The following is a 230686-nucleotide window of genomic DNA, read 5'->3' on the forward strand; positions in this document are numbered from 1 at the left end:
TGGCGGGCAGACCGCCTGGATTTCCCCGTACGGTCGCGTCATTTACACCGGCATGTACGCGGCGGCCTAGGCCGGGCCGCCCCCGATCGCCGAAGCGCTGCTCCCCGCGGCGCTACTTCGTGCTGCCCTGGAAACCTTTGCGCCTATCCTCACGGTGCTTGACCCACCAGTCCGCGATGAACAGCGCAATCCCCACGCCCGCGGCCACATAAAGTGTCACCAGTGTCCAATCCTGACCGGTGTCGATGAACCACACGAAGGCCACGAACGCTACGAACGCCAGCACCAGCGCGGCAATTAACATCGGCTCAACTCCAACGGGTGAAAACGTGGTCTAAGGCAACACCCTAACAATAGCTAAAGCGCCAAGGTCTTATAAAACCTTGGCGCTCATGTTGCGGGGCAAAGCCCCCTAGCGGAACTAGCCCTTAGCCACGTCACCGTTTGGCGCGGCGGAACCGCGGGACTCAAGCTCATCGAGCTGGGACTCGAGCAGGGTCTTCAGGCGGGTGCGGTATTCACGCTCGAAGGTGCGCAGCTCGGAGATGCGGGTCTCCAGTGCGGTCTGCTGCTGCTTCACGGTGTTCATGATCTCCGTGTGCTTCTTCTCAGCGTCGGCCTGCAGCGCCGCAGCCTTCTCCTCTGCCTGGCGAACCTGGGCCTCGGCGCGGGAGTTAGCGTCGCTCTCGGTCTGCTTTGCCTTTGCTTCAGCGTCGGCAACAAGCTGCTTGGAGCGGGTGTCCGCGTCCGCGAGCTGTACGTCATACTTCTTCTGCGCTTCGGCCAGCTGCGCCTTGGAGCGGGTGTCCGCGTCGGTCAGCTGCTTCTCGGCGGCGGTGCGGGCCTCGGCCAGCATGGACTCGGACTCGGCGCGGGCCTCGTTGGTCAGGCGGTCAGCCATCTCCTGGGCCAGGCCCAGAACGCGGGCTGCCTGCATGTGGGTCTCAGGGGTAGCCAGGCCCTCCTTGCCGGAGGATGCGGAAACCGCTGCTGCCTTCTGGGTAGGAGCGGCATTCTTAGCGGCCTCGGCGTCCTTGCGCGCGGTCTCTGCCTCCCGCTTCGCGGCCTCAAGCTCCTTGCGAGCGGCCTCGAGCTCCTTCTCGGCGGCCTGGAGCTTGGCCTCCAGCTCGGAATCAGCCTTGGCCGGCTTAGCCTCAGGCGCAGCCTTCTTTGCCTCGTTCTTAGCGGCGACAATCTGCTTGTCAGCCTCGGCCTTCTGCTCGGCCAGCTTCTTGTCATACTCAGAGCGCAGGGAAGACTCAATCTCCTTGCGCAGAGCAGCCTCATCAACGCCCTTCGCAGCAACTGGCGCAGCGCCGGTCTTAGCCTGGGAGTTCAACTCCTCAATCTGGGAGTGCAGGTCATCGTTTTCATCCTGCAGCTGTGCAAGGGTGTCCTCAACCAGGTCGAGGAACTGATCAACCTCATCCTCGTTGTAGCCACGCTTGCCGATTGGTGGCTTGCTAAAAGCAACGTTGTGTACGTCAGCTGGTGACAAAGGCATTGACTTCTCTTCCCCTTCAAGTCGTTGAACCCCGGAGCTTCCGGAGCACATGGGAGATGTGGCACACCCCTAACCCGACGAGTCGAAGAAAGGGAAAGCGACCACGAACACGTTCGTGTGATTAATCATACGGAATGTGTCTTCATATTGTAACCAATAGATAACAGTAACGGACGTTATCCCAAGTCTCAATCTGAACTAAAGCTAAATAACCCCCGCTTATTCGCCGGCGGGGCCCGGACGTTAAGCGGGGGTCTAAGTGGCCCAGCGGGCGGCTAGCCGAGCATTGTTAAGGCAATGACGTTGCCCAGCAGGGACAAAATCAGGAAGAGCACAATAACGGATACGTCCAGCGCCACGCCGCCAAGACGCAGCGGCGGGATGACGCGCCGCAGTAGCTTTACCGGCGGATCCGTAATCACGAACAAGGTCTCCGCCACGATCATGAACCATCGCGGCGGCCTGAACTCGCGGGAGAAGGACTGCACCATCTCGATGATGATGCGCACTATCAACACCAGCGTGTACAGGCGGATGATGGATAACAGTACAAGGCCGATTTCAGTCACGGTGTATGAGCCTAACCTAAAAGCAGTCAAGACACGAACCCCCGCTACCAACCGGCAGCGGGGGTTTAAGCAAGTGGAACGGGGCTTAGCGCAGTCCCGCCTCGCGCTCGAGGGCGATCACGGAGAAGTGGGAACCCTGCGGGGTCAAGGCGAAGACCAGGCGCTCGGTATCCATGCCCTCGGTCAGCTTGACCATCTGGCCGCGCAGCGCGTAGCACAGGCCCGCGGCGAAATCGATGAGGCGCTTGGCGTTTGCCTTATCGGCGTCGGTCAGCTCGAAGACCACGGCGTGGCCCTCGCGGAATGGCTCGCCAATCTCGGCGGCGTTCTTGTAGCCGGTCAAAGACAGCGCGACGATGGTCGGGACGAAGGTCTCCTGTGGGCGCTCGTACTCTACCGCGCGGGGCGCGTACGCTGCGGAACCATTGGCCTCGTAGCGGCGCTCCTCTGCGTAGTAGGCGTCGTCATTGTCGATGTCCATCGGCCCCAAGCCGAAGAACTCCTTAGTCCTATCCAAAAAAGACATGTGGTCTCCCTCTGACCTCGTCTGAAAGTGTGCTGTTTGCGCTGTTAATGCGCTTTTCGTTGGTACCTAAACTACTGGGCGCGGCCCCATAATCCCGGTTCCGACACGCACGATATCCGTCCCCGCCGCGATTGCCTCCGGCAGGTCCGCGCTCATCCCTGCGGACAGGGCCATCCTGCGCCCGACGCCCTCTCCCACCTCGTCCGCACGCCCCCTTACCGCGCGAAAAACCTCGCCGGCATCCGCGTCAAGGGGAGGGACCACCATCAGCCCGCGCAGTTCAAGGTGTTCGAGCCCCTCGATAACGCCAACTAATTCATCCAGTTTGTCCATGGGGCAACCGCCGCGGGCGGCGTCCCCGTCGGCGGAGACCTGAATAAATACCGGCAGGTCCGCCTCGCGCTCGCCGCGCTCCTGCGCCATTTGGACCCCTCGATTCAACGCGGTGGCCAGTTTAACCGAGTCCACCGAATGCACCGAGGCCGCCCAGCGCGCGACGTGATTGGCTTTCTTAGTCTGCACCTGCCCGATCATGTGGAAACGCAGCTGCCCCGCCAGCGCTTCCGCCTTGGCGCGGGCTTCCTGTTCGCGGTTTTCGGCTACGTCGGTCACGCCGAGCTCGGCCAGCAGCGCCACATCCTCCGCCGGATGAAACTTGGTCACCGGCAACAGCTCCGGCACCTCTACCCCGGCTTCGGCCGCCAAACGTTGGATCTCGGCGCGCGTTTTGTCAAGGCCCGCGCGCAGCTCATCTTTGCGAGTCATCACTCATCCTTCAACCAAATCAAGCCGGCCTGCCGGCCGGTGGTACCTTCGCGACGGTAAGAGAAAAAGCCCTCATCCTCAATTGTGCACCGCGGATCTGCCTCGATGGCCGTTACGCCCAGACTCATTAGCTGGCGCACCAGCCCGGCGCGCACATCGATTCCCCACGTGCCCTTCGCGGTGCGGGTAATGGAACCCGGAAGACGGGATTCAAAATCATCCGCCATGGCCCGCGGCACCTCGTAGTTTTTGCCGTTTGCGGCCGGCCCCATGAGCACCTGGAGCCGGTCCGCGCGGGCGCCCAGTTCCTCCATGGCCTTGACCGTGTTTGGCACAATGCCGTTGCGCGCGCCCATGCGCCCGGCGTGCACGGCGGCCACCACGCGGGCCCGGGGGTCCGCCATGAGCACCGGGGTGCAATCCGCCACGAGCACCGCGAGCCCTAGGCCGGGCTGGGTGGTGACGATGGCGTCGGTCGCTTCGATGGGCGAATCGGATGGGCCATCGACAACGGTGACGGTGTTGGTGTGCAGCTGCTCCATCCACACGATGTGCTCCAGGCCCACCGCGTCCGCCAGGCGCTTGCGATTGGCGGCCACCGCCCCCGGCTCGTCCCCTACGTGGTAGCCCAAGTTGAAAGAATCGTATGGGGACGCAGAAGCCCCTCCCGCACGGGACGTAAAGACCATGCGGAAGGGGCGTTGCAAAGTTTCCTCGTTAATAGGCATGCACCTACCCTAGCGGATAGGTTTAGCGCAGGAAGTCAGGCACGTCGAGCTCATCGTCGTCCTGGCGAGGTGCCGGCTCGCGGTACTGCTCGCGGTCAGCGTAGCGCTCTGAGCTGGTAAATAGCCCGCCCTCGCGGGAGGTGCGATACTGGCCGGCGCGGGTGTCATCGTAGCTGTGGCGAGGGGCGTATTCCTCCCGCGGCTGCTCGGCCTCGTAACGCTCGCGGTTGTCGAAGAGGGAGCCCGGCTTGCGCTCCGGCTCCTGCTTGGTTTCAGCCTTAGGCTCGGCGCCGGCGATATTGGCCTCTGCGTCGAAGCCGGTGGCGATAATGGTTACGCGGACTTCATCGCCTAGGTTGTCATCGATAATGGTGCCGAAGATGATGTTTGCATCCGGATCGGCCTTTTCCTCGACCATCGTGGAAGCCTCGTAGACCTCCTGCAGGCCTAGGTCCGAACCGCCGGCCACGGAGAGCAGCACGCCCTTAGCGCCCTCCATGGTGGATTCCAGCAGCGGGGAGTTAATCGCCTGCTGGGCCGCTTCCATAACGCGGTTATCACCGCGCGCGGAACCGATGCCCATCAGCGCGGAGCCGGCGTCAGCCATCACGGAGCGAACATCCGCAAAGTCGACGTTGATCATGCCCGGGATGAGAATCAGGTTGGAGATACCCTGAACACCGTTGAACAGGACTTCGTCGGCGGCGCGGAAGGCCTCCATCATGGACAGGCTCTCATCGCCCAGCTGCATCAGGCGGTCGTTAGGAATCACGATGAGGGTGTCGCAGACCTCGCGTAGTTCCTCGATGCCCTTCATCGCCTGGCGGGTGCGGCGCGCGCCCTCGAATTTGAACGGCTTGGTAACTACGCCCACGGTCAGGGACCCCTGCTTCTTGGCGATGGACGCCACGACCGGCGCCGCACCGGTACCGGTGCCGCCGCCCTCACCCGCGGTCACGAAGACCATGTCCGCGCCCTTGAGCATCTCCTCGATGTCAGACTTGTGGTCTTCAGCAGAGGTGCGGCCCACCTCGGGGTTAGCGCCTGCGCCGAGGCCACGGGTAACCTCGCGGCCGATGTCCAGCTTCATCTCTGCATCGGAGAACATCAAAGCCTGGGAGTCAGTGTTGATTGCGCCAAACTCGACGCCCTTGAGGCCTTCTTCGATCATGCGGTTGACAGCGTTGACGCCGCCACCGCCTACACCGATGACCTTAATCACGGCCAGGTTGTTATTAGGAGTGGTCATGAGAGGTGGTCTCACCTTTCGAGGTTAGATTCATTAACGAGGATTACGTACCGGCCATACCCGGCCGCACTTGCTATCCATCATTAATGACGGGCGTGTAATTTCCTTGTTCATTTCGCCGCGTGTCGATACCCTCAACCTTTACTTTAGAGTTATTGACCTGCGCTTTTTCGCACGCCACGGGCATAGTTAAAGCCCCTCCGCGGGCGCGGCGGGGCTTAAAAAATTTTTTAAATAATTGCGTCGCCTCACCCTAGCGGCGGGAGACCAATTCCGGATTGGTAATGTCCCAATCCTTTCCGTCCATCTTGAGTACGGTTTCAAGGGCCAGCGCCTTGTTGGCATTATCCTCATTGGCGCCCCAATTCACGGTGCGCCCATCTTCCATCCGGATGATGAAGGAGTTTGGCCCCTCAACAGCAAGCGCCGCGATGGGGGCGCGCTGCTGAGGCGGGATAGAGGCGATGATCTCTACCGCCGAGGCCATCTCCGGCGTACCGGGCTCGGCGTCACCTACCACTTCAACGGCGGACTCCGGCGGGGTGTCGATGAAAAACTCCTGTCCGTTTTCATCGATGAGGTGCGGGCCGTCAGTGGCGTCGACGAACGCCACCACATCGCGTTCTTTGACCTCAACCACGATGGTATCTGGGAACTGGCGGGTCACCGTTGCGGAGCTGACCCACGGCAGCGATGCCACGCCGGCGGCCGCACCGCGCGCGTCCGTACGCAGGAGATTAGCGCCCTGGGCTATGCCCGTGGCCTCCTGGACCTGGGCGGAGTCAACGTTGACGTTGCCATTGATCTCGAAGGTAGAAACCTTAAAGAACGGAAACGCCCACGCGGCGGCGCCGAGGGCCACCACCAGCGCCGCGGCTGCGGCCGCAATCAACGCCCAGAACTTCTTAGTTTTACTTACTGTCACTAGTCAGCCTCTACGGCGTTTCCGAGCTCGGTGAGGATCTCCGCCGCCAGCAGCGTCACGGATCCGGCGCCCATGGTCATCACGAGGTCTCCCGGGCGCACCAGCTCGATGATCGTGGAGGGCGCGGCGGAGAAATCGGGCTCGAAGACAACGGGCATGTCATCGGGCATCTTGTCCGTGATGATGCGGGAGCTAATCCCCTCTACGGGCCGTTCGCGGGCGCCAAAGATGTCGAGGACAACGGCGGCGTCGGCGAGTGACAGCGCGTCCGCGAACTCCCGGTCGAACTCCATGGTGCGCGAGTACAGGTGCGGCTGGAAGCAGACCACTACGCGCGCCCCATTGCCTTCAGCATCTACCTTCTCGCGGGCGGCCTTGAGCACCGCCTCGACCTCCGTGGGATGGTGCGCATAGTCATCATAGACACGCACGCCCGCCCCGGCGGTGCCCCTGTACTCGAAGCGCCGGCGCACGCCGTTGAAATCGCTCAGGCCCGCCGCAAGCTTGCGGGCATCCGCCCCGGCAACCACGCCGGCGATCAGCGCCGCCAAGGAGTTCATCACCATGTGATGGCCGGGGATCTGAAGTTCGTAGCTCAGCTCGTGGCGCTGGCCAGCAACCTCGAGGGTTGCGGTGACTTTGGTGCCGTTCTCTGAGACGGTCTCCGTGCGCACAATGGCGGCCGCGGGAATGGACGGGTGCGCGGCGACGGCGGCCTCAGAACCGTATCCCACCACGGTCAGCCCACGCTCAAGCGCGCGCTCACCGGTCGCGGCGGCGTGTTCATCCTCGAGGCACACCACCAAGTAGCCACCCGGGGTAAGCCGGTCCGCAAAGTCATCGAAGACCTTGAAGTACGCGTCGTGGGACTTGAAAAAGTCAAGGTGATCGGGCTCGATGTTCGTGATCACCGCCACGTCGGGGCGGTAGCCAAGCAGGGAGGCATCAGATTCATCGGCCTCGGCGACGAAGGCCGAACCCGTACCGGAGTGGGCGTTGGTGCCCGCGCGGTTGAGCTGCCCACCAATCGCAAAGGATGGATCCTCCCCCGCCGCCTGCAGCGCGGCCACGGTCATGGAGGTGGTGGAGGTCTTCCCGTGCGTGCCCGCCAGCAAGATCTGCTTGTGGCCCTCCATCAGCAGAGCCAGCAAATCGGAGCGGCGGATCAACGGGATATTGTTCTCCCTGGCACGCACCAGCTCTGGATTGTCCTGCGGAATCGCCGCGAATGAGGTCACCACCACGGTAGGCAACTGGCCGCCCAGCTCCAGGTTGCCTTCCGCATGCCCCACGGCCACCTTGGCGCCCATGGTGCGCAGCACCTCGACCGGAGTGGAATCCTTCACGTCGGAACCAGTGACCTGGCTGCCACGGGCCAGCAAAATGCGCGCGAGGCCGGACATGCCGGCGCCACCGATGCCAATCATGTGGACCCGGGAGAGGTCCACGGTGGATAGATCTACGCTCACTTCGATTCCTTTCTACGGGCCTGCGCGTCACGCGCGATGCGGTCTGCGAGGACGCTGGAGACGTCCCCTGCGGTGGTGGAATTCATGGCTTCCTTCATCGATTCCAGGCGGACCGGATGCTTGAGGATGGAACGAACCTCCTGGATGAGCCGGTCGGCGCTTAGCTCAGCGTCCGGGATTTGCACCGCGGCACCGGCGTCCACGACGGGCTTGGAGTTGAGGGCCTGCTCGCCATTGCCGTGCGGCAGCGGGACGTAGATGGCCGGGATGCGGGCTGCGGTAACCTCTGCCACCGTCATGGCGCCAGAGCGGCAGACCATGAGATCGGCCACGGCCAGGGCGCCCGCCATGTTGTCAATGTATGGGACGGGCACGTAGCCCTCGCGGGCGGAAGGCTTGTCATTCTTCTTGCCATAGGCGTGGAGAATCTCGAAGTCCCGGGCCAGGTCCTCGACCGCGTTGGACACCGCTTCGTTGATGGACACTGCCCCCTGGGAACCACCCGTCACCACGATCGTGGGGCGGTCTCTAAGCCCCCACTGCTCACGGGCCTGGGCGGCGACGGATCCATCCGGGTCCTCGCCGATTCCCGGGCGCACCGGAATGCCCACGATTTCTCCCGGCATGCCGGACCCGGCCTGGGCGTTAAAGCCCACGCCGCCCAGCTTCACGCCGAGCTTGTTGGCCATGCCGGACAGGGCGTTAGTTTCCAGCACATAGAATGGAACGCCCATGGACTTAGCCGCCAGGTAGGCCGGGGCGGCCACGTATCCGCCGGTGCCAAAGACCGCATCCGCCTTGACTTCCTTGAGCACCTTGCGGGTCTCCAGGACGGACTTGATGATGGTAAACGGAAGCTTCAGCATCTGCGCGCTAACCTTGCGCGGGATGGGAACGGGCGTAATCATCTTCAAATCCACACCGCGGGCGGGAATGATATCCCGCTCCAGGCCCTTGGAGGTACCCAGGGCGGTAATCCGGGCCCCGTGGCGCTGAGCCAGGGCCTCGCCCACCGCGAGAGCAGGCTCGATGTGGCCAGCGGTGCCGCCACCTGCAATGACAACGGAAAGTTCAGGGGTAGAATTCATGCCCACTAGGCTACCAGCGCGAATCCCGCGAACGGTCCCCGGCACGGCGGTGTTCGGAACCTCGTGCCGAGCCGCGGCGGGTCACCGGCTGGCCAAAGCGCGCCTCGCGGGATTTAGCCGCGCGGTGGTAGGAGCGCTGGGATGGACCGGTCTCCACGGGCTCGAGCTCATCCTTATGCGGGATCGCGTGGCGGGCCCGGCCGCGCGGGGCGGGAAGGTCCGCGGCCGGCCGCGGCTCCGGCAGCATGAGGATGCGGTCAAAGAGCGGGCGGCCGTAGGACTGCATGGCGGAAATCTGCGGCGGTTCGTGGCGGGCCACGTTAGCCAATAGGCCCATGGACCCGATGGTGATGATGGCGGAGGTACCGCCGGCGGAGATCATCGGAAGCTGAATGCCGGTGACCGGCAACAGGCCCACCACGTAACCGATATTAAAGAACGCCTGGCTCACCACGCCCGCGGTCAGTGTGGCGGCCACCAGCCCCTGGAATTGGCTTTGCGCACGCATCGCGGTGCGAATGCCAAAAAAGCCCAGCATTGCAAACAGTATGATCACCAAGGCGCCGCCCCACAGGCCCATTTCCTCACCGACGATGGCAAAGACAAAGTCATTCTTTGCCTCCGGCAGGTAGAACCACTTGGCACGGGATTGGCCAATACCAACGCCGGTCACGCCGCCGTCCGCGAGGGACAAGAAGCCTTGATAGGCCTGGAAACCGGTGTCCTGGGTGTCCTCAATGTCGCCGCGCAGGGCGTCGAAGTAGGTGTGGAATCGGGAGGAGCGGAAGCCGCCAGCCAGGAACACGGCCACGAGCCCCAGGGCGCCGAGGCCGAAGACGGAGGCCAAGAAACGCCAATCCACGCCCGCAAAAAACAGGGTGAAGATTACAACACCCGCAAAGGACATGGCCATGCCAAGATCGCCCTGCCCCAGGATGAGCAGGAACATTAAGGCGGCGATGCCGGAGTACACCATGAACGGATCCTTCAGGGAGAAGGACACATGGTTTTTATCGGCCAGCACGGACGCGCCGAACAATCCGATGGCAATGCGCGCAAACTCCGACGGCTGCAGCGTCATGCCGCCCAGCACGATCCAGGACTGGGATCCCACCTCTTCGCGACCGGTTCCGATCTGCGGGAACAACACGGCCACAAGCAGCAGCAGGGAAATGATGAGAATCCACGGCACCAGCATGCGCAAAACGCGCGGCGGCATGCGCAGACCTAACCAAAACGCCACCAACCCCGCCATCACCATCAGGGACTGGCGCAGGCCGGTATCCCACACGGTGGCGCCGGGCCCCGAGGCATAGGAGTCCACCATGGAGGAGGAAAACACCATGAGCACGCCGATGCCCACCAGCAGGAAGATGATGATGCGCAGCATCAGGTAATCCAGGCCGGGCATGCGGGCCATGTCCGCGCGCAGGCGGGTGGACCAGCGCCCTGCCCTATCCGTGGGGCGCGCCCCGGTGCTCTCCGTCGTTGCCATGGGTATCTCCTAGGGTTTTACTGGATCTGCTCGCGGGCCGCGGCGGCGAATAGGTCGCCGCGCTGCCCCATACCGGTGTACATATCTAGTGACGCCGCCGCCGGGGCCAGCAGGACCGTATCCCCCGCACTGGCGTACTGAATGGCCGCAGCCACGGCCAGGTTCATGGCCGCGACCGGGTCAGTGGAATCGATGGTGGTTACGGGGACGTCCGGGGCGGACTCGGCCAGCGCGGCGGCGAGGACATCCCGGTCGGCGCCCAGCAAAACCGCGGCCTTAAACCGAGCCGAGTGCGCCGAAACCAACTCATCCACCGCGGCCCCCTTGAGCTGGCCGCCGGCAACCCACACCACGTTGTCCACTCCGCGCAGCGCGGCGTCCGCGGCGTGCGGGTTCGTGGCCTTGGAATTGTCCACAAAGTCAATACCCCGGGCGCTGTGCACCACCGCCCCGCGGTGGCCGGCAACGCGGTAGGAAGCCAGGCCCTCGGCGATGGACTCCGGGTGGGCGCCCGCCAGGTGCGCCGCCGCGGCCGCCGCCGCAGCATCCAATACTCCGGCCAAACCCGAGGGCTCGATTCCCTCAGCGGAGGCCACGTCAAGCACCGGCCCGTCCGCGGTGTGGATGATAATGCGGTCGCCGCGCACGCCCACCTGGCCCGGGCGCGGATCGCCGGCGGTAAATCCCAAGGCAACCACGGCTGCCATGGACTGCGCATACTCGCGCACGTGCTCATCATCGATGCCCACCACGGCCGCGGCGCCGGTGAGCACCTTCGCCTTCGAATCCGCGTACTCCTTGAAAGTGCCGTGCCAGTCGATGTGGTCATCGGCCAAGTTGAGCAGGACTCCCACATCGGGGGTCAGTTGCTCGGACCAGTGGAGCTGGAAGGATGAAAGCTCGGCGACTAAGACGTCCACGCGCTCAGAATCGGCCAGCGCGTCATAGACGGACACGCCAATATTGCCCACCGCCACGGCCCTGCGGCCATCGCGGGAGGCTTGCGCCGCCATGATGGACGCCAGCATCCCGGTGGTGGTGGTCTTGCCGTTAGTGCCGGTTACCACCAGCCACTGGCGCGGGGCGCCGAAGACGCCCGCACGGTCCAGGCGGTAGGCCAGCTCCACATCGCCGATTACCTCCACCCCGGCCCGGGCGTAGGCCAGCAACAGCGGCGAGTCCGGCCGCCAACCCGGGGAGGTCACCACGAGGTCGAATCGATTGGAACCCGCCGCCTCGGCGGCCGCTGCCGAGTCGATGGAGTTCAGGGAGAACTCGGACGCGAGTGCCTGGCGCGTTGCCGCGTTGGAATCGGCAACGGTGGCGTCCACGCCCAGGCTAGCCAGCAGGCGCGCGCAACCGCGGCCGGATACCCCGGCGCCTGCAATCAGCACACGTCCGCGCAATTCCGATGGAAGATTATTCTCAGTCACGGTCCGTGCTCCTTACGCTAGAAATTGTTCTTTAGATGCCCAGGCCGGTGGCCATGAGCCACTCGCCGTAGAAGATGGCCACGCCGGCTATAGCCGCCATGCCGGCCAGCAACCAGAAGCGGATGACCACGGCGGTCTCCGGCCAGCCGCCGTTTTCAAAGTGGTGATGGATAGGCGCCATGCGGAAGAAGCGCTTACCGGAGGTGCGGAAGACCACAACCTGGATGACCACGGACGCGGCCTCCACCACGAAGAGCGCGCCGATGATGATCATCAGCAGCTCCGTGCGGGTGGTCACGGACAGGCCCGCAACCAATCCTCCCAGCGCAAGCGAACCGGTATCGCCCATGAAGATCTTCGCCGGGGCGGCATTCCACCACAGGAAGCCAAGGCAGCCGCCCAAGCCCGCGGCGGCGAGGACACCCAGGTCCAGCGGGTCACGCACCTGGTAGCAGCCGGCGGAGTACGCCACCTCGCAGGAGTTGCGGAACTGCCAGAAGGTGATCAGCGCATAGGCGCCCATGACAAAGGCGGTGGAACCGGCGGCCAATCCATCCAGGCCATCGGTGAGGTTGACCGCGTTTGACCACGCCGCGATGAGGATGTACATGAACACGAGGAATATGAGGATGCCCACGATCCAAGGGCCTACATCGAAGTTGACGGTGTCAATGTCGCGGATGAAGCTTAAGTTCATGGAACCCGGGGTCAGGCCGTTGGCATCTTCAAACTGGAGGATCAGCACGGCGAAGATCAGGCCCACCGCCAGCTGCCCCACCAGCTTCGCGGTTTTATTAAGTCCCAGGTTGCGGGCCTTGTAGAGCTTGATGAAATCATCGGCAAAACCCAGGCCACCCAGGCCAAGGGTCAAAAAGAGCACCAACAGGCCGGACGCGGTGAATCCACCCGTGCCCGTCACGTAGCCATAGAGGCCTACCAGCAGGTAGGAGGCGACAATGCCCGCCAGAATCGCCACGCCACCCATGGTTGGGGTGCCGCGCTTGCGCAGGTGGGACTGTGGGCCATCCTCGCGAATCTCCTGCCCCTTGCCCGCATTCGAAAAGTAACGAATGAGCCACGGGGTGAGAAAGATTGCGACGAGGAAGCTGATTACTCCCGAAAGGATAATGTGAGTCACGGTCGGTGGTTCCTTGTTAGTTTCTTCCTAGCGTGCGGCCGGTCCGGTGGAATTGAGATCCTCAGCGACCCGCCACAGGCGCGCAGCGTTGGATGCCTTTACCAGCACCACATCGTTATGCGCCCACTCCTCCACCCCAGCCGGAGCGGTGGAGATGATGTCCCGCACGGCCGCGGTGGCCTCTGCAGCATCATGAACAACTCTTGTATTTATACCCCGCGCCGAGCCGGATTCCGCTAAGGCGTGCGCGTTGGCGTCCGTACCAACCGCGATGAGCTGGTCGACGCCGTACTTTTCCAGGACCTCGCCCAGCGCGGCGTGGGCGGCGCGCGCCTCATCACCCAATTCGCCCATCTCTCCGAGCACCGCGATGGAGCGCGCGCCCGGGCGCCCCGAGGCCGTGTAGGCCAGCGCGGCGATGGCGGCAGCCATGGAATCAGGGTTGGCGTTGTACGAGTCATCGATCACGGTGAGACCGTCGGCGCGGGTGCGCACGTCCATGCGGTGCTCGGACGCGTTGGTGTGCCCGCCGAGGGCGCAGGCCACATCGTTGGCGGTGATGCCGGACTCGATGGCCACCGCCGCAGCCGCCAGCGCATTGGAGACCTGGTGCATGCCGAAGACCTGCAGCTGCACCTTCACGGGCTCCGCACCGGGGCTGTGCAGCATAAAGTGCGGCCGGGCCACCTCGTCTAGCGCGATGTCCGTGGCGTAGTAATCCGCGGAGGCGTCGGAGGTGGAGAAGGTCACCACCTTGGCGCTGGTGCGTGGGGCCATGGCGGCTACGAATGGGTCATCGGCGTTGAGGACGGCCACGCCGCCCCGATCCGCCGGCGGGAGGGCCTCGACCAGCTCCCCCTTGGCCTGGGCGATGTTCTCGCGGGAGCCGAACTCACCCAGATGCGCCGAGCCGACGTTGAGCACGGCGCCCACCGTCGGCGCCGCGATCGATGCTAGGTGCCGGATGTGGCCGATGCCGCGGGCGGACATTTCGGCGACGAGGAATTGCGTGTCCTCGGTGCAGCGCAGCGCCGTGTAGGGGTGGCCAATCTCATTGTTAAACGATCCCGGCGGCGCCACGGTTTCCCCGGCGCTGCGCAGGATGGAGGCGATGAGGTCCTTTGTGGAGGTCTTGCCCGCCGAGCCCGTTAGCCCGACGACGCGCAGGCCGTGCTCCGCCGTCAACTTTTCCGTCACGGCGGTAGCCAGCGCGGACAGCGCCGCGACGACGGCCGCGGCGGAGCCATCCTCATCGTGGGCGTAGATGTCCGCGTTATCGCCCTCGACGCGTCCGGCGGGTTCTACAACCACCGCGGGAACGCCCACCGGGCGGGCGGCGAGGACCGCCGCGGCGCCCTGATCGATGGCCGCCTGGGCAAAGTCGTGGCCATCCACACGCGCGCCCTTGAGCGCTAAAAACAGCCCGCCCGGTCCTACCTTGCGGGAGTCAAACTCCACGGATCCGGTCACCCGCGTGGATGGATCCTCCACTCCATCGAGGTAACCGCCGGTGATGTGGGCGATCTCCTGGAGGGTCAGGTTAATCATTAGCTGCGCTCCTTGCCTGATGTTCGGTCCGTGTACGTGGTCAGTGCCCGGGCAACCTCTTCGCGGTCATCGAAGTGGAGGGTTTCATCCCCCACGATCTGGCCCACCTCGTGGCCCTTGCCCACCACGATAACCGCGTCGCCGGTACGCGCCCACCGGATAAGTTCGTCGATGGCCTCGGCTCGCGAACCCACTTCGCGCAGCTCTACCTCCCGTCCGGAGTCCTTCTGCGCTGCACGCGCGCCCTCCAAAACCGCGGCGCGGATTGGGGCCGGATCCTCCGAGCGTGGGTTGTCATCCGTGACTATCACGAGGTCCGCGCGCTGAGCGGCCGCGGCGCCCATAATCGGCCGCTTTCCATGATCGCGGTCGCCGCCGGCGCCGATAACCACGCCGATGCGCCCGCCGGAGCCATCGGGGCCATCGAGCTGCTCGCGCAGGGTATCGAGCACCGCGGCTACCGCCGCAGGCTTGTGCGCGTAGTCCACCACGGCGATGAAATCCTGACCCTCATCGATGCGCTCCATGCGCCCCGGCACCGCCACGGACTCGACGCCCTTGAGGAAGGCCTCAACCTCCACGCCGGCGGCGGCCGCCATGCCGGTAGCGAGCGCCGCGTTGGCGACGTTGAATTCCCCCGGCAGCGGCAACTCGAGGCGGTGGGCGGTACCGCCCACGCTGATGCCCACGTGCTGGGCGCCGGTGGGCTCCACGCCGGTTTGGCAGGCGCGGATATCCGCGGCGGCCCCCGGGGATACGGAAACGGTGGTCACGGGCGCTTGAGCGAGCCCCGCCATGCGTTGGCCCCACTCGTCATCGATGCACACGACCACCCGGGCGGCCGCGCCATCCCCCACGAATAAGTGGGACTTGGCCTTAAAGTACTCCTCCATGGTCGGGTGGAAGTCCAGGTGATCCTGGGACAGGTTGGTAAAACCGCCAACCGCGAACCGGGTGCCCCGGACGCGGCCAAGCTCGAGTGCGTGGGAGGAGACCTCCATCACCACGTGGGTCACGCCCTCCTCGACCATGCGGGCGAAAAGCTCCTGGAGCTTAGGGGCTTCGGGAGTGGTCAGCTTCGTGGGGACCGGCGTGCGGTTAATGCGCGTTCCCGTGGTGCCGATAAGGCCTACGGAATGCCCGGAAGCCAGCAGGCCCGCCTCCAGCAGGTAGCTGGTCGTGGTCTTGCCTGAAGTGCCCGTAACTCCCAGGACGGTGAGTTTTTCGGTGGGGTGGCCGTAGATTTCGGCGGCCACATCGCCCAGGATGGCGCGAACATCATCGACCACGATAACCGGGCGGGTTTCGTGTGCCTGGGTGAGGATCTCGAGGCCGTCGGCGTCGGTAAGAATGGCGGAGGCGGCGGTGCCCGCCGCGTACTTCGCGCCGTGGACCCGCGTGCCCGGGAGCGCCGCAAACAGCGCGCCGTCCGCCAGCGCGGTGGAATCGAGCCCCACGGAGCCTATCTCAAGAGAACCATCCCCGTGGAGGCGGCCGCCAGCAATCTCAGCCAACGCGGTCAGTGTCGACGTCATCTTTATCCTTTACTCTTCTCGAAGGGTCAAGGCCGGAGCCTCGGGGGACGGGGCAATATTGTCGCGGTTGAGTAGCCACGCGGCCACGTCCCTGAACACGGGGGCAGCGGACTGGCCGCCGGAGCCATCATCGTTAACACCAGACTCCGGCTCATCCAGCATGATGGCCACCACGAAGCGCGGATCATCCGCCGGCGCGATTCCAGCGAACGTGATCCAGTACGCGGAGTTGGAATACGCACCGGTGTTGGGGTCCACCTTCTGCGCGGTGCCGGTCTTTCCGGAGAGCTGGTAGCCCTCAATCTCATTGCCCTGGGCGGTGCCGTTTTGGATTCCCGCCGGGTCCGCCTGGAAGGTTGAGCGGAACATGTCCGTGACCGTGCGCGCGGTCTCGGGGGAAATGACCTGGGTGGTGCCCGGCTCGTTTAACTCGCGGCGGGTGCCGTCCGGGTTGGTGACTTCCTTAATGATGCGCGGCTCGATGCGCTCGCCATCATTCGCGATGGCCTGATAAATGCTAGCCAGCTGCAGCGTGGTCACCGCCATGCCCTGGCCGATCGGCAGGTTTGCGAACGTGCCGCCGGACCACTGCTCGCGCGGCGGCAAGAGCCCCTGGGACTCATTAGGCAGCTCCACGCCGGAAGTCTGGCCCAGCCCAAAGGCCTCTAAGTATTCGGAGAACTTATCCATGCCCACCTGATCAGCGAGCATGAGGGTGCCCACGTTCGAGGACTTACCAAAGATGCCGGTGGTGGTGTACGGCTCCACGCCGTGATCCCACGCGTCCTTCACGGTTACGCCGGCCATGTCGATGGAGCCCGGAACCTGGTGGACCGCCTCCGGAGTGGTGATCCCCTCCTCGATGGCGGCCGCCGCCGTGATGATCTTGGCCACCGACCCCGGCTCATACGGGTAGGAAATCGAACGGTTCTCAAAATCCTTGCCCTGCTCCAGCTGCCGGTCAATGTCCTGGTTAGGGTCAATGGTGCCCGTATTCGCCATGGCCAGGACCTCGCCGGTGGCAACGTCCAGCACCACGGCCTCGGCGGATTCGGCCTTGGAGTTGGCGCGCGCCTTCTCAAGTTTCTGCTGCAGGTAGGTCTGCAGATCCAAATCCAGGGTCAGCCGCACGTTGGCGCCGTCAACCACGGGAGCCACGTCGCGCAGGGTGCCGGGAATCGCCTGCCCCTGGGCCGAATACTCCTCAGTCATGCTGCCGTGGATGCCCGTAAGGATGGCGTCATTAAACGCCTCCAGGCCAAACTGGCCCTGGCCGTCCATGGAGACCTTGCCCAACACGTTTTCCGCAATCGCGCCGTTGGGGTATTGGCGGATGTCCTGATTATCGGCCTTGACGCCGTGGAATTCGGAGGAAATCTGGGTGGCCACCTCGGGGTCTACGTTGCGGACCAAAACCTCATACTGGGTATCGGCATTGAGCTTGGCGAGGATTTCGCTTTCCTCGACACGCGCGGCCTCGGCGCCGGATTCATCGATCATCCGGGGAATGCCCTCGGCCATTTCCTCGAGGCGCTTGTCCACACGCTCATCGATGATCGACTGCTGCTCCGCCTCATTCTTGCCGCTAAGCTCGCCCTCTTGCGTAGCGGCGGCCTCCTCCTGCTGGCCGAGTTCCAGGCGCAGGCGCGTTGGGGTCACCGTCAAGGACCGGGCCTGCATGGTGTAGGCCAAGCGCTGGCCGTCGCGGTCAGTAATCTCGCCGCGACGGGCGGGCTCCGTGAACAGGCGGGAACGCTGCTGCTCCGCCTTCGCGGCCAGATCCGGACCCCACACTACTTGGACCCAAAACAGGCGTCCCACGAGGATGAGCATGACGGCGGCGAGGAAGGCCACGATAATCCGCAGGCGCTTGACCATCATGCCCGGGCGCTCATACACGGAGTAGCCCACCGTGCCGGCCGCGGTAACCTGCTGGGTTGGCCGGCGGCCGGAGGTACGCGAGGCGGCCAGGGAAGGCTTCTTATTAATATGCGGCGCGTCCGTGCGCGGCGGCGTGCGGCGGGAGGAGGTACCCGCGTGGGAACCCGTGCGCTGGCCACGGGCCGAGGAGTAACGGGCGGCGGGAAACGGCTCGCGGCCGTTACCGGGCCTGGCCTGGCCCGCCCGGCGGGAATGCCCCCGTGGATTGCCTCCATCGCGTCCGTTGCGGCCAAAGCCGCCATCACTTGGTGGAGTCACTATGGGGTTTCACCTGCCTCTTACCCTTTTAGCTGGGGTCTTTATCTGTGTCTGGGTGGAAATTATCTAGCGCACCCGTTTGCGACGAACAGATGCGGGCTACTCGCCGGTAGCGGCGTATGGAGCCTGCGCCGGGCGCTGCGGAGCCGGCGGCGCCTGCGGTGCAGGAGCCCCGCCCTGAGGGGCGGACGGTTCCGGCTGGCCCTCAACGCCGTCCGGCCGCTGATCAGGCGCCTGCTCGGAGCCATCGCGGAAAGTCTGCTGCTGGCCCTGAGGACGCTCCGTCAAGTTGCCGGACACATCGTTTGTCTCATTCGGATCACTGGACGCCTGCCCCGGACGAACTGGCGCACCATTGACATCGATAATAGATTCCAGGCCCTCCTCTGCTGGGCGCAGCTCGCTCATGTCACCGTTTTCTTTTACTTCGACGATGCCGGCCGCGGTGGGCACGCCGAGCTGGGTGGCGGAGGCCTTACGGGCGACGTCGGCGGAAGAGCGGATGTTTTCGAGGTCGCGGTTGAGCGACTCGAGCTGGTTGTTGAGCTGCTGCTCCTGAACCGTCAGGCGTTGAATCTCAAAGGTTTGGGTCGTAGCCACGCCGGATAGCCACATGGCTATCGCCAGGCCGGTGATTAGCATGCCAATCGCGATCGCCGACAGGCGTGAGAAGAGCGTGACCTTCTTGATTTCCGTCAGGCGGCGGCCGCGGTGGGAGACAACCTGCTGCGAACCGATTCGCGACGTGCGCGGGATTGACCTGCGCGGGCCGCGCTTCGATGGCGCGTCCGGCAACGTGGTCGACTCGTGCAGGCGGCTGCGCCCCAGCTGAGGAGTGGATCGGTAACCGGGGCGTTCGGCGGTGAGCACGCCGGTGTCATGACCGGACGTGAAGTCTCTGCTAGCGCCCATACTCCGGGTTCCTTTCAGGTGCGTATGTACAGATTCTGGGGTGGTTCGCCGCGGCGGGCGGCGTAGCTCATTAGCTGAGGAGGCCACCTACGCCACCTCCCCTGGGCCGTGGATGACGTGGTCCCCCTCAAGGCGTTCGATGGCCCTGACGCGGACGGAGGCCGCGCGGGAGTTTTCCTCAATCTCCTGGGCCGTGGCCTTCTCCGAACCGCGGGTCACGGTCGCATACCGCGGCGCCATCCCGGGAAGTTCCATAGGCAGACCGGCCGGGGTCTTTGACGTGGTCAATTCCCTGAAAGCGCCCTTAACGATGCGGTCCTCCAGGGACTGATAGCTCATGAAGACGGCGCGGCCGCCCACGTGCAAGGCATCCGTGATAACCGGAATGACCTGCTCGATTGCCTCTAGCTCGCGGTTGACCTCCACGCGCAGGGCCTGGAAGGTGCGCTTCGCCGGGTGGCCACCCGTGCGGCGCGTTGCCGCCGGAATGGTGGCATAGAGCAGCTCAACCAGGCGCTCCGAGGTATCAAACGGCGCCTTCTCGCGCTCTTTCAACACCGCGGAGGCGATTTTTCCGGCGAAGCGTTCATCGCCGTAGGTCTTGAGAATGCGGGCAATCTCGCCGTGAGAATAGGTGTTGAGGATATCCGCCGCGGTCAGGGACTGGGTGGGGTCCATGCGCATATCGAGGGGGGCATCGGTCCGATATGCGAAACCGCGATCCACCTGGTCCAGCTGCATCGAGGACACGCCAAGATCAAACAACGCGCCCGCGACGCCATATTTAGCCGCCAGGTCCAAAATGGGATGGCCGCCCTCTGCAATCGCGGAGCCAACCTCATCGAACCTGCGCCCCACGCCCACGAAGCGTTCAGCAAAAGGCTCAAGGCGCCGCGTTGCCGCCGCCAAGGAGGCCCCATCGCGGTCAACGCCGATGACGCGCGCCCGGGGGAAGGACTTGAGGAAGTACTCCGTGTGGCCGCCCGCGCCGAGCGTGCCGTCAACGATCACCGCGTTATCCCCAGCCGCCTCGACCGCGGGGGCAATCAGCTGCGCCATGCGCTCACGCATGACGGGAACGTGGCCATGGTTATCCGCAATGTCGTAGTTAACCTTAGTACTCACGGAGCCTGCCCCCTTCCCTTCATATGGCTACGGCGAACAACACCGCACAACGCTCATGCGCAGCAGATAAATAGCGAATATTCTCAACGAACTCGATTTTGCTCACGCATGACAACGTTTGGCCGGCTCGGGGCCCAGCCTTAGACCACGAAAGTCACCGATGAGATAAATCAAGTGCGTATAGGGCCCTGTCCGAGGCAGGTATCTGATATCGGGGAAGTACACCAGAGCGTCCGCCTCGAACAGAGTCCTTACACGCACTCCATATTCAAGGTGCGTCTACTACAGCAGGCCGGCGAGGACATCATCCGCGTCCGCCGCTGAGTAAGCATCTTCAGTTTGTGCCTGGTATTCAGCCCATGCGGCCGCATCCCAGATTTCGAGGAAATCCACTGACCCCACAACCACGCATTCCTTCTTCAGGCCTGCGTATTCACGGTGACCGGCCGACAACGTGATTCGACCATTGCCATCCGGGCGCTGCTCATCGGCCGAAGCCGCAAGGTTACGGATGAACGCACGCGCATCCGGATTGGTTCGCGATACCGCCGCCGCCTTGCGTGCACGAGCCGCGAATTCTTCACGCGGGTACACGGCCAGCGAGTGGTCCTGTCCCTTAGTAACCATGAGGCCCCCAGCAAGTTCGTCGCGGAACTTAGCGGGGAGGGTTAGGCGCCCTTTGTCATCAAGCTTGGGAGTGTAGGTTCCGAGAAACATCCCGGTGTCCACCTTCCTCAACTCGAAAACTCCGGTTCCTCTAGCGCTGGGGAAATGCCGCGAATGCCGGCACCACTCCACCGCTGCGCCCCACTCTACCCCACTTTCCCCCACCTTCAACACTCACACGCCACCAAAGCTCCCCCAGGGGGATTAAATCCCCAGGTAAAAGCCCCAAAAATTAGTGGGGCAAATTTCCCGAACACCCCTTGACACCCCACCCCATTAACCCCACTAGACGCTCCATTAACGTCAACATCGGTGTGCAACTTACGCCACTACACCACTCGCAAGCCCCGCGCATGCGCCACAATCCCCTGTTCAACCCCGCACTCTCCCCTTAATCCCCGAATCCACCCCGTACCCCACGGCACCACTGCGCCCCACCCGTCCCGAGTGGTGGGGCAAAGTGGGGACTTTGACACCCAGGGGGTTGCGGTGGGGCAAAGTGGGGCCATCCGGCCGCCCCAGTGGAGATGGGCAGCAAAAAGCCCCGGATTGCACCAGGCAATTCGGGGCCGAAGACTTAAGGCTTAGGGTTTAGTTCCCCTCGAAGCGGCGGCGAAAGTTGTCCTCCAGCTTGCTTCCCACGCCACTGTTGCACTGGCCGCGCGCCAAGCGGGCTTTACCATTGCCGGCAAACGGGTCCGCGGACTGATTGTTATCACCACGAAGCATCCACACGCCGGCGCCGAACATCACCAGGAAACCGGCGATCGACAAGGTGACGTACCACAGCGAAAACTGCGCCAGAGCCACGCCGCCGATTAGCATGCACAGGCCGAGCACCACCAGGGCCACGCCCCGGATAGTGACGGCGCCGGAGCCGCCGCCAAAATCATCATCAACATCCACCGATGAACCAAATTTAGGATCATCAGCAAGCAGCGACTGCTCTATCTCGCGTAGCGCGCGCTGTTCCTGCTCTGAAAGCGACACTGTCCCTCCAATGTGAGTTGATGAAAATGATGTAAGGCCGTAGCCGATGCGGACACGCCTCGTAGCGCCCACGTAAAGCAACACTAAACGATACCGCCCCAAACCGCGGATGCATAGGCATCCAACGCCTTGGACGCACGCCGCGCCGCTTCGTCTACCCCTACAACGCACCAGGGCAAAGAAAAGTTCCCGGACAGAGAACTCGAGGGCAAACACATCTCTTCCGGGAAAGATTCTGCAATGGGCCCTCGGCGGGACCCCGAGCCTTAGGCCGCGGCGGAATCTACCACGAAGTCCATCTCCACAGCCTCCTTGAACTGGGCCGTGAGATCCATCAACTCAAACACAGTGACTTGTTCCACATTGCCGTCCAGCCCGGAGACCACACGCGAGCGCAGCCGGGAAAATGCCTTAAATTCATCCGCCCACCGCTTTCCGGCAGCATCGACCAGCGCCAACTGCTCCCAGGCACTCGATGGCTTACGCTTGCGGCGCGCCACCGCACTTACCGCAACCCGGGCTCCGGCCGTGCGCAATGCGGCCTGGTAGGAAAGCTCAAGCGCCTCGTCTCCGCGGCCCTCCGCCGCGAGGGCGCGGGCTTCCGCCAAAAGACCTTCTGCCTGCGTTAGGAAGCGCTGGCGCTTGGCCCCACCCTGGCGGGCGGCGCCCGCCCCAAACTTAGTAGTAGCGGAAATGACCTGTGCCATGATGAGCCCCCTTCTTAGTAAGTTGCGGTTAATCTGTTGTGCTTCACACTCTAAGAAAGGGTTCGGACAACCACCGGAGAAAATTCGAACAAACATTCTAAATTCCCGCCGGATTGGGCAACTAGCCACATTGGTTCCGGATGTCTGTTGAAATAGGAACCGTGACTGTTCAGTACCGGAGCCTTAACCCCCAAGAGTTCGCCATGCTCGCCCCACCGCTCGTGGACATCTACTTGGAGGCGATGGAGTACAGCCCCCAGATCCGCGAAGATCGCGTGGCCGTGTGGCGCAGGGAGGTCCGCCACCCCGGATTCGCGGCGGTCATTGCCGAGCAAGGCGGGGTAATCATCGGCGTGGCCTACGGATTCCTGGGCAATCCGGACACCTGGTGGGACCGGCAGCTGCGGCGCGGGTGCGCCGAACGCGGCGAGATGAGCGAACGGCAATGGGACATTCTGCGCAATTACTTCGAACTCGCAGAAATCCATGTGCGCCCCTCCGCCCAGGGCCAGGGAATCGGCCGGGTGCTGCTGACCGAACTGATGAAGCTGACTTGGGCCAAATACGCCCTGCTATCAACCCCTGAAGTTGAAGGGGAGGCCAACCTAGCCTTTGGGCTCTACCGCTCCCTTGGATTCTGGGATGTGCTGCGGGATTACGTCTACCCCGGGGATAACCGGAGGTTCGCCGTGCTCGGTGTGAACCTTCCCCTCGGCAGTCAGCAGGGTGGCGCCCCGATAGGCCGCCTGTAGGCGGTATCGTGTGAAGACGTGAGTGAATTTAAGATCCCCGTTCTTTCCGACATACCCGCCGCCGTCCAAGCGGAGCTCAAAGAGTTCATCGCGGCCCGGCGCGGGCATGTTGGCGCCATTGGCCAGCCGGTTTCGGAGGCCGTGAACTTCTTAGAATCTTTCGTGCTCGATGGCGGCAAGCGCATTCGCCCGCTTTATGCGTGGGCGGGTTTCGTGGGCGCCGGCGGCCTGGACGGGGATGAGGATCCGCACGCGGTGTTGCGGGCGGCCAGTTCCTTGGAGTTCATCCAGGGCTGTGCGCTTATCCATGATGACATCATTGACGCCTCCGATACCCGGCGCGGCAACCCCACCGTGCATCGTGGAGTGGAGGCCAGCCATCGCGAGCACGGCTGGCAGGGGTCCGCCGCCGAGTTTGGCCGCAACGTCGCCATTTTGGTGGGCGATCTGTCTCTGATTTGGGCAGAGGATATGCTGCAGGAGTCCGGGCTGAGCACCCTGGCCCTAGGCCGGGCCCGTGAGCCTTGGCGCGATATGCGCACTGAGGTCATTGGCGGCCAGCTGTTGGACATTTCGCTCGAGGCCGCCGGCTCTGAGTCTGTGGAGTTGGCCCAAAACGTCAACCGTTACAAGACCGCCGGCTACACCATCGAGCGCCCGCTGCACCTGGGCGCGGCGATAGCTGGCGCGTCCGAAGAATTGATAGCAGCTTTCCGCGGATATGGCCGCGACATTGGCATCGCCTACCAGCTGCGCGATGACCAGCTGGGGGTGTTTGGTGATTCCGAATTGACCGGAAAGCCCGCCGGTGACGATCTACGCGAGGGCAAGCGCACCGTCTTGCTGGCCCTGGCCCTGAGCAGCGCCGACGAACGGGATCCGGCCGCGGCGGCCACGTTGCGCAAGCTGATAGGCAACAGCGATGACCCGGCCGAGATCGAGCTTATGAAACAGATCATCGAAGACTCCGGGGCGCCCGCTCTTGTCGAGCGGGAGATTGAAAAACTCACGGCCTCCGGTTTGGAACACCTCAAGCGAGCAAACGTCAGCGCTGAGGTCACAGAAACTCTCACCACGCTGGCGGTCAAGGCCACCGCCCGCCAGATGTAAGGCCCGTTTAACGCTCATGCCATCTAGCAAGGTAAATCCGCAATCACACGCCCCGGCTAAAGTTGCTGCGCGCGCGGAGCGCGATGGGCGGCACTCCCCATTGAGCCTCAAGCTGCCGCATCCGTTGAAGCTGGGCATTGCATCTTCAATAGTCCTTACCCTGGCTTCCTTCGGCGGCGGCGCGACGCGCAACCGCGGCGGCGTACTGGAGGCGCTAAACCTGGGCTTCGTCAGCTACGGCCATGGCCGAAACTTCAGCATGCTGCTGTTTTGGGTCGGCCTGTTCGGGCTCGTGGCCGCATGGGTCTTGGCCGGCCGGGAGTTGGTGATTCCACAGCTTAAGGCCCCTACTGAAAAGGCCTTTGCCGCCATGCGCCGCTGGATGTGGATGTGGATTGCTCCCCTAGCGCTGGCCGGGCCGCTGGCCTCCCGCGATGTCTATTCCTACCTGATGCAGGGCGCCATGGTCCGCGATGGGTTCGATCCCTATTCCGAGGGCGCGGCCGTCAACCCAGGCCCATTCCTCCTTGAGGTCTCCCAAGACTGGCGAAACACCACGACCCCTTACGGGCCCCTGCACCTGTGGCTGGGCGAGGGCATCGTGCGTATCGCGGGCAACGAGGTGTGGCTAGGCATCATCCTGTTCAAGGTGGTGTCCCTGCTGGGATTTTTCGCCATCGCGTGGGCGGTGCCAAAGATAGCCACGCGCTTAGGTTCGGATCCCACCCTTGCCCTGTGGCTGGGCGTAGCCAACCCGGTGATGATCCTGCACCTCATCGGCGGAATGCACAATGAATCCGTCATGGTGGCGCTGGTGTCCGTGGGCCTTGTGCTGGCTCTCAACAGGAAGTACGTCGCGGCCATCGCCCTTATCGCCGTGGCCGTATCGATGAAGGCAACCGCCTTTATCGCCATGCCGTTCGTGGTGTGGATGATGGTGAATCGATTCGCGCCGGCCAAGACCAGCTCCGTTGCCAAGCAGTGTGGGGTATTCATCGCCTCCGGCGCCGCGATGGTGGCGCTGACCGTTGCGGTTGTGGCGGCGGTAACCTGGGCCTCCGGCACCTCTTGGGGCTGGATTTTTGAGATTACCGGCAATTCTAAAGTGATTAACCCGCTGGCCGGGCCAACCCTCATGGCGGACGTGCTCACTCCGCCGCTGCAGTCCTTCAACGAGGAGCTGACCTACAACTCCGTAATTTCCCTCTTGCGTTCCATTGCAATGGTGCTCATGCTGGCCGGAATGGTCGCCGCATGGTGGCTATTCCGCAAGGGAGATAACCAAGCAATCGTGGGTACCGCGGCCGCCTACCAGGTGGCCTTCATCTTCAACTCGGTGACCCTGCCGTGGTACTACGCCTCCGTCATCACGCTGGTGGCCGCGGGGCGCGTGCCGCTGCTAGTGACCAAGATTGCCACCGCGGGCTCATTCTTCGTGGCCGTGTCCTTCGCCGGCGACGGGAACCACCAGCTCTACAACTGGTGGTGGGTCATCGTTGCGGCCGCCGCGGCGTGGTTTATCACCTCGTGGATCTATGAACCGCTAAAGCACCCGGCCGGGGCGCCAGGTAGCCGGAATTAGAAGGCCATGGCCTGTGCGCGCCGGATGACTTCGCGCGCCAGGTGGCCGTGCAGGGCGTCGATGGGGCGGCCCGGCAGGGACTCGTCCTCGGTGAAGAGGTGGTGGAGGATTTCATCGTCGGAATAGCCGCCGTCAGACAAGACGGTGATTACGCCCGAGACGAACTTGCTGACCGCGTTCTTCTCGTTGAAAAATGCCTCCGGCACGTAGCGCACGCCGTCTTTGCGCCACGCGATGATCTTGCGCTCGGTGAGCAAATCGTGCGCGCGGGTCACCACGATACCCAGCTTGTCAGCCACCTCAGGCATGGTCAGCAAGGTTTCGTTGGCAAGGAGCTGTTCGAGATTCAGGTCGGGATTGCTTGGATTAGTCACAGACACCACCTTAATGCGCTTCGCGGTTTATTCCTCAATCCGTCATACTAGTGTCCATGAGTAGGTTAGACATTGGTGACATCCTCGAGGGACGCTACCGGGTGGATCAGCCAATCGCGCGCGGCGGCATGTCCACCGTCTACCGCTGCGTGGACCTACGCCTGGGTCGGGCCGTGGCGGCCAAGGTCATGCATGACCACTTCGCCACCGACCCTATCTTTGTCCACCGCTTCCAGCGCGAAGCCCTAGCCATGGCCCAGCTCACCCACCCCAACCTGGTGGGCGTTTACGATTTCAACGCCGAATCCGAACCGATTTACCTGGTGATGGAGCTCATCACGGGCGGCACGTTGCGCGAACTCCTCGGCGAACGCGGGCCCATGCCGCCGCACGCGGCCACCGCCGTCATGCGCGCCATGCTCACCGGCCTATCCGTGGTGCACGCCAAGGGCCTAGTCCACCGGGATATCAAGCCGGATAACGTGCTCATTAGCGCCGACCACCGGGTCAAGCTTGGGGATTTTGGCCTGGTGCGCTCCTCAACCTCCAATACGGTGACCTCAAATAACATCGTGGGCACCGTGTCCTACCTCTCCCCTGAGCAGGTGGATGGAAGTGATATCACCACCGCCAGCGACGTCTATTCCGCCGGCATTGTGCTCTTTGAACTGCTAACGGGCACCCTGCCGTTTAGCGGCGAGACTGACTTGGCCCACGCACTAGCGCGCTTGAACGGGGACGTTGCTGCCCCGTCTTCCCGCATTGCGGGCGTGCCCCACCTCTTCGATGAGCTGGTGGCCAGCGCCACCACCCGCGACGTCGACGAGCGCTTCGCCGACGCCGGGGAATTCCTCGCCGCGCTGGATGACGTGGCCGCGGAGCTGGCCCTGCCGGCGTTTACGGTCCCGGTGCCAAAGAATTCCGCCGCGGCGCGCACCGCGGCTAAACCCACGGACATGACGGGCATAGGAGCCACGGACATCTTTGCGCCCACTAGCATCATCAATCCCTTCCGCGAGCCAAAGGAAGATTCTAGGCCGGCAGCGGCGGTAGATGCGGACGCAAACGCGCGGGCGGGAAGCCAACAGGCTCACCCGGAGGCGCCTACTGAGGACCTCTCCCCTACCGAAGACCTCTTATTCCGCCGCGCGCCGCTGAGCTTTGAAACCCAGGCGCAGCAGCGCTGGCCGGAACCCGAGCCGGCCCGGCACGCCCCGCGCGCCGAGAACCCGCCCGCAGCGGCGCCCAGCCCCACGCCGGCAACGCCACCTGTGCCCCCACCGGCCAATCCGCCGACGCGCAACGCGCCCGCGGAACGCGGCCCAGCGGGCGAAGGGCGCAGGGAGTTACAACCGCGGCGGGATAAGACTCCCGCCCCGCCGATGCTGACCAACCGCTCCGGCGCGGGTTTCGCCGTATTCCTTTTGGTTGTCGCCCTGCTGGCCGCAGCGGTGGCCATCGGCGGGTGGTCCTACGCCTCCGGCATGTACGGCATGCTGCCTCAATTCCTCGAGCAGGCGCAGTAAGGCCCCAGTGCCGCCGAGTAAGGGGGCGCTGGCGGGGCGGCGTCGGACGCGGAGAAATGCAACAAGCCCGCCTGCGCGGACCGTAACGGTCGACGCGCGGCGGGCTGTGCCGGGCGTGGCGCTTAGCCGAGTTGGAAAAGCGAAGCACCGGGCGCCCCGTTGCCGCTTAGTAGCGCAGCATCTCGGCGACTAGGAACGCAAGCTCCAGGGACTGCTGGGTGTTCAGGCGTGGGTCCACCGCGGACTCGTAGCGGCCCGGCAGGTCCACATCGGTGATATCCTCGGCGCCGCCCAGGCACTCCGTGACGTCCTCACCGGTAAATTCCAGGTGGATGCCGCCCGGGTGGGTACCCAACTCGCGGTGCACCTCGAAGAAGCCCTGAACCTCATCCAGAATCTTGTCAAAGTGGCGGGTCTTGTAGCCATTGGACGCGGTTTCAGTGTTGCCATGCATAGGATCGCACTGCCACACCACCTTGTGGCCGGACTCCTCCACCGCGCGGACCACTGGGGGCAAAACCGTGCGGACCTTGTCATTGCCCATGCGGGAAATGATGGTCAGGCGGCCGGGCTCACGATCAGGATCGAGGCGCTCAACGTACTCAACGGCCTGTTCCGGGGTGATGCCCGGGCCGATCTTGATGCCCACCGGGTTCGCAATCAGAGCGCAGAAGTTGACGTGGAAGTCCTCAAGGCCGCGGGTGCGCTCACCGATCCACACCTGGTGCGCGGAAAGATCATAGAGCTTGGTGTTTCCATTAGCATCCGTGCCCAGGCGGAGCATGGCGCGCTCATAGTCCTTCAACAGCGCCTCATGGGAGCAGTAAATCTCTGATGTCCGCAGGGAGACATCATTGACGCCGCAGGCGTTCATGAACTGCAGGCCGTTGGTGATCTCCTTCGCCAGCGCCTCGTAGCGGGTGCCGGCCGGGGACTTGGACACGAACTCGCGGTTCCACTCATGCAGGGAGTACAGATCAGCGGTCCCGGAAGAGGTCAAAGAACGCACCAGGTTCATGGCCGCGGAAGAATTGGCATACGCCCGGATCATGCGGGCGGGATCATGGGCGCGGGACTCCTCAGTGGGTTCCACACCGTTGACAATGTCACCGCGGTAGTTCAGCAGGCCATTCGAATCAAAATCCGCGGAGCGTGGCTTTGCGTACTGGCCGGCGATGCGGCCTAGCTTTACCACCGGCACGGACGCGCCGTAGGTGAGCACCACCGCCATCTGCAGCAGCGTCTTGACGTTGCCACGGATGTGCGGCTCGGTGTTCGACTCGAAGGTCTCGGCGCAATCGCCGCCCTGGAGCAGAAATGCCTTTCCGAGGGCTACATCGGCGAGCTTCTTCTTGAGCGCCTCAACCTCCGGGGCCACCACGATGGGCGGGACGGACTCAAGGATCTTGCGAACGGTATCCGCCTTGTCCTGGGACCAGCTTGGCTGCTGTTTCGCGTCACGGGAAATAACGTCCTGGAACTTCTCCTCAATGCCCTCTGGCAACGGGGGAAGATCCGGGAGTGCTTCTTTAGAAATATCTACTGTCCAACTCACAAGAGCTATTTAAGCATGTGGTTGTGTATTTCTCTAACGTGTTGCAATCTTCCCACTGGATGAGATAGGAAGCGCCGCCGCGCAGGCCTTGAATTTGGCCAAATTATGGCGCGCGTCCACTAGGGCGTCATGGTTTCCCTGCGGCACGGAGGGCAGTTTTGGCCGGCCGGCCATCTCCCAGTACTGCTTCAGCTCGCGCGTGTAGCGCGGCAGCTTCTTGGGGAGCCCGGCCATGTCCCCCCACAGTTGCGCCAGCACCACGTGGTCATACGCCCCCACCCAGGCCCACAGCTCCGCCTGGTTTCCGTGGCGCAGCCCCTTGGTCAGGAACGCATAGACCTCTTCGCGGATGCGCTCACGCGGTTTCCACACCGGGTCGCGCGGGCTGGGCAGTTTATCGAGAACATTGTCACGCACCCACTGGTTGGCCTTCGATGAATCAAAATCGGTGGACACCGCGTAATACTCACTACCGTCTTCTGCGACAATCCCAATAGAGACCAGCTCTATGGTCTGGCCGTCCTCAATAAACTCAGTGTCGTAGAAATAGCGCACGACTATAAGCGTAGCGCCTCAAGCTGACCGGCCGTGCAGCGGGGTCCGCTATCCCGGGGCCGAACCAGCCCTAGCGGGCACCCTCTTGCGAGGCGGCGTCCGTAGCGTTGACCATTGGCTCCCGGTTCTTACGTCCCACGTTGGTAATGGCCGGTGGGGTCATGGTCCACTTGAGCACAGGGGTGCGCGATATTGCCCACAGCGTCAGGCTGCCCACGGCGCAACTGACCAGGCAAGCCAGGATCCAGAACCACGTGTTTTCTACCGGCCACGCACCGTCAACCGTGATGGTGAGATCCCGGCCAGACACAACAAAGCCGTAGCCCAGGGTCAGCGCAATGGGATGGCCCAGATAGATGGGCAGCGTGTGGCGGCCAACGAACTGGAAGGCGTGGGATACCACCGGAACGCGGGATATCAGCACCGCGCCTAGAATCGCGGCGGGCAGCATGGTTGATTGCTCAATCAGGCGCACGAATAACAGGATTTCCGGGCGCTCCAGCAGGCCATCACCGAAAAACGGCCACGCGTACACCGGGTTGCCCTCAAACTCGTCCCACGAACGGCGCACCCAGTACCCAAACAGGTAGGAGGCGGAGGCTGCGGCCACGGCCACGCATACCGCCGGGGTGACGCGGCGCCGCGCCAGTGCCTGATCGAATTGATCCGCAAAGGACTTGATAAACCCGCGCAGGTAGACACCTGCCATGAATACGGGCAGGTACATCATCGCCTTGCCGACGAAATAGACCACGTCATGGAAGGCCAGGAACAATACGGGGCTTAGCGAAACCAGCATGGAAAGCCATGGCGGGAGTTTGCGGCAAGACCACAAGATGAGGTTGAAGATCACCAGCGCGTGCAGGAACCACCCCATGTTATGGCCCAGGAGCAGGTTGCCAGCAACTTCCCCGACGCCCAGGCGTTCCTGCCCCCAGGACTGGTGGGCCAGTTCACGCGCGGTAGTTAGTTCCACGCATACCCAGATAATGTACGGAACAATAAAGAACCACAGCCGGCGGCTGAAGAGCTCCCACAGGGAGAAGTTGAGTACCTTGCTTGAGAAGAACCCGCTGACTAGGAAAAACAGCGGCATCCGCAGCGGATCTATCCAGCTGTTAAGGGAGACGAGCCACGTTTTATCAGAATCGGGGACCTGCAGTGAAACGTGCAAGAGCACAACGCCGACTATGGAAATGCCCTTCGCCACGTCCGGCCACGCCAGACGCTTGACACCCGCAGGGGCGGCGGCGCGTGCGGGTAGAGCTGAGGGCAAGGTTTTACCTACTGTCATGGCGAGTTATCGAATCGGTACTATACCCCGTTTCGGCGCCGGAGTACCATAACTAGGCCGTGTGGGGATCGGCGCCTTCCGGATAACCGTGGCCGGCGGCCAGGGACTTCTTCACATCACTGGCGTAAACATCCACATACGGCTGGCCCGTCATCTCAGCCAGTTGCGCCATGATGAAATCTGTAAACTCGCGCACCGTGGCGTGATCCTTGGGATCCAGACCGCGCTTATAGGCCCACTCGTGCGGGTTGACCGGCTTGCCGACCTTCACGCCCACCCTGCACGGGCGGGGGAAGATGGTGCCGATGGGGTTGGCCTTGCGGGAATCAATCATGCCCACCGGAATCACATCCGCGCCGGTCTCCATGGCAACGCGCGCCATGCCGGTACGCCCGCGGTAGATGCGACCGTCCGGGGAACGGGTCCCCTCCGGGTAGATGCCAAAGAGGTCACCGGCCTCAAGGATGCGGCGGGCCACAACCATCATGCCATCGGCCGCGGAATCAGTCCCCCGCTCAATGGGAACCTGGCCTACCGAGCTAAAGAACCACTTCTTAAAGCGGCCCGCCAGCCCCGGGGTGGTGAAGTATTCGGCCTTGGCGATAAAGGTGAGCTGGCGCGGGCACATGAGCGGGAAATAGAAGGAATCCATCACGGACTGGTGATTGGAAGCCACGATTGCGGCGCCCTCAGCGGGGATGTTATCCATCCCCTCGGACCAAGGGCGGTTATAGAGGCGGAGAAATGGCCCGATGAGCACATGCTTGTATACCCAGTACCACTTGTTCTTCATTGCAGATGTGCTCCCACTAGCCTTGAGGTAAGTAATTGCCTAATTCTTGGATGCTGCGGCTTCTACGGCCATATCCCGGGCCAAATCGGCCACACCAATCATACCCGCCCGAGAGCCAAGTTCCGCACTGACAACCCGCGGGGTTGGGCGGTGGCCAGCCCCCACCATGGAGGCCTCCATGTGGCGCACGGACGGCTCCATGTACAGGCTCGATTCCTTGGCCAGCCCGCCGCCAATCACGATGAGTTCTGGGTCGATGATGTCCGCCACCAAGGACAGGCCGTGACCCAACCAGCGGGAGAATTCCTCCATCACCGCAAGAGCCAGCGGATCCCCCTCCCGTGCGGCCGCAGTGATGGCCTCCCCCGCAGCGTCCTCCGGCAGCGAGGTGGAGTAATCCGCGCGCAGTTCGGCCGCCGTGGCGGACAGCGCCGTGCCGGAGACGTAGCGTTCCAGGCATCCACGCTTGCCGCACGGGCATGCGCGTCCGCCGGGGACCGCCACGATGTGCCCGAATTCCGGCGCGGTGCCGTGCGCACCGCGGTAGATTCCGTCAGGAGTCATGATTGTGGCCCCGATGCCCGTGCCCAAGGCGTAAAACACCCAGTGCTGAGCGCCCCTGCCCGCGCCGAAGCGGTATTCGCCCCAGGCCGCGGAGTTCGCGTCATGCTCCAGGCGTACCGGGAGCCCCAGTTTTTCCTCCAGGATGTGTTTTACCGGCGCGTCCCGCCACGGCAGGTGCGGGGCGAAGCGCACCGTGGTGCACGTGGGGTCCACGAACCCGGCCACGGCCAGGCCCACGGCCGCGATGTCATGGTCCGCGCGAAGCTCATCAGTAAGCCGGGCGATTGCCGCCTCGAGGGCCTGGGCGTCGCGGAGCGTGTCCGCGCTGCGCTGATCGATAATCTCGCCCTCCGCGCTGACCACTCCCGCCCGGACATGGGTGCCTCCAATATCAAATCCCACCGTCAGTGGCTGCTGGCCGTGGCGGGATGGAGTCTGAATTGGCTGAGGCATGTGAAAAGAATATACCTCTGCCCGCACCCCGGTCACATCCGGACCGTGGTGATCTCCCGTAGCGTATCCCCCATGCGCTTCCAGTTCCATTCTTCCTCCACGTAGGCGCGCCCGGCCGAACCCATGTGCTCGCGCGCCAGGGGGTCCCCGAGCAGGCCGCATAACGCCTCTTCCAGCGCGCGCAGATCCCCGCCCGGCACCACCACCCCGGTCTCCGGCGTCACGGTCTCGGGGGCGCCGCCTGAATCCCCGGCGATGACGGGCAGGCCCGCGGCCTGGGCCTCGAGGTAGACGATTCCCAGCCCCTCCACGTCCAGGCCGCCGCCGCGGGTGCGCGCCGGCATGGCGAATATGTCAGCGGCGTTAAGCACCCGTTTCAAGCCGTCCTCCCCCTTGGCCTCAACAAAGCGCGTGTCAGGATGGTAGATGTCCGCTAGCGCCTCCAGGGTTGCCTTGTAACGCCCCCGTCCCACGATGAGCAACTCCGCTTCCGGGAAGCGCTCCCGCACCGCGGGCATTGCCCTGATGAGTTGGTCCTGGCCCTTGCGCGGGACCAGGCGGGAGACGCAAACTATCACCAAGCTTCCCTGCGCGAGCCCCAGGCCCGCGCGCGCGGCCCGCTTAGCCTGCGGCGTAGCAGGTGTAAAGGCCCCGGCGTCCACTGCCGACGGCATCTTAACCCACCGCGCCCCCGGCCCAAAGGCCTTCTCCAGCCGGGACTTGGTGTAGGAGGAGATATACGTGATGATGTCTGCGCTGGCGCCGATCCTGCGCAACGCTGCGCGCGCGCCCGGGAGCATGGACCAGCCCACCTCATGGCCATGCGTGGTGGCTATCACGCGGCGGGCGCCGGCGCGCTTGGCGGCCTTGCCCATCAGGGCCAGCGGCGCCGCCGCGCCAAACCAGACCACCTCGATGCCCCGCTCCTGGATAATCCGGCGCATCTCCCGCTCCACGGCGGGGGTGGGCAACATGACTGAGCCCGGCCACCGCACCACCTCATAGGGCAGCGCCGCATCGAAGGCCGCTGCCGCCTCGGCATCCTGGGTGGAGGCGAAGACAATTACGTCCTCCGGATTGAGCGTGGCGACAAAGTCCCGCAGGTAGGACTGTATGCCGCCGATAGTGGGCGGAAAATCGTTGGTAACAAGCAGAATCCGGGCCATGACGCTTAACTGTACGTCATGGCCCGGACTTTAAAAGGATTTGGTGCTTGCCCTAGTAGCGGACCGCGCCTACCACCTGCATGGAGTGCAAAGGCACCACCTGGACCGGGACGCCGTAGGTCGAGGCGTGCACCACTTGGCCATCGCCGATGTACATGCCCACGTGCGTCACGCCCGGGAAATAACCCACGATATCGCCCGGTTGGAGCTGATCCAGCGGGACCGGGGTGCCGCCGGCGAGCTGCGCCTGGGAGGTACGCGGAATTGTCTTGCCCTGCTGCGCATAGGACCAGACCATCAATCCGGAACAGTCAAACTGGTTTGGGCCGGTAGCGCCCCATCCGTACGGGGAGCCAATGCGGCTCATAGCCGCGGCCACCGCGCCGCCGCCCAGTCCGGACAGCTCTGCTAGCTTGGCCGGGTCGAAGCGGGCGGATGAGGCATTGAACTGGTCCTCCCACGCCGCCCGCTGCTCAGGGCTAAGCCCATCCACCTGGGCCTCGATGTCAGCCTGCTGGGCCTCAAGCGCCTGCCTATCCAGCACCAACTGCTCGCGCCTTGCCTCAAGCTCCGCCGCCTTGTCCGCGGCCAGCTTGACCGCCCTATCGGCCGTGTCCCGCATTGCTTCCGCCTCCGCCGAACGCGCGGACATGGTCTCCAACGTGCGCTGCGCGTCACGGGAGATTGCCCCTAGGTACCCCAGGCGGTCCACGGCGGACTGCGGGTCACCGGAGGCCAGGGTGGTGGTCAGCGGGTCGAAGTTAAAGCCGCGGTAACGGGATTGCGCAATCCCGTTGACGCTGCGCTGCTGCTCGTCCAGGGCGGACGTCGCCGCCTCTAGGTCACGCCGCGCCTGCTCCGCCTTTGAGCGCAGACCTTCGAGTTCGGCCTCCGCGCGGGCGAGTTCATCCTCGGCGGCCTTGAGTTCTTCATTCTTCGCGGCCACCTGCTGGCCCAATTCGCCCATGCGCTCTATGAGTCCGTAAACATCCGCGGGGCCGCCGGCGGCGTGACCGGGGGCTGGGGCCTCGCCGACTTCCTGGGCCACCGCCCCACCGACGAGGGAGAAGGTCATAGCGGCCGCCGTTACTGCGGCGAGGGAGACGCGAGCGCCACGGCGGCGCTGGGAGTGATCGCGGTGCACAGTGTGACTTTCTGAGAGTGATCCAAGTTGAAACTTGGGCCAACTATAGACAATCGCGGTACTTTTCGCGAAATGTCCGCAGCCTTTGGTTTCAAGCTTTCCAGTGAAGTGATTGGGGCCTTAGGGCCACCCCCGGCAGGCGCCTCTAAAATTAGCGCGCAAGCAGAAATGGAAAAAGCCCTGGCGGCTCACGGGGAACCTCCAGGGCCATTGTTCAACCTACCGGTAGACGCGTTTAGAAGCGGACTACGGAATGGATTGGCATGTAGTGCAGCGGGCGCTCAGCGACCGGAGTACCGGAGTTAAGCGCGTCGATCATCATGCCATTGCCAACGTAGATGGCAACGTGGGATGCGCCACCGTAGTAGGCAACGATGTCACCGGGCTGAATCTCGGACAGCGGCACCTGCTGGCCGGCGGATGCCTGGGCCTGGGAGGTGCGAGGAATGGACTTGCCGGCCTGCGCGTACGCCCAGGAGGTCAAGCCGGAGCAATCGAAGGAGCTAGGGCCCGCAGCGCCGTAGGCGTATGGGGAACCAACCTTGGAGCGCACCGCTTCTACTACCTTCTGGCCGGTGGTCTGTGCGGGTGCTGGCGCAGCCTGCGGGGCGGCCGGTGCGCCCTGTGGGGCGGATACTGGCGCGGAGTAGTTAGCCTGACCGGTCACGCGCTGAGCCAGCTCAGGAACGTAACGGTCAATGTTTGGCACCTTCTCGATGTTAGGAATGTCTTCCAGGCCCTGAACCTCAACGGAAAAACCGGTGTTAGGGATGGAGACCTCAGCAGCGTTACCTACCGCTGGAACAGCAACCGTTGCGGTTGCGGCGAGGGCGGTTGCGCCCGCGATGCGGCGGGATACGCTGGTGTCCTGACGACGATGCTTAGCCACGAATTAAACTCCAAACTTTCCTGTGCGTCTACCATCCAAGCCACGGCAATCCTCGATTCGAGTTCAAGGACGCGTGACCCGTATGGCTCTGGCCCGAGTGGACCTAACGTTCGTAGGACGCCCATCTCTGTAGGGCTCCTCCGCTCGGCCCCACTGCTTCAGGAGGGCCAGATACGACGCTTAAAATCTTTTGTTTTATGAATGCGCCCCGTGGTTGGTAACGCAATGTCTCGAATAGGTTACGAAATTGTCACGGCGAATGTCGAATTTTGACCCAGCATGTCATCCGTTACCGTCCCGTTATCAACGGGTTACCTTCCCGATACCCTAAAACCCCTTCCAAGACAGAGACGGACCACACTTTCCAGCTCGTCCCCAAAACCCCTCGCGACTAGCGGATTTAGTAAATTCCATTCTCTAAGGAAAGGCTGAACGAGATCACTTCCCCATTCCACAGCACAAATAAAAATATTATTGTGACCTTTGTCACGCCCGACCCTGGAGGCCCGTTTAGGGGCCTTCTCCTTACCCCTCCCCTCCCCTGTAGCGCCCGCATTGCCGGCGTGACACCCGCCGCTGAGCCCACCGCGGGCGTATTTGGCGCGCGGGGATAAAAGTGCCCCGGTAGCGTCTACCACGCCACAAATTCCGCAGAAGAGCCACCCCGCCCCAAGAACAAGGCCCCGCCCCAACCCCTGGTACCCAGATAAAGCCCCGCCTAGGTCTTAGCCGAATGCTATAAAGCCCCGGGTTCTTATTGAAGCGCCCCCTAGAGTATGAGCGCCTGCCTGAGCGCACGTACCGTCCACGCACATCCCGCGCGTGAAAATGCCCCGCCTATCGCAGGCGCCCTGCACGCAGACGCCTAGCTTTCCTATATAAGCCCTCAAATCGCCTTATATAAGCCCGTATATAAGAGGGGTACTAAGGACAAGCTGGGCGGCCTTGGCAATAGAAAACGCCTGCCCTTACCTAGTAGGTAAGGAACAGGCGTCGAGAGCGCTAGTGTTCAGCCTAGGGCTGGAACTTAGATGCGGCCGTTCTCCTCGTCCTCGCGGCGGTTGGCCTCATTGAGACGGCGGAACATCTCCGCTTCCTCAACATGGTTGTCCTCGCGAGCCTCGTGAACGCGGCGCATCATGTCCGGATCATCCGGGGAGAATACGCCCTGGGTCTCAGAATCAGCCAGGCCAAGCTGGTTGAGCTGCTTAGGAACGTAAGCACCGGCGTACTCCATTGGGATCTGGTGACCGTGCTCATCAACCGGGCCAATTGGCTGGTGAACCTCGATGAAGGCGCCGTTTGGCATCTGCTTGATGATACCGGTCTCAATGCCGTGCTCCAGGACCTCACGGTCGGAGCGCTGCAGACCAACGCAGATTCGGTAGGTGATGAAGTAAGCCAATGGCGGCAGGATGATAATGCCGATACGGCCTACCCAGGTCATCGCGTTCAGGGAGATCTGGAAGAAGTGCGCAACATGGTCGTTACCACCAGAGATGGTAACCAGCAGGAAGAAGGTGATAGCCATTGCGCCGATACCGGAACGAACTGGAACGTCGCGCGGACGCTGCAGCAGGTTGTGGTGAGCATCGTCACCGGTGAACTTCTTCTCGATGAATGGGTATGCGATAAGCAGTACAACCATTAGACCACACAGAAGGGCTACCCAGAATGCGGATGGGATGGTGTAGTTGCCCAGGTAGAGCTCCCACGCTGGCATGACACGGGCCACACCGTCAGTCCAAAGCATGTAGATATCAGGCTGGGAACCGGCGGAAACCTGGGATGGGTTGTATGGACCCAGCAGCCAGATTGCGTTGATGGTGAGGATACCGGACATCAGGGCCAGAACACCCGCAACCATCGCGCCCATGCCGATAGCCTTCGTGGCGAAGACCGGCATGATTCGAACGCCAACGACGTTGTTCTCTGCGCGACCAGGACCAGGGAACTGGGTGTGCTTCTGGTACCAAACCAGGAGCAGGTGGGCTGCAATGAGGCCAAGGATGATGCCCGGAATGACCAGAACGTGCAGGATGTAGAAACGATCCAGCATCAGGTCAGATGGGAAGTCACCGTCAAAGATGGCCCAGTGCATCCAGGTGCCCAGGATTGGGATACCCAGGATGATTGCGGACATGATTCGCAGACCAACGCCGGAGAGCAGATCATCCGGAAGGGAGTAACCGAGGAAGCCCTCGATCATGCCCAGCAGAATCAGGGCGACGCCGATGATCCAGTTGGCCTCACGCGGGCGGCGGAATGCGCCGGTGAAGAAGATGCGGAGCATGTGGGCAACCATGGACATCATGAACATGAGTGCTGCCCAGTGGTGCATCTGGCGAACGAACAGGCCGCCGCGAACCTCAAAGGAAATATCGAGTGCCGTTGCGTATGCTCGGGACATCTCAACGCCGTTGAGAGGGGTGTACGCACCGTCATAGATAACCTTCGTGATGGAAGGGTCGAAGAACAGTGCCAAGTAGATACCGGTCAGCAGCAAGATGATGAAGCTGTACAGCGCCATCTCACCGAGCATGAAGGACCAGTGAGTTGGGAATACCTTGTTTAGCTGCTGGCGAATGAAGCCCGAGGCAGTGTACCGCGAGTCAATGTTGTTACCGATTTCGGCTAGTTTATTGCTCATTATGACTTACGCTCCCAGAAAGCCGGGCCTACAGGCTCGATGAAGTTACCCTGTGCGACGAGGTAACCCTCTTCATCCACGGTGATTGGCAGCTGTGGCAGAGCACGGGCCGCCGGGCCGAAGAGTGGCTTGCCGTAACGCAGTGCATCGAACTGCGACTGGTGGCAAGGGCACAGGATTCGGTTGGTCTGAGCCTCGTACAGAGAGGTTGGGCAACCGATGTGAGTACAAATCTTGGAGTATGCGTAGTAATCGCCGTGGTGGAAGTCTTCCTGACCCTCGCGCTCAATTACTCGCTGTGCGTCGGAGTGACGCAGGCGAATCAGCATAACCGGGTTGCGGTTGCCGTGAATGGAGTGCATGTGGTTTTCGTAGACATCCTTGTTCGGGTCGTACTCCGCACCGTCGTTAACGTCGCTAGCTGCGAGCGGGAAGACGGTCTCCATGCCGCCCGCGGCCAGGTCCTCCGGGCGAACACGCACCAGGCGGGAAACGCCCTGGGTGGTGTAGTGGGTGCCGGATTCGCCGGTGTGCGGCTCCGCGATGGTACCGGTGTCGCGTGCGAGGTAGAGCTTGACGCCCTTCTCGTGCATGGTCCAGCCGGAGGTCCACAGGGTACCGTCGCCGGTGTAGTCCAGATCGTGGCGTACCTTCCAAGGATTCTTGATTGCGCCACCCAGCGGAGCCGCAACGGTCAGGCCGAACAGTACGCCGGCGCCACCGAAAAGGCCCATGAGGGTCTTGCGACGACCAAGGGTGGAAGTCTTCCAGGAATCGTTCAGAAGAGCGGTCAGGGTCTGGCGGTCAATCTCCTCGGAAGGACCGTCGTGGCGACGCTGAACGGAAATCTCCTCAGGGATGATCTTCTTGACGTACTGGACGATGGCGATACCCAGAGAGATGATCGCCAGGCCGGAGGTCAGGCCCAAAAGTGGGGTGTAGAAGATGTGCCACAAAAGACCCTCATCACCGTGGGTCTTGAACTGCCATGGCCAGAAGATGTAGACGGCGAGGAACGCCAGGGCCATAACAATGGAGATGGTGAGCCATACGCCAATACCGAATGCGGCACGCTTTTCGGCAGGGTCACCGGCTACCGGGTAGCGCTCCTTGCGGAACGCAACGGTTACATCGTCGAGCTCGGTGCCGAGGGCAGCAAGCTCAGTCTCGCTCATGCCTTTCAGCTGAGCCTCAGTGTAATTCTTCTTTACGTTGCTCATGAGCGAGATCCAATCCACATTGCAGCAGCACACAGGGCGGTGATGCCGATAATCCACATTGCTAGACCCTCAGCAACTGGGCCAAGACCGCCAAGGTCCCAACCCGCCGGGCTGGGGGTTTCACCAGCGGACTTCAGGAATGCAATGATGTCCTTCTTCTCATCGGCGGTCAGCTGACGATCGGAGAACTTAGGCATGTTCTGAGGGCCGGTGAGCATTGCCTGGTAAATCTCCTGCTCGTTGGCCGGAGCCAGCGGTGGAGCGTACTTACCGGAGGACAGTGCGCCGCCCTGGCCGGTGAAGTTGTGGCAGGACGCGCAGTTCATGCGGAAGAGCTCGGAACCTCGCGCTACGTCCTCGGCCTGGATCTGGCCGTTGTAGTTAGCGCCGCGCAGGGACTCCTGGGCAATAATCTTGTTGCCCTTCTCGTCGTACTGCACGTTACCGTTCTCATCCGTCTCGTAAACTACGTCCGGACCGCCACCGTTAGCGGCAACGTAGGCCGCAAGGGCCATGGTCTGCTGCTCGGTGTAGCGTGGGGTTTTGCGCTCAGCCTGTGCATCGTTAGACATCATCGGCATACGGCCGGAGTGGACCTGGAAGTACACCGCACCGGAGCCGATACCGATGAGTGATGGGCCACGGTCATCGACGCCCTGCAGGTTCGCACCGTGGCAGGTGATACAAGCTACGTCGTAGATGTCCTTGCCTTCTTGGATGAGGGCTTGGTCGTCCTTCTGCGCGGTTGCAACCTGAGCGTCCGGGGTCAAGGCGGTAGCCAGGACGCCAGCACCGGTCAGGCCGATGGTCAGCGCGAAGGTACCCGCAAGCGTGCGCTTCGCCTTGCGGCGACGGCGGGTCTTCTTAGCCGCTACGGCAGCAGGGGTCTTGCCTGCTGCCTGTGCGGCAGAATTAGAATTGCTATCCATCATTTTCCTTAGAATAAGTCGTGCTCGGAAAGTGAAGGCTGTAGGCCAGTGAAACCACCGGCTTCACTACGGCCTACTGTACGAGGTAGATAACGACAAAAACGCCGATCCAGATGATGTCCACGAAGTGCCAGTAGTAGGACACTGCCATTGCCGCAGTTGCCTGCGATGGCGTGAACTTGGTCTTGGCCACACGAATGAGAACGATCACGAAGGCAAGAATGCCGGCGGTCACGTGTGCCGCGTGGAAACCGGTCAGAATGTAGAAGACCGAACCAAAGACACTGGACTGAATCGTCACACCGTGGTGGATCATCTCGTACCACTCAAACGCAACGAGACCAATGAAGATCACGCCGAGCAGAATGGTCACTGCGTACCAAACACGTAGCTTATATACGTCACCCCTTTCAGCTGCGAAGACGCCGAACTGGGAAGTAACGGAGGACGTGATCAGGATGGCGGTGATGACACCGCCATACACAACGTTGAGATGGCCGGTCTGAACCGCCCAATCACCTTCCTGGCCGTTAGCGCGCGATGTGAACCACATTGCGAACAGTCCGGCGAAGAACATCAATTCCTGAGACAGGAACACGATGGTGCCCACGCTGACCATATTGGGTCGGTTCAGCGTAGCAACACGTGGTGCTGCCATACCTTGGTTTGAAACTGCGCTCGTCACGTCTATTAGTATGACGGTTCGGGACCCATAAGTCACCCGAATCCCCCCGCAATTTGAAGCCTCCCCGTTGGCTTTGGCGCGGGCGAAAAAGAACGAACCGCGGCCCAAGATTATTCCTTATAAATGGGAACTTTTTAAGCCCATTTCCGACGAAGTGTTTTCGCAGGTTATCAAGCCGGAGCCGCAGCAAGCCCGCAGATCTGCTCGCCGGGCCAACTTCGCCATGCGTACCGCCCGAAAAGACGCAAGTCGCCATGCCAATTTGCCCTGAGAGATAAATCACAAGCCGGAAGGCCCCCATCACCCGCGCTTTCAAACTTTCGGTTGACCCCCGAATAATGAGGGGCAAAGAAGTAAAAGCGCTGGTAGAAAAAGTGGCCCCCGCGGCAGTATTCGCATCGGCTCTGATTCCAGGGCCCCGCGCCCTCCCCCACGGATCGCCTTGTACAAAATTTTTACGGCAATCCGGGAACTTTTACGAGGATTAACCGACGCACCAAAAAGTCCCCGCTCCTCTTTTAGAAGAACGGGGACTCGAGAAGTTCACGTGGCGCGCGGCGCTCAGGCCGCGCGGTTTAGAAGCTTAGTGCTTCTCCTTTGGCAGACCGTACTGCAGGGAGAGCTTGGTAACGGTAAATACCAGAAGAGCCGCGCCCAGAACGATGAGCCAGTAGTAGACGAAGATGATGCCCAGACCCATAACGGCGATGGAACCCGCCATCGCGATTGGCCAGATGGAATTCGGAGAGAAGAAGCCCAGAATGCCGGCGCCATCCGCTACCTCAGCCTCTTCCCAATCCTCCGGCGCGATGTCCGTGCGGGAATCGGTGAAGTGAAGGTAGCCGGCGAGCATCAAGCACAGCAGGGTTGCCAGGGTCAGGCCAACGATGCCGATCCACTCAGGACCGTAAGCGTAGCCGTCATCTTGAATGTAGTTAACGCCAATGGTGTAAACGACCAGGGAGATTACCAGGTAAACGGCGATGCCGTAAAAGACTTTAGCTCCAACGCGCATGATTACTCCTTAAGCGTTTGCTTTTTCGTTAGCGTCAACGAAGTTGTTGCCATCATTAGTCTGGCGGGAACCGTTGAACGGCTGGGTGGTGGTTGCGTAAGGGGCCTCACCGATGGAAGCCAGTGCCTCAGAGTTTGGAGCATCTGGGTTATCGATTCGGTACTGCATGTAAGCCTTGAAGTTCTCCGGGCTTACGGTGCGAATCTCAAAGTTCATCATCGCGTGGTAGGTACCGCACATCTCAGCACAGCGGCCAACGAATGCGCCTTCCTTAGTGATCTCCTCTACCTGGAAAGCACGCTCCTGCTGGTTTGCCTCTGGGTGGGAGTAAACGTCACGCTTGAAGAGGAACTCCGGAACCCAGAAGGAGTGGGATACGTCGCCGGAAGCGAGGCGGAACTCGATAGGAGTACCGGTTGGCAGAACCAGAACCGGGATCTCCTCGGTGGTGCCTACGGTCTCAATCTCGTTGAAGTTCAGGTAGGAGATGTCACCCTTGGACTTGCCGTGAATCGGGTTAGGATTCTTTACGCCCTCTGGGTCGATGGAGGAGTCCTCCGCGAGTGCCTGACGCTCTTCGTCGGCACCGTTGTAATCCTGGCCGTTAGGGGCCGCATTACCGGTCAGCGAAGCGTAGCCGAACTTCCAGTTCCACTGGTAGGCGGTAACGTCAACCACTACCTCTGGATCCTTATCCAGCGCGGTAACCTTCTGCTGCGCCTGAACGGTGAAGAAGAACAGGCCGGTGATGATGATAATTGGCACAACGGTCAGCACCATTTCGAGCGGCAGGTTGTACTGCAGCTGCTTAGGGAATTCACCCTTGCCAGCCTTCTCGGCCTTCTTCGCGCTCCAGCGGAAGATAGCCACGAGCATGAGGCCCCACATGATAATGCCGATGATCCATGCGGCAACCCAAACCCAGATCCAGAAGTTGTACATTGCCTCGGCCTCAGGGGTAATACCCCGTGGCCAGCCAAAACCGATTACCTTATTGACTGCCTCTGGCGCTTTGACATCACAAGCTGCCAGGGCCGAACCACCCAGTGCAAGTGCGCCGGCTAGGCCCACCTTACGGGTGATATTGCGCTTATTACGCTGTCCCACGTGTGTTCTGCCTTTCTGTCCACACAAAACTTCTCGAACACTTCACGAGCATTCCTATCCAATCAGGATAGTGGATCCAGACCGCTTTGCAGGCCTTTAAGCCCGTGACAGCTGGACCTCATGGAACGCACAGAATGTTGGTCGGTGATGATGTTACAGGTTCACCTGCCAAATGCCCGATCCGCACCCCCACCTACCGCCGCCCGCTGTTACCCAATTCACATCGGTTTTAGCGGCGCATCAACCGAAAGTTCGCACCCTAAAGGGGAAGCACTCCCCCATCGCCATCAACACGCTCCGGTTAAGTCTAAAACCGTGTTCGCCCACGCGGAGCTAAGGCCTAATTTTCGTTCGGAGGGAAACTTGCCGTTTGCCGTGGCGAGATAGGCATTAGCGACGCCTGAGCCGTACAGTATGTGGAAGCTAGATTTCATAGACATATATAAGGAGTAACCACCCATGTGCGGACTTCTCAGCATGCTCACCGCTAACTCGAACGCGAATGAGTTTGTGTCTGCCATCGAGGAAGGACTGCCATGCATGCGCCACCGCGGTCCGGACGCCGCAGGTACCTGGCATGACGATTCGGCGGTCTTTGGCTTCAACCGTCTTTCCATCATTGACCTCGAGCACTCACACCAGCCCCTGCGCTGGGGCCCGGAAGACAACCCAGAGCGCTACGCCATGACCTTTAATGGCGAGATCTACAATTACATCGAGCTTCGCGAGGAGCTGCAGGCCGCCGGCTACACCTTTAATACTGAGGGTGACGGCGAGCCAATCGTTGTGGGCTACCACCACTGGGGTGCGGACGTGGTCAACCACCTGCGCGGTATGTTCGGCATCGTCATCTGGGACACCGAGACCCGCACCATGTTCGCCGCCCGCGACCAGTTCGGCATCAAGCCGCTGTACTACGCCACCACTGATGCCGGCACCGTGTTTGCTTCGGAGATGAAGTCCATCTTGGAGATGGCCGAGGCCATTAATCTAGACCTCAGCCTTGATCGCCGCGCCATCGAGCACTACGTGGACTTGCAGTACGTCCCAGAGCCGGAGTCGTTGCACGCGAACATCCGCCGCGTCGAGTCCGGCTGCACCGTCACCCTGAAGCCGGGCGGCACCGTGGTTTCTAACCGCTACTTCAAGCCGCGGTTCAACGCGCAGCCGGTACCAAAGGGTAAGGAACAGGATCTTTTTGACCGCATTGCTCGGGCGCTCGAGGATTCGGTGGAAAAGCACATGCGTGCCGATGTAACCGTTGGCTCCTTCCTGTCCGGCGGCATCGATTCCTCCGCGATTGCCACCCTCGCAAAGCGCCACAACCCAAACCTTTTGACATTTACCACCGGCTTCGAGCGTGAGGGCTACTCAGAGGTCGATGTGGCCGCCGAGACCGCTGAGGCAATTGGCACTGAGCACATCGTGAAAGTGGTCTCCCCCGAGGAGTACGCGGAGTCCATCCCTAAGATCATGTGGTACCTGGATAATCCGGTTGCCGACCCTTCCTTGGTTCCCCTGTTCTTCGTGGCCCAGGAGGCACGCAAGCACGTCAAGGTTGTTCTTTCCGGCGAGGGCGCGGATGAGCTCTTCGGCGGTTACACCATCTATAAGGAGCCACTGTCCCTAGCGCCCTTTGAGAAGATCCCTTCCCCGCTGCGCCAGGGGCTGGGCAAGCTGTCCAGGGTTTTGCCGGATGGGATGAAGGGCAGGTCATTGCTGGACCGCGGATCCATGACCATGGAGGAGCGTTACTACGGCAACGCGCGCTCCTTTAACTTTGAGCAGATGCAGCGCGTGATCCCGTGGGCCAAGCGCGAATGGGACCACCGCGAGGTCACCGCGCCAATCTACGCCCAGTCCAAGCACATGGACCCGGTCGCACGCATGCAGCACTTGGACCTGTTTACCTGGATGCGCGGTGACATCCTGGTCAAGGCGGACAAGATGAACATGGCTAACTCCCTCGAGTTGCGCGTTCCATTCCTAGATAAGGAAGTCTTCGCCGTTGCGGAGTCCATTCCGTACGATTTGAAGATTGCCAACGGCACCACCAAGTACGCCCTGCGCAAGGCCATGGAGCAGATCGTTCCGCCACACGTGCTGCACCGCAAGAAGCTGGGCTTCCCGGTTCCTATGCGCCACTGGCTGGCCGGCGATGAACTCTTTGGCTGGGCGCAAGATACCATCAACGACTCCCAGACGGAGGATATCTTCAACAAGCACGAGGTCATGGAGATGCTCAAGGAGCACCGCGACGGCGTATCGGATCACTCCCGCCGCCTGTGGACCGTGCTCGCGTTCATGATCTGGCATGGAATCTTTGTGGAAAAGCGAATCGATCCGCAGATCGAGCACAAGGAGTACCCGGTCAAGCTCTAGCCTTCCACCCACGCGCGTTAGGGGCCGGCCAAGCCCTTAGCGCCCCGGGTTAAACGAAGAAGACATGAAAAAGCCCGGTATCCCAGGCCTTTAGGCTCAAGGGATACCGGGCTCTGCTGTGCCTAGCGGGCCTTAGTTGAAGGAGTCGCCGCAGGCGCAAGAACCGGTTGCGTTTGGGTTGTCAATGGTAAAGCCCTGGGACTCGATGGTGTCCGCGAAGTCAATCTTTGCGCCAGCGAGGTAAGGCACGGACATCTTGTCTACTACCAGACGAACGCCGCCAATCAGGTCTTCCTTGTCACCGTCGAGGGTACGGTCATCGAAGTACAGCTGGTAGCGCAGGCCGGCGCAACCGCCAGGCTGAACCGCGATGCGCAGGGCTAGATCGTCACGGCCCTCCTGGTCGAGTAGGGACTTGGCCTTAGCTGCGGCGGCATCGGTCAAGATCACGCCGGTGGCGGAAGTTGGAGCAGTCATGTGTTCTCCTCAATGTTGTCTCTAGTTCGAGTCTCGTAAGTACCCACACTACGCGCATGGCGCCAAACGCGAGCACCGACAAGCCTGTAGCTTTCCCGTGCCACGATACCCTCACGGTTAAGCCATCTGCCATATGTCTCCATTAACCCGCCCATGAGGGGATATATTCCCACTTCTGCAACCTTCCTTTGTATGCTGTTGAACGTGAAACTTCCGTGGCAAAAAGATCAAGAGTCCCAGCAGCCGGGTAAGGCTGCCCCCACCGCCTCCCCAAAGGGGTCCACCGCGGCCGGCGATGCCGCCCACACCGCGGGCAGGGCCGCCGGGGATGCGCAGACCAACCTTCCCAAGGGCTACACCCCGCCTAAGGGCCGACCTACGCCGAAGCGTGCGGAGCAGGAAATTGCCCGCGGCGTTCGCCGCGATCCCAATAGCATGTCTGATGCTCAGCGCTACCAGCACCGCAAGGAGCTAAAGAAGTCCCTGAGCAAGCAGGAGTGGAAGGAATATAAGAGGAAGGAAAAGGAAGAAAACCGCCGCATCGCCCGCGAGAACCAGGCCAAGATGGCCAGCGGCGACGAGCGCTACCTCATGGCCCGCGACCGCGGCCCTGAACGCGCGTTCGTCCGCGACTGGGTTGATTCCCGCCGCTGGCTGAGCGAGTGGGCCATGCCCGCCGCGCTCATCATGCTTGTCATTATGTTCACCGCTACGTTCGCACCGCGGTTTGCCAACATCACCTCCACCATTGCGATGGTGGTCATCGTGCTGTTCGCCATCGAAGGCATCATTATGGGCCGCAAGGTCAACAATGCCGTGCGCATGAAGTTTGAGGGTTCAACCGCCCCAGGTTTCGGCCTGGGTATGTATGCCTTTGGCCGCGCGACCCAGCCTCGCAAGTGGCGCACCCCGCGTCCGCGCGTCGAGCGCGGCGCTGAGGTAAATTAAGCCTCATGGCTGTTTTCACACCTGCCCCGCCGGTTGACGCCGAAGCCGCCGACGCTGTTCGCGTCGGCCTTGGTGCTACGCCGCGCGGGGTTTCCTTTGGCCGCTTGTGCGAGCCGGCGGCATGGCTAGCCGGGGCGCAGGGACAGGTACCTGCACGCTCCCCGATGAACGCGCGTCTTGTAGTCTTTGCAGGCCATAACAGCATTGCTGGGGCCCACTATCAGGGCGCCGGTCTGTCCGCCTTCGCGCCTGCCGCGACGGATGAGCAGGTAGAGGAACTCCGGACCGGTGTGGGCCCGGTGAGCGCCCTGGCGCGCCGCCTCGGTGTGGGGGTTTCACTCATCAACGTCACGGACACCTGCGGGCCTGCCGGTGGCATAGATACGTCCGATGCCATGGACGCCGCCACGGTCGATGCCGCTTTCGAACTTGGCGCCAAGGCCGCCAATAGCGCCGTGGATGCCGGCGCCGATCTTTTAATCCCCGCAGAGCTGGGAGTGGGGGCTACCACCGTAGCCGCGGCCGTGATGGGAGTTATAACGCGCACTGAGCCTGTCCAGATAGTTGGCCCTGGCTCCGGCATCACGGACGCCATGTGGAAGACCAAGGTGCGCGTGGTCCGCGATGCCATGTTTAGGGCTAGAAATTTCGCCTCCGATCCGCGCGAGCTCATCCAGCTCATCGGCTCCCCTAACCTCGCGGCGCTCACCGCGTTTATTGCGCAGGCCGCGCAGCGCCGCACCCCTGTGCTCATCGACGGCCCTCTCGTTGCCACCGCCGCCCTGCTGGCGGAAAGGCTCTCCATCGATTGCCGGCACTGGTGCTACGCCACGGGCATCGGGCCGGAACCGGCGCACCGCCTGGCCCTCCAGGAATTGGGATTGGTTCCGTTGTTGAACCTAGATATCCGGGCCGGGGGCGGATTGGGTGCGCTTAATGCGCTCCCTTTGCTGATAAGTGCCGTGGATTTGGCGGCCGGCGAAGTTGCCGCAGTCAGCCGCAATTTGTCCTAGTAGACGTGCGGTTAGCCAGCTGCCCTGGCGTGCAACCAGAAACGCTTTTCCGTCAGGGCAATCCTGTCCCCAGCCGCCGCTGAGTTAGCCAGCTCACGCAGGACATCCGCGTGTTTTTCGACGTCGAACTCCGGCGCTTCCCACGGGCAGTATCCCAAGTAAGTAATTAGCGTTTCGACGTCATCGAAGTGCATATGCCCGGCCCGTTCTCCGCTGTCGACAATCTCCAGCCCGGCGTCTTTCACCATCGCAGTGTAGTGCGACAGGTTCACATCAGGGTATTGGCTCTCACCACCAAACCATGTCAGCAATTCGGGACAATTGTCGCCGCTGACTTGCTGGGTCAGAAAAATCCCGGCGGGCCGGAGAACCCGGGCGACTTCCTCAGCGGAAAAGCTTTCATGCCGGGACATGACCACGTCAAGGTAATTGTCCGGCTACGGAATGGTGTCACCGGATTCGGCATCGCAGGCGCGGACCTCTACCCCGTACCCCTTCAGATTCTCCGTCGCCACGGGAATGTTGGGCTCCCACCCTTCCGTAGCCCAGATTTCCGGCACATCCGGCCCCAACTGTTCGATGATTGCGATGAGCCGCTCCCCGCCACCGGTGCCCAGGTCTAGCACCCGGCGCGCACTACGCATCGCGGCCAGACAGTGGGCATCAAAATCCCAGTCGGGCTCAGAGGACGATACACGGTCGGCAATTGACGCGAAGCCCCCACCATGGTCGCTTGCGCATGAAGGCGGGACCAGCGGTCCCGCCTTCGGAGTTAGCCATAAGGTCAACCGGAGCAATCCCGCGAGCCCGACCAATTCTTTTGCTTTCATGCGTTGACTAAGTGCAACAAATACGTTCGATCACCGGCCAAAACCACCGGATCTCTCCCAGATCGAACGAGTTTGTTGCACCCCGCCTGCCAAATCATAGCTATCCGCAACAAATACGTTCGATCGCCCCCGATGAATGCATGATCTAGCCACGATCGAACGAGTTTGTTGCACGCCAACCCCAATCCCCGCCAAATAGACGAATCCCCACGCCACCATCAAGGCGAACGCGGGGAAACCTAAAAGCAAACGGGTGCTACTTCACCAGGGTGTGCAGCCAGCCGTGCGTGTCCTCGACGGAACCGCGCTGGATGCCCGTGAGCGCCTCGCGAAGCTTCATGGTTACCTCGCCGGCCTCATTGTTATTAATGAGGTACTCGCCGTCCTTGCTTGCCACGTGACCCACCGGGGTGATGACGGCGGCGGTACCGCAGGCGAAGGCCTCGGTCATTGCGCCGGATGCTACGTCCTCGCGCCATTCATCCGTAGTGATTCGGCGTTCTTCCACCTTGTAGCCCAAATCCTGCGCCACCTGCAGGAGGGACTTGCGGGTGATGCCCGGAAGCAGTGAGCCGGACAAGGATGGGGTCACGATGGTGACATCATCGCCGGAACCGTAGACAAACATCAGGTTCATGCCGCCCATTTCCTCGATGTACTTGTGCTCAATCGCATCAAGCCACACCACCTGGTCGCAGCCCTTTTCCTCCGCCTGCGCCTGGGCCAAAAGGGAGCCCGCATAGTTACCCGCGAACTTGGCCGCTCCGCAGCCACCGGGGGCGGCGCGGACGTAATCCTTAGACAGCCAGACCTTCACCGGCTTAACTCCGCCCTTGAAGTAGGCACCAGCCGGGGATGCAATGAGGATGTAGCGGTAGGCGTCCGCCGGGTGAACGCCCAGGGATACCTCAGTGGAGATCATGAACGGGCGCAGGTACAGGGAGGCCTCTCCGCCGGCGGCCGGCACCCAGTCCTGGTCCGCCTCTACGAGCACCTGCACGGATTTCAGGAATTCCTCGACCGGCAGCTGCGGCATGGCCAGGCGGTCAGCAGAGTCGTTGAGGCGTTTGCCGTTTTCATCAGGACGGAAGGCCACGATGGTGCCATCCTCATGACGGTAGGCCTTGAGACCCTCGAAGATTGCCTGGCCGTAATGGAACACGTTGGTCGCCGGATCCATGGTGACGGGGCCGTAGGGCTGGAGCTGGGCGTTGTGCCAACCCTTATCCTTGGTCCAATCGATGGTCACCATGTGGTCCGTAAATTCCTTGCCGAAGCCTGGGTTTTCCAAGATGGCCTGACGCTCAGCGGCCGGGCGTGCGTTTTCGTTGCGGGTTACCTGATACTCCAAAGAAGTCATGGAACTTAATCTACTCCGCCAGTCAAGAACCCACAGCAATATGCCACTGCATTCTCCCGTACCCAACACGTTGAGGCCAAGAATGGCTAAAGTGGGAAGGTCGAAACTGTTTCTGACAAAACCTTAGGAGGATAACTGTGGCCAAATCACAGGCTAAGTCCGCTATTTCCCTGCCGGGTGCGGGCACGTTCCCCGCAGTCAAGCTGGTGAAGAAGGCGCCAAAGAAGGCCGATGCCTTTATTATCGCCACCTGCAAGGGCGAGGAGGGATTGGAGGTTCCGGCCGGTTTACTGCTCGGAGGATCCCAGCTCAAGGCCGCCTTTGAGGCCTTGGTCGCCGTTGGCGCCAAGGGAACCGCAGGTGAGGTAGTGCGCATCCCGGCTCCGGCCAAGGCGGGCGCTACCTCGATTATCGCGGTGGGCCTGGGCAGCCCCGAGCAGGTAGACGCTGAGGCGGTCCGCCGCGCCGCAGGCTCCGCGGGGCGCGCGCTCAAGGGGATTGACAGCGCCGTTGCCGACTTTGCGCACTTTGGCCTGGTGCCCGCCGTGGAGGGAATCATCCTGGGCGGCTACGTCTACAAGGGCATCCACACCGAAGATGACGCGGACGCCGCGCAGCGGGCCACCGTCTCCTTTATCTCTTCCGATAAATCGGAGGCCGCCGCATTCGAGGCCGCCAAGGTCACCGCCGAGGCGGTCATTACCGCCCGCGACCTTGTCAACACCCCATCCAATATCCTCTACCCGGCCTCCTACGCCGAACTGCTCAAGCAGGAAGGCGAAAAGGCGGGGCTAAGCGTGGACGTCCTGGATGAAAAGGAACTCGAGGCCCAGGGATTCGGCGGCATCATCGCCGTGGGCAAGGGTTCAGCGCGCCCGCCTCGCCTCGTGCGCATGGCGTGGGAGCCGAAGAAGGCCGCCAAGCACGTGGCGCTCGTGGGCAAGGGCATAACCTTTGACACCGGCGGCATTTCCTTGAAGCCGGGCGCCGGCATGTGGGACATGATTTCCGATATGGGCGGCTCCGCGGCTATGGCCTCCGTAGCCATTGCGGCCGCGCAGCTCAAGCTTCCGGTCAAGGTCACCGCTTACCTGCCACTGGCTGAGAACATGCCGTCCGCCAACGCGTCCCGCCCCGGCGACGTGATCACCCACTACGGCGGCATCACCTCCGAGGTTCTCAACACCGACGCTGAGGGCCGCCTGGTGCTTGCCGACGCCATCGCCCGCGCGTCCGAGGACAACCCGGACGTCCTCATCGAAACCGCCACCCTCACCGGCGCCCAGATAGTCGCCCTAGGTGACCGCACCGCCGGCATCATGGGCACCGAGGAACTGCGCGATCACCTCGCAGCGCTAGGCCGCACCGTGGGTGAAAACGCGTGGGCTATGCCGCTGCTCGAAGAGCACGATGAGGAGATCAAGTCCGCTGCCGCCGATATCCGCAACATCTCCGGCAGCCGCTCCGGCGGCATGGAGTATGCCGGCACCTACCTGGGTAAGTTCGTCGGCGAGGGCATCGAGTGGGCCCACATCGATATCGCTGGGCCGTCCTACAATAACGCCGCGCCATACGGCTACACCCCGAAGAAGGCCACCGGCGTTCCGGTGCGCACCGTCATCGCCGCATTGCGTGAGTATGCCGGCGTTTAATGGCGCCTAGAATCGCGCCATACGCACATTAAAGATATAGGCGCCCACGTCCCCTCATTGAACTGCTCCCCATTAGTTGGACTGAGAAATCAGTATCCATCTAGTGGGGAGTATTTTCATTGAGAGCACGAAGTTCGTTATCCGAAGCCCAGCGTGAACGGTTGGTTGCTTTGTTTGAGGAAGGGTATGGTTACGTAGCCGCAGCTCATCGCCTCGGTGTGGGGCGTGGCGCTACCCGGAAACTGTTTAGTCGATTTCAGCTTCATGGCAGACTATGTCTTGTGGAGAAACCAACGAAGCAAACCTATTCTTTCGAGGTCAAGAAAGAAATCATCGAACGCCATCTCGCTGGCGCGACCCGGATGGAACTGGCCAAAGAATTCAACTTGTCTTCACCGACCCTGGTTAGGGATTGGATGCGGCGCTACCGCAAAGAAGGCTGGGACGGGCTTAAACCGAAGCCTAAAGGCAGGCCTAAAGGATCAGCGAAGCCCAAACCTGTGACGGAAGAAGACAAACTGCGCCGCGAAGTCGAGCGACTGAAAGCGGAAAATGCTTACCTGAAAAAATTGCGGGACTTGAGGAACCAGGGACTCGCCTAAAGGTCCAGGCGATCGTCACCCTCAAGTCACAACACAGGCTCGAAGACCTGCTTGACGCTGCAGATCTTGCCCGTTCGACCTACTTCTATCACCTTCAACGACTCGATAGGCCTAATAAGTATGCCGAGCTAGAAGAGGAAATCGAGAAAATCTACACCGGCAGCAAACAACGCTACGGGTATCGCCGCGTGTGGCTTGAACTGCGCACACAAGGCTTTGAAGTCAACCACAAGCTGGTGTACAAGATCATGGATGCCAACGGTTGGAAAGCCAAGGTTCGGCGAACGACCAAGTACAGCTCGTACAAGGGGACCATCAGCAAGATAGCCGATAATATTTTGGATCGTAACTTCACCCCAGATGCACCGAATACGGCCTGGGTCAGTGACGTAACTGAGTTTAAAGTCGCAGGTAGAAAGCTCTATCTTTCACCGATTATGGATTTATACGATCGCACGATCTTGGCGCATACGTTTAAGTACGGCGCCGACTACGGCGTTGACGGCACAGTCACTATCAGATGCGATAACGTGGCATACCCCTGGTGCAGGATTGATTGTGCATACCGATCAGGGATTCCACTACCAGCATTCGAGTTGGCGAAAGCTTATTGCGTCGTGCGGCGGCATCCAGTCCATGTCGCGTAAGGGCAACTGTTATGACAATGCGGTCATGGAGAATTTCTTTGGACATCTTAAAACCGAGATGTTCCACGGTGAGCTCTTCGCCAGTACCGAAGAATTATCAGTAGCCATTGATGACTACATCTTCTGGTACAACACTCAACGATTGCAGGCACGCATAAAGGGCCTGACACCGATGGAATATCGGAGTCAGACCCTAGCGGCCCTAGCCGTATAGAATTAACCCAGTCCAACTTTCGGGGGCTAGTTCACATCGGGATTGTGGGCGCCTATTGTTTTTGCCTCGCGCGGCGCTATACCGGCGGGCCTGGGTTTTCTCCGCGCTCGAACTTTTCACGACGGGCGCGTTGTTGTTTACGCTTGCGCAGGATGCGCTCGCGTTCCAAGCGCTCGCGCATGCGCTGCGGGTACCCCGTGTCCTCCACGTCGTAGACGGCGCAGCCCAGCAGGCGCGCCACCGCATCAATGCCCTTTGGCCCGCCGATGCGGCGGCGGATGAAATCGCCGTTTTCATCCACAACGACCACGGACATCTCATTGACCACGGTCTCTGGCTCCACGAATGCCTCAAGGAAGGCGCGACCCTGCGCCCACTGTTGCAACGCGGCGGCATCGGCCTCCCGGATGGTGTCACCGGGGGCTCGCGGCGGGCGCAGCTGGGACTTGGATCTGTTGCGGCGGAAAGGGTTGAACACGGCTCCCCATTCTAATACAGCCTGCTATCCACCCCATTAGGTGGTGTGCCGGCAAAAATTATGAACTCCGAATGCGCAGCAGGAAGGCCAAACCGGTAGGCTGTTCATGAGAAACTAAGTTTATTTCCAACATTCGAGGAGTCTTATAAACCATGGCGCACTCCGTTGAGATGCCTGAGCTGGGCGAATCCGTAACCGAGGGGACCATCACCCAGTGGCTGAAGTCCGTTGGTGACACCGTTGAGGTTGACGAGCCTTTGCTCGAGGTATCCACCGATAAGGTCGATACTGAAATCCCATCCCCCGTCGCTGGCACCATCCTTGAAATCAAGGCTGAGGAAGATGACACCGTCGACGTCGGTGCGGTCATCGCCATCATCGGTGATGAGGGTGAGTCGGCTGATTCTTCTGATGACGATGCCGCAGAAGAGGAAGCTAACGATGAGGCTGAGGACAATGAGTCCGCCGACTCTGATTCCTCGGATGCTGAGGCTTCTGAGTCCGGTGACGCCACGGACGTTGAGATGCCTGAGCTGGGCGAGTCCGTAACTGAGGGCACCATCACCCAGTGGCTCAAGTCTGTTGGCGATGACGTTGAGGTTGATGAGCCTCTGCTCGAGGTATCCACCGATAAGGTCGATACTGAGATTCCTTCCCCGTTAGCCGGCAAGCTGCTGGAGATCCTGGCCGAGGAGGATGACACCGTTGACGTAGGCGCGGTCATCGCCAAGATCGGCTCCGGCTCCGCTCCTTCTTCCTCCAGCAAGTCCGAGGAGAAGAAGGAAGACAAGGCTGAGGAGAAGGACGAGCCTAAGACCGAGGAGAAGGAAGAGAAGAAGCCTTCCAAGAAGTCCTCCGGTTCCGCTACCGAGGTTGCCATGCCTGAGCTGGGCGAGTCCGTAACTGAGGGCACCATCACCCAGTGGCTCAAGTCCGTTGGTGACACCGTTGAGGTTGATGAGCCACTGCTGGAGGTATCCACAGACAAGGTGGACACCGAGGTTCCTTCCCCGGTAGCCGGCACCATCCTCGAGATCCTGGCGGAAGAGGATGACACCGTCGACGTGGGCGCCATCATCGTCAAGATCGGCGACGCCGATGCGGCCGGCGACTCCGACGATTCCGATGATGATGTTCCTTCCGAGGAGCACATCGAGGAGGCGGAGTCCAAGGAAGACAATGACACCGTTGACGAGGCTGCTGACGATTCCGACGCTGACTCCGGTGACGCTACTGACGTCTCCATGCCTGAGCTGGGCGAGTCCGTAACTGAGGGCACCATCACCCAGTGGCTCAAGTCCGTTGGTGACACCGTTGAGGTTGACGAGCCACTGCTGGAGGTATCCACGGACAAGGTCGATACTGAGGTACCTTCCCCAGTAGCCGGCACCTTGCTGGAAATCCTGGCCGAGGAGGATGACACCGTCGACGTGGGCGCGGTCATCGCCAAGATCGGCTCCGGCTCCGCATCCTCCAAGAAGGAGGACAAGGCTTCCTCTAAGAAGGAGGACAAGCCTGAGGAGGATTCCAAGAAGAAGGAAGACGCTAAGGAAGCCGGCAAGAAGGCCGACAAGGCTGAGAAGGATGAGTCCGCCGAGAAGGTAGATGACTCCAAGAAGGACGAGTCCAAGGCCGAAAAGAAGGACAAGACCGAAAAGTCTGACCCTAAGAGCTCCGGCGCATCCACCAAGGTGGACAACGGTGACAACGTTCCTTACGTCACCCCGCTGGTACGCAAGCTGGCCGACAAGCACGGCGTGGACCTAAACACCATCGAGGGCACCGGCGTTGGCGGCCGCATCCGTAAGCAGGATGTCCTGGCTGCCGCCAAGGGTGAGGCACCGGCTGCCGAGTCCGCTCCAGCCGAGTCCGGCAAGCGCAGCAACTGGTCCACCAAGTCCGTTGACCCTGAAAAGGCTGAGCTCATCGGCACCACTCAGAAGGTCAACCGCATCCGTGAGATCACCGCTTCCAAGATGGTTGAGGCTCTGCAGGTTTCGGCACAGCTCACCCACGTCCAGGAAGTTGACGTCACCGCAATCGCCGATCTGCGCAAGAAGTCCAAGCCAGCGTTCGCCGAGAAGTATGGCGCTAACCTGACCTACCTGCCGTTCTTCGTGAAGGCGGCGGTTGAGGCCCTGGTATCTCATCCAAACGTCAACGCTTCCTACAACCCTGACACCAAGGAGATGACCTACCACGCCGACGTGAACGTGGCCATCGCCGTGGACACCCCTAAGGGCCTCTTGACCCCTGTCATCCACAAGGCTCAGGACAAGCCCCTGCCGGAGATCGCTCAGGCTATCGCGGAGCTGGCTGACAAGGCGCGCAACAACAAGCTGAAGCCAAATGACCTCACGGGTGCTACCTTTACCATCACCAACATCGGTTCTGAGGGTGCGCTGCTGGATACCCCGATCCTGGTTCCGCCACAGGCAGGCATCCTGGGTACCGCGGCCATCACGAAGCGCCCAGTGGTTGTGACCGAGGACGGCCAGGATGCAATCGCCATCCGCCAGATGTGCTACCTGCCATTCACCTACGATCACCAGGTTGTCGATGGCGCGGACGCAGGCCGCTTCATCACCACCATCAAGGACCGCTTGGAGACCGCAGACTTCGAGTCTGACCTGGCCCTCTAGGCCTCACAGAGCTTGAGTTAAGCGGCTAGATCGCCTTGGCTCTCCCCTACTCGGGGAGAGCCAAGGCGGTTTTCGCGTTTTGTGGCCGTTGAACAACCACCCCCATATTCGTTCAATCGGGAAATTATCTTTCCCGCATACTATGCAGTGGGGTGCGTCGCTTTAATCTCCTCATGCAGGGGTTTGAGCACGCGCTGGGACGCATAATCTGAGAACCGAGATCGTCTAAATATTTGCCACATCTTTTTCCCACTGTGACCCGTCCGACAGTCATATAATGGGGCGCGTATGGCGGTGTTGCTTTCCGCCTGATTTCTATGCCTTTTAACGAAAAGGAGCACGCTAATAATGGAGTTCATCTCGCGCCATTTAGGCCCAGATGCATCAGAAACATCCACCATGCTGTCCAAGTTGGGCTATGACTCGGTAGAAGCGCTGGTGACGGCGGCCATCCCGCAGGCCATCGTTTCTGATTCCCCGCTCGATATGCCGGAAGGCCTGAGTGAATACGCGGCCCAGGCTCGCCTGCAGGAATACGCGGAGAAGAATGTTGTCCTGAAGTCCTTCTACGGCCAGGGCTACTCTGACACCATTACCCCTCCGGTTATCCGCCGCGGGCTGATAGAAGACGCCGGCTGGTACACCGCTTACACCCCGTACCAGCCAGAAATCTCCCAGGGCCGCCTCGAGGCGCTGCTTAACTTCCAGACCCTTATCCAAGACCTGACCGGGCTGCCCATCGCCAACGCTTCCCTGCTTGATGAAGCCTCCGCGGTTGCCGAGGCGGTGGGCCTTATGGCCCGCGCGGTAAAGAAGGGACGCCGCGTTGTGCTGGATTCCCGCCTGCATCCTCAGGTGCTCGCCGTGGCCGCCGAGCGCGCCCGCGCCAGTGAGCTTGAGGTTGAGATCACGGACCTGACCGATGGCCTCGTGGGCGAGGACATCGTGGGAATCGTGGGCGCCTACACCGGCACCGAGGGCGACATTGCGGACCTGCGCAAGGTCATCGAAGAGGCCCACACCCGCGGCGGCCAGGCAACCCTGGTTGCCGATCCCCTGTCGCTGCTCCTGCTGGAATCCCCCGGCGAGCTTGGCGCCGATATCGCCGTTGGTTCCACGCAGCGTTTCGGTGTTCCACTATTCTTCGGCGGTCCTCACGCGGCATACATGGCGGTGACGGATAAGCTCAAGCGCCAGATGCCGGGCCGCCTGGTAGGCGTGTCCAAGGATGCCGACGGAAAGCCCGCATACCGCCTGTCCCTGCAGACCCGTGAGCAGCACATTCGCCGCGAGCGCGCCACCTCCAATATTTGTACCGCACAGGCGTTGCTGGCCAACGTGGCCTCCATGTACGCGGTCTACCACGGCCCTAAGGGGCTTAAGGCGATTGCGGAGCGCGTCCACCTGCTCGCCTCCCAGTTCGCCACGGCCGTAAAGTCCGCCGGCAATAAGACCACCGCCGAGTACTTCTTTGACACCGTGACCGTTGCCGGCGTCGACGCCCAGGCAATCAAGGCGGATCTGCAGGCGAACGGCTACCTGGTTCGTGCCATCGGCCAGGACAAGGTCTCCGTTTCCTTCGGTGAATCCGCTACCGCCGAAGACGTCGTGGCCCTGGCCGCGGCCTTCGGCGCGTCAACCTCCGTGGACGCGCTGGATGATAACGCCTCCGCGCTGCCGGAATCCCTGGCGCGCACCAGCGAATATCTCACCCACGAGATCTTCAACTCCATGCACTCCGAGACCCAGATGCTGCGCTACCTGCGCACGCTGGCTGACAAGGACTTGGCGCTGGACCGCACCATGATCCCCCTGGGCTCTTGCACCATGAAGCTCAACCCAACCGCGGCCATGGAGCCTATCTCCTGGCCGGAGTTCGCCAACATTCACCCATACGCCCCTGAGGAAACCACTGAGGGTTGGCGCCTACTCATTGAGGAATTGGAAGGCTGGCTCGCGGAAATCACCGGCTACGCCAAGGTCTCCATCCAGCCCAACGCCGGTTCCCAGGGCGAACTGGCTGGCCTGCTCGCCATCCGCCGCTACCACGTGGCCAACGGCGACCACGGCCGCGACGTGGTGCTAATCCCTGCGTCCGCACACGGCACCAATGCCGCATCCGCAACGCTAGCCAACCTGCGCGTGGCGGTGGTCAAGACCGCGGATGACGGCTCTATCGATACCTCCGATCTGGACGCCAAGATTGAGCAGTATGGCGAGCACATCGCCGGAATCATGATTACCTACCCATCGACCCACGGCGTCTTTGACCCCGAGGTCCGCGAGGTATGCGACAAGGTCCATGCCGCCGGCGGCCAGGTCTACATCGATGGCGCAAACATGAACGCCCTCTCCGGTTGGGCAAAGCCCGGTCAGTTTGGCGGGGACGTATCCCACCTCAACCTGCATAAGACCTTCACCATTCCTCATGGCGGCGGCGGCCCAGGAGTTGGCCCCGTTGGCGTAGCAGAACACCTGGTGCCATTCCTGCCGACGGATGCCAATGATCCCGCCATCGACCCGGCCGAGCCTACCGCGGAGGGCAAGGGCGTTCCTTCCACCGCCGCTAAGTACGGCTCCGCCGGCGTGCTGCCGATTTCCTGGGCGTACCTGGCCATGGCCGGCGCACAGGGCATCAAGGACGCCACCTCGTGGGCGATCCTGGGGGCTAACTACCTGGCCCACGAGCTCAAGGATTCCTTCCCGGTTCTCTACACCGGCAACGAGGACCTGGTGGCCCATGAGTGCATCTTTGACCTGCGCCCACTCACGGACGAGTCTGGCGTGACGGCCGCGGACGTTGCCAAGCGCCTGATTGACTACGGCTTCCACGCCCCAACCCTGTCCTTCCCGGTCTCCGGCACCCTGATGGTGGAGCCAACCGAGTCCGAGGATCTGGGTGAATTGGAGCGCTTCGTCACCGCTATGCGCGCCATCCGCGCCGAGATTCAGGAAATCATCGACGGCAAGGTCGCCTACGAGGATTCCGTCATCCACAACGCGCCGTTTACCGCGGAGGCCGCAACCGCCGATGACTGGGAGTACGGATTCAGCCGAGCCAAGGCCGTCTACCCGCTAGATTCCCTGCGACGCACCAAGTACTACCCACCGGTTCGCCGCATCGATGAGGCCTACGGTGACCGCAATCTGGTTTGTTCCTGCCCGCCGCCAGAGGCATTCGATACCGCTTCCCAACCAACGAACTAATTCGTGAGGAGAAAAGTATATGACTGATCTTCGTCAATCCCCGCTGCACGCCGAGCATGAAAAGCTAGGCGCACACTTTACCGCCTTCGGACCATGGAACATGCCGCTCAAGTACGGCAAGGAGCTCGAAGAGCACAAGGCCGTCCGCGAGGCGGCGGGCCTGTTCGACCTGTCCCACATGGGCGAGGTCTACATTGAGGGACCAGATGCGGGCAAGTTCCTGTCCTACGCGCTCATCTCAAACCTCGACATTCTCAAGGTGGGCAAGGCCAAGTACTCCATGATCTGCGCCGAAGATGGCGGCATCATCGATGACCTCATCTCCTACCGCCTGGAGGAGGATAAGTTCCTGGTCGTGCCCAACGCGGGCAACGCCGCGGTGGTATTCGAGGAATTCGAAAAGCGCGCCGAGGGTTTTGATGTCTCGCTGACCAATGCGTCCTTCGATAAGGCGATGATCGCCATTCAGGGCCCTAAGGCCGCCGAAATTCTGCTCCAGCTGGTCGCCGAGGATGACCGCGAGGCGGTAGATACCGTTGGCTACTACGCCTCCGTGCCGGCCACCGTCGATGGCGTTGAGGCCTTGGTCTGCCGCACCGGTTACACCGGCGAGGATGGTTTTGAGCTCATCGTGGACAACGACAAGGCCCCCGGCCTGTGGCAGAAGCTGCTGGCCACCGGCGAGCCGGCTGGCCTGCTTCCCGCAGGCCTAGCCGCCCGCGATTCCCTACGCCTTGAGGCGGGCATGCCGCTCTATGGCAATGAGCTCTCCCGTGAGATCACCCCGGTCGAGGCGGGCATGGCCCGTGCCTTCGCCAAGAAGGAAGCTGACTTCGTGGGCGCCGAGACCATGCGCGCGCGTGCGGAGGAGGGCCCCAAAGTGGCCATCACCGGCCTGACCTCAGATCAGCGCCGCGCCGCCCGCGCGGGCTCCGAGGTTTACGTGGGCGATACCAAGGTAGGCACCGTGACCTCCGGACAGCCCTCCCCCACCCTGGGCTACCCGGTGGCCATCGCCCTGATTGACACCTCCGCCAACTTGGCCGAGGGTGCCGAGGTCGAGGTGGACATTCGTGGCAAGCGCTACCCATTCAAGGTGGCCGCAATGCCGTTCTACTCCCGCAAGAGGTAAACATCCCGCTAAACTAATGGGTGAGAGTAAAGCTCATCTCGCCTCACACAAGTGAAAGGACCCCATATGTCTAACTTGCCTGCAGATTTCTCTTACACTGAGGATCACGAGTGGATTAACTCCACCCCTGACGCTGTAGTAGGCTCCACCGTCCGCATCGGTATTACCTCCGTGGCGGCTGACCGCCTGGGTGAGGTTGTCTTCGCTGAACTGCCAGCGGTTGGTGACACCGTCACCGCCGGTGAAACCTGTGGCGAGGTTGAGTCCACCAAGTCCGTATCTGACCTGTACTCTCCTGTGACCGGAACCGTCACCGCTATCAACGAGGGCGTGGAAGATGACTACTCCGTCATCAACTCCGACCCATTCGGTGATGGCTGGCTGTTCGAGGTTGAGGTAGAAGAGGCCGGCGAACTGATGACCGCTGAGGAGTACGGCGCAGCAAACGGCGTCTAAGTCCTCAAGGCGGGTAAGGAGACTTCGGTATTCTTACCCGCCTTTTTTGACGCCCTGATTTATCCGTTCCGCATCGTTGAAGGTTTTCTCTTATGACCGCACCACGTGATCCATTCTTTCCAGCCGATCGCTCAATTCGCGCCTCCGCTAAACCGCTGGAGATTCGCCACCTTGGCAGAATGGATTACCAGGAAGCGTGGGACTACCAGGCGGAAGTTGCCAAGCAGCGCGCCGCGGGCGAGGTGGGTGACGTTATCCTGCTCGTTGAGCATCCCAACGTCTACACCGCGGGCAAGCGCACCCAGCCAGAAGACATGCCCGATAACGGGCTTCCGGTCATCCAGGTTGACCGGGGTGGGCGTATCACCTGGCATGGAGAGGGCCAGCAGGTGGTCTACCCCATCATCAAACTCGCCGAGCCCGTCGATGTGGTGGACTATGTCCGCCGCTTGGAGGAGGCGGCAATCCAGACGGTGCGCCAGATGGGCGTGGTAGAAGCCGGCCGCATCGATGGCCGCTCAGGCGTGTGGGTGCCGCACACCCGTACCGCGGCGGATCCGGCGGCCCCGCGGCGCGACCGCAAGATAGCCGCCCTGGGCATCCGCATCACCCGCGGCGTGACCATGCATGGGCTATCCCTCAACTGCGACAATACGCTGGACTACTACGAACACATCGTGGCCTGCGGCATCGATGACGCGGACGTGACCACCCTGTCCCTGGAATTGGGACGGAAGGTGGGGATCTCCGAGGTCGCCGAGCCGTTGCTTAAGGCCCTGACGGACGCGTTGGAGGGCCGCCTCATCGTCGCGGACCACACGTTCGCATCGGCGCCTGACCCCACCAAAATCGCTAATGAGCGCGCACGCGCCCGCCGAAAAGAATCAAAGTAACCATCAATCATCAATAACACGTAGGGTAAACACCGTGACTGTTAAGCCAGAAGGACGCAAGTTGCTCCGCATCGAGAAGAAGAATGCGGAGACCCCAATCGAACAGAAACCCCGGTGGATCCGCAACCAGGTCCGCACAGGCCCCGGATATGAGGACGTGAAGTCAAAGGTTAGGGGCGCCTCCCTGCACACCGTGTGCCAGGAGGCGGGCTGCCCTAATATCCATGAGTGCTGGGAGTCCCGTGAGGCCACCTTCCTCATCGGCGGCGACTCCTGCACCCGCCGCTGCGACTTTTGCGATATCAAGACGGGCAAGCCTGAGGCCCTGGACCGGGACGAACCTCGCCGCGTGGCGGAGTCCGTCAAGGAAATGCAGCTCAATTACTCCACCATTACCGGCGTGACCCGCGATGACCTCCCCGATGAGGGCGCGTGGCTCTACGCCGAGGTGGTACGCCAGATCCACGAGCTCAATCCGCATACCGGCGTGGAGAACCTAACCCCTGATTTCTCGGGCAAGCCTGACTTGCTCCAGGAGGTCTTCGAGGCCCGCCCGGAGGTCTTTGCGCACAACGTGGAGACCGTTCCGCGTATCTTCAAGCGCATCCGCCCGGCCTTCCGCTATGAGCGTTCCCTGGACGTCATCCGCCAGGCCCATGATTTTGGGCTTATCACCAAGTCCAACCTGATCCTGGGCATGGGTGAGACCAAGGAGGAGATCGAGGAGGCGCTTAAGGATATCCGCGACGCCGGCTGCGACATCATCACCATCACCCAGTACCTGCGCCCGGGCCCACGCTTCCATCCAATCGAGCGCTGGGTCCGCCCCGAGGAGTTCGTTGAGCACTCCCAGCTGGCCAAGGAACTGGGTTACGGCGGCGTGATGGCCGGACCTCTGGTTCGCTCCTCCTACCGCGCGGGCCGCCTCTACGTACAGGCCATGAAGGCCCGCGGCTTGGAGATTCCAGAGAACCTCAAGCACCTGGAGGAGACCTCGGAAGGCGCCACCGCGCAGGAGGCCTCCACCCTGCTGAACAAGTACGGCCCGTCCGAGGAAACCCCCGTGACCACCCGCTTGGTCAAGGCCGCCGCTCAATCGGATTCCGTAATGAGCACCATCCGCTAGCCTCACCCTCACAGAAGGGTAAAAGATTCAGCCCGCGCCGCGCGATGCCCACTGGTACCCACCTTTTGGCCATCGCGCGGCGTGGGCCGTTTCACTTTCTTGAGCTTGCCCTTTAAAGTAAAGGCCATGGCACAAGGCGAAGATAAGGCAGCACTCAAGGCAGCCAAGCAGCAAGAGCGCGCGGCTAAGCGCGCGCGTCGTAAAGAAACCCGCGGTCAAATGTGGCAGGCGTTCCAGATGCAGCGCAAGCAGGACAGTGCTCTTGTCCCGCTCATGCTCCTGGCCATCCTGGGCACCGCGTTAGTCTTCTTCCTCATTGGCCTGCTCTTTAATGGCCAGTGGTTCATGCTGATTCTGGGCCTTGGCGTGGGCTTCCTCATCGCCATGTTCATCTTCACCCGCCGCCTTGAGCGCGATATGTACAAGCGCGTTGAGGACCAGCCGGGCGTGGCCGGTTGGGCGCTGGAGCAGCAGCTGAAAAACACCGTCGGCGTGGTCTGGAAGGTCTCCCCTGGCGTGGCCGTTACCCGCCAGCAGGATTTGATCCACCGCGTCATTGGCAACCCGGGCGTCATCTTTGTCTGCGAGGGCAACTCTAAGCGCCTGGCCTCCAACCTGTCCGTGCTGAAGAAGCGCGTGGATAAGTTGGCCCCCGGTGTACCCGTCTACGAGGTCCACGCCGGCAACGGTGAGGGCGAGGTTCCCGTGGGCAAGCTGCGCAGCCACATCATGCGCCTGCCGCGCAACTACAACAAGGATGGCGTCTACGCGAACATCCGCCGCATCGAGGCGATGGACAATATGCCTGGCACCACCCCGGGCCTGCCTAAGGGCCCGATGCCGAAGCAGGCCCAGAACATGGCCGGCATGAACCGCCGCATGCGCCGCGCCTCTGAGCGCAAGGGCAAGTAAGCACTCACCACCGCTTCTGCCTCACCAATTGACTAGCCCGGGTTGCTACCCGGGCTTTTGTCTTGTTCCTTAACGCCACTGGGGAGTCACGGCGAAGATGTCCGGGTAGTTCACAAAATCGAAGACAAAGCGCAGCACCGATTCGCGGTAGCCAATGAACTCCCCGCTGCGAACCAGCGCGAGCACCTCCTCCTGGCTTGCCCACTTTATGGCAGCCACTTCATCATTGGGCACCGCCAAAGACTCTAAGTCCACGGGTTTCTCCACGAGGTAGAAGTCATCAAACCCGCCGGGAAAGTTAAAGGTAAACGCCGCCCGCAGCTGGGATGGGTCTAATTCGATGCCCAGTTCCTCACGTGTTTCCCGGGCAACGCCTTCCGCGGATGTTTCCCCCGCGACTACGGATCCTCCAACGCTGAAATCCCACTGCCCCGGCCATGTGGGCTTATCCGGCGCCCGCCGCTGGATCAGCATGCGGCCTAGGTCATCGAACAAGCACAGATGCACAACGGTATGAAAGTGCCCCTCGGCGATGACAGGCCCACGCGGGACCTGCTTGCCGGTGCGTTGGCGGTGCTCATCATAGACGTCCCAGTGTTCCATGCGGATCATCCTACCCACCCCTACCCCATGCTTAAGGGTCTCCGGCGCTGCCAACCCCCGGGGAAATGCTGCCGCACCTCCGAAAAAATAAAGCACGCACTTGCGAAAACACGCATGAAAAAAGCCTTGGGAACGCTGCCCCAAGGCCTATGCGAAACGCCGGTTTAGACGTGGATGACAGCGGTACCGGTGCCGCGATCGTGGAGACCGCGGCCGTCCGCGTCCACCATCGCAGCCGGAAATACCGTGGAGGTCAGCAGCGTGCGAACCACGGCGCGCCACAGGCCGACTCGGGCACCGGCGATATCAACACGCGCCACGCCCAGGCCCAAAATGGCCATGCCTGGGGTGCGGGCAAAGAGCCAGCCGCCGATGATGCCCACCACTACCCAAAGGATAAGGGTGACTGTGGAAACGTCACCCAGCTGCATGGTGAAGCGGGTAATAACAAGCGCCAGAGCCAGGCAGATTATCCAGTCCAGGGCCACGGCCATTGCGCGGCGGCCAACGGAAGCCATGGAACCGGAGCCGCTTTGCGGGAGTCCCAGTTTCTCCCCGGGCCATTTGCCCGGTGCGTCAGGGTCATCAAATTCGCCAGGAATTCCTGGGCCATCTAGCCATGTGCGCTTATCTGCCATGCCAGACACCTTACTTGAGATCAAAATTTAGTACTAAACCTGCGAATTCCCCCGATGTGGTGTGCACCATGATCAGAAATTCTACCTGTCGATAGATAATCTGTTACGCTATAGATATCCTAGAAAAAGAACTGCGGACACCCGCTGTTTCACCCCGATTAACTACTAGGGTACGCCAACCTAGTGGAGCGCACCAGCCCACTATCAAACTCGAGGAGACACTAATGGCCTTTGAATCCGTTCAGGACATTGTCAAGTTCATTAAGGATGAGGACGTAAAGTTCGTTGACATCCGCTTTACTGACGTTCCGGGCACCGAGAACCACTTCACCATCCCGGCCTCCATGTTCGATGAGGAAGCTGCCGAAGAGGGTTTCGCCTTTGACGGTTCCTCCATCCGCGGCTTTACCACCATTGATGAGTCTGACATGAACCTGAAGCCTGATTGCCAGACTGCCTTCGTGGATCCCTTCCGCGCGGAGAAGACCCTGAACATCAAGTTCTTCGTCCACGATCCTTTCACCTCTGAGCCATTCTCCCGCGACCCACGTAACGTAGCCCGCAAGGCCGAGGAGTACTTGGCCTCCACCGGCATCGCGGACACCTGCTTCTTCGGCGCCGAGGCTGAGTTCTTCATCTTCGATTCCGTCCGTTACGCAGCAGACACCCACACCTCCTTCTACGAGGTTGATTCCAATGAGGGCTGGTGGAACCGCGGCGCGGAGACCAACGTGGACGGCTCCCTTAACACCGGTTACAAGACCCGCCCTAAGGGTGGCTACTTCCCAACCGCCCCTTACGACAAGACCGAGGGCGTGCGCGACGCTATGGTCCGCAACCTGCAGGACGCGGGCTTTGAGATTGAGCGCTTCCACCATGAGGTAGCTACCGGCGGCCAGAACGAGATTAACTACAAGTTCAACACCCTGCTGCACGCGGCTGATGATATTCAGACCTTCAAGTACATCATCAAGAACACCGCCGCTAACTTCGGCCAGTCCGCCACCTTTATGCCTAAGCCACTCGCTGGCGACAACGGTTCCGGCATGCACGCCCACCAGTCCCTGTGGAAGGACGGCAAGCCACTGTTCCACGATGAGGCGGGCTACGCGGGCCTGTCTGACCTTGCGCGCTACTACATCGGCGGCATCCTGCACCACGCCGGCGCGGTCCTGGCGTTTACCAACCCAACCCTGAACTCCTACCACCGCCTGGTTCCTGGCTTCGAGGCCCCAATTAACCTGGTGTACTCCCAGCGCAACCGTTCCGCCGCCGTTCGTATCCCAATCACCGGCTCCAACCCGAAGGCCAAGCGCCTGGAGTTCCGCGCACCGGACCCATCCGGCAACCCTTACTTCGGCTTCGCCGCGATGATGCTCGCCGGCCTGGACGGCATCAAGAACCGCATCGAGCCACACGCTCCAGTGGACAAGGACCTCTACGAGCTGCCACCAGAGGAGGCCGCATCCATCCCGCAGGCACCTACCTCCCTCGAGGCATCCCTGCAGGCGCTGCAGGAGGACTCCGAGTTCCTCACCGAGGGCGACGTATTCACCGAGGACCTCATCGAGTCCTACATCCAGTACAAGGTGGACAACGAGATTCAGCCTAGCCGCCTGCGTCCTACCCCACTCGAGTTCGAGATGTACTACGACTGCTAATTTGAGTGGCGTTTCACTAACCTGCTGATATTGGGTTTTCGCAGGTCAACACCCCGGCATAGCGCGCATAACAGACATCAAAATATGCGCGTGCGGGATCCTTGCGGGATCCACACACCACCCAAAACACAAAAATAGCCTCCGCGGCATCAACACAACCGTTGACACCACGGGGGCTATTTCGATCACCTAGCGCACTCCTCAAGCCACTCCGAGTACGTTAGAATATGCGGAACCTTCTTCCAGCCCTCATGAGCGGAGACAAGCTCCTCTGAATATTCCCACTTCCACCAAAAAGGCCACCCCATGAACCCCAGCAATGTCGTCTCCATCGAAGCCCACCGCGAACGCGGAAAAAAGACATACCTACAAATCCCCGGCCGGGTAGCCAATGAAACCGGCTCACGGCCATTTCTCGGCAAAGCGGACGACGGCAACGAATACTGGTGCAAGCGGATCGAAAGCGACCACGGCCGCGAAGCTGTCGTCAACGAAGTAGCCGCAAGTGTCGTTGGCCAACGCCTCGGCGCTCACATCCGCCCTTGGAAAATCATTTATGTACCCCCGTCACTCCAAGGACTTCTAGTCGGAAACTCCACATGGAGATACCGACTCACCGGTACACCCCTATTCGGGTCACTTAACCTTCATACCAGCACACTTCACCAGGAATTCGGAGTCATCCCGTTCGTAAATGATGACGCCAACCACAACCACATCCCCAAACTCATCGCTATGTGGGCCTTGTGCAACGTTCAGGGAGACCTCCAAATATTGACCGACAACAACGAAGACAACTCAATTTGGTCTATTGACCACGGCTTTTGGTTCGATTCACTCCCGTACCCTTGGCAATTGACTCCACTGGAGCGTTCAGGTGGCACCCCGCACATCCCCCACCTACGCGAGGTAATTCCAGGCAGTTCTTGGGATAAAGCTATTACCGCGCTCGACAATTTGGACATCTCCCTAAAAGAAGAGTTACGTGACGCGTTGCCGATAGAATGGTCGGTACCTGAGCATGAGACGGACAAGCTTATGAGATACGTTCTTGAGCGCAAGGACTACACGCGAGAACTTCTGGGTTCTTACAGAACCGGAAAAGGACAATGACATGAGATTCGACTACTGGACCGTCAGTGTGGTTCCTCGCCCCATGGGCATCACCACAATCGGTGTCGGCGTCATCGTCATCGACCCCGCGACCGGTCAATTAAAGTACATGTTCCGTACCGACCAGGGCATTCGCCACGACTCAGAGTTTCCTGATGCGATAAGGCCAGCGCTACGCAATTTCAAGGCAGACCTCAACAAGCTGACGACTACAACCGAGCCGCTGAACCTGAAGGGGCAGCACACGCTTTCAAGCTATCTCGAGTTTGTTAGTCGCCATTGGCACAACCTCATTCAAGTTCGCGCCATGCAAAGCATGGACGCGGCGAACATCGAGGAAGCCGTAGACCTATTGTTCTCAACGCTCATCGGTGAGACGCCAACCCGCAAGCATCAATACGACGTTCGGCAGGTGCGTGGCCTCATTCGTCGTGAGTATGAACAGCATCCCCGGCTGCTGGAGGCGACAACCTTCGAGACCAATGTGCAGGTTTCTCGACGCGAGCTGGATTTGAATTTAGCGGTAGTGCATGAGGGCCAAGTTATCGAGCTTAACCAGGCTTTCAATTTCCGGTCTTCTGACTCTAAGGGCACACGTTCGGCCATTGATTCTTGGACCTTGAAGGTTGAGAAGTTGCAGAGTGACGGGGGTGAGCTTTTCATCGAGGAAGCTTCGTTGTGGGTTCCACGAAACCCCGATGTCGTTGCTGTCACGGCTCCGCCGATTTCTCCAGCTCAGAAGAAGAATTTCCGGCTGTTTCAGGATTTCTGCAGTGACCTTAACATCACACTGTTGCATCCGGAAGATATTCCTCAGCATGCTGCGTGGCTCGATAGCCGGTTGGCATCGTAGAACGACGATCTTCGCCTTGAAGGGTGGGGCTGACTTCTGGCGCGGTTGGCCGCGGAGCTCGGAGGGATGGTTCTTGTGGCCCAGGTATGGCGGGACATGATGGAAAATCTGCGTTTAGCCACTTAACACATAGCGGCCTAGCGCGCCATAATAGGTTTATAACTTAAGAGAGGAGGTGAAAATGCTCGAAATTATCGTTTCAGCCGTTGTAATCTGGCCCGCAGCACTGAAAACGAGAGAGCACTTCAAAAAGTACCCATTACGAAAAGACACACCACCCCAAGTTGAAAGTAGTTCTCCGGTCGAACTAGCCGTTACCTAGTTCGACCGGGGAACTACCCCCACACTATCAAGAAAGGAATCACTCCATGACAGCAATCATCCTAGGGTTGCTCGCTATCGCTATCTACTTCCAGTGGACCACAGTAACCGTTGGCATCATCGCAGCGTGCTCCGTAGTTGCACTCGCTCTTGATACCCGCGCAATCCTCAGCACAAGGAAAAGCGCATGAACCCCATCATCACAGACCGCGATACCGGCCGCGAACTCTGGCGGGTCAAGGAGTGCGCTGCCCATTGCGGCATCAAGCCGTCGACCTGGACCACATACTCGGCCCAGGGGCGCACCCCCGAGCCCGTTGGTCACTTCGACCAACGAACACCACTCTGGGACGCCGAAGAAGTCCGCACCTGGCACGCCGGGCGCCCAGGCTCCCCCGTCCCCAACCGCCCCTAAACATGCACCGCCCCGGGACTCTCCAACTACCACATCATCAAGCACCAGGGTGGAAACCACAAAACACACCGAAAGCGTGCCTGGAAGTGCCACCCGGCACATATCTCAGCACTGGCCAACAAACAAGAGGCCTACCCGATGGCCATCCCAAAACGCACCACCAAAACAGGCACCACCCGCTGGGTCGCACGCTACCGCGACGCAACCGGCAAAGAACACTCCCGCAGTTTCAACACCCAACGCGCGGCAGAAGCCTATCTTCAAGACCATCAACGCGCAGTACGCCGCAACGAATGGATCGCCCCCACAAATACAACAGTGCGCGAGCGCCGCGATGCCGCCGATAATGCGAGCACCGCAGCCAGTAGGCGCGGCCTGTTGACGAACCTGGGCAAGCTTGCCGACTTGAATGTTGCGGCGGTGAAGCCCGCGCATATCCGCGCATGGTTGGATGCGCTCATCACCGGCAGGCCATGGGCCGACGATAAGCCACTCGCCACGTCGACGGCCACAACCTACGCTGCGATTCTGCACGGCGTGTTCACCACGGCGGTCAACGATGACCTGATTGGCCGGCATCCGATGCGTGGTGCGAAGCTGCGGAAGGTGGAGGTTGCGGTTGAACGCGCCGACATTCCCACGATGGCAGATTTCCGGGCGCTCATCCGCGCAGCGGAGAGCACGGGCGTGGGGCGTGCAGCGAACCCAACACTGGCGGCGATGGTTCAGGTGGCGGCGGAGACTGGTCTGCGTGCCGGTGAGTTGTGCGGGCTGCGAGTGCGGAATGTTAATTTTCTGAAGGGGAACACGGTCAGCCACTTAATCACTTTCACGGTCGCCACAGCGCCCACGAGGTACGCCACAGTGCCCACACGCCTGCCACGTTGTCCGTAACAGCCTCAAAGGGGTCACCCGCATCTCACCACGCATCGGGGAGTCCTGGCGCCACACAAGGGGTGCACATAATCAGCTACGCAGCCAGCGGTGGCGCGTTCACATCTGCAAGCTCACGCAGGGAAAGATCTTCCAGATCCGTTGGATCTGGTGGCGGGGTAGGGTCAGTCCAGTCATCGTTGTGGTCGCCCTTGCGTAGCCAGCGAGAAATCAGCCCAAAATTCACACCCACAACACCAAGAGCAATGTGGAACAGTCGAGCAGCCCACCCACGCATAAGACGAGCGGTGGAGTCACCCCTCCGAACATTTTTACGGATGAGTCACCACGCAGTGTCAGCAAGCTGTGGGATAGTTAAAGGCAGTGAAAACCGTTTGACCTGCCACACCCTTTCTAGGGTAGGGTGAAGGGTTAAAAACTGACTTAAATTTGACTATTCCCTCGGAGTGATGTATTGACTACTTCCAGTTCTTTGTACCAAGCAGTGTGGGGCACCGCAGATACCTACTTACGAGGTGTAGTCTCCCGCCAGAATTATGGTGAGTTCATCCTCCCGTTCACGGTTCTCAGGCGCATGGAATGTGCGCTAGAAGAATCCAAGGCTGATGTGTTGGCAACTATTGACGCTAATTCACACATGCCAGAACACCTCATCGACGCGATGGTATTCGCACAGCATGACCTGCCCTTCTACTCCTCTTCCCCACTTTCTCTAAAAGCCATTGCGTCATCTGACGACAATGTAAAGGCGGGTATGCTCACCTACCTTGATTCCTTTAACGAGACGGTGCGCGATGTGTGGCGTGCTTTCAAGTTTCATGATCTCTTGGAGACATTGGAAGAGGGCAACATCCTCTGGGGTGTAGTCTCCCACTTTGCAGGAATCGACCTTTCAGATGAAGCACTTGGTGGGCAGTCCAATAAGTCTGCTGAGAATGTCATGGGTGACCTGTTCGAGGATCTGATGTTCAGGTCATTCTCCGAGAACGGTCAAGTCGCCGGTGAATACTACACCCCGCGTGAAGTTATTCGCTTGATGGTAGATGTGCTCCTGAACTCTGATGATGACGGTCTGCAGGGCAAGAACCCAGCCCGCACCGTTTATGACCCAGCAGCGGGCACGGGCGGAATGCTCCTCGTGGCTAAGAACGCTATGGAGGAGCTGAACCCGAACATCGAAGTTGGTCTGTTTGGTCAGGAGATGATGGTTAAGTCTTACGCACTTGGTCGCTCTGATTTGATTGTTGCCGGTGCAGACCCTAACGCCATGAAGTTGGGTGACACCCTGGCAGATGACAAGTACACAGGTGACCAATTCGACTACGTTCTATCCAATCCTCCATACGGCTCTGACTGGAAAAAGTCCAAGGACGCTGTAACCACCGAATCCAAGATTGAGGGCTCCCGATTCAGCCACGGACTCCCACCTGTTTCCGATGGTCAGATGCTCTTCTTGTGCCATGTAGTGGACAAGCTCAAAGATGCCGAGAAAGGTACCACCAAGGGCGGTCGCGGTGGCGTAGTTACCAACGGCTCCCCGCTGTTTACTGGTTCAGCCGGATCTGGCGCTGACAATATTCGAGGCTGGCTGATTGAAGAAGATCTGATTGATGCCATCATCGCGCTTCCAACCGACATGTTCTACAACACGGGTATTGCCACCTACATCTGGATTGTGGACAAGAACAAGGAGCCAAAACGCCGCAAAAAGATACAGCTGATTGACGCTACCGACCAGTGGACACCAATGCGCAAGTCCATGGGCAATAAGCGCCGATACTTCTCTGAGGATGACCAAAAGTTCATTGGAAAGCTGTACGCCGATTTTGAGGACGCAGACCCTAAGTTCTCCAAGGTTGTCACGGCTAAGGAATTGAGCTTCTACGATGTGCCAATGTTCCGAGTCAAGCATTACGCCACCTCGATTACGGATGACACTGTGGCAGCAGCAATGGAACACAAGCAGGCGCTCACCGGGCACGAAGCGGTTATCCGCTCTTGTGAGGGAGTGGCATGGAATGACCTACCAGACCACTTGAAGAAGCAAGCAAAGCAGGCTGGTCTCAAGATGGGTGCTCCGCTGATTGGTCACATTATGGCTGCTGTAGCTGTAGATGACCCAGAAGCTCCTGAAGCAATCGACCACAAGGGAAATCCAGTGATTGACTCTTCTTCCAAGATTGTGGAACGAGTACCACGCACAGAGGACATTGAAGAGCACATGGAGCGTGAAGTCTACCCGTTCGCACCTGACCTCACCTGGAACGAAGATGACGTGAAGATCGGGTACGAAATCCCAATGACCCGCATGTTCTACACCCCAGAAGAAACCGAGACCCTAGAAGAGCTAGACAAGCTGCTCGACGAGAAGCTAGCGCTCATTCAGAAGCTGCTGGTGGAGGTGCAGAAGTGATGAGCAATGTTGCTGGTCTTGAAGGCTCACCTTTCCGTGATTCTCGCTATCCGCTAGTCCTTGCTGGAAGTATCTTCCCCCAAAGCACGACCAAAGGGTCTGTGAAAGAATTCCAACCGTTATCCGTTGGACAAGCTGGCGTCACCAAACAATTGGAAAGAGTTGCACAGCAACAAGGGGATGCAGACCGAAAACTAGTTGAACCAGGTGATCTAGTAATCAATTCTCGGTCAGACAGACGAGGCGCTAGCGGGTTATCTTCGCTAACAGGTCTCGTCTCAGTGGTTTACACAGTGCTTAAACCTCGAACCGAATACATAGATTCTCGGTACGCTGAACTACTTTTCAAAAGTAAGGCTTTTCAGGATGAGTACTACCGTTGGGGTACTGGCATAGTTGATGATTTGTGGAGCACTAGATATGAACGATTTGCCAGTATCAGGCTCCCCCTCCCGCCTCTGGAGACTCAGCGCCGTATCGCGGATTATCTCGACAAGGAGACCGCGCAGATTGATACGCTCACGGCGGAGCTGGATGGCTATGTGGAGCTGCTGGAAAAACGAAGGCGGGAAACCATCTCTACGGCTGTTTCATCGCTGCCTAACGGGTCACCGTTTGAGCTAGTTCCTCTCAATCTCATTATTCGCGTTGCTGATGGACTGGTAGACCCACTGGACGAGGAGTTCTCTGAACTACCCTTGATTGCCCCCAACCACATCGAAAAGAACACTGGGAAACTGATTGAGCCTATTGAGTCCGCACGTGAGCAGGGAGCAATCAGTGGAAAGGGTTTCGTTCGAGCTGGTCAGGTTGTCTACAGCAAGATTCGTCCCGCATTAAACAAGGTGACCATAGCCAATCAGGACTCTCTCTGTAGTGCAGACATGTACCCATTAGAAACGATGGGTAACGTGCATGAACGATTCCTGCTCTATGCACTTATCGACAAGCGATTCGTGGAGTCCGCAGTAGTGGAATCATCAAGGGTTGCAATGCCGAAAGTAAATCGAGAAACACTTGGGGTGCTTCGTATTCCCCTGCCCGACCTCGATACCCAGCGCCGTATCGCGGATTATCTCGATAAGGAAACCGCTCGAATCGATACCCTCATCAAGGAATGCCGCGAACTTAAGGAAATCCTCTTGAAGCGTCGTCAAGTACTCATTACTGATGTAGTTACCGGAAAGGTGGAGGTGTAAGCCATGACTGATTCCCCTGTTGAAAAGGCTTTAACTAATTACCTTGAGATTGACTTTGAGGATTCTATTGTGGATTCACTCTCGTCCTCTGGGTGGCTGCATGACTCATCCAATGATGGTTGGGATGTGGAGCGAGCTATCTATGTTCCTGATGTTCTGCACTGGTTACAAACCCAGTTCCCAGATGAGTACGAGAAAGCGGTTCCGTCACGTCTTGGCGACCTTGAGAAGCAGGTGGCGGTCAATAAGCTCCTTGACCGCCTTGTGGAGATGCTGAACAAGAAGCACACTCTTACCGCCAAGACTAAGCAGGTGAAGAACGGTCTACTTGGCACATTGCGCCATGGTTTCTCACACTCCCAGCTTGGTCGCCAAAAGGCAACATTCCCGAACCTTGTGCAGTTCTACCCAGAGAATCCGCTGTACACGAGCGTTTCTGAGGTAGCGAAGCAGAATCGCTTGCGAGTCTTGCGTCAGGTGCGTTTTGATACCACGTCCACGCAGACGCTGGATCTGGTGCTTACGGTAAACGGTATCCCGGTTGTCACGATGGAACTCAAGACTGATAACACGCAAGCGGTACAGGATGCTATCAAGCAGTACCGCCAAGACCGTGTGCCGTCCAAGTCCCGCCCACTTCTTGCGCCAGGTCGTGCCTTGGTGCATTTCGCTGTATCTAATCAACAGGTGTACATGTCCACGGTACTGGCAGGCGCTAAGACCGTGTTCCTGCCGTTTAACCAAGGTGACGGATACCATTCCGGTAATCCGTCCAATCCGAATGGCTCTGACACGGCGTATCTGTGGGAGAAGGTGCTCCAACCTGAACTGTTCTTGCGTATTCTGCGTGATTACGCGCTGTGGGAACCAGCGAAGAAGGGCAACGATGGTCGCCTAGTGTTCCCTCGTTACCACCAGCTACGCGCCACTGAGCGTGTCATTTCGGACATGGTGACTAAGGGTTCTGGTCAGCGATTCCTGATTCAGCATTCCGCTGGTTCCGGGAAGACGAAGACCATTGCGTGGCTTGCTCACCGCGCTAACCGTGCATTCTCATCAGATGGCACTCCGCTGTTTGATTCCGTCATTGTGGTCACAGACCGCACGGCATTGGATGACAACATCAAGGAAGGTCTTGACCTCTTGCGGGCATCTGAGGGCATGGTGGTTGCAGTCGATAATGAGCTTGGGTCAAAGTCTAAGAAGCTTGAGAAGGCTCTTACCCACGGTGGGCACATTATTTCCTGCACCATTCAGACGTTCCCAGCTTTGGCACGTCTGATGGAAACGAAGCCAGATCTTGCAGGCAGAAACTATTGCGTGATTATCGATGAGGCGCACTCTTCTCAGCATGGTGAAGCAGCGAAGAAGCTGCGCGAGACGCTGGTTGATGTGAACCTCGAACTAGGCGAGGAAGAGGAGATCACCTCTGATGACATGCTTCTGGCTGTGGATTCAGCGGTGGCGAACTCCGCCAACCTCTCTTTCGTAGCGCTTACGGCAACGCCTAAGGCTAAGACACTTGCGGCTTATGGTGTGCCAGACCCAAGTGACCCAGTAAAGCGCATCCCGTATGACATCTACTCGATGAGTCAGGCGATTGAAGAAGGCTTCATCCTTGACGTACTCGCTAACTACTCAACCTATTCCATGTTCGCCCGCATCAAGGATGAGCTTGGGCGCACAGAGACTGTGGATGAGTCAGAAGCTGTGTCTGACATGGTGAGGTTTGCGCGTCTGCATCCAACGTCTGTTGCACAGAAAGTGCAGGTGACGGTGGAGCACTTCCGCCGTAACGTCATGCAGCACTTGGATGGAACAGCAAAGGCGATGGTAGTGGCACCAGACCGCCGTTCCGCGCTTACCTGGTCGCTAAAAATGAATGAGTACATCGCCGAGAAAGAGTATGAGGACATGACCACGCTGGTTGCGTTCTCCGGCTCACTGGATATTGATGATAATTCCGTGACCGAGTATTCCCTGAACGGCGTAAAAGATACGGCGCTTCACTTCCGTGAGAACGAGGAATGCAAGGTGCTGATTGTGGCGAACAAATTCCAAACGGGTTTTGACGAGCCGCGATTGTGCGCCATGTATGTGGATAAGTCTCTTTCCGGTGTCATGGCGGTGCAGACTCTTTCCCGTTTGAACCGCACGTTCCCGAACAAGCCAAAGCCTATGGTGGTGGATTTTGTGAACGAACCGGAGAAGATCGTGGAGTCGTTTAAGCCGTACTACCAGCAAGCGCATATTGAAGCTGATATTCCAGCGAACGCCCTCGATGACCTGGGACAACAGCTTGATGACGCAGAGTTCTACACCGAGGAAGAACTAGATGCACTGGGCACCGCCTATGTGGAGAATGAATCTTCCGAGCGTTTGCAGGCTCTTATTTCGCCTGTTCGTAAGCGCTGGAATGCGCATATGCGAGATGCACGCCTAACAGGCGATAAGGACGCATACGCGGACGGCAAGACGTTCAAGACGAATTGTGCGAAGTACACCCATGCTTGGGAGTTCCTCTCTCAGATTGTGGATTACCAAGATGCCACCTTGCATAAGCGTGCGATTGTGGCTGGGTTGCTCGCCAAGAATCTAAATGTTGAGCGCCAAGATGACGACGATGACTACACCACGGGTATTGAGCTTGTGGGTGTAGCTGTTGAGCCTCTGGAAACCGAAGAAGATCTCGGACTGGCAAAGGAAGAGATTGACGGAAAGCTAGACCTGCCGGGCTTCGATGGTCAGCCGGTCAGTGAGAACTCCCCAGTCAAGACCGCTTTCGATGAAGCCGTCGATAAGGTCAATCAGATTCTTGCAGCAGCTGGTGTTTCTGCATCTGATGAAGCCAAGTCCAGCGCTATCCGCGCATCCTACGGCAAGCTAGTTGAAGACGCACAGATTCAAGGCATGGCTGGTGAGAATGACGCTAAGCAGCTCGCTTCCACCCGCGCGTTTAAGCAAAAGGGACTGCAAGCACTATTGGGTTCTGCTCAAGAATCACAAGACGTGTACACCACCCTTTCCGCCGACATGGAGAATGTGGAAGCGGTACTTGGAGCACTGGCAGAACTGCTAGTTGCAGCGTCCAAAGACGCAGAGGTGAAGAAACGCCTTTCTGAGTAGTCCACAATCCGGACAGCACCCCACCGTCACCACATTGAACTGCACCCCGGCGTCGTGCAGCAGCAAGTTCAGCTTCTTTGCCGACAAGCCATAGTCCTTGGCAATCTCCGTGGTTGTGATCAGCGAATCTGACTGGAGCACCAGATCGTAGTAGGACACCTTTGGCTCGGCTTCTAGCAGGGCCTGTTCGGCCGCCAGTCGCTTGGCTCGCTCGGAGCGAAGCTGGACGATGGCCTACTCGAGGAACTCATCGTTGCCCAAAAGTTCGTCGATGGCGTAGACACCATGACGGCGAATGGTCGGTAGAACCTCGTCGACAACCCAGGCTTCGAAGTCCTGGGCTGCGGGGAGCTTGGAGGAGAAGATGAGCCGGTACAGGTCACCTTCGGTGATGAACCGGGCTTCTTGAGTGCGTCCGAGCGCATCGGTGATGGGGTGGTGAAACGCCACCCCACGTCCGTGCTGCTTGATGGCGCTAACTGGATCTTTGTATCCCAAGGCGGTGGCCACATCACGGCCACAGAAGTTCACCTTGTCCTCATGTTCGACGGTTCGGATCGTTCCAAAGGCATCGTTGGTGAATACCTGAAGATCTCTTGTAGCCATGTCCGGCTCCTTCTAAGAGCCAGGATTGACGTGAATTCCAGCAAGCCACGGGTGCGGCCGCGTCGGGCTCTCACGTATACGACGCTGAGCGTGTAAGAATCCGGACATCCCGACAGCAGCAACTTTGTATCCTTTGGGAGAGGTGCTGTATAGTGGACTGCAATAGATCCCCGGTCAGGCCTCTTCCCCGTGAGGGAATGCACAAATGACCGGGGCCTTTCATTTCTATAGAGGCATACCGGGGTTAAGGGTCAAAGGGGATGCGGACACTCCCAACCCCAAGTCCTTCTCGATTGGGCGGCTATTGTCTGCGAGGGCTGCTTCATTTCAACTGGCTTGAGGCTTGAAACACCTCGAACACAATTCCGCGGGGGTTAGATGTTTGGTCCGTTGGTTCCATTACGGGGGTCGGCAGCGGGCGTTGGTTTAGACCGGTGTGCTGGTCAAAGCGTCGCGGGTTGTAACGCAAGTTACTTTCCTAAAAATACGTGGCGGCCACCACGCGCGGGATATACTAAACCCGTAAGGGGCGCCCAACCTGGTGAAGTCCGCGCTTGAAAAGGCGTGCAACTTAAAGTCCCTGTCACTTATATAAGGCGCGTCCCTTGCTTAGACCCTGAAAGTCGATGTAAGGAGTCCCCTCGTGAGCACCGCAGCCGCGCCTTCTTCAACTACCACGTATAAGGGCAATGACGCCCTGCTGATCGGTATCGTCCTTAGCGTTTCCACGTTCTGGCTCTTCGCCCAGACCGCAAGTATTAACGGCCCGTTGATGATCAACGACCTTGGCATCAACGCCGAGCTGTTTAACGCCGGAGTATCCGCCGCCGGCGTCGCCTGCGGCATCATCATCGCCGTGGCCGGCACCATCGCGGACCGCAACGGCCACGTCCGCTTCGTGATCATCGGCAACATCATCAACATCATCGGCTCGGTCCTGGTGGGCGCGGCGATGGGCGGGGCCGCCAGCGTGATGCTCATGGTCGGACGCGTGCTCCAGGGCTTTGCGGCCGGCTTCATCATGCCCGCTACCTTAAGTATGATTCGCTTCTTCTGGGAAGGAAAGGAGCGCCAGCGCGCCATTTCGATGTGGTCGCTGGGTAGCTTCGGTTCCTCCAGCCTCGCCGCCGCCTTCGGCGGTTTGCTGGCAACCACCCCACTCGGCTGGCGCGGCGTGTTCTTCCTCGGCGCAATAGTCTCCGTCATTGGTATCCTGCTGGTTCGCCGCGCGCCTGAGACTGAGACCCCACGCAGCGGCCTCAAGGGGCTGGACTGGCCCGGCATCGCGCTCTTTACCGTCGCCGTGGCCATCCTGTTTATCGTCATCACCCAGGCCAGCATGTTTAATTGGGGCGGCCTGACCCCATGGCTACTCATCGCCCTCGTCATCGCTGTAGCGGCCGTTCTGATTCCGGTCGAGCGCAAGAAGGACGCCCCATTCGTAGACTTCAAGCTCTTTGGCAACCGCCAGTTCAGCGGCGCGGTATTCGCCAACCTGCTGATTAACACCGCCGCCGGCGGCCTGGTGATTTCCGGCTGGACCCTGCAATTCGGCTACGGCCTAAGCAGCGGCACCGCGGGCGCAGTGACCATCGGTTTTGCCATCGCCATCTTCCTTACCCTGCGCATCGGCGAGAAGCTCATCGCCATCGTCGGCGTACGCACCCCCATGCTCATCGGCGCCGGGCTGGTGTGCTTGGCGATGCTCATCGGCATGGGCACCTTCCTAGAGAAGACCCCTTACCTCATTACCGTCGCAATCGCCTCGGTCTTCCTGGGCTTGGGCCTGGCCATCTTCGCCACCCCAACCACTGACGCCGCGCTTTCAGCCCTGCCGCCGCACCAGGCCGGCGTTGGCTCCGGCTTCTACAAGATGGCCTCCGCGCTGGGCAATGGCTTCGGCATCGCCGTAGCCGTGGCGGTGTTTAACTCCCAGCGTGAGGGTGGCGCCTTTGGCGAGTTCTTCGGAAACATCTTCACGTTCGCCGAGGTAGGCGACGTTGCCGCCCGCCAGGCGGGCCTTGCGGCCATGACCGTCAGCTTCATACTCGGCCTCCTCGCCGTGATTCTGGTCGCGGTCCTGGTACCGCGCAAGGCCAAGTCCTCGCTCGACGCGTCTTAGACCACCTACTTATCAACTCACCCCGCCTTCGATGCTCGCAGGGGCAGCGAAGACGGGGCCTAATCGGCAAAACCAAAGCGTAGACTGGCCGCGTAGTCTCCTCCCCCGATGGATGGACCCTATGGTCAGACCAACCCCTCACACGAAAAGGAGTAGAACTCATGACCACAACTGATTTGAGTAGCTTGCAGCAACAGATTGACCAGGCCGCGGAGCAAATCGCAGAAGAGGTCATCGCCTGGCGCCACCACCTCCACGAGAACCCGGAGCTATCCAACCGCGAGGTGGAAACGGAAGCCTACATCGTAGAACAGCTCAAGGGCATCGGCATCGGCGAGGAGGACATCACCACCGGCGTCGGCGGTCACGGCGTTGTGGCCTACATCCGCGGCGGCGCAGACGGTGATGAGGACAAGAAGACCGTCCTCCTGCGCGCCGATACGGACGCTTTGCCGGTCAAGGAGGACTCCGGCGAATCCTTCGCCTCCACCAAGGTGGATAAGGATTACCCGGGCGGCCCCTTCCCCATCGCGCACGCGTGCGGCCATGACACCCACGTGGCCATGCTGCTGGGCGCGTCAAAGATCCTGTTTGACATGCGTGATTCCATCCACGGCGATATCATGCTGGTCTTCCAGCCCGCCGAGGAGGGCCCACCGCAGGGCGAGCCGGGCGGCGCGGACCACATGGTCGCGCACATGACGGAGCAAGGCTTTTTCGAACCGAAGCCAACCATGGCCTTCGGCATCCACATCGGCGCCGGCCCAGTTGGTGCCATCGGTTACTCTGTCGGCGTCCAAAACGCCGCGTCTGAAACCGTCAAGATCACCGTCACGGGCCAGCAGGTTCACGCCTCTACCCCTTGGCAGGGCATCGACCCAATGCCGGCGGTGGGTGACATCCTCAGCAACATCGGGCAGATCTACCGCCAGGTAGACGTCAAGGAGCGCTTCGCCATTTCGCTGGGCCACATCGTGGACCAGGGCCGCTTCAACATCGTGGGCAACCAGGTGGAGATTTGGGGCACGGTGCGTTCCGTGGATGATTCGGTTCTTGATGACATCAATAAGCGCATCGAGCGTTACGTCGGCCACCTGGCCGAGGCCCACGGCTGCAAGGGCGAGGTGGAGTTCCTCGACCAGATTCCGCCCGTGGTCAACACCCCTGAGTGGGTCGAGGCGGTGCTTCCGGTGTACAAGCATGTGGCCGGCGACAATCCGGTCTCTGAGATTCCGGTCAGCATGGGTTATGACGATGTCTCAGAGTTCATCGCCCGCTTCGGCGGCGTCTACGCCCTGCTGGGCGGCCAAGACGTCCGCTACAACGCAGACGGCAGCGTTGAACTGACCCATGAATCCAGCCGCGGATTGGTACCAAACCACAGCCCGAAGTTCTACGTCAATGACGATGCGCTTGCGTACGGCGTGCGCCTACACGCACACATCGCCGTCGGCCACCTCATGGGTGACGTGAATTCCGCAGACAAGGGCGTGGATAAGTAACCGGCCACCCCCTCGCTTCCCATGGAGTGAAACAAATCACCCGGCGCATTCCCGCGATTTGGTCATTACATAAAGGAAAAGTATGACTTCGCGGGAGCAATCCGCTAAAGTACCTATTGAACAATAGATAGATAGGGATGCCCAGCCGGCCGCACCGCGGTACCTCGATATCTGACGGGTTCCGCGGTGCGGCGCATTTGGCCGGGTCTTTCCGCTTGAGCGATACGTGCGAGGGGAGCCTAGTGATGGCCTTAGAAAAGCAGGGACTTTACAGTCCCGATTATGAACACGACGCATGTGGCGTTGCCTTTGTCGCAGACATGTACGGGCGCGCCTCCCGCGACATTGTGGACAAGGGCATCCAGGCGCTCATTAACCTCGACCACCGCGGCGCGGCGGGCGCCGAGCCCAACACCGGTGACGGCGCAGGCATCCTCATACAGGTGCCGGACGCGTTTTGCCGCGAGGTAGCCCAGGAAAGCGGCTTTGAACTCCCCGCGGCCGGCGCGTACGCCACCGGTATCGCATTTTTGCCCCGCAAGCGCATGGCCATGCTGGACGCCAAGCGTGAGATTGAGGCCATCGCCGAGGAAGAGGGCGCAACCGTCCTCGGATGGCGCGAGGTTCCCGTGGACCCCTCTGACTTGGGCGAGATGGCCAAGGAGGCCATGCCAACCTTCCAGCAAATCTTTTTAACCGCCGAGGGCAAGACCGGCATTGATTTGGACCGCGTCATGTTCTTCGTCCGCAAGCGCTGCGAACGCGAGCTGGGCACCAAAAACGGCGAGGACACCATCTATTTCCCGTCCCTATCCGCGCGCACGATGGTCTACAAGGGCATGCTGACCACCCCGCAACTGGCGGACTTCTACGCGGATCTGCGCGACCCACGCATGGAATCCGCCCTCGCGGTGGTCCACTCCCGCTTCTCCACCAACACGTTCCCCTCCTGGCCGCTGGCCCACCCCTTCCGCATGGTGGCCCACAACGGTGAGATCAATACGGTCAAGGGCAACGAGAACTGGATGCGTGCCCGTGAGGCGCTCATCCAGTCTGAGCTGCTGGGCCCGCTGGACCGCGTATTGCCCATTTGTGAGTCCTCCGGTTCGGATACCGCGGTATTCGATGAGGCCTTAGAGCTGCTCCACCTGGGCGGGCGCAGCCTGCCGCATGCGGTCATGATGATGATTCCGCAGGCCTGGGAGCACCAGGACAATATTGACCCGCAGCTGCGGGATTTCTATGAGTACCACTCCTGCCTGATGGAGCCATGGGATGGCCCGGCCGCGGTCGCTTTTACCGATGGCACCCTCATCGGCGCCGTCCTTGACCGCAACGGTCTGCGCCCGGGCCGCATTTGGATTACCGATGACGGCCTGGTGGTCATGGCCTCCGAGGCCGGCGTGCTAGACATTGACCCGGCCAAGGTAGTCAAGCGCACGCGCGTCCGGCCGGGCCGCATGTTCCTCGTCGATACGGAAAACGGCCGCATCGTGGAGGACGATGAAATCAAGCAGCGGCTGGCGACCGCCCACCCGTACGGCGAGTGGATCCGGGACAATTTCGTCCACATCGAGGACCTGCCGCAGACCAGGTATGAGTACATGCCACACAACCGTGCGGTGCTGCGCCAGCGCACCTTCGGCATCACCGAAGAAGACGTGGACCTGATCATCCGCCCGATGGCGCTGACCGGCGCCGAAGCCATTGGCTCCATGGGCTCCGATACCCCAATCGCCGCCCTGTCCGCCCGCCCGCGCATGATCTATGACTTCTTCGCCCAGCGCTTCGCGCAGGTGACCAACCCGCCGCTGGATTCCATCCGCGAGAAGAACATCACCTCCATGTTCACGCTGCTGGGCGCGCAATCGGACGTATTAAACCCGGACGAGACCGCGGCACGCCGCCTGCACCTAGACGGCCCCATCATCGATAACCATCAGCTGGCGACCCTCATCCACGCCAACGATGAGGGCAAGGCTGAAAACTTTGGCGCGGCGGTCATCTCCGGCCTCTACCCCGTGGCGCACCACGGCAAGGGCATGCGCGAGGCCATTGCCCGCGTCCGCCGTGAGGTCTCCGCCGCCATCGCCGACGGTAAGACCCTCATCGTCCTCTCCGACCGCGATTCCGATGAGCGCTTCGCCCCCATCCCATCCCTGCTGCTGACCTCCGCGGTGCACCAGCACCTGGTTGCGGAGCGCACGCGCACCCGCGCTTCCCTGGTCATCGAGTCCGGCGACGCGCGCGAGGTCCACCACCTGGCCATGCTCGTAGGTTTCGGCGCGGACGCCATCAACCCGTACATGGCTTTTGAGACCATCGACGAGCTGCTCATGAAGGGCCAGCTGGGTGAGCTCACCCTGGACCAGGCGTGCGCGAATTACATCTCCGCCGCCACCACCGGCATCCTGAAGGTCATGTCCAAGATGGGCATCGCGGCGGTAAGCTCCTACCGCGGCGCCCAGCTGGCTGACTGCACCGGCCTGCACCAGGACCTGCTGGACGAATACTTCGGTGGCATCGATTCCCCAATCTCCGGCATGCACTTAGAGGACATCGCGGCCGACGTGGAGGCCCGCCACCGTTCCGCTTTCCTTCCCCGTCCGGAGGAAAACGCCCACCGCGATCTTGAGCTTGGCGGGGAATACAAGTGGCGCCGCGAGGGCGAATTCCACCTGTTTAACCCTGAGACCATCTTCAAGCTCCAGCACGCCACGAAGACCGGCCAGTACGCCATCTTCAAGGATTACACCCGCGCGGTCAACGACCAGTCCAAGCGCCTGGCCACCATCCGCGGCATGTTTGAATTCGTGCCGGACCGCCCGCCTATTTCCATCGATGAGGTGGAATCCGTGGCGGACATCGTCAAGCGCTTTTCCACCGGCGCCATGTCTTACGGTTCCATCTCCGCCGAAGCCCATGAGGTCCTGGCCATCGCCATGAACCGCCTGGGCGGCATGTCCAATTCCGGCGAGGGCGGCGAGGACGCCAAGCGCTTCCAGGTTGAGTCCAACGGCGATTGGAAGCGTTCCGCCATCAAGCAGGTGGCCTCCGGACGCTTCGGCGTGACCAGCCACTACCTGAATAACTGCACGGACATCCAGATCAAGATGGCCCAGGGCGCAAAACCGGGTGAGGGCGGCCAGCTGCCGCCCAACAAGGTCTACCCTTGGGTCGCTGAGGTGCGCATCACCACCCCGGGCGTGGGCCTTATCTCCCCACCGCCGCACCACGATATTTACTCCATCGAGGACCTCGCCCAGCTCATCCACGATCTCAAGTGCGCCAACCCGGATGCGCGCATCCACGTCAAGTTGGTTGCGGAGCGCGGCATTGGCGCCGTGGCCGCCGGCGTATCCAAGGCCCACGCTGACGTGGTGTTGGTCTCCGGCCATGACGGCGGTACCGGCGCTTCCCCGTTGACCTCCCTCAAGCATGCGGGCGGCCCGTGGGAGCTGGGGCTGGCCGAGACTCAGCAGACCCTGCTGCTCAACGGCCTGCGTGACCGCATCCGGGTCCAGGCCGATGGCCAGTTAAAGACCGGCCGCGACGTGATCATCGCCGCACTGCTCGGCGCGGAGGAGTACGGTTTCGCCACCGCACCACTGGTGGTCGAGGGCTGCGTCATGATGCGCGTGTGCCACCTGGATACGTGCCCGGTGGGTATTGCCACGCAGAATCCCGAGCTGCGTAAGAAGTTCACCGGCCGCGCCGAGCACGTGGTTAACTTCTTCACCTTCATCGCCGAGGAGGTGCGCGAGTACCTGGCCCAGCTGGGCTTCCGCTCCCTGGATGAGGCCATTGGCCAGGCCCAGGTCCTGCGCCAAAACAAGGAGGTGGGCCATGACCGCGCCCAGAACCTTGACCTGTCCCCCATCTTCGAGCGCGTCGAGTCCCCCCACTTCCGCAACCAGAACCTGCGCCAGACCAAGGAGCAAATCCACGGCCTGGAGAAGAACCTGGACAACAAGATCATCGCGGCGGCGCAGCTGACCATCGATGCCGCGGCCGCGAAGAACTCGGCCAACGCCCCCACGTGGATGGCCGGTGGTGAGAACCCCTCCATCAGCCTGGAATACCCGATCACCAACGTCAACCGTTCCGTGGGCACCATGGTGGGCTCCCGCGTGACCCGCGCCGCGGGCGCTGCGGGCCTGCCCGAGGACACGTTGAACCTCACCTTCCGCGGCTCCGCCGGCAACTCCTTTGGCGCATTCGTGCCAAGGGGCATGACCATGGACCTTGTTGGTGACGCCAATGACTTCGTGGGCAAGGGCCTATCCGGTGGCCGCATCATCGTCCGCCCGGATGAAAAGGCGCCGCGACAGCTCAAGCAGAACCCGGACATCATCGCCGGAAACGTCACGGCCTACGGCGCAACCTCCGGCGAGCTGTTCATCCGCGGGACCGTGGGCGAGCGTTTCTGCGTGCGTAACTCCGGCGCCACCGCCGTGGTTGAGGGCGTGGGCAACCACGGCTGTGAGTACATGACCGGCGGCAAGGTCGTCATCCTCGGCGAGATTGGAGAGAACTTCGGCGCGGGCATGTCAGGCGGCATAGCCTACGTCCTGCGCACGGAGGGCATCGAAAAGCGCCTGAACAAGGACGTGGCTAACGGCATCGAGGAGCTTGAGGACTCAGACGTTGAGTTCCTGTCCAAGGCCATTGCGGAGCACATTGCCCGCACCGGTTCTACCACCACCGCAACGCCTGCGGACATGGTGAAAATTGTCCCTGCGCCGTACCGCCGCGTGCTCGATGTTATCGAGGCAGCCCGCGCGGAGGGCCGCGATGAAAACGAAGCAATCATGGAGGCAGTGAAGTAATGGCCGATCCACACGGATTCCAAAAATTTGACCGTCAGGAGCCCGCTCACCGCCCGGTGCCGCTGCGCCTGATGGATTACAAAGAGGTCTACGAGGCGGCGCCCGAGGGCCAGATTGAGCAGCAGGCGCGCCGCTGCATGGACTGCGGCGTACCGTTCTGCCACGAGGGCTGTCCGCTGGGCAACATCATCCCCGAGTGGAATGACCTGGTGCGCCAGGACCGCTGGGAGGAGGCGTTTGACCGCCTGCACGCAACGAATAACTTCCCGGAGTTCACCGGCCGCCTGTGCCCCGCCCCGTGTGAGGGCGCGTGCGTCTTGGGCATCAATGATGATGCCGTGACCATCAAAAATGTGGAGCTGGCGATTGCCGAGCGCTCCTTTGACGAAGGCTGGGTAAAGCCCATCAAGCCTTCCCTCGACACCGGCATGACGGTTGCGGTGGTAGGCTCCGGCCCGGCCGGTTTGGCGGCTGCGCAGCAATTGACCCGCGCGGGCCACAAGGTGACCGTCTTCGAGCGCGATGACCGCATCGGCGGCCTGATGCGCTACGGCGTGCCCGAGTACAAGATGGAAAAGAAGTGGATTGACCGCCGCCTGAAGCAGATGGAGGAGGAAGGCACCGAGTTCCGCACCGGCGTATCCCCCACCGCCACGGATCTAAATTCCTTTGACGCCGTCATCCTGGCCACCGGCACCCCCGTTCCGCGCGACCTGGAGGTAGACGGCCGCGAGCTCACCGGCATCTACCCCGCGATGGAGTACCTCACCTGGCAAAATCGCGTCAATGAGGGGGACTATGATGAGCCCGCCATCAACGCCAAGGGCAAGAAGGTGGTCATCATCGGCGGCGGCGATACCGGCACTGACTGCTTTGGTACCGCCCTGCGCCAGGGCGCGGCGTCCGTCACCCAGTTCGATATTCGCCCTCGCGCGCCCAAGAACCGCGCGGCGTCTACCCCATGGCCGATGTACCCACTGCTTTATCGCACCGCCACGGCCCACGAGGAGGGTGAGTACATCATCACTGGCGACGAGTCCGCCGATGAGATTGCCGCCCTGGGCCTCGCCCAGCGGGCCGAGGGTGACTCACTGGGCCAGCGCGTCTATTCCGTCAATACCGTGTCATTCCACGGTGAGAATGGTCAGGTAAAGTCCCTGCGCGGTAACGAGGTCAAGGTTGTCGATGGCCGCCGCGTCCCCATGGAGGACACGGACTTTGAGATGGACGCGGACCTGGTTCTCATCGCCCTGGGCTTTACCGGCGCTGAGCGCGGCGGCGTTATCCATGAGTTGGGCGTTTCCTTCGATGAGCGTGGCCGCATGGTCCGCGATGAGGAATACCGCGCCGAGACCAAGCCGCTGTTCCCCGGTTTTAAACCACCGGTCTATGTGGCCGGCGATAACGGCCGCGGCCAGTCCCTCATCGTGTGGGCCATCGCCGAGGGCCGCGCGTGCGCCGCGGCCGTGGACGCTGACCTGATGGGTGAGACCGCGCTACCCGTGGCGGTAACGCCGCGCACCGCCCCGCTGGGGATCTAAGCCCGGCGCCCGCCGCGCGCGATTAGCCGCGGCGGGGTTAGACCGTGGTGCCGAAAAGCGCGCCCACGCCGAAGGTCACGGCAAGGCCCAGCGCCCCGCCCACGACGAGGCGCAACACGGACCTTGCGCGGTTGGTACCGGCAAGCGTCGCGGACGCTAACCCCGTCAGCGCTAGGGTCATGATGGTCACCGCCGCGACCATGGCGGCCGCGCTTCCTTCCGGGGCGAAGTATGCGGTCAGTAGCGGGAGGAGGGCGCCAACCACAAACGACGCGGCGGAGCACACCGCGGCCGCCCATGGGCTGGTCAGATCTTCGGAGTCGATGCCCAATTTCAATTGCAGGTGCGCCGCAAGGGTATCGCCCTGCTCCATCTCAAGCGCAGCCCTATCCGCGGTCTCCGCGCTCATCCCATATTCTTGCAGGATTCCGGCTAGCGCACGGTGCTCCTTAACCGGGAAATCGCGAAGCTCGGCCCGCTCTTTGGCAATCAGTACTTCCTCCGTGTCCCTTTGCGCGGACACGGAGACGTATTCCCCCAGCGCCATGGACACCGCGCCCGCAACCGTTGCGGCCAGGCCGGAAATCACGATGGTGTGGGCACTGGCCCCGGAACCAATCACGCCCAAAAGCAAAGCCGCGACGGACACGATTCCGTCATTGGCGCCCAGCACGCCGGCGCGCAGCGAGTTCAGGCGCGCGTGATGGCGGGAGTCGCGGGCTTCGGCGTGATCTACGAGTGTTTGAGTCATGGTTTTAAGGCTTTCCAACTCAAGTATGACCCCCACCTATGGGCGTTGTCTAGCAATCTTTGCCTACCCTGAACTGCGATAACGCAGCCTAACCTAACCGGAGATAGACCCCATTCCCGGCAATTATCTCCCCCGCTTCCCGAAGCGGCGGGCACCGCACTCAACGCAACAGACTTGGGGTTATCTGAATTTCATTTGGTGCGCCTATCACGTAGCCATGACCCCCACCAACGGCAGCGCCGCCCAGCGCGCCCCCGTGTATGTCCGTATCTCGCTTGAGCGTAAGGAAGAGGCGGGCGTTAAGCGTCAAGAAAAGGCGTACGCGACACACAACACGTTGAATCATGAGGGCAAGAAGGTGAAGTCCAACCGCAAGGTGGTAGGTCGTGCCCAGTGGCCTGCAATCTTCCCCGAAGAAGAGCACGAACAGCTCAAGGGCGTGCTCACCTACCCGGCACGAACGATGACCAAGGGACGCGGCCATAAGCCCGAGCACCTCGGCAGTGGCATTTTCCGGTGTGGTTGTGACGCCTGTCTTGCCGAGCCGGATAACGCCCGCGTCATGTAAGTGCGGTGGCGCAAGGAAAAGAACAAAGACGGCACCTAGCCAACCTTTTCGCCAGACATCAAAGTTAAAGCAACAGATAGGCTGTCCACTTGCATACTTCCGTCCCGAACGGATACGAAAGCCCCGCGTCGATTCTCGCGATCGAGGACAAACGCCGACCCAAAGCCATTGGCAGAACCGTTATGCCACGCCAGTTCACCAGTCGAGGCACTGGCCTCCTGAATGAACCACCCGGCTCCGATGGAATGTGACAGACCCTCAGAGCTTTCCAAATCCGTACGCCTCAATGGCGTGAATGCGTTCGTCCAGCCCGGTAAGGGGCTGTTAAGTATGGCGTTCATAATGATGACCATATCGTCTGCTGACGCTCGGACCCCGCCGGCTGGCGCGTAGCCTTCTCCCGTCCATGGCTCCTGTGCAGAGTTGAATATGCTCAATCCGGGAATATCGTCGTCCAGTTCTGGAGCACCGGGCTCCGGTACGTACAGGGTCGGGCATCCCAGTGGCTTTGCTATGCGATTGGAAATGAGATCTGGATAGGACACGCCGTCGGCGACAGCCAAGGCGTGCCCGAGCGCAGAACCCCCGAGGTTGGAATAGTAAAATCCTCTGGGTCGAACGGGAGTGTCCCTAAGTAGGGAGACGAGCTCATCGAGAGTTTCTGGCTGAGGATCTTTCTTCCGCAACAATCGCCAGCGAGAACGAAACGAAGCACGCCACCCACCACCAATGGTCGGTAATCCGGAGGTGTGAGTCGCGAGAGACTCTAGGGTTATCGAACCTGCCGCAACGCCATCGAGAGGAAGAAAAGTACCCAAGGTGTCTTCACTCGACACGGTACCTTCAGTGACCATCGAGGAGTAGATCAAGCCGTTGAGGGCTTTGCCTATCGAACCCATGTGGAATGTGCGCTCTGGCATCACCCCCACGCCCGCTGTCAGTGATCCACGTGGAAGTTCCGTGCTAACGAGTGCCACACATGCTCCAACATGGTCCGTACCTACCAGCGCACGTTGAAGTTTCGCCGACAATGATCGATCGCCGTAACGGAACATCGCGTCGTTGCTGATTTCCTCGCTCATACTGTGTTTAGTCTCCAAGCTGCAGCGCTGCTACTCCACTCTCTGCTGAGCACATTCTCGGAAGGTTGTTCTTGCTGTCATTCAACAGGTCTTGATTCCAGCGTAGCCCTAAGGTCATGCTTGGCCCAGTGTCTGTATCACCACTGAACCCAGGATGCTTCACAGTAGCCGGAACGGTAACCTTGCCCCCTTCTAGGAACCGTTGGTGGAGGCACTGTAGGCACAATTGGAGGTGATATAGGTGGTCCGCTCACAGGAGCATCACCTTCATGCTTCGACTAAGCAACTCCTCTTAACGTCGGTAGGGTTGGTAGTCACAGCACTGCTAACAACTCTCTTTTTCATTTGCCTCGGCATAAGTCATAAGCTTGCTTATTTCAGCCCACTATCGATAACAGCAGTTTTGCTATCAATCATCTTCTCCATAGTCGGCCCGAAGAAGAGGCGAAAAGCAGAATAGTTGAAGTTGAAAATTCCCCTTGCTGTTGTTAAGCCAGCTCATCCGGATCTGGAGCGCGTAATTAGATGGGGTAACCGGAAAGCCTTTAACAATCCGTTGGCCTGCCGCCAAGAAGTCTTTCGGTGGTGCATGCGCTACAACACTCGCCGGCGGCACTCATGGTGTCACCTGCCGGCCCGTGACGTCTTTGAAACCCAAAATTCAGCTACACTGACCAACAAAGCTTGGCTATCCCCGACATGTCTACTTTCCGGGGGGCAGACCCACCCAGCTCACCTAGGAGAACCCAGCATGGATTTTTCCACCCATCCGCCTAAACCACTCGAGTTCGGAAAAAACATCGACGACCTTGAATCCCAAATTGCAAATCCTTTCCGAATGCCCCTAATTTCCATGGAAACCCTGAGCGGAGCAGCTGACTTCAACGGGCAGATGCGATACGTGAAACTAGCCTTCAGAGACGGGCGATTGTTTGATTGTGAGATCCCGTCACTGGAACCAGGCGACACGTTCCTGGGTATTCCGGTACCCATGCGTGCCACCAAATTCCAAAATGAGTTGAAGAAACGCGATATCTCCACGAAGAAAGAGTCAGGTGGCATCACGATTACTGACACCGGAGTATCTTTCTACGTTTTTGAAGGAGAAATCGCCACCATCGGTTGGACCGCGACCGATTCGCAGACTGAAACCCCAGACTCCACCCAGAATTGTCTTGAAAATGATCAGTCTGCAAGCCCACAGCCCAAAACAACGCCGGCAAATGAATCAACGAACTTCACCGGTGACCTACCCCTGCCCTTCAAACTCGGCGGCACGGTCGAGGAAAACATCGCCCTTCTCGACGACTACTTCTTCAACAAGAAGGGATCCGGCACCGACCTCGAGGGCTTTCTGGTCATCGACGATGACTGTGCGGAGGAAGAGGTATGGAAGATCGTCTCGATCATCGAAGATGACACATGCGTCACCGCCCGAGTGGACTTCAACAACGAAAACGTCACCTTCCTGGGCGTTCCCATCGGCCCGGACAACTGCCTACCGGTGGAAGAAACAGCGCAGGCGCTCGAAGCAAAAGGCTTAAAAGTCATAACCCAGGAGTATGGACTCGTCCTTCCCGATCACTACATCACGATTGAGCCCGGTGATTTCATCTGCTACTGGGACCAGACATACTGGTCTCACGAAGAATTTCTCGCAGAAACCGTCGAACCGGAAGATTAGGCAAGAGGCTCTCCACACAGCCTGCTCCACAGGGAAGCAACAATGAATCTTTCCGAGTTCTTTTCTGAAACCGCTGAACCGGCCGATGCTGCCCGCCTCACCGCAATCGAGGATGCCATCGGCCGGACACTACCCGACGACTACCGGGCATTGATCAAAGAAACCGGCGGCGGCACCCTCACATCAGAGAAATGCATCATGCCCGGCCTTCCGGGCAGTGCCGAAGGTCTTGCCGCAGAGGACATCTTCGGCAACGGCAGCACAAGTACTGGCCGCTGCCTCGATCTGGCCACATACGCCACCTACCTCATGGAGGAATGGGGCATCCCCGCAGAAGTCCTCCTGTTTGCCACCACCGAAGACGGCATGCACAACTGCTTCGTCATCAACTACGACCACCCCGACTACCCCACAGGGGCCGTACTCCATCTCAACACCGACCCCGGTGGGGCCATGACCCGCGTCGCCGACTCCGTCACCGACTTCCTCAGCAAACTCGAACCTTATAGCGGGGAAGATGCCGAGGAATATCATCCCAGCGCAGGGCAAGAGGGAATGGGGCTCAAGGGTGCCTGGTACGGAGACCTCTCCAGCACCCTTACCCGCGCAGTCAACGCCACACCGACCCCCGACATGGAATATCTACTGCGTAAAGCAGCGGCATCTTTAGCAAATCCGCTCAACCTCAACATTTTCCAGCGTCCGAAGGAGGGAAGACGCTTCCTCGACGTGCTCTACTGGGTCACCCAGCACCTAAATCCGCAGGTTGATGCGGATACATACACGAATTACAATCACAAAGATGAAGAGGGCAACCTTGACGCTCTTCTACATGACTCGTTTTTAGTGGAGGGTCAGCGATACAGGTTCGTATGGGTTGCTGGTTTTGTAGACGCCTGGTGGAATGACCGCGTCGCAAGAGGCCTCCTCTCGCCAACCCCTAACGGTTTTGCCCTAGACAGAAGCTACATCGCGCAAGTCCTCGAGGAGCTCCGCGAGGAGGAACCTGTGGTCGGAAGCTAAATTCGGCCACTCAGGATAAGTACTTATAAAGCGTGGTCCGCCCGATCCCGAGTCGGCGGGCCACCTCCGCCTTAGGTACACCACCGGCCACCCACTGGTTCGCATGCGCAACCTGGGAGTCGGTAAGCGCTTTCGCACGGGCAATCCACTCAGCTTGGCGCTCCGTGTCTCACGTGCCCTTTACTGCAGCTCATCCCGAAAGATCTCCACAATGCCGTGCGCCACACAGGCGGATACGCTATATGGAGCAAACCACTGAATTCGTAAAGGACAACCATGACCGACTACAGCACACTTTTTGAATACCCGGCACAACCAGCAAATGAACAACGCATCCGAGAAATCGAGCACGGCCTGCGCCGCCGCCTGCCAGATGACTACACACGTCTCCTCTCCCGGACAGGGGGAGGATCCCTAAGCCTAAAGACCTGCTACCTCCCAGAAATAGAACTTCCCGACGGCGACGTGATCGACGTTGCCGTAGACAGCATCTACGGCAACGGAACAACCTCCAACAACTCGAACGTCGACCTGCTCGAGCAAGCAGCATTCTTGATGGAGGAATGGAACATCCCCCGCGAAGTCCTGCTATGCGCGGACAGTGAAGACGGAATGCACCAATGCTTCGTCATCAACTACGACTTGCCCGAGTTCCCAGCAGGATCAATACTGTATCTCGACACCGACCCCGATGGTGAAAGAGTGCAGGTCGCAGACTCATTCGACGACTTCCTAGCCCAGCTTGAACCACACCCCTCCGCTAGTGAGGCAGAAGAAGTCAGCCAGGACGGCATCGGCATCAAAGGAGTGCGATACGGCGCACTGTCCCAGCCACTCCAGCAAGCCCTGGCCGCCACCCCAACAACAGATATGGAGCAGTTGCTCCGCAAGGCGACTGAGCCGATCGCAGATTCCATAGGGGTAGCAATTACCGGAGATACGCCAGAAGGCCGCACCTTTTACGACGTGGTGTACTGGATCGTCCAGCACGTTGAACCGCAACACGATCCCAGGACATATGGCCGTTGGGGGCGCGAAGGGCAGGAACTGACATTCGGGGATTTGATGGGCGACTCATTTACAGTCCCGGACCAGAAGTACGGCGGGGTAGGCTACACATTGGGGTCAATCATTATGTGGTGGAATCGCCGGGTTAAAGAGGGCGTTCTGATCGAGACAGAAAACGGCTACATCATGGATGAAAACTACATCAACCAGGTTCTCGATCACCTTCGCCAGGGCTAGCGAACTGCAGCTTGATACCCACACTGTCTGCAAACTACGACTAGCCCCCTAAAGCTTCATCATTAGGGGGCATTTCTACGTGCGGGGAAGATATGTGTACAAGGTGGTCCGCCCGATCCCGAGTCGGCGGGCCCCTCCGCCTTGGGTACACCATCGGCCACCCACTGCCGCGCTTGCGCAACTTGGCCGCCGGTGAGCACTTTCGCCCGCCCCTTGTACACCCCGCGGGCTTTCGCCCGGGCAATTCCCTCAGCCTGACGCTCCTTAATAATGGCGCGCTCAAACTCCGCCACAGAACCCATCAAACCCAGCATGAGCTTGACGATCGGATCCGCCTTTGCCGAATCAGTCTGCCCCTCACGCAAGAACCTCACCGACGCGCCACGGCCCACCAAATCCTCGACGATCGTATGCAGATCCACCAGTGAGCGAGCAAGGCGATCCATGCTCGTCACGATGAGCTGATCCCCCTTGCGGAGATGCCGCAGTACCTCCTCCAGCTGGGGACGGTGCCGGGTCGAGCCGCTGATCTTTTCCTTATATATCTGAGACGCCTCCGGCCGCCTGGAGTCGCTCGAGCTGGCGGTCCAGAGTCTGTTCCAGGGAACTCACTCGGGCGTACCCGAACTTTTGTCCCAGAACGACGTCCTGGCGTTCGTCAATCTCTAGAGGTAATGACGGTTCTGTTCCGTAAGGCATGACTTAACCCTACCGAACAAGCGAAACTTGCAATTCAGAACTGTTCACTTAGGGTGTACTAAGTGAGACCTCTAAGGGTGAGTTAGAGACCTAGGCTTGGGGCTCTTGCCCCTTGCGGATCACTCTCTTTTCTGCCTCTAGATAACTTAGAACGTGTAAACACCACCGCCCAGACGCTCAAGATGTGAGTGTTGGGGCGGTGGCGGGGTAGGTGGCGCAAGTTGAACTGTGCAAAATGTTGACCAAAAGCGCTAAAAGGGGTTGAATTGAGGCTACGACGAGCCGGATACCGGAGCGTTGTCGCCTGGAGCCGCGTAGGCTCCAGAGCTTTTTCTTGACTAGGGACGCCACTTCCGCTCATGTACGAGGGCGGGGCCGAGCGCTTTTACAAGTCGCGCGGTAGCCCTACGTGCCGACTTGCTAGCGTACGTTTCTTCTCGGTGGCGGCGCAGCACATAGGCAGACATGTCGGCCGCCTGCACGCCCCTACTTTCCCTAGAGTCAACAAACTCAATGTCACCATCAACGCAAAGTAGCTTTTGGCTACGATAGACCGGGGTGCCAACGCGGGTAAACCCTTGGATTGCCTCGTTAAAGTCGTCTTGCTGCGGCACCATATCGGCTATGACCTTGCACATCTGCCCTTTAAGTGCGCAATACTCATTGACACGCTCGAGCGTATGGCGGAGGGCCACCTCGTGAGGGCTATCCGGGTACTTGTAGCGCGCATTGAGTCGGTTAACATCAACGCCATCAAAGTAGACTCGGGCACCCGAGTTCTGTATAGCGTGCAGCACCTTTTGATAGATGGACACACGCGCACCAAAATTGCCATTGAGGCCTTTCCAGTCGTCCAGCCCATTCATTGGGCGTGGCCATGAAACTCGGGCGATGTAAGCCATCTATTTCGCTCTCGCAGACCGTCAGCAAGCTCATCGAGCCGCGTCACCAAGGTCCCATTTTGTTTTTCGTCAACGAGGACGCCCGCCACGTAATAGTGATCTTTCTGCTAAGACTCGTCCACGAAGAGTTGGTACATGCGGGGTGTTCTCCTGCCGTTTGGGTACCAATGACCATAACCCACGCGCCGATTGCACAGCGAGACGCCGATATCGCATTGGCACAACCAGGGCATATGCATAAGACTGGCAATATTACCTGTGGATAACTCGCTTCGGAGCTCTCCCCGTAGGTGGCACCCTCTAACCAACAGACCTACCCCGACCATCGGTACACCAAACGGTGGTATTGATTAGTGCCCATAGTCGCACCCGCTCCCGGTTAGACCCGCTTGACGTATCCCATGCGCGGGCGGAAACCCTGAGGGTGTTTCATCTGCGCGGCTGCGTCCGCGATGCATAGCCGCGTCCGGCGGTCCACGGACTGCGGCAGCTGGGAGATGGGAAACCACCCAGCGTCGGTGTTTTCCTCATCGCTGACGGTGGGCTCCGCCCCATCCGGGACGGACAGACGAATGCAGGTATCGGCGAAGATGCACTCATCACCGTTGGAGTACGTCACCGGCCCCACGGTGCCCACGCCGATGAGAGCCTCCGCCTTAGCGTCGAGGCCTACTTCCTCCTTGACCTCGCGAACGGCGGCGGCCGCGGCCTCCTCGCCGGGTTCCATAATGCCGGCGATGGGCGCCCACTTGCCGTTATCCGCGCGGCGGGCCAAAAGCACGGAGGGCACCTCCCACAGTGGCGCCCCTGCTGGAACTGGGCGGAGAATTATCGCCGTCGCGGTAGGCAGAAAGAGCTGCTGGTTTCCTACTTTTTCACGAAGGTTAAGGATGAAATCCGGGGTAGCCATGCGCTCAATTGTAGCTGGCCACGCGAACCCCGAGCACTTCCTCAACCACGTGCTGGACGTCGGTGGTCGTGGTAAAGGACATTTCCATTCCCTGCCCCGCCGTCTCACAGGTTTGATGCTCTTCTAGCTTCTCCGTGGTACCGGAGACCAACCCCACGATGACCTCGCGGCCATCCACGGTGCCGAAGACCGGCCCACCGGAATCCCCCGTGCGCCCGCACACGGCCGCCCGCGCGGCTGAGGACTCCAACTCACCGTCCGGCGAGTGAAGCCTGCCCAGCTGAGAGTAGTGCGTGACCTCACCGCAGGTCTGTCCCGTCGAACGCCCCAGCTTGCAGACTCGGTTTGGGAGCTCATCAAGGCCTGCGGCGAATTGAGTTTCCATCTGACGGGTGAAGTGATACGTGGCCCACTGCGCATTGTCGTTGAGTTCTATGAACGCCACGTCCAACTTGTTGGAATTTACCGCGTACAGATCGGAGTGGATCACTTCTCCGATAGGCTCCGCGGGAAATATAAACTCCCCGTCCGCGGCCCCGGCCCACACCAGATCGCCCTGGCGCGCGCAATGGGACGCGGTCACGCCGATGGAACGGCCGTCCTCCAAGGTAAAAGAGTAAGCGGCCGTGCATACGTTGAAGTTGAAACTCTCGCCCGGGGTGGGATACGTGGAGGATATATCTAGCGCGGCGCCTGGGGGCAGCGGCGCGTCACTCGGTGCCACGATGTTCCCCTCCGGCCGTGACATGCCAGCCCTATCCGCTGACTCCACTGAGCTCTGCGCGCCTTTGGTCACTGATGGGCTCGCTTCTGCCGTCCGGCCAGCCCGCTCAGGGGCCTTCGCGCCCGCCGCATCGCCGCCATCCACCACGCCCATGGTCTCCGGGGCGGCGACGCGAGCATCCATTGGTGCGCAGGCGCTGGCGGCTGCGGCGGCCACTGCCGCCAGAGCTGCGGCGCACGCCATACGCATTCAATCAGCCTTTCATTGACCTACGGTCGGTTCTGGTGCCTGGAAAGGCCCCATGGTAACTGATAGGGCTAGCTTTCCTAAAAAGCCATGCCTTCCGGCGGCTACGAAGCACGAGGCCGCTTAAAGCCCCTCATCACGCTAGCGCGCTGACTCCTTGGGGGACTCGGACGCGGGCGCAGAAGAATCGGCGCATTCTGAGTCCATCTCAGCCATCTGCTTTAAATCACGGATGAACTTCTCCGGATCAAACTCGGTGAAATACTCCGGACCGGCAAAATTCTCCTGCCCCATGGGACTAGACCTCCGTGTTATTGATGGAAGAAGTAATGAAGTCCTTCACGGCGCCGGCATCGTTGGGCAGGTCCGTCACGCGGCGCTCGGCATCCATGATGCCCGCGAAGCGCTCCGGGGTCTCCGGCTCCCGGCCCAGCGCCTCCCGGATGGTTTCAGAGAACTTGACCGGCAGGGCGGTCTCTAGGCACACGATGGGGGTGTCTACGCCCTCAGCCTGCGCGCCGCGGGCGACCTTGATTCCATCGGCGGTATGCGGATCCACAACCACGCCGTAGGCCTTTTCCACCTCCGCGATGGTCTGAATGCGATCGGCGTGGGTCGACGAACCAGAGATGAAGCCGTACGTGCCGGTGGCCTGGTCCATCAGATCCTGCTCAATGACAAAGCCGCCGGCCTTAACCTTTTTGCCAAATAGCTCAGCCACGGCCTGCGCGTCGCGGCCCATCAGGTCGAAGACGAAGCGCTCGAAGTTGGAGGCGCGGGAGATGTCCATAGACGGAGAGGAAGTAGCATAAGTCTCCGCGGACGGGCGGGGGCGGTAGTTGCCGGTGCGGAAGAACTCATCCAGCACATCATTTTCGTTGGTGGCCACGATCAGGCGGTCGATGGGCAGCCCCATCTGGCGGGCGATATGGCCGGCGCAAATGTCGCCGAAGTTGCCGGTGGGCACGGAGAAGGAAACCTTCTGGTCATTGGACTCGGTGATTTTTAACCAGCATGAAATGTAGTAGACGACCTGCGCCATCAAGCGGGCCCAGTTGATGGAGTTAACCGCGCCGATGCGGTTACCAGCCTTAAACTGCGCATCGGAGGATACGGCCTTGACCACGTCCTGGCAGTCATCGAATACCCCATCCAGCGCGATATTGAAGATGTTTGGGTCATCCAGGCCAAACATTTGCGCCTGCTGGAACGGGGTCATGCGCCCGGCCGGGGTCAGCATGAATACCCGGATGCCCTTGCGGCCACGCATGGCGTACTCAGCGGAGGACCCGGTATCACCGGAGGTAGCCCCCAGGATGTTGAGTTCCTGGCCGCGGCGGGCCAGTTCATACTCGAAGAGCTCACCCAGCAGCTGCATGGCCATGTCCTTAAACGCCGCCGTAGGCCCCTCAGACAGGTGGCCAATGTAGAGGCCATCGCCCAGTTCGGTTACAGGAACAATCTCCTCCGATGAGAACTTGGGGTGGGTGTACGCGCGTACCGCGATGCTTTCTAGGTCATCTGCGGGGATGTCATCAACAAACAGCTTGAGGACCTCGGCGGCAAGCGCTGCGTATCCCTTGTCCTTGAGCAACTCACGCCATGACGTAAGCTGTGCGTCGCTGAGCTGGGGATAAGTCTCAGGCAGGTACAAACCACCATCCGGTGCCAGGCCACCGAGCAGGATGTCAGTGAACTTGGCCGGGGTCTTTAGGCTATCTCGCGTTGAAATGTAATCCACGGGGTACATCCTAGCCGGTGCTCCCTGGGTTGTGGGTGTCTTCGCCACCAAAATTGCCACCCCGTGAAACCGAAATCCCAATAGGTAGGAAACTACAGGCCCTCCGTGAGGAACCGCACGGTACCGTCTATGTCATCGAGGAACTCACGCATCGCGGCCACCGCCTCCGTTTCCTCGCGGCTTACCCGGTTTATCCCATCCTCACCGATATTGAAGATCTCCGCTCCCGGAATGGCCATTAGCACCGGCGAATGGGTGGCGATAATAAATTGCCCACCCCGGCGCGCCTGCCGGGTAACCTCTGCCAACAGGGCCATCTGGCGCACGACGGTGAGACCAGCCTCCGGCTCATCGAAGATATATAGGCCCTCGCCGTGGACGTGTTCATCGAGTACATCGAAGATGGATTCGCCGTGCGAGCGGGAAAAGAGGTCAACGGAGGGGTCTAACACGCTGCGCCCGGCGCGTTCTTCGGGGTGTTGCCCCGCGGCCAGCAGGCTCATGTGGGTTTCCGCCCGAAGGAAATAGCCGCGCTGGATGACTCCGCTCGTCCGCGGGTATAGGTGGAAAGACAGCGGGGATTCCGTGCCCGTGTTCATCCTTTTGTGGTCATGGATTCTCCCGCCCGATCCGCCGAAGCCTAGGCGCAGGGCTATTGCCTCTATCAGCGTGGATTTTCCCGCGCCGTTATCCCCGGCGATGATGCTGACCGGTGAGGATAAGGTCAGCGTTTCGCGCAGCAGGTACCGCACCACCGGCAACTGCCAGATATAGGAATATTCTGCCCTATCGCCACTCCTGGGGGCGGTGACGCGTAAGGATTTGAGGAGCATTAATCCTGGCCCCCGCTCGGCGGGAGCGCCGCGGCGGAATCGGCGAGGTATCCGCCGTACGGTATGGCGACAAGGCCAAGGTCGAAGGCCTTGAGAACCGCGTTGGCCTCGTGCGGGCTCATCTCGCCTAAGCCCACGGATTTTTCCAGGCTCCTGCGCAGGGCCTGACGGTTGGCCTCGGTGACCTGCCCCGGCGTGACGTAGGCGGGCAGTGAATCGGCGGGAACCCCAAGCGCTTCTGCCAACTCAATAAGGCGGGCGCTACCGTTGGCTGGTGACTGTGATTGCTGCTCGGTTTGATCCTGCGGGGTCACGCCGCTTAGCGCGTCGCTCACCGTGCGGGCGTTGGGCTCGGGTGCCGAGGCTTTCACCATCAGTATGGCGGTGACCGTTAGCGTTATAAGAATCGCCGCAACAATGCCGAAGACTAGCGCTTTGGATTGACGCGGCTGGCCACTCATGGTGCTCCTTTTTGTAAGTTCGCGATTCCCGCTTGGCTTCAACGGTGAGCCCATTCTAATAAGGCCGACTGCGAGTGGGAAGAAGGCGTGCGTTATTTCTCATCTGCGTCGCGGGTACCGTCCTCGTCGGTGTCCCGGAAGGAGCCGAAGCTGTGCCCGCGGCGGCCGGCTGGGCCCCGGCCCGAGCCGGGTTCGCGGTTGCGCTCGAGGTGCTCAGAGATAAAGTCGAAGATCCCGCTTACAGCCTCACTGCCCGCGTCAACTAGCTCCTCGACGCCGCGGCGGGCCACCTGATTGTCTAGAAACTCCAGCGGATTGCCGGGGGTCCCGGTGGGTGGAGCCTCGGCGCCGGGGTTCTTGCGGCGGCCCTCCCAGGCATCGAGGCCCTGGGGCTCGCGCTTCGGCAGCCCCCGCGGGTCCTTCACCGTGATCTTTAGCGTGGACTCCTCGAGGGTGACGCGCGCGTCCGCGGCGGCGCCCGCGCTGCGGGCGGCTTTAACCAGGGCGGAAATGTCTCCTAAGGTGGCATCCTGCAGTTCTACGGATAACGTCAATGCCATCGCGGGGCTCCTCTTTAGTGCATTCGGGTTGGGTGAGACTTTGTTTGCCTTACCCTCACCCGCCACCATAGGCCAAGGTGCCGGCGCCCTGCACGGGCGGACACCGGCGAAGGAGGGATTAGATGGAGTAGCCGCCGTGCTCCATGGATTCCGCCTCGCCCCAAAAGACCTCATCGACCACCATGCGCGCGCGGCGGGTGGTCTTAAGGTAGGCGTCTAGGAACTCCTGGTTGTCCTCCGGCGTCCACCCGGCGGCGCCGGCTACCTGCGCCAGAAGTGGGCCCGGGGCCGGCAGCTGATCCACGCGCTTGCCGCGCACAAGTACCAGCGCGTTGCGGGCGTTGGTGGCCATCAACCAGGAATCCCGCAGCGTATCCACCTGCTCCTGCGGCAGGATACCCGTGGTTGCCAGGGCATCCAGCACGCGCAGCGTTGACGGATCACGCAGTGACTCATGCTCATGGGAATGCATCATCTGCAGCAGCTGCACGGTCCACTCGATGTCCGTAAGTCCGCCGCGGCCCAGCTTCGTGTGCGTGTTGCGATCCGCACCGCGCGGCAGGCGCTCATTATCCACGCGCGCCTTCATGCGGCGAATGCTGGTGATGACGGAGTCCGGCACGCCGTCTTCTGGGTAGCGGAAGGTGTCAATCATGGACATGAAACGCTCCCCCACTTCCGCATCGCCGGCAACGAAGTTGGCACGCAGCAGTGCCTGCATTTCCCAGGGCTCGCCCCACTGCCGGTAATAGCGTTCATACGAGGCGATGGTGCGCGCGGCCGCCCCGCTTCGCCCCTCGGGGCGCAGTCCCAAATCCACTTCCAGCGGCGGGTCGCCGGAGGGCTGGGACAGGCGCCTGCGCATGCCGTCGATAATCCGGATGGCCCAGCGCAGCGCGTCTGATTCCTCAACGCCTTGGGTGGGTTCCGCCACGAACATCACGTCCGCGTCCGAGCCAAAGCCCAGCTCCATGCCACCCAGGCGACCCATGCCGATGATCGCGATGCGGGCTCGCGGCTGTTCCTGCTGCCCCGTTTCCTCATCGATGTGGGCCAATCGCCACGCGCGAACCTCGGCGCGCAGGGCGGCCTCTAGCACCGCGTTCCAGATGGTAGATAGCTCAAGGCACACGCGCTCAACCGGCATGAACCCCAGCAGATCGGCCGAAGCGATGCGGGCCAGCTCCACGCGGCGCAAGGAACGCGCCACCGCCACCGCACGCGCGGGGGAATCGTGGCGATCCGTGGAGCGGATTAGCGCACTGGAAACCTGTTCCGGCTTGGTGTCGAGCAGCTTGGGGCCCTCGGAGCCATCGGAAAGGAGCTTCACCACGTCCGGGGCTGAGATGATCAAGTCGGAGGTATACGGCGAGGAACCTAAAATCTTCATCAGGCGCTGGCCCACCACCCCTTCATCGCGGAGCATGCGCAAGAACCACGTGCGGTCCCTGGCCGCCTCGCTGAGCTTGCGGTAGTTGAGCAGGCCCGCGTCGGGATCCGCGGTATCGGACAGCCAGCCCATCAACGTGGGCAGCAAAATGGCTTGAATCCGTGCCGAGCGGGAGCTGCCCGCGGCCAGGGCGGTCAAGTGCTCAAACGCACGGTCCGGGAACCTATAGCCCAACGCCGCCAACTGCAGCTTCGCTGCCTCGGGGCTCAGGCGCAGCTCCTCGGAAGACAGCGTAACCACGGAATTGAGCAGCGGACGGTAAAACAGGCGGGAATGCAGATCGGAAATCAGCACGCGCACCTTCTTCAGGTGCGCCTGCATGGTCTCCACCGCGGACTTTTTACCCTCAGCCCGGAAGCCGGAAATCGCGGCCAGCCACTGCAGGGCTTCTTTATCATCTGCCGGCGGCATGGTGTGGGTGCGGCGGAAGCGCTCTAGCTGCAGGCGGTGCTCTAGGAGGCGCAGAAATTCATAGGCCTCGATGAGCTGATTGCCGTCCTCGCGGCCCACGTAACCAGCCTTGACCAGCGCGGCCAACGCATCCACGGTGGCCAAGGTACGCAGGGATTCATCGGAACGGCCGTGAACGAGCTGGAGCAGCTGCACCGCAAACTCCACGTCGCGCAGGCCTCCCACGCCCAGTTTCAGCTCGCGATGCCGCAGGTCCTTGGGCACGTTCTCTAGGACCCGGCGGCGCATGGACTGCACGTCCTCCACGAAGGAGTCCCGCAGGGACGCCTCCCAGACCATGGGGCCGATGCCCGCGATGTAATCATCCCCCAGCGGCACGTAGCCGGTCATGGGGCGGGCCTTGAGCTGGGCCTGAAATTCCCAGGTCTCAGCCCAGCGCTTGTAGTACGCCACGTGGGAATCCAACGTGCGCACCAGCGCCCCAGCCTTGCCCTCGGGGCGCAGGGCCGCGTCCACCTCGAAGAAGCAGGCGGAACCGATGCGGTTGAAGTCCGCCGCTAGGCGCGTAGCCTTTTGCGTCGAATCCCCGTCCCCCAGGGATTCGAAAACAAAGATGACGTCCACGTCGGAGATGTAATTTAATTCCCCGGCGCCGCACTTGCCCATGGCCATCACGGCCAACACGGCATCCAGTGGCTGGGCGTCATCGCCGCGGCCGTAGACGTTGCCCACCGCCACGGCCAGTGCCGCCGTCAAGGCCGCGTCCGCAAGCGCGGTGGTAAGCCTAGTCACCGTGGTGAACGGGACCTCAGGCTGCAGCCTGCTTTGGCCCTTGCGGGGGACAAATGTGCCGGCCAGGTCGTGGGCCGCCACGCGCATGATGAGGGTGCGGTAGGCGGATTTGAGGAGCCTTTTCGCATCCGCATCCGAGGCCTGCGCCCTGTAGGTGCCCGCCGTATCTAACGCGTCAGAGGCCGGATCGGGGCGGTCTAGAGCTTCGATGAAGTCCGCCGGGGCAGCGTCAACTGTCCCCAGCATGGCCTGGAGCATCTCCCCCGGCGTGGGCAGGTCTTTGGCAAGTTCCTTCCACAGCTCGGGGTTCGCGGCCAGGTGGTCACCAAGCGCGGTGGAACCGCCCAATAGTGCGATCAGCCGCACGCGCAGCGCCTGATCGCCGCGGATTGCCGCGTCTAATTCCTTGCCCTCATCCTCCAGCGCGGTATAGACGCGCATAAGCGTGTTGAGCGCCAGGTCCGCGTCGCCCGCTGAAGCCAGCGTCCAGAGGAGCTCAAGAGAATCCTCGTTGTCCCATCCCAGCCATTCCAGATCCTTAGCCGCCGTGGGGCGGGTAAGCCCCAGCGCGGCCGGCGAGGGAACGGTGGTCCTCAGCCCTGCCATGGATGCACTCCCCCTTTAATCTTTAGTAGTTATTGTTCAGCTCGTACGGGGTGATCTGGCGCTGGTAGCTGTGCCAGTTGTCCCACTTCGAACGCAGGAAATACTCGAAGATATGCTCGCCCAAGACCTCGGCCATGAATTCTGAACGTTCAAAAATACGCAGCGCCTGGTCTAGGGAGGACGGGAGATCCTCGTACCCCATGGCGCGGCGCTCGCGGCGGCTGAGCATGTTCAGGTTGTCCTCGGCGGGTTCTACCGGGTCATAACCCTCACGGATTCCCTTAAGCCCCGCGGCCAACAGCACGGCGTAGGCCAGGTATGGGTTAGCTGCGGAATCTAAAGAGCGGATCTCCACGCGGCGGGATTCCGGCTTGTTCAGCCGGTAAGTAGGCACGCGGATCAGCGCAGAGGAATTGGACACTCCCCACGTGGCGGCGCCGGGAGCCTCGGCGCCGAACATCAGGCGCTTGTAAGAGTTCACCCACTGGTTCGTCACCGCGGACATCTCCCGGGCGTGGCGAAGCACGCCCGCGATGAACTGCTTGGCAGTCTTGGACAGGGAGAACTCATCATCCGGGTCATGGAACGCGTTTTCATCCCCTTCAAACAGGGAGAAGTGCGTGTGCATGCCGGATCCTGAGTGCTCCTCGAAGGGCTTGGGCATGAAGGACGCCTGCACGCCCTCTTCCACGGCCACGTTTTTGACCACGTAGCGGAAGGTCATGATGTTATCCGACATGGTGAGCACGTCCGCATGGCGCAGATCGATTTCTTGCTGGCCCGGCGCGGTTTCATGGTGGGAAAACTCAGTGGCAATGCCCATGCTTTCCAGGCGGCTCATGGCGTGGCGGCGGAAACGCGGCACCTGATTGCGGGTGGCCTGGTCGAAGTATGCGCCGTTATCGGTGGGGTGCAATTCAAAGTTGTCCTTAAGGACGTCCACCAAGTAGAACTCGATTTCCGGCGCCACCATGCAGGTAAAACCGTCATTGGCGGCGTCCTGGACCTGGCGGCGCAGGATATTGCGCGGGTCCACCAGGGATGGCTGGCCGTCCGGCTGGGCGATATCGCAGAACATGCGTGCCGAGCGCATCTCCGGGTCATCCTCGTCGAAAGGCATCAACTGGAACGTGGACGGGTCAGGCAGCGCGATGGTGTCTGACTCCGACAGGCGGGAAAACCCCTCCACCGAAGAGCCGTCAAAGCCCACGCCTTCTTCAAAGGCCGCCTCCAGCTCCGACGGGCTCATCATCACTGATTTTAGGGCGCCTTGAATATCTGTAAACCAGAGACGGATAAATCGAATATCGCGTTCTTCCACGGTGCGCAGGACAAACTCATGTTGGCTATTCATGTCCCCCACCTTAGTGGAGTGCCAACTGCGTTGTGCGGAAAAATTCCACCACTCCTCCCAGCTCGGCGAAGTTTTAAGGGGGTTACAGGCGGGGGCAGTACCCTCCCCGCGCCCCCTGCCTGCGTGGGAGAGTAACCCCAGGCAATTCAAACATTTCTTCGAAACATTCCTGGGGGATATACGATCATGACCACCACCTCACACGCTGATGAATATGGCCACGCGGACTTTGACCGCAGTGACTTCCGGCAGGTCCACGACGCCGTGGAATACGAAACCATGGTCCAGCGCCTCGTTGGCGCCATTGTCGACGCGGCCACCCGGGGCTGGGGCCCGCGGGACCTCACCCACGTGCTAGGCAAGGACGTGGGTGGTTTCGCCTTTAGGGCCGCCCCGCGCGTTCCCGCCAACGTTGCCGCCACGGCGCTGCGCGCGTCCTGGCTGCGCTGCCCCGCAAGCTCCCTTTCGCGCCTGACTTTAGGCAGACTGCATAGCCTTTATGAAAGCGTTGTTAGCCTTGGCCGTTTGAATGACGCGGAGCTTCTCGCCAACGCCGGCGGTAGCAAAGGCAGCCCGGCGAACGCGAATGAGACTCATGCCCAGCGCAAAGCCCGGTTGAAGGTTAAGGCGCTCCTGCGCAAGGCCGAATCCACGGAATTCGAGGAGGAGGCGGACACGTTGGTGGCCAAAGCCCAGCAGCTGCGCCAGCGGTACCGTTTGACCGAGGCAATGGAAGAGGAACAATCCGAGGTTGTAGCCCGGCGCGTCTACATCACCGCCCCGTGGGTCAAGCACCAGTTTTCCCTGTTGGGGGCCGTGGCTCGGGCCAATGGCTGCGCGGCCTTATTGCTCGATGGGCGCGGGATTGCCGTAATCTTTGGCACCGCCGCCGATACGGACCATGCCTGCGATCTCTTTGAGTCTTTGAACCGTCAGTGCGCATGGTTCATGGACCGTGGCCCGCATTACGCGGCCGCCCGGCGAAACCGCGAGACCTCTGCGTACCGCCGCAGCTTCCGTTTGGCTTACGCAGCCCGGATCTCCGAGCTGCTCCGCGCGGCCAACGCGGCCAGCCAATCCGCCGAACCCGGGTCAGGCGACGCGGTGGAAACGTCCGCGGCGCATTCAGCATATGACATCACGTCTAGGGCCCTGCCGGTTCTGGCCCGCCGCTATACCGCAGCAGAGGAATGCCTCAGCCGCACCTTCCCGCACGTGACCGCCATGAGCCTGTCCGCGACCAGCCACGGCGGAATGGTAGACGGCGTGGATGCCGCGGCCAAGTCCCGCCTAGGCGGGGATGGCTACGGCGTTTTTGGCCGGCGCCAGATTGCCTCCTAGTTTCTCAATTAGCAAGGCTAAGCCGCTTTAATGGACCTCTACTACCCCGGCCTTGGGCCACATCCCCACAACCCCAGCCCGCTGGTCCTCTGGGCGGTATGGTGAGAGTTAATAGAAAGGCCACATGAGCCCCTCCCGTGGCCGTATCTTGTGACCGTGACCTAGAGATGACACCAGACTGAAAGCAGGTACATCATGCCGGATAACCGCTTCTTGGAAGTTGAAGCGAAGTTCGCCGTTGACGCTGACACTGCCCGCCCGGATCTCACCCAATTGGAGCAGATCGCGTCCATAAGCGAGAAGCGCAATGAGTCTTTGTCTGCCATCTACTATGACACTGAGGACCTGCGTTTGACCCGCAGCAAGATCACGCTGCGCCGGCGCACCGGCGGCCATGATGATGGCTGGCACATCAAGCTGCCGGGCACCATGGGCCGCATTGAGATCCGCGCGGAGCTCCACCCGCCGGTTGGTGGTGAGTATGTCATCCCAGAAGAACTCCTGGCTCAGGTGCGCTCCATTGTGCGCAATCAGCCCCTGCACCCCGTGGCGCAGGTGGATAACAACCGCTGCGAAATTGTCTACGCGGACGCCCAAGGCACCCCTGTCGCCGAGTTTTGCGATGACCGCGTGACCGCCCGCTCGCACCTGCCCGGCGGCGAAGAAACCTCCTGGCGCGAGTGGGAGGTAGAGCTTACCGGCGAAGTATCCGGCACGGAGGCGGGCCTTAAGCTGCTGTCCGCGGCCTCCTCCGCCCTCCTTGCCGCCGGCGCCCGCACCGCGGATTCCCCCTCCAAGCTGGCCACCGCGCTGGGCTCCTCCATCGATAACGCTCCCCTGCCACCATTTTCCCGGGTGGCCGACGTGGACAAGGATTCCGCAGCCTTTGCCGTGGTGCAGGCGCTCAAGGCCAACCGGGATAAGCTCGTGGCGTATGACCCGCGCGTGCGCGCCAACGAATATGACTCCGTCCACCAGATGCGCGTAGCGACCCGTGAATTACGCAGCCACCTGCAGACCTTCCACGGTATCGTGGCCGGCCCGGAGATTGAACGCATTGAGGCGGAGTTGAAAATCCTGGCTGGCTACCTGGGTATCGCACGCGACGCTGAGGTGGTGGAAGAGCGCTGGAAGGGGCTCTTGGAATCAGAGGATTCCGGCGCGCTGGATGAGGCCGCCCGTGAGCACCTTAACCGTGACATGGGCCGGGCGTACCGCCGCGCCCACCGCCGCGTGGTGGCGGGGCTAAACTCCCAGCGCTATTTTGACCTCCTCGATAGCCTGGATGCCCTATTGGCCGACCCGCCCGTGGTTGAGGCGCCCCAGCAGCCGGATACCGCGGCGGAACCGCCTCAAGAATCCGTCGACGCACAAAAAGCTGCGGGCCCCTCGGAGGACATGGCGACCGTCATGGCCCGCCACCTCACCAAGGCGTATGAGAAGCTGGTTCGGCGCCACCACAAGGCCATGGAAAACCGCCACAACCCGGAGCTCACGCTGCATGAGCGCGAGGAATACTTCCACGACATGCGCAAGGCCGCCAAGAAGCTGCGCTACGCCGCCGAGGCCGCAGGTTCCGCCGCGGGGCTAAAGACCAAGAAGGTGTACAAGGCCTGCAAGCAGATGCAGGAGGTTCTGGGCGACTTCCAGGATTCCGTGACCTCGCGTGACAAACTCCTCGAGGTTGCCGCCACCGCTCGCCGCCGCGGCGAGGACACCTTTGGTTACGGCGTGCTCTACCAGCTTGAACGCTCCATCGGCCAGAAGGCCCTGGAGGATTACGAGGATGCCTTTGAGGACATCGAGGATGCCTTCAAGTCCCTGCGCAAGCGGATGAAGCGCGCCGAAAAGGAGCGCGTGCGTGCGGCCCGCAGGGCTGAGAAGGAAGCCGCCGCCAAGGCCGCGAAAAAGAAGGCCAAGCAAGAGGCCAAGGCTAAAAAGGCCGCGAAGAAGAAAGCCAAGCAAGAGGCCAAGCAAGCCGCCGCCCGGGATGTGGCCGATGCCGCCTTAGCAGATGCTAAGGCGCAGGAAGATAAGCACATAGCCGAAAGCGTGGACGAACAGTGGGCGGATGCCGCGGGATCCATGGGCCTTGCCCCTGACGGCCTGCCACTTAAGGGTGACGATAATCAGGATTAGGCTTTTCAGCCTGGCGAGAAAAAGCACCCGCGTACGGCCCTAATAGGTGGGCCGTGCGCGGGTGCTGCGCTCTACGTTGCACGAAGCGCCGGGGCTAGGGTTCTACTTCTCCCAGGAAGCAGGCTCGCCCCAGTTATCGTCTTCTTCTTCGGCCGCATCGGCGGCGCGGTTGCGCTCCTGGGCGGTCTTGATGGCCACCTGCGCCTCTTCGCGGCTGGCGTAGGGGCCCATGCGGTTATCCCAGCTGGATTCCTTGCCCTGGGTTACTTCACCGGTAGATGGGTTGTAGTACCACTGCTCTTGCGAGCCTGCCATGACGGTCACTCCTTCTTAAGCGGTGGCTTCAGTGCAGGCCACCAACGTCCAACGGGTAGTAGCCACCACAGTACAGTTACTGTTCGGGGTGTGCCGCTAGAATATGACAGACCACGCACACTTTTTAGATCTTTACCTTTATTTAGTTCAAGGAGTTCGATTCACATGCCAATGTGGCCAGTGCCCACTGCCCCCGCCGCCGAGCGCGCCGCGCAGCTACACCAGAAGCTGGTGGGCACCGCCGCAACGCATGTGGCAAGCGCCCCGGCGACGTGGCCTCTCATTGGCGAACACATCGACCACTACGGCGGCGTGGTTGTCATGGGTTCGGCGGCGCTACGCGCCGCGGCGGCCGTCTCCCCGCGCAAAGATGGCGTCATCTCCGTCACCCAGGTCAGTACGGACGCGCAGGGCGCGCAAGAAAAGCGGGCCGCCGAGGTCACGCTGGACCGCCTAGGAGAGCTGGCCGCCGCCCAGCAGCCCACCATCGATAAGGCCGGGCGCACCGTGCTCGCGGATCCGCCGACCGGCGGCCTGGCGGAGCGCGTGGGCGGCGTGATCTATTCCTTGATTAACCGCCAGCAGCTCTCCCGCGAAACCGCGGGCGCGGATGTCACCATCGTCACAGACATTCCGCTGGATTCCGGCCTGGGTGGCCAGGCGGCCGCCGATGTGGCGGTTGCGCTAGCCATGATGGGCGATTCCACTGATCTTAACGAGGCACCCCTGCGCGCCCGCATTGCGGAAATATGCGCGCAGGCTGTTGACCTGTTTTCCGCCACCCCGGCGCTGCGCGCCCGCCACACCACGGCGCTGCGCGGCAGTGACACGGACGTCACCGTGGTTGACTACGCGGATGGTTCTGTGACCCATGCGCCGCACCCGCTAAACAAGGATGAGGCCGCGTTTATCATCTCCGTGCCGGCCGCGGCGCGGCCTGACGAGGCGGTGGAGGAGATTCGCCGCCGCCAGCGCTTCGTTGATGCCGCGTGCCACGCCTTCGGCGCGGAATCCCTGCGCCTTTTGCCCGACGCACCGCAGCGCGTAATCGAATGGCTGGCCGCGGTCCACAAGGTTCAGGGCGCGGACAACCAGCCAACCCTGGCCGAGGCATCCGCATGGCTAAACTTCTACGAAGAAGAAACATCCCGCTCCCAGGCCTTTGCCCGTGCGCTGCGCTCCCGCCGCGCCGCGGAGCTCCACCCGCTGCTCACCCAGTCCCAGTCCGCGCTGAAGACCATGTACGCCTTGAATTCCGCGGAGAAGCTGGTTGAGCTGGCAACCCTTCGCGGCGCGCACTCAGCCCGCGCGGTGACCGCTGGCACTTCCGCATCGGTGGTGGCCTACGTCCCGGCCAGGGCCGCCGCGAACTTCGCCGCAGATCTTGCCGATGACGGCCTCACCGTAATCCCCCTCCAGCCCGGCGCCAACGCCCGCGTGGAAAGCTAGTCGCTTCTAATCCGCCGGCCAGGCAAACGTCACGTTGCGCGTGGTCACATCCGCCTCGATGAGGGAAATGGCGGTTTCCGTTCCCTCCTCCGGCGTGCCGGAGACATACGCCATCACCGGAGGTTCCACGACTAGGGCGCGGGAATTTTCCTTTTCCTCGTTGGTCTGCAAAATCACCGCATCGAAGTTCTGCCCCACCCAGGGCTGCAAGATGGTGGCCTCGGTCAGGCGCAGGCAGGCGCTGTCCACCTGGGAGGCCTTGCCGGTGGTAGAACGCATGACATCGGCGACCTCGGACGCCTTGGCGGTCACCCACTCCGGGATATCCTCTCCGGCGTAGAGCGCCAGGCACGTTTCGGTTGCAAAACGGTCAACGAGCCGGCGCAGCGGCGCGGTGACATGCGCGTAGTAGCCGCCGATTCCGGCGTGCACCTCGGCCTCATCCTCGCCCAGGTACACGTAATTGGCGCCGCGCAATAGCTTCGCCGCCTCACGCATCACGGCCATGCCGCGCGGGGAATCGGCGTCAACGGATTGCAGGAATGAGGTGATGGACTCCCCCACCTCATAGCCCAAAGCGGCGGCCTCACGGCGAAATTCCGCTTCCGATTCCTCCGTGGCCTCCCCCAACGTGCGCAAAAAGCCCACGGAGGCCTTGGTCATCATCTGGCCGGCGCACATGCCGGTCAGCAGGGAAATCTCTGAGTTGTAATCCATCACCTCGTGGCGCGGCTCCGTAATCAGGGAGAAGGTTCCATCCTCATTTTCCTGCACGCGCTGGGAGGCCAACCGCAGGTTGACCGCGTCGCGGCGAAGCGCGGACGCCTCGCGAAGCTTGCCCACCTCGGGCAGCAGCGCGATCGAAGAGTGCATGGAGCCGTTGACCAGGTCCTCATGGACGCCGTCATAGTCAAGGCGCGCGCGGGAGCGCACCAGCGCGCGCTCCACTGAAAAGTCCTCCACCTCGCCGGCGCTATCGAGGTCAAATATCCACAGCACCGCCGGGCGGTCCACGTCCGGCAGCAGGGAGCCCTTGTCCTCACTCAGCTCCGGCGGGTGCAGGCGGGCCGGCTCATCCGGCAGGTAAATAGTCTGCCCGCGCCTAAAGGATTCGGCTTCGATGGCCCCGCCCGGCTCAACGAAGGCCGCCACGTCCGCGATGGCATAGAACACGCGGTAGCCGCCATCGCGCGTTTCAATGGCCACCGCCTGGTCCAAGTCCTTAGAACCTGCCGGATCGATGGTCACCAGCGGGATATCCCGGGCATCGCGCCGGGAGTCCGCGTAGCGGTCAGTAAGTACCTCGGCCTCCGCGGTCACCTCGGCGGGGAAGGATCGCTGCACCTTGAATTCTTCGGCGACGGGTTGAAAATCTAGATTGGCGGCATAGAGCTTCATAACGCCCCATTGTTCCACAGCGACTCAGTTCCGGCTGGGCGGTTTGCGGCGGCTTGTGCGCGCAACTCCCCGGCGCCGCGACAGCGGATCACCCCGCACCCCACCGGTCAGCGGGCCGCGCACACCAGCCGGCCAGCGCCCGCTGCGTTGAAAAAGGGCGAATGAGTCAGCCTGTAAGCCGGATTCTGTCTACCGGCACCACCGCAGTGATGCCGCGGTGATCATCCATCTGGGCTAGCCATTGGCTAGCCTCAAGCAGCTACCTTCAGGCTTGGGCGAGCAGCCCTTAAAACGCCTGATCGGACCCGAAACACGTGGCGGGTCTTGATGCCTTGCTCCCGGTGGGGTTTACCCAGCCACCCCAATCACTTGGGGTGCTGGTGCGCTCTTAACGCACCGTTTCACCCTTACCTCGTAGCCCCGCACCGCGCTAAATCGCGGGCGGGAAACGCGGCGGTCTACTTTCTGTTGCACTTGCCCGCGGGTCGCCCCGGGTTGCCGTTAGCAACCACCGTACTCTGTGGAGTCCGGACTTTCCTCGACTTCCGCAGCCACGCCCTGAATAAACAGGACGCGCGTCCGGTCGCCGCGATCACCCAGCTGGCTCATTCGCGTGGATAATTCTAGCCCCGCTAGCCCAGCCCGGCCAAGTGGCCCACATCATTGATGCCGCGCACCAGGGATCCGCCATCCCAGAACTCAACCTCGCTGATGGCGGCCAGGTCTAAAAAGATGCGGCTAAAGGTGACCGGACCCGCGTCAAGGCCCTGGCGGAGGAAGGACTTGATGGGGTTGACGTGGCTTACGATCAGCACTCGCTTGCCAGCGTATTTCTTTTGTAATTCAACTCGCGCCGCGCGCACGCGGCGGTGCAGCCCCTGTAAAGACTCGCCTCCCGGCGTGGACACGGACGCGTCCCCCATCCACTGCGAGTGCAGTTCGGGATCCCGCTCGCGTGCCTCCTGGAAGGTCTTTCCCTCCCACAGGCCAAAGTCCAACTCCGTCAACTTCTCGTGGACGTCCACCTCCACGCCGGTGGCCTGGGATACGGCGGCCGCGGTATCCAGGCAGCGCTTGAGCGGCGAGGAGACTATCGCGTCTATCTGGCACTGCTCATCGGTGCCGAAGCGCGCCGCCAGCGCCTGGGCGGCGGCCACGACCTGCTTTTGACCAAGCTCGGTCAGCTCGGCGTCCGTGCGCCCGGAGTATTGCTTTGCCGCAGACATCCGCGTCTGGCCGTGGCGCAACAGGATAAAGCTGGTAACCGGCCCCCGGTCGGCGAGCCAATCGGAGGGCTGCGGCTTGAAAGCCGAATCGGTAGCCGGAGATTGTGCGCCGGTGCCTAATCCCGCCAACTCCACCCTCGCGGCCGCGCGTTCGCGGCGCTCCGCCTCGTCCTTTTCGGCCTTCTCGGCGGCCCACTTGTCCGCCTTGGCCTGCACGCGCGCGATGGCGTCCGCCTTGGCCACCGGATCCTCCGCCTTGGGTTCCGGCTCCGGTTCCGCCTGCGCTGGTGATGCCCCGCCCACGATGCCAACCGGCTTTCCGGCGGCGGCCGCGTCCATCGCGTCATTGGACAGCGCGTCAGCCACCTTGTTTTTGGCCCGCGGGACCCATTCCAGGGAAAAGGAATCAAGCTCATTGACCAGCGCGCGGGCCTTAAGCGCCAGCTTCTGCATGTCTGGGTGCTTAATCTTCCAGCGGCCGTTGACCTGCTCTACTACCAGTTTGGAGTCCATGTAAAACTCCACCTCGGTAGCGCCAAGCTCATGGGCGGCCTCCAGGCCGCGCAGCAGGCCGTGGTATTCCGCCACGTTGTTGGTGGCCTTGGTGCCCACCACGTAGGCAATCTCTCGCAGAATCCGCTGCTTGTCCGCGGAGTAGACCACGGTGCCGGAACCGGCCACACCCGGGTTTCCGCGGGAGCCGCCATCGGCAAAGATAACTACCTTCACGAGCTAAGCGCCTTTCATGGGGTTGAGTTTCGTCGGGGAGTAAACGGAATGCGGCTTAAGCCTGGCGGATGAGGTAGGAGCCGCAATCGGAGCACTGCGGCACCACGTCGGCGGCGGCGTTGAGGATCGCGGAACGGTCCGCCGGCGGCAGGACAATGTGGCAGCCGCCGCACGTCTTCCCCTGCATGAATGGCGCCGCGCCCACGCCGTTTTCGATGCGCTGGCGGTCAAACTCGGCGATGACATCGGCGGGCAGCTGCCCGCGCAGCTCGGCGATCTTCTCCTCGGGATCCGGCTGGTTAGCGGCGGATTCCCGGGCGGCCTCGGCGGCGCGGCGGGCCAGCTCAATCTTGCGGGTTGACTCATCGATGCGGGCGCCGTGCACATCGACGTTCTGGCGCAGCGCGTGAATCTCATTGTGCGCTTCCTGGATTTCGCCGACGATGTCACTCAGGCGAAGCTGGGTAGCGCTGAGATCGTGCTGGAGATCCTTGCGCTTTTCCGGATCCGTCTCGGCGGTGAGCTGGGCGCGGTCATCGCGCTCGCGGCGGCGCAACTTTATCTGATCGGCCTGAATGCGCAGCAGCTCATTTTCGATATCATCCACGGCCATCTGGGCGGAACCCGCCGCGTCCAGCAAGCGGGCGTGGTTCGCCTCGAGCTTGGCCAGTTCTAGGTCTTCGGGGCTCTGGGGGTTAGCGCCACCGTTGGCGGCGCCGTATGCCTTAGAGCGTTCTAGGTTGGCCAGTTCCAGCAGAACCGGCTGGAGTCCTTTAGCTAGCTTCATATCCCTTATAACCTCAAATCCTCGTGTTTAGTTCTCACGACCCGGGTGTGCGGACACGGTCCACGGGTCAGTGCGTATGTTGATTACCTCTATCTCTACGCCCGTCTGGAGTCTAACAATATCGCTCGCCTGCTCTGTCCACGGAAACTCGCTGGCCCAGTGGGCGGTGTCAATCACCGCGCAGCCACCGGCGCGCAGGTGTTCATCCACGGGATGGTGGCGCAGGTCTGATGTCACGTAGACGTCCGCGCCCAGCTTGGCGGCGGCATCGAGGAAGCCATCGCCGGAGCCGGAGGACACCGCGACGGTCTCCACCAGCTGCTCGGGATCGCCGGCGGCGCGCACGCCCCAGGCGGTCTCCGGGAGGGAATCGGCCACGCGCTGCGTAAATTCCTGCAGGGTCATAGGCTCATCCAGCTTGCCCACGCGCCCCAGGCCATAGGCCTCATCCAGGGACTTGCGCCCCACGGTCTCCACGATGTCATAGGCGGGCACCTCGTACGGGTGGGCCTTCGCTATGGCGGACTCCACGGCGCTGCGTACGGAGGACGGGGCCACGAACTCGATGCGTACCTCGGGCCCGGAATGGATCTGCCCCACGGTGCCCTCGGCGGGATTGGCGCCTTCTACCGGCTTGAACTGTCCCGTGCCCTCAAACTCGAAAGAGCACTCCTCGTAATTGCCAATGGAACCCGCCCCTGCGGCGAAGATGGCGGCCTTGAGGTTAGCGGCCCCGGAAGGAGGCACGTGCACGCCCCACTTGTCCACGATCTCAGGGTCCTTGGGGACAATGGGCCGGCCCGGCGTGATGCCCACCAGCTCCGCCAGCTTGTCATTGACGCCCGGGCGGGCGGAATCCGCATTGGTATGCGCGGAAAATAGCGCCACGCCACCGGTCAGCAGCGTGTGGATGACCTTGCCCTTGGGCGTATCCGCGGCGACGGAGGTCACCCCGCGCATGAGCAGCGGATGGTGAACAACCAGCATCTGCGCGCCGGCCGCCACCGCCGCCTCCGCCACCGCCTGGGTGCAATCCAGGGCGAAGGCTACCTTGCGCACCGGCGCCTGCGGATCGCCACAGATAAGGCCCACCGCGTCCCACTTTTCCGCCAGGTGCGGCGGGTAGGCGGCGTCCAAACAGGCACGGATATCACCAACGGTGGTTCCAGCAGCGCTCACAATAAACTCCTTTGCTGTGTTTCGGCTCCCGCCCCATCCTACTGTCCGTGACAGACTGGAAGGTTATGAAGGCGCTTTTGCTCGACGTTGACGGCACTCTCATTGATTCCTTTCCGGGCGTGCGGGACTCGCTGTTCATGGCCCTCGATGCGGTATCTTGGCCGCACCCGGCCCCGGACGTGCTCCACCGCCTGCCCGGCCCACCGCTAGAGGACACGCTGGCCGAGTACGGCATGGACGCAGCCCTGGTGACGCGGACCATGGAGGTATACCGCGCCGAATACGACGCTCGCGGCTGGGCCAACGCGCGGCTCTTTCCCGGGTGGTTGGAAACGTTGCAGGCCTGGAAGGAGCAGGGATATTTCTTGCACACCGCCACCTCCAAGGGTGAGGCCGTAGCCCACCGGATGCTTGAGCATCTGGGCGCCACGCGCTACCTGGACAGCGTGGGCGGCGCGGACGCGGCAATCGGCCGGCGCACCAAAGCGGACGTCATTGCTTGGGTGTTCGAGCGTGAGGGCCTCGATCCGGCCCGCGACGAGATTCTCATGGTGGGTGACCGGCTGCACGATACGCAGGGCGCGGCCCAGTTTGGGGTGCCCACCGCCCTGGTGGGCTGGGGTCATGGGAGCCGGAAGGAATGGGACGCCGCGGCCTACTTCGCGCCGGACATGCCGACACTTCGTGCGGTGGTAGACGCCCACTTTAATCCGTAGGCTAGACCCCATGTCTACGCACAATTCTGGGAACAAGTACCACCTTTGTTTTGTCTGTACCGGTAACATCTGCCGCTCCCCCATGGGCGAAGTCATCGCGCGCGAATACATTGCCCGCGAGGGCCTGGAGGATCGGGTCTTTATCAACTCCTGCGGGCTGGGTGGCTGGCATGTAGGCCAGGGGGCGGATCGCCGCGCCGTAGCCGAGCTGGCGGCGGCGGGCTACGACGGTTCCCACCACCGCGCCGCCCAACTGGGCCCCGCGCACACCGGCGCGGACCTGCTCATAGCCATGGACCCGGGCCACTATGAGGGCCTCGTGGAGGCCGGGGTGCCGGAAGACAACATCCGCCTGATGCGCAGCTTCGACCCGGACTCGCCGGAGGGCGCCGGCGTGGACGACCCTTACTACGGCGGCACGGACGGTTTCACCCGCACCCGCACGGACATCGAGGCTTCCATGCCGGGGCTGATCGAGTTCGTTAAGAAAGGGCTGGCGCAGGATAACTAGCGCGCCCTCCTCGGAGGCTATTACGAGTTAGGCAAGGGGTTAGACTACAAAGCGTGAGTACTTCCACCACGAACACGCCAGATCGCCGCAGCACCTCCACTGGGCCTAAGTTCCGGGCTAGCTGGGCGTTGCTGATCATCATCGTTGCGTTCTTTTCCTATTTCGCGTTTACCATGCTGGCCCCGTGGCAGCTGGGCAAGGACAAAGACATCGTGGAGCGCAATGAGCAAATTACCCAGGCTTACAGCGAGGACCCCCGCCCTTACCAGGAGGTTTTCAACCCCGACGGTTCCATGCAGGAGGGCCGCGAGTGGGCCCGCGTGACCATGACCGGGCGCTACCTCCCGGAACAAGAGGTCCTGTTGCGCATGCGCCCTGTGGCATCCGGCGCATCATTCCAGTCTCTGGTGCCGTTTATCACCGATCAGGGCGATGCAATCGTAGTCAACCGCGGCTGGGTACAGGCCGGTGAGGGCGGCGCGGTACCCGAGATCACGCCGGCCCCGGATGGGGAGGTCACCTTGCTTGCCATGATCCGCCGCGCGGAGGCCACGCACCCCAACGAACCCTTTGAGGGCGAAGGCTACCGCCAGATTTACTCCATTAATACCCCCCAGCTCTCCGAGCTGACCGGCCAAGACTTGGGCGTTGACTATGTTCAGCTGTCCGACGAACAACCGGGCGTGCTCAACCCCATCCCCGTGCCGCAGATGGACCGCGGCAACCACCTGTCCTACGGCTATCAATGGATTGCCTTCGGCGTGATGGCCCCGCTGGGCGCGGCCTACTTCATCTGGGCCGAGATCCGCGAGCGCCGCCGCGCCCGTGAGGAAGAGGCGGAGATGGAGGCTCAGCTCGCCGCGCAGGCATCCTCCGCTAACCCGGCCGCACCGCCGGAGCCCGCCCCCTCCCAGCCCGCCGAGGCCACCACCCAGACCCCCGACCCGGCCAAGGAGCAGGAGCGGCCCGCCCGGCGCCACAGGGCCCGCTACGGTGATGCCAAGACGGACCACTACGCCAAGTTCGCCAAGCGCAGCCGCGAACGCTTCTAAGCATCGCGCCCGCGGGGCCTGCGCGGCGGGCCCTAGCCTCTCCCTCCGGGGCCGCACGACGGCGCCCTACTAGGGCGCGATGCCTCAGCTAATCCATGGCCGATTGTCTAATTCCTCCGGCCGTATTGCCCCATCGGCAGCCCCTATGCGAGGGGCTAGGCAACGCAGCGATCGGCTTTCCCGCTGCACATGCATCGGGAGGGCGTCGTGGAATTGTCGTGAAACGCGAATAGACCCCGTCCCGGTGTCCCGGGACGGGGTCTTGTATCGTGCGGCCTGAGGGGATCGAACCCCCGACCTATTGGGTGTAAACCAATTGCTCTTCCAGCTGAGCTAAAGCCGCATCCGCACTTGCTCTGTCCGGCTGTTGCCGTTCGTTGCTGTGCTGTGGAATACTTTAACCACTATCCTTACACAATACAAATCGCGAGGTTAATGGGTATTTTTCCCAGGTTTTATAGAACCAAAAGCGTGGCTACTTTTTGGTGTAGCCGCGGGCGACCAGGCAGCTGCCCTGCCACTCGCCCAAACGCTCCGCCTTGGTCTGCACCAACCCGGCCAGCTGGGCCGATTCTGAGATTTCACCGGGGGCGATAAAGCCAGGCTTGCCGGCGCCGGGGGTCAGCAGCCAGATTCGACCGGAATCCCCTAGCGGGCGGAGGGAATCCACCAGGCCGTCAACCAGGTCACCGTCTTCCTCACGCCACCATAGGAGGACCACGTCTACCAGTTCATCAGTGTCCTCATCGAGCAGGTCCTCCCCCAGGACTTCCTCAACGGCCTCGGAGATGCGGGAGTCGCAATCTTCATCCCAACCGCTCTCCAGAGCAATCTGTCCCTCTTTGATTCCCAGCTTAGCTACGAAATCACTGGCTACGCCGGTAGCGTCCACCACAGTTGTTAGTCCTCCTACGTAATAAGACGTGTGTCATCACGCCCCGTCTGCAAATCGGGGTGTTTCAACGCACTTTACCGCGCGGAAGCGGTAAGCGCCGCATATTCACCCGGATACCCGCCTTTAGTTCGCCCCTCACGGCAACCCCTACCCCACGGCCGGCCCCGGGGGGTGGGGGCAGGCGTTAAAGGAGGGAGCGGTCAATGCCCGCTAAGACCGGGTTAACAGGAATTAACTATTTTGCCCATGACTTTCTTTCCAACGCTGGTGGTAGCGCGCGCAAGGATTCCGCAAGGCTTTACAACATTCTTTGCAAACCTTCGATTAAGCGGCACACCTGCAGGGGGCGTATTCTGGACTAGACATCTGTGACTTTTAACCTGAACCTTTTTAGGAGGACTCTCCATGGCAGAGCAGGACGCCCACAAGGGCGATTCCAACTTCCAGCTGGTTCGTGATGGCGTTGCGTCATACATGAACGATACTGACCCAGAGGAGACCCGCGAGTGGATGGACTCCCTCGATGGTCTACTCGATGAAACCTCCCCTGAGCGCGCGCGTTACCTGATGCTGCGCCTGCTGGAGCGCGCTACCGCCAAGCGCGTGCCTCTGCCAGCGTTGACCTCTACTGACTTCGTCAATACCATCCCCACCACCATGGAGCCAGAGTTCCCCGGCGATGAGGAACTGGAAAAGCGCTACCGCCGTTGGATCCGCTGGAACGCGGCCATCATGGTGCACCGTGCGCAACGCCCAGGCATTGGCGTTGGCGGCCACATCTCCACCTATGCGGGCGCGGCCCCTCTCTACGAGGTCGGTTTTAACCACTTCTTCAAGGGCAAGGATGACCCATCCGGCGGCGACCAGGTCTACTTCCAGGGCCACGCGTCCCCGGGCGTCTACGCTCGCGCCTACATGGAAGGCCGCCTGAGCGAGGAGGACCTGGACGGTTTCCGCCAGGAGGTCTCCCGCGGCGAGGGCAACGGCCTTCCGTCCTACCCACACCCACGCGGCTTGCCTTGGTTCTGGGAATTCCCCACCGTGTCCATGGGCCTGGGCCCAATCAACGCCATCTACCAGGCGCGTTTCAACAAGTACTTGGAAATGCGCGGCCTGAAGGATACCTCCAAGCAGCACGTGTGGGCGTTCCTTGGTGACGGTGAGATGGATGAGCCGGAATCCCGCGGCCTTATTCACATGGCGCCGTTGTACGGCCTGGACAATCTGACCTTCGTCATCAACTGCAACCTGCAGCGCCTTGACGGCCCGGTTCGCGGCAACACCCAGATTATCCAGGAACTGGAGTCCTTCTTCCGCGGCGCCGGCTGGAACGTGATCAAGATTGTGTGGGGCCGTGAGTGGGATAAGCTGCTCGCCGCCGACAAGGACGGCGCTCTGGTCAACATCATGAACACCACGTCCGATGGTGACTACCAGACCTTCAAGGCTAATGACGGCGCCTACGTTCGTGAGCACTTCTTCGGTCGCGATGAGCGCACCCTCAAGCTCGTTGAGGACATGAGCGACGATGAGATTTGGGCCCTGCGCCGCGGCGGCCATGACTACCGCAAGATCTACGCCGCGTACTCCAAGGCCTTGGAGAATGAAGGCACGGGCAAGCCAACCGTCATCCTGGCCCACACCATCAAGGGTTACGGCCTGGGCCACAACTTCGAGGGCCGCAACGCGACCCACCAGATGAAGAAGCTGACCCTGGAGGACCTCAAGCAGTTCCGCGACAAGCAGGGCATCCCAATCTCCGATGAGGAACTGGAAAAGGATCCATACAACCCGCCTTACTACCACCCCGGTAAGGACGCCCCGGAGATCAAGTACATGCTTGAGCGCCGCAAGGAGCTGGGCGGCTTCCTGCCTGAGCGCCGCACGGAGTTTACCCCGCTAGAGGTAGTTCCAATCGACAAGCTGCGCTCGGTGCGCAAGGGTTCCGGCAAGCAGAAGGTTGCTACCACCATGGCGCTGGTGCGTACCTTCAAGGAAATCATGCGCGACAAGGAGATCGGCAAGCGCATCGTGCCAATCATCCCTGATGAGGCCCGCACCTTTGGCCTGGACTCCTGGTTCCCGACGTTGAAGATTTGGAATCCTCGCGGCCAGAACTACGTGCCGGTGGACCATGACCTAATGCTTTCCTACCGTGAGGCCACCGATGGCCAGATCCTGCATGAGGGCATCTCCGAGGCCGGTGCCACCGCCTCCTTCACCGCCGTGGGCACGTCTTATGCCACCCAGGGCGAGGCCATGATTCCGCTGTACATCTTCTACTCCATGTTCGGATTCCAGCGCACCGGTGACGCGTTCTGGGCCGCCGCCGACCAGATGTGCCGCGGCTTCATCATCGGCGCCACCGCCGGCCGCACCACCCTGACCGGCGAGGGCCTGCAGCACATGGATGGCCACTCGCCTGTCTTGGCCTCCACCAACCCCGCAGTTATCACCTATGACCCGGCGTTTAGCTTCGAGGTGGCCCACCTGGTTCACCGCGGCATCGAGCGCATGTACGGTGAGAACTCCGAAGACGTGATGTACTACCTGACCGTCTACAACGAGCCGGTTTCCCAGCCTGCCGAGCCTGAGGACTTGGACGTAGAGGGCCTGCACCGCGGCATCTACCGCTTCAATACCACCGAGGCTGGCTCCATCCCGGCGAACATCCTGGCCTCCGGCGTTGGTGTGCACGAGGCGCTGCGCGCGCAGAAGATCTTGGCTGAAGAATATGACGTCAAGACCTCCCTGTTCTCCGTCACCTCGTGGGTCGAGCTGGCGCGCGATGGCGCGGCCCGCAACAAGGAGGCCCTGCGGGCCGGCAAGGTCGAGGCCGAAAAGCCCTTCGTCACCAGCCAGCTCGAGGGCTTCGAGGGCCCATTCGTGGCGGTTTCTGACTTCACCACGGATCTGCAGGAGCAGATTCGCCCATACGTGCCGGGCGAATACATCGTTCTGGGTACGGATGGCTTTGGCTTCTCCGATACCCGCGAGGCCGCCCGCCGCTTCTTCAACAGTGACACCGAGTCCATCGTGGTAGCCACCCTGCAGGGCCTGGCCCGCGAGGGCAAGATTGAGGGGTCCGTTGTGGAAGAGGCTGCTAAGAAGTTCAACCTCGATGACCCGACCAAGACCTACTCCACCTCCAGCCCTGCTGAGGAAGAGCAAGCTCAGTAACGGGCGCTAAACCACAGGCGGTATCCCCCTTTGCGGGATACCGCCTTTTACGTATCTCCTGCCGCTTGCCCAACCCGGCCGGGTGGCGGCTAACTAGGCCTGCAGGACGCGCTCGAGCGCCTGGGAGATGGCCTCTGGGTCTTCCAGAATAACCATGTGGCCGGCCCCGTCCACGATGGTTTTCTCCGCGGCTGGCCACAGATCACAGATGCGGTCCGTCTGGGACTCGGGGGTGACAATGTCCATGGAGCCTACAACTACCTCGCCCTTGAGCCGCGCCAGGCGTGGGGTGGCGGCCAGCTCCTCATGGTCGAGCAGATCATCGAAGTAGCCCGCGAAGGAGGCCAGCGGCGTATCCAGCAGCATGGCCGCGTGGAATTGGATGCGTTCCATCTGCGGGAAGCCCGCCACCAGTGCGGCCATCACCGGCGCCACTAGGTGCGCCAGCTCGTAGCGGAAGAAGTTCACGCGGTCCGGGAGCGTGAGGCACGCGTTGTACAACAGCTCTGCCGCGGTGGTCTCCAGGATGCGGGCGATGCCCTTGTCTGAAAGCTCGTGGATGCTGGTGGCCACCAACAGCGCCCCTGAGATGCGGTCATAGACCTCTTGCGGGCAGCGCCTAATGACGTTAAGCGCAATCATGCCGCCCAGGGAGTGGCCCACGATGACGATGTTTCCTTGCGGGACCCGCTCCTTAATAACGGCCAAGACGTCATCGCCCGCGCCGTCCACGTCACACTCGTCCACTGGGACCTTTTCAGATAAGCCGTGCCCGCGGACGTCAAGGAGCACGGAGCGGACCTCGGGGTGCTCGCGGCGCAGAAACTCCACTTGATCGCAGTATGATTCCGCGCTCAGGCAGTAGCCGTGGATGAACACCACGGTGGCCTCCGCGTCCTCCGGGCCCACCTCAAACCAGGCTATGTCAAAGCCATCAGACTTCACGTAACCCTCATTGTCGAGATTGGTAAGGCCCGGTTGGGTTTTATGATCATGAAGCAGCTCGCGGACATCCTTCATTAAGCGGCGCCCGCTGGGTTTAAGCCGGCTGGCCCAGGATCCAGCCACCACAGAAATGCTTCGACGTATTTTCATGACTTAATAAATCATAGACCGATGCCCCCGCCAGTTACACTTTCCCTATGTCCAGTGATTTCTCCGCGGCCCTCCAGGCCCATTTCAATTCGCAGCAGGAAGCTACCTCCCCCAAGGATTCAGACACGTATGGCCAGCTTACCGCCCTCATTGAAAAGGTTTCCGGCGTGGATTCCGAATCGATTGAGCGCGACGCCAGGCTCGCGGATCTGGGCATTTCCTCGCTGGCATTGGTGGAGCTGACCGTGCGCGCAGAGGAGGCTTTCAAGGTCCAATTCGATGAGGGTACCGTGTTGAATTTCGACACGGTGGGTGATGTTGCCGCTTACATCGACGAGCGCAAGGATTAGCGCACCTCCCGCACGCCCGCGTTGAACCCATAGCGCTCGGCCAGCGCGGCGACCCGCTCCCGCAGCGCCTCAATTTCTCCGGGCGTGCCGGTGAGCACCTCACGGCAGCTTAGCCCGCCGCGCTGCCCGCCAACCCCGAGTGCCAGGGCGCGGGTGCTCACCGCGTCCCGCCGCCACCGCGTGCACCACGAGGCCTCGAGCGGATCCGCGCCCGGGATGGACAGATATGATTCGCTGACGAGGCAATCCACCATGGCCCGTTCGATGCGCGGACGCACGAAAGTGGGCATGCCTGAAACCTCTAGGACCACAACCTCGATTCCGGCAGGAATGACGGGCACTGCGGTAGTCCCAGAGCGTGAGCGGGCGGGTTCTGAGCACGCCGGGCGTGCGGGGGCAGCATTCATGGAAGCCTCAGGTGTTCCTTCGTGTAGTAAACGGCAACGTCACTCAAGACGAGCTCTGGCACATGGTGAGCATCGTCTTCCCCAACGGACTCAATCCCTGTGACCAATTGTCTTGTGACATCCACGCGCCACTATCACTTAGACCGCTTCCGCCATTTTCTGCCTCATAAGTCACAGCGGCAACCCTAAACAACCGCTTCAACCCCCGTTTACTCAAGTTCAAGTTCACGTTGAGATATGCGATTTTGTAAAAGGATCCTCATGGGGAACGCGGCCTAAAATCTTGGCCCATGGCACCGACCGGGCGCAGGTCTCCGTGGGCCGCGTTGATGGCGGCGGCCGCACCCGGTTCGCATACACCCCTGCCCCTGCGCGCCCTGCCTGGGACTTTGCCTACGGCAGCTTTCACTAAACCAACCCCCGGGCTAGTACCAACACACCTCGACGTTGTGGCGTGCGGCTAGGTCGCGGGCTAGATAACTATCCCAAGGGCCTCGAAGCTTCTTAATAAGCGGTATATTCGCAAGCCCCTTAAAAACTTAAGCGTTAAGCTCGGCCCAGATCTCATCGTTGGTCTGGGCCCACAGTGGTTTTGCCCAGTCCCCGAAGTCATGGTCCGTCAGCGCCACCATGGCCTGGTCACCGTCAATCCAGATGTAGGTGCCGGACATTCCAAAATGCCCCACGGTCTCAGGGCTGAGCTTGTTGCCGGTCCAGTGCTCGCGCTTGGCCCCCTTTTTCCCCTTGATTTCAAAACCTAGGCCCCAATCGCATGGGTTAAATGGGCCATACCCCGGCACCGTGCCGCGCAACTCCGGGAACTGAACCGTGCGCATTTCCTTGACGGTCTCCGGCGCCAGAAGCCTAGGGTTCATCACCTCTAGAGCAAAGGCAACCAGGTCATCGACGGTGGATACCAGGCCATGGCCCGCAGCCTCTTCCAACGCGGTGTTGTCCATCCCCAGCGGCTCAAAGATGCCGAGGCGCAGGTACTCGGGAAACTCAATGCCGGTGGCCTCTTCCACTAACTCCGCGGCCCACTCGTATCCAGCGGAAGAATAGATGCGTTTTTCTTCTACGCCTTTCTCCAGCTCGCGGGAATCAAAGCCCACGCCGGATGCATGAGCCAATAGGTGGCGCAGCGTGGAGCCCTCAGGGCCGGCGGCCTGGTCTAGGTCTAAGGCACCTTCCTCAACCGCCATCATCACGCCGTAGGCCACCACAGGCTTGGTCACGGATGCCACCGGGAAGCGGTGTGCGGTATCCCCCACGGTTTCAATGACCTCACCGCCGGAGATCAACGCTCCGGCAACATTGTCCGCGGGCCAGTTAGCAATATCGGAAAAAGCACTCATGATTAGAAAGTCTAGCGCCGGCCCATGCCCACGTACTCCCAACCGGCATCCTTCCAGGCCTGAGGCTCTAGGATATTGCGGCCGTCCAGGATGCGCTTGGCCGCAACCAGTTGACCCGCGGCGGCAGGATCCAGGTCCTTGAATTCCTGCCATTCGGTGAGCACCAGGGTCATCTGCGCCTCGCGCAGGGCGTCCTCAGTACCGCCGGCCAGCCCTAGGTCCGGGAAGCGGCGGCCAATGTTCTCATTGGCCTGTGGGTCATACAGGCGCACGTCCGCGCCGCGTTCGGCGAGCATGGTGGCGATGATCAGTGCCGGAGATTCACGGATGTCATCGGAATTGGCCTTAAACGCGCCACCTAGAACTGCAATCGGCTTGTTGGAGAGCTCCCCTAGGGCGTCCTCACACGCGGCAACCACGCGGCACATGCGGCGGGTGTTGATAGAATCAACCTCCTTCAAAAAGCCCACCGCGTCACCCACGCCCAGCTCTTCCGCGCGGGCGGCGAAGGCACGGATGTCCTTGGGCAGGCAGCCGCCGCCAAAGCCAATGCCGGCGCCGAGGAACTTTTTGCCGATGCGGTCATCGTGGCCAATGGCCTCGGCTAGCTGGGTCACGTCCCCGCCGGTGGCCTCGCACAGTTCGGCCATTGCGTTGATGAAGGAAATCTTGGTGGCCAGGAAGGAGTTTGCGGCCACCTTCACCAGCTCGGCGGTGGAAAAATCGGTAATCACCTGTGGGATATCGGCGGCCAGGAGATCCGCGTACACCGCGTCCAGAACCTTCTGGGCTTGCTCACCATGCTCGGGCGGCAGGCCGTAAACAATGCGGTCTGGGCGCAGGGTGTCATCCACGGCGTGGCCCTCGCGCAGGAACTCCGGGTTCCACAGCAGCAAGGCTCCGGCGGGCTTTACGCGCTCGTACAGGGCCGCGGCGGTTCCCACCGGCACGGTGGATTTGCCCACCACCAGCGGGCGGTTGCCGGAGGCGGTCTGCGGGTTGTCCCCCAGCGCCTCTATCACGGAATCCACGGCGGCGTTCACGTAAGTCATATCGGCAGCGGTGCCGTCCGCGGACTGTGGGGTGCCTACGGCGATAAAATGCACGTCGCAATCGGCAATGGCCTTAGGGGCTGGGGCCTGGACGAAACGCAGGCGGCCGCTAGCAATGGATTCGCTAAGAAGCTCCGGGAAGCCCGGCTCATAAAATGGTGGCCTGCCCGCATTCAAAGACGCAACGCGCTGCGCATCGACGTCCACGCCTATTACGTCGTGGCCCAATCGCGCCATGCACGCCGCGTGAACCGCGCCCAGGTAACCGCATCCAATGACTGACATCTTCATGGTGAAAATCCTTTGTGGTTTTAAAATTTCGAGGTAATGGTAAATCCGGCCGCTGGTTATCGCAGCGCGATGGTCTCAAGGGTGGTCGCGGTCCATTCCGGCCACCATTCGGCGGCGGCGGGCCTGAATGCATATACGCAGGCCAGGCGCAAAGCCGCGGAGTCTTCATAGGCACCAAGCCGCGGCCCCGGGGCCAGGGCGGTGATGCCGGCGGACAAAGCATCCGCCGTTTCCGCGCCCATCAGCCCCTGCAGCTTGCGCAGGCGCACGTGGGCCAGCAGGTTGCCCGCGTCTAGCTCCGCCTCGCCGTAGGCGGCCGTATCCAGGTCCAGAACGCTCAGTGTCCGCCCGTCCCAGAGCAGCTGCTTGTCGTGGAGATCGCGGTGGACAAGGGCGCGTCCGCTTTTCCCGACGCCCCCTTGCAGCGCCCCGCAGACCTTTTCCGCCGCGCGAACGAGCTCATCCGCATGCGCCACGCCGTGGTTGACCGCGTGGGCTACCCAGGTACGCAGTGTGGCGGCTTCATCGGCGGCGCTGAAAGTAGCCAGGCCCGGTACCTCGAGGCCCTGCCACTGCGGCCAGAATTTAAAGAACGCATCCCAGCCATCGCGACCGGAATCACCCATCTCATGCAGGCTGCGGCCTGGGAGCAGGGAGAAGGTGACACAGCCATCGCTGACCCCGCTGACCTGGGCCGCGCCCAAGCCAATCTGGCGGCAGGCCGCACGGATGGCTGTGGACACCGCGGCCACGTTCTGTGCCTTGCCGGGGCGCAGGAACTTAGTGATAGCCTCCTCATGCCTGACCACGGCGCGCTTGCCGTAGCGGTGCACCAACATCTCACCGGTGGACGTACCTTTTTCTAAGGCGCTAGCCAGCCCCGGAAGCTTGTTGTCCATACCGTATGGTGTCAATGTCACCTCACCGGAGTCATCAATCTTCCCGGCGCGCAGTAAGCCGCTGGAGTCACGGGTTTCAAAGGTGATGGTGCGGCCTTTTCCTGGCCAGCCACGGCGCACGTGTGGGGTATGCCCCAGCGCGCGTAGCGCGGTGGATAGTGAATTGGTTTTAGTCACCATGGTTCTTACTCCCCTTCCTGTGCTCGTTCCGGGGTTAGGCGCAGGGATTCGGCGATGGTCTGTTCAAGCTGTTCCAGGCCCTGGCTTACGCGCTCACGCCAGTCGGGCTGGGCGGTGCGCAGCGGACCCATGAGCCGGGCGGCCAGGGAATGCGCCTTGGCGGCGGCCAGCCGGTGTGGGGAGGGAAGCTCCCGCAGTTCGCCGTAGCCGGTGAGCAGGGCGCGACCGGCGGCCCCGCCGCATTCGGCAAGGTAGGAGCCCAAGTCCATGGCGGCCGGGCCGGCGCAGAGGCGGTCAAAGTCCGTCATCCACACCTCGCCGGTAGGCGAATACAAGAATTGGTCCGCGGATGCATCCCCGTGCAGTACAACCCGTTCACCGCCCACTGCTGGAAGGGTCTGCGCAACGCGGCGCACTCGGGCGGCAAGGTCGGCATCGAGCGAGTCCAGGATTCCGGCGTGGGCTTCGAGCTGCACGCGGCCATCCGTGCACGCCGTGTCCACGGCCAACTGGGCCGAGGCGTGAAGCCTGGCCAGCATCCGTCCGGCCTCTTCGTGCAGTGGGCCTTGGGCGGCGGCAGCGCCGTGGGCCAGGTCCCCGGCGCCAACGTAGGCCACGGTGCTGATATAGCCACCGGGCTGAAAGTCAATCATCGGTGCAACTTCTACTGCGCGGCCTACCGCCCGGTAAGAATCCTCGTCTAATTGCTGAGCGGCGGAGATTCGCACAACTTGTTTCCCCTTGCGGACAACCACCCGGCGCAGCGGGTTATAACGCAGGACTTCCACTCCCCCCAACTCGCCGGCAGACCGAACTGACAGGCCGGCCTCCTCCAAGACCTCGATGAGCTTAGGATCTGTGAGCATGGTGCCGGTTTGAAACAGAATCTCCCCGTCCAGCCACGCACCGCGCAGGGACTCGCCCCTCTCACGAGCTTTGTCCGCCGCCTTGGCCGCCTTGGACCGAGCATCAGGCCACAGCAAGCGGGCCCAGCCGAATTCGGCCACGCCATGCGCCGCACCATCTGCGGCGGGTGTGTTACGAACATAACCCACCGCGATGGACGTGCCCGGCTTCAAGCGCAGGTAGTGCGGGCGAACCGGGTGACCCACGTGCTCAGACAACCATTGCGGGTCAATGCACTTGTCCACGTATGCCTTGAAATTGGTTCCATGATTAGTCATTGCGCTGCCCAACCTTTACTTCCTCTGCCGCCGTTGCCTGCGCTACCCAGCGCTTGAATGTGTCATTAGTCCGTGCCAGCTCTGCCGGTGCTCCGCCGAACATGACCTTTCCGGCCTCCATCCACACCACCCGGGTGGCTCGCATGGCCACCTCCGCGTCGTGGGTGACGGACAAGGTGGTGCGGCCCTCAATGAGGCGGTCAATCGCCCCCATTACCGCGGCGGCGGACGCCGGATCCAGGCCGGTGGTGGGTTCGTCGAGGATGACAATCGGGCTGTTGCGCAGCAGGGCCCGGGCGATGGCGATGCGCTGGCGCTGGCCGCCGGATAGGGTGCCGCCGCGCTCGCCCACCACGGTGTCATAGCCATCCGGCATGGCCTCGATGAAGTCATGGGCGCCGGCGGCTCGTGCGGCGGCGATGAGGGCGGACTCGGACGCGTTGAAGCTGCCCATGCGGATGTTGTCCCGGATGGTGCCGGTGAAAAGCACCGCCTCCTGATGCAGCAAGGAGATGTTGCGGCGCAGCTCGGTGAGATCCAGGCCGTCCGCCGGGTGGCCATCGATGCTGACCGTGCCCCATGACGGATCCTGCGCGCGCACCAGCAAGGAGACCAAGGTGGACTTGCCGGCACCGGATGGGCCAATGACGGCCACGTGCTCGCCCGGCTTGATGAACAGGTCCACGCCCTTCAAGATTTCATTCCTGCCGTACATAGTGCGCACGTCCTTAAACTCCACGTAGCCCAGGTAGCGTTCCATGGCGCGCGGCTTGGCCGGGTTTTGAATGTCACTAACCTGATCCATCAGGTCAGCCACGCGCTCGCCGGAGGCGGACGCACGCGCAATGCGGCCGGTGTACTTGGCCAGGTCCCGCAGCGGCTTCATGGTGGTCTTGAGGTAGGTGGTAAACAGCACCAGGTCACCAATGGTCATCGCGCCCTCCATGACCCGCAGCGCGCCGCCCACCATGACCGCGGCGGTGGCCAGGCCCACGATGACATCCGTGCCGCGCTCCAGGCGGGCCGCCAAACGGCGGGCCTTGACCCCGTCCTTCAAGGACTTCTTGTTCGCGGAGGTAAAACGCTCACCCAGGTGATCTTCTAGGCCGTAGGCCTGCACCACGGTGATGGAACTCAAGGACTCCTGGGCGGTATTGGCCAGCTGGCCCTCCGCCTTACGGGTCTTGCGGGAGGCCTTTGTAATGGCCTTGGTGGTGGAAAAGGAAATTAGTGGGAACGCCAAGAGCGCCGCCACAACCACCAGGGAAAGCCAGAAGTCCATGACCATCATGACCACCAGCATCACGGCCAGGGTAATCATGTTGGCAATCAGCGGCAGCCCCGCGGAAACCGCCACTTCCTGCAGCTTGCCCACATCGCCCACGATGCGCTGGACCGTATCCGCGGAGCGGTTGCGGGAGTGATACTGCTGACTCAACCCCTGCACGTGGTTGAACAAACGGGCGCGCAGGCGCGTGGACGCCTTGGACCCCACCAGCGCAAAGGCGACGGTGGCCAGGTAGTTAGACAGCGCGCGCAGGCCCACCACGGCGATTAGCGCGATGCCGCAAATTATCAGCAGGCCGGTGGTGGCCGGGCGTCCGCCCTGGTCCACGCCCATGGACACGGATACCGCATCCACGACGATCTTCAGGGGCCATGGCTCAAGTACCCGGAAGGCCACCTCGAACAGGAGTGCCACCACCCCGCCGAGCGCCAGGGTCTTGTGCGGTTGTACGTCCGGCCAGACCAGGGCCACCGTGCGCTGCACGGCGCGCTTTTCGATTTTCTTACTCATGGGCAAGGCCCCACATGGTCTCTACTACCCCTGCCCAACTGTGCCTTTCCACGGCCAGCTCGCGGGCGGAGACGCCCATGGAAGCGCGCAGCGGGCCATCCCCCACCAGCGCGTCGATGGCGGCCGCCAGCGCCCGGGCGTTGGACCCGGGCACCACGATGCCCGCCTCGCGCAGCTCCAGGCCGGCGGCGAGTGCCCCGGCGGCGTCAGGAGCCCCGCCGCCGTCACGCACTCCTCCCAGCGCCTCCGGTACCTGGCCAATGCGGGTTGCCACTACCGGTAGACCCGCGGCCATGTATTCGTAGACCTTCAGCGGGGAGAAGTAATGGTCATCCTCGTTGTCCGGGGCCGGGTATGGGGCCACGCCGATGGCCGATCCGGCCAAGTGGGCCGGAATGGAATCCGGAGCCACGGCGCCGCGGAAGTCCACGTCCAGGCCGAGGGCCCGGGCGCGCCGCTCCAGGCGCTCGCGTTCGGGGCCATCGCCGATGATGCGCAGGCGCCAATCGGCACCGGCGGCAGCGGCGGCGTCGATGAGGAACTCCGTGCCGTGCCACGGTTTGAGCGTGCCCACGAAGGTCACCACCGGCCGGCCCGGGGCTTGCGGCTGCGGGGCAATGCGGTCCACATTCACGCCATTGGCCACCGCATGGATGCGGGCGGCGGCCGGGGAATCCGCCGCGACGAGCCCGCGGGCCCACTGCGCGACCTTTTCGGATACGCAAATCACGGCGCGGGCCGCGGAGATCTGCGCGCGCACCGCGGCCCGGGCGGCGGCCTCATCGACTAACACCCGGTGGGTCTTTTGCTCCTCAATCAAAGGCGCGTTGACCTCTAGGATGCCGGGCAGCCCGGATTCCGTCAGCACGGTGGAAAACAGTGAATAACGCTCGTAAACAAACTCGGCGGAGTCCTCGGCGAGGGCCGCGGCGATCTCGCGGGAGGCGGCAATCTGGGCCCGCTCGCGCGCGGCCGGCTCCTTGCTGCCCAGCTTGAAACGGGTGACCGGAAGGTCAGCCAGGTCCGCCGGCACGTCCCCGCCCACGCGGGTGGCGTAGACGCGCACCTCATGGCCGGCCTTGCGCAACTCGCGGATGACCTCCTGAACGTGCACGGATGCCCCCTTGGTGCCAAAGACGGGGATACCGGGATCCACACAGACGTATGCAATACGCATTAAAAGTGCACCTCCTGAGGGTGGGTAGTTACCATGCCTGTTTCAAGCTCACGCAGCGCCGCAGCCTGGCGGCGGTTATCGAATAGTTCCTCTATGAGGGCGCGGGCGCCGCGCGCCAACGTGGCGCCGGGAACGGAGCCGTCAGCCACCCCCTCCAGCGCGTCGGCCACATCCCGGGACAGGCGCTCGCCCAAGTCGCCCAGCTCGATGAGCACGCCGGTGTGGTTGTTGATGATCACCTCGGGCAGGCCGGTCACTGAGGTGGCGACCACCGGCGTGCCCAGCGCCATGGCCTCAAGCACTACGGTGGGCAGCCCGTCCATGTTCCCGTCGCCGCCGGGCACGCACGGTGCCACGAAGACGTCCGCGCCGCGTACCAGGGCGGACACCTCGGCTTGGGTCAAAGCCCCCACCATCGTGACGGATTCTTCCAGGCCTAGATCCGCTACCTGGGCCTCGAGTTGCGGGCGCAGTTCACCCTCTCCGGCCAGGGTGAGGTGCACGCGGATACCGCGCCCGCGCAGCATGCTGACCGCCTCGATGAGGTGGGCAAAACCCTTTTTCGCCACCAAGCGCCCCACCGCGGCCACCTTGAGCGTGGGGCCCACGGGTGCGCCGGCAGAAAACGGGAAGCGGGAAAGCTCCAGCGCGTTGTAGCGCAGCACGATGTTGGCTCCGGTCCCGGCCAGCACGCGCTGGAGGTAGTCCTCGTTGTACTTGGAAATGGCTATCACGTTGGCGGCATCCGCGCAGATGCGGCGCAGCCACACGAAATCCACGTCCTGGTGGAAGATGTCCTTCGCGTGAGTGGTCACGGTGTATGGGATTCCGGTCAGCTGGCTGGCCACCCACGCCATGCGCCCGGCAAGGGAGGCGAAATGGGCGTGCAGGTGCGTGATGCCATCCTCCTTGACCTGCTTTGCTAGCGCTACGCCTTGCGCCACGTCCGAGGCCTCCAGCGTTGCCAACTGCGGCATAATCCTGCCAAAGCGCTCAGCCATCCCCGCGTCCGTCAGGCTGGACGCAATCTGCTCCCAAAAGTAGCGGGGGCTGGTGGGGCGATTAATCCACCGCACCGGCGCCTTCACGCGCGCCAGCTCCGGGTGAAAGCGCGTGTCCGTGGTGGGGCGCATGGCGTAGATGGAGATATCCTCCCCTTGCGCCTCGCGGCCCAGGATTTCGGTGACCACAAAGGTCTCAGAAAACCGTGGGTAGACCTTCACCACGTACCCAATCTTGCCTGCCATCATCGCCTCCGGCTCCCGGTCCGTTGTCTGCTTTTTCATCAATCGCCTCTCCCGCTTCTACTTGACGCCCGCTAGCGCCATCGCTTCGGATTCCACGTCCGCGGCGCACAGGAGGTCCGCCGCCAGGCGGGCCATGCGGGTAAGTCCGTCGCGTTCGATGTCCGCGCGGTCTACGGCGGTGCCCACCCGGTCGGCGGCCCATTCGCCCAAGGTTTCCGCGTTCACGTCCTGCAAGCGCACCACGTCCACCGCGCCGTGCGCCTCGAGCGCGCGGGCCCTGATGAGCTGTTCCTTGCGCGGGTATTCGCGCGGAACGATCAGGGCCGGGGTGTCCGTGGCCAGGATTTCCGAGGTGGTGTTATACCCGCCCATGGAGATCACTGCCGCGGCCTCCTGCACGACCTTCGCTAGTCCCGGCCACATGCGGTAGAGGTGGACGTCGCGTCCCGCGGACTGGGCGGCAACCTCCAGCGCGGCGAAGCTGTTTTCACTCATTTGGGGGCCCGCGATTATCACGTGTTGGCAGCCGCGCGGGGTGGGCATGGCGGCGGCCGCGGAAAGCAGCGCGTAGCCATCGGACCCGCCCCCGGCGCTGGTCAGGATAAACGGGCCACACCACGGTAGTTCCGCGTGCGAGTCAATTTCGGCGCGCCCCTTGGACAGGTAGCCGGTGTAGCGCACCTTGTCCGCCAGGTAGGCCGGCACCTCCCCGGTGGCCACGGGGTCGTGGACGAGTTGATCGCCATAGAGCCAAATCTCATCGATCATGGTGCCTAGCTCACGCGCGGAACCCAGGCTCTCCCATTCCCGCGCGGCTATCTCTGGGGAGTCCAGCACCTCGCGCATTCCCAGCACCACGCGCAGGTGGGGGTTCTTCTTGCGCAGCTTCTTCAGCGGTTTGCGCAACTCTTTATCCACGCCGTACAGGTGGCGGTCCACGATGATAAGGTCCGGCATAAACCCCGCCAGGGCGCCCTGGATGGCCTGGGTGCGCACGGAGCGCAGCGTGTTCCAGTCCGTGTGAAGGTTTCGCGGCTCATAGCCGCCGTCTCCCTTGGCGATGGATGGGATGAAGAACCAATCAAAGCCGTCCGGCAGCGGGAATACGTTGGCGGCGGCCAGCCCGGAAATCATCAGTCCGGAGACCTTCTTGCCGGTGAGGCGCGGCAGGAGCTGCGCCAGCGTGCGGGCCAGGGCAAGGTTGCGGCGCACGTGGCCAATGCCCTGGGAGTCATGGCTGTAGAGCACCACGCGGATGGTGCGCTCGCGGCCATTGTCCCCCGCGCCGGAGGTTTTCTTAGTCGCGTTGTCCATCACTGCGTCTACGCCCATGGTGACGTACCCCGTTTCCTGTTTAATCTCGTGTGAATCCCAGCCGCCCATCCGGGCGCTGTAAACCTTGCTAACTACGTGTTTAATGCGAGGTTAAAGCAGAAAAAAGAGGAAACTCTCAATGTGAAAGCTTCCTCATTTTAGTTACTGGCTTTATGAAGTTTTCTTCACCTTCTTTTCTAATCAAATGAAAGTCAGGCCGATTTGTCCGGGTTATTTGGACACAACCTGGACCTCGTAATCCGCCTGCTCGGTGTTGTCCAGCATGGCCTCGGTGTGATTCTTCATCAGGCGACGGGCGGACTCGGTGGCCTTGTCTAAAAGGCCGGCCTCGAGCGCCTTCTTCTCACCGTTGTCCGTCTCCGAGGCGAAGAACTGGGAAACGTCTTCCGCCCTGATTTGATTAAACGGCGTCATGGACTGGTCGTAGACCACCACGGAGTTGTGATCGATGGCCGAGGAGAGCACCTCCGCCTTCGGCAGGGTCACTATTACCCTACGTTCCGCATCATTTATCTCCGCGGTGACCTGGCTAAAGTCCTTGATTCCAGCCTTGACCTCTCCCTCGTAGGTCAGCAGGAAGTGCTTACCGGTGAAGGGGATAGACAGCCCGGATAGCTCAAGGCCTTCCTTTTCATACCGACCCACGTTGGTGAAGTGGTATTCCTCCGTGGCCAGCTCCGCGATGTCCTCGAAGCTGGCCTCCACGGTGGTGGAATCCACGCTGAGCTTATCTTGGCCAATCAACCCCTGCTTGGCCAGCCCAAAGATCGCCAGGCCGCCGACGAACAGGCCGATGAGCACCGCCGCGCAACCATAGCCCACCGGGCGTTTGGTCTTTTCAATCACCACGGTGCTGCCGCTAGCCGCGACCCCCGTGCTGCCGCCGCGCTTACGCCCGCCGGCCGCGCCCTCGCCGGCGCGTGCGTGCCCATCTGCTGCTGTGGCCATGGTTTTCACCCAACTTTCAATAACTGCATTCTTCTACGTCAACCGTCTAATACAACCCCAGTTATCCCCCGGTTCATCCCTGCACCGCCCAATCTTGACCATTTCGAGACCTTCGCCCCTGCCCAACGCCTAGCTCTCCCCGCTTGTCCACCCCGCCGGGCGGCTAGACGTTGAGCGGACGGGCTCGCACAATCCGCTCAAGCCGCAGCACGCTCAGCACGAACACGCCTGCCAGGGCAAACACCGCAACCGGCATGAGGACCGGCTCCACCCGAGTTATCAACACTCCAACGACGGGCGGGACTAGCAGCATGCCGGTGTAGGCAAAACCCATCTGCAGGCCCATGAGCCGCTCCGTGTTGCGCGCCCCGTATCGCCGCGGGGTTTCCTTGATGGTCGCCGGGTAAATTGGCGCGCAGCCCAGGCCCACCACGCCAAAGCCCACCACGGCGCCGGCGGGCGCGCCCCAAAACACGGCGATGGCCGCCCCCGCCACCAGCACCACCGCGCCGCCGATGAGCAGCTGCGGGTTTGTTAGACGCGGGGTGAGAAACGCCGCGACGAAGCGTCCGCCAGTCACGCCACAGTAGAAAGCGGAGGCGCCAGCCGCGGCGGCCTCAGGGCTCGCTCCGTGATGCGCCACCAGGAACGTTGCCGCCCACAGCCCGGTGGAGGCCTCCAGGGCGCAGTAGCACAGGAAACCCACAAGCCCGGCCCAGATACCGGGCAGCTTGTGCCAGGGCACCTCCGGGCCCGCGCCCGCACCAGCGCCCGGGTCCGCACCGGCGTCCGCGTCCGAACGCACCGGCGTAACGTCCCACAGCCGGCGGGTGATAACCAGTAACAAGCAGATGGCACACTGGAAAAGCGCCAGCAGGACGTAGGCCGGCCGCCAATTCCCCCATAGCCCCAGCGCGGCGGCCACTACCAGCGGGCCGGTGGAGGCCCCCACGCCCCACGAGGCGTGGAGCAGATTCATGGCGCGGGCGCTGAAATACAGCGCCGCATAGGAGTTCAGCGCCGCGTCAATGGCGCCAGCCCCCAGCCCCAGGGGCACAGACAGGGCCGCCAGCCAGCCAAACCCCGGCGCTAGTGCAAAACCCACCAGGCTCAGCGCGGTCAGCGCCACGGAGACCACGCACACGCGGTACGTGCCCCACATCCTGAGCAGCCGTCCGGAGGCGAATGAGACCACTATGGTCGCGGCCACCACGATGACGGACAGCACACCCGCCCCGGCCTCATCCGCGCCCAGATCCGCGTGCATGGCGGGCCACGCGGCCCCCATCACGGCGTCAGGCAATCCCAGCGAGACGAAAGCCAGGTAAATGACTGCCATCAACGCGCCCATGCGGCCGTCCTCCCACAGCTTGGCAATTATCTATCCCCTAATAATTTACTGTTGTTCGCCCTCAACCTCGCGCTGGGCCTTCTCCAAGGCGTGATGCCGCAGCCTCCCGACACGCGCGGCCTCACGCACGGAACCCTCCAGAGGGGACACCGCCCGGCGCGGAGACCAGCGCTATGAGTATGAAACCAAACAAGTCATATTCCCGCTCTAGGGCGATGAGCCCGCCCATGACACCCATAGGAAAAATTCCGCTGAATTCGCAGGCCCCATAGAGGGCCAGCAACTGGGGATCCGCGTTAAATATTCACCGCACGCTAGCCATTTCCAGTGCCACCCGCATACGGGCCTAAAGGAATCTACCCGGAGTTCTTCTCCTCGTAACGCTTCATCAGCCGCTCCACCAGCTCATCCGTGAGCTTTTCATCGGCCAAGATCACGTCCAGCATCTTGCGGTGTTCTTCTCCACTGACCTCCTCGATCTCCTGCCCATCCGTGTAGCCGGAGTAGGAATCGCCGCTTAAGTCAACGCCAATGCCATCCAGCAGCCCAGCGTCCTCATTGTCGGTCGCCGGCACCACCACGGTTTCCGCCGCCATCGCCTCGACCTCCGCGTTGAACTCCTCCAGGAACTCTCCGGCGTCAGCCACGGCCTCGGCGCGGCGCTTGCCGGCGCGGACCTCCGCCTCGATGCGGCGCTGCAGGGCCTTTTCCATCTGCTTGTGGCGCCAGGAGCGCAGCTTTTTAGGCTCCACCCTGCGCCCCACGGCCCTTCCCTTCCGCTCCGCCTTCTTCGCTAAGACTGCAACCTGTGCGGCCGTATCATTGACTGGGGCCCAGTCGGGGCGCGCGGCCACGCGCCACCCGGCCCAATACCCCAGCAGCGTCAGCACGATGGAGACCACTGGCCCCAACAGCATGCCCGAGGCCAGCATGTTGAATTCGTCCGCGATAAGCACGATCACGGCACACGCCACGGCAGGAATCACCGCCGGCTGGTTGCCGCCGAATACGGCCGGAACGCGCTGGGTCACGATGTCGCGGATCATGGATCCACCCGTCGCCGTGAACACGCCCATCATCACGCACGGGATGATGGGCAGGCCATACGTCAGCGCCTTCACCGTGCCCGTTGCCGCCCACAGCCCTGAGACAATCGCGTCACCGTGGGTTTGAAAATGGTCCCACGTCTTGCCCTTGAAATAGACAAACCTGGCGATCAGCGCGCCGGCGAATGCCAACAATAGGTACTCCGGCTCGCTCATGGCCGCTACCGTGCCGCGATTAATCAGCACATCGCGGATCATGCCGCCGCCGAGCGCGGAGAACATGGCGATGAAAAAGAAACCAACAATGTCATATCCGCGCTGGCGCGCAATGGTGCCGCCGATGATCCCCATCAGCAGTACGCCGCTGACGTCTGACCAGCGGTAAAGAGACTCAATCAACGGGTCCATCTCGGCAACGTTCATGCGCCCCAGCCTATCGCCACTTCGTGCCCCGCCCCAACCCCACCACGCGAGCTGCGCAGGCGCCGCGTTTAGACCTCGGCCAGCGCCGCCTCCAGGGCCAAACGCTGCTCCCGGCTCGGTGGATACGCGCTGAGCTCAATCCCCTCGCGCTCAAACCACCCGACCAGTTCTTCGAGCAGCCAAATCTTGTGCCCGCGCAGGTTGCCAAATACCGGCGGAAACCCCGCGCGCCGGGTCCATTTCCGTACCTCCTCGCGTTCCGCCCCGGTGAGCTCGGCCAGCTCAGGCACGGAGACCACGCCCGGCGCCACGCGCAGGACCTCAATGCCCAGCTCGTCCACGACGGCCACGACCCGCTCCACCAGCTGCTCTTCCGGGCAGGTCACCCGCAGCCGGTCGATCCCGTGTTCACGGACCAGTACGGCGTCCTCGAACGCCGAGTCATCGAAACTCGCCGCGTCCCGAACAAATAACTCCGCAGTAATCATGCCCATCAGCCTAACCGCTGACCCAACGCGTATATAGTACTGGCCGTGACCTACCCCTGAACGGTTTGAGCCTTACTTGTAATTCAGGCCCCGTACACAAACGGATTGACACCCTCGTTTCTCAGATAAGATCATCTTCGCCATAGAAAAAGAGGTTGCTGCCAGAGCAGAGCGACGATTTGCAAAACTGTTCAAGGCATCGATGACACCCCTGCCGGATGCTTGTGCTGCTGAAATTCGTCACACACCAGATCGCAACCTTAAACGAGAGTTAACTAGCCGGCTGGCTCGTTGTCAATGGATCGACCATGCCACCAACGTCGTTATCCTTGGTAAATCCTCTGTCGGCAAAACATATTTAGCGTGTGCGCTACTGCATGAGGCCTGCAAGAAGGATTACACCGCTAAGTTCTACCGCACCGCAGACCTAGCCAACCAGCTAGCAGTACTGGAACATGGGGATCCTGCCAGGTTGCAGTTCACCAACCAGATCGTTAGCTGTGATCTGCTGGTATTGGATGATTTCCTGACCACGCCGATTAGCGGTGAAACATCCATCGAGTTATTTAATCTCTTGGCGGCGCGTGAAGGACGAGGCTCGACCATGGTCACGTCCCAGTTCGAGCCGGACGAGTGGTACGACTCCATGCCAGACCGAGTCGTCGCAGAATCACTCCTGAATCGTCTTATCGGTGGCGCTGAAATCGTCAACATCGATGGCCCCAATATGAGACTGAAACCAACAGTGTCCTAACATTCTGAAAGCTAAAGCGCGTGGGTGATGACCGCTTCACGATCGACACCACACCGCTTCATGTTCCACGTCCGGAACATGTAAACTACAATGAAATGGTGCAACACAAAATTTTGGCGCATTGAAATGTGGAGTGTCAAATATGAATACTGAGTGGAGCGTATCAGCTTTCGGGGGCTATATGAATTCTCTTTTGAAGAGATATTTCGCTCAAGAAAACCTGATTTCCCCAGGGGCTGTCGAGGTTAGAGCGGCTTGGAGAACGCCTCAATTCGTCTACTGCGTATTTTCAGTAATGAGAGTTACGCGAGGACTTGCGTATGTTGGTATGGAATTGCCCCCAATACCGAGTACTGGGGGCGTCTCTTCGGAGGAAGATACTGCTGTAAAAGGTTGGGCGGATAGGCTTGCTGGAGACCCACTTGTCGGGGACTTGGACTATGGATCAGGAGATAAAATCGAGTGGCTTGGGGAAGTCAGCAACAACGTTCCTCAGCATTTTATGGAATTGAGAAGGATGAAAGCAGACAGAACCGTGGACACAGAGTTTTACATTCCGCTAACGGGTCACGGCTAACCTTTTTCTTATGTCTTACCGGATTTATTTTTTAGTCTAGACCTTTTTCCAGGTTAAACCATTGAGGGACTACGTCGCTGTCATCGTTAGAGTCATGTAATGGGAACATTGTTTTCACTCCTCGAGGCACGGAAGCCCCAGGGACGAAAATGGTAGTTTCTACTACTGCACGGAGCTCGAATGACCTGCCAGTTCCAATCTTCTTCCCGTCGTTTGTACGGAAAGCTTCATAGATAGGAGTTTCATAGATACGGTCGGTACCTTCCATCCTCGCCTCGCAGAGCCCTTTAAAGTACTTGTTTATCGTATATAGGTTCCAAATTCCGTGCTTATGCCTGATCTTGTCATAGCCCCAAGGACCCCCTTCTCCCCTTTTAGCTTCCGGGGTGTACCAACCGCGTCGTAGTACCACAGGGGTCCCGCACCTGTCCCGAGTGGACAGCACTACGTCATCGGTGTAGTCATTGCCTCCAGCAGGTCCGCTGCCTTGTAGGGTAGGTGTATCTTGCTCGAGCCCTGCCCCGGGGAGGTACTCTGGGAAAAATTTTTCCAGTTGGGAACCACGAATGCTGCCGTTTTCAAATTTTTGTTCTTTCCAACCCTCATGTTCCTCTCCAGGGTCACCGGTAGGGTAACCGACATCTCCATCAATAGCGCCTGAATACACCCACTGCAGTAGTACATCGCCTGTAATAGCGTGAGTGAAGTGCCCTAGGTTTTGTTCCTAGGCATCTGCCTTAATTTTTATTATTTCTTGGGCTGGGTTGTTCTTCCAAAACTCTGACTCAACCTCTCTCGGTGTGCGGTACTCAAGTCCTTGATGGGAGCCTGGTCTCATTCCACCAATTCACCCATTCAAACGTCGCGAGTTCCACTTCAACAACATCAGACCACTTTCGAGTGTGAATCAGCTCATTCTTGTACGAGCCATTGACATTCTCCGCCAAAGCATTGTCATAGCAATCACCAACGGTTCCAGTAGAAGCAGCAATTCCATACTCAGCAAGCTTCTCGTTGTAGACGATACTGACGTACTGTGAACCATGATCAGAATGGTGAATCAGCCCGGTGGTTTCCTTCGCGCATACAATCGCTTGATTCAATGCCTGCAACGGCAAGGCTTCGGTGCGCATGGAATCCGACAATGCCCACCCAACGATGCGCCTGGAGAATACGTCAGTAACAAACGCGGTGTACACGAACCCTTTCTGGGTGCGTACATACGTAATGTCTGCCACCTACAACCTGCACGGTGCGCTCGCCTTGAAATCACGACATACCAAGTCTGGCCTTAGATCCGGACTGTTGGGTTTGCCGGTGGTGATCGGAGATTTTCCTTTTCCTTTGCCGGAAAGTCCAGCTAGTCGCATTAGCCGAGCTGTTTGTTCACGGCCAATATCGATGCCTTCTCGTCGAAGTGTGTGCCACATCTTACGAACACCATAGACACCGTAATTGGTGGAGTGAACCTCTCTGATGCGTTCTATCAGCACAGTGTCACGTAGTCGACGTGCACTCATGCCACGGGCCTTTGATTGGCGATAGCCACGCGAAGTGATGAAGCCACCTTCACGATTACTTCTTAACGTCGTGCAGATGAACTCGATGGTGAAACGATCCCGGTGTTCATCGATGAACCGGATCATTTCTTAACGTTTCGGGTCGAGTTCTGACGCGAAAAAAGCCGATGCAGCTTTCAGTAACTCATTGGTGTCGCGTAGCTGTTGATTCTCTCGCCTCAGCCGTGCATTTTCAGCAACCAAATCTTCTGGCATAGGTTCAATAACACGACCTTCACGACGTGAAGTGTTAACCCATTGACGAGCAGTGTGCCACGAAACCCCAAGCTTTGGAGCTACTGCCTGGCAAGCGGCTTGCATCGACATATTTTCCGACAAGATGCGGTCCTCCACAAGACGAACCACACGGTCCTTCGCATCCTGGTCAAATTTTCTTGGCATAATCCAGATTTTCCCATCTACTCAAACGGAACAAAACCTGGGACACTTCATGTCCACGATTTGCGGGCAACCCCATGGCCACCAGTGTGTTGACCTGATGACGAGTTCACCTTTGCCAGAAACGTCGGCTAGTCACATCAGCCAGGCAATGGACTTGCGATTTCGACGCGAGGTAAAGAGCCGAAAAATAAAGGTCTTCTAGACGTTATTCCGTCCGTTTATCGAAAGGGTAAATAGACATCGGAATTGTGTATGCGCCACGTACAGTACTATCTTGCATAAGCTGGCTAAGCTTCGCGATCTGCGTGCCATCCTTATCCGCAACTGGGTCTTTGAATGAAAAAGAATGTACGCGAAGCTCCTCAGCACCGTCAATCGGCTGAGTCACGATATGTACATTTCCGCCGTCGATCGTTGCAGATACAGGTCGGCGATCTGCGCCGATTAGAGGTTCAGTTTCTTTAACTTCCTGATGCTCGAGATCAACTGCCACGATCGTTCCTCGACGTGTAAAGTACGACACACTTCCTTCTTCGTAGTGAGAGGACCTATTTAAGCTTGGTATCGGCAGCCCTTCGATCTTTCCTTCATGCTTCAAAGTTGGTTTTTCATTCGGGCTACCAACCGAGACAACATCCGCACCGCCAATATCGTCAGGCAATGAAATATATGATTTTTCTTTCCCACACCCAAGAGTGGAGAAGTATTCGGATGCGACTGTTCTGGCAGGTGTATCAAGGCGAGATTCAGACAACAACCCGTCGGTTCCCATACGCACAAGTGTTAATCCGGTTCCATCATCTTCATCACGTTCTAACCAGACAGCTGTTTCATCAGTACAAGCCCTTAACGCGACTGGTCTCCTATCGCGAGATACCGCGCTTGTAGTGTCCTTAGTGGCAAGCACTATGCGGCTCGCATACGGACTATCACTCGTGCTTTCATTAAAAACAAATACTGCTGTTTTATTGTCCACAGAACCAGCAGAAGTTGTTTGGGTTGGTAGGCCTAAACCTTCGATTGGTTTCTCGGATTGCTTGCGAAAATCTGAATCGAAGACAACCAATTGATCCTTATCTGGAGCCACATACCCTTCACCAAGTCTTTCCATCGAAGGGTTATACACCGATGCAAGTTCAGCGAGAGAGCCTACCTCGTCAGTGCTCGTTCCAAAAACATGATTGTGATTGCTTGCGGAAGGAGTCGCAGAGACAGCTCTAGCGATCCCGCCCCATTCCCAGGTAGCAAAAGACTTCGATGTCTGTGAACGCTCTTGCGCACACGAAGAAACGACAAGTGCACAGACGCCTAGAGCACAAACCGCTACGAGTTTTCGAAGTAGTGTTATGAGCATTATGCTTCCTAATTAGTATTCGTAGGTATTGTGAGACTTCAGGATGTCAAAAGGCATAACAGCTGGCTGATAAGGCTCATAGGGGAATTCTTCACCGATATCAAGACCACCACCAGAAGCTTTCTTATACGCAGCCCATATCAGTTGTGAGCAATTGTACGTATCTTGCTCTAGCGGCCCAATACGAGTTGCGAAAAACTTTTTATTGTAGCCTTTTCCTTCCCGAGCCTGTTTTTCGGCAAAGGCTACGGCAGCTGATCGAGTGTCATCATCAGTATCAACGCGCAAGAGTCGCGGAGCGCATACGCCTTCTCGGGTACTCCCCAAGAGCCTCTGAACGCCTTTTTCAGGATTAACAGCCTCTACCGTCTCAATTTCTTCCGCAGTAGCACCTTCCTTGACGAAAATGCCATTATGTCCATGGTTATAAGTATAAGTAGTAGCCATAGTGAAGCGTCCTGGGTTTAGTTCCGCTTCTTTTACGGCACTGTGTTGATGGGCTCGGCGAGATAGTACTCGATTTCTACTTCCTGCGGGGTGGCGTAGTCCAAAGCTTCATGAAGCCGTTTGGTGTTCCACCAATGCACCCACCGCAAGGTCGCCAATTCAACTTCTCCGACCGACGTCCACGGGCCCTGGGCATGAATCAGTTCCGCCTTGTAGAGACCGTTGACCGTCTCGGCGAGAGCGTTGTCATAAGAATCTCCTACCGTGCCCACACTCGGGCGGATTCCGGATTCCGCCAGCGCGGTGGAATACTTCAGTGACACGTATTGGCTGCCCCGATCGCTAAGGTGAATTAGCTGGTTTCCATGGATTCGCCCTGCAGTCGTTAACGCATGCTCCAAAGCCTCCATCGGCAGCGCGTCGGTGCGCATCGTCGAGCGTGTAGCGACACCAACAGTTTTTCGGCTGAAGACATCCACGACAAACGCGGTATAAGCGAATCCTGACAGGGTGCGAACGTAGGTAATGTCGGCAACCCAAAGCCTGCCTGGCGCTTGTGCACGAAAGTCTCGCTGCACAAGGTCCGGGCGATGATCCGGTGCCTTTGAGTTAATCGTTGTCACAGGGGTTCGCCCACGTCTGCGGCCAGAAACGCCAGCGAGTTTCATTAACCGGGCTGTCTTGTCACGGCCGATAAGAAAGCCTTCACGGTTCATCGCGTACCACATTGTGCGGATGCCGTAGACCGAGAAATTCTCCGCACACACACGCTGTATCTCTGGGATGAGCAGGCTATCGCTTAAGGCCCTTGCGCTGGGAACACGTGTGGTGGCTTTGCGGTAGCCGCCTGAAGTAATGAATCCACGATCTGCTTGTTTAAGGACTCGGCAGATGGCCACGGGCCCCAAACTGATCCTTATACGCGTCGATGTAGGAGATCATTGGGTCGTAGGTCGGTCGAGTTCCGCCGCGAAAAAAGCCGAAGCTGTCTTTAAAATCCCGTTTGCTCGTTTCAGCTCACGGTTTTCGCGGCGCAGACGCTTGAGCTCTTCTTCCATTGTCTCGTCGCCTGAAGCGTCGGAGTCATCACGTACTGAAGCGCTGTCACGGTACCACGCCCGCAACGTATGGTGAGATACCCCAAGCAGCTCACCGACCTGACGTGTAGGCGCGTTGCAGTGAGCACGACTCCAGGCGGACCATTTCCATGATCTGATGGACCGCCTTCTCCTTGAACTCAACGGAATACTTTCTAGGCATAGTTCAATCCTTCCTTAGCTGAGGTAGGAACTAAACCCAGGACGCTTCAGTGGTGCATGCGCTACAACACACGCCGGCGACACTCCTGGTGCAATCTTGTAGCCCCTGATGTGTTTGAAGCCGAGACTTCAGCTACACTGACCAAAGCAGCATAGCTAACCCCCGAAGTGTCCACTTTCCGGGGGTCGGGCCCAAGCCTTAAACCGACTGGACCTAATTCTTAGGCCGCTTCAAATTCACACCCATCGAATACGAAACAATCATGAAACCAGCCCTACCAATAGCGGCCTAAAACCAGAAGGAAAACTGTCAACCAAACCCTCAACAGTCCCATACTTGCGGTGCATGCTGGCGAATTCCGCTGGCAGTAGAACCCCGGCTAGGCCTCTGCCCTTTCCGAGCAGGCACAAATGGCCGGGGTCATTGCTTGCTCGCATACTTTCGTTGAGCTTCTGCATTCTTGGTAAGGTGAGTATCACCACGACCGGTTCCGCTGCGCTACGTCGCAGTTCAGGGCCGGTCCTCAACCAAGTCGGGCACTGGGCATCATCCGTGTCTATGCAGCGATGGCGCACAAAGTTGGCACGAGGTGGACTCGCCCTCAAGGGCTGGATTTCTCGCGGGGGGCGTGGTACTGTGAAAGTAATCGTTCAGCCCGCTTCGACCACTAGGTTGGAGACGGGCTGGATTTCTATCTAGGAAACAGTCCCCATGAAGAAGATCAAGAATCCCACCACGGTTGATGAGCAGATTGCACTCCTGCGCACCCGCGGGATGGAGGTCAACGAACCGCTAGCACGGCAGTGGCTGTCTAGCGTTTCCTACTACCGATTGTCCGGGTACTGGTACTCCTACCGAATGCTTCCGGAGCCTGAAGATCCCAAAGAACCACAACGCGCTGATAACTTCGTGCCAGGCACAACGTTTGAGGAAGTAGTGTCGCTCTACGAGTTCGACCGCAAAATGCGCACACTTATCCACGATGGGATTGATCGCATTGAGGTTGCGCTTCGCGCGAGGATCGGCGAATTACTCATCACGAAAGGTGCCTTGTCCTACAAGGATCGCAGCTATTTCCGTGAGAACTTCCAGCATCAAGATTGGCTAGAAACTGCAGAAAAGCGGGTGGACCGAGCGCGCAAGCGCAGTCAAGCTGTTGCCCACTACGCTGCCAACTACGACGACTACCCATTCTGGGTTCTTGCTGATGTTCTTGATTTCTCCGACATTTCGATTCTCTTTGACGGCCTCCTACTTGAGGATCAGCGAAGCATCTCACACAGTTTCGGTTTTCATATCGACCCTGATCAGCTGAATTCTCGACAGAAGAAGAGCTACTACAACCAAGATCCCCTCGCTCGTTGGTGCGAACAACTCACCGTGCTACGGAACACTTGTGCGCACCACGGTCGACTCTGGAACCGTTACTTCACCCCAACATCCACAAACGCTTTCCGCACGATCCAAGAGTTGTCTTGTCTACCTAAAGGGCAAAGCGAACGACTCTTCGGGGCTCTCACCATCATCGCATTCATGCTACGAAGCGTCTCTCCTGGCTCGACCTGGGTGAATAAGGTTCGTAAGTTGATCGAGGAAGAGTACCACCCACTGGCATTGCGGCAAATCGATGAGATGGGATTTCCCGATGACTGGAGGAACCTACCTGTCTGGACTCTCCACTAGACTAAAGTGTGGCCGTCATCCCAGCTCAGAGGCAAAACAACGGCCACGGCTACTCATTATCGGCTCTTCCGGTTTTAGAGTGCATTGATCTTGTCTGCGAGTTGGCCGGAGTGGATCAGGCAGCGCAGGATGTAGTGGGTGAGGTTGCGGAATCCGAGGGCGATTCCGCGCAGGTGTTCTCAGCGTCCGTTGATAGCTTCTAACGGCCCGTTGGATATTCCTTTGTCGAAATACGCCAGGACGCTTCATCAGCAATAACTAAGCGCGTGGGTGACAACCGCTTCACAATCGTCACCCACGCGCTTCACGATCGTCACCACACCGCTTCATTTTCCACGCTCGCAACAGGCCAAGGTCTTCTACGACGGGTGGGATAAGTTCATCCCGTTCCTGCAGTTTCCGGGTAGCGCCACGCCCCACACCGAGGCGATGAGCTGCGGCTACGTAACCATACCCTTCCTCAAACAAAGCAACCAACTGTTCACACTGGGCTTCGGTTAACGAACTTCGTGCTCTCAATGAAAGTACTCCCCACTAGATGGATACTGATTTCTCAGTCCAACTAATGGGGAGCAGTTCAATCCAGTTAAGGTCACTTCTCTTACATCATGATTTTACGATTTAATTACGCTCAAACCGTAAACGGACGTCCGTAGTCAATGTACTCATTACTCTTTTCCTGGAACGGAGCTAAAAGGTAGCGGCTTTTCCATGGGCAAGGAACTCTCCACAGATAGTAATCATCACCTACATATCCGTCTTCCCGTAGCACCCCTTCTGTTTCAGGTTGGGGGCGTACAACTCCATTAAATTTTTCGGGGATAAGGGCTCTACGGCCTACTGGATCTGTCCACTGAAAATCATGGTCCCACCCTTCGTTAAAAGAACACCCATCAAAATAAACTAATACCTCACTAGGCGAACTGAGAGAATGGGAAGCATTCTCTATCGGAATTTCCTCGTACCAGATATCATGGTCTACTTTTTTCCCTTCAGCAATCCATCTGAGGACCTCTTGCTCATCAAAACTGGCACCTGCAAAAACCTGGATTGCACTACCCTGGATTGCACTACCATGCGAGTCTAGAAGGAAGCGTTTGACGTAGGCGAGATAAATATTAGATATATGCACTAACCGAGTCCTATCTTTTGAAGGTTGCCAGGAATCTTACATTTAGCGCGAGCCGGATTACTATAAGCCCTCGCATAATAAGTTCCCGTTGAGGTAACAATTGTTCCTTCAGTTACCCCAATAAATGAGGTTTCGACGTCTCCAACGCAATCTTGTTCCACTTCACGCGAGGTGTACCTATGTGGAAGATTCTCTTTTTTATCGAATTTATAATACGGTTTATTATCTGTGCCGCCCCTTAAATCAGGTGCTTTTTCCACCATGCATAGTACTTATAGCGCAATGTATTAACGTGGGTCACGCTCAGTACCTCTTCTGTGCACTTCGTATGTGGCTTGAACCCCACGGCTTCAAAATCTGAACTTTTCCGAGGGTGCGGATTATCCAATGACAGCTCACAAGGGCCATAGCGCTTTCCCGCTGCTTGGCGGATTCTAGTGGTCGTGGAAACACGGTTCTAGTTTTCGTTGGCACAGCCTAGCAGTTCAGCCATCTTTTCGGCTGGTTTGGCGAATCCTAGGGTTGCGCGTGGTCTGTCGTTGAGTTGCATGGCTACGAACTCGAGGTCTTCTTTGGTATGGACCGATAGGTCAGTGCCTTTGGGGAAATACTGGCGCAGCAGCCCGTTGGTGTTTTCGTTGCTTCCTCGCTGCCATGGTGATGCAGGGTCACAGAAGTACACCGGGCAATCTGTGGCAATGGTGAAGGACTTATGACCAGCCATTTCACTTCCCTGATCCCACGTTAACGAACCACGCAAATGCGTCGGCAACTGCTCGATAGCATCAACGAGCGCGTTGCGTACTTCCACAGCACCGTGGCCGTTGGGCAGGTGAAGCAACATCACGTACCTGGTGCTGCGTTCTACAAGGGTGCCGATTGCTGACTTGTTTGCTTTGCCCAAGATGAGGTCGCCTTCCCAATGTCCAGGGACTGCGCGATCGTCGACCGTTGCAGGCCGCTGAGAAATCATCACCATGGGATCGCTAAACCGTTGACGTGGAATGCGCTGATTGCCAGGCTTGCGCACGGCGCGGCCTTGACGCAGGCACGCAGCAATTTCTTTCTTCAGCTCCCCTTTAGCTTGGAAGAACAACGACATGTAGATAGTTTCAGGACACACCCTCATAGTGTCATCGTCAGGGAAGTCCAGACGCAACCGATTCGAAATCTGCACCGGCGAATACCGCTGTTTCAGCAACGACCACACCACCTCATGCAGTGCCGCGTTCGTGTCGAGTTTGCGTGGCTTTGGCCGAAACCTGCGCAGCACCGATTTCCTGTGAGCTGCATGCGGTAGATACAGCCCAAACTCGTCGCGATTGCGTGCCATTTCCTTGCTTATCGTTCCAGCAGAGCGTCCCAATCGTCGGGCAATAGCACGCACACCAAGGCCTTGACGGTGCAAATCGGCGATGAGTTCGCGCTCCTCGACGGACAAATACCGTGAACTGATGCGCTTGTCTATTGCGTGCTGTGGGATGACTTCGACGGGTACTGCTAGGCGGCCGTCAACATAGGGCAAGACCTGCATAAGTCTTTTATAGAGCGCGACATCGGGTCCGTCGGGGACAAACGGCACGCGTCCTACAGGATTGAGCTTAATAACTGCCTTGTCGATATCGAGGGCGTCGCGCGGATTGATCCCGACGGCTTCTGCGGCGTCCTTTCGGCCCATTGCGCTAACCCGCAGCGTCAAATACTCACAGCGACGTGACGTGGCGTTTGCGCGACGACCATGCCGATTGCGGTGCCACAGGCCACGCTCAATACCAATGCGGTAGACCACGCTCGGGGTCAGATTGAGCCGGGACGCAATCTGCATTGGCTTCACACCCTGCTTCCACAGCTGTTCAATGCGTTGAGCATCTGGCCTGGAAAGAGTCTTCTTACTGCGAATAGACAGCTGAAGTTCGCGGGCTAAACGATAAGCAACATTCAGGCTAAGGCCCAATTCCGTCGCGGCACTACACACGCTGCGGCCACCGTGGACTAAGACGCACAGCTGCTCCACCACCTCCGGCGAAGGATCCCAACGACTCGACACCACAAACACCACCAATCAAGGTCAGGTGTTTCGACGATCCCTAGAATCCGCCCTTGAAGGCTTATCGCATCTTCCAAGGGGAGCTCTTCCAATCCAGCTTCGACACGGTCAAAAAACTCTGCTGCTAGAGCAGGACTAGGAAACTCCAAATAAGGAGTAACGCCCATTAGAGAACCCCCTGGTAGACCCTCTCGTTTAATAGACTTTAGTGTTCCTCCCTCAAAGTTCTGAGAAACAAAATCCTCTTCTTCTTTCGGATCTCCTGTGGGGAATCCGTAAGAGCTTTTCTCATATCCTGCTGCAGACCAATCAAGAAGCACCGGATCCATAACCGGATGTGCTCCGTGCTGCGGCGTCCAGTAGATCATTCCGTGTTCGAAGACGTTGTAGCGTCCGACACCGTCAGGGGTGGTTAGCTCATCGCTGACTGGTCGAGTCCCTCGGCGATTTCCGCGTCTACGTCCTGGGCAAGAGCTTTAAATGCTTAGACTTGCTCACGGCGAGACTTCACCGCGTTGATAAGTTCCCGGCCAGAGGAAAATTGCTGGCGCGGGGCGGGGTTGAACTGATCGTGTCCTGCCATGTCCCTTACCTGCTTTACCAAGTCTCCAAGACGCATCACCCTATTGTGCTACCTGTACCAACGATAAGCCGTAGGAGCTTTACCTGTATGGAACGGGTTGCGGCTAAAGCGGTGAGAAAAATGCGGGTCGTGATCTAAAAGCTCACCTACTGCGGCGGCGGCAAAGCCGCGGCCTTCGGCGCTTTCCATCTGGCCCGCCTGGGCCGCGATGACGTGCGTGTCTATGACGGATCAATGACGGAATGGGTCATGGAACCTTCCCGCCCGGTCGAGTCTTCCTAAGGGCGGGCACGGTACTCCCCGGCACGAATCGGCAAAGATCGCTACGCTGGGCGGTTCATCTATTTTCGTTGAAGAAACATGAGGTTCCAACCATGCTGAATGATCCACGCACGTCCCACCCGAAGCTCGATCCTCCGCGCCAGACCCAGCCCGAACCGGGCCTGGATATCAACCTGGAGCCGCAGGCGGACCTGGGCTTTGACACCTATGAAGGCCACGGCCGCCTCAAGGGCCGCAAGGCCCTGATCACCGGCGGCGATTCCGGCATCGGCGCGGCGGTGGCAATCGCCTACGCCCGTGAGGGCGCTGACGTGGCCATCGCCTACCTGCCCGAGGAGCAGCCCGACGCTGACCGCATCATCGCCGCCATCGAAGAGGCCGGCCAGAAGGCCTTTGCCTTCCCCGGTGACCTCAAGGACGCCGAGTACTGCGAGGAGCTCGTGGACAAGGCCTTCGAGGCCCTCGGCGGCCTGGACATCCTGGTCAACAACGCCTCCAAGCAGGTTTGGGCGGATGGCATCGAAAACATCGATGACCAGGACTTCCTGGACACCATCCAGGTGAACTTGTTCGGCAATTACAAGGTCACCAAGCACGCGATGAAGTACCTCCAGCCGGGTGCGTCCATCATCTTTACCTCCTCCGTCCAGGCCTATGACCCGGGTGAGGAGCTCCAGGCCTACGCTTTGACCAAGGCAGGCATGAATAACTTCTCCAAGGGGCTGGCCGCGGAGCTCACGCCCAAGGGCATCCGCGTCAATTCAGTGGCCCCGGGCCCGTTCTGGACCGCGCTCCAGCCGTCCCATGGCCAGCCCCAGGAAAAGGTGGAGGGCTTTGGCCAGCATGCCCCGTTGGGCCGTGCCGGCCATCCTGTGGAGCTGGCGGGCGCCTACGTCTTCCTCGCCTCCGATGAGGCCTCTTACGTCTCCGGCGAGACCCTCGGCGTCACCGGCGGCACCCCCACCCCGTAAGACCCACCGGCTAACCGCGCCCCGCAGCTAGATCCCCGCATCCCCGGGGAAGCCACCGCGGGAAGCGGCGGAGAAAGCCACGGAGATAATTTGAAAAGCCCAGGAAGCGGCGCCTTCAACGCCAGCTTCCTGGGCTTTAGCTTTGAGCCTAATTGCCCAGCACAATTCCCTCGCGGCGCGGGTCGGCTCCACCAATGATGCCGTCATCGGTGACGACCAGGGCTGACAACCCCGATGACATTTCCTCCGTAGCCACCGTGTGCCCCCTTTCCTCCAGCCCGGCGATTGCCTCACCTGCTCCACCACCGGCCACGTCCGGGTGCTCGCCGCCGATGCTAGTCTCCGGTTTGTTCAGCGCCCCGAAGTTGGGCGCAGAGATGGCCTGCTGTGGATTCATGCCCCAATCCGTCATCTGGACCAGCGTCTTGATGACGTACTGGATGATGAGGGAGCCGCCCGGCGAACCAAGCACCATGCGCAGTGGCCCGCGTTCGCCGCCAGAATCACCGTGAGCCCCGTCAAAGACCAACAGCGGCGACATGGAGGAGCGTGGGCGCTTAGCCGGTTCCACGCGGTTGGCTACCGGCGTGCCATCCTCGTTCGTTGGTTCGGCGCTAAAGTCGGTGAGCTGGTTGTTTAACACCATGCCCTTGGCGAAGTGGAAGGAGCCAAACGCCGCCTCGACGGAAGTCGTGGCGGATACCGCGTTGCCTTCGCCGTCAATGATGGATATGTGCGTGGTGCCGTTTTCCTCTAGCTGGGGTCCGGCGCTGACCGGTTCGCCCAAGTCCCCCGGCTGGGCCTCGCCCATTGATTGGGCCTCGTCGATTAGTTCCGAACGCTGGGCGATGAATCCATCGGCCAGCAGAGCGTCTACGCCACCCGGCACGTCGGCGAATGCTGGGTCCGCAACGTAGGCGTCGCGGTCGGCGTAAGCTAAACGCTGCGCCTCGGAAATCAGGTGGATGGCCTCGGCGGACGGCAGCGCACCGTCAGGGCCCGCGTCCTGCGGCCCTAAGCCCGCCAGGTCATGTCCGTCTAGGATCTTAAGCGCCTCTAATACCGCTACTCCACCCGAGGATGAGGGCGGGGCGCCGCATACCTCCAATTCCCGGTACGGCGCGCACAGCACCTCGTGCACCTCCGGGGTGTAGCCGGCCAGATCCGCGGTGGTCAGGCGCGATGGCGTGAGATTGTCATTCTCGCGGTTGGCCTCCTCGACAATCGCCGCCGCGATATCGCCGGTGTAGAACGCATCGGGGCCTTCTGCGCCTATCCGCTCCACCACCTCCGCGTAATCCTCATTGACCAGCGTATGCCCCGCCGGCCAAGCCTTACCATCGGCGTCGAGGAAGTATCGCGCCGCGTTGGGGCTTGCGGCGAGGCTGTCTTCCTCACTGGCGATGGACGTGGCTAAGCGCGGGGATACTTCAAATCCTTCACGGGCGGTATCCGCCGCCGGCTGGACAACGTCCTTCCACTCGTTGTGCCCAAAGCGCTCATGCACAACGTCTAGCGCGGCGACAATGCCAGGCACGCCGATGGAGCGGCCTGAGGCCCGCGCGTCCGGTTTTACCTCGGAGTCATCCTCCGCCGAAACCCGCGTCAAGTAATTCTCATCCGCAGCTAGCGGCGCCACTTCGCGCCCATCAACGGCTATGGTCTCTCCGGATTCCTTATCGAAATAGAGAATATATCCGCCACCACCCAGGCCGGAGGACTGCGGTTCCACCAAGCCCAGCATGAATTGCGCGGTAACCAGCGCATCCGCCGCGTTTCCACCGCTAAGCAGCACGTCACACGCGGCGGCGGTGGCCACGGGGTTGGCGGTAGAGACCGCGAAGTTCTGAGTGGTTACCGCCTGCATGCCGGAGCGGTATCCGGAGCCCACCTCCGGCGCTACTGCGATATCGCGGTCGCTGGGGCCGGCCTCTGTTTGCTCTTCGCCGATGCGCCCCGTGGGCCCGTCCGCCGGCTGACAGTTGGAGACCTCCACCGGCGCCACTGCGTCCGCGCTCCCCGCCTGCACGCTTTCGGCCGACGCCGCGGAAGTCCCCGCGCCAGGCGCCGCCCCTCCGTTACCGCCCCCGCTTGAACACGCGGCCGCCCCCAGTGCCGTGGCGCTAAGCAGCGCTATTACGCCGAGATTCTTCCCGGAAAACAAAGTGTGATGTTTAGCATTCATGCGACAAAACTGTATCAGACATCACATATCATGACCTCCAATCTTACCCCGAAGCACGCCGAGGTTCCAGCCCAAGACAGTTATCCAATTCGGGCCCGTCCGGCGCCGCGTTTTTGGCGCGACTTTAAAGCGGCCAAATATAAAAATCAGCGGAACCCCAACGTATCCAAGCCGCCAAGGCGCGGCTACATCCAGAACCCTTGAACACTCCCGCATCCCCCGTTGGACTCCACCTCGCAGCCGAGCAACCCCTACAGGATCCCCACGGCCCGGCGATACCCCGATTCGCAATACCGTGCGCAAATAGCGCACCATAACGGCTTAGACCCTTCACCCAAGGCCGCAGGCACAGTGCCTGCGCACGTTCGCGTTGGGTGAAGGGTCGTGAGAATTGTGGGGCCAGCGGGGCTCGAACCCGCGACCAATGGATTATGAGTCCACGGCTCTAACCGACTGAGCTATAGCCCCTCCAGCTTCGTAAGCTCCGTTCATTATATAGGTAACGTGTGCGAAATATCCATTCGCCAAGCCGGCTTTCTTTTCGGCGCTAGGGCAAAGAAGTACGCACCAAAAGAATGGCGATTTTAGCTACCGGAGCAGGCGATTTGCACGAAAATCTATGCGCATATATAGTTACTAACCGTTGCAGAGAGCACAGCAATCAGCAATATTCCTCCATAGCTCAGTTGGCAGAGCATTCGACTGTTAATCGAAGGGTCACTGGTTCGAGCCCAGTTGGAGGAGCTTTTTCCTTCACCCTGCTACCAGCACTTTTGCTGGTAGTGGGGTATTTTTCATTTTTGGGTATACGGACGTTCAAGGCGGGTTAAGGCCGTTTATTGCGGCGCATGTCGCGGGATTGTCGTGGGATTTGCGGGCCGTGAGGTGGGTCATGCGGCGATAGCTTTGACGCAGTGTGATTTTGTGATTGCGTCTGAGCTCGGAATCACGATGTCACTCGACATAGCTACCAATGAAGCCCTGCTCGAGCAGGTTCTCCGTCGCTCTGCCCCGCAGGCCCGCTACCTGCTCGGCAACGACGCCGCCGACAATGCGATCGGTCTGCGTCGAGGCTTCGGTGTCGTGTCCACCCCAGATGATTCAATGGATGACGACGGCACGGTTAAAGACTTCGACTGGGCCGAACCGCACGCTGCAGACGGCAGCCCAGACGAGAGAGAAGAACGGCTAAAGCGAGGTGAAGACCCCATTGACTAGCCCCGACCAGATCGCCATCTACACCACCGAAGACGGGAAAGCGCACGTCCGCCTCCAGCTCAAAGAAGGGTCGGCATGGCTAAACCAAAAACAAATGGCCGAACTCGTTGATGTAGGAGTCTCAGCAATCAGCAAACACCTCAAAACCATCTATGCGGATGGAGAACTAACCCGAGAAGCAACTATTTCCAAATTGGAAAATGTTGCCGTTGAACAGGGCTGAACAGTCCGACGTAGAACCGAACACTACAATCTCGACACTATCCTCGCCGTCGGGTACCGGGTTCGCGGCCCCCACGGTGCACAGTTCCGTAAATGGGCAACCGAAATTCTCCGTGCATACCTCGAAAAAGGCTTCACAATCGACACCCAGCAACTCAAGAACGCTGGTGCTGATACCCATTTCGATGAACTCCTGGAAACAATCCGAGAGATTCGCGCTTCGGAGCGCCAATTCTTCCGAAAAATCTGCGACGTCGTCGCCACAACCAGCGCCGACTATGAAGAGACCAAGACCTTCGAAACCGTCAGAAACTAATTCGCAGACCTGCAGAATCTCATCTATTACGCGGTCCACCGCAGCACCGCCGCAGAACTTATCTTCACCAGAGCAGACCGAACGAAACCTCATGCCGGTTTAACTGGGTGGAAAGGTGAGCGACCGCCCCTAGCAGACTGGTACACGGCGAAGAATTACCTCAACGACGACGAGTTACGCATTATGAACCGACTCGTTTCCATGTATCTGGACTACGCAGAAGACCAGGCCGAGATGGGTAAAACCATGTTGCTCAAAGATTGGCAAGACAAGACACGGTCATGGCTCGAATTCAACGAACGCGAAGTACTGCAGGGACTTGGGAAACGAAACATGTCCCAGGCCAAGGTGAAAGCAAAAACAGAATGGGATGCGTATCAACGCGCGTTAGACAATGAGGTCAACACCGTCGACATGAAAGCGCTAGAAGCCGAAGTTAAAGCTCTGAAACGAGGTGAAGACCCGATTGATTGATGCACTTATCGACGTGGCCGAAGCACGCGGATACCGCGTCCGCTGGCCCGGGGAGGGTCGAAAACCGCGCAGATTCCCGAGCGTCACACGATTAGCATCCGCCTCGGCATGGTGACGCCCTCACCATATGCTCCTTGGCGCATGAGCTTGGGCATGCGCACTATAACGATCCGCCGGGTCATGTTGGCGCTCATGAGTTGCGGGCGGACCGGTTCGCGGCCCGGTTATTGATTAGCCCGGTCGAGTACGAGTTTGCAGAGCGCGTCTATGGCCCAGATCCCGCCGGTTGGCAGCGGAGCTTGAGGGATGGTTCGCTTGGTTGAGGTGTGGCAGAAGATGGAGGAAAATCTGTGCTTAGCCACTTAACACGTAGCGGTCTAGCGCGCTATAATGGTGGTTGCGCGAGTGAGAGAAACACTAACCAAGAAAATTCAACAGTGAAGGGAGATAAGATGGCCCCAGGACTCGTCTTGGGAAATCATCGCGGTAACCCTCCAGGCCATCCAGGTTTGGCAGGGACGCAAGCCCCACTACAAGGGTAAGCGCCGAAAGGGGTAGCCCCCTCCACACTACTCCGAAAGGGACAACCACATGACACAACGAACTTGGCGAATCATCAGCCCCCTTGCTGCTTACGCAACCGCAATACTAACCACCCTCATCAATCCTGCCCTCTGGCCACTAGCTATAGCAATCGCCACCCTCGCGACTATCAACCTCCGCAACGCAACCAGAAAGGACACACTCGAATGACCCCCATCATCGTCGACAAGGACACTGGGCGCGAACTCTGGCGCGTGAAGGACTGCGCCGACCACTGCCATATTAGGCCCTCGACCTGGACCACCTACACAGCCCAAGGACGCACCCCAGAGCCCGTTACCCAGCTCGATGCCCGCACCCCTCTCTGGGACGCCGAAGAAGTCCGAACCTGGCACGCCGGGCGCCCAGGCTCCCCCGTCCCCAACCGCCCCTAAACATGCACCGCCCCGGCACTCTCCACGACCAAATTTCGAGCACCAGGGCGGCCTGTCAGTGACATCGTTAATGTTGCTTACTTAGACAAGCTGCTGTGAATCAGGTTTGTCGATCGTAAGGCTGACGAGTTCGGTGACCCGAGTCTGACCCACATGGAAAGCGTGTTGCTATTTAACCCTGAATTTACGCAAGGCGGTTTAGGGGCAAGCAACGCAAAGCGCACAAACCCCGGCAGCGTTTAACTTCCTTGACGCTAGGTTAAGACACATCAATGGATCTAGCTCCCGCTCCCCAGCCCGGGCAGTGAGCCGCCGTTAAACAGCGCCTAGGTAGCCGAATGTCCCACGAAGTTGCGGACGCCTAGCGGCATACGGGAAGGCAACAAGGTAGGATTTTGGAGTTATCACAATGAGATTGAGAAAGGCCTACCGATGATTCAATTCGTGATTGGAGCTGCGGCCGGCTACGTGCTAGGTACCAAGGCAGGACGCGAGCGCTTCCATCAAATTAAGGGAGCTTACGAGAAAACGGTGAACTCCCCCATCACCCACAAGGCGCTTAAAGCCACGCGCAAGGCGGTAGCCAACAAGCTCGATCCGGATCCACGCATGCGTGAGATCAAGGACCTTAATAAAAAGAATAATGATTCCCCGGACTCAATCTACGAGCCCGATAACAGGTAACAACGGTGCGGCTAGCTGAATCGACTCACGCTAACCGCACCTTCTTTTTAACCTGAACTATTCCTCTAACCCGTACTACCGGAGCACGCGGCTTTGTCAGTGCCTAAAGGCACGTTCGTTAAGTTCGCGACGCGCCTGCTCCAGGGCAATGAGGTCTGCAAAGAGAGAGTTGTAACTCTCCTCGGAGGGGCGCATACGGCCTAGCTGAGCCTTGAGTTGGGCAATCTGATCACCGACTTGCGAGGCCTGAAGGCGGGACAGGACGGAGTCTGCGTACGCCTCACGCGTAGTGGTACCGGTGGGCAGGATTGGTTCCACGGCCAGCTCGGAGACGAAATTCCTGCCGGTAAGATCAAGCATCTCCGCGGCTACCTGGGCGATCCACTCGGTTGGTGGCAGAGTCTTGCCCATCTCAGTTCCTCCCACCGTCGCAATCGCTTTACGGACAGTGCGGTAGGCGTCATTCGTGTACGCCTCCTCGGAGATACCGTCAAAGTAGGAGCCGGCGACGTCGGGGGCTTGGAGCGCGAGCTTGAGCGCCTCGCGTTGTGGCCACAGGTGTGTCTCACGCGGCGAAGGCGGATGAATCATTGGCGCATCCTGTTGGGCCGGCTGCGTTGAATCATCGAAGCGCCTGGCGCGCTTGGGTTCCTGCTTCTTAGGTTTACGGGCCTCCTGCTTCACCATGTGGAGGACCTCCTCCGGATTTGGCCAGCCTACCCAGCCAGCCAGGCGGCGAGCGTAATCCGCCTGCAGCGGCTGGTCACGAATTCCAGCAACGATTGGGACCGTGCGGCGTAGTGCCTGCAGGCGCCCCTCGGCGGTATCCAAGCGGTGTTTTTCCAGGGTTGCCTGTATGACAAACTCAAACATCGGAATGCGGTCCGCTACCAAATCCCGCACGGCAGCGTCGCCGCGCTGCAGGCGCAAATCGCAAGGATCCAGGCCCTCGGGGGCCACGGACACGAAGGACTGGCCCGTGAACTTCTGCTCGCCCTCAAAGGCGCGCATCGCGGCCTTCTGGCCAGCTTCATCGCCATCGAAGGTGTAGATGAGCTCACCATTGAAATAGGAGTCATCAAGCATCAACCGGCGAATGAGCTGCAGGTGCTCGCCACCGAACGCGGTGCCACAGGAAGCCACGGCGGTTTTCACCCCGGCGGCGTACATGGCCATCACGTCCGTGTATCCCTCCACCACCACGGTCTGGCGGTTCTGCGCGATATGCTTTTTAGCCAGATCGAGGCCAAAGAGCACCTTCGACTTGTGATAGAGCATGGTCTCTGGCGTATTCATGTACTTGCCCAGCTTGTCATCATCAAACAGCTTGCGGGCGCCAAAGCCAATCACGTTGCCGGAAAGATCCTTGATAGGCCACAGCAACCGGCGATGGAAACGGTCGATGGGGCCGCGCTTACCCATCTTCGAGATGCCGGCCTTTTCCAGCTCTTCAAAACTAAAGCCCAAGCGCAGCAGGTGTTTGGTAGCGGTATCCCAGCCCTCGGGGGCGTAGCCACACTCAAATTCGTAAATGATGTCCTGACCGAAACCACGATCGAGAAGGAAGTTGCGGGCCGTCTCGGCCTGCGGGGTTTCCAACTGCTGGCGATAAAATTCATGAACCGCCTTATTGGCCTGGATCAAACGCTGCCGTGTACCGGGTTTTTCATCGCGGGCACCGGTACTGCCGCCCTGGTAGTTAATGTGGTAGCCAATCTTCTGCGCCACCGCTTCCACGGCCTCAGGGAAGGAGACCTGCTCCATTTCCATCAGGAAACTGAAGACGTCCCCACCCTTGCCGGTCGAGAAACAGTGGTAGTAGCCACGCTGCGGGCGTACGTGGAACGAGGGCGTTTTCTCCTCTTTAAATGGGGAAAGGCCCTTTAAAGAGTCATATCCAGCAGGCTTAAGCTGAACGTACTCCCCCACAATTTCATCAATAGGGGCACGTTCGCGGATTGCCTGGATGTCACTATCCGGAATTCTGCCTCTAGCCATGTCCTACAGATTACCGCGCCCGATTACCGGGAGCACCTCTGGGCGGGGATGAATACGGCTCTTGATTTTTGATTTGGGCACTGAGCTGCAAAGATGGGTTCCATGTCAAAAGCGAGTCCATCTAAAAAGTCGTTACCGGCAGCAATAGGCGGCGTACTGTTAGTGCTGGTAGCTGGATATTTTGGCCTCGATCTAAGCGATTCCGGATCCGATCAGCCCGCTGGCGATGCCGCAAAGCCCAGCGCGCAGCAGCAGCCGGCCGATTCCAACGATGGTTCCCGGTCCAATGATTTCCAAGAGGGCGGCTCCGGGTTAGAGACTTGCTCGCTAAACTCTCTGCCGGACCAGGCTGAGGTAGTAGCGGATACCATCCTCGCCGGTGGCCCCTACGATTACCCGGACAATGATAATAAGCGTTTCGGCAACTATGAGGGTGTCCTGCCTGAGGAACAGCTGGGCTACTACCGCGAATACACCGTGGAAACCCCGGGGCTCAACCACCGAGGCGAGCGCCGCATTGTCACCGGCGGCGGATCGGAGACGGACCCCGATACGTGGTACTACACCGATGACCACTACGAGAGTTTCTGCGAGATCCCCGACGCGGAAGACTAGAGCAAGACAGTAAGGAATATATCTTTTATGCCGATGACTCGAGTGCTCATCACGGAGCCAGTATCCACCAAGCAGGAGTTCTTCGAGGCCCTTGGAGCCATTCGCCAAGCCGCGGGCGCTCCCGCCCCACGCAACCTCGACGCGATGGTGGATTTCCTGCGTGAACACGATGTGCACTACATCTTCTGCGCCGACTGGCAGCTAGGCGAGGAAGACACCCAAGCCATCGCGCAAATCCTCAGCAACGAGGAAATACTCTTCAGGCTCTAGGCACCTTCCTTAAACCCACGGGCCGCTTCGCTGACGGCAACCAAAGACTCCGCGGTCCCCTCCCCCGGACGAGTCACGCTGCGGTTGCGCCTACCAGCAGTAGGCGCAGGCATCTTCCCTAAAGCCGCGACCAACCTGTAGCTTTCTCCCGTGCAGTATCGCACCTTGCGGGTCCGCATGTTTAATCTCAAACCGGGATTTCACCGCTGCGCAGTGGCGCCCGGTGGCCCGGCGGGACTATGCCTTCTGCTGCGCTTTTCCATCCCCCGCGCTGGAAAAGACCTCCTGGTCCCCTATCCCATAAAGCCGGAGAGCTCCGCGGTGCGGCGGGCCAGGCGTTCCAGGCGTGACTCGGTCATGGACGCCATCTGATCGATGATCACGCGCTGGCGCTGCGCGGCGGTTTCGGCCTGCTCCCACCATGCGCGGTACATCGCGTCCAGGGAACCGGGTGCGCCGGCGGAGAGGTAATCGAACACTCGGTAGATGCGCTCACGCTGACGTTTCTGCCGCGCCAATTGGGACGGCTCATCCATGACGTAGAGTACGGCGATGGTCTTGAGCAGGGTTACCTCGGCCAAAGCTTGCGGCGGAATTATCAGGTTGCCGTTAGTGCGGCCTAATTGGCGGATTCCCTGTTCCGCATTTCCAGTAAGCGTTGCCTCAATCGTGGCTCCCACGTAGCGGCCCACCAACTCAGAGGTCAGCGTGCGCAGGTGTGAATTCGCCCGCAGCGAATAGTCAAAATCCGCGGCCCGCGCCACGGTTGGCAACGCGCGCAGATTATCCGCCGCCTCCAGGAGGGCGTCCGCCGAACCGCCAAAGGCACGCGCGCCCCGCTGCGCCAACTCCGCTAGCTCCACGAGGTCCCACAGGACTTTGAGCGAGATGCGGCCGGATATGATGCCGTCTTCCACGTCATGGACTGAATACGCAATATCGTCAGAAAAGTCCATGGTCTGCGCCTCCATGGACGGCCGCGCGTCCGTATGACCCTGGCGAATCCAATCCAGAATGTGCCCCTCACCGTCATAGCAGCCATACTTGCGATTGATGCTGCCATCCGGGTTGGTTTTTACCCTGGGATACTTGCACGCCGCATCAAGCGCGGCACGGGTCAGGTTCAACCCATAAGACCGGTCATCATGGTCCAGCACCTTTGGCTCCAGGCGCGTCAGGATCCGCAGGGTCTGGGCGTTTCCCTCAAAGCCACCACAATCCTGGGCAACCTCATTGAGCGCATTCTCACCGTTGTGGCCATAGGGCGGATGCCCAATGTCGTGGGTCAACCCGGCCATCTCGCACAGATCCGGGTCCAATCCAAGGCCAGAACCAATGCCGCGTGCAATCTGGGCCACCTCTAGGGAGTGCGTAAGGCGGGTGCGCGGGGTATCTCCATCACGCGGGCCAACCACCTGGGTTTTATCAGCCAAGCGGCGCAGGGCCGCGGAGTGGAGCACGCGCGCGCGGTCACGGGAGAAGGCGCTGCGATGCTCCTCTTGGGCGGACATCGCAGAACCTTTAGGGGACTCATCAAACAGGCGGGCGGAATCATCGGCGCTGTAGGTATACATCAACGTTGATTGTAGGGCTGAACTGCACCTCGTGGGCGTAGGCACCGCGAGTAGGCAGCGACAAAAGCGGCGAAAACGCGCGACGAGCCCCGGCTGAGAATTTGTCCTCAACCAGAGCTCATTGCGCCGTGGCCAGCAAGGTAGACGCCAACCGATGCGGTGGATTTACTGAAGCGTCCTGGGTTTAGTTCCTACCTTAGCTAAGGAAGGATTGAACTATGCCTAGAAAGTATTCCGTCGAGTTCAAGGAGAAGGCGGTCCATCAGATCATCGAAATGGTCCGCCTGGAGTCGTGCTCACTGCAACGCGCCTACACGTCAGGTCGGTGAGCTGCTTGGAGTATCCCACCACACGTTACGAGCCTGGTACCGTGACAGCGCTTGCGTACGGGATAATTCTGACGCTTCAGGCGGCGAAACAATGGAAGAAGAACTCAAGCGTCTGCGCCGCGAAAACCGTGAGCTGAAACGAGCAAACGGGATTTTAAAGACAGCTTCGGCTTTTTTCGCAGCGGAACTCGACCGACCCACGACCAAATGATCTCCTACATCGACGCGCACAAGGATCAATTTGGGGCCCGTGGCCATCTGCAGAGTTCTAAAACAGGCAGATCGTGGATTCATTACTTCAGGCGGCTACCGCAAAGCCACCACACGTGTTCCCAGCGCAAGGGCCTTAAGCGATAGCCTGCTCATCCCAGAGATACAGCGTGTGTGTGCGGAGAATTTCTCGGTCTACGGCATCCGCACAATGTGGCACGCGATGAACCGTGAAGGCTTTCATATCGGCCGCGACAAGACCGCACGTCTGATGAAACTCGCTGGCGTTTCTTGGCTGCAGACGTGGGCGAACACCACTAACAACGATCAGCCCGAAGGCACCGGATCATCGCCGGGGACCTTGTGCGCCGAAACTTCCGTGCGCAGGCACCAGGCAGGATTCGCCTATACCGCGTTTGTCGTGGATGTATTTAGCCGAAAAATTGTTGGTGTCGCTACACGCTCGACGATGCGCACCGACGCGCTGCCGATGGAGGCTTTGGAGCATGCGTTAACGACTGCAGGGCGAATCCATGGAAACCAGCTAATTCACCACAGCGATCGGGGCAGCCAGTATGTGTCACTGAAATATTCCACTGCGCTAGCTGAGTCAGGAATCCGCCCGAGTGTCGGAACAGTCGGCGATTCTTACGACAATGCACTAGCCGAAACAGTCAACGGTCTCTACAAGGCTGAACTGATTCATGCCCAGGGCCCGTGGACGTCGGTCGGAGAAGTCGAACTGGCCACCTTGCGGTGGGTGCATTGGTGGAACACTAAGCGACTTCACGAAGCATTGGACTACGCCACCCCACAGGAAATAGAAACCGAGTACTATCTCACCGAGCCCATCAACACAGGGCCGTAAAAGAAGCGGAACGAAACCCAGGACGCTTCATTGTCTATTAGGTCAGCTTATAGCCTGGTAGCAGGCTACGCTGGTTAAGTGAAAAAATTCTCCCTAGCTAATCTCGTGGGGTACCGATGAAAATAGTTAAACTTGGTCTTTCTTCTCTAGCCTGCGCATTTACTGCGTTAGGGACTTGCTCTTCGGTGGCTGTCGCTGCAGATAATGCCTTCGCTTCATTGCAGGCAATCAGTACTGTGCCATGGAATTAATCGCGCCAGCGACCATGAGTCGCGGTCAGAGGTGTGAACATCTGCGGGCAGATAACAGGGCGCTTGGATCACGCAATGTGCTGGCGCATTTGCGTATCAGTATGAGTATCAGAGCGCGTTCAAAAAGTTAGGGCGCGCACGCGCAATCGAGCACCAGGACGTGACAATCACATGGGGTAAGGAAGTCGCTCCTGTGACTTCTGCGGCAGCACCAGCTGGTTAGTTTGTGCCGTTGGTCCATTTCGTCCAATCGATGAAAGTCATTAGTACAAACAAAAGTGACCTTAACTAACTGATCCAGTTAAGGTCACTTCTCTTACATCATGATTTTACGATTTAATTACGCTCAAACCGTAAACGGACGTCCCTCGTACCGCTCATTATTCTTTTCCTGGAAGGGAGCTAAAAGGTAGCGGCTTTTCCATGGGCAAGGAACTCTCCACAGATAGTAATCATCACCTACATATCCGTCTTCCCGTAGCACCCCTTCTGTCTCAGGTTGGGGGCGTACAACTCCATTAAACTTTTCGGGGATAAGGGCTCTACGACCTACTGGATCTGTCCACTGAAAATCACGTTCCCACCCTTCGTTAAAAGAACACCCATCGAAATAAACTAATACCTCACTAGGCGAACTGAGAGAATGGGAAGCATTCTCTATCGGAATTTCCTCGTACCAGATATCATGGTCTACCTTTTTCCCTTCATCAATCCATCTGAGGACCTCTTGCTCATCAAAACTGGCACCTGCAAAAACCTGGATTGCTGTATCAGGCTTGTCTAGAAAGAAGCGTTTGACGTAGGCGAGATAAATATTAGATATATGCATCAACCGAGGCCTATCTTTTAAAGGTTGCCAGGAATCTTACATTCAACGCGAGCCGGATTACTATATGCCCTCGCATAATAAGTTCCCGTTGAGGTAACAATTGTTCCTTCAGTTACCCCAATAAATGAGGTTTCGACGTCTCCAATGCAATCTTGTTCCACTTTAAGCGAGCTGTACTGATGTGGAAGCTGCGATTTCTTATCGAATGAATAATGCGGTTTAGTATCTGTACTACTCCTTAAATCAGGTGCTTTTTTCCACCATGCATAGTACTTATAGCGCAATGTATTAACGTGGGTCACGCTCAGTACTGAAGTGTCCCGGGTTTTGTTCCTAGGCTTGTGCCTTGATTTCCATTATTTCTCGACTGGGGTGGTGTTCCCAAAATTCGGTTTCGACTTCAGCCGGCGTGCGGTAGCCCAGGCTCTGGTGGAGCCTTGACTCGTTCCACCAATTCACCCACTCGAACGTCGCGATTTCCACGTCGACGACATCGGCCCACGTTCGCCTATGAATCAGTTCATTCTTGTAGGAGCCGTTGACGTTCTCAGCCAAAGTATTGTCATAGGAGTCGCCCACCGTCCCAGTGGACGCTGCGATACCGTGCTCGGCCAAGCGCTCGTTGTAGACGATGCTCACATATTGTGAGCCGTGGTCTGAATGGTGAATCAAGCCCGTTGTTTCCTTAGCGCACACGATTGCCTGGTTCAACGCCTGCAGCGGCAAGACTTCGGTGCGCATCGAATCGGACAGCGCCCATCCGACGATCCTCCGGGAGAATACATCGGTCACGAACGCGGTGTGCACAAAGCCTTTTCGGGTGCGCACGTAGGTAATGTCCGCCACCCACAGCCGATTGGGGCCAGGGGCCTTAAACTCACGTTTTACCAAGTCAGGGCGATGATCCGGGCCCTTGGGTTTGCGTGTTGTGATTGGTGCCCCACCTTTGCCCTTGCCGGACAGTCCAGCACTGCGCATCAGCCGGGCTGTTTGCTCGCGTCCAATGTCAATGCCCTGGCGGCGCAGCACGCGCCACATTTTGCGAATCCCGTAGACACCGTAGTTTTGTTTATGAACTTCGGTAATGCGCTCTACTAGGGCAGCGTCGCGAAAAGCGCGGGAGCTTAAGCCCCGGGCCTTGGATTGGCGGTATCCACGCGAGCTAAGAAAACCGCCTTCGCGATGCGTGTTTAACGTCTGGCAGATGAACTCAACTGAGAAACGATTCCGATGCTCATCGATGAATCGGATCATTTCCGACGTTTTGGGTCGAGTTCGGATGCGAAAAAAGCTGAGGCGGCTTTCAACAACTCATTGGTGTCCCGCAGCTCTTGATTCTCTCGACGCAACCGTGCGTTTTCTGTAGCAAGGTCCTCGGGCATTGATTCCACAACACGTCCTTCGCGACGAGCGGCCTGCGTCCATTGCCTCGCCGTGTGCCACGAGACGCCCAGCTTTGGGGCTACTGCCTGGCACGCGGCTTGCATCGACATATTTTCCGCCAAGATGCGGTCTTCCACGAGACGGACCACACGGTCCTTGGCATCCTGGTCAAATTTTCTTGGCATATTCCAGATTTTCCCATCTACTCAAACGGAACAAAACCTGGGACACTTCAGATTGATGTTATGAAGCTCAATATGCATCCAGCAAGTAGGAAACCGCTAATCTGCAAGTGAGTAGCCCAATTCCCACCGCCGCCTGAAGCAACGAGAAAAATAGTAAACGTTATAGCAGCTAGGCAATGGACGGCAAGACGACTATGTGCACGTAGCCTCTGATTCCTTGGCCATACATTTCCAAGGAACCAGCTCACTACTGTAAGAATAAGATAGAAAATTATTCCAACTAGTATTCCAGGAACTATATAGAGCATGGTTTCCCTTCTTCAGCGGAGAGTTTTGACTCTAGTTAGCAAAGAATATATTTCCTAAGCTGTCTTCTGGACCCATTAATTAGGGTTGATTGGCTCTTGAGTAGAACTATTCTTGGGTTCTGTGATAGCTGCCCGGTATAAAAGTGAGCGCAGACGCCTGGCAACGGCCGGGCTGGTTGCAGTTTCTACCGCGAGAACAAGCAAGCCGCCCGCCTCGTGGGCTAAATACCGCCACCACGCCGCCTGCGGGAAGCGCTGGGGGCACGTGCGCGTGGGGCTCACGCGAGCGTTCAAACCGGCTTTTCGCGCCAGCAAGTACGTACGGGGGACGTGAAGCGGATCCGTGACGATAGTGACCCGAGCGGGGGTACGACTGCCCCTTCTGCGGCGCCTGCTTTGGCCGGTTCCACCGTGGCCGGAGCTAAGCTCGGGAAACTCATGGGCCACAGCGGCTAAAGATTCTGCGGTGTCATTTCCCAGGGATACGGCGCGGACTCGACCGGGGCCTACCGGGACGAATGAGACTCCAGCACCAGGCTGGGAACTATCGAGCGGGGGCGCATCCAGGAGGTACTCGCGGGAGACCTCCGCCTCCGTAAACCTATCCCCTGGCAGCCTGCCGCCCACGGTAATAATCAAGGCGGATGGGTGGCGCGCGGCCAGGATGCGCGCGTGATCCAAACGCGCAGCAAGGACGCGGGAGGCACGGCCGTCATACTGGGCGGCGCCCAGGACGATGATGGCTTTAGGCTGCTGGGTGCAAAGAAACGAGCTAGTCACCCGCGGGGAAGGTAGGAGCTTCATAGGGGCCAAGTATGCCAGCGAACGGTATTGTGGTGAGCATGACAAAGAGGACTTTTGCACGCAACGTAGTAGCAGCCGCCATGCTGGCTGGCGCCGGCACCGCCGTAGCGGCGCCGCTGGTAAGCGCACAGGTTCTGGCCCCGGCGGAGGTCAGGGACCGCGTGACGGATGAATCCGGGGTGCTAAGCAGGGCGCAGGCGGAGGAACTCAATGCAAAGATTACTCAGATCCAGAGCGAAACCCAGCGCATCCTCTATGTGGTTTACGTGCCAAGTTTCGGCGGGCAGGATGCCGAATCCTTCGCGCGGTCCATTGTGAACTCCCGCGGGGAGAATACCGCGGCGTTGGTCGTTGCCACGGATGACCGCTTGGGCGGTGTCTTCACCGGCAGTCAGTGGTCCAACAGTGAGCGCGAGGCCATGTGGGATGCCGCATACAGCTCCCTGGCCGGCGGCGACTGGGGCGCGGCGGGTCTGGCCGCGGCGGATGCGGCATTGGGCAATGGCTCCGGCGCGGGCGCAAACGGCGGGTCAGGCGGGGGCGCTGGCTGGCTGGCCGCTGGCGGCGCCGCAGTAGTCGCCGCCGGTGGCGGCATTTGGGCCGTAAACCGCCGGAAGACGAAGAAAAACCAAAAAGAGGTCCTAGAATCCGCGCGTCAGATCGAACCGGGAAACACCGGGCGTTTGGCCTCCCTAGACTTGGACACCTTAGACAAGTTGGCGCATGAGGAATTATCCTCCACGGATGAGTCCATCCGCCGCGGCAAGGAAGAATTAGACATTGCCATCGCGGAATTCGGTCCCGAGCGGGCGCGGCCATTTATCAAGGCAATGAACCACTCCACCACCACGCTTCAGCGCGCGTTTAGCATCCGCCAGCAACTTGACGACGCCATCCCCGAGTCCCCAGAGCAACGCCGCCAGATGCTGGTTGAGATTGTCTCCTCCTGCGGCAAGGCGGACGATGCGCTTGACGCGCAGGCAACCCAATTCGCCGAAATGCGCAATTTGCTGGTCAATGCCTCCTCTACCCTTGACGAGCTCACGCAGCGCACCGTGGATCTGCGTGCCCGCCTGCCACTCGCCGAGCAGACGCTGGGCGAACTGACGTCCCGCTACGCCGAGTCCATGTTGCGCTCCGTGGCCGATAACGCCGAGATGGCCAAAGTCTCCTTGGAGGAGGCAGAACGCAACATCGAAACCGGCCGCGGGCTTCTGACCAAGCCCGCCGGCGAGCAGGGCGGCCTGGTTGGCGCAATTCGAGATGCAGAGCGCGCCGCGGAGCTAACGGACAAGTTGCTCAGCGGCATCGAACACGCGGAAACCAATATCGGCGAGGCGAAGGCCACCTTGGCCGCGCTCATTGCCGAGGTTGACGGCGAGATTAATGAAGCCCGCGAGCTCGAGGGCGCGGGCAAGGCCAACGGTACCGACGCTGACTGGGCGCAGCTCGAAGACGTGGTATCACGTGCGGAAACCGCCGTGGCCGAGGCCCGGAGCAACGGCGAAACCGACCCTCTAGGCAGCCACACCGCCCTGACTACCATTGATTCCGAGTTGGATGACCAGCTCGACCGCGTGCGCGCAAAGACCGCGGACCGCGCCCGCGCGCTGGAAATGCACCGCCAGCAGATGAGCTCCGCCCAGTCCCAGATCCAGCAGGCGGAGGACGTTATCGCCTCCCGTGGGCGCATCATTGGCGCCACGGCACGCACGAAACTGGCCACCGCAAAGCGCGGACTGGCCATGGCCATGCAGACCCAGGGGTCCGATATCCGTTTGGCTACCGAGTACGCGCGCCAGGCCACCCAGAATGCGCAAAGCGCACTTCACTTCGCCCACACCGATATCGAGCATTACCGCAGCCAGCAGCGCGCGCGCCAGCGCGCTAGCACCGGTGGAGATTTGATTACCGGCATGGTGCTTGGCTCCATCCTCGGCGGCGGTGGCGGCTTCGGCGGCGGCTTCGGTGGTGGTGGCGGCGGCTTTAGCGGCGGCGGTGGCGGCGGAGGGTTCACCGGCGGTGCTTTCTAGCTAGCTTGGGCCCGGGCCGGTGTCTTTTCCACGGCGCTGGCCCTAAAGCTATGTCCAAGGCACGGCGGCTGGATTCGTTTGAGGGAAGGTATACAAACCACCCCGCGGGCAGCTCCTCTACCCGCAGGGCGTATGGACGTACCAGTAACGCTCGATTAGATACGCACGGCTGTTGCGCCCTTGCCGTCAATCTGGTCCACGGCCAGGGCAATCAGCGCGATGGCCTCGGTGCTGGGGGCTTGCCCGGCGTCGGTGAACTCGATGCGCACTTCCCCATCACCGTGCACGCGAATGAACCCAATCGGCTCATCGTACTTCTGCTGCCCGCCGCTGTCCTTGCGGGTGATGATCCGGTCCCTACCGTGGCCCGTGCGGCGTACTCGGGTCAGCGCCAGGGTGGCCTCGGGGGTCTCGCATTCCAGCTCGTTAACGCTAAACGTGGTCTGCCGGATGGCCAGCGGGCCCGGGGTAGCCTTGAGGCCGAACTTCATTAGGGATCCGGCCTTTGCTACGTGCCACAGGCCGGCCTCGGTAGTGATAGTGGCGTGAGGCCGCGAGAGCTGCGCCACGGTGTTTTCAGCCGCATCCATCAACCGGCCACCGCGGAAGGTCCACAGCGCCCCCGGCGGGGTGGGCTCCGGAGCGGAGCCGGTGGTAAAGGGATCACTGCTCATCGCTTCGCTTCTTTCTTGTCTGTGGCGCGTTGGCAAGACGCACAATTGGAGTTCGGACTGGGGGCTTGGCCTAGGTGAAGAATGTCACCACGGCGGCCAAGGTGCACAGCCCCATGCCCACGATGACGGCCATAGCGGTGTTGTTCAGGCGGTTTTCTAGAATGGTGCGAACAAACCAGGACAGCGCCGCGGCGGTCTCGACCGGCAATGGGGTCTCGGGCTGCTCGAATTCCAAAATCGCGGCACGCACGCCGTTATTAGTGCCGGTAAACTGGCCAACCTTGTTGGACTGAGCGTCATCAATAATCCAGTTCGCCCCCTGCTCATTGATGAAGGTAAACAACTGGCCGTCCACGTTGGCCTCGAGGCGCTTTGCGCGGCGCAGGTTGCCCTTGATGTTAAAGACCCGGCCGTCCTCGGCGGTAGCGGTAGCGCCTTCCTTTTCATCTACCTCTAGCCGCCAGGCAAGACCGTCCACCTCGGCGGAATCCTCGTGGAACGTACCGATAACCTCAGGGCCTTCACCGACTAAGAGTCGCGGATGGTCACGGTCGGTACGGTCCCAGCTGGTGTAATGCATAAAACGGAATCCTTTAATGGGGTCGAATCGGCTAATTTTTCTCTGCCACCAATATAGTGCACCGCGCCGCCCGGATAGGGCGTGCGGTGCGGAGGGGGCGGGTAAAGCAAAACGGTGACCGCCTGGGGCGGTCACCGTTTGAAAGTGAGGATGGCCTGAGGTTTTAAGCTACTTCGCTTCCCTAGCAGCCGGCGAGGCGTGCAGCCAGGTATTCCTGCAGCTCGGCCAGTGGAACGCGCTCCTGCTCCATGGTGTCGCGCTCGCGTACAGTAACGGCCTGGTCCTCCAGGGAATCGAAATCGTAGGTCACGCAGAATGGGGTGCCGATCTCATCCTGACGGCGGTAGCGGCGGCCAATGGCACCTGAGGTGTCAAAGTCCACGTTCCAGAAGCCGCGCAGCTTCTGAGCCAACTCCTTTGCAGGAACGGACAGCTCCTCCTTCTTCGATAGTGGCAAAACGGCGACCTTAATCGGGGCGAGGCGGCGGTCTAGCTTGAGCACGACGCGCTTGTCCGTACCGCCCTTGGAATTAGGGGCCTCCTCCTCGTGGTAGGCATCCACTAGGAACGCCATCATGGAACGCCCCAGGCCAGCGGCGGGCTCGATCACGTAAGGAGTCCAACGCTCCTCTTCCTGCTGATCGTAGTAAGACAGATCCTCGCCGGAACCCTCAGAGTGAACGCGCAGGTCGTAATCGGTACGGTTGGCAACGCCCTCAAGCTCGCCCCACTTGGAACCGGTGAAACCGAAGGCGTATTCCACGTCAACGGTGCGCTTGGAGTAGTGAGACAGCTTCTCCTTTGGGTGCTCGTACAGGCGTAGGTTCTCTTTCTTGATGCCCAGATCCACGTACCAATTGAAGCGGTCATCAATCCAGTACTGGTGCCACTCTTCATCCGTGCCAGGCTTGACGAAGAACTCCATCTCCATCTGCTCAAACTCACGGGTACGGAAGATGAAATTGCCCGGGGTGATCTCATTACGGAAAGACTTACCAATGTTCGCGATGCCGAATGGTGGCTTCATGCGGGCGGAAGTCATTACATTCTTGAAGTTCACGAAGATACCCTGGGCGGTCTCAGGACGCAGGTAATGCAGCCCTTCCTCATCATCGACGGGGCCCAGGTAGGTCTTGAGCAGGCCCGAGAACGGCTTAGGCTCAGTCCAATTACCAGGCTGGCCGGTCTCCGGGTCATTGATGTCAGCCAAGCCATTTTCGGGCTCATGGCCGTGCTTTTCCTCGTACGCCTCGATGAGGTGGTCCGCACGGTAGCGCTTGCCGGTGTGCAGGGACTGCACCAGTGGGTCGGTAAAGACCTCAACGTGGCCGGAGGAAACCCAGGTCTGGCGAGGAAGAATGATGGAGGAGTCAATACCCACTACGTCATCACGGGACTGCACCATGTGGCGCCACCACTGGCGCTTGATGTTTTCCTTGAGTTCTACGCCCAGGGGGCCGTAATCCCAGGCGGAACGGGAACCACCGTAGATTTCACCTGCCTGGTACACCAGGCCGCGGCGCTTACATAGTGAAACAACGGTATCGATGACAGATGCCATGGTTAAAAGGACTCCTCTGGTGGGGTATTAAGTCTTTGCGAAAGCCAAGTGCCTACCGCCACGCGGTACACACAAGTGGCTCCAGTGTAGCGGGCCAACCGCCGTAGGTCATGTTATGGCCTAGGAATTAAGGCCGGACTGTTTTCTACCGCGATTGGTTGGCAACGGCCAAGGTAGGCGGCACGGCGCACCCATGAACACGGGGTGTAGTGACTCGCCGCTAGCCACCTCTGGGAATGCGAAAACCGCAGCGCAACGAGACATGATGTCCTTTAAGACGTGATGTCTATCAGTAGCGTGACGGCGGCGAGCACTCTTCGCGAGACTTAGACCACGTGGCTTGGGCATTGACCTAACCAGCGCCGACTCGGCAACTTGAAGGAAAGTGGGGGTCAACTTCTCAGAGAACCCGCACGTTGATACACATGTCAGCAAGGAAATGTGGGCAAAATTACAGCCCGGCCACCCATGCGCTATTAAGCATGGTAAAAGGAAAAAATGGGTGGCCAGACGAGCCGCAGTAACACCTTTTACGCCAAACCGCTTTAGAAAAGTTTTCCCAATTAGTATAGCTTTGAGGATCCACGCTCGAGGTGTGGAAATTGTAAAGTTAACAACGTTATCGGCCTAGCGAGTTTACCCCAAAGTTTGACCTTAATCCCGCTTGAGGAAGATACAGAAATGTAGACAAGCGTCTAGAACTCGTGGTGATGGTGCCATGTACGCCCTATCCGCAAAAAGCGCGTCGATGACCCAACAGAAAGTGGATCCATTAGATGGGCAGAACCCAGCGCAACCAGACTGATGCCATGCTTCGCATCATCGCCGCTCTCGATTCGCCACTTCGCCTTCGCATCATCGAGCTGCTCGCAGATGAGGAACACCCAGTCCACGAACTAGTAGCCAAGCTGGGCCAATCCCAGCCGCTGGTCAGCCAGCACCTTCGCGTGCTGAAGATGGCGGGCCTGATCAAAGGCCACCGCACCGGGCGCAAGGTAACCTACGCCTTAGTCGACCATGAAATCCTCGAAATTATTGGCAGCCTCAAAAAACTCACCTGCCGGATATCCGGCGAATAGCGCCATCTCCCCTCCTAAGGCTGCGGCGTGGGATACCTCAATTGCGCGCCTTTAGTAATTGCTCCGTGTCTTGTTCTAGGCCGGCGAGAAACGCATAAAATCCCCACGTAACGGCGGCTAACCCCGAAAATACCGCGGTAGTATTATTGATTCACAAACTAAGAATGACACTGTAAGATTGTTGACATGTCTATCAATTCGAGCATCCCTAAGCTTGGCGCACGCAATACCAAGCAGCGCACCGCAGTGATCGAGGTCCTGCGGGAATTGGATAAGTTTGCCTCCGCCAAGGACATTTTCCGCGAGCTTCAGGATAAGGGCGCCAAGGTTGGCCTCACCACCGTTTACCGCACTCTGCAGTCCCTGACCGAGATTGAAGCGGTGGACGCCCTCCACATGCCCTCCGGCGAAACCCTCTACCGCCATTGCGAAAATGACGACCATCACCACCATTTGGTCTGCACCAAGTGTGGCCTCACCGAGGAAATTGACGGCGGCCCCATTGAGGAGTGGGCCCAGGCCACCGCGGCGAAGTTCGGTTTCGAAATCACCGGCCACGACGCTGAAATCTTCGGCGTGTGCCGAGCCTGCCGCGGGGCTTAAAACACGCGCATCCCAAAAGGCACGCCTAGGCTTTAGCTTGGGCGTGCCTTTAAAGCGTTTAGGCCACTACCCCGCCAAAGGCTAGGCCTAGCAGGTAGGTAATTCCGGCGGCGCCTAGGCCGATAGCCAGCTGGCGCAGCGCCCGGCCCAGCGGTGGTTTTCCAGAGATAACGCCCACCACGCCACCGGTAAACATCAATGCGATGGACACTAGAATCAGCGCCACAACGGCGCCGGGACCGGAGCCCATGCCAAAAATAAACGGGATGATGGGGATAAAGGCCCCGGTGCCGAAGAACAGGAATGAGCTTAAGGCGGCGAAGCGCGCCTCGCCAATGACTGCATGGTCGTCAGTCTCGGTGCCCGAGTCCACGGACGCGTGGGCCGGCATTCCTGGCATCCCCTTGACCATGTGAGCGTGGGCCTCGTGGACGTCATCTGGATGGCTGTTGTAAAAATGCAACATCTCAGCGGCCATGGCCCTGGCGGCTTCACCATTCATGCCGCGGGCGCGGTAAACCAACTCCAGCTCATTGGCGTTGAGATCCAGCTGACCGATGATCTGCGGCGCTTCATACGCGGGTTTGGAGGCCTCGAGCAATTCGGCCTGGGACTTAACGGAGATATACTCCCCCGCCGCCATGGACAGCGCTCCGGCCAGCAGGCCCGAAATGCCGGTGAGTAGCACGACGGAGGATGAGACGCCGGAGCCCATCACGCCGATGACCAGCGCAAGGTTGGAGACTAGGCCATCATTGGCGCCAAATACGGCGGCGCGGAAATTGCCAGACATCTTCTCACGCCCGCGCGTGGCCAGTGCACGGACTACCTCGGCGTGGACGCGTTCGTCGGCCGCGATCTGCTCCGAGGCATCCTCGTCCTCCCAATACGGCGACCGTGCCTCAGCGCTCTGCATCAGGGCCAAGGCGAAAACGGAACCAAAGTGGCGCGCCATAAACCCCAGCATGCGCGTGTTGAGATCCGCCCTGAGCGGGGCGCCCACCTCATCCCCTAGCTTCTCACGCCAGTATTCCTCGTGTCGCGATTCCGAGTCCGCGAGCTCGAGTAGGATCTGGCGCTCCTCCCCCTCCTTTTTGCGGGCCAGCTCGCGGTAGACCGCCGCCTCCGCCCGTTCATTAGCCAAATACTGGCGCCAACGCTGAATCTGCTTCTTTGTGGGCCCGGCGGGGTGATGGGGCTCCCCCGCCGGGCGTGCAGCTAAGGCATTCATGGGCTACTTGGTTCCTCCGAATCGGCGGTCACGCTTCGCGTATTCCTCCACCGCGTCGAATAGGTCCTGCGGGGTAAAGTCCGGAAACAGCTTATCCTGGTAGACCATTTCCGCGTACGCGGACTGCCATAGAAGGAAATTAGAGGTGCGTTTTTCACCGGATGGCCGCAAAAACAGGTCCACATCGGGCATCTGCGGATCGTAGAGGTGTTCCCGAATCGTCGATTCGGTAATCGCGCCTGGGTCCAGCTCGCCGGCCTTGACCTTCATAGCCACCTCGCGGAAGCCATCCAGCAGCTCTGCGCGCCCGCCATAGTTCACGCACATGGCCAGGGTCATCTTGGTGTTATTCTTGGTCAGTTCCGCGGCGGCGTCTAGTTCCCTAATCACGGAGCGCCACAGGCGCGGGCGCCGGCCCGCCCAGACTACCTTCACGCCGCGCTCATGAAGCCACTCTCGCTGGCGCCGCAGCACGTCACGGTTGAACCCCATCAGGAAACGCACCTCTTCAGGGCTGCGCCGCCAGTTCTCAGTGGAGAATGCGTACGCGGACAGGTATGGGATGCCCAGCGCCAGGCAGGCGTCAACCACCTCAAGCAGGCGGGCCTCACCGCGGCGGTGCCCCTCCGTGCGCTTCATACCGCGCTGCTGCGCCCAGCGGCCGTTGCCGTCCATCACCAACGCAATGTGGTTGGGGAGGAATTGAGCGGGGATCTCAGGCGGGTTGAGGACTCGGTTAGCATCTGGCGTAATCACGCCGTTTATCTTAGCCAATGGGAAGATTTTAGGATTGATCCATGACGGATAAGGCTGTGACCTTGCGCTCTAAATGCCACTGCAGGTGCGCCTTGGTGAGCTGATGGGCCGTTGCCCCCAGATCCGGACGCCCCTGCAGGATAGTACCCGCGCTGGCCAGGTGGTCCCCGGCCAAAAGCCACATCAGATGGAGAGCCTCCGGATCTACCTCGGCGGATCCGGATGGCCTGCACTGGTGGCAGGCCGCGCCACCCACGGCCGGATGAAACGCATGGTGCGGACCCCCAGCGCCACACGCGGCGCAGTCAAACAGGCTAGGGGCCCAGCCGGCGTGCGCCATGGCTTGAAGCAGGAAGGCGTCAAGGAGGGCGGTGGGCCCGGCCTCCCCTAGCAGGGCATCCGGCAACGCGTTTGAATCCCGGGGCGCGTTGAGCCGTTCCAGGGTTTCGCTAATGCGCGTATAGAGGAAGGCATCGCCGTGGGCCGGGGAATCATCGGCAAAGGCGAGCCGCTCGGCCGATTCTAGGGCAGCGCACGCCGCCGTGTAGCGCTCATATTCCTCAATGATGCGCGCGCCGTGATAGGTCACAGTGTCCGCCTGAGAGATCGTGGACAGGTTGCGCCCGGGGTAGAGCTGCACGTCGAGCTCCACGAACGGCTGCAGGCGCGAGCCAAAACGGGACTTGGCCCGGCGCACCCCCTTGGCCACGCCGCGGACCAGCCCGTGCTCCTTGGTCAGGAGCACGATGATGCGGTCCGCCTCACCGAAGTCATATGAGCGGATGACCACGGCGCGGTCCCGGAACGGTTGCCTAGAAGCCAATCTAGAAACCCAGGCGGCCCAGGGACTTAGGATCGGACTGCCAGTTCTTCAAGACCTTGATGCGCAGGTCGAGGTAGACGTTTTGGCCCAGCAACTTGATGATTTCCTTGCGGGCGTTGCCCACCGTGCGGCGGAAACGCATGCCGTCCTTGCCCTCGATGATGCGCTTTTGCCCCGGGCGCTCCAGGTACATAATGGCGTGGATGTCCAGCACCCCCTCGCGGGTCTGCGACGGCAGCATTTCATCTACTTCCACCGCCACCGAGTGCGGCAGCTCGTCCTTCAGGCCGGCCAGGGCGGCTTCGCGGATAAGCTCAGAGATGCGCTTTTCCGTGGCGTCATCGGTGACGTGGTCATCCGGGTAGAACTTGGGGCCCTCAGGCAGCGCCTCGGCAAGGACTCCAACCAATTCGTCGATCTGGATCTTCTCCGTGGCGGAGACCGGGATGACCACGGCATCCGGGTTGTCCTCGCTAAGCAGGGCGTGCAGCGCCAGCAACTGGGCGCCCACCTGGTCCTTGGAGGCCTTATCCAGCTTGGTCACGATGCCGATGATCGGCGTCTTAGGCGCCACCTTGCGCACATTTTCAAGGATCCAACGGTCGCCCGGGCCAATCTTTTCATCCGCAGGGATGGTCAGGCCAATAACGTCCACGTCGGCGTAAGTGTCCTTGACCACCTCGTTGAGGCGCTCACCCAAAAGCGTGCGCGGACGGTGGAGACCAGGGGTATCCACCACCACAATCTGGCAATCATCGCGGTGGACAATGCCGCGAATCGGGTGGCGGGTGGTCTCAGGCTGGTCGGCGGTAATGGCAATCTTCTGGCCAACCAGCGCGTTGGTCAGGGTGGACTTGCCGGTATTTGGCCGGCCCACAAAGCTTACGAACCCGGAGCGGAAACCCTCCGGGGTGTCTCTGAAATCAGCAATTGGGGCGGCCGCATCGGCGGGAAGGTCATCCGGGAAACCGGCATCGAAAGGGTTGCTCATAGCCCCTAACCCTACCCGCATGACGGCGCAGCCAGGCAATCAATTTGATGACAAGGGTTGCGGACATTATCGCAAAACGATAATATCGAATCACGATAACATCGATTATCGATAAGAAGTTCAAGTTGGATCCCGAAAGGAACCCACCATGCCCACGCCACACGATTCCCACGAGCAGCGCAAAGAGCGCCGCGACCTCATTGTTAGCATCGCTTCCTGTACCGTCATTGCCATCTTGATAGGCCTCGACCTCCTCAATCCCTACTTTGATGGTTACTTCAACACCCGGCTATCTGCCGCACTGCCCGAGGGCCTTCGCATCAGTGAGCTCTCCGGCGCAGCCCTGTGGACCCTACACATTGCAAAAATAGGTCAAGGGTTGACACTGCTGGTCCTACTTTTTGCCATCGGGCGCTCCGCACTGGCAATGCTGCGCGGAGAAATCTTCACTAAGCGCAACGCCCGCCTAGTCACCCTGGCGTCATGGATGACGCTTGCCTGGGGGATTTTCTACTTCGCGGTGGAGGGCCTTGGCAATAACCTCGCCGCCCACCAGCTTGGGATTGATTATTGGTGGGACTTGCCTAGTGGCGGTTCCACGGAACTGACATTCTGGCTCATAATCCTTGTCCTCATTAGCAGCTTCGCTATTACCATTAAGCGCGGTATCGCACTCGAAGAAGAGGTTGAGGGACTTGTCTAAAAACGTCATCTGTCACCTTGACCGCCTCATGGAAGAACGCGGCGTCACCGGCGCGTCCCTAGCGGAGCAGGTGGGCATTACCCCAGTTAATCTGTCCGTGCTCAAGAACAACCGAGCTAAGGCCGTGCGCTTTAGCACCCTCGTAGCGCTGTGCGAGGCGCTCGATTGCCAGCCGGGTGACCTGTTTACGGTGGACTAGACCCGGCGCGCGGTGAAAGGCCGCAGCGGGTTCGCAAAGACGTCCTGACAGGCTACGAGCTCCAGCTCATCGGCACCCGCCTTCTGGGTTGCGTCAATTATCGAGTAAAGAATGAAAGCCGTGTGCTCCAGCGCGCGGCTTATTCTATTGAGGTCCTCGCCCGCTGGGACGGCAAGGAGTTGAGCGGTAAAGACCGCAGCGGCCACGTCACCGGCGCCCACGAATTTGCCGCCGAAATTCTTGGCCGGCGGCACCCGCGGCGTGGAGACCAGGTAGGCCTCATCGCCATCGACGGCGAGCATCTCGATGCCGCCCTGCACCCCGCCGTCCTCTACCCCGCCGCCCTCTACCCCGCTGCCCTCTACCCCGCCGACCGTATGGTCGGCGGCCGGGCGGTTCATGGAGGTAACCAAGACGGTGCGCGGACCAATGGCCTGGAGCTCGCGCACTCCTTCCAGGGTTTCTTCCAGCCCGATGGGCGCGGCCTTCGGGGTTGATTCGGCCAGCCTGCCCGTCAGCCGGGCAACCTCGTACTGATTGGGGGTGATAACGTCCGCGTGCGGGAGGACCACCTCGCGGAATACGCCTGGGATGCGTGGGTCCACAAAGTCGCCGAAAATGGCGTTTCCAATTACGGGGTCGCAGCAATACAGGGCGGCCCCTGGCAGCTTGGCGGCGGTCTGGGCAATGACGTCCGCGAACTCCACCGTGCCCAGGTAGCCGGTCAGCAGAGCATCCGCTTGTCCGAGCACTCCCCTGCGCTCCATTCCCTCCAGCACCTCCCTGACGGTCGCCGCGTCGAAGCGGGGCCCGCCCCAGTCCGGGTATTCGGTGTGGTTGGAAAAGTTCACGGTATGGACCGGCCAGACCTCAAAACCCGCGCGCTGGAGTGGAAAGACGGCGGCGGAATTGCCCACGTGGCCATAGGACACGTGGGACTGAATGGAAACGATACCCATGCCTTATTTCCGTAAGAAGCGTTTCGCTTACTACAGCTTGGTTACGGTGAACTGTTCTGCGGGGTTGGCGAAGACGTCCTGGGCGGCGATGAGCTCTAACTCGGCGGAGTCCGCCTTGTAGGTGACCTCGAGCAGGTCATAGACGGAGGAGACGGTCTTGCCCAGGGCCTCGCCCGCATTGCGGGTGTTGAGGTAGTGGCCGGTAAACAGGGCCGCGGTAACGTCACCGGAACCGTTGCGCTTGAATGGCAGGTACGGGGTGGAGACCAGGTAGGCTTCATCGCCATCAACGGCGAGCATCTCGATGACGTTATCATCCGCCTCTGGGCGCTGGACGGAGGTCACCAGCACAACGCGAGGCCCCATGGCCTGCGCGGCCTTGACCGCGTCCAGGGTCTCTTCCAGGGTGTTGACGTCCTTGCCGGTGAGGAATCCCAGCTCAAACTGGTTAGGCGTGATGATGTCCGCCACTGGGACTACCTTGTCTCGCAGCAGCGGCGGGATTTCATCGGAGACGTGGCAGCCGGACTTAGCGTTGCCCATCACCGGGTCGCATGCATAGAGCGCGTCCGGGTTGACGGCCTTAATGCGCGTGACGGCGTCCACGATCGCGCCGGCGATGTCTGGGCCTCCCTGGTAGCCGGAGAGAACAGCGTCTACCTTCTCGAAGCCGCCCCGGCGCTCGATGCCGTTGATGACATCGGTGACCTGCTCGGCCGGAATGAGCGGGCCGCCCCAGTCACCGTAGCCGGTGTGGTTGGAAAAATTCACGGTGTGCACCGGCCACACCTCGTGGCCCGCACGCTGGAGTGGAAAGACCGCTGCGGAGTTGCCCACGTGACCGTACGCCACGTGCGACTGAATAGACAGAATGTTCATGAGGCTTAATAGTGCTCTCCCCCACACCATTTTTCAATCTATTTGAAGAATAAATTCGCAAGCTTTTATAAGTGCGCACGGCCAGGGCCTCGCGTCGATGGCCCTCCTGCGCCCACACGGCGGACCGCCCTGAACTTAAAAAGGGTCGTGCGCATCTACCGGCCGGTGGGAAGCTACACCTACACCCACACCCACACCTAGCCGAAAGGTATCGAGCACCGGTAACCCGCATCGCGAAGGTGCGCAGGAACTTTGAAACTGCCGGCGCCAAGGCCTACCCGAGGAATCAAGGCGACCATGCTATTGGAGCGCCAGGCCGTGGCCTCGTGCCCAGGGTGGGCCTAGGCCCGGGCGCCCCGCGATGCCATGCCGGCGGCCGGGCGGGGCTCAGGCACTGTGGGCATGCCCGTTTGCCCCATTCAGGGTTAACCCCGCGGCGGGCGGTGGAATCTATCCCCTACCGTTGCTACCCCTGCAGCGCCGCGGCGATGAGGCCGTGGAAAAGTGGGTGCGCCTTGGTTGGGCGGGACTTGTACTCAGGGTGGGCCTGGGTGGCCACCATGTAGGGGTGAACATCCTTGGGGTACTCGACAAACTCGACGAGGGAGCCGTCAGGCGAGGTGCCGGAGAAAACGAGGCCGGAGCCCTGCGCAATCTGCTCGAGGTAGGCGTTATTTACCTCGTAGCGGTGGCGGTGGCGCTCGGAGACCTCGGTAGCGCCGTATGCTTCGGCCACCACGGAACCCTCCTTCAGGGTCGCCGGGTATGCGCCCAGGCGCATTGTGCCGCCCAGGTCCGCCTGGCCGGTCACGGCGGCCTGCTGCTCCTCCATGGTTGCGATGACCGGGAACTGGGTCTCAGGATCAAATTCGGTGGAGGACGCCTCGGGGATTCCGGCCCGGCGGGCCGCCTCGAGAACCGTGCACTGCAGGCCCAGGCACAGCCCCAGGAACGGAACCTTGTTCTCACGGGCGTAGGTGATGGCCCCGATCTTGCCCTCAATGCCACGCACGCCAAAACCACCCGGAACGACCACGGCGTCGCAATCACCCAGCTGGGCCTTGGCACCGGCCGGGGTGTCACATTCGTCGGAGGCGATCCACTTGATCCGGGCCTTGGCATGGTGCGCAAACGCGCCAGCCCGCACCGCCTCCGCCACGGACAGGTAGGCGTCAGGCAGATCGATGTATTTGCCCACGATGCCCACGGTGATTTCCTTTTCCGGGTTATGCACGCGCTCCAGCAGGTCTCCCCAGACGGTCCAGTCCACGTCACGGAAGGGCAGGCCCAGCTTGCGGACCACGAAGGTATCCAGATGTTCCTTGTAGAGCACCTCCGGGATGTTGTAGATGGAAGGGGAATCCGGGCAGGAGGTCACGCCCTCCTCCTCAACGTCGCACATGAGCGCAATCTTGCGCTTGAGCCCCTCCGGCACGTCGCGGTCACAGCGCAGCACCAGCGCGTCCGGCATGATGCCGATGGAGCGCAGCTCCGCCACGGAGTGCTGGGTTGGCTTGGTCTTCAGCTCCGCCGACGGGCCCAGGTAGGGCACCAGGGAGCAGTGGATGAAGAAGATATTCTCGCGCCCTACCTCGTGCCGGACCTGGCGGGCGGCCTCAAGGAACGGCTGGGACTCGATGTCACCCACGGTGCCACCGATTTCGGAGATGACCACGTCCGGCTTGTTACCATCCGCGTCCGGCTCCCCCATGGCGATGATGCGGGACTTAATCTCATCCGTGATGTGCGGAATGACCTGGACCGTCTTGCCCAGGAACTCGCCGCGGCGTTCCTTGGCGATAACGGAGGAATACACCTTACCGGTGGTCACGTTAGCGTTCTTGGTGAGGTTGCGGTCGAGGAAACGCTCGTAGTGCCCCAGGTCGAGGTCCGTCTCCGCGCCGTCCTCGGTGACAAATACCTCGCCGTGCTCGAACGGGTTCATGGTGCCGGGGTCCACGTTGAGGTACGGGTCCAGCTTCTGCATGGTCACGGACAGTCCGCGGGCGATGAGCAACTGGCCAAGGGATGCCGCTGTCAGGCCCTTGCCCAGGGAGGAAACAACGCCTCCGGTGACGAAAATGTACTTGGTCTCGCGCGTGGTGGTTCGCTGTGGCATATGAGCCGCCTTCCGGGCTTGGTGCCTGCGAGTAGTGCGGGCCCGGCGCCAGGGCCGGGCCCCAGAAGCCGAAGCTAAAACGCAAAAGCCGCAGGCATCATCTTTTCATCTGTGATGACCTACGGGCTTTCAGCTTAACATTATTTCCCGCCGCGCGCGGAATTACCGCCCCTACCAGGGGTTTTATAACTATTGGTTAGTAGGTAAAAAGGGCGGGGCTCGCGGCCCTAACCGCGGGCGTCATCGCGCGTTTGGGGCTCGGCGATGGGCGGGATGCCGCCGCCTGGGACCTCACGGTCGAGGGCCTCTCTGTCCGCCGCGGACGGGAAAGCGCGGGGGCCCGTGGGCTTTGGCTGGAAGGACAGGTTGCGGGCCTTGAGCGAGTCATACCAGTCCGCCAGGAGTTCGTTCTGCAGGGCGAACATTTCACGCTCCTCCTCCGCCGTGGCGTGGTCATAGCCCAAAAGGTGCAGGCAGCCGTGGGTGGTCAGAAGGGCCAATTCGTGACCAAGGGAATGGCCGGCGGCATCGGCCTGGCGCTGTGCAAACTCGGGGCACAGCACAATGTCGCCGAGCATCTCGGGGCCGGGGGCGGGGGCATCGGGGCGGTTGGTGTTAGAGCCCGGGGTGATGTTATCCATCGGAAAACTCATGACGTCCGTGGGGCCGGCGAGATCCATCCAGCGCACGTGCAGGTCCTCGATGGCGGCAAGGTCCACGCAGGTGATGTTCGCCTCCGCATCCGGATTAATGTCCATTTCGCCGAAGACGAAGGAGGCCACGTCAATGAGCATTTCCTCGTTGACGCCCTCATAACCGGACTCGTTGAAGAATTCTATGCTCATGGCTTACTCCTTAGCTTCTGCGGCTTTATCCTCGCCGCGCTCAGCGCGACGTTCTTGCCTGGCGTCATATTCGTCATAGGCGTCAACGATTCGCCCCACCAGCTGATGGCGGACCACGTCCGTGGCCTGTAGTTCCGAGAAGTAAACGTCATCCACGTTGCGCAGGATGTTGCGCACGATGCGCAGGCCGGAGACCTGGCCGCGCGGGAGGTCCACCTGCGAGACGTCACCGGTGACCACCATCTTGGAGCCAAAGCCTAGGCGGGTAAGGAACATCTTCATCTGGGCGGGGGTGGTGTTTTGGGCCTCGTCGAGGATGACAAAGGCGTCATTGAGCGTGCGGCCACGCATGTAGGCCAGCGGGGCCACCTCAATGATGCCGGCCTCCATGAGCTTGGGGATCATCTCCGGATCCAGCATGTCCCGCAAGGCGTCATAGAGCGGGCGCAGGTACGGGTCAATCTTGTCATTGAGCGTGCCCGGCAAAAAGCCCAGCTTCTCACCGGCCTCAACCGCGGGGCGGGTGAGGATGATGCGGTTGACCTGCTTGGCCTGCAAGGCCTGGACGGCCTTGGCCACGGCCAGGTATGTCTTACCGGAACCGGCCGGGCCCACGCCAAAGACCACGGTGTTGTTATCAATCGCGTTGACGTATTCCGTCTGTCCCACGGTCTTGGGGCGGATGCGCTTGCCGCGGCGTGAGACAATGTCGGCGGCCAGGGCGGCGGAGACGGACTCGGGGGCCTCTACGGCAATCATGTTCACCGTGTGTTTGACGGAATCCGCGCTCACGCTATGGCCGCGGCGGGCGATGCCTTCTAGCTCATCAAAGACCTTGACCGCGCGCGCCACCTCATAATCGGGGCCGGTGACGGTCACGGTGGTGCCGCGGGCGAAAAGGTCCGCGTCGATCAAATTATTGAGCACGCGGAGATTGTCATCGGCGGTGCCTAGGACGGTGCTGACGTATTCAGAATCCAGTTCAAGCTTTTTGGTAATTATAGCCACGTGCATAAGGCTACCAGCGTGAGGTACGCACGCCGATTGCCGCCAATGCCACCATCGCAGCGGAGGCGGTGCGCAAAACCTCAGGGCCCAATTTGATGGCCTGGGAACCGGCCCCGCGCAGGGTGGCTAGCTCATCCTCGCCAATCCCGCCCTCGGGGCCGACGATGAGGTAGATGGTTTCCGCGTCCAGGCTCACCTCACGCATCGATTCCGTTGCGTCCTCATGCAAGACCAGCGCCGCCGCGGGGGCGCGGCCGTTGCTCTCAGGTCCGGAGATGGCGCCGGTGAGTTCCTGGGCCAGCTGCTTGGTGGTCAACGGGCCACGGATGGCGGGGATGCGCGAACGGCGGGCCTGCTTGGCCGCCGATTGCGCCGCGGCCTCCCACTTGGCCACGGCCTTGGGGATCTTCTTGCCGTCCCACTTGGCCACGCAGCGGTCCGCCTGCCACGCGATGATTTCATCGGCGCCGGCCTGGGTTGCCAGATCGATGGCGAGCTCGGACCGCTCCGCCTTGGGTATCGCCTGGACCACCACCACGCGCGGGGACGGGGCCGGCAAGATCTCTACGGACTCGATGGTGCCGGTGAGCTGGTCTTTTCCGGAGGTCTTCGTCACGGTGACCGTGGCCGTGGCGCCTGTTCCGTCGATCAGGTTAATGCGCTCACCGGGGTGGATGCGCTTGACCGTTACGGCGTGGCGGCCTTCGGCGCCTGACAGGTAGACCGGCTGGCCCGCCTGGGACGAACCCAGTCCGGGGTGGATGAAGACGGGCAAAGACATGGCTGCTCCTCGGGGATGTGGGTAGGCCTTAGCGGCGGAAGCGGCCGCGGAGACGGTCAAAGAAGGACGTCTCGCCCGAGTCCTCGGAGTGGATGCCCGCGGTGTCATCGCAGTGCTCGCGAACCTGCTCCAACAGCTCACGGGTGCGCTTGTCCAGCTCCGTTGGGATGAAGACATCCACGTGGGCGACCAGCGAGCCACGGCCCTCAGAACGCAGGCGCGGCATGCCCTGGCCCGCCAGGCGGATGGTCTCCCCCGGCTGGGTCCCCGGCTCAACCTCAATCTCTACGGCGGAACCGTCAAGGTGCTCTAGCTCCACGGTGGTTCCCAGTGCGGCGTCCACCATGGGAACGCGCACGGTCACGGAGAGATCATCGGCGTTGCGCTCAAAGATCGAATGGCGGTCAATATGGGTCTCCACGTACAGATCGCCTGCAGGGCCACCGCCGTGGCCCACCTCGCCCTGGGAGGCCATGCGAATGCGCATGCCGTCGCCGATGCCCGCCGGGATATTAACGGTGATATCGCGGCGCTTCTTCACGCGGCCATCCCCGCCACAGTGGGTGCAAGGATCCTTAATAACCTCACCGTAGCCCTGGCAACGTGGGCATTGACGCGAGGTCATGACGTTGCCCAGGAAGGATTGCTGGACCTCCTGGATCTCGCCGGCGCCGCCGCAGGTGGTGCAGGTTTCGGGTTTGGAATTGGACGCGGAACCGGAACCGGAGCACCGGTCACACAGCACCGCGGTATCCACCGTGACCTTCTTCTTCAGCCCGGCAAAGGCCTCTTCTAAGGTAATGCGGGTGCGCAGCAGGGCGTCATTGCCCGGCTGGACGCGCGAGCGTGGCCCCCGGGAACCGCCGCCGGCGCCGCCGAAGAACTCCGCAAAGATATCCCCCAGGCCGCCGCCGCCGAAGCCGCCAAAGCCGCCGCCCGGCTGGCCCTGGGCCTGCTCCATTGGGTCACCACCCATGTCCACAACCTTGCGCTTTTGCGGATCAAGAAGGACTTCCTGGGCGAGGGAAGCCTCACGGAACTTTTCCGCCGCGGCCGCGTCATCCGGGTTTACGTCCGGGTGGTACTTGCGCGCGAGCTTGCGGTACGCCTTCTTGATTTCCTGATCCGTGGCATTCTTCTCCACACCAAGAATGCCGTAGTAGTCACGAGCCACTGTGAGAATAGTCCTTCTAGTTTGGTTCTAACTTAAATTAGGGTTTGTCCTGGCTTTAGTTGCCGATAGTGCAGTTTACTCACCCGCGAGGATGTCACTGACATAAGTAGCAACCGCGGAGACCTTGGAAATAGTCCCGGAATAATCCATGTAGGTGGGACCCACCACGCCAAGGCCGCCTAAAGCCGCCTCCAATGAACCATACGCGGTTGCCACCACGGAAGCACTTCTCAGCTGGTCCTCTTCGTTTTCCTCCCCAATGACCACGGATACGTTGCCCTGGTCGGGCAGGCGCGCCAGCAGTTTCAGGACCACTACCTGTTCCTCGAGCGCTTCCAGGATGGACGGCAGGCCCTCGGGGAAATCCCTGGCCACGCGGGTCAGGTTGGACGTGCCGGCCATAATCAGGCGGTCCGAGGGCTGGTCCACGAGGGTCTCAATGAGCGTGGTCGCCGCCCGCAGGACGTGGTGGCGAATGTCCAGGGGCGCGGACTCCACCAGTTCGGCGAGCCGCTGGGAGGCCTGGGCCATGGTTTGCCCGGACAGGGCGTTATTGAGCAGGTCACGCAAGCGGGCCGTGTCTTCGGGCTCGATGACGGCGTCCAGTTCCACGTTGCGCTGATCCACGCGCCCATTGTCCGTAATAAGCACCAGCAGCAGGCGCACCGGGGACAGGGCCACCACCTCACAGTGCTTGACGCGGGAGACCTTTAAGTTAGGCATCTGCACCACGGCGGCCTGCTTGGTGAGCTGGGCCAGCAGGCGCACGGAGCGGCGAAGCACGTCTTCAAGATCCACTCCCCCCTCGAGGAACGTGAGCATAGCGCGATGTTCGGCCTGCGAAAGCGGCTTGATTTCGCGCAGCGAGTCCACGAATTGCCGGTACCCCGCTTCAGTGGGCACGCGGCCTGAGGAGGAATGCGGCTGGGCGATGAGCCCCTCGGATTCCAGCACCGCCATATCGTTGCGGATGGTCGCCGAGGACACACCCAGTTGATGGCGCTCCAGCAGCGCCTTGGAGCCCACCGGTTCGTGGGTTTTGATGTAATCCCCCACGATGGCATGGAGGACTTCCCTCCGGCGGGATTCAGTAGATGAAGACACTTACACCAGCCCCTCTAGGTCAGCATCACGCCCCACAAGCGCAACGGGCTTGAGTCCCGAGCCCGGGGTATACGGGTTTAACGCATGATCCATGTGGACACTCTAACAGCGGCCCGCCGGAAAGAGCCATTGTTATGCGGCGGTATGCGGCAATACGCAGAGTTGAATACGCACATAAATTGGCATGTTTGCCGGCTAGCCCTCCTCGGCAAGGAGGAGATCGGTGATGATGCCGTCGGCCAGGAGGCGGCCCTTGTTGGTCAGGCGAACCCGCGCTGGGTCCCGGGCCAGCAAACCCTGGTCCTGGAAGCGGGAAACGGCGGGGGCGGCGGCGGGTGCAAGCCACTGGCGCGGGATGCCCTCAACGAGCCTCAGCCCCAGCATGATCTTTTCTGTGTGGCGCTCATCTTCGGTAAGCGTTTCCGCACCGGCGATGGGCAGCGCCGGTAATGCATCACCGTCGGGGATCAGGAGGCCGGTGTAGCGGGAGGGGTGTTTGACGTTGAAGAAACGCTCGCCGTCCAGGTGGGAGTGTGCGCCGGGGCCGGCTCCCCACCAATTGCCATCCACCCAGTAGATGCGGTTGTGCTCACACCGCCCTCCCGGCTTAGCCCAGTTGGAGACCTCGTACCACTCAAAACCGTGGGCCTCGAGGGTATCGGCGATGAGATTATAACGCCGCGCCATGGTGTCCTCATCGGGTGCCGGGAGGATGCCCTTGTTGACCTTGCGGGCCATGCGGGTGCCGTCCTCCACGATGAGCGAATACGCGGAGACGTGATCCACGCCGGTTTCCAGGACGCGCTCTAAGGTTAGGCGCACGTCATCATCGGTCTCCGTGGGCGTGGCGTAAATCATGTCCAGGTTCACGTGTTCGAAACCCGCGGCGATGGCCTCGCGGGCGGCAGCGAACGCGCGGCCTGGGGTGTGCGCGCGCTCCAAGACCTGCAGCACATGCGGGGCAGCGGACTGCATGCCCAGGGAGATGCGGGTAAATCCCGCGTCCTTAAGTTGGGCGAAATACTCCGGGGACGTGGACTCCGGGTTGGATTCCGTGGTGACCTCCGCGCCCGGCGCAAGACCGAAGGTCGCCTTGACGGTGCGGAGGATGCGGGATAGCCCTTGGGCCCCGAGCAGGGACGGGGTGCCGCCGCCGATGAAGACGGTCTCCGCCGGGTAGGGCGCGCGCTGGGCGGCTAGCTCCAATTCCTTGTCCAGCGCATCGAGGTACGGCCCCGTGAGATCCCGCGGGGAGCCCAGCTCACCCGGGGTGTAGGTATTAAAGTCACAGTACCCGCAGCGCGAGGAGCAGAACGGGACGTGGATGTACAGGCCGAATGGGGTGCTCATGCAGGCCACTTTAACGTCCCGCGGACAAGGGGCGGGAATTGGACTCCGGGGTGGGCGCCGGCGCGCTCCCGCGGGCGGGAATGTAACTAAGCGGGGTGGTGTTGAAGCGTGTAGTATGTACCTCACGGTTTTTAAGTACACACAACAGAAAGGCACCCTAACGGTGGAACCTCCGAGTCGATGTCCCCACTACCTACCTAGGTGGTGGGGCAAGTAATGACTACTGCAATCCTGATGATTCTTCTCGGCGTGGTGGTCATTTGCTTGATCATCGTCGCTAACGCATTCTTCGTGGCCCAAGAATTTGCCTACATGTCTGTGGACCGCGCGGAGCTTCGCACCCGTGCCTCCGCTGGTGACGCAGCCGCCGAAAGGGCGCTGAAAATCACCAAGCGGACCTCATTCATGCTCTCCGGCGCCCAGCTAGGCATCACGGTCACCGGCCTGCTTATCGGTTACGTGGCCGAACCCCTTGTGGGCGAGGGCCTGGGCGTCCTGCTGGGCGGCGTGGGCATCCCCACCGGCGTCGCCGTGGGCGTAGGCACCGTCGCCGCCCTGCTGGTATCCACCGTTGCAGTGATGCTCTTTGCCGAGCTGTTCCCGAAGAACTACACCATCGCGGCCCCCATGAAGTCCGCGCTGTTCTTGGCCCGCCCGACCCAGATCTACATGATGATCCTGGGCCCGCTGATCAAGTTCTTCGAGTTTTCCTCCAACGCCATTTTGCGCGCGTTCAAGATTGAACCGGTAGAAGACGTGGATTCCTCCGCAACCTATGATGACCTGGAATCCATCGTGGAATCCTCCCATGAGGCCGGCGGCCTTGATAGCGCCACCTTCATGGTGTTAGACCGCCTCTTGGACTTCCCAGAACATGACGTGGAGCACGCCATGATCCCGCGTTCGCGCGTGGACGTCGTGGAGCCTGAGACCACCATCGGCGAGATGCGCGCCATGATGGCGGAGAACCACACCCGCTACCCCGTCATCTCCGACGAGCATGAGCCGCTCGGCGTGGTTCACCTCTTCGACGTGTTGGGCACGCAGCTGCCCGATGAAACCTCCGTGCGCGAGATCATGCGCGCGCCCATCGTGGTTCCGGAACTGATGCCGCTGCCTGATGCGGTAGCCGAGCTGCGCGACGGGGATGAGAAGATGGCCTGCGTGATCGACGAGTACGGCGGCTTCGTTGGCGTGGTCACCCTCGAGGATCTGGCCGAGGAGATCCTGGGTGACGTCTCCGATGAGCATGACATCATCGAAGATGATGACATCACGGAACAGGATGATTCCCACTGGATCGTGGACGGCGATACGCCGATCGACGAGGTGGAGCGCGCCATTGGCCACGACCTGCCTGAGGGTGATTTTGAGACCATCGCCGGACTGCTCATCGCCCACACCGGCTCCCTAGTCGAAGAGGGCGAGGAGCATATCATCGAGCTCGAGGCCGAGCCGGATGATTACGTTGAACGTGATGACGCCCCGACGCGCAGCCTGAAGCTACGGGTCGAGGAAGTAGAGCGCCACGTGCCAGCCTCCCTGACTGTTGAACTCATCGAGACCTACCCAGAGGGCCACGAGCCCGAAGAGGAACAGGATAAGCATTTCGAGGCTCGAACCGAGGCCTCCGAGACGGGCTACCCCAACGCGAATGCCGCCGGGGTCGTAGACCATGATGCGCACCGCACCTCCCCGGAGGAGCGCCTAGAGGAGGGTGAGAAGTAATGGACGGATGGGTATTTAACCTAATTGTCACCATCCTGGTGATTATCGCCTCCGCGTTCTTTGTCATCATCGAATTCGCGCTGCTGTCCGTGCGCCGCAACCGCCTGGAGGAGACGGCCGAATCTAGGGCTTCCTCCCGCGCGGGCCTGCGCTCGCTCAATGAGCTGACCATCATGCTCGCCGGCGCCCAACTGGGCATCACGCTGGCCACGTTCATCCTGGGCGCGGTGACCAAGCCGTGGGTCCACCACCTGCTGGTCCCGCCGCTCGAGGCGCTGAACCTGCCGTACGCGGTAGCGGATGTGGTCTCCTTCATCCTGGCCCTGTTCATCGTGACCTTCCTCCACCTGGTGGTTGGTGAGATGGCCCCTAAGTCCTGGGCCATTACCCACCCCGAGCAGGCGATGAGCATTGTGGCCATCCCGGCCCGCGGTTTCATCATGCTCTTCCGCCCGCTGCTGGTCTGGATCAACAAGATGGCTAACGATCTGGTGAAGAAGGCCGGCGAGACCCCGGTTGAGCGCGCTGGTGCGGCCGGCTATGACGCGGACACCCTGCGCGTGCTGGTGGAGCATTCCCGTGCCACCGGCGCCATGGATGAGGCCGCCGCGGAGCAGATTACCGGGGTTATCGAGTTGGAGTCCGCGACCGTTGGCGAGCTGGCGCGTGAGCATGGAAACGAGGTTGTTCCGCTTCCTTCCGACGCCACCGTCGCTGACCTTCACGAACTCGCCCTGCGCAAGGACATCATGCGCGTGCTGGTATTTCCCAAGAACTCCCGCGTCCCGCGCATGGTGCACGTACGCGATTCCTTGATGCTAGCCCCCGAGACGCCCGTGCTGGAGATCTCCCGCCCGGCGCTGTCCGTGGCCGGTTCGACTACGGTCCAGCACACCTTGGACCACATGCGCGCCCGCAACGAGCAGCTTGTTGTTGTAGGCAAGGCCGATAAGGACAAGGCCGTTTGGATCCTGACCTGGGATGACATCATGGGCCAGCTGTGGCCGCAGATCGCCGACGAGCTGGACAAGGCCGCAGCCGCTCCGGCAACCGCGGCCGGATCCGGCACAGAGGGCGAACAAGCCTAAGCCCGGCTCAACAGCCCGCATCCCGCGCCCCGATTTCCTTTTATCAGGGGCGCGGGATTTTTTGCGCTCGGCCTGCACGCGGGCCGCCCACCACGCCGCAGGGGGCTCTTAAGATACACCAACGCCACCGGAGATTATGAGGGATTCTCCGGTGGCGTTGAGCGTTATCTCTCGCTTAGTTGGTAACGAGAAGTCTTAATGTGGGGCTACGCGGTTGACGCGGCGGCCTTGGCGGCGGCCCGCTTGGCGGCCACCTTGGCGACGATGCGGTCGATGCGGGCGCGTTCCTCTAGGAACTCCGGCGGGTTGTGGCCGCGCATCGTGCGCACGTACGCCGGGTGATCTTCCACCACGGTGTGGTGCCAGCCACCCACGGCGTCCAGCACGTATTGGCCGGTGCGCTTGTACAGGTGCGGCAGTGAGACCATGTCTAGATTGCGGGCCACGGCGTTGGTCTGCTCCAGCACGTACTCCACTACCTCACGCAGGTAGTTTGCGGTGGCTGCGGTGCGAGCCTTAAGCGCCGCGGCGAGCTCGTGGACCACGATGGGCGGGCCGGAGACCGGGAACTCGGCTTCCAACGTGCGGGCGGTAAACGTCCGCGGTTCTTCCACGGCATTCTCACCGGAGGACGCGGCGGAAATGGTGCCGGAGATGGTTCCTGAGCGCACGCCGGAAATCAGAGCCTGACGCAGCCCAATGAGTTCACCTACTACGCGGCCGGAATCCACTCGGGCGTCTTCGATGATGTCACGCAGTTCGGCGATGCAGTCTAGGGCTAGTTCATCATCCCAGTCCTCGATCGCCTCGATGAGGTGCTCGATGTATTCGGCAACTTCATCTCCAATGTTGTAGAGCTCCTGGGTTAGCTCGCGGTGACGCAATTCAGCGGCAATCTTATGCATTGTTTAAGCTGCGCTCCTTTCCGCGAAACAGTTCCTCTGCGCCCACCCCGCTCCACTCTCCGCCGGGCGTTTACTACCCATAAGGTGAAGTTGAGGTTGAGACTTTCTACAACGCTTGCTGACTTTAGCGGCAATTGTCCGCCCGCAACTTGTACGCCACGCCGAAAACCCGCGCGGGTGTGATCCCCGGGTGGGTTCGGGGGGAAACGGGGCAAAGCAAAGGCCACCGAAAACCCCAGTTGAGCAGGAGCTCAGGGGCCCTCGGTGGCTAAAGCTGCGGGGGTTAGCCGTTGCGCTTGTAGATGTGCGCGATGGCGTCGGCGTAACGCTCGGCAACCACGTTGCGCTTTACCTTCATGGTTGGCGTCAGCTCGTTTTCCTCCTCGGTCAGGTCAGACTCAAGGATGTAGAACTTCTTGATGGCCTCGGCATGGGAGACGGTAGCGTTGACCTGATTGACCGCGTCTTGAAGCTCCGCGCGCAAAGTCGCGTCAGTGGCCAAGTCCTCCATGGAACGGTTCTCCGGGATGTTGTGCTGCGCCTTCCAGCGCTGCATCGCCTCCGGATCCAGCGCCAGCAGCAGGCCAACGAACGGCTTACCGTCACCCACCACCATGGCCTGGGAGATCAACGGGTGGGCGCGCAGCTTGTCTTCCATCGGGCCTGGGGAAACATTCTTGCCGCCCGCGGTGACAATGAGATCCTTCTTGCGGCCGGTGATCACCACGTGCCCGGAATCCATAATCTCGCCAAGGTCGCCGGTGTTGTACCACCCGTCGGAGATGGACTCGCGCGTGGCTTCCTCGTTGTTCCAGTAGCCGCCGAAGACTATGTCACCCTTGATCAGAATCTCACCATCCTCGTTGATCTTGATGGTGGTGCCCTCAAGCGGCGGGCCTACGGTGCCGATCTTCTGGTTGGCGAAATCCACGGCGGCGGCCGCGGCGGTCTCAGTCAGGCCGTAGCCCTCATAGACGGGAACGCCGATGCCACGGAACCAGTGCAGCAGGTCATGGCTCATGGCGGAGCCGCCGGTGATGCAGTACTTCACCGCGCCGCCCACGCCGGCGCGCACCTTGGAGTAGACCAGCTTGTCATAGAGCTTGTGCTGGGCGGCAAGGACCTTGGAAGGGCCCTCTGGGGCATCCAACGCCTTGGAGTATTCAATGGCCACAGCCTCGGCGCGGTGGAAGAGGGCTGACTTGACCGGGCCGCCATCCTTGGCCTTGTTCGCCGCGGAGTTGCGCACCTTTTCAAACACGCGGGGCACGCCCAGGATCAGGTTGGGGCGGGAACGCTGGAACTCCACCGGCAGGGTCGTGAAATCCGACCAGTGGGACTGGGTAGCGCCGCCGATGCATACCGCTAGGGACACGGCCCGGGACAGCACGTGCGCCAGCGGCAGGAAGGTCAGTACGCGGGTTCCGGGAACTGCAATGCCGCCGATTGGGTTGGTGAGCAGGCCGCGGGCCTCGGCGAGCCAGTTGCGGTGCAGGATCATGCATCCCTTGGGGCGCCCAGTGGTACCGGAGGTGTAGACCAGTGACGCCACGTCATCGGTCTTGGTCGCCTCGATGCGGGCGTGGACCTCTTCATCGGTGATGCCGCGGCCCTCGAACTTTAGGGTGTCCACGGCGGAAGAATTAAATTCCAGGACGCGGCGCAGCTGCGACGGGGAATCCTTCAGCGGCGCCTTTCCGTCCTCCCCCAAAAGGAGCAGCTGTATAAGCTCGGTGTGATCACGGTTTTCCGTAATCGCCAGCACCGCCCCGGAATCCTCAATAATCCACTGGACCTGGGACTGGGATGAGGACGGGTAGATAGGAACGCTGATCGCGCCGGCGGCCCAGATAGCGTAATCCATCACGGACCACTCGTAGCGGGTAGCGGACATCAAAGCCACGCAGTCCCCCTGCTGCACGCCGGCGGCAATCAAGCCCTTGGCCACGTCAAATACTTCTTTGACGAACTCCTTGGCGGTAACGGAAACCCACTCATAGTTGGCCGGGCGGGTAAACATCACGCCGTGCGGGCGGGCCTTGGCGGTATCCATCATGGCGGTGAGGCAGGTTTCCCCGTCTTTGATATCGAATTCTGCTGGGGTGTGTACTTCTTGGAGAGTCACAGGGTTCCTTTCAGCGGCTGTACGGGCAACGTTGCGTAAAAACGTTGGAAGAAACAAGGTCCAATTGTGGTTTAGATCTCAATTCTACTTCGTTCCACTCTAGCAACTTTTGCTTCGCGTGTAAGGGGCGTCTCTGGCACAATAAGGCGGGTGAGTACCCGCGATTTATTGGAAGAACTAGCAGCCCGCCACGGAGTAGCCGCCCGCTACACCACTCAGGGCGGCGAGCCGCAAGAAATTTGTGACTCGACTTTGGTCTATACGCTGCGAGCCTTGGGCGTCAATCTGAGCGATGAGCCGGATGATGATGAACTTACGGGTGCCCTTTTCGAGGATTACCTGGAGCGCGCCTCGCGCCCGCTGCCGCCAGCCGTGGTGGCCCCTACCGGCCAGGAGCGCCAGTTCCAGATCCACGTGCATGACGGTGAGCCCGCCGAGGTGACCATCGTGCTTGAGGACGGCACCGAGCGCCCCGCTTACCAAGACGCCAACGATGCACCGGCCGCGGACGTTGACGGCCAGATGTGGGGTGAGGCCACCTTCCACATCCCTGGCGATCTGCCCCTGGGCTACCACGCCATCCGCCTGGCATCCCCCGGCGTGGGCGTGGTGGAATGCCCACTAATCATCACCCCCGAGCGCCTGTCCACCGCCGATAAGTACGTGGACAACCCGGTAAGCGGCGTGATGGCGCAGCTGTATTCCGTGCGTTCCGAGCGTTCCTGGGGCATGGGCGATCTTGGCGACCTTGGCTCCTTGGCCGAGGTGCTGGCGAAAAACGCCCACGCGGATTTCCTGCTGGTCAACCCGCTGCATGCCGCCGAGCCATTCCCGCCCGTTGAGGATTCCCCCTACCTGCCTACCTCCCGCAGGTTCATCAATCCAATCTACATCCGCATCGAGGACGTCCCGGAACTCCAATTGCTGGATCAGGATCTGCGGGATGACGTGGCAGAGCTGGCCGCTGAGTTCCAGGAGCGCAATACCAGCGGCGCCCACATTGACCGCGACACCATCTTCGAGGCCAAGTTGCAGGTGCTGCGCGAGCTGTACTCCTTAAAGTTTGAGCCATCCCGCCGGGAGGCGTTTTTGGACTACACCCGCCGGGAGGGCAAGGGCCTGGAGCAGTTCTCCCGCTGGTGCGCGGAGAAATACATCGAGCACCACGCCACGCTGCGCCACGCTATTTCCGAGGAACCTGAGGAGCTCTCCCGCTTCTACTCCTGGCTCCAATTCATCTGCGATGAGCAGTTGGCAGCGGCGCAGCAGCGCGCGCTGGATGCGGGCATGAAGATTGGCCTGATTACCGACCTGGCCGTGGGCATCCACCCGGGCGGTTCCGACGCGGTGAACTTGGCGGATTACCTGGTGCCGGCGGCGTCAGTGGGTGCGCCGCCCGATGATTACAACCAGCAGGGCCAGGATTGGTCCCAGCCGCCGTGGCATCCAATCCGCCTCGCGGAGGCCGCCTACCAGCCGTGGCGGGACATGCTATCCACCGTGCTGCGCCACTCCGGAGGCGTGCGCGTGGACCACGTGCTGGGCCTGTTCCGCCTGTACTGGATTCCTCGCATGCAGTCCCCCACACTGGGAACCTACGTCTCCTATGACTACGAGGCGATGCTAGGCATCCTGGCCCTCGAGGCGGAGCGCGCCGGCGCCGTTTTCGTGGGCGAGGATCTGGGCACGGTAGAGCCCTGGGTGCAAGACGTGCTCGCCGCCCGTGGCGTGCTGGGCACCAACATCGTGTGGTTCGAAACCGAGGATGATGGTTCCCCTACCCCGCCGGAGCGCTACCGCCCGCTGGCCCTGTCCTCCGTGGGCACCCATGACCTGCCGCCAACCCTGGCCTACCTGCGCGGGGACCACATCACTCTGCGCGATGAACTTGGCGTTCTCACCACGGACCCGGCCGAGGAATTCGCCGCCGACCTGGCATGGCAGGCCGAGGTTTTCAACGCCGTAGCGGACGCCGGCAAGATTCCACACCGCAACTTCGCCACGCCACGCCGCGAAGAGCGCGGGGATGAGACCCAGCTTATGGGCGCCCTTCACGCCTATGTGGCCAGCTCCCGGTCCGCGCTAACCTGCACCAACCTGGTGGACATGGTGGGTGACATCCGCGCCCAGAACCAACCGGGCACCACGAAAGAGGTGTACCCCAACTGGTGCATCCCGCTGTGCGACTCGAACGGCACCCCCGTGCTCATCGAGCAGCTGGCCTCCCTGCCGCTGTTCAAGGCCATCGCCGCCGCGTCCAAGCGCCCGGGCAAGTAGGGCCCCGGGCAAGTAGGGCACAGTAGCGCCCCAGCATAAAAAGATAAGCCACCGCCCCACGCCGCTTATTCAAGCCGCGGGAGGGCGGTGGCTTTCCGTGTTGCCGGGGGACACCGGCGCGAGGGCCTAGAAGAGACCCAGGATGGCCGCCAGGATGACCAGCGCAATCAGTATCCAGAGCGATTTAGAGACCCAGGATTTTGGCAGCGCGCGCTTGCGCGGCCCAGACGGGGTGGGCGCCGGGCGGCGCCGCGCGTGCTGGGCGGCGGCGTCACGCTCAGGATCCCAGAGGCCCTCGCGGGGGTCTTCGCGCTCTGGCTGCTGCTCAGGATTGGGTAGTGACATGTTCATCCATCTTAGTCCCGCGGGCCCGGGAAGCTTGAATCCTGCGCTCCAGCGCCAGCCCTATGCGGTCCACCACCGCCATGATGATCCACGCGGCGACCACTGCGATGGGCACGATGAACAGCAGCATGAACAGCATCTGCGCGGCGATGGGGGCGGTAACTAGCCATTGGGTGAAAGAGTCTACCCACGTGCCCACCTCGGCCTGCGGGGGCGCAGAGAATAGCATTTCGCGAGCCCCCGAGGCGGGTAGCGGCGCGGGATCCGCGAGCGCGGGGCGGGCGATGTCAGTGCTTAGAGGACTCATAGGAAATCCCATTCTAGTTATAGGCTGCGCGTAAATCGGTAAAGTGTGGTGCATGTCTGAGCTGACCATCTCCTGCACCGCCGGGCGCATCACCGGGCTCGTCGACGGTGACGTGGCCACCTACCACTCCGTCCCGTACGCGGACTTCCCCGGGCCATTCGAGCCCTCCGTGCCGTTAGCCGGCGGGATGGACATCGACGCCCGCGCGGCCCGCCCGCAGGAAGTGGCGATGACGATTACCACCCCGGCGCAGGCCCGGGACGGTTCTGACTGCCCCGTCATCGTCTACATCCACGGCGGGCGCTTCGAGTCCGGCACGCACGAGGACCCTCGGGCGGATGGGGCGTACAACGCCCGGCACGGCATAGTTCAGGTGCAGCTGGGCTACCGCGTGGGGCTTGAGGGCTTCGCCCGGTTTAAAAGGGATGAGCCCAACCGCTACCGCGGGATCGATGATTGCGTGCTGGGCTTGGAATGGGTCCAGCGCAATATCGAGGCCTTTGGCGGGGACCCTACTAATGTGACGGTCATCGGCCAATCCGCCGGCGCCACCACGGCCCTGTGGCTGGCCCGCCGGGACCACTACCGTGGGGCCTTCCGCCGCGTCGTGGCTCTGTCACCGTGTTTCCCGCGCGCCAGCTTTGAGCAGCGCAAGGCCACGTTGCGTACAGTGTTGGGCAAGCCGGTTACCCGCGAGTCCCTCACTGACCTGGCCGAGCGCAAGCCGGGCAAGCTCGCCAAGGCGTATAAGCGCTTCCGGACGGTCTACTCGCTGGACATGGCGCTGGGCCCCGCGCCGCTTGACTGCCGTCAGCTAGCCGATGTCCCCCTCTTGGTCTCCTCCACCCTCCACGAATACTGCGATATGCCGGCGGCCAAGAAACTGGATGCGGGCGCGCACCCGCGGCGGTTACTGAAGGTACTCTCCCGGTTCATGGGCTTGGAACCCGCGCGCTTCGGCTACTGGTGGGGCAAGGCCACCGCGATTGCCCCGGAGCGCCCCGCCGGGCTATTCATTGGCGATACCCAAACCCGGCGGTGGGTCTCCCAGGTAGCCACGCACGCCCCCGGCGCGACATGGTTGATGGAGTTCCGTAACTCCCAGGGCCTGGCGCTCCACTGCGCGGACCTGCGTTACGTCTTTGGCGTGCACGCGGAGATGAACCCGGATTCCCAATCCGGCCGGGCCGCGGCCCGAATCAATGGGGTCATTCGCCGGTTCGTCGCCTCTGGCACCCCGGGGTGGGATGAGTACCGCGCGGCTCAGGAAACGGGCGCCCGCCCGGCCATGGTCTTCGATTTGGCCACCGGTGAGCACTCCATAGAGTCCGGCATCCTGGATTACGTGGCAAACTCCTTCCCGCCGATCGAAAAGACCGCGGACCTGGAGGGCTAGGCGGCGGTCCACCCGCCGTGCGGGGCCCGCCTAGCGGGTGATGCGCTCGCGCAGTTCCGGGTGGGCCAGCTCCTCGATAAGCCACGGGGAAAAGGCGAACGGCGTGGCGTCCGCTGCGGCGATGAGCTTGTCGGCGTCAATCCAGGCGTGCTCGCAGATTTCCTCGGGGTTGGGGTCTAACTCCGCGCCCTCGGGAAGCTCGGCGACGTAGACCGGGCAGATTTCGTGCTCCACGATCCCCGAGGCGTCTACCGCGCGGTAGGCGAAACCGGGAAGGATGCATTCCGGCTCGAGCTCTGCGGTGATGCCCACCTCGAATGCGGCGCGGCGGTTGACCGCGTCCTCGTTGGCCTCATCCGGGCCGGGGTGGCCGCAGAAACTGTTGGTCCACACCCCCGGCCACGTCTTCTTCCCCAGCGCGCGGCGGGTGATGAGCACCTGGCCGTTGCGGATAATCCAGGCGGAGAAAGCGAAGTGCAGCGGGGTGTTATCCGTGTGCACCGTAGCCTTGTCGGCGGTGCCGATGGGGTGGCCATCGGCAGAGGCAAGCACGACTAATTCCATTACAGGTTCAGGTTCCCTTCCCAGACAATATTGCCCAAGCTAAAGCGGGCGCTCCACAGGTTGCCCACGGTGGTGTTGAAGCGGTACTGCAGGTTGGTCGTGGCCTGCGCGCCCAGTGGCTTGTCGAGTCCGGGGGCGTTGACGGTGGTATTGATCTCAGCGTCGTAAGGAACCGTATCCACGGCGGTCCAGCCGCCCTGACCGTCGGCGATCTCCAGGGTTGGTTCCCCCAGGGCCTCGGGCGGCAGCGGCACGTCATTGACGTTCTTGGCCGCCACGGTGACGACGCTGCCCTGGATATCGTCCGCATAAACGCCCTGGAACTGGAACTCCACTCCCAGGCCTTCATCCTTGATGCGCTGATTCAGATCCTCGGTCAGCGTTTTAGTCTCAGTCTCCTGGGACTGATATGAGGGGGCCTCGGAGGAGGTGACCACAATCTCCTCATCTGGGCTTAGCCCCGCCTCACCTGGGTCCAGGACGGAACACGAGGCCAACGCCGCGGCCGTGGCCAGCAGCGAACCAGTGAGGAATAAACGGGAAACGGTCACCGTTGCTCCTTTTGCATAGCGGGAAAAAGTGGTGGGGTTTTACCGCCCCCACCTTAGCCGATACGTGGCCAGATGTAGGCATTGGGCATCGCGGCCCCCAGGTGGCATACTTGGCTGTTTGTTTAAAGCGCCACCCCGCCTGCGGCGGCCGCGCGGGATGGCATCGCGACTATTGACTATAAAGTGACGGAAGGGACCTTTCACGTGAAGTCTTTGGGCAGGATTCTCCGCAGTGCGTCGGCGCTGTGGCCGTTTTATGTGGGCGTGATCATAACCGCCGTCATCGGCGCGATACTAGCCTTGGTCAGCCCGTTTATGGTGCGTGAGGCCACCGATACCATAGTCGGGGCGGTAGACGGCGGGATCGATGCGTCCGTAGCCTTAAGTTCCGTGCTCATCCTGGCGCTCATCCTTTTCGCCGCGGACGCGTTGAATTCGGTGGTAAACAACATCGGCGGGTACATCGGCGACGTGATGGCCTCCCGGCTGCGCCAGATCCTGTCCACGCGCTACTTCGCCAAGCTGCTGTCCCTGCCGCAGAAATACTACGATGACCAGGTCACGGGCACAATCATCGCCCGCCTGGACCGTTCCATCAATACCATTACCCAGTTCCTCCAGTCCTTTTCCAATAGCTTTTTCACCACGCTGATTCAGGTGATAGCCATCCTGGGCATTACCGCGTGGTACTACTGGCCGCTGGCCGTGCTGCTGGCCGCGCTCTTCCCCACCTTCATGTGGCTCACGGCGCTGACCTCCAAACGCTGGCAGGGCTACGAGAAGGATAAAAACGCGCAGGTTGACCAGGCTAACGGCCGCTTCGCCGAGGTCATTGGGCAGATCAAGGTCTCCAAATCCTTCGCGTCCGAGGTCCGCGAACTAGATAAGTTCGCCAAGCACTACCGCTCCATCGTGGACATCACAAAGCCGCAGTCCCGCTGGTGGCATTCGATGGACACCATCCGTGGCCTGGTCATGGCGGTTATCTTCTTCGGCATCTACGCCCTGATTTTCTGGCGTACGCTGGAGGGCCATTTCACGCTGGGCGACATGGTGATGCTCATTCAGATGGTGGGCATGGCCAAGCAGCCGGTGTTCATGATGAGCTGGATCGTGGACTCCGCGCAACGCGCCATAGCCGGATCCAAGGATTACTTTGAGGTCATGGAGCAGCGCCCCGAGCCGAAGGTAAGTGGGGAGCTGGTGCGGGCCACGGACGCCTCGGACGCGCCCGCGTTGGACCTCACCCCGGCGAAGCCCTTGGAGCAAGCCCCGGCCGGAGACGGGGCGCCCGTCTTCGCCTTCGATGACGTTCACTTCGCCTACGAGGAGGGCAAGCCCGTGGTGGAGGGCATTACCTTCGCCGCCCCCAAGGGGCACAAGGTGGCGCTGGTGGGCGAGTCCGGCGGCGGGAAATCCACGCTGGTCAATCTACTGCTGGGCTTGTACTACCCGTCCTCCGGCACCATGAGCGTGCTGGGGCATAACGTCGCGGATGCGGACGCGGCCAGCCTGCGCGCGTCCGTGGGCGTGGTCTTCCAGGAGCCGTACCTGTTTTCCGGAACCATCAGGGAAAACATCGCCTACGGCAAGCCCGGCGCATCCGACGCCGAGATCGCCTCCGTCGCCCGCCGAGCCAACGCCCACGATTTCATCACCGCCTTCCCCGACGGCTATGACACCGTCATTGGTGAGCGCGGCCTGAAGCTCTCCGGCGGGCAGAAGCAGCGCGTGGCCGTGGCCCGCGCCATGCTCAAGGACGCCCCGGTCCTTGTGCTGGACGAGGCCACCTCCGCGCTCGATACCAAGGCCGAGCGCGCCGTGCAGGCGGGCCTGGACGAACTGATGAAGGACCGCACCACCCTCATCATCGCCCACCGCTTGTCCACCATCGCCAACGTGGATACCATCATCACGCTGGACGAGGGGCGCGTGGATGAGATGGGCTCGCCGGATGAGCTCGCCGTATCCGGCGGAATCTACTCCCAGCTGCTCAAGCTCACGGCCTCATCCTCCGCCGCGGACAGGCGCCGGTTGAAGCGGTTTGGCTTCGTGGCGGATGAAGTTTAATCTGCGCGCGGCCCGGCGGTGTGCCTAAGGTGGTGGGCATGAAATTTCCAAGCGTTGAGACCCTAAAGGACCGAGGCACCCGCAAGTGGACCGTGTATGGAGAAGACGTGCTGCCACTGTGGATTGCCGAATCTGATTTCCCCACCGCCCCGCCGGTGCTGGAGGCCATCCGCCGTCACGTTGAGACCGAGGGCCTTGGCTACACGCCCTCCCCAAAGGTCTCAGGTCTGTCCCCCGCGCTGAGCGAGTTCTACGCCGAGCACTTTGGCTGGCGCCCGGATCCAACGCGGGTGATGTGGATTGGTGACGTGGTGCGCGGCCTGCTGCTGGGCGCGCAGTATTTCACGCGTGAGGATTCCGCTCTCATTGTTCCGGTTCCGTCCTACCCGCCGCTGTTGGAGCTGGCCAAGACCGCCGGGCGCGAGATGATTCAGGTGGACGTCTCCGCCGGGTTCACGGACTCCGTGCTGGATGAGATTGAACGCGCCTTCGCCGCCGGGGCGGGCGCGCTGGTTTTAGCCAACCCCTACAACCCGCTGGGCCTGGTGCTGGAGGAGGATACGCTGCGCCGCCTGGTAGAAATTGCCGCGCGCCACGATGGGCGCATCCTCTCCGACGAAATCCACGCTCCCCTGGTCTTCGATGGCCGCCACACCCCCGTAGCCTCCCTCGGGGAGGATGGCGCCAAGGTGGCCTACACGGTTACCTCCACCTCCAAGGCGTGGAATGTGGCGGGCCTTAAGTGCGCGCAGGTCATCCTGTCCAATCCCGCGGACGTGCAGACCTGGAACAACCTCACCGGCGTGGCCAAGGACGGCACCGGCACGCTGGGTGTCTTTGCCGCGGAGGCCTGCTGGTCCCAGGGCGCTGACTTCCTCGCCGAGGAGGTCGAGTACCTGCGCGCCAACCGCGACTGGCTCTGCGAGGTGCTCCCGCAGAAGATCCCCGGCATCAAAACCACCTGCCCGCAGGCCACATACCTGATGTGGCTGGATTTCCGCGAGACCGCCATCCCGGAACAGGCCAAGGAGCATCCGGCGAAGTGGCTGACGGAGCACGCGAAGGTCGCGCTCAACGAGGGCGTTAGCTTTGGCCCCGGCGGCGCCGGCCACGCGCGCCTGAACTTCGCCACCTCGCGCGAGATCCTGGAAGAGGCCGTGGACCGCCTGGCCCAGGCCATAGGCTGATCCCCGCTAACCGCGCGTCGGAGCGGCGCTCAAGCCGGGCGCGTTCGCTGCTTCACAGCGGCGCCGCGGCGGCAAACGCGCCACATTCTTTGCGTCGCATACGTGCAGGGCCGTACAGTTTCTCACGGAAACTATCCCCCGGCCCAAGGAGATGCACCGCCTGTGTCCTCACCGTCATCGAATACCGCAACACGAACCCATAACCCGGTGGTCACGGTGGTTACCGCGGCGCTGACGTTGTTTTCCATGTTCTTCGGCGCCGGCAACCTCATCTTCCCGCCGATGGTGGGCGTGCAGGCTGGAACCAACTTTTGGCCGGCGGTCCTGGGTTTCCTAGCCGCCGGGGTGCTGCTTCCGGTCCTCGCAATCGTGGCCGTGGCAATCTCCGGCAATAACGTCCGCGATCTAGCCTCCCGCGGCGGCGCCTGGTTTGGCGTTGCCTTTTCCGTACTGGCGTACCTGGCGATTGGCGCCTTCTACGCCCTGCCGCGCACCGGCGCCGTGTCCATGGAAACGGCCATCACCCCGCTTACCGGCTGGGATTCCCAGCTGGCCTCCGGCGCCTTTAATCTGGTCTTCTTCCTGATCGCCCTGGCCTTTGCCTGGAGGCCCAATTCCATCATCGACATCCTGGGGCGCTTTTTGACCCCGGCGCTGGTCCTCTTGCTCTCCGCGCTCATCGCCCTGGCACTGTTTAACTATGACCGCGTGCCGGCCGCGCCCGTCGAGGCCTACGCCGAGTCCCCAATGGCCACCGGCCTTTTTGAGGGCTACAACACCATGGACGCCATCGCCGGCCTGGCCTTTGGCATCGTGGTGATTTCCTCCCTCAAGTCCAAGGGCTTTGGTTCGGGCGGCCACATGGTCCGCGGCACCGTCATCACCGGCCTGATAGCGGGCGTTTTGCTAGCCGCCATCTACCTGGGCCTGGCCTATATGGCCCAGACCATGCCGAACGGGCAATCCTACGAGTCCGGCGCCTTTCTGCTCGCCGATTCCGCCAACATGACCATGGGTACCGCCGGCCAGGCCATCTTCTCCCTCATTGTTCTGCTGGCCTGCCTGACCACCGCCGTGGGCCTTATCTCCGCCACGTCCGAATTCTTTAACTACCTCGTCCCCCGGGTTGCCTACCACGTGTGGGCGGTGGGGTTTACGGCGCTGTCCATCCTCATCGCCTTCCGCGGTTTGGAAGCCGTGCTGGCGGTGGCCGTTCCATTCATCACGTTCCTGTACCCGCCGGCGATTACGCTCATCGTGCTGTCCATCATCCAACCCCTGGTAGCCAGCAGGATGTCCTTCTACTGGACCTACCGCCTGTCACTGTGGACCGCGGTGGTGTGGTCCGCTTTGACCGTCATCTCGGATCAGGGCTGGGGCACCGGCGTTCTGGAGCCGCTGCTGGCGTGGTCCCCGGGCCAGGCCCTGGACCTGGGGTGGGCCGTGCCAACGGCCTGCGCCGCGGTGATTGGCGTAGTGCTCGACGCGCTCTTGAAGACCGGCGCCCGCCGTCACGAGCGGATGGAGGCGTACGCCACCCAGTCCTCTCAAGCGGCGTAGGCTTGTGTGGTTAGACTAACCACGTTCCAAGGAGATGTATGTCTCAGCGCGCAACTTTATCCCTGCTCGATTTCTGCACCGTTTATGAGGGTGAATCCGCTGGCCAATCCATGGCCCGATCCGTGGAATTAGCCCAGCGGGCGGAGAAGCTAGGCTTTAAACGCATCTGGTACACCGAGCACCACAACATGAAGCACATCACCAGCTCCTCCCCGGCCGTGCTCATCGCCCACATCGGCGCACACACGAATACCATCCGCCTGGGCTCCGGCGGCGTTATGCTTCCCAACCACGCCCCGTACGTGATTGCCGAACAGTTTGGCACCCTGGCGGAGCTCTACCCTAACCGCATCGATCTGGGCCTAGGCCGCGCGCCCGGCACCGACATGCAAACGCTGGGCCGGGCGCTGCGCCGCGACCCCAACGCCGCGGAACGCTTCCCACAGGATGTTCAGGAGCTCCAGGCCTTCCTGGGGGATAAGTCGCCAATCCCGGGCGTTACCGCCGTGCCCGGCACGAATACCAATGTGCCCCTCTACATCCTGGGCTCATCCATGTTCGGCGCCTCCCTCGCCGCCAGCCTGGGCCTGCCTTACGCCTTTGCCTCCCACTTCGCGCCGCAGCACCTCAAGGGCGCCACGAGCTACTACCGCAACAACTACCAGCCGTCCGAGCAGTTCCCGGAGCCATACGTGATAGCCGGCGTCAACGTCGTTGCCGGCGATACCGTTGAAGACGCCCAGGCCCGCTTCGAGGACGTCAAGTTCGGCCGCGTCAAGGCCATGGCCGGCCGCGGGAGGTTCCTTACCGATGACCAGGTTCGCCAGATCATGGACTCCTACCAGGGCGCGCAGATCCTGCAAATGCTGGAGTACACCGCGGTGGGCACGGACAAGGAGATCGCCGAGTACCTGGAGCAATTCCAGGAGCATTGCGGCGCCGACGAGCTCATGATCTCCCTCCAGGCCACCAACGCCGAGGACTACCTATCCACCACCGACGTGGTGGCCAAGGCCTGGTTCTAGGCGTTTGGTTCGAGGCGGCTTTAGCGCCCCTTCGCTAATCCACTTCCCACCGTCCCCATCGGGGTGGTGGGTTTTGTTTGTCCGTCTTTGCGGTTGTGTGAGGGTGCGGGCCGCAACCGCTTTAGCCCCACCACGCGTGGCGGGGTACTGCGCGCTGCGCGTGCCGAAATAAGGCCTTGCCCACCCCCATCACCCCCTATTTTATGCCGCGGGACACCAGGGAAAATCCACGCCCTAGGGCGTGCCCGCCGAGCCGTTATCCACACTGCCTTGCCGCGGAGCGCCCTTGGCCAGCGTCAATGCCGCAACCCCGGTGGCGATTGACGATGTGTAGCCTTCACACGGAAATATGACGTCTGATCTTTGCGCGGGTAGCTTGTTAAAATATATGTTAAGCGTTTTATATTCGCTACTCATTAGCTATTCTTTGAATGCTTAACCACGTAGCCCCAGCGGCTTCAGAACTCTTACACACCCATTACGCCAGCACACTCTCGACCACTAACAAGCAGACGCTCTTTCACATTCCGCACCCGGGACTCCCGCCAAATCCCCACGCTGGTTTGGGGGCTCTGTGCGGGTGGTTTCTACTTGAACCACTGGTTTAGAGCAGGGAAGGAAACAAAGGCCCGTGTCTTTGCAGCGCGAACCACAGCGGCACCTCAAGATTGCCGAGTTCCTCAAGGAACAGATCCGCAAGGGGGATCTGGCCCCGGGGGACCAGCTCCCCAGCGAGGCCGAGTTGTGCGCCCAGTTCAACTCTTCCCGCGGCCCAGTGCGCCAGGCGATGGCCGCCCTGCGGGCAGAGGGCGCCATCTCTTCCGGCCGCGGCCGCCGCTCGGTGGTCCTGGGCAATCATCAGGCCGAGACGTTTGAGTCCATCTACTCAGTCACGGAATGGATGAAGCTTCGTGGCTTCAAGGCCGGCCAGCGCACCCTATGGCAAGCCCGCCGCCCGGCGCCGGCGCGCGTAGCCAAGGCGCTAGCGGTAGAGGAAGGTGAACCTATCATCTTCATCCACCGCGTGCGCTACGCCAACAACGAACCCGTCCTGGTTGAACGCCAGTACTTCCCCCTCGAGATTGGCTCCATCGTGCTGCACTTCGATGCGGACGCCGGCTCCGTCCATGACCACCTGGCTGAATCGGGCGTGGATTTTGACAACGTCCGCCGCGAGCTCGTCATCGATCACGCTACGGAGGAAGACGCTGACGCGCTGGGCATCGAGCCCGGCTCCGCGCTGTGGCAGGTGCGCGTGGCCGTTTCTGACCACTCCGGCCGCCCGGTGGAGTACGCGGAAAACCGCTACCGCGCCGATTCCCTGGCCTTTGGGCTATCGTCCGTCCGCGGCGGCACCTCGCCGCTGGAGGTCATGCTGACACACCAGTCCGGCCTACTCGGGGAATCCGGATAACGCGCTGTCCCTCCGGGGGATGTGCTGCTCGGCTAATCTTGCACGCAATCCGTTTCTCCACAGCGCCCCTAGGGGACTACCCTGTTGCTATGAATAAGCGAGCCTTAGGGGCAGCCGCCTTCCTAGCGGCCGGCGCCCTAACCGCCTGCTCCGCAGGACACACGGCCTACGTGCCCACCACCGCCCCGGGAAAATCAGCCAGTTCGGCGGTGGTTTTGGCATCCACCTCACCGGCCAATTCCTTAGATTTCACCACCACCGGCGGCGCCGCCATTCCCGCGGCCTTGATGAGCAACGTTTACGAAACCCTGGTGCGCATCGACCCCGAATCCGGCGAGATAGTCCCCCACCTGGCCACCGGGTGGCGCGTCAACGAGGCCGGCACGGAATACACGTTCGCCCTGCGCGAGGGCGTGAGCTTTAGCGACGGTGCCGCCTTCAACGCCGAAACCGCCGCCTTTTCCATCAATTACGTGCGGGAGAAATGGACCAACGGCCTGAAATCCCAGATGGACGCGGTGGCTGCGGCGGAGGCAATCGGCGAAAACACGCTCAAGGTGACCCTGGCCCGGCCGTCAAATAAGTGGTTGTGGTCAATGGGCACGGTTACCGGCGCCATGATGCACGAGGGCGCCGTGGGTGAGCTTTCCTCCAAACCCGTGGGCACCGGCCCGTTCATGGTGGCCGGATTTAGCCCCAATGAGTTTGTCTCCTTAACCATCAACCCCGATTACTGGGGGAAGGCCCCCGCGCGGGACGTCACCATCCGCTACTTCCCGGACGCCATGAGCGCGGTCAACGCGCTCCAATCCGGCGGCGCGGATATCGTGTGGGCCGTCCAGGCCCCCGAGCTCTTAAGCAACCTGCCGGATGAGTACCGCACCACCGTGGGCACCACAAATGGCGAAGTGGTGCTCTCCATGAACAACCAGGTTGCCCCGTTTGATGATCCGCGGGTGCGCCAGGCAGTGGCCTATGCCGTAGACCGCAATGCGGCCAATGACATCCTGTGGGACGCCGCCGCCACGGATACCGGCGGCGCGCCCGTCCCTCCCACGGACCCGTGGTTTAGCGGCAAGGATTACTACCCTCATGATCCGGACAAGGCCCGCGAACTGCTGGCGGAGGCCGGGGCCACCGGCGCCCATATCACCATCACCGTGCCCACCCTGCCCTACGCGCAGACCATTTCCGAGCTTTTGTACTCCCAGCTGACCGAGGTGGGCTTCGAGGTAGAGCTGGAATCCGCCGAGTTCCCAGCCATGTGGCTGGCCCAGGTCATGGGCGCCAAGGATTACCAGATGTCCATCGTCTCCCACGTGGAACCCCGGGATATCACCACGCTATTTGGCAGCCCTGAGTACTACCTGGGCTATGACTCCCCAACCGTGCGTGACCTGTTTGCCAAGGCAGACACGGAATCCGAGGAGGCCGCCTCCACCCAGCTCATGGGGCGGGCCGTGGATCACATCATGGAGGACATGGGCGCGTTGACGCTGATGAACATGCCGAACATCGTGCTCACCCGAGAGGGCGTCACCGGCGTGCGGCCGGACCAGGTCACAGACGCCATCGAGCTCAGGGACGTAGACTTCACCCCTCGGGCCGGGGGCGATACCAATGACTAGAACGATTCTGGGCCTTGCGCTCCGGTTCGTGGGCACCCTGGTGGTGGCCAGCGTGATTATCTTCGCGCTCATGCGCGCGGTGCCGGGCAACCCGGCGCGCGTGGCCCTAGGCGTCAACGCCACCGAGGAGGCCGTGGCGGAGCTGAGCACCCAGCTGGGGCTGGACCGCCCGCTTGTCACCCAGTACTTCGAGTGGGTCGGCGGCCTGCTCACCGGCAACCTGGGCATGTCCCTGGCCTCCCAGGCGGATATCACGGCCACGGTGCTAGACCGCGCGCAGGTCTCACTCATCCTGGTGCTCAGCGCCCTGCTGCTGGCCTTGGCCGGCGCCATCCCGGCGGGGGCGTGGTTGGCGCGCCGCCACGGCAGCGCGCCCGCGACCATTGTGTCGGCGGGCACGCAGGTTGGCATCGCCATCCCCAGTTTCCTGGTGGGCATCGTGCTGGTGGCATTCTTCGCGGTGGGCCTTGGTTGGCTGCCGGCCAATGGCTGGGTGCCGCCCAACGCGGACTTCGGCCAGTTTCTGCGCCACCTCATACTGCCGGTGATTTCCTTGGCCCTGGTCCAGGGCGCCATGCTCACGCGCTACGTGCGCTCCTCCGTACTGGAGATCCTGGATACGGACTTTATTCGCACTTCCCGCGCACTGGGCCAGTCGGAGCGCGGCGCGCTCATTCGCCACGGCCTTCGCAATGCCGCCCTGCCGGTGATTACGGTAGCCGGCGTGCAGCTGACCACTCTTGTGGTGGGCGCGGTGGTCATCGAGGCGGTGTTCGTCATCCCGGGCATGGGTTCCATGCTCTTAGATGCCGTTTCCGTGCGTGATCTCACCACCGTCCAAACGCTCATCATGTTGCTGGTGGCGTTCACCCTGGCCGTCAACCTGCTCACGGATCTTGCCTACCGCCTGGTGGATCCGCGCCTGCGCGCCCAAGGAGGCCGCCGATGACTTCGATTCAAACCTGGCCGGGGCACTGGTTCCGGCGCCTGCCCGCCACCGGCTGGGTGGGGCTCATCCTGGTCACGATCACGGTGGCCGCCGCCGTCGTTTCGCTGGTGTGGACCCCTTACGATCCCCACCACGCCATCCCCGCGGAGCGGCTGCTTGGCCCCGGCTCCAGCCACCTGCTAGGCACGGACCGCTTCGGCCGCGACGTGCTCTCCCGGCTGATGGCCGGGGCGCGGATCACCGTATTCGTCGGGCTCGTGGCCGTGGCCATCGCCGCGGCGATTGGGGTCCCGGCGGGCATTTTTGCCGGCATGCGCCGCGGATCCTGGGTAGACCACCTCATCATGCGCGCGGCGGATCTTATGCTGGCGTTTCCGGCGCTGCTCATGGCGATTATCGCCGGCGCGGTGTGGGGACCGTCCACGCTCACGGCCATGCTGGCCATCGGCGTGGCGGGCATCCCCTCTTTCGCCCGCGTGGCCCGGTCCGGCACGCTGCAGGTCATGACGCAGGATTACATCCGTTCCGCACGCGTCTCCCGCGTCCCCGGATGGCTTATAGCCTGGCGCCACGTGCTGCCTAATATCGGCGCGCTGGTCATCGTGCAGGCATCCGTGTACTTCGCGTTGGCCATTCTCGCCGAGGCGGGCCTGTCCTACCTCGGTCTCGGCTCCGCCCCACCGTCCGCCTCGTGGGGGCGCATGCTCCAGGACGCGCAGACGTTGCTGGGCACCCAGCCGTGGCTGGTCGTGTGGCCGGGCACCGCGATCGCCGGCACGGTTTTAGGTTTCAATCTGCTGGGAGACGGCATCCGGGATCTCATCGACCCGCGCCTGGCCCGCGGCGGAAAGGTAGACGCGTAAATGAGCATGTTGACTGTCACGGATTTGCGCGTGGGCGCACCCCTCGGCGGCCAGGGCGCAGAGATCCTGCACGGGGTTTCCTTCGCCCTGGAGCCCGGCACGCGCCTGGGCCTTATCGGCGAGTCCGGTTCCGGCAAGTCGATGACCGCGCTGGCCATCATCGGCCTGCTCGGCGCCGGACTGGAGGCCAGCGGGTCGGTCCGCCTGGACGACCGGGAGCTACTTAGCCTCGATGACCGCGAGATGCGCCGCCTGCGCGGCAAGCGTATAGCCATGGTCTTCCAGGAGCCCATGAACGCCCTGGATCCGCTCATGCGCGTGGGCAAGCAGCTCGAGTTTGCCATCCCTCCATCCAGCGATGCCACCGTGGATACCCTCATGGAATTGGTCTCCCTGGACGCGGCGCTGGCCACGCGCTTCCCGCATGAGCTTTCCGGCGGCCAGCGCCAGCGCGTCATGATCGCCATGGCCATGGCCGGTGACCCCGACGTGCTCATCTGCGATGAGCCCACCACCGCACTGGATGCCACCACGGAGGCGGGCGTGCTGGAGGTCATCGATGAGCTGGTCGCCACACGCGGCACCGCACTATTGTTCATCTCCCATGACTTGCACGTCGTGGCCCGCCTGTGCCCCCAGGTGGCCGTGATGCGCCAGGGGGAGATCGTGGAAACCGGCGCCACCTCCACCGTGCTGGCGGCCCCGCAGCACCCCTACACCCAGGCGCTCGTGGACGCCGCCCGCCCCGGTAGGGCAGCCGCCCCCACCGCGGCCGACGGCCCCGCCGCCATCACCATCCGCGATCTCAGCGTCGCCTTCGGCCCGGTCACCGCGCTTGCAGGCGTCAACCTTCGCGTCGCGCGCGGCCAGCGCGTGGGCGTGGTGGGCGGTTCGGGTTCGGGCAAGACCACCCTGCTCAACATCGTCGCGGGCCTAAGCTCCCCCACGTCTGGCACCGTGGAGGTAAATGGGCGCGTGCAGATGGTCTTCCAGGACCCGCAGGGCTCGCTCAACCCGCGCCTGCCCATCTGGAAGACCATCGCCGAGGGCCTCCCCGGCCGCACTCCCAAGGCGCGGGCGCGCGAGCTGGTGGGCCGGGTGCTGGGGGACGTCGGGATTGAAAGCGCGGCGATGGACCGCTACCCGCACGAATTCTCCGGCGGCCAGCGCCAGCGCATCTCCATCGCGCGCGCCGTGATCGGCGAGCCGGACATCCTTTTGGCCGATGAAGCCGTCTCCGCCCTGGACGTCTCCGTGCGCGCCCAGATCCTCGAGCTGCTCGAGCAACTGGCGGACAAATACGGCCTCACGCTGGTCTTCGTCACCCACGACCTGCCGGTTATCCGCCGCATCTGCTCCGACGTCGCCGTCATGGCCTCCGGCCGCATAGTCGAGGCCGGACCGGTCTCACAGGTCTGGGACAACCCGCAGCATGAATACACCAAAGCGCTACTCGACGCGGCCCACCTGGCGCCGCCTAGCGAAGATGTAACCGGTCGATGACCCGATAGCGCGGCCCGCCGCCGCGCCGGGTCCGCTGGAAATGGGGCGGCGATTTAGCGAATCACGAGTCCTTCGGCGAAAGCAGCCGCGAGCCATCGAGCAGGTGTTCTTCGGGGACCTCGAAAATCTCGTAAGCCTCGAGCGCGTCATGGGAAGGCGCACCATGGGATGCGCCGGGAGTATCTGGCGGATTCATCAGGCACCTCGCTGTAGTTGACGCTGGCGGCGCACAGGCGGCCGCCTGGTGACGATGGTAACCCATCACGCGGTTTTTCGCGTATGCGCCGTTTGGCATGCGGGCGCCTTTGCCGAATAATGAAGCGTTCAACTCAATACGTTTTAATTTAAGGAATTCAAAGTGTCTGATTCCCGGGACGCGTACCAAGCGTCCTTGCACAAAACTGACAAGCCCACCGCGGTGGGCCTGTACCCCCACGATATGCACCCCGGGTTGGTTCCCGGCATCGGGGTGGATGAACAGCGCAACCGCTTTGGCCTAGACAGGGTCATCTTCGGCGTCACCGCAGTGCTCATCGTGGGGTTTATTATCTGGGGCATCTCCAGCCCCGGCTCCGTATCCTCCGCGTCCTCCGCGGCCTTCGGCTGGGCGATGACCAACGCCGGCTGGCTGCTGAACATCTCGATGAACGCCGCGCTGGCGGCCGTGGTGGTCATCGCCTTCTCGAAGCTTGGCCGCATCAAGCTGGGCACCGATGATGAGGAGCCAGAGTTCAGCTACTTCTCCTGGGTGGCCATGATGTTCGCCGCCGGGATCGGCGTGGGCCTGTTTTTCTACGGCCCCTCCGAGCCCTTGAGCTTCTTCCTATCCCCTCCACCGGAGACCGCCGAGCCGGGCACGGTGGGCGCGCTGCACCAGGCCATGGCGCAGGCCAACTACCACTGGGGCCTCCACGCCTGGGGCGCCTACGCCTTCGTGGGCGCGGCGATTGGGTATTCCTGCTACCGCAAAGGCCGCGTGCCGCTGATTTCCTCGATCTTCGCGCCCCTGTTCGGGTCCAAGGGCACCGATGGCGCGCTGGGCAAGGTCATCGACATCCTCGCGCTGATCGCCACCCTCTTCGGCACCGCGACGTCACTGGGACTGGCCGCCATTCAGATTGGCAAGGGCGTGGAGATAGTCTCCGGTTGGGGCAGGCTGGGCAACAACGTACTCATCGTGATCATCGCCGTGTTGTCCGTGGGCTTTATCATCTCGGCCGTCTCCGGCGTCTCCCGCGGCATCCGCTACCTGTCCAATATCAATATCACCCTCACGCTGGCCATGGTGGCGTTCGTGTTCCTCGCGGGACCCACGCTTTTGCTACTCAACCTGCTGCCTTCCGGCATCTTTGTCTACATCGACCAATTCTTCCCCATGATGTCCAAGTCCCTATCCTGGGGACCGGAGACCGTGGAATTCCAGTCCTACTGGACCGCGTTCTACTGGGCGTGGTGGGTCGCCTGGACCCCCTTCGTCGGCATGTTCTTGGCCCGCATTTCCCGCGGCCGTACGCTGCGCGAGTTCATCTTAGTCACCGCGCTTGCGCCATCGCTCATCCTGATCGCGTCCTTTACCATCCTCGGTGGCACGGCCATTGAGTTCTCCCGCGGCGGCATAACGGAGTTTGACGGCACGCGTGATAACCAGACGGTGCTCTTTGCTTTGTTCGATAACCTGCCGCTGGCGCAGGTGACCCCGGTAATCCTGATGGTGGTCCTGTCCATCTTCTTCATCACCTCCGCGGACTCCGCGTCCGTGGTCATGGGCACCATGAGCTCCAAGGGGGATCCAACCCCAAACAAGTTCGTGGTTGTCTTCTGGGGCCTGTGCATGATGGGCATCGCCGTGGTGATGCTGCTGACCGGCGGCGAAGAGGTGCTCACCGGCCTGCAAAACCTCACCATCCTCTCCGCGCTGCCGTTCTCCGTGGTGCTCATCGTGATGATCGTGGCTTTCATCAAGGACCTGCGCAGCGACCCAATGTTCATCCGCAGCGAATACGCCCGCGCCGCCGTGCAAAATGCTGTGGTTCGCGGCCTGGAAGAGCACGGTGATGACTTCGAGCTGGCCGTGGAACACGCCGAGGACGGCCGCGGAGCCGGCGCCGATTTTGACTCCTCGGCGGGCCGCTACACCGAGTGGTACCAGCGCACCGATGAAGAGGGCAAAAACGTCGATTATGACTTCGAGACCGGCGAGTGGGCCGACGGCTACGAGGATCCGTCCGCCTCTTCCGGCGATACCCGCCGCCCGGAGGATAAAATCTAGCCCATGACTATGACCCAGACGGTCGCCCAGCTCCCCGAGGAAGCCGTGCTAGAAGGCGCGACGCTTACCGAACAGCACCTCATCGATCACGAGTTCCTCCTCCAAGGCTCCCCACTGGCCTTCGACACGCCCATGCCGCTGGTGCTGGTGGGCCTGGGAGTCCTGCTCACGGTGACGGGTCTTTTGGCCGTCCAGTTCCGCACGGCCACCCCCGGCGCGGCGCTTGCCGCGCTCCTACCCGCCCCGTTCCTGCTGGCGGCCAAGCACATCTGGATGATCATCGATGTGTCCGCTAGGTATGATTTTCCCGGCGTGGCCGGGTATGTGGCCCGCAATTACACAGAGTACTGGAGCAGCCAATCCATCGCGCTGGCAGTCCTCGCGGCGTTGGCCATTATCAACGCGGTCATAGTCCTGGTGCGCATGCGCCGGGAGTCCCGGGGGCGTTCCTAGCCGCGCCGAGCCTCGAGCACCGCTATCACGATGTGAATGCGGCTCGGGGCTTCTAGTTTTTCCATGATGTGCCTAACGTGAGTTTTGACCGTGGTGGGCGAGATAAATAAGCGGGCGGCGATCTCGGTATTCGTCAACCCTTGGGCAATGAGCTCTGCCGTTTCCCGCTCGCGCTCGCTGAGGCGTGCAAGCCCAGGATGGGTCCCGCCTGTCCCCACCGGCCTTTGCGGGGAGTTGCTCACCTGCGCCATCAGCTTGTCCACCACCCCGGGGCTTAACAATTGCTGACCGGCGGCCGCCGCCTTGATGGCCGCCACCAGGGCCTCCGGCGGGGTGGATTTGAGCAAGAACCCCACGGCCCCGGCGCGCAGGGAGCGGACGATGAACTCATCCGTGTCGAAGGCGGTGAGCATAATGACGGGCGTGCGCTGGTCCAATGCCTGCGCGGACGCAAGGGCCTGAACCGCGGCAATGCCATCCATGACGGGCATGCGGATGTCCATGAGCACCACGTCGGGGCGCAGCCGGTTAATCAATGCCACGCCCTCGCGCCCGTTTGCTGCCTGGCCCACTACTTCAATGCCGTCCGCACCGTCAATGAGCAGCGCAAGGCCGGAGCGCATCAGCTCCTCATCATCGACTAAAACAACCGTGGTCCTACCCATGGCGCGCGGCCCCTTCCTGGCTGGATGGATACGGCAGGTCTAAGCTCCACGCGAATTCCCCGCCCGCCGAGTCCTCAACTCGGAACGTGCCGCCGTTGAGCCGGGCGCGCTCCGCGATGCCGGAAAGCCCCAGTTGGCTGCCGCCAGCCGCAACCGGCGACTCGGGCAGCGCGTTAGACATCCGCACGCTCACGCGGCCGGCGCCGCCGGCGAATTCCAGGCGCACCGGCTGCCCCGGCGCGTGCTTGCGGGCGTTGGTCAGGCCCTCCTGAACCGCGCGGGCAAGTGCCTGCGTGGCCAATGTCTCCAACCGAGGGATCTCCCCGGCCACTTCCACCCGGCCGCCCGCCGCGCGGTGTTCCTCCAGCAGCTCCTCCACGCCGAGCAGCGGCGCGGTCTCCTGGAGCGCACTCAAGACTTGGCGCAGGTCGTTCACCGCGGCCTGGGCCTCATCGCGGATGGTCCCGGCCGCCGCCGCGGCCTTCACGCGCGGCAGGTCCTCACGGTACGCCAGCGCGCCGGCATGCAGCGCAATCAGGCTTAAGCGGTGGGAGAGGCTATCATGCATGTCGCGCGCGATGCGCTCACGCTCAGCCACGCGCGCGGCGTCCTCTCGCGCGCGCATCTGCTCCCGCGTGAGGCGCGCCTCTGCTTCAAGGCGGGCTTGGCGCTCGCGGCGGCGGCCCCGGGCTGTGCCGATGAGCATCGCCGGGATGACCACAACGGGAAACCCCAACGGAGTCAACGGATCATATTCCCGCGTGGCAAAGTGCCACAGCAGCGCCTCAACGGCAAAGGAACCGGCAAGGCACGCGGTGGCCGCGGTGCTCCATAGCGTCGTGCGGCGCCCAAATGCGGACACCAGCGCAACCAAGGCGGCGGGGATTGCGAAGTAGGAAAAGCCGCACAGCGCCACCACGCACGCCGCGGTGAGGCTGCGGCGCGTTCCGGGGTAGTCCGGGTCAGCCTCCTCCGGCACGTGGTTAAGCGCCCACGGCAAGCCCATGGCGGCCACCACTCCGGCGATGATCATCAGCGCGATGAAAACGGCATAGCGGTCCTCCGCCTCCGCGTGCGCCAGAGCCCCGGTGACGGTATCCAGGTCCAAGGACACGCCCACAATCCCTATGAGTAGGCCCACCGCCGCGCACCCCGCGGTGATGCCCCATTCACGCATCCCGGGCCTCGCTGAATTAGTCATGTCCTCCACAATGCCTTCTTAATTCCTCCCGCGCATCCTCCCCAGGGAGGATTTCCCGCCCGCGTATTTCATCCCTGGGGCCGATTCGGCGGCCGCCCCGTCCGGGGAAGGTTGAAGCCATGAGTATTCCATTTCATCGACTTGCCCGCACCACCCGCATCAACCCGGCGAAGCCGGCGCGCTGGTGGCATTCACTCGCCGAGGTCCTAGTTTTTATTCTGGCCGGCCTCGTGCTCGCGAACTTGTGGTATCGCGCCTCCCTTGCGCTTGCGGATTCCTTCGGGGTGCCGCGCGCCACGCTCAACTCGTCCGAGGCAACCCACCCCCTCGGCCTCGTCGATCTCACCATGTACATCATCATCATGATGCCGGCCGCTTTGATCGCCGCGCGCCTGGGCGGCAGGCGCATCGCGGGATTTACGTGGTCCGTGGCCGGCCGCATCCGGTGGTCCTGGCTGTGGCGCAGCGTGCCGCCGGTCCTGGCGGTCTACCTGGTCTACTGCGCCGTGGCCATCTTCACCGGGGACAACGGCGCTGTCCACATCGACCGGGGCGCGCTTGTGATGCTGGTCGTTATCTTTGCCCTGATTCCCCTGCAGGCCGCCGCGGAAGAGGTGGTGTTCCGGGGCTGGCTGCCCCAGCTGCTGGGCACATGGATCCGCAACCCGTTGGTCCCCTACCTAGTCAGCCTGCCGATCTTCATGGCGGGGCACGAGTACGGGTTCAAGGGGCAGATCGATATTGCAATCTTCGCCACCTGCGCCGCGGCATTGACGCACTACACCCGAGGCCTTGAGGCCGCCATTATCCTCCATACGGCGGGCAATCTCACCGCGTTTGGGCTGGAGACCATTGGAGTCTTTGAGTCCGCCACGTCCGACGCGGGCTTCGCGTGGTCTTCCGTGGTGGGCTCGGCCATCGCGACCGTAGCCGCGACGCTGCTCCTGTTAAGGCTCTCTACTCTCCGGCTTGAGTCCCCGGGGACTGGGCCTCGCCCGGGTGCCGCGCAGCCTGGCGCGCCGCGCGAGTCTGAGGGGACGGATGCTCTTGCTCGGTAGCCAGGCGCTCGAAGGCCACGGCCGCCAGCGCGGCGGCCTGGTCGCCCAGGATGCGGTCATCGAAGCGGGCCAGCGGCGAGTGGTTCCACTCGCGCTGGTTCTCCGGCGTATTAGGGTTGGCCGTGCCCAGCCACATGAAGGTGCCGGGCACCTGGGCCAGCACGTAGCCAAAGTCCTCCGAGGCCATCATCGGCGCCTCGAACGGCATCACGTTCTCCGCGCCGAACATGGCCGACCAGACGTTCGCCGCGAAGCGATTCTCCCGGTCATTGGTCTTGGTGGTGGGATACAGCATCTCGAAGTCCACCTGCGCGGAACAGCGATGCGCGGCGGCGATATTGGAGGAGACCTCCGTGATGACCTGGCGGACGTGGTCAATCTGCTCATCGCGCAGCACGCGCACGGTAGCGCCCAGGGAGGCGCGGTCCGGGATGGCGTTAAACGCTCCGTCGCCGGCCCAAAGGTTAGTCACCGTGATCACCACCGGGTCCAAAGCGTCGAAGCGGCGGGTCACGGCGGTTTGCAACGAAGTGACAATCTCGCACAACGCGGCTACCGGGTCCACGGCGTCATGCGGGCGGGAACCGTGACCGCCCTTGCCGAAGACCGAGATGGACAGGTTGGAGCTCGACGCCATCAGCGGGCCAGAGATGTAGTGGAACGTGCCGTAATCCTGCGGGCCCACGTGGATGCCGTAGGCCGCGACCGGCCGGCGACCGGCGGCGTCCAGCACGCCCTCCTCGATCATCGGCGCCGCGCCTCCCGGGCCCTCCTCGCCCGGCTGGAACATGAAAATCACGTCACCGGCTAGTTCCTCGCGGTACCGGCAGAGGATTTTCGCGGCCCCCACCAGTCCCGCGGTGTGCAGGTCGTGGCCGCAGGCGTGCATGTATTCGTTGACGGACGCAAACGGGTCACCGGTGCGCTCATGCACGGCCAGCGCGTCCATGTCCGCGCGCAGCAGCACGGACGCCGGGTGATCCCCGCGTTGTCCTCCGCGCAGCACGGCCACCACGGAATCGAGGTCCTGGCCGGTGGTAATCTCCAGCGGCAGGCCGGCCAAGGCTTCGAGCACCTTAGCCTGCGTACGGGGCAGCTCCAGGCCGATCTCGGGATGCTGATGCAAATCCCTGCGCATCTCCTGCATTTCCGGCAGAAGTTCGGCGGCGGCCTCGCGGAATACCTGCGCGGAGGAACCAGCCTCCAGTTTCACGGACGTCACCGGCAGCGGCGGCAGCGCCTGGCCCTGGCGATTTTTGGGGGCGGGCCGCTGACCTACTCTGGCAGTCTGGTGGATCCGGCCGGGCCCTGCCGACCTGCGGCCGGCGACCGGCACGGGCGGGGTGGTTGACTCTGGATACTGCGGGGTGGTCATAGAAGAATCAGTCCTGAATTAAGGTCTAGGGAGTCTCAACGCGTTTTGCCCATTTTAATGGAAACGCCCGGGACGTTTATTCAAAGCCGTGGATTATTTGAAGTACCCTGTCCCAGTTACCCCGGTACCCCGCGTCGAAGGAGCATCAATGGCAGTGGGACATTCTCGCCGCGAAAAGGCCTTAGCGGTGGGGTTTGCCTTTGTGGCCGGTTTCGCCGACTCCCTAGGCTTTATGTTCCTAGGCGGGATGTTTTTGTCCTTCATGTCAGGCAACGTCACCCGCATGGCCGTGTCCTCCATCGAGGGCCACCCAGAGCTTGCGGTACTGGCCGCCTCGTGCGTGGGCGCCTTCCTCTTCGGCGTGATCGAGGGGGCCTTTGTCCGCCGCTGGGCGCTGCGCACCGCCCGCAGGGACTGGGTCCGCGAGATAGTCATGGCAAACATGTGCGTGCTCTTTGTCATCTCCTGCCTCCTGCTGGCCATCGGCCTGCCGAGGATCGCCATGGTCACCCTCGGCGCCGGCATTGGCTCCATGAACTCCATCTTCGAGCGCGGCGGCGAGGTCTCCATCCCCCTGACGTATATGACCGGCACACTGGTAAAGATGGGCCAGCACGTCGCGGACCTGTTCTTCGGCGGCACCCACGCGGCGTGGCTGCAGCACTTTGTCATGGTGGTGGGGCTGACAGCCGGCGCCTTCCTGGGCGGTTTTAGCTACCTGCGATTTGGGCTGGATTCCCTCTACATCGCCACGGCACTGGTCATAGCCTTGACCGTTTTTACCTTCATCTGGCGGGCCCGGGCCCGCCACGGCAGCCGCGGGCCCACCATCCGCCGGGTGCACACGGAACCGGCCTAAAGATTCGGCCGGGCGGGGTTGGCGGCCCTAATCGTCGCCGTCGGTGGACAGCGCGGCCACGAAGGCTTCCTGCGGCACGTTCACGGAGCCGATTGCCTTCATGCGCTTTTTGCCTTCCTTCTGCTTCTCGAGCAGCTTGCGCTTACGGGAAATATCGCCGCCGTAGCACTTGGCAAGCACGTCCTTGCGCATGGCGCGGATGTTCTCGCGGGAGATGACCTTGGAGCCAATCGCCGCCTGGACCGGCACCTCAAACTGCTGGCGCGGGATGAGCTCCTTGAGCTTCTTGGTCATCTTGTTGCCGTACCAATTGGCGTTGTCGCGGTGGACAATCGCTGAGAATGCGTCCACCGGCTCGCCCTGGAGCAGGATGTCCACCTTCACCAGGTCGGAAACCTGCTCGCCGGCCTCCTCGTAGTTAAGCGAGGCATAGCCCTTGGTGCGGGATTTGAGCATGTCGAAGAAGTCGAAGATGATCTCGCCAAGCGGCATGGTGTAGCGCAGCTCCACGCGATCCTCGGACAGGTAGTCCATGCCGCCCATCTGGCCGCGCTTTTGCTGGCACAGTTCCATCGTTGGGCCTACGAACTCCGAAGGCACAATGATGGTCATCTTGACGATCGGCTCGTAGACCTCATTGATCTTGCCGCCCGGCCAGTCCGAGGGATTGTGCACCACCTGCTCAGAACCATCCTCCTTAACCACGCGGTACGTCACGGATGGGGCGGTGGAGATCAGGTCCAGGTCGAACTCGCGCTGCAGGCGGTCGCGGGTGATTTCCATGTGCAGCAGGCCCAAAAAGCCGCAGCGGAAACCAAACCCGAGGGCCACCGAGGTCTCCGGCTCCCAGGTCAGGGAGGCGTCATTAAGCTGGAGTTTTTCCAGCGCGTCGCGCAGGTCGGGGAAATCCGCCTGGGAGATGGGAAACAGCCCGGAGTACACCATGGGCTTAGGGTCGGCGTAGCCCTTCAAGGGCTGCTCGGCTCCGTTGGACGCCCAGGTAACCGTGTCGCCCACCTTGGTCTCACGGACGTCCTTCACGCCGGTAATCAGGTAGCCAACCTCGCCCGGGCCGAGGCCCTTGCAGGGGGTGGGGGTTGGGGATACCACGCCAATCTCGAGGATTTCGTGGTTGACGCCCGTGTTCATCATCTTGATCTTCTGGCGCGGGGTGAGTTTTCCGTCCATCATGCGGATGTAGGTAACCACGCCGCGGTAGGTGTCATACACCGAGTCGAAGATCATGGCGCGCGCGGGCGCATCCACGCCGGCCTCATCGGCGGGCGCCGGGATGAGCTCCACGACCTTATCCAGCAGTTCTTCCACGCCCTCACCGGTCTTGCCGGAGACGCGCAGCACGTCTTCTGGCTCGCAGCCAATGATGTGGGCAACCTCGAGGGCGTACTTCTCCGGGTCCGCGGCGGGCAGGTCAATCTTGTTGAGGACCGGGATGATCTCCAGGTCGTTTTCCATGGCCATGTACAGGTTGGCCAGGGTTTGGGCCTCGATGCCCTGGGCGGCGTCGACCAGCAAAATTGCGCCCTCACACGCCTCCAGCGCGCGGGAGACCTCATAGGTAAAGTCCACGTGCCCTGGGGTGTCAATCATCTGCAGGACCATCTGCTCACCGGCGTGGGTGCCGGTACGTGGGACCCACGGCAGGCGCACGTTCTGCGCCTTGATGGTGATGCCGCGCTCGCGCTCGATGTCCATGTTGTCCAGGTACTGATCGCGCATATCGCGGGCGTCAACAACCTGGCTCAGCTGGAGGATACGGTCCGCCAGGGTGGACTTGCCGTGGTCGATGTGGGCGATAATGCAGAAGTTACGGATGCGGGAAGGCTCCGTGAACGTCTCGATCGCGTAATTCTTGGCCATACGGGTTGGACCACACCTTTCTAGATATTGCTCGCCCTGACTTTACCGCATGAACACCGTATGACCACCATGCGGTAAGCAGGGGCGTTAGTATGGTGTGCATGACCAACGCAGGCAACACCGGCCGGGGCTCGAACGGGCCTTTAGCGACGCTGCTGCGCGCGTTTGGAATCGAGCATAAACAGCCGCTTGAGCTGGGCCTAACCCGAATCAACGAGCGCTTGGGGCTCAGCGGGCCCAAAACCACTATCGAGCGCCGCAAGGCCGCGCCCATCCGGGTGGAACGCACCGAGGATCATCCCCGCTCCATCCTGTTCTCGCCGGACATCGACGGCCAGGCGGACTCCGGTGAGGTGGTCTGGGTCTGGGCCCCCACCGATGGCCCCGACTCACTCCCCCACGAACGCGCCGTGCTAGTCATTGCGCGCAACCGTTCCAACGTTTTGGGCCTGCTCATCTCACCCAATCCAACGCACGAGGAGGAAGACTGGTGGCTGGAGATTGGATCCGGCGAGTGGGATGAGACCGGCCGCCAGTGCTGGGTCCGCCTGGACCGGGTGCTCGAGATTTCCGAGGAAGACGTGCGCCGCCGCGGAATCCTCTTTCCGCAGCGCCGCTTCGAGCGCATCGCCAACCGCCTGCGCATGGTCTACCACTGGGCGTAGAACCGCGGGCCGCCATTGTTGCTATTTGCCCAGCGCATTTGGTAGTCTTTGCGGGTTGCAAATTCTCCGGGCGCGGTAGCCGGGACGGTCAGGACCTTGGGTCCGTCCTTAGAACGTTACCGCCGCGGCTGGCACGACCGGCCAGGACATGTCCTGGGGGATTTCAGCTCAATCATTTCTTCGATTACTAAGAGGTAAATTTCGATGGCAAACATCAAGTCCAAGCAGAAGCGCATCATCACCAACGAGAAGGCACGCCAGCGCAACAAGGCTGTTCGTTCCGCCGTTCGCACCGAGATACGCAAGTTCCGCGCCGCTGTAGAGGCTGGCGACAAGGCTGCTGCTGAGGCTCAGCTCCGCGTTGCTTCCCGCGCACTGGACAAGTCCGTTTCCAAGGGCGTGTTCCACCGCAACAACGCAGCTAACAAGAAGTCCGGTATGGCTTCCGCTCTGAACAAGATGGACTAATCCCCGCCTTGTCTTGGCGCGATGGGCTCCTCCCCTCCCCGGGGCGGGGCCTATTTTTATGCCCTGGCCCATCCGCCCCAATCGAACGGACGTGCGGGGCAATACCGGGGCCGGTCCGGCCGCCCGCTAAGATGGTGAGGCGATGAATAACGTTAAGCCACTGGTGAAATGGGCGGGCGGAAAGCGCCAGCTCTTACCGCAGATCCACGCCGCCCTCCCGCCGGAAGGCTACGGGCGGTTCTTCGAACCATTCCTGGGCGGCGGCGCCGTGCTATTTTCACTGCAGCCGGGGCGCGCCGCGGTCAATGATCTCAATAGTGAGCTGATAAACCTCTATGAGGTGGTCCGGTCCGATGTTGACGGGCTCATCGAGCTGCTCCAGTCTTACCCGTTCGATGAGGATTTCTTCTACGAGCTACGCGCGCTGGATCGCAGCGAGGATTACGCGAAGCTGACCGCGGTGCAGCGCGCCGCGCGCATGCTGTATCTCAACCGGACCTGTTATAACGGCCTCTACCGCGTCAATGCGGCCGGCCAGCTCAACGCGCCGTGGGGCCGCTACAAAAACCCCACCATCTGCGACGTTCCCACGCTGCGCGGGGTCAGCGAGTACCTCAACGGCAATGAGGTCTTTTTCCTCAACGGGGATTACGCCGCCGCCGTTGCCGACGCCGCCTCCGGCGATTTTGTCTACTTCGACCCGCCCTACGATCCCGTAAACGAAACGTCCAATTTCACCGGTTATGCGGCCGGCGGCTTCAACCGCTCGGAGCAGGAGCGGCTCAAGCGAGTCTGTGATCTACTTGATGCCCGCGGAGTCAAGTTCATGCTTTCTAACTCTGCGACGGATTTCATCCGTGACCTGTACTCGGACTACACCGTGGAGATAGTCGGCGCCACGCGAGCCATCAATTCGAAGGCCTCGAGGCGCGGCAAAGTGGATGAGGTCTTGGTGCGTAATTATGAGCTTTAACCCCGACTCGGACGAAGCGGCGAAACTGCGCGCCGCCTTTGGTGCCCCGGCAGAACTCGGCGTCAATGATTACGGTTGGCTGAGGGTTTTCGCGCGCCAGGAATACTCGGACGCGTTGAAGCGGGATGGCCATTTTGTGATCACGGCCAAGGAATTAAAGCGACTCTCCGGCCGCGAGCCGCGACTGATGGCAAAGCACGATTGGTCCGAGGCGCGCCCCTGGATCTTCAAAAAGCTCGGCCTTTCCATGCTCGCGGTGCGCCGCGATACCTACCTCGTGGGCCGGTTTAATCTCTACGCCGGATTCCCAGACCTGACCGGCCCGGTGCGGGAAAGGTCCACCCCGGAGGGCATCGAGTCCCTGGACTTTGGGGCGATTACCTCGGAGGCCACGGCGCTCAACGCCGCCGGAATCGCGGGAATCTTTGAGGACTTCTTAGGCTGCGGGCGGCTTCAGGCCACGGTGTCGGGGCGCATGTCCTCGGGGACAATCCCGCTGAAGATGGGCACCTTGGACGTAAACGTAGAGCGCGCGCAGATGGAAATCGACGCCGGCCTGGAATCCCCCGAGCTGCTGTGCCTGGTCGAGGCCAAAAATTCCATCAATGATGACTTCAACATCCGCCAGCTCTACTACCCGTGGGCCCGCTTCCAGGCGCAGATGTCCAAGCCCGTGGTGCCGGTGTACCTGGTCTATTCCAACGGCGTCTTCCACCTCTACAGGTTCGAGTTCCGGGACGCAGCCGATCCGCGCAGCATCCACTTCGTGGACGGCGCGCGCTACGCACTTACGCCCAATTTGTTGGACGAGGCCGCGCTGCGCGAGATTCTAGAGACCACCGCGCCCGGCCCAGAACCGGAAGGCGTACCGTTCCCGCAGGCAGATTCCTTCGAACGCGTGATCAACCTCTGCGAGCTCGCCGCCGAGGCCCCGTTGACCATGGATGACATCTGGAGCCACTACGGCTTTGTGGAGCGCCAGGCGCGCTACTACTCGGACGCGGCGAAGTACCTGGGCTTCATGGCCCGCACCGAGGACGGCGCGTTCACCCTCACCGACGCCGGCCGCGCCGTCTTCGAGCGACCAGACCGCAACGCCCGCAACCGCGGCATCATCACCGCTCTCGCCAGCCGCGCCACGTTCCACACTGTCCTGCGCGAGAGCCTCGCGGCCGGAACCCTGGCGGGCAAGGACGCGGTATTCGCTGCGATGACCGCGGCGCAGGTTCGAGGATCGCGCGGTAAGGCCGTGGGTGATTCCACCCGCTTGCGTCGGGCCGGAACCGCCAGGGCTTGGGCGGAATGGGCCTGGCGCACCGTGCACGAACAGCAGCTGGACATGCCGTAGGGGAGGTTATCCACAGATTTGCCGCCCGGGCCCGGTAACGCTTGCCACGGTCGCTAAAGCGCGTTTAGCGTGAGGGTATGACTTTGCAAACGTACTTTGGTATCCGCGCCCGCGGCCTCGAGCTGGTGGCGCAGGCTGAGGGCGTGCCCAAGTCAGATCTGGTGGGCTGGGGGGCTTCACCGGACGAGGCGGATGAGCTTCTGGGCCTGTTCGCCGTGTACTTCGGGGATACGCCGTACACCGTTATCCAGGCCAAGGCCCGGCGCACGGACCACGGCTACTTCGACCTGCTGCGCATCGAGCGGCACGTCAAGAAGGTCAAGCACGCGTTGAAGCGGTGGAAGCTTCGCCGGACGCTGTGCGAGACGCCGGCGCACATGATTGACTCCGTGGCCAGGGCCGAATTGGCGAAGCTGAAAAAGCCCAAGAAGGATCCGGAGTTCGGCGTGGCCATCCGGCGCTACGAGAGATACCGCCAGATTGTGATAACCGGCGCGCCACTGACCATGGAAAGCTTCTGGCAGACCCAGGACGGCAGCATCGAACGCTTCGAGAACACCGTCTTCGATGGGGTGGGCGCGCCCTCCGTGGCCGTCAACATGATAGTCACCCTTGACCAGCATGACCAGATTGTGGACGGCGACGGTGAGGAAATCACGCTTCGCACCACCAACGGCGCGACGATGACGGGCGCGCAATACCTCAACATGCGACTGGCAGAACACGGATACGTGCTTCTAGTTCACCCGGTGGAGGGCAAGTGCAATCTCTACCGCACGCAGCGCTTCGCCAATCCGAAGCAGAGGCACGCGGCGTCCATCATGAATCCCACGTGCTCCACGCCCGGGTGCCGCAAACCCGCCACCGAATGCCAGGTGCACCACGTGGTCGCCTATAAAAACGGCGGGGATACCAACATGAACTCCACCGTCATGGCCTGCGGGTATCACAACGGCGTCAACGGCGATGACCCGGACTTTACCCCGCGTGGGCGGATGGAGATCGCCGCCGGGATTGGCGCGTGGCGCCCGCCATGGGGCGGGCCTCTGCTGTTCAACGAATCGGCCTTCCGCTTCCCAGCCGCCGCGAAAATCTCCTAACCGGCCGCTGGCAGCGATGCAGCCCAGGCGCAGAGCCCCTGCGCCTTCTTGGCATGCGCTGGAGTGCAGGCTAGCGGGCAATCGCCACGATGCCATTGGCCACCAGCACGGCGCCAGCAATAAGGAAGAAGGACCCGGCCACGATGTCAATCCATGGGCCGGCGGCCAGCATGCGCCGGCGCAGGGCGTTGGTGGAAATCACGAAACTCAGCAGCAAAAAGAGCGCCAACGCGGACAGGCCCAGGCTCAAGATGAGCAGCACCGCCAGTCCAAGGGTTGGGTTGGCCGGCAGGTGCGGGGCCACGAGGGCGGCCAGGAAGAGAACTATTTTCGGGTTGGACAGGTTGGTAAGCAGCCCAGTGCGAAAACTAGACCAGGGGGAGCCGAGGGACGCCTCGGCGGCGGCGACGGAAACCGGCGGCGTTGTTCGCTGCGCCCAGCCGCCACGCACCATGTTAAACCCCATCCACACCAGCCACGCGCCGCCGATGAGCTGGACGAATCCCAGGATCTCCGGGAACGCGGTCAGCACCGCCGCCGCGCCCAGAACGGTCAGGGTGCACCACATGAGCACGCCCACCTGGATTCCCAGGGAGGCGGCGACGGCGTGGCGGCGGGACTTGGTGGCCATGCGAGTGACCAGAATAATGTCCGGCCCGGGCGAGGCCGCCCCGGCCAGGTTCAGCAGCATGATGGTCAGGTAAGCGCTCAGGCTCACCGGGCTACTCCCCTGCGGCGCCCGCGGCGCCGGAATCGGCCGTGAAGCGCTCCACCAAGTCGGCGCGCTCAAACATCCGCGCGGTGTCGAGGGCGGATGGGGAGCCGGCTTGGGGGTCGGCACCGGCGGCCAGCAGGGCGTCAATCACCGCGTCTTCCTTCTTGAATACGGCGCCCGCCAGCGGCGATTGGCCGCGGTCATTGAGCAGGTTAACGTCCGCCCCGGCCTTGGCCAGGGCGGCGACCAGCTCGGCATGGCCGTGATACGCGGCGAGCATGACAAAAGACTGTCCGTTTTCATTCACGAGATTGACGTTAAGGCCCTCACCGACATAGTCCACGAGGTTCATGTCGCCATTGCGGGCGAAATCAAACAGCTTCGTGGCAAAGTCCACTAATTCCTTATCATCCATGCGCCCAAGTGTAACGCTTTAGCCAGCAAGCTCCGCAATTCGGCGCACGGCCGCCTCGATGGCAAACATGTCATTCTTACCTGACTGCCCCTTGACGTCATAGTCCAGCTCATCCATGAGGATGACGGCCTTGGTGACGTTATCAGCGGACCACCGCCTAGCTACCGGCATGGTCATCTTCACCACGAAGGGGTTGAGCCCAGTCTGCTTGGCCACGGCGAAATGGTCCCCGCGGGCGGTATAGAGGCGGGCCACCACCCCCACCTTGTTGGCCAGCGCGGCGGCAATGGCCACGGGGGACGCCCCGAGTTGGAGGGCGCGGCGGCATGAGGAGACGGCGGCGTTGGTCTTGCCGGCCACGGCGGCATCGGCGATATCCCAGTTCGCCACCTCCGCGATTCCCGTGTAGTAATTCTGCACCGCCTCGCGTGTGACGTTGCCACCCGTGTCGAACACCAGCTGCGAGACGGCGGAGGCCAGCTCGCGCAGGTCGGAACCCACGCCGTCCAGCACGGCGTGAATCACGTCCGGTGTAGGGCGCACATTATGGGAGGCGAACTCCTGAGTCACCCAGCGCGGCAGCGCGTCCGGGTAAAGAGAGTAGACCTCATGGGTTTGCGCCAGTTTGCCCAGCTTGGCCAGAAGCTCGGGCGGCTTCTTCTTGCCTTTCATGGTTTTAGCGGTCACGTGGTAGACGACCACCAGCGTCATCCCCGGCGCGGGGTTGAGCGCGGCCTGGGCCAGGACCTCGATAATGTCTTTGCCCACGCGTTCGGCGTCGGTGATGACGATGACTCGGTTGTCGCCGAACAGGGAGGGGCTGGTGGCTTCGAGGATTTCGCCCTGGGTGACCTCGGCGGCGCGGAGCTTTGTGATTTCGGGGGCTGCACCGGCTTCGTCGGCGGCGGCCTTTTGGATGGCAAGGCGGGCGCGCTCGGCGAGGAATTCATCGTCGCCGACGATAAGGTGTACGGGTGCTAAAGCCATGGCACCATCTTAGAACCTTCCGTCCGCCGCGCGCTGACTGCCATCCGAATAGAGGCGAACGGGGCCGTCACGGTTGGGGTATAGCACGGGGATGCCGCCCGCGGTGCGGGTGGGCCGGTCCCGCTCGGGGCCGCGTTCGAGCACGATGATGACCTGCGTCCCAGCCGGTATGGGTTCAATGTCTTCTTCCAGGTTGACCACGTGTTGCGTCAGCCGCCCGACGTCAACCTCCCCGCCCGCACG

Annotated in this window: 208 protein-coding genes, 3 tRNA genes, 1 other RNA gene and 7 pseudogenes (2 of these 219 cut by a window edge); 84 read left to right on the forward strand and 135 right to left on the reverse strand. The window is 61.2% G+C overall.

Annotated features, from left to right (window positions below):
* A protein-coding gene (locus CENDO_RS07505; RefSeq protein ID WP_168707186.1) for an HNH endonuclease signature motif containing protein crosses the window boundary here: on the forward strand, positions 1 to 70 show its 3' end. Its footprint begins 923 nt before the window's first position; the window shows 70 of its 993 coding nt (coding positions 924-993); its start codon lies off the left edge, out of view; the stop codon is at positions 68 to 70.
* A 42-nt stretch (positions 71 to 112) separates the two neighbouring features.
* Here the strand turns inward: CENDO_RS07505 and CENDO_RS07510 are convergent, their stop codons facing one another.
* The 21 genes from CENDO_RS07510 to CENDO_RS07610 form a co-directional block, all read right to left on the reverse strand.
* Positions 113 to 304 (reverse strand): zinc-binding dehydrogenase, encoded by a 192-nt coding sequence (locus CENDO_RS07510; protein WP_136141484.1) that lies wholly within the window; start codon positions 302 to 304, stop codon positions 113 to 115.
* 117 nt (positions 305 to 421) lie between these two features.
* Positions 422 to 1504 (reverse strand): DivIVA domain-containing protein, encoded by a 1083-nt coding sequence (locus CENDO_RS07515; RefSeq protein WP_136141485.1) that lies wholly within the window; start codon positions 1502 to 1504, stop codon positions 422 to 424.
* A gap of 275 nt (positions 1505 to 1779) precedes the next feature.
* Complete coding sequence (locus CENDO_RS07520) at positions 1780 to 2073, reverse strand: YggT family protein (RefSeq protein ID WP_136141486.1); 294 nt, start codon at positions 2071 to 2073, stop codon at positions 1780 to 1782.
* An 85-nt stretch (positions 2074 to 2158) separates the two neighbouring features.
* Entirely contained in the window at positions 2159 to 2599 is a 441-nt protein-coding gene (locus CENDO_RS07525) for a cell division protein SepF (protein WP_136141487.1), read from the reverse strand.
* 66 nt (positions 2600 to 2665) lie between these two features.
* Positions 2666 to 3364, reverse strand: coding sequence for a YggS family pyridoxal phosphate-dependent enzyme (locus CENDO_RS07530; protein WP_136141488.1), 699 nt, complete (start codon positions 3362 to 3364; stop codon positions 2666 to 2668).
* The gene (pgeF, locus tag CENDO_RS07535) at positions 3364 to 4092 is read right to left on the reverse strand and encodes a peptidoglycan editing factor PgeF (protein WP_136141489.1); all 729 of its coding nucleotides are present in this window, start codon (positions 4090 to 4092) and stop codon (positions 3364 to 3366) included. Before pgeF ends, CENDO_RS07530 begins: the two co-directional genes overlap by 1 nt.
* Before the next feature lie 22 nt (positions 4093 to 4114).
* Positions 4115 to 5341 carry a cell division protein FtsZ gene (gene ftsZ, locus CENDO_RS07540; RefSeq protein WP_136141490.1) on the reverse strand — a complete coding sequence of 409 codons (1227 nt, stop codon included), beginning with the start codon at positions 5339 to 5341 and terminating at the stop codon, positions 4115 to 4117.
* Between the two features lie 253 nt (positions 5342 to 5594).
* Positions 5595 to 6266: a cell division protein FtsQ/DivIB gene (locus tag CENDO_RS07545; protein ID WP_136141491.1), complete on the reverse strand. Its 672-nt coding sequence runs from the start codon at positions 6264 to 6266 to the stop codon at positions 5595 to 5597.
* Positions 6266 to 7693: a UDP-N-acetylmuramate--L-alanine ligase gene (gene murC / locus CENDO_RS07550; protein WP_425456220.1), complete on the reverse strand. Its 1428-nt coding sequence runs from the start codon at positions 7691 to 7693 to the stop codon at positions 6266 to 6268. Before murC ends, CENDO_RS07545 begins: the two co-directional genes overlap by 1 nt.
* 38 nt (positions 7694 to 7731) lie before the next feature.
* Entirely contained in the window at positions 7732 to 8823 is a 1092-nt protein-coding gene (gene murG / locus CENDO_RS07555; RefSeq protein WP_136141493.1) for an undecaprenyldiphospho-muramoylpentapeptide beta-N-acetylglucosaminyltransferase, read from the reverse strand.
* Between the two features lie 10 nt (positions 8824 to 8833).
* Entirely contained in the window at positions 8834 to 10318 is a 1485-nt protein-coding gene (locus CENDO_RS07560) for an FtsW/RodA/SpoVE family cell cycle protein (protein ID WP_136141494.1), read from the reverse strand.
* A 17-nt stretch (positions 10319 to 10335) separates the two neighbouring features.
* The gene (gene murD / locus CENDO_RS07565; protein ID WP_136141495.1) at positions 10336 to 11751 is read right to left on the reverse strand and encodes a UDP-N-acetylmuramoyl-L-alanine--D-glutamate ligase; all 1416 of its coding nucleotides are present in this window, start codon (positions 11749 to 11751) and stop codon (positions 10336 to 10338) included.
* A 31-nt stretch (positions 11752 to 11782) separates the two neighbouring features.
* Positions 11783 to 12889, reverse strand: a complete 1107-nt coding sequence (mraY, locus tag CENDO_RS07570; RefSeq protein WP_136141496.1) for a phospho-N-acetylmuramoyl-pentapeptide-transferase — start codon at positions 12887 to 12889, stop codon at positions 11783 to 11785.
* Positions 12890 to 12916: 27 nt separating this feature from the next.
* Positions 12917 to 14437: a UDP-N-acetylmuramoyl-tripeptide--D-alanyl-D-alanine ligase gene (locus tag CENDO_RS07575; RefSeq protein WP_136141497.1), complete on the reverse strand. Its 1521-nt coding sequence runs from the start codon at positions 14435 to 14437 to the stop codon at positions 12917 to 12919.
* Entirely contained in the window at positions 14437 to 15972 is a 1536-nt protein-coding gene (locus tag CENDO_RS07580; RefSeq protein ID WP_136141498.1) for a UDP-N-acetylmuramoyl-L-alanyl-D-glutamate--2,6-diaminopimelate ligase, read from the reverse strand. The genes CENDO_RS07575 and CENDO_RS07580 overlap by 1 nt, the downstream gene beginning before the upstream one ends.
* Before the next feature lie 9 nt (positions 15973 to 15981).
* Positions 15982 to 17850, reverse strand: a complete 1869-nt coding sequence (locus CENDO_RS07585) for a peptidoglycan D,D-transpeptidase FtsI family protein (protein WP_136142208.1) — start codon at positions 17848 to 17850, stop codon at positions 15982 to 15984.
* A 420-nt stretch (positions 17851 to 18270) separates the two neighbouring features.
* Complete coding sequence (ftsL, locus tag CENDO_RS07590) at positions 18271 to 19083, reverse strand: cell division protein FtsL (protein ID WP_136141499.1); 813 nt, start codon at positions 19081 to 19083, stop codon at positions 18271 to 18273.
* 87 nt (positions 19084 to 19170) lie between these two features.
* Positions 19171 to 20208 carry a 16S rRNA (cytosine(1402)-N(4))-methyltransferase RsmH gene (gene rsmH / locus CENDO_RS07595; protein ID WP_281276121.1) on the reverse strand — a complete coding sequence of 346 codons (1038 nt, stop codon included), beginning with the start codon at positions 20206 to 20208 and terminating at the stop codon, positions 19171 to 19173.
* A 282-nt stretch (positions 20209 to 20490) separates the two neighbouring features.
* The gene (mraZ, locus tag CENDO_RS07600) at positions 20491 to 20925 is read right to left on the reverse strand and encodes a division/cell wall cluster transcriptional repressor MraZ (protein WP_136141500.1); all 435 of its coding nucleotides are present in this window, start codon (positions 20923 to 20925) and stop codon (positions 20491 to 20493) included.
* Between the two features lie 540 nt (positions 20926 to 21465).
* Positions 21466 to 21864: a DUF3040 domain-containing protein gene (locus tag CENDO_RS07605; RefSeq protein ID WP_136141501.1), complete on the reverse strand. Its 399-nt coding sequence runs from the start codon at positions 21862 to 21864 to the stop codon at positions 21466 to 21468.
* A gap of 266 nt (positions 21865 to 22130) precedes the next feature.
* Positions 22131 to 22571, reverse strand: coding sequence for an SAV_6107 family HEPN domain-containing protein (locus tag CENDO_RS07610; protein WP_136141502.1), 441 nt, complete (start codon positions 22569 to 22571; stop codon positions 22131 to 22133).
* Positions 22572 to 22732: 161 nt separating this feature from the next.
* Between CENDO_RS07610 and CENDO_RS07615 the strand changes: the two genes are divergently transcribed.
* The 3 genes from CENDO_RS07615 to CENDO_RS07625 are packed head-to-tail and all read left to right on the forward strand — an operon-like array spanning position 22733 to position 26015.
* A complete protein-coding gene (locus CENDO_RS07615; protein WP_136141503.1) occupies positions 22733 to 23323 on the forward strand; it encodes a GNAT family N-acetyltransferase in 591 nt (196 codons plus the stop codon).
* An 18-nt stretch (positions 23324 to 23341) separates the two neighbouring features.
* Positions 23342 to 24433 carry a polyprenyl synthetase family protein gene (locus CENDO_RS07620; protein ID WP_136141504.1) on the forward strand — a complete coding sequence of 364 codons (1092 nt, stop codon included), beginning with the start codon at positions 23342 to 23344 and terminating at the stop codon, positions 24431 to 24433.
* 16 nt (positions 24434 to 24449) lie between these two features.
* A complete protein-coding gene (locus CENDO_RS07625; protein WP_136141505.1) occupies positions 24450 to 26015 on the forward strand; it encodes an alpha-(1->6)-mannopyranosyltransferase A in 1566 nt (521 codons plus the stop codon).
* Here CENDO_RS07625 and CENDO_RS07630 read toward each other — a convergent pair.
* Entirely contained in the window at positions 26012 to 26395 is a 384-nt protein-coding gene (locus CENDO_RS07630; protein ID WP_425456160.1) for an Rv2175c family DNA-binding protein, read from the reverse strand. The two genes, CENDO_RS07625 and CENDO_RS07630, sit on opposite strands and share 4 nt — an antisense overlap.
* Before the next feature lie 50 nt (positions 26396 to 26445).
* Between CENDO_RS07630 and CENDO_RS07635 the strand changes: the two genes are divergently transcribed.
* On the forward strand, positions 26446 to 27915 hold the full coding sequence (locus CENDO_RS07635; RefSeq protein ID WP_136141507.1) for a protein kinase domain-containing protein: 1470 nt from the start codon (positions 26446 to 26448) through the stop codon (positions 27913 to 27915).
* Positions 27916 to 28081: 166 nt separating this feature from the next.
* On the opposite strand, the gene CENDO_RS07640 is transcribed toward CENDO_RS07635, so the two are convergent.
* From CENDO_RS07640 to ctaC, 14 genes are all read right to left on the reverse strand, one after another.
* Positions 28082 to 29470 carry a class II 3-deoxy-7-phosphoheptulonate synthase gene (locus CENDO_RS07640; RefSeq protein WP_136141508.1) on the reverse strand — a complete coding sequence of 463 codons (1389 nt, stop codon included), beginning with the start codon at positions 29468 to 29470 and terminating at the stop codon, positions 28082 to 28084.
* Positions 29471 to 29503: 33 nt separating this feature from the next.
* Entirely contained in the window at positions 29504 to 30025 is a 522-nt protein-coding gene (locus CENDO_RS07645) for a polyadenylate-specific 3'-exoribonuclease AS (protein ID WP_136141509.1), read from the reverse strand.
* 70 nt (positions 30026 to 30095) lie between these two features.
* Complete coding sequence (locus tag CENDO_RS07650; protein WP_136141510.1) at positions 30096 to 31319, reverse strand: acyltransferase family protein; 1224 nt, start codon at positions 31317 to 31319, stop codon at positions 30096 to 30098.
* Between the two features lie 52 nt (positions 31320 to 31371).
* Positions 31372 to 32112, reverse strand: a complete 741-nt coding sequence (locus CENDO_RS07655) for a lysophospholipid acyltransferase family protein (RefSeq protein WP_136141511.1) — start codon at positions 32110 to 32112, stop codon at positions 31372 to 31374.
* 39 nt (positions 32113 to 32151) lie between these two features.
* Positions 32152 to 33129, reverse strand: coding sequence for an ROK family protein (locus CENDO_RS07660; protein WP_136141512.1), 978 nt, complete (start codon positions 33127 to 33129; stop codon positions 32152 to 32154).
* A 32-nt stretch (positions 33130 to 33161) separates the two neighbouring features.
* Positions 33162 to 34295: a glycosyltransferase family 4 protein gene (locus CENDO_RS07665; RefSeq protein ID WP_136141513.1), complete on the reverse strand. Its 1134-nt coding sequence runs from the start codon at positions 34293 to 34295 to the stop codon at positions 33162 to 33164.
* 52 nt (positions 34296 to 34347) lie between these two features.
* Positions 34348 to 35439 (reverse strand): C40 family peptidase, encoded by a 1092-nt coding sequence (locus CENDO_RS07670; protein WP_246014219.1) that lies wholly within the window; start codon positions 35437 to 35439, stop codon positions 34348 to 34350.
* A 235-nt stretch (positions 35440 to 35674) separates the two neighbouring features.
* Entirely contained in the window at positions 35675 to 36328 is a 654-nt protein-coding gene (locus CENDO_RS07675) for a C40 family peptidase (RefSeq protein WP_136141514.1), read from the reverse strand.
* 1027 nt (positions 36329 to 37355) lie between these two features.
* Entirely contained in the window at positions 37356 to 38978 is a 1623-nt protein-coding gene (gene qcrB / locus CENDO_RS07680; protein WP_136141515.1) for a cytochrome bc1 complex cytochrome b subunit, read from the reverse strand.
* On the reverse strand, positions 38978 to 40198 hold the full coding sequence (qcrA, locus tag CENDO_RS07685) for a cytochrome bc1 complex Rieske iron-sulfur subunit (protein WP_136141516.1): 1221 nt from the start codon (positions 40196 to 40198) through the stop codon (positions 38978 to 38980). The genes qcrB and qcrA overlap by 1 nt, the downstream gene beginning before the upstream one ends.
* Positions 40195 to 41130 carry a cytochrome bc1 complex diheme cytochrome c subunit gene (qcrC, locus tag CENDO_RS07690; RefSeq protein WP_136141517.1) on the reverse strand — a complete coding sequence of 312 codons (936 nt, stop codon included), beginning with the start codon at positions 41128 to 41130 and terminating at the stop codon, positions 40195 to 40197. The genes qcrA and qcrC overlap by 4 nt, the downstream gene beginning before the upstream one ends.
* A 70-nt stretch (positions 41131 to 41200) precedes the next feature.
* On the reverse strand, positions 41201 to 41812 hold the full coding sequence (gene ctaE / locus CENDO_RS07695) for an aa3-type cytochrome oxidase subunit III (protein ID WP_428844431.1): 612 nt from the start codon (positions 41810 to 41812) through the stop codon (positions 41201 to 41203).
* Positions 41813 to 42395: 583 nt separating this feature from the next.
* Positions 42396 to 42827, reverse strand: coding sequence for an aa3-type cytochrome oxidase subunit IV (gene ctaF / locus CENDO_RS07700; protein WP_136141518.1), 432 nt, complete (start codon positions 42825 to 42827; stop codon positions 42396 to 42398).
* 9 nt (positions 42828 to 42836) lie between these two features.
* Complete coding sequence (gene ctaC / locus CENDO_RS07705; RefSeq protein WP_136141519.1) at positions 42837 to 43934, reverse strand: aa3-type cytochrome oxidase subunit II; 1098 nt, start codon at positions 43932 to 43934, stop codon at positions 42837 to 42839.
* Between the two features lie 459 nt (positions 43935 to 44393).
* On the opposite strand from ctaC, the gene asnB reads away from it, so the two are divergent.
* Positions 44394 to 46316, forward strand: coding sequence for an asparagine synthase (glutamine-hydrolyzing) (gene asnB, locus CENDO_RS07710; protein WP_136141520.1), 1923 nt, complete (start codon positions 44394 to 44396; stop codon positions 46314 to 46316).
* 132 nt (positions 46317 to 46448) lie between these two features.
* On the opposite strand, the gene CENDO_RS07715 is transcribed toward asnB, so the two are convergent.
* Positions 46449 to 46793, reverse strand: coding sequence for a HesB/IscA family protein (locus tag CENDO_RS07715; protein ID WP_136141521.1), 345 nt, complete (start codon positions 46791 to 46793; stop codon positions 46449 to 46451).
* A 204-nt stretch (positions 46794 to 46997) separates the two neighbouring features.
* Here CENDO_RS07715 and CENDO_RS07720 point away from each other — a divergent pair, with 204 nt between their 5' ends.
* Positions 46998 to 47741 carry a DUF3043 domain-containing protein gene (locus CENDO_RS07720; RefSeq protein ID WP_246014221.1) on the forward strand — a complete coding sequence of 248 codons (744 nt, stop codon included), beginning with the start codon at positions 46998 to 47000 and terminating at the stop codon, positions 47739 to 47741.
* 5 nt (positions 47742 to 47746) lie between these two features.
* The gene (locus tag CENDO_RS07725) at positions 47747 to 48754 is read left to right on the forward strand and encodes a nicotinate-nucleotide--dimethylbenzimidazole phosphoribosyltransferase (protein ID WP_136141523.1); all 1008 of its coding nucleotides are present in this window, start codon (positions 47747 to 47749) and stop codon (positions 48752 to 48754) included.
* A gap of 11 nt (positions 48755 to 48765) precedes the next feature.
* Here the strand turns inward: CENDO_RS07725 and CENDO_RS07730 are convergent, their stop codons facing one another.
* The 3 genes from CENDO_RS07730 to CENDO_RS07740 all read right to left on the reverse strand — a co-directional run bounded on the left by CENDO_RS07730 (position 48766) and on the right by CENDO_RS07740 (position 50944).
* On the reverse strand, positions 48766 to 49167 hold the full coding sequence (locus CENDO_RS07730) for a hypothetical protein (RefSeq protein ID WP_136141524.1): 402 nt from the start codon (positions 49165 to 49167) through the stop codon (positions 48766 to 48768).
* 24 nt (positions 49168 to 49191) lie between these two features.
* Positions 49192 to 49398, reverse strand: a complete 207-nt coding sequence (locus CENDO_RS07735; protein ID WP_136141525.1) for an O-methyltransferase — start codon at positions 49396 to 49398, stop codon at positions 49192 to 49194.
* A gap of 442 nt (positions 49399 to 49840) precedes the next feature.
* Positions 49841 to 50944: a branched-chain amino acid aminotransferase gene (locus tag CENDO_RS07740; RefSeq protein WP_136141526.1), complete on the reverse strand. Its 1104-nt coding sequence runs from the start codon at positions 50942 to 50944 to the stop codon at positions 49841 to 49843.
* Between the two features lie 137 nt (positions 50945 to 51081).
* Between CENDO_RS07740 and CENDO_RS07745 the strand changes: the two genes are divergently transcribed.
* The gene (locus CENDO_RS07745) at positions 51082 to 52596 is read left to right on the forward strand and encodes a leucyl aminopeptidase (protein WP_246014223.1); all 1515 of its coding nucleotides are present in this window, start codon (positions 51082 to 51084) and stop codon (positions 52594 to 52596) included.
* Between the two features lie 249 nt (positions 52597 to 52845).
* A pseudogene (locus CENDO_RS07750) lies at positions 52846 to 54059 on the forward strand (IS3 family transposase); the annotation flags it as partial.
* A 76-nt stretch (positions 54060 to 54135) separates the two neighbouring features.
* On the opposite strand, the gene CENDO_RS07755 reads toward CENDO_RS07750, so the two are convergent.
* Positions 54136 to 54537, reverse strand: coding sequence for an oxidoreductase (locus tag CENDO_RS07755; RefSeq protein WP_136141527.1), 402 nt, complete (start codon positions 54535 to 54537; stop codon positions 54136 to 54138).
* 152 nt (positions 54538 to 54689) lie between these two features.
* On the opposite strand from CENDO_RS07755, the gene sucB reads away from it, so the two are divergent.
* The 7 genes from sucB (at position 54690) to CENDO_RS07790 (ending at position 64905) form a co-directional block, all read left to right on the forward strand.
* Entirely contained in the window at positions 54690 to 57179 is a 2490-nt protein-coding gene (sucB, locus tag CENDO_RS07760) for a 2-oxoglutarate dehydrogenase, E2 component, dihydrolipoamide succinyltransferase (RefSeq protein WP_136141528.1), read from the forward strand.
* Between the two features lie 348 nt (positions 57180 to 57527).
* Positions 57528 to 60386, forward strand: coding sequence for an aminomethyl-transferring glycine dehydrogenase (gene gcvP, locus CENDO_RS07765; RefSeq protein ID WP_136141529.1), 2859 nt, complete (start codon positions 57528 to 57530; stop codon positions 60384 to 60386).
* Between the two features lie 19 nt (positions 60387 to 60405).
* Positions 60406 to 61518: a glycine cleavage system aminomethyltransferase GcvT gene (gene gcvT / locus CENDO_RS07770; RefSeq protein WP_136141530.1), complete on the forward strand. Its 1113-nt coding sequence runs from the start codon at positions 60406 to 60408 to the stop codon at positions 61516 to 61518.
* Positions 61519 to 61584: 66 nt separating this feature from the next.
* Positions 61585 to 61974, forward strand: a complete 390-nt coding sequence (gcvH, locus tag CENDO_RS07775) for a glycine cleavage system protein GcvH (protein ID WP_136141531.1) — start codon at positions 61585 to 61587, stop codon at positions 61972 to 61974.
* A 92-nt stretch (positions 61975 to 62066) separates the two neighbouring features.
* A complete protein-coding gene (lipB, locus tag CENDO_RS07780) occupies positions 62067 to 62867 on the forward strand; it encodes a lipoyl(octanoyl) transferase LipB (RefSeq protein ID WP_136141532.1) in 801 nt (266 codons plus the stop codon).
* Between the two features lie 34 nt (positions 62868 to 62901).
* Complete coding sequence (lipA, locus tag CENDO_RS07785) at positions 62902 to 63993, forward strand: lipoyl synthase (protein ID WP_210726526.1); 1092 nt, start codon at positions 62902 to 62904, stop codon at positions 63991 to 63993.
* Between the two features lie 126 nt (positions 63994 to 64119).
* A complete protein-coding gene (locus CENDO_RS07790; protein WP_136141533.1) occupies positions 64120 to 64905 on the forward strand; it encodes a DUF4191 domain-containing protein in 786 nt (261 codons plus the stop codon).
* A 69-nt stretch (positions 64906 to 64974) separates the two neighbouring features.
* Here the strand turns inward: CENDO_RS07790 and CENDO_RS07795 are convergent, their stop codons facing one another.
* Both CENDO_RS07795 and CENDO_RS07800 read right to left on the reverse strand, forming a co-directional pair.
* Positions 64975 to 65508, reverse strand: coding sequence for an NUDIX hydrolase (locus CENDO_RS07795; protein WP_136141534.1), 534 nt, complete (start codon positions 65506 to 65508; stop codon positions 64975 to 64977).
* A 164-nt stretch (positions 65509 to 65672) separates the two neighbouring features.
* Positions 65673 to 66146, reverse strand: coding sequence for an RDD family protein (locus tag CENDO_RS07800; protein ID WP_136141535.1), 474 nt, complete (start codon positions 66144 to 66146; stop codon positions 65673 to 65675).
* A gap of 224 nt (positions 66147 to 66370) precedes the next feature.
* Here CENDO_RS07800 and glnA point away from each other — a divergent pair, with 224 nt between their 5' ends.
* The 6 genes from glnA (at position 66371) to CENDO_RS07825 (ending at position 71403) form a co-directional block, all read left to right on the forward strand.
* The gene (gene glnA / locus CENDO_RS07805) at positions 66371 to 67807 is read left to right on the forward strand and encodes a type I glutamate--ammonia ligase (RefSeq protein ID WP_136141536.1); all 1437 of its coding nucleotides are present in this window, start codon (positions 66371 to 66373) and stop codon (positions 67805 to 67807) included.
* Between the two features lie 306 nt (positions 67808 to 68113).
* Positions 68114 to 68920 carry a HipA family kinase gene (locus tag CENDO_RS07810; RefSeq protein ID WP_136141537.1) on the forward strand — a complete coding sequence of 269 codons (807 nt, stop codon included), beginning with the start codon at positions 68114 to 68116 and terminating at the stop codon, positions 68918 to 68920.
* A 1-nt stretch (position 68921) separates the two neighbouring features.
* Positions 68922 to 69773, forward strand: a complete 852-nt coding sequence (locus tag CENDO_RS07815; RefSeq protein WP_136141538.1) for a DUF3037 domain-containing protein — start codon at positions 68922 to 68924, stop codon at positions 69771 to 69773.
* 368 nt (positions 69774 to 70141) lie between these two features.
* Positions 70142 to 70285, forward strand: coding sequence for a hypothetical protein (locus tag CENDO_RS11170; protein WP_168707187.1), 144 nt, complete (start codon positions 70142 to 70144; stop codon positions 70283 to 70285).
* A complete protein-coding gene (locus tag CENDO_RS07820) occupies positions 70282 to 70509 on the forward strand; it encodes a helix-turn-helix transcriptional regulator (protein WP_136141539.1) in 228 nt (75 codons plus the stop codon). The genes CENDO_RS11170 and CENDO_RS07820 overlap by 4 nt, the downstream gene beginning before the upstream one ends.
* 138 nt (positions 70510 to 70647) lie before the next feature.
* A complete protein-coding gene (locus CENDO_RS07825; RefSeq protein WP_136141540.1) occupies positions 70648 to 71403 on the forward strand; it encodes a site-specific integrase in 756 nt (251 codons plus the stop codon).
* Positions 71404 to 71479: 76 nt separating this feature from the next.
* Here CENDO_RS07825 and CENDO_RS11175 read toward each other — a convergent pair whose 3' ends face one another.
* Positions 71480 to 71635, reverse strand: a complete 156-nt coding sequence (locus CENDO_RS11175; RefSeq protein ID WP_168707188.1) for a hypothetical protein — start codon at positions 71633 to 71635, stop codon at positions 71480 to 71482.
* Between the two features lie 222 nt (positions 71636 to 71857).
* Here CENDO_RS11175 and CENDO_RS07830 point away from each other — a divergent pair, with 222 nt between their 5' ends.
* Genes CENDO_RS07830 through CENDO_RS07840 form a run of 3 tightly spaced genes read left to right on the forward strand, consistent with a single transcriptional unit; the run spans position 71858 to position 78141 of the window.
* The gene (locus tag CENDO_RS07830) at positions 71858 to 73816 is read left to right on the forward strand and encodes a type I restriction-modification system subunit M (protein WP_136141541.1); all 1959 of its coding nucleotides are present in this window, start codon (positions 71858 to 71860) and stop codon (positions 73814 to 73816) included.
* Positions 73816 to 75015: a restriction endonuclease subunit S gene (locus CENDO_RS07835; RefSeq protein WP_136141542.1), complete on the forward strand. Its 1200-nt coding sequence runs from the start codon at positions 73816 to 73818 to the stop codon at positions 75013 to 75015. The genes CENDO_RS07830 and CENDO_RS07835 overlap by 1 nt, the downstream gene beginning before the upstream one ends.
* A 3-nt stretch (positions 75016 to 75018) precedes the next feature.
* On the forward strand, positions 75019 to 78141 hold the full coding sequence (locus tag CENDO_RS07840; protein ID WP_136141543.1) for a type I restriction endonuclease subunit R: 3123 nt from the start codon (positions 75019 to 75021) through the stop codon (positions 78139 to 78141).
* Here CENDO_RS07840 and CENDO_RS11445 read toward each other — a convergent pair.
* The gene (locus CENDO_RS11445; RefSeq protein ID WP_425456164.1) at positions 78091 to 78300 is read right to left on the reverse strand and encodes a phage antirepressor KilAC domain-containing protein; all 210 of its coding nucleotides are present in this window, start codon (positions 78298 to 78300) and stop codon (positions 78091 to 78093) included. The two genes, CENDO_RS07840 and CENDO_RS11445, sit on opposite strands and share 51 nt — an antisense overlap.
* Positions 78301 to 78375: 75 nt before the next feature.
* Positions 78376 to 78747, reverse strand: coding sequence for a BRO-N domain-containing protein (locus tag CENDO_RS11300; RefSeq protein WP_246014225.1), 372 nt, complete (start codon positions 78745 to 78747; stop codon positions 78376 to 78378).
* 643 nt (positions 78748 to 79390) lie between these two features.
* On the opposite strand from CENDO_RS11300, the gene CENDO_RS07850 reads away from it, so the two are divergent.
* The 4 genes from CENDO_RS07850 to CENDO_RS07865 all read left to right on the forward strand — a co-directional run bounded on the left by CENDO_RS07850 (position 79391) and on the right by CENDO_RS07865 (position 88741).
* Positions 79391 to 80869 (forward strand): MFS transporter, encoded by a 1479-nt coding sequence (locus CENDO_RS07850; protein WP_168707189.1) that lies wholly within the window; start codon positions 79391 to 79393, stop codon positions 80867 to 80869.
* Positions 80870 to 81030: 161 nt separating this feature from the next.
* Entirely contained in the window at positions 81031 to 82371 is a 1341-nt protein-coding gene (locus CENDO_RS07855) for a M20 metallopeptidase family protein (RefSeq protein WP_136141545.1), read from the forward strand.
* A gap of 245 nt (positions 82372 to 82616) precedes the next feature.
* Positions 82617 to 87200, forward strand: coding sequence for a glutamate synthase large subunit (gene gltB, locus CENDO_RS07860; protein WP_136141546.1), 4584 nt, complete (start codon positions 82617 to 82619; stop codon positions 87198 to 87200).
* On the forward strand, positions 87200 to 88741 hold the full coding sequence (locus tag CENDO_RS07865; RefSeq protein WP_136141547.1) for a glutamate synthase subunit beta: 1542 nt from the start codon (positions 87200 to 87202) through the stop codon (positions 88739 to 88741). Before gltB ends, CENDO_RS07865 begins: the two co-directional genes overlap by 1 nt.
* A gap of 37 nt (positions 88742 to 88778) precedes the next feature.
* On the opposite strand, the gene CENDO_RS07870 is transcribed toward CENDO_RS07865, so the two are convergent.
* Positions 88779 to 89492 (reverse strand): VIT1/CCC1 transporter family protein, encoded by a 714-nt coding sequence (locus tag CENDO_RS07870; protein WP_136141548.1) that lies wholly within the window; start codon positions 89490 to 89492, stop codon positions 88779 to 88781.
* Between the two features lie 217 nt (positions 89493 to 89709).
* Here CENDO_RS07870 and CENDO_RS07875 point away from each other — a divergent pair, with 217 nt between their 5' ends.
* Positions 89710 to 90060 (forward strand): hypothetical protein, encoded by a 351-nt coding sequence (locus CENDO_RS07875; RefSeq protein ID WP_136141549.1) that lies wholly within the window; start codon positions 89710 to 89712, stop codon positions 90058 to 90060.
* Between the two features lie 35 nt (positions 90061 to 90095).
* On the opposite strand, the gene CENDO_RS07880 is transcribed toward CENDO_RS07875, so the two are convergent.
* Positions 90096 to 91142 carry a serine hydrolase domain-containing protein gene (locus CENDO_RS07880; RefSeq protein ID WP_246014227.1) on the reverse strand — a complete coding sequence of 349 codons (1047 nt, stop codon included), beginning with the start codon at positions 91140 to 91142 and terminating at the stop codon, positions 90096 to 90098.
* 751 nt (positions 91143 to 91893) lie between these two features.
* Between CENDO_RS07880 and CENDO_RS07890 the strand changes: the two genes are divergently transcribed.
* Positions 91894 to 92826: a hypothetical protein gene (locus CENDO_RS07890; protein ID WP_136141551.1), complete on the forward strand. Its 933-nt coding sequence runs from the start codon at positions 91894 to 91896 to the stop codon at positions 92824 to 92826.
* A gap of 42 nt (positions 92827 to 92868) precedes the next feature.
* On the forward strand, positions 92869 to 93849 hold the full coding sequence (locus CENDO_RS07895) for an SMI1/KNR4 family protein (protein WP_136141552.1): 981 nt from the start codon (positions 92869 to 92871) through the stop codon (positions 93847 to 93849).
* Between the two features lie 10 nt (positions 93850 to 93859).
* Here CENDO_RS07895 and CENDO_RS11370 read toward each other — a convergent pair whose 3' ends face one another.
* Entirely contained in the window at positions 93860 to 93994 is a 135-nt protein-coding gene (locus CENDO_RS11370; RefSeq protein ID WP_136142215.1) for a helix-turn-helix domain-containing protein, read from the reverse strand.
* Positions 93995 to 94032: 38 nt separating this feature from the next.
* Here CENDO_RS11370 and CENDO_RS11450 point away from each other — a divergent pair, with 38 nt between their 5' ends.
* Positions 94033 to 94116, forward strand: a complete 84-nt coding sequence (locus tag CENDO_RS11450) for an HNH endonuclease (RefSeq protein WP_136142216.1) — start codon at positions 94033 to 94035, stop codon at positions 94114 to 94116.
* A 9-nt stretch (positions 94117 to 94125) separates the two neighbouring features.
* A complete protein-coding gene (locus CENDO_RS07910) occupies positions 94126 to 95094 on the forward strand; it encodes an SMI1/KNR4 family protein (RefSeq protein ID WP_136141553.1) in 969 nt (322 codons plus the stop codon).
* Between the two features lie 62 nt (positions 95095 to 95156).
* On the opposite strand, the gene CENDO_RS07915 is transcribed toward CENDO_RS07910, so the two are convergent.
* The 12 genes from CENDO_RS07915 to CENDO_RS07960 form a co-directional block, all read right to left on the reverse strand.
* Positions 95157 to 95639 (reverse strand): recombinase family protein, encoded by a 483-nt coding sequence (locus CENDO_RS07915; protein WP_342773427.1) that lies wholly within the window; start codon positions 95637 to 95639, stop codon positions 95157 to 95159.
* Positions 95632 to 95793: a recombinase family protein gene (locus CENDO_RS11310; protein WP_246014229.1), complete on the reverse strand. Its 162-nt coding sequence runs from the start codon at positions 95791 to 95793 to the stop codon at positions 95632 to 95634. The genes CENDO_RS07915 and CENDO_RS11310 overlap by 8 nt, the downstream gene beginning before the upstream one ends.
* 338 nt (positions 95794 to 96131) lie before the next feature.
* Positions 96132 to 96659 carry a DUF3800 domain-containing protein gene (locus tag CENDO_RS07920; RefSeq protein ID WP_136141554.1) on the reverse strand — a complete coding sequence of 176 codons (528 nt, stop codon included), beginning with the start codon at positions 96657 to 96659 and terminating at the stop codon, positions 96132 to 96134.
* Positions 96660 to 97074: 415 nt separating this feature from the next.
* Complete coding sequence (locus CENDO_RS07925; protein WP_136141555.1) at positions 97075 to 97605, reverse strand: NUDIX hydrolase; 531 nt, start codon at positions 97603 to 97605, stop codon at positions 97075 to 97077.
* 4 nt (positions 97606 to 97609) lie between these two features.
* Complete coding sequence (locus tag CENDO_RS07930; protein WP_246014231.1) at positions 97610 to 98578, reverse strand: chymotrypsin family serine protease; 969 nt, start codon at positions 98576 to 98578, stop codon at positions 97610 to 97612.
* Positions 98579 to 98716: 138 nt separating this feature from the next.
* The gene (locus CENDO_RS11180; RefSeq protein ID WP_168707190.1) at positions 98717 to 98869 is read right to left on the reverse strand and encodes a hypothetical protein; all 153 of its coding nucleotides are present in this window, start codon (positions 98867 to 98869) and stop codon (positions 98717 to 98719) included.
* A gap of 4 nt (positions 98870 to 98873) precedes the next feature.
* Positions 98874 to 100316, reverse strand: a complete 1443-nt coding sequence (gene thrC, locus CENDO_RS07935; RefSeq protein ID WP_136141556.1) for a threonine synthase — start codon at positions 100314 to 100316, stop codon at positions 98874 to 98876.
* 92 nt (positions 100317 to 100408) lie between these two features.
* Entirely contained in the window at positions 100409 to 101149 is a 741-nt protein-coding gene (locus CENDO_RS07940; protein WP_136141557.1) for an AAA family ATPase, read from the reverse strand.
* A complete protein-coding gene (locus CENDO_RS07945; protein WP_136141558.1) occupies positions 101149 to 101610 on the reverse strand; it encodes a hypothetical protein in 462 nt (153 codons plus the stop codon). The genes CENDO_RS07940 and CENDO_RS07945 overlap by 1 nt, the downstream gene beginning before the upstream one ends.
* Positions 101611 to 101702: 92 nt before the next feature.
* Positions 101703 to 102344 carry a hypothetical protein gene (locus tag CENDO_RS07950; RefSeq protein ID WP_487249632.1) on the reverse strand — a complete coding sequence of 214 codons (642 nt, stop codon included), beginning with the start codon at positions 102342 to 102344 and terminating at the stop codon, positions 101703 to 101705.
* Positions 102289 to 105429: a bifunctional [glutamine synthetase] adenylyltransferase/[glutamine synthetase]-adenylyl-L-tyrosine phosphorylase gene (locus CENDO_RS07955; RefSeq protein WP_136141560.1), complete on the reverse strand. Its 3141-nt coding sequence runs from the start codon at positions 105427 to 105429 to the stop codon at positions 102289 to 102291. Before CENDO_RS07955 ends, CENDO_RS07950 begins: the two co-directional genes overlap by 56 nt.
* A 22-nt stretch (positions 105430 to 105451) precedes the next feature.
* The gene (locus tag CENDO_RS07960) at positions 105452 to 106783 is read right to left on the reverse strand and encodes a glutamine synthetase family protein (RefSeq protein WP_136141561.1); all 1332 of its coding nucleotides are present in this window, start codon (positions 106781 to 106783) and stop codon (positions 105452 to 105454) included.
* Between the two features lie 186 nt (positions 106784 to 106969).
* On the opposite strand from CENDO_RS07960, the gene CENDO_RS07965 reads away from it, so the two are divergent.
* Together CENDO_RS07965 and CENDO_RS07970 are read left to right on the forward strand one after the other, a co-directional pair.
* Positions 106970 to 108124 (forward strand): DUF2786 domain-containing protein, encoded by a 1155-nt coding sequence (locus tag CENDO_RS07965; RefSeq protein WP_136141562.1) that lies wholly within the window; start codon positions 106970 to 106972, stop codon positions 108122 to 108124.
* 195 nt (positions 108125 to 108319) lie between these two features.
* Positions 108320 to 109963 (forward strand): annotated as a pseudogene (locus CENDO_RS07970) (CYTH and CHAD domain-containing protein); the annotation flags it as partial.
* 402 nt (positions 109964 to 110365) lie between these two features.
* Here the strand turns inward: CENDO_RS07970 and CENDO_RS07975 are convergent.
* Positions 110366 to 110578, reverse strand: coding sequence for a hypothetical protein (locus CENDO_RS07975; protein WP_136141564.1), 213 nt, complete (start codon positions 110576 to 110578; stop codon positions 110366 to 110368).
* 165 nt (positions 110579 to 110743) lie between these two features.
* Between CENDO_RS07975 and CENDO_RS07980 the strand changes: the two genes are divergently transcribed.
* Positions 110744 to 112027 carry a galactokinase family protein gene (locus CENDO_RS07980; protein WP_136141565.1) on the forward strand — a complete coding sequence of 428 codons (1284 nt, stop codon included), beginning with the start codon at positions 110744 to 110746 and terminating at the stop codon, positions 112025 to 112027.
* Positions 112028 to 112033: 6 nt separating this feature from the next.
* Here the strand turns inward: CENDO_RS07980 and CENDO_RS07985 are convergent, their stop codons facing one another.
* From CENDO_RS07985 to CENDO_RS08005, 5 genes are all read right to left on the reverse strand, one after another.
* Positions 112034 to 113425, reverse strand: a complete 1392-nt coding sequence (locus tag CENDO_RS07985) for an RNB domain-containing ribonuclease (RefSeq protein WP_136141566.1) — start codon at positions 113423 to 113425, stop codon at positions 112034 to 112036.
* A gap of 158 nt (positions 113426 to 113583) precedes the next feature.
* Positions 113584 to 114033: RNase P RNA component class A (gene rnpB / locus CENDO_RS07990), an RNA gene on the reverse strand.
* A gap of 24 nt (positions 114034 to 114057) precedes the next feature.
* The gene (locus CENDO_RS07995; RefSeq protein WP_136141567.1) at positions 114058 to 115380 is read right to left on the reverse strand and encodes a bifunctional RNase H/acid phosphatase; all 1323 of its coding nucleotides are present in this window, start codon (positions 115378 to 115380) and stop codon (positions 114058 to 114060) included.
* 55 nt (positions 115381 to 115435) lie between these two features.
* Complete coding sequence (locus CENDO_RS08000; protein WP_136141568.1) at positions 115436 to 116167, reverse strand: zinc ribbon domain-containing protein; 732 nt, start codon at positions 116165 to 116167, stop codon at positions 115436 to 115438.
* Positions 116168 to 116194: 27 nt separating this feature from the next.
* Positions 116195 to 117346 carry a Nif3-like dinuclear metal center hexameric protein gene (locus CENDO_RS08005; protein ID WP_136141569.1) on the reverse strand — a complete coding sequence of 384 codons (1152 nt, stop codon included), beginning with the start codon at positions 117344 to 117346 and terminating at the stop codon, positions 116195 to 116197.
* A gap of 47 nt (positions 117347 to 117393) precedes the next feature.
* On the opposite strand from CENDO_RS08005, the gene CENDO_RS08010 reads away from it, so the two are divergent.
* Genes CENDO_RS08010 through CENDO_RS08020 form a run of 3 tightly spaced genes read left to right on the forward strand, consistent with a single transcriptional unit; the run spans position 117394 to position 119625 of the window.
* The gene (locus CENDO_RS08010) at positions 117394 to 118062 is read left to right on the forward strand and encodes an HAD hydrolase-like protein (RefSeq protein ID WP_136141570.1); all 669 of its coding nucleotides are present in this window, start codon (positions 117394 to 117396) and stop codon (positions 118060 to 118062) included.
* 10 nt (positions 118063 to 118072) lie between these two features.
* The gene (locus tag CENDO_RS08015; protein ID WP_136141571.1) at positions 118073 to 118573 is read left to right on the forward strand and encodes a low molecular weight protein-tyrosine-phosphatase; all 501 of its coding nucleotides are present in this window, start codon (positions 118073 to 118075) and stop codon (positions 118571 to 118573) included.
* Positions 118574 to 118626: 53 nt separating this feature from the next.
* The gene (locus tag CENDO_RS08020) at positions 118627 to 119625 is read left to right on the forward strand and encodes an SURF1 family cytochrome oxidase biogenesis protein (RefSeq protein ID WP_342773400.1); all 999 of its coding nucleotides are present in this window, start codon (positions 118627 to 118629) and stop codon (positions 119623 to 119625) included.
* A 270-nt stretch (positions 119626 to 119895) separates the two neighbouring features.
* Here the strand turns inward: CENDO_RS08020 and CENDO_RS08025 are convergent.
* Both CENDO_RS08025 and CENDO_RS08030 read right to left on the reverse strand, forming a co-directional pair.
* Positions 119896 to 119968 (reverse strand) — tRNA-Val (locus CENDO_RS08025).
* A gap of 132 nt (positions 119969 to 120100) precedes the next feature.
* Entirely contained in the window at positions 120101 to 120520 is a 420-nt protein-coding gene (locus tag CENDO_RS08030) for a DUF3052 domain-containing protein (RefSeq protein WP_136141572.1), read from the reverse strand.
* Positions 120521 to 120925: 405 nt separating this feature from the next.
* Here CENDO_RS08030 and aceE point away from each other — a divergent pair, with 405 nt between their 5' ends.
* Positions 120926 to 123700, forward strand: coding sequence for a pyruvate dehydrogenase (acetyl-transferring), homodimeric type (gene aceE, locus CENDO_RS08035; RefSeq protein WP_136141573.1), 2775 nt, complete (start codon positions 120926 to 120928; stop codon positions 123698 to 123700).
* A 93-nt stretch (positions 123701 to 123793) separates the two neighbouring features.
* On the opposite strand, the gene CENDO_RS08040 is transcribed toward aceE, so the two are convergent.
* A complete protein-coding gene (locus CENDO_RS08040; protein WP_342773401.1) occupies positions 123794 to 124768 on the reverse strand; it encodes an alpha/beta fold hydrolase in 975 nt (324 codons plus the stop codon).
* A gap of 74 nt (positions 124769 to 124842) precedes the next feature.
* Between CENDO_RS08040 and CENDO_RS08045 the strand changes: the two genes are divergently transcribed.
* Positions 124843 to 125145 carry an acyl carrier protein gene (locus CENDO_RS08045; protein ID WP_136141575.1) on the forward strand — a complete coding sequence of 101 codons (303 nt, stop codon included), beginning with the start codon at positions 124843 to 124845 and terminating at the stop codon, positions 125143 to 125145.
* Here CENDO_RS08045 and CENDO_RS08050 read toward each other — a convergent pair.
* The 14 genes from CENDO_RS08050 to CENDO_RS08110 all read right to left on the reverse strand — a co-directional run bounded on the left by CENDO_RS08050 (position 125142) and on the right by CENDO_RS08110 (position 140326).
* Complete coding sequence (locus tag CENDO_RS08050) at positions 125142 to 125552, reverse strand: hypothetical protein (RefSeq protein WP_246014233.1); 411 nt, start codon at positions 125550 to 125552, stop codon at positions 125142 to 125144. The two genes, CENDO_RS08045 and CENDO_RS08050, sit on opposite strands and share 4 nt — an antisense overlap.
* A gap of 539 nt (positions 125553 to 126091) precedes the next feature.
* Entirely contained in the window at positions 126092 to 126907 is an 816-nt protein-coding gene (locus CENDO_RS08055) for a serine hydrolase domain-containing protein (protein ID WP_136141576.1), read from the reverse strand.
* An 11-nt stretch (positions 126908 to 126918) separates the two neighbouring features.
* The gene (locus CENDO_RS08060) at positions 126919 to 128244 is read right to left on the reverse strand and encodes a UDP-glucose dehydrogenase family protein (protein WP_210726593.1); all 1326 of its coding nucleotides are present in this window, start codon (positions 128242 to 128244) and stop codon (positions 126919 to 126921) included.
* A gap of 62 nt (positions 128245 to 128306) precedes the next feature.
* Positions 128307 to 129329, reverse strand: a complete 1023-nt coding sequence (locus tag CENDO_RS08065) for a phosphotransferase (RefSeq protein ID WP_136141578.1) — start codon at positions 129327 to 129329, stop codon at positions 128307 to 128309.
* A 5-nt stretch (positions 129330 to 129334) separates the two neighbouring features.
* The gene (locus CENDO_RS08070; protein ID WP_136141579.1) at positions 129335 to 130513 is read right to left on the reverse strand and encodes a phosphotransferase family protein; all 1179 of its coding nucleotides are present in this window, start codon (positions 130511 to 130513) and stop codon (positions 129335 to 129337) included.
* Positions 130506 to 132311, reverse strand: coding sequence for an ABC transporter ATP-binding protein (locus CENDO_RS08075; protein WP_246014235.1), 1806 nt, complete (start codon positions 132309 to 132311; stop codon positions 130506 to 130508). The genes CENDO_RS08070 and CENDO_RS08075 overlap by 8 nt, the downstream gene beginning before the upstream one ends.
* Positions 132304 to 133488 (reverse strand): glycosyltransferase family 4 protein, encoded by a 1185-nt coding sequence (locus CENDO_RS08080; RefSeq protein WP_136141580.1) that lies wholly within the window; start codon positions 133486 to 133488, stop codon positions 132304 to 132306. Before CENDO_RS08080 ends, CENDO_RS08075 begins: the two co-directional genes overlap by 8 nt.
* Positions 133488 to 134774, reverse strand: a complete 1287-nt coding sequence (locus CENDO_RS08085) for a glycosyltransferase (protein ID WP_246014237.1) — start codon at positions 134772 to 134774, stop codon at positions 133488 to 133490. Before CENDO_RS08085 ends, CENDO_RS08080 begins: the two co-directional genes overlap by 1 nt.
* A gap of 18 nt (positions 134775 to 134792) precedes the next feature.
* Positions 134793 to 136118: a glycosyltransferase family protein gene (locus CENDO_RS08090; protein WP_210726527.1), complete on the reverse strand. Its 1326-nt coding sequence runs from the start codon at positions 136116 to 136118 to the stop codon at positions 134793 to 134795.
* A 162-nt stretch (positions 136119 to 136280) separates the two neighbouring features.
* Positions 136281 to 137018, reverse strand: coding sequence for a DUF4230 domain-containing protein (locus tag CENDO_RS08095; RefSeq protein ID WP_136141581.1), 738 nt, complete (start codon positions 137016 to 137018; stop codon positions 136281 to 136283).
* A gap of 163 nt (positions 137019 to 137181) precedes the next feature.
* Entirely contained in the window at positions 137182 to 138369 is a 1188-nt protein-coding gene (locus CENDO_RS08100; protein ID WP_136141582.1) for an MFS transporter, read from the reverse strand.
* A 121-nt stretch (positions 138370 to 138490) separates the two neighbouring features.
* Positions 138491 to 138652, reverse strand: a complete 162-nt coding sequence (locus CENDO_RS11455) for a TRIC cation channel family protein (RefSeq protein WP_425456165.1) — start codon at positions 138650 to 138652, stop codon at positions 138491 to 138493.
* Positions 138653 to 138725: 73 nt separating this feature from the next.
* A complete protein-coding gene (locus CENDO_RS08105; RefSeq protein WP_136141583.1) occupies positions 138726 to 139838 on the reverse strand; it encodes a TRIC cation channel family protein in 1113 nt (370 codons plus the stop codon).
* A gap of 68 nt (positions 139839 to 139906) precedes the next feature.
* The gene (locus tag CENDO_RS08110) at positions 139907 to 140326 is read right to left on the reverse strand and encodes a hypothetical protein (RefSeq protein WP_136141584.1); all 420 of its coding nucleotides are present in this window, start codon (positions 140324 to 140326) and stop codon (positions 139907 to 139909) included.
* Between the two features lie 133 nt (positions 140327 to 140459).
* Here CENDO_RS08110 and CENDO_RS08115 point away from each other — a divergent pair, with 133 nt between their 5' ends.
* Positions 140460 to 141080, forward strand: coding sequence for an ATP-binding protein (locus CENDO_RS08115; RefSeq protein WP_281276165.1), 621 nt, complete (start codon positions 140460 to 140462; stop codon positions 141078 to 141080).
* A gap of 142 nt (positions 141081 to 141222) precedes the next feature.
* Entirely contained in the window at positions 141223 to 141657 is a 435-nt protein-coding gene (locus tag CENDO_RS08120; protein ID WP_136141586.1) for a hypothetical protein, read from the forward strand.
* Positions 141658 to 142466: 809 nt separating this feature from the next.
* On the opposite strand, the gene CENDO_RS11375 is transcribed toward CENDO_RS08120, so the two are convergent.
* The 6 genes and pseudogenes from CENDO_RS11375 to CENDO_RS08140 all read right to left on the reverse strand — a co-directional run bounded on the left by CENDO_RS11375 (position 142467) and on the right by CENDO_RS08140 (position 146679).
* Positions 142467 to 142856 (reverse strand): DDE-type integrase/transposase/recombinase, encoded by a 390-nt coding sequence (locus tag CENDO_RS11375; protein ID WP_342773402.1) that lies wholly within the window; start codon positions 142854 to 142856, stop codon positions 142467 to 142469.
* 39 nt (positions 142857 to 142895) lie between these two features.
* Positions 142896 to 143303 (reverse strand): IS3 family transposase, encoded by a 408-nt coding sequence (locus CENDO_RS11380; RefSeq protein WP_342773403.1) that lies wholly within the window; start codon positions 143301 to 143303, stop codon positions 142896 to 142898.
* Positions 143304 to 143306: 3 nt separating this feature from the next.
* Positions 143307 to 143694, reverse strand: a pseudogene (locus tag CENDO_RS11475) (transposase).
* Between the two features lie 129 nt (positions 143695 to 143823).
* Complete coding sequence (locus CENDO_RS08130) at positions 143824 to 144744, reverse strand: hypothetical protein (RefSeq protein WP_136141587.1); 921 nt, start codon at positions 144742 to 144744, stop codon at positions 143824 to 143826.
* Positions 144745 to 144984: 240 nt separating this feature from the next.
* Entirely contained in the window at positions 144985 to 145419 is a 435-nt protein-coding gene (locus CENDO_RS08135) for a hypothetical protein (protein WP_136141588.1), read from the reverse strand.
* A 32-nt stretch (positions 145420 to 145451) separates the two neighbouring features.
* Positions 145452 to 146679: pseudogene (locus tag CENDO_RS08140) on the reverse strand (IS3 family transposase).
* Between the two features lie 711 nt (positions 146680 to 147390).
* On the opposite strand from CENDO_RS08140, the gene CENDO_RS08145 reads away from it, so the two are divergent.
* On the forward strand, positions 147391 to 148362 hold the full coding sequence (locus CENDO_RS08145) for an Abi family protein (RefSeq protein ID WP_136141589.1): 972 nt from the start codon (positions 147391 to 147393) through the stop codon (positions 148360 to 148362).
* A 74-nt stretch (positions 148363 to 148436) separates the two neighbouring features.
* Here CENDO_RS08145 and CENDO_RS08150 read toward each other — a convergent pair.
* Positions 148437 to 148604, reverse strand: a pseudogene (locus CENDO_RS08150) (transposase); the annotation flags it as partial.
* A 28-nt stretch (positions 148605 to 148632) separates the two neighbouring features.
* Here CENDO_RS08150 and CENDO_RS11185 point away from each other — a divergent pair.
* Entirely contained in the window at positions 148633 to 148863 is a 231-nt protein-coding gene (locus CENDO_RS11185; RefSeq protein WP_168707191.1) for a hypothetical protein, read from the forward strand.
* Positions 148864 to 148993: 130 nt separating this feature from the next.
* Here the strand turns inward: CENDO_RS11185 and CENDO_RS11315 are convergent, their stop codons facing one another.
* The 5 genes and pseudogenes from CENDO_RS11315 to CENDO_RS11390 all read right to left on the reverse strand — a co-directional run.
* Positions 148994 to 149494 carry a hypothetical protein gene (locus CENDO_RS11315; RefSeq protein WP_246014238.1) on the reverse strand — a complete coding sequence of 167 codons (501 nt, stop codon included), beginning with the start codon at positions 149492 to 149494 and terminating at the stop codon, positions 148994 to 148996.
* The gene (locus CENDO_RS08165) at positions 149494 to 149757 is read right to left on the reverse strand and encodes a hypothetical protein (protein WP_136141591.1); all 264 of its coding nucleotides are present in this window, start codon (positions 149755 to 149757) and stop codon (positions 149494 to 149496) included. Before CENDO_RS08165 ends, CENDO_RS11315 begins: the two co-directional genes overlap by 1 nt.
* A 194-nt stretch (positions 149758 to 149951) precedes the next feature.
* The gene (locus CENDO_RS08170) at positions 149952 to 151172 is read right to left on the reverse strand and encodes an IS30 family transposase (RefSeq protein WP_246014461.1); all 1221 of its coding nucleotides are present in this window, start codon (positions 151170 to 151172) and stop codon (positions 149952 to 149954) included.
* 314 nt (positions 151173 to 151486) lie between these two features.
* A pseudogene (locus CENDO_RS08175) lies at positions 151487 to 151960 on the reverse strand (LGFP repeat-containing protein); the annotation flags it as partial.
* A 68-nt stretch (positions 151961 to 152028) separates the two neighbouring features.
* Positions 152029 to 152274, reverse strand: a pseudogene (locus tag CENDO_RS11390) (replication initiation protein); the annotation flags it as partial.
* Positions 152275 to 152313: 39 nt separating this feature from the next.
* On the opposite strand from CENDO_RS11390, the gene CENDO_RS08185 reads away from it, so the two are divergent.
* Positions 152314 to 152406 (forward strand): hypothetical protein, encoded by a 93-nt coding sequence (locus tag CENDO_RS08185; protein ID WP_246014462.1) that lies wholly within the window; start codon positions 152314 to 152316, stop codon positions 152404 to 152406.
* A 92-nt stretch (positions 152407 to 152498) separates the two neighbouring features.
* Positions 152499 to 153377 carry an SDR family oxidoreductase gene (locus CENDO_RS08190; RefSeq protein WP_136141592.1) on the forward strand — a complete coding sequence of 293 codons (879 nt, stop codon included), beginning with the start codon at positions 152499 to 152501 and terminating at the stop codon, positions 153375 to 153377.
* A gap of 148 nt (positions 153378 to 153525) precedes the next feature.
* Here CENDO_RS08190 and ggt read toward each other — a convergent pair whose 3' ends face one another.
* Positions 153526 to 155562: a gamma-glutamyltransferase gene (gene ggt / locus CENDO_RS08195; RefSeq protein ID WP_136141593.1), complete on the reverse strand. Its 2037-nt coding sequence runs from the start codon at positions 155560 to 155562 to the stop codon at positions 153526 to 153528.
* 394 nt (positions 155563 to 155956) lie between these two features.
* A tRNA-Ile gene (locus CENDO_RS08200) sits at positions 155957 to 156030 on the reverse strand.
* 203 nt (positions 156031 to 156233) lie between these two features.
* Between CENDO_RS08200 and CENDO_RS08205 the strand changes: the two genes are divergently transcribed.
* Together CENDO_RS08205 and CENDO_RS08210 are read left to right on the forward strand one after the other, a co-directional pair.
* Positions 156234 to 156306: transfer RNA gene (locus tag CENDO_RS08205), tRNA-Asn, on the forward strand.
* Between the two features lie 207 nt (positions 156307 to 156513).
* Positions 156514 to 156780 carry a hypothetical protein gene (locus CENDO_RS08210; RefSeq protein WP_136141594.1) on the forward strand — a complete coding sequence of 89 codons (267 nt, stop codon included), beginning with the start codon at positions 156514 to 156516 and terminating at the stop codon, positions 156778 to 156780.
* 166 nt (positions 156781 to 156946) lie between these two features.
* Here the strand turns inward: CENDO_RS08210 and CENDO_RS11460 are convergent, their stop codons facing one another.
* Positions 156947 to 157411 (reverse strand): hypothetical protein, encoded by a 465-nt coding sequence (locus CENDO_RS11460; RefSeq protein WP_425456169.1) that lies wholly within the window; start codon positions 157409 to 157411, stop codon positions 156947 to 156949.
* Here CENDO_RS11460 and rhuM point away from each other — a divergent pair.
* From rhuM to CENDO_RS08235, 3 genes are all read left to right on the forward strand, one after another.
* The gene (gene rhuM / locus CENDO_RS11465) at positions 157379 to 157792 is read left to right on the forward strand and encodes a RhuM family protein (protein ID WP_425456221.1); all 414 of its coding nucleotides are present in this window, start codon (positions 157379 to 157381) and stop codon (positions 157790 to 157792) included. The two genes, CENDO_RS11460 and rhuM, sit on opposite strands and share 33 nt — an antisense overlap.
* 749 nt (positions 157793 to 158541) lie before the next feature.
* Positions 158542 to 158769: a hypothetical protein gene (locus tag CENDO_RS08230; protein ID WP_136141596.1), complete on the forward strand. Its 228-nt coding sequence runs from the start codon at positions 158542 to 158544 to the stop codon at positions 158767 to 158769.
* A gap of 432 nt (positions 158770 to 159201) precedes the next feature.
* Positions 159202 to 159453 (forward strand): hypothetical protein, encoded by a 252-nt coding sequence (locus tag CENDO_RS08235; RefSeq protein WP_136141597.1) that lies wholly within the window; start codon positions 159202 to 159204, stop codon positions 159451 to 159453.
* 96 nt (positions 159454 to 159549) lie between these two features.
* Here the strand turns inward: CENDO_RS08235 and dnaG are convergent, their stop codons facing one another.
* Positions 159550 to 161451, reverse strand: coding sequence for a DNA primase (gene dnaG, locus CENDO_RS08240; protein WP_136141598.1), 1902 nt, complete (start codon positions 161449 to 161451; stop codon positions 159550 to 159552).
* Between the two features lie 102 nt (positions 161452 to 161553).
* On the opposite strand from dnaG, the gene CENDO_RS08245 reads away from it, so the two are divergent.
* Both CENDO_RS08245 and CENDO_RS08250 read left to right on the forward strand, forming a co-directional pair.
* Complete coding sequence (locus tag CENDO_RS08245) at positions 161554 to 162066, forward strand: guanyl-specific ribonuclease (RefSeq protein ID WP_136141599.1); 513 nt, start codon at positions 161554 to 161556, stop codon at positions 162064 to 162066.
* Positions 162067 to 162093: 27 nt separating this feature from the next.
* The gene (locus tag CENDO_RS08250) at positions 162094 to 162336 is read left to right on the forward strand and encodes a Rossmann-fold NAD(P)-binding domain-containing protein (RefSeq protein ID WP_136141600.1); all 243 of its coding nucleotides are present in this window, start codon (positions 162094 to 162096) and stop codon (positions 162334 to 162336) included.
* A 293-nt stretch (positions 162337 to 162629) separates the two neighbouring features.
* Here the strand turns inward: CENDO_RS08250 and CENDO_RS08255 are convergent, their stop codons facing one another.
* Positions 162630 to 163910 carry a deoxyguanosinetriphosphate triphosphohydrolase gene (locus CENDO_RS08255; RefSeq protein WP_136141601.1) on the reverse strand — a complete coding sequence of 427 codons (1281 nt, stop codon included), beginning with the start codon at positions 163908 to 163910 and terminating at the stop codon, positions 162630 to 162632.
* Between the two features lie 579 nt (positions 163911 to 164489).
* Between CENDO_RS08255 and CENDO_RS08260 the strand changes: the two genes are divergently transcribed.
* Positions 164490 to 165317: an IS3 family transposase gene (locus CENDO_RS08260; protein ID WP_246014240.1), complete on the forward strand. Its 828-nt coding sequence runs from the start codon at positions 164490 to 164492 to the stop codon at positions 165315 to 165317.
* A 597-nt stretch (positions 165318 to 165914) separates the two neighbouring features.
* On the opposite strand, the gene CENDO_RS11325 is transcribed toward CENDO_RS08260, so the two are convergent.
* The 3 genes from CENDO_RS11325 to CENDO_RS08280 form a co-directional block, all read right to left on the reverse strand.
* Complete coding sequence (locus CENDO_RS11325) at positions 165915 to 166397, reverse strand: hypothetical protein (RefSeq protein ID WP_246014241.1); 483 nt, start codon at positions 166395 to 166397, stop codon at positions 165915 to 165917.
* Positions 166398 to 166730: 333 nt separating this feature from the next.
* A protein-coding gene (locus CENDO_RS08270; protein ID WP_136141602.1) for an IS3 family transposase occupies positions 166731 to 167965 on the reverse strand; the annotation gives its coding sequence in 2 pieces (ribosomal slippage) (positions 166731 to 167674 and positions 167674 to 167965; 1236 coding nt in all).
* A 383-nt stretch (positions 167966 to 168348) separates the two neighbouring features.
* Entirely contained in the window at positions 168349 to 169053 is a 705-nt protein-coding gene (locus tag CENDO_RS08280) for a YdcF family protein (protein WP_168707192.1), read from the reverse strand.
* Between the two features lie 62 nt (positions 169054 to 169115).
* On the opposite strand from CENDO_RS08280, the gene CENDO_RS08285 reads away from it, so the two are divergent.
* Positions 169116 to 171110 carry a TPM domain-containing protein gene (locus tag CENDO_RS08285; RefSeq protein WP_136141605.1) on the forward strand — a complete coding sequence of 665 codons (1995 nt, stop codon included), beginning with the start codon at positions 169116 to 169118 and terminating at the stop codon, positions 171108 to 171110.
* A gap of 155 nt (positions 171111 to 171265) precedes the next feature.
* On the opposite strand, the gene CENDO_RS08290 is transcribed toward CENDO_RS08285, so the two are convergent.
* From CENDO_RS08290 to CENDO_RS08300, 3 genes are all read right to left on the reverse strand, one after another.
* Complete coding sequence (locus CENDO_RS08290) at positions 171266 to 171784, reverse strand: hypothetical protein (RefSeq protein WP_136141606.1); 519 nt, start codon at positions 171782 to 171784, stop codon at positions 171266 to 171268.
* Positions 171785 to 171854: 70 nt separating this feature from the next.
* Positions 171855 to 172364 (reverse strand): hypothetical protein, encoded by a 510-nt coding sequence (locus tag CENDO_RS08295; protein WP_136141607.1) that lies wholly within the window; start codon positions 172362 to 172364, stop codon positions 171855 to 171857.
* A 181-nt stretch (positions 172365 to 172545) separates the two neighbouring features.
* The gene (locus CENDO_RS08300) at positions 172546 to 173925 is read right to left on the reverse strand and encodes a glycine--tRNA ligase (protein WP_136141608.1); all 1380 of its coding nucleotides are present in this window, start codon (positions 173923 to 173925) and stop codon (positions 172546 to 172548) included.
* Positions 173926 to 174701: 776 nt separating this feature from the next.
* On the opposite strand from CENDO_RS08300, the gene CENDO_RS08305 reads away from it, so the two are divergent.
* On the forward strand, positions 174702 to 175004 hold the full coding sequence (locus CENDO_RS08305; RefSeq protein WP_136141609.1) for an ArsR/SmtB family transcription factor: 303 nt from the start codon (positions 174702 to 174704) through the stop codon (positions 175002 to 175004).
* Positions 175005 to 175190: 186 nt separating this feature from the next.
* Complete coding sequence (locus CENDO_RS08310; RefSeq protein ID WP_136141610.1) at positions 175191 to 175607, forward strand: Fur family transcriptional regulator; 417 nt, start codon at positions 175191 to 175193, stop codon at positions 175605 to 175607.
* A gap of 58 nt (positions 175608 to 175665) precedes the next feature.
* Here the strand turns inward: CENDO_RS08310 and CENDO_RS08315 are convergent, their stop codons facing one another.
* The 4 genes from CENDO_RS08315 to era are packed head-to-tail and all read right to left on the reverse strand — an operon-like array spanning position 175666 to position 179408.
* Positions 175666 to 176838, reverse strand: a complete 1173-nt coding sequence (locus tag CENDO_RS08315) for a VIT1/CCC1 transporter family protein (protein ID WP_136141611.1) — start codon at positions 176836 to 176838, stop codon at positions 175666 to 175668.
* A gap of 3 nt (positions 176839 to 176841) precedes the next feature.
* Positions 176842 to 177594, reverse strand: a complete 753-nt coding sequence (locus tag CENDO_RS08320) for an isoprenyl transferase (protein ID WP_136141612.1) — start codon at positions 177592 to 177594, stop codon at positions 176842 to 176844.
* 28 nt (positions 177595 to 177622) lie between these two features.
* Positions 177623 to 178417, reverse strand: coding sequence for a DNA repair protein RecO (recO, locus tag CENDO_RS08325; protein ID WP_136141613.1), 795 nt, complete (start codon positions 178415 to 178417; stop codon positions 177623 to 177625).
* 1 nt (position 178418) lies between these two features.
* Positions 178419 to 179408 carry a GTPase Era gene (era, locus tag CENDO_RS08330; RefSeq protein WP_136141614.1) on the reverse strand — a complete coding sequence of 330 codons (990 nt, stop codon included), beginning with the start codon at positions 179406 to 179408 and terminating at the stop codon, positions 178419 to 178421.
* A 148-nt stretch (positions 179409 to 179556) separates the two neighbouring features.
* Between era and CENDO_RS08335 the strand changes: the two genes are divergently transcribed.
* Together CENDO_RS08335 and CENDO_RS08340 are read left to right on the forward strand one after the other, a co-directional pair.
* Positions 179557 to 180111, forward strand: a complete 555-nt coding sequence (locus CENDO_RS08335; protein WP_136141615.1) for a hypothetical protein — start codon at positions 179557 to 179559, stop codon at positions 180109 to 180111.
* Positions 180104 to 180310 carry a helix-turn-helix domain-containing protein gene (locus tag CENDO_RS08340; protein ID WP_281276123.1) on the forward strand — a complete coding sequence of 69 codons (207 nt, stop codon included), beginning with the start codon at positions 180104 to 180106 and terminating at the stop codon, positions 180308 to 180310. Before CENDO_RS08335 ends, CENDO_RS08340 begins: the two co-directional genes overlap by 8 nt.
* Here the strand turns inward: CENDO_RS08340 and pdxY (CENDO_RS08345) are convergent.
* The 9 genes from pdxY (CENDO_RS08345) to hemW all read right to left on the reverse strand — a co-directional run bounded on the left by pdxY (CENDO_RS08345) (position 180307) and on the right by hemW (position 190529).
* Entirely contained in the window at positions 180307 to 181269 is a 963-nt protein-coding gene (pdxY, locus tag CENDO_RS08345; RefSeq protein ID WP_136141616.1) for a pyridoxal kinase, read from the reverse strand. The genes CENDO_RS08340 and pdxY (CENDO_RS08345) overlap by 4 nt on opposite strands.
* A gap of 30 nt (positions 181270 to 181299) precedes the next feature.
* Positions 181300 to 182148: a pyridoxal kinase PdxY gene (gene pdxY, locus CENDO_RS08350; protein WP_136141617.1), complete on the reverse strand. Its 849-nt coding sequence runs from the start codon at positions 182146 to 182148 to the stop codon at positions 181300 to 181302.
* A 466-nt stretch (positions 182149 to 182614) separates the two neighbouring features.
* A complete protein-coding gene (gene pyrG, locus CENDO_RS08355) occupies positions 182615 to 184267 on the reverse strand; it encodes a CTP synthase (RefSeq protein ID WP_136141618.1) in 1653 nt (550 codons plus the stop codon).
* 227 nt (positions 184268 to 184494) lie between these two features.
* Positions 184495 to 185112, reverse strand: a complete 618-nt coding sequence (gene ybeY, locus CENDO_RS08360) for an rRNA maturation RNase YbeY (protein WP_136141619.1) — start codon at positions 185110 to 185112, stop codon at positions 184495 to 184497.
* A gap of 3 nt (positions 185113 to 185115) precedes the next feature.
* On the reverse strand, positions 185116 to 186126 hold the full coding sequence (locus tag CENDO_RS08365) for a PhoH family protein (protein WP_425456171.1): 1011 nt from the start codon (positions 186124 to 186126) through the stop codon (positions 185116 to 185118).
* Positions 186127 to 186130: 4 nt separating this feature from the next.
* Complete coding sequence (locus tag CENDO_RS08370; RefSeq protein ID WP_136141621.1) at positions 186131 to 186901, reverse strand: 16S rRNA (uracil(1498)-N(3))-methyltransferase; 771 nt, start codon at positions 186899 to 186901, stop codon at positions 186131 to 186133.
* A 28-nt stretch (positions 186902 to 186929) separates the two neighbouring features.
* Positions 186930 to 188075: a molecular chaperone DnaJ gene (gene dnaJ, locus CENDO_RS08375; protein ID WP_136141622.1), complete on the reverse strand. Its 1146-nt coding sequence runs from the start codon at positions 188073 to 188075 to the stop codon at positions 186930 to 186932.
* A gap of 75 nt (positions 188076 to 188150) precedes the next feature.
* On the reverse strand, positions 188151 to 189179 hold the full coding sequence (hrcA, locus tag CENDO_RS08380; RefSeq protein ID WP_136141623.1) for a heat-inducible transcriptional repressor HrcA: 1029 nt from the start codon (positions 189177 to 189179) through the stop codon (positions 188151 to 188153).
* Positions 189180 to 189374: 195 nt separating this feature from the next.
* The gene (hemW, locus tag CENDO_RS08385) at positions 189375 to 190529 is read right to left on the reverse strand and encodes a radical SAM family heme chaperone HemW (RefSeq protein ID WP_136141624.1); all 1155 of its coding nucleotides are present in this window, start codon (positions 190527 to 190529) and stop codon (positions 189375 to 189377) included.
* Between the two features lie 216 nt (positions 190530 to 190745).
* Between hemW and CENDO_RS08390 the strand changes: the two genes are divergently transcribed.
* Complete coding sequence (locus CENDO_RS08390) at positions 190746 to 192257, forward strand: hemolysin family protein (RefSeq protein ID WP_136141625.1); 1512 nt, start codon at positions 190746 to 190748, stop codon at positions 192255 to 192257.
* Positions 192257 to 193345 (forward strand): CNNM domain-containing protein, encoded by a 1089-nt coding sequence (locus tag CENDO_RS08395; protein WP_136141626.1) that lies wholly within the window; start codon positions 192257 to 192259, stop codon positions 193343 to 193345. Before CENDO_RS08390 ends, CENDO_RS08395 begins: the two co-directional genes overlap by 1 nt.
* Before the next feature lie 206 nt (positions 193346 to 193551).
* Here the strand turns inward: CENDO_RS08395 and CENDO_RS08400 are convergent, their stop codons facing one another.
* Together CENDO_RS08400 and CENDO_RS08405 are read right to left on the reverse strand one after the other, a co-directional pair.
* The gene (locus tag CENDO_RS08400) at positions 193552 to 194250 is read right to left on the reverse strand and encodes a VENN motif pre-toxin domain-containing protein (protein WP_136141627.1); all 699 of its coding nucleotides are present in this window, start codon (positions 194248 to 194250) and stop codon (positions 193552 to 193554) included.
* Between the two features lie 283 nt (positions 194251 to 194533).
* On the reverse strand, positions 194534 to 196375 hold the full coding sequence (locus CENDO_RS08405) for an AMP-dependent synthetase/ligase (protein ID WP_136141628.1): 1842 nt from the start codon (positions 196373 to 196375) through the stop codon (positions 194534 to 194536).
* A gap of 150 nt (positions 196376 to 196525) precedes the next feature.
* Here CENDO_RS08405 and malQ point away from each other — a divergent pair, with 150 nt between their 5' ends.
* Complete coding sequence (gene malQ / locus CENDO_RS08410; protein ID WP_136141629.1) at positions 196526 to 198652, forward strand: 4-alpha-glucanotransferase; 2127 nt, start codon at positions 196526 to 196528, stop codon at positions 198650 to 198652.
* A gap of 126 nt (positions 198653 to 198778) precedes the next feature.
* Here the strand turns inward: malQ and CENDO_RS08415 are convergent, their stop codons facing one another.
* Complete coding sequence (locus tag CENDO_RS08415) at positions 198779 to 198997, reverse strand: hypothetical protein (protein ID WP_136141630.1); 219 nt, start codon at positions 198995 to 198997, stop codon at positions 198779 to 198781.
* On the reverse strand, positions 198978 to 199304 hold the full coding sequence (locus CENDO_RS08420; protein ID WP_136141631.1) for a hypothetical protein: 327 nt from the start codon (positions 199302 to 199304) through the stop codon (positions 198978 to 198980). The genes CENDO_RS08415 and CENDO_RS08420 overlap by 20 nt, the downstream gene beginning before the upstream one ends.
* Positions 199305 to 199356: 52 nt before the next feature.
* On the opposite strand from CENDO_RS08420, the gene CENDO_RS08425 reads away from it, so the two are divergent.
* Positions 199357 to 200700: a carboxylesterase family protein gene (locus CENDO_RS08425; RefSeq protein WP_136141632.1), complete on the forward strand. Its 1344-nt coding sequence runs from the start codon at positions 199357 to 199359 to the stop codon at positions 200698 to 200700.
* Positions 200701 to 200730: 30 nt separating this feature from the next.
* On the opposite strand, the gene idi is transcribed toward CENDO_RS08425, so the two are convergent.
* Together idi and CENDO_RS08435 are read right to left on the reverse strand one after the other, a co-directional pair.
* Positions 200731 to 201264, reverse strand: a complete 534-nt coding sequence (gene idi / locus CENDO_RS08430; protein WP_136141633.1) for an isopentenyl-diphosphate Delta-isomerase — start codon at positions 201262 to 201264, stop codon at positions 200731 to 200733.
* Positions 201264 to 201815 (reverse strand): hypothetical protein, encoded by a 552-nt coding sequence (locus tag CENDO_RS08435; RefSeq protein ID WP_246014243.1) that lies wholly within the window; start codon positions 201813 to 201815, stop codon positions 201264 to 201266. The genes idi and CENDO_RS08435 overlap by 1 nt, the downstream gene beginning before the upstream one ends.
* 204 nt (positions 201816 to 202019) lie before the next feature.
* Here CENDO_RS08435 and CENDO_RS08440 point away from each other — a divergent pair, with 204 nt between their 5' ends.
* The 9 genes from CENDO_RS08440 (at position 202020) to CENDO_RS08480 (ending at position 214014) form a co-directional block, all read left to right on the forward strand.
* Positions 202020 to 203885 (forward strand): ABC transporter ATP-binding protein, encoded by a 1866-nt coding sequence (locus CENDO_RS08440; protein ID WP_136141634.1) that lies wholly within the window; start codon positions 202020 to 202022, stop codon positions 203883 to 203885.
* A gap of 38 nt (positions 203886 to 203923) precedes the next feature.
* Positions 203924 to 205072, forward strand: coding sequence for a MalY/PatB family protein (locus tag CENDO_RS08445; RefSeq protein WP_136141635.1), 1149 nt, complete (start codon positions 203924 to 203926; stop codon positions 205070 to 205072).
* A 162-nt stretch (positions 205073 to 205234) separates the two neighbouring features.
* Entirely contained in the window at positions 205235 to 206632 is a 1398-nt protein-coding gene (brnQ, locus tag CENDO_RS08450; protein ID WP_246014245.1) for a branched-chain amino acid transport system II carrier protein, read from the forward strand.
* A 38-nt stretch (positions 206633 to 206670) separates the two neighbouring features.
* The gene (locus CENDO_RS08455; RefSeq protein ID WP_136141636.1) at positions 206671 to 207657 is read left to right on the forward strand and encodes an LLM class flavin-dependent oxidoreductase; all 987 of its coding nucleotides are present in this window, start codon (positions 206671 to 206673) and stop codon (positions 207655 to 207657) included.
* A 631-nt stretch (positions 207658 to 208288) separates the two neighbouring features.
* A complete protein-coding gene (locus tag CENDO_RS08460) occupies positions 208289 to 209071 on the forward strand; it encodes a GntR family transcriptional regulator (RefSeq protein WP_136141637.1) in 783 nt (260 codons plus the stop codon).
* Between the two features lie 89 nt (positions 209072 to 209160).
* Positions 209161 to 210699: an ABC transporter substrate-binding protein gene (locus CENDO_RS08465; protein ID WP_136141638.1), complete on the forward strand. Its 1539-nt coding sequence runs from the start codon at positions 209161 to 209163 to the stop codon at positions 210697 to 210699.
* A complete protein-coding gene (locus CENDO_RS08470) occupies positions 210692 to 211648 on the forward strand; it encodes an ABC transporter permease (protein WP_136141639.1) in 957 nt (318 codons plus the stop codon). Before CENDO_RS08465 ends, CENDO_RS08470 begins: the two co-directional genes overlap by 8 nt.
* Entirely contained in the window at positions 211645 to 212511 is an 867-nt protein-coding gene (locus tag CENDO_RS08475; protein WP_136141640.1) for an ABC transporter permease, read from the forward strand. Before CENDO_RS08470 ends, CENDO_RS08475 begins: the two co-directional genes overlap by 4 nt.
* Entirely contained in the window at positions 212512 to 214014 is a 1503-nt protein-coding gene (locus CENDO_RS08480; RefSeq protein WP_136141641.1) for an ATP-binding cassette domain-containing protein, read from the forward strand.
* 61 nt (positions 214015 to 214075) lie between these two features.
* On the opposite strand, the gene CENDO_RS11350 is transcribed toward CENDO_RS08480, so the two are convergent.
* Entirely contained in the window at positions 214076 to 214210 is a 135-nt protein-coding gene (locus tag CENDO_RS11350; RefSeq protein WP_281276124.1) for a hypothetical protein, read from the reverse strand.
* 243 nt (positions 214211 to 214453) lie between these two features.
* Between CENDO_RS11350 and CENDO_RS08485 the strand changes: the two genes are divergently transcribed.
* Positions 214454 to 216283, forward strand: coding sequence for a BCCT family transporter (locus CENDO_RS08485; protein ID WP_136142228.1), 1830 nt, complete (start codon positions 214454 to 214456; stop codon positions 216281 to 216283).
* Between the two features lie 3 nt (positions 216284 to 216286).
* On the forward strand, positions 216287 to 216736 hold the full coding sequence (locus CENDO_RS08490; RefSeq protein ID WP_136141642.1) for a hypothetical protein: 450 nt from the start codon (positions 216287 to 216289) through the stop codon (positions 216734 to 216736).
* Here the strand turns inward: CENDO_RS08490 and CENDO_RS08495 are convergent.
* The gene (locus CENDO_RS08495; protein ID WP_136141643.1) at positions 216733 to 217401 is read right to left on the reverse strand and encodes a response regulator; all 669 of its coding nucleotides are present in this window, start codon (positions 217399 to 217401) and stop codon (positions 216733 to 216735) included. The two genes, CENDO_RS08490 and CENDO_RS08495, sit on opposite strands and share 4 nt — an antisense overlap.
* Complete coding sequence (locus CENDO_RS08500) at positions 217394 to 218602, reverse strand: sensor histidine kinase (protein ID WP_136141644.1); 1209 nt, start codon at positions 218600 to 218602, stop codon at positions 217394 to 217396. The genes CENDO_RS08495 and CENDO_RS08500 overlap by 8 nt, the downstream gene beginning before the upstream one ends.
* 119 nt (positions 218603 to 218721) lie before the next feature.
* On the opposite strand from CENDO_RS08500, the gene CENDO_RS08505 reads away from it, so the two are divergent.
* On the forward strand, positions 218722 to 219660 hold the full coding sequence (locus CENDO_RS08505; protein WP_136141645.1) for a CPBP family intramembrane glutamic endopeptidase: 939 nt from the start codon (positions 218722 to 218724) through the stop codon (positions 219658 to 219660).
* Here the strand turns inward: CENDO_RS08505 and CENDO_RS08510 are convergent.
* Positions 219560 to 220807 (reverse strand): M20 metallopeptidase family protein, encoded by a 1248-nt coding sequence (locus CENDO_RS08510; RefSeq protein ID WP_425456222.1) that lies wholly within the window; start codon positions 220805 to 220807, stop codon positions 219560 to 219562. The two genes, CENDO_RS08505 and CENDO_RS08510, sit on opposite strands and share 101 nt — an antisense overlap.
* A gap of 376 nt (positions 220808 to 221183) precedes the next feature.
* Between CENDO_RS08510 and CENDO_RS08515 the strand changes: the two genes are divergently transcribed.
* Complete coding sequence (locus CENDO_RS08515) at positions 221184 to 221894, forward strand: YoaK family protein (protein WP_136141647.1); 711 nt, start codon at positions 221184 to 221186, stop codon at positions 221892 to 221894.
* Between the two features lie 27 nt (positions 221895 to 221921).
* On the opposite strand, the gene lepA is transcribed toward CENDO_RS08515, so the two are convergent.
* The gene (gene lepA, locus CENDO_RS08520; protein WP_136141648.1) at positions 221922 to 223772 is read right to left on the reverse strand and encodes a translation elongation factor 4; all 1851 of its coding nucleotides are present in this window, start codon (positions 223770 to 223772) and stop codon (positions 221922 to 221924) included.
* Between the two features lie 101 nt (positions 223773 to 223873).
* Between lepA and CENDO_RS08525 the strand changes: the two genes are divergently transcribed.
* The 5 genes from CENDO_RS08525 (at position 223874) to CENDO_RS08545 (ending at position 228326) form a co-directional block, all read left to right on the forward strand.
* Positions 223874 to 224437, forward strand: a complete 564-nt coding sequence (locus CENDO_RS08525) for a type II toxin-antitoxin system PemK/MazF family toxin (protein WP_136141649.1) — start codon at positions 223874 to 223876, stop codon at positions 224435 to 224437.
* A gap of 204 nt (positions 224438 to 224641) precedes the next feature.
* Positions 224642 to 224905, forward strand: coding sequence for a 30S ribosomal protein S20 (rpsT, locus tag CENDO_RS08530; protein WP_136141650.1), 264 nt, complete (start codon positions 224642 to 224644; stop codon positions 224903 to 224905).
* Between the two features lie 142 nt (positions 224906 to 225047).
* The gene (locus CENDO_RS08535; protein ID WP_136141651.1) at positions 225048 to 225878 is read left to right on the forward strand and encodes a DNA adenine methylase; all 831 of its coding nucleotides are present in this window, start codon (positions 225048 to 225050) and stop codon (positions 225876 to 225878) included.
* Positions 225868 to 227226 carry a type II restriction enzyme gene (locus tag CENDO_RS08540; protein ID WP_246014248.1) on the forward strand — a complete coding sequence of 453 codons (1359 nt, stop codon included), beginning with the start codon at positions 225868 to 225870 and terminating at the stop codon, positions 227224 to 227226. Before CENDO_RS08535 ends, CENDO_RS08540 begins: the two co-directional genes overlap by 11 nt.
* Positions 227227 to 227303: 77 nt before the next feature.
* Entirely contained in the window at positions 227304 to 228326 is a 1023-nt protein-coding gene (locus tag CENDO_RS08545) for an HNH endonuclease signature motif containing protein (protein ID WP_136141652.1), read from the forward strand.
* 70 nt (positions 228327 to 228396) lie between these two features.
* Here CENDO_RS08545 and CENDO_RS08550 read toward each other — a convergent pair whose 3' ends face one another.
* The 4 genes in view from CENDO_RS08550 to CENDO_RS08565 are tightly spaced (at most 18 nt apart) and all read right to left on the reverse strand, a layout consistent with a single transcriptional unit that may run on beyond the window.
* On the reverse strand, positions 228397 to 229044 hold the full coding sequence (locus CENDO_RS08550; protein WP_136141653.1) for a LysE family translocator: 648 nt from the start codon (positions 229042 to 229044) through the stop codon (positions 228397 to 228399).
* Between the two features lie 4 nt (positions 229045 to 229048).
* On the reverse strand, positions 229049 to 229456 hold the full coding sequence (locus CENDO_RS08555; protein WP_136141654.1) for an ankyrin repeat domain-containing protein: 408 nt from the start codon (positions 229454 to 229456) through the stop codon (positions 229049 to 229051).
* Positions 229457 to 229474: 18 nt separating this feature from the next.
* Positions 229475 to 230443 (reverse strand): DNA polymerase III subunit delta, encoded by a 969-nt coding sequence (gene holA, locus CENDO_RS08560; RefSeq protein ID WP_136141655.1) that lies wholly within the window; start codon positions 230441 to 230443, stop codon positions 229475 to 229477.
* Positions 230444 to 230452: 9 nt separating this feature from the next.
* Positions 230453 to 230686, reverse strand: partial view of a ComEC/Rec2 family competence protein gene (locus CENDO_RS08565; protein ID WP_342773404.1) — the end only. 1473 nt of this gene lie beyond the right edge of the window; only the last 234 of its 1707 coding nucleotides appear in the window; its start codon lies off the right edge, out of view; it ends in the stop codon at positions 230453 to 230455.

The sequence above is a fragment of the Corynebacterium endometrii genome (genome assembly GCF_004795735.1).
Taxonomy (GTDB): Bacteria; Actinomycetota; Actinomycetes; order Mycobacteriales; family Mycobacteriaceae; genus Corynebacterium; species Corynebacterium endometrii.

Bases quoted from the DNA above. Each gene is read 5' to 3' on its own strand.
- CENDO_RS07510 (WP_136141484.1), bottom strand. From the start codon at position 304: ATGTTAATTGCCGCGCTGGTGCTGGCGTTCGTAGCGTTCGTGGCCTTC.
- CENDO_RS07515 (WP_136141485.1), bottom strand. From the start codon at position 1,504: ATGCCTTTGTCACCAGCTGACGTACACAACGTTGCTTTTAGCAAGCCA.
- CENDO_RS07525 (WP_136141487.1), bottom strand. From the start codon at position 2,599: ATGTCTTTTTTGGATAGGACTAAGGAGTTCTTCGGCTTGGGGCCGATG.
- CENDO_RS07530 (WP_136141488.1), bottom strand. From the start codon at position 3,364: ATGACTCGCAAAGATGAGCTGCGCGCGGGCCTTGACAAAACGCGCGCC.
- pgeF (WP_136141489.1), bottom strand. From the start codon at position 4,092: ATGCCTATTAACGAGGAAACTTTGCAACGCCCCTTCCGCATGGTCTTT.
- ftsZ (WP_136141490.1), bottom strand. From the start codon at position 5,341: ATGACCACTCCTAATAACAACCTGGCCGTGATTAAGGTCATCGGTGTA.
- murC (WP_425456220.1), bottom strand. From the start codon at position 7,693: ATGATTGGCATCGGTGGCGCCGGCATGTCCGGCCTCGCGCGCATTTTG.
- murG (WP_136141493.1), bottom strand. From the start codon at position 8,823: ATGAATTCTACCCCTGAACTTTCCGTTGTCATTGCAGGTGGCGGCACC.
- CENDO_RS07560 (WP_136141494.1), bottom strand. From the start codon at position 10,318: ATGGCAACGACGGAGAGCACCGGGGCGCGCCCCACGGATAGGGCAGGG.
- CENDO_RS07575 (WP_136141497.1), bottom strand. From the start codon at position 14,437: ATGATTAACCTGACCCTCCAGGAGATCGCCCACATCACCGGCGGTTAC.
- CENDO_RS07580 (WP_136141498.1), bottom strand. From the start codon at position 15,972: ATGACGTCGACACTGACCGCGTTGGCTGAGATTGCTGGCGGCCGCCTC.
- CENDO_RS07585 (WP_136142208.1), bottom strand. From the start codon at position 17,850: ATGGTCAAGCGCCTGCGGATTATCGTGGCCTTCCTCGCCGCCGTCATG.
- ftsL (WP_136141499.1), bottom strand. From the start codon at position 19,083: ATGGGCGCTAGCAGAGACTTCACGTCCGGTCATGACACCGGCGTGCTC.
- mraZ (WP_136141500.1), bottom strand. From the start codon at position 20,925: ATGTTTCTCGGAACCTACACTCCCAAGCTTGATGACAAAGGGCGCCTA.
- CENDO_RS07610 (WP_136141502.1), bottom strand. From the start codon at position 22,571: ATGGCACAGGTCATTTCCGCTACTACTAAGTTTGGGGCGGGCGCCGCC.
- CENDO_RS07625 (WP_136141505.1), top strand. From the start codon at position 24,450: ATGCCATCTAGCAAGGTAAATCCGCAATCACACGCCCCGGCTAAAGTT.
- CENDO_RS07635 (WP_136141507.1), top strand. From the start codon at position 26,446: ATGAGTAGGTTAGACATTGGTGACATCCTCGAGGGACGCTACCGGGTG.
- CENDO_RS07650 (WP_136141510.1), bottom strand. From the start codon at position 31,319: ATGACAGTAGGTAAAACCTTGCCCTCAGCTCTACCCGCACGCGCCGCC.
- CENDO_RS07655 (WP_136141511.1), bottom strand. From the start codon at position 32,112: ATGAAGAACAAGTGGTACTGGGTATACAAGCATGTGCTCATCGGGCCA.
- CENDO_RS07660 (WP_136141512.1), bottom strand. From the start codon at position 33,129: ATGCCTCAGCCAATTCAGACTCCATCCCGCCACGGCCAGCAGCCACTG.
- CENDO_RS07665 (WP_136141513.1), bottom strand. From the start codon at position 34,295: ATGGCCCGGATTCTGCTTGTTACCAACGATTTTCCGCCCACTATCGGC.
- qcrB (WP_136141515.1), bottom strand. From the start codon at position 38,978: ATGAGCAATAAACTAGCCGAAATCGGTAACAACATTGACTCGCGGTAC.
- qcrA (WP_136141516.1), bottom strand. From the start codon at position 40,198: ATGAGCAACGTAAAGAAGAATTACACTGAGGCTCAGCTGAAAGGCATG.
- qcrC (WP_136141517.1), bottom strand. From the start codon at position 41,130: ATGATGGATAGCAATTCTAATTCTGCCGCACAGGCAGCAGGCAAGACC.
- ctaF (WP_136141518.1), bottom strand. From the start codon at position 42,827: ATGCGCGTTGGAGCTAAAGTCTTTTACGGCATCGCCGTTTACCTGGTA.
- asnB (WP_136141520.1), top strand. From the start codon at position 44,394: ATGTGCGGACTTCTCAGCATGCTCACCGCTAACTCGAACGCGAATGAG.
- CENDO_RS07715 (WP_136141521.1), bottom strand. From the start codon at position 46,793: ATGACTGCTCCAACTTCCGCCACCGGCGTGATCTTGACCGATGCCGCC.
- CENDO_RS07725 (WP_136141523.1), top strand. From the start codon at position 47,747: ATGGCTGTTTTCACACCTGCCCCGCCGGTTGACGCCGAAGCCGCCGAC.
- CENDO_RS07730 (WP_136141524.1), bottom strand. From the start codon at position 49,167: ATGTCCCGGCATGAAAGCTTTTCCGCTGAGGAAGTCGCCCGGGTTCTC.
- CENDO_RS07735 (WP_136141525.1), bottom strand. From the start codon at position 49,398: ATGCGTAGTGCGCGCCGGGTGCTAGACCTGGGCACCGGTGGCGGGGAG.
- CENDO_RS07740 (WP_136141526.1), bottom strand. From the start codon at position 50,944: ATGACTTCTTTGGAGTATCAGGTAACCCGCAACGAAAACGCACGCCCG.
- sucB (WP_136141528.1), top strand. From the start codon at position 54,690: ATGGCGCACTCCGTTGAGATGCCTGAGCTGGGCGAATCCGTAACCGAG.
- gcvP (WP_136141529.1), top strand. From the start codon at position 57,528: ATGGAGTTCATCTCGCGCCATTTAGGCCCAGATGCATCAGAAACATCC.
- gcvT (WP_136141530.1), top strand. From the start codon at position 60,406: ATGACTGATCTTCGTCAATCCCCGCTGCACGCCGAGCATGAAAAGCTA.
- gcvH (WP_136141531.1), top strand. From the start codon at position 61,585: ATGTCTAACTTGCCTGCAGATTTCTCTTACACTGAGGATCACGAGTGG.
- lipB (WP_136141532.1), top strand. From the start codon at position 62,067: ATGACCGCACCACGTGATCCATTCTTTCCAGCCGATCGCTCAATTCGC.
- CENDO_RS07790 (WP_136141533.1), top strand. From the start codon at position 64,120: ATGGCACAAGGCGAAGATAAGGCAGCACTCAAGGCAGCCAAGCAGCAA.
- CENDO_RS07795 (WP_136141534.1), bottom strand. From the start codon at position 65,508: ATGGAACACTGGGACGTCTATGATGAGCACCGCCAACGCACCGGCAAG.
- CENDO_RS07800 (WP_136141535.1), bottom strand. From the start codon at position 66,146: ATGGCAGATAAGCGCACATGGCTAGATGGCCCAGGAATTCCTGGCGAA.
- glnA (WP_136141536.1), top strand. From the start codon at position 66,371: ATGGCCTTTGAATCCGTTCAGGACATTGTCAAGTTCATTAAGGATGAG.
- CENDO_RS07810 (WP_136141537.1), top strand. From the start codon at position 68,114: ATGAACCCCAGCAATGTCGTCTCCATCGAAGCCCACCGCGAACGCGGA.
- CENDO_RS07815 (WP_136141538.1), top strand. From the start codon at position 68,922: ATGAGATTCGACTACTGGACCGTCAGTGTGGTTCCTCGCCCCATGGGC.
- CENDO_RS11170 (WP_168707187.1), top strand. From the start codon at position 70,142: ATGACAGCAATCATCCTAGGGTTGCTCGCTATCGCTATCTACTTCCAG.
- CENDO_RS07820 (WP_136141539.1), top strand. From the start codon at position 70,282: ATGAACCCCATCATCACAGACCGCGATACCGGCCGCGAACTCTGGCGG.
- CENDO_RS07825 (WP_136141540.1), top strand. From the start codon at position 70,648: ATGGCCATCCCAAAACGCACCACCAAAACAGGCACCACCCGCTGGGTC.
- CENDO_RS07835 (WP_136141542.1), top strand. From the start codon at position 73,816: ATGAGCAATGTTGCTGGTCTTGAAGGCTCACCTTTCCGTGATTCTCGC.
- CENDO_RS07840 (WP_136141543.1), top strand. From the start codon at position 75,019: ATGACTGATTCCCCTGTTGAAAAGGCTTTAACTAATTACCTTGAGATT.
- CENDO_RS11300 (WP_246014225.1), bottom strand. From the start codon at position 78,747: ATGGCTACAAGAGATCTTCAGGTATTCACCAACGATGCCTTTGGAACG.
- CENDO_RS07855 (WP_136141545.1), top strand. From the start codon at position 81,031: ATGACCACAACTGATTTGAGTAGCTTGCAGCAACAGATTGACCAGGCC.
- gltB (WP_136141546.1), top strand. From the start codon at position 82,617: ATGGCCTTAGAAAAGCAGGGACTTTACAGTCCCGATTATGAACACGAC.
- CENDO_RS07865 (WP_136141547.1), top strand. From the start codon at position 87,200: ATGGCCGATCCACACGGATTCCAAAAATTTGACCGTCAGGAGCCCGCT.
- CENDO_RS07870 (WP_136141548.1), bottom strand. From the start codon at position 89,492: ATGACTCAAACACTCGTAGATCACGCCGAAGCCCGCGACTCCCGCCAT.
- CENDO_RS07875 (WP_136141549.1), top strand. From the start codon at position 89,710: ATGACCCCCACCAACGGCAGCGCCGCCCAGCGCGCCCCCGTGTATGTC.
- CENDO_RS07880 (WP_246014227.1), bottom strand. From the start codon at position 91,142: ATGAGCGAGGAAATCAGCAACGACGCGATGTTCCGTTACGGCGATCGA.
- CENDO_RS07890 (WP_136141551.1), top strand. From the start codon at position 91,894: ATGGATTTTTCCACCCATCCGCCTAAACCACTCGAGTTCGGAAAAAAC.
- CENDO_RS07895 (WP_136141552.1), top strand. From the start codon at position 92,869: ATGAATCTTTCCGAGTTCTTTTCTGAAACCGCTGAACCGGCCGATGCT.
- CENDO_RS07910 (WP_136141553.1), top strand. From the start codon at position 94,126: ATGACCGACTACAGCACACTTTTTGAATACCCGGCACAACCAGCAAAT.
- CENDO_RS11310 (WP_246014229.1), bottom strand. From the start codon at position 95,793: ATGCCTTACGGAACAGAACCGTCATTACCTCTAGAGATTGACGAACGC.
- CENDO_RS07920 (WP_136141554.1), bottom strand. From the start codon at position 96,659: ATGAATGGGCTGGACGACTGGAAAGGCCTCAATGGCAATTTTGGTGCG.
- CENDO_RS07925 (WP_136141555.1), bottom strand. From the start codon at position 97,605: ATGGCTACCCCGGATTTCATCCTTAACCTTCGTGAAAAAGTAGGAAAC.
- CENDO_RS07930 (WP_246014231.1), bottom strand. From the start codon at position 98,578: ATGCGTATGGCGTGCGCCGCAGCTCTGGCGGCAGTGGCCGCCGCAGCC.
- CENDO_RS11180 (WP_168707190.1), bottom strand. From the start codon at position 98,869: ATGGGGCAGGAGAATTTTGCCGGTCCGGAGTATTTCACCGAGTTTGAT.
- CENDO_RS07940 (WP_136141557.1), bottom strand. From the start codon at position 101,149: ATGCTCCTCAAATCCTTACGCGTCACCGCCCCCAGGAGTGGCGATAGG.
- CENDO_RS07945 (WP_136141558.1), bottom strand. From the start codon at position 101,610: ATGAGTGGCCAGCCGCGTCAATCCAAAGCGCTAGTCTTCGGCATTGTT.
- CENDO_RS07950 (WP_487249632.1), bottom strand. From the start codon at position 102,344: ATGAGGTCTTTTGGGGCGAGGCGGAATCCATGGAGCACGGCGGCTACT.
- CENDO_RS07955 (WP_136141560.1), bottom strand. From the start codon at position 105,429: ATGGCAGGGCTGAGGACCACCGTTCCCTCGCCGGCCGCGCTGGGGCTT.
- CENDO_RS07960 (WP_136141561.1), bottom strand. From the start codon at position 106,783: ATGAATAGCCAACATGAGTTTGTCCTGCGCACCGTGGAAGAACGCGAT.
- CENDO_RS07965 (WP_136141562.1), top strand. From the start codon at position 106,970: ATGACCACCACCTCACACGCTGATGAATATGGCCACGCGGACTTTGAC.
- CENDO_RS07975 (WP_136141564.1), bottom strand. From the start codon at position 110,578: ATGGCAGGCTCGCAAGAGCAGTGGTACTACAACCCATCTACCGGTGAA.
- CENDO_RS07980 (WP_136141565.1), top strand. From the start codon at position 110,744: ATGCCAATGTGGCCAGTGCCCACTGCCCCCGCCGCCGAGCGCGCCGCG.
- CENDO_RS07985 (WP_136141566.1), bottom strand. From the start codon at position 113,425: ATGAAGCTCTATGCCGCCAATCTAGATTTTCAACCCGTCGCCGAAGAA.
- CENDO_RS08000 (WP_136141568.1), bottom strand. From the start codon at position 116,167: ATGAAGCTAGCTAAAGGACTCCAGCCGGTTCTGCTGGAACTGGCCAAC.
- CENDO_RS08015 (WP_136141571.1), top strand. From the start codon at position 118,073: ATGTCTACGCACAATTCTGGGAACAAGTACCACCTTTGTTTTGTCTGT.
- aceE (WP_136141573.1), top strand. From the start codon at position 120,926: ATGGCAGAGCAGGACGCCCACAAGGGCGATTCCAACTTCCAGCTGGTT.
- CENDO_RS08045 (WP_136141575.1), top strand. From the start codon at position 124,843: ATGTCCAGTGATTTCTCCGCGGCCCTCCAGGCCCATTTCAATTCGCAG.
- CENDO_RS08050 (WP_246014233.1), bottom strand. From the start codon at position 125,552: ATGAATGCTGCCCCCGCACGCCCGGCGTGCTCAGAACCCGCCCGCTCA.
- CENDO_RS08055 (WP_136141576.1), bottom strand. From the start codon at position 126,907: ATGAGTGCTTTTTCCGATATTGCTAACTGGCCCGCGGACAATGTTGCC.
- CENDO_RS08060 (WP_210726593.1), bottom strand. From the start codon at position 128,244: ATGTCAGTCATTGGATGCGGTTACCTGGGCGCGGTTCACGCGGCGTGC.
- CENDO_RS08065 (WP_136141578.1), bottom strand. From the start codon at position 129,329: ATGGTGACTAAAACCAATTCACTATCCACCGCGCTACGCGCGCTGGGG.
- CENDO_RS08070 (WP_136141579.1), bottom strand. From the start codon at position 130,513: ATGACTAATCATGGAACCAATTTCAAGGCATACGTGGACAAGTGCATT.
- CENDO_RS08075 (WP_246014235.1), bottom strand. From the start codon at position 132,311: ATGAGTAAGAAAATCGAAAAGCGCGCCGTGCAGCGCACGGTGGCCCTG.
- CENDO_RS08080 (WP_136141580.1), bottom strand. From the start codon at position 133,488: ATGCGTATTGCATACGTCTGTGTGGATCCCGGTATCCCCGTCTTTGGC.
- CENDO_RS08085 (WP_246014237.1), bottom strand. From the start codon at position 134,774: ATGAAAAAGCAGACAACGGACCGGGAGCCGGAGGCGATGATGGCAGGC.
- CENDO_RS08090 (WP_210726527.1), bottom strand. From the start codon at position 136,118: ATGGGCGGCTGGGATTCACACGAGATTAAACAGGAAACGGGGTACGTC.
- CENDO_RS08095 (WP_136141581.1), bottom strand. From the start codon at position 137,018: ATGGCCACAGCAGCAGATGGGCACGCACGCGCCGGCGAGGGCGCGGCC.
- CENDO_RS08100 (WP_136141582.1), bottom strand. From the start codon at position 138,369: ATGGGCGCGTTGATGGCAGTCATTTACCTGGCTTTCGTCTCGCTGGGA.
- CENDO_RS08105 (WP_136141583.1), bottom strand. From the start codon at position 139,838: ATGAACGTTGCCGAGATGGACCCGTTGATTGAGTCTCTTTACCGCTGG.
- CENDO_RS08110 (WP_136141584.1), bottom strand. From the start codon at position 140,326: ATGATTACTGCGGAGTTATTTGTTCGGGACGCGGCGAGTTTCGATGAC.
- CENDO_RS08120 (WP_136141586.1), top strand. From the start codon at position 141,223: ATGAATACTGAGTGGAGCGTATCAGCTTTCGGGGGCTATATGAATTCT.
- CENDO_RS11380 (WP_342773403.1), bottom strand. From the start codon at position 143,303: ATGATCCGGTTCATCGATGAACACCGGGATCGTTTCACCATCGAGTTC.
- CENDO_RS08135 (WP_136141588.1), bottom strand. From the start codon at position 145,419: ATGGCTACTACTTATACTTATAACCATGGACATAATGGCATTTTCGTC.
- CENDO_RS08145 (WP_136141589.1), top strand. From the start codon at position 147,391: ATGAAGAAGATCAAGAATCCCACCACGGTTGATGAGCAGATTGCACTC.
- CENDO_RS08165 (WP_136141591.1), bottom strand. From the start codon at position 149,757: ATGGTGGAAAAAGCACCTGATTTAAGGGGCGGCACAGATAATAAACCG.
- CENDO_RS08170 (WP_246014461.1), bottom strand. From the start codon at position 151,172: ATGGGCCGAAAGGACGCCGCAGAAGCCGTCGGGATCAATCCGCGCGAC.
- CENDO_RS08190 (WP_136141592.1), top strand. From the start codon at position 152,499: ATGCTGAATGATCCACGCACGTCCCACCCGAAGCTCGATCCTCCGCGC.
- ggt (WP_136141593.1), bottom strand. From the start codon at position 155,562: ATGAATGCTAAACATCACACTTTGTTTTCCGGGAAGAATCTCGGCGTA.
- CENDO_RS08210 (WP_136141594.1), top strand. From the start codon at position 156,514: ATGTCACTCGACATAGCTACCAATGAAGCCCTGCTCGAGCAGGTTCTC.
- CENDO_RS11460 (WP_425456169.1), bottom strand. From the start codon at position 157,411: ATGAGGTTTCGTTCGGTCTGCTCTGGTGAAGATAAGTTCTGCGGCGGT.
- CENDO_RS08230 (WP_136141596.1), top strand. From the start codon at position 158,542: ATGACCCCCATCATCGTCGACAAGGACACTGGGCGCGAACTCTGGCGC.
- CENDO_RS08235 (WP_136141597.1), top strand. From the start codon at position 159,202: ATGATTCAATTCGTGATTGGAGCTGCGGCCGGCTACGTGCTAGGTACC.
- dnaG (WP_136141598.1), bottom strand. From the start codon at position 161,451: ATGGCTAGAGGCAGAATTCCGGATAGTGACATCCAGGCAATCCGCGAA.
- CENDO_RS08245 (WP_136141599.1), top strand. From the start codon at position 161,554: ATGTCAAAAGCGAGTCCATCTAAAAAGTCGTTACCGGCAGCAATAGGC.
- CENDO_RS08250 (WP_136141600.1), top strand. From the start codon at position 162,094: ATGCCGATGACTCGAGTGCTCATCACGGAGCCAGTATCCACCAAGCAG.
- CENDO_RS08255 (WP_136141601.1), bottom strand. From the start codon at position 163,910: ATGTATACCTACAGCGCCGATGATTCCGCCCGCCTGTTTGATGAGTCC.
- CENDO_RS11325 (WP_246014241.1), bottom strand. From the start codon at position 166,397: ATGCATATATCTAATATTTATCTCGCCTACGTCAAACGCTTCTTTCTA.
- CENDO_RS08285 (WP_136141605.1), top strand. From the start codon at position 169,116: ATGACAAAGAGGACTTTTGCACGCAACGTAGTAGCAGCCGCCATGCTG.
- CENDO_RS08290 (WP_136141606.1), bottom strand. From the start codon at position 171,784: ATGAGCAGTGATCCCTTTACCACCGGCTCCGCTCCGGAGCCCACCCCG.
- CENDO_RS08295 (WP_136141607.1), bottom strand. From the start codon at position 172,364: ATGCATTACACCAGCTGGGACCGTACCGACCGTGACCATCCGCGACTC.
- CENDO_RS08300 (WP_136141608.1), bottom strand. From the start codon at position 173,925: ATGGCATCTGTCATCGATACCGTTGTTTCACTATGTAAGCGCCGCGGC.
- CENDO_RS08305 (WP_136141609.1), top strand. From the start codon at position 174,702: ATGGGCAGAACCCAGCGCAACCAGACTGATGCCATGCTTCGCATCATC.
- CENDO_RS08310 (WP_136141610.1), top strand. From the start codon at position 175,191: ATGTCTATCAATTCGAGCATCCCTAAGCTTGGCGCACGCAATACCAAG.
- CENDO_RS08315 (WP_136141611.1), bottom strand. From the start codon at position 176,838: ATGAATGCCTTAGCTGCACGCCCGGCGGGGGAGCCCCATCACCCCGCC.
- era (WP_136141614.1), bottom strand. From the start codon at position 179,408: ATGAGCAACCCTTTCGATGCCGGTTTCCCGGATGACCTTCCCGCCGAT.
- CENDO_RS08335 (WP_136141615.1), top strand. From the start codon at position 179,557: ATGCCCACGCCACACGATTCCCACGAGCAGCGCAAAGAGCGCCGCGAC.
- pdxY (WP_136141616.1), bottom strand. From the start codon at position 181,269: ATGGGTATCGTTTCCATTCAGTCCCACGTGTCCTATGGCCACGTGGGC.
- pdxY (WP_136141617.1), bottom strand. From the start codon at position 182,148: ATGAACATTCTGTCTATTCAGTCGCACGTGGCGTACGGTCACGTGGGC.
- pyrG (WP_136141618.1), bottom strand. From the start codon at position 184,267: ATGCCACAGCGAACCACCACGCGCGAGACCAAGTACATTTTCGTCACC.
- ybeY (WP_136141619.1), bottom strand. From the start codon at position 185,112: ATGAGCATAGAATTCTTCAACGAGTCCGGTTATGAGGGCGTCAACGAG.
- CENDO_RS08365 (WP_425456171.1), bottom strand. From the start codon at position 186,126: ATGCACGTGGCTATAATTACCAAAAAGCTTGAACTGGATTCTGAATAC.
- CENDO_RS08370 (WP_136141621.1), bottom strand. From the start codon at position 186,901: ATGTCTTTGCCCGTCTTCATCCACCCCGGACTGGGTTCGTCCCAGGCG.
- hemW (WP_136141624.1), bottom strand. From the start codon at position 190,529: ATGAGCACCCCATTCGGCCTGTACATCCACGTCCCGTTCTGCTCCTCG.
- CENDO_RS08390 (WP_136141625.1), top strand. From the start codon at position 190,746: ATGACTACTGCAATCCTGATGATTCTTCTCGGCGTGGTGGTCATTTGC.
- CENDO_RS08395 (WP_136141626.1), top strand. From the start codon at position 192,257: ATGGACGGATGGGTATTTAACCTAATTGTCACCATCCTGGTGATTATC.
- CENDO_RS08400 (WP_136141627.1), bottom strand. From the start codon at position 194,250: ATGCATAAGATTGCCGCTGAATTGCGTCACCGCGAGCTAACCCAGGAG.
- CENDO_RS08415 (WP_136141630.1), bottom strand. From the start codon at position 198,997: ATGTCACTACCCAATCCTGAGCAGCAGCCAGAGCGCGAAGACCCCCGC.
- CENDO_RS08420 (WP_136141631.1), bottom strand. From the start codon at position 199,304: ATGAGTCCTCTAAGCACTGACATCGCCCGCCCCGCGCTCGCGGATCCC.
- CENDO_RS08425 (WP_136141632.1), top strand. From the start codon at position 199,357: ATGTCTGAGCTGACCATCTCCTGCACCGCCGGGCGCATCACCGGGCTC.
- idi (WP_136141633.1), bottom strand. From the start codon at position 201,264: ATGGAATTAGTCGTGCTTGCCTCTGCCGATGGCCACCCCATCGGCACC.
- CENDO_RS08445 (WP_136141635.1), top strand. From the start codon at position 203,924: ATGAAATTTCCAAGCGTTGAGACCCTAAAGGACCGAGGCACCCGCAAG.
- CENDO_RS08455 (WP_136141636.1), top strand. From the start codon at position 206,671: ATGTCTCAGCGCGCAACTTTATCCCTGCTCGATTTCTGCACCGTTTAT.
- CENDO_RS08465 (WP_136141638.1), top strand. From the start codon at position 209,161: ATGAATAAGCGAGCCTTAGGGGCAGCCGCCTTCCTAGCGGCCGGCGCC.
- CENDO_RS08470 (WP_136141639.1), top strand. From the start codon at position 210,692: ATGACTAGAACGATTCTGGGCCTTGCGCTCCGGTTCGTGGGCACCCTG.
- CENDO_RS08475 (WP_136141640.1), top strand. From the start codon at position 211,645: ATGACTTCGATTCAAACCTGGCCGGGGCACTGGTTCCGGCGCCTGCCC.
- CENDO_RS08480 (WP_136141641.1), top strand. From the start codon at position 212,512: ATGAGCATGTTGACTGTCACGGATTTGCGCGTGGGCGCACCCCTCGGC.
- CENDO_RS11350 (WP_281276124.1), bottom strand. From the start codon at position 214,210: ATGAATCCGCCAGATACTCCCGGCGCATCCCATGGTGCGCCTTCCCAT.
- CENDO_RS08485 (WP_136142228.1), top strand. From the start codon at position 214,454: ATGCACCCCGGGTTGGTTCCCGGCATCGGGGTGGATGAACAGCGCAAC.
- CENDO_RS08490 (WP_136141642.1), top strand. From the start codon at position 216,287: ATGACTATGACCCAGACGGTCGCCCAGCTCCCCGAGGAAGCCGTGCTA.
- CENDO_RS08495 (WP_136141643.1), bottom strand. From the start codon at position 217,401: ATGGGTAGGACCACGGTTGTTTTAGTCGATGATGAGGAGCTGATGCGC.
- CENDO_RS08500 (WP_136141644.1), bottom strand. From the start codon at position 218,602: ATGACTAATTCAGCGAGGCCCGGGATGCGTGAATGGGGCATCACCGCG.
- CENDO_RS08505 (WP_136141645.1), top strand. From the start codon at position 218,722: ATGAGTATTCCATTTCATCGACTTGCCCGCACCACCCGCATCAACCCG.
- CENDO_RS08510 (WP_425456222.1), bottom strand. From the start codon at position 220,807: ATGCAGGAGATGCGCAGGGATTTGCATCAGCATCCCGAGATCGGCCTG.
- CENDO_RS08515 (WP_136141647.1), top strand. From the start codon at position 221,184: ATGGCAGTGGGACATTCTCGCCGCGAAAAGGCCTTAGCGGTGGGGTTT.
- lepA (WP_136141648.1), bottom strand. From the start codon at position 223,772: ATGGCCAAGAATTACGCGATCGAGACGTTCACGGAGCCTTCCCGCATC.
- CENDO_RS08525 (WP_136141649.1), top strand. From the start codon at position 223,874: ATGACCAACGCAGGCAACACCGGCCGGGGCTCGAACGGGCCTTTAGCG.
- rpsT (WP_136141650.1), top strand. From the start codon at position 224,642: ATGGCAAACATCAAGTCCAAGCAGAAGCGCATCATCACCAACGAGAAG.
- CENDO_RS08535 (WP_136141651.1), top strand. From the start codon at position 225,048: ATGAATAACGTTAAGCCACTGGTGAAATGGGCGGGCGGAAAGCGCCAG.
- CENDO_RS08540 (WP_246014248.1), top strand. From the start codon at position 225,868: ATGAGCTTTAACCCCGACTCGGACGAAGCGGCGAAACTGCGCGCCGCC.
- CENDO_RS08545 (WP_136141652.1), top strand. From the start codon at position 227,304: ATGACTTTGCAAACGTACTTTGGTATCCGCGCCCGCGGCCTCGAGCTG.
- CENDO_RS08555 (WP_136141654.1), bottom strand. From the start codon at position 229,456: ATGGATGATAAGGAATTAGTGGACTTTGCCACGAAGCTGTTTGATTTC.
- holA (WP_136141655.1), bottom strand. From the start codon at position 230,443: ATGGCTTTAGCACCCGTACACCTTATCGTCGGCGACGATGAATTCCTC.